We start from the raw sequence: 220,519 nt of genomic DNA, 5'->3' as shown, positions 1-220,519 counted from the left end.
CGACCCGGAGTACCCGGTTGGGTATCATCATGGCGACGGCGGCATTCGGTTGGCCAATACTGAGGCGCAGATGGACGGTTACCGGCATTTTGCGTCGATGGCCGAGGGGATGGGCGTCACCTATGAGGTGATTGACGCGGAGGAATGCGCGCGGCGGCATCCGTTGATTTCGACTGAGAACCTGCTGGGCGGTTTGTGGGACGGCGAGGACGGCGACATTGACCCCGCGCAGCTGTGTCAGGCGCTGGCCTTTCATGCGCGCAAGGCGGGGGCGGAGGTATACCGGCATACGGCCGTGACAGGGCTGGTGCAACATAGCGATGATACGTGGACGGTGCAGACCACCAATGGCGATATTGATTGCGATGTCGTGGTGAATGCGGGTGGATATCGGGTGAATGAGGTGGCGGCGATGATGGGTGTGCAGCACCCTGTCGCCTCGATGGAGCACCAGTATTTTATCACCGAGGATATTCCGGCGATTGCGGAAGCCGGGCACCGTATGCCGCTGCTGCGATGCCCGATTTCGGACTACTATTCGCGGCAGGAAAAGGGCGGCTTGCTGGTGGGCTTCTACGAGCAGGATTGCAGGCCGTGGGGGATGGACGGGATTGACCCCGCCTTTGCCAACGACCTGTGCCCCGACGATCTGGACCGGGTGATGGACGTGCTGGAAGGCGCGTTTGCGCGCATGCCCGCGCTGATGGAGGTGGGGATCAAGCGGGTGGTAAACGGCCCGATCACCTACACGATCGACGGCGCGCCTTTGGTGGGACAGGTCCCGGGCAAGCGCAACGCGTTTTGCATCATCGGGCTGCGGGCCGGCGTGGGCGAAGGTGGCGGGCATGGCTGGCTGCTGGCGCAGCAGATTGTGCATGGCGAGGCGGAGTATGACATGTGGTGTCTGGACCCGCGGCGGTTCACGGGGCACGGCAATGTGGAGCTGACCTCGCTGAAGGCCATCGAGGACTACCAGAACGAGTTCCGCTTCCACTTCCCGCATGAGCACCGGCCTGCGGGGAGGCCTGCGAAGACGACTCCGTTGACGCCTGTGCTGGCGGCGGAGGGCGCGGAATTCACCGTGGTGAATGGGTGGGAACGGGTGGATTACATCCGGCCCTCGCCGGAGTTTGCGGAAACGCTGGGCTTTGGCTTCAACGAGGCGTTTGAGGTGGTCAAGCGCGACGTGGAGATGGTGCAGTCGGGCGTTGGGCTTTGCGAGGTGAACGGGTTCAACCGGTTCGAGATCACCGGCGCGGATGCGCGGGACTGGCTGGATGGCATTTTTTGCGGGCGGGTGACGCGCAAGGAAGGCCGTGTGGGCCTTGGGTATTTTCTGAACCATCAAGGGAACATCAAGGGCGAAGCAACGGTGGCCAACCTGACGGGCGATCGCATCTGGTGGGGGTCTGCCGCCGCCGCCGAGTGGCATGACATGGATTGGCTAACGAGCCATGTGCCGGAGGGTGCGGACGTCTCGATCAAGTCGCTGACCAATGACTGGACCATTCTGGTGCTGGCCGGACCCAAGGCGCGCGACGTGCTATCCGCGTGCAGCCGCGCGGATTGGTCGGCGGCAGCGTTCCCGTGGCTATCTGTGCGGGAGGCGTTTATCGGGATCGCGCCGGCGGTGGTGATGGGGGTCAGCTTCTCCGGCGAATTGGCCTATGAAATCCACGTGCCGAATGCGCAGCTTTATGCGGCCTATCTGGCGCTCAGGAAGGCTGGCGAGGCGCATGGGATGGGCCTGTTCGGCGCGCGGGCCGTGGAGTCGATGCGCATGGAGAAGGGTTACATGCATTGGAAGGCGGACCTGATCACCGAGTTCAACCCGTTTGAGGCTGGGCTGGAGCGGTTTGTGGACATGGGCAAGGACTTCATCGGCAAGCCCGCTTTGCAGGAAATGCTGACGGCGGGGCCACGCAAGCAGCTGGTGGTGCTGGAGATTGAGGCCACCCATGCGCCGAGCCATGGCGGCGCGTCCGTGCGCGACGGCGCGCGTGTCATTGGGACGGTGACGTCGGCGGATTGGGGGCACCGGCTGCGCAAGAACCTTGCCTACGCCTATGTCGACCCCGCGTTTGAGGCTGAGGGCACAAGCGTGCATGTGGATGTCGTTGGTGTGCCCCAGCCCGCCAAGGTGGTGGCGCGCGGGCAATATGATCCGGCGAATTTGCGGGTGAAGGCTTAGGCGGCGCCAATTTCTAGAATAGAAATTGGGGACAAATCCTCATCGAGGATTTGGGTGCAGACTTTCTGGGAAAGTCTGCCTAGCTCCGGCCCAACCCGGGCACGGTTTCCATGTCGATGCCATTGGCGGTCTGGCCTTCCGCGTCGCTGCGGCAACCGGCGATGTAGCGTTTCAAAAGGCCGACGTAGAAATTGATCTCGTCCTGGCGCATGGACATGCGCTTCAGCTGGCCTCTGATCGCGGCTGAATTGTTGTCGATGACCTCGGGCGGTGTGTCGCGGGCAATGGACAGGATATCGAGCAGCGGGTTGACGATGTCGCGCAACACCTCGACGGCGATGCGTTCGCGCATGGTCGCTGTGTCCACCGCCAGCGACGGGTCAAAGCGGAACGCGGACTTGATTGCGCCGACATATTCGCGCACCCGCATCATGATCGTCTCCTTGCCGTTCTCGGCCTTGGAGTAGAGGATGCGCAGCCCGCCCAGGACCACCCCCGGAATGGTCACCTTGAAGTCCGGCATCGAAATGATGCGCTCGCCGGGCACCATGTTTTGCAATGCCGCTTTCAGCGCATTTGCCAGATCAGCGGCAAATACCTCATGCAGGGCGCGGCCTTGCTTGAAGGAATACCTGTTCCGAATATCGACATGTTGAAGTTCGATTGAGGACACGCGCAGTCCGTCGACATCTTTGCCAGTTATTCTGCGGGTTAAATGAATCACAAACCGATCATTGTCCGCGGCGTCTAGAGCTTCTAATGAAGTCATTGCAGTTCCCGGAATTGTGTCGATCAACAGTGCCTTGTTTACCCATAGTCAAACAATGTTAACAAATGGTTTACGATGTCAGCTTATTCTAAATTTAATATTCCAGATTGTTTGTAGCCACTTTTTGTCTAAAATGCCGAACTGTACATTTTTGGAAGTAAAGAATTTTACTACACTAAATTGGGCCTGCGGGCCGAAAAGGTAATGAATGCCAAAGGCTAAGAAAAAGGCCAAGCCACCGCTCGTCGTTGGAATTGGGTCATCAGCAGGTGGGCTTGAAGCCCTCAGAGAATTGGCGACCAGCCTCCCGACCGACAATGGATGCGCCTACGTCATCGTCCAGCACATGTCGCCGCAGCACAAAAGCCTGATGACCAGCCTGATCGCCAGCGAGACCGACCTTTTGGTGGTCGACATTGAAGACAAGATGGTCCCGAAGCCCGATGTCATCTACGTCACCCCACCCCGCGCCGACGTCGTGATGGAGGACGGCCGGCTGCGCCTGCGCCCCCCAAGCGATGAGATGGGAAAACCCAAGCCATCGGTTGACCGGTTTTTGATCAGCCTTGCCGAAGACCGCCAGGACCGGTCGATGGGCATCATCCTGTCCGGCACCGGATCAGACGGCGCCTACGGCATCCAGGCCGTGCGCGAGGCGGGCGGCATCACCATCGCCCAGGACGACGAATCAGCCAAATATGACGGCATGCCCAACGCCGCGATCGCCACCGGCTGTGTCGATCTGGTGCTGCGCCCCAGCGACATTGCCATCCATCTCAAGAAGATCGTGGATTCCCCGCGCAACCTGGAACAGTTCCGATCAGACGGGGGCGACGTGTCGCCCATTTCGGGCATTTTGCAGATTGTTCTGGCCCGCACCCGCGTCGATTTCCGCGAGTACAAGCAATCCACGGTGCTGCGCCGCATCGACCGGCGCATGACCGCCTTGGGCATCCCCACCGTCGAGGACTACGTGGTCCATTGCCGCAACGAGCCACGCGAAGTGGATGCGCTGTTCAAGGACCTTCTGATCTCGGTCACGCGGTTCTTCCGCGACCGCGAAGAATTTGAGGACCTGCAACAATACGTCCAGGAGCTGGTCGACCAGCGCAAGGACCGGCCGCTGCGCATCTGGGTGGCGGGCTGCGCCACCGGCGAGGAGGTCTATTCCATCGCCATCCTGCTGGCCGAAGCGATGGGCGGCGCGGCCGAGCTGGTGCGGTCCAAAACCCAGATTTTCGCCACCGACATTGACCGCGCGGCGCTGGATTACGCCCGCAAGGGGCAATATTCGCAAGGCGCGTTGCTGGACGTCCCCAAAGAGCTGTCGGACAAGTATTTCATCCAGCAATCCGAGGGCGTGCGGGTGATCGAAGCGCTGCGCGCCGTGATCCTGTTTTCCGACCACAACCTGTGCCAGGACCCGCCCTTCCTGAACATGGACCTGATCTGCTGCCGAAACCTGCTGATCTACTTCTCCTCCAAGCTGCAAACCCGCGTCTTCGCCCGGCTGCATTACGCCATGAAGCAAAACGCCTACATGTTCGTGGGCACCGCCGAAAGTGTCACCGGCTCGGACCAGCTGTTTACCGAGGTCGCGGGCAACCCGCATATCTTCCGTAAACGCCCGCTCCGCAAGAAAGACCAGATTGGTGCGAAGGCATTTTCGGGGAGCTGGTCCTCGCCGCCTGTCGCGCGCAAAAACCGCGAACCGATTGCCGCGCCCGAGCCCACCCCGACCGAACGGTTAATGTTTGACGCGCTTGCGCGCTCGTTGGGAGAAAATTCGATTCTTGTCTCCTCCGACCACAGCTTTCTGCGCGTCTATGGCGACATCACCCCCTACGTGAACCTGTCCGAGGACTCATCGTTGAACCTGCAGCTAAGCCTGCTGAAATCCCCTTACCGAGAGGAAGCGCGCAGCCTTGTCACCTTGGCCCTGAAGCATGACCAGCGCCGCGTCGGCACCAAGCACACCCTGATCGAAGATGACGACCGGCTGGTGCGCCTGGAAGCGATCCCGATACAGGCGCCCTCGATTGACGAGCGGCTGGCGTTGATGGTCATCAACTCCTGGACCAAGCATGACTACGAGGACCTGTCGGCGTCGCAGGCCACCACCGGCACCGCCATGACGGATGACCACTTGCGGGAACTGGACCAGGAACTGGCCACCACCCGCGAGGCGTTGCAGCAGACCATTGAAGAACTGGAAACCTCCAACGAAGAGCTGCAGGCCCTGAACGAAGAGCTGCAGTCCACCAACGAAGAGCTGCAGGCCACCAATGAAGAACTGGAGACCTCCAACGAGGAACTGCAGTCCACCAATGAAGAACTGATCACCGTCAACGAGGAGCTGCAGGTGAACTCCTCCGAGTTGATGGGGCTGAACGCCGAGCTTGGCTCCCTGCTGGGCAACGTCCCTGTGCCGCTGCTGGTGTTGGACAACGCGTTGCAGATTGTGCGCGCCAGCCAGGACGCCATGCAGCTGTTCGGCATCACGGAGCCATTGCGCAACCCGCATTTGAGCCAAATCCATCTGCCCGGCGGCTTTCCCCGCCTTGTGGAATTCTGCAACCGCGCGCTGCAGCTGGGCGAACCCGTGCATGCCGACTTCCTGACCGACAGCGGGCCTTACACGTTGCAATGCGCCCCGTTTACCGGCGACGGCGGCCAGATGATCGGCACCACCCTTGTGTTCCTGCGCTCCCCGCCTGCCATCCAGTCCTTGGCCAACGAGCTGAACCAGCTGCTGACCAACGCGCCCATCTACCTGCTGCAGCATGACGAGGGCGGATTGATCACCAGGTTGAGTTCCAGCATGGCCGCCGTTCTTGGCGTCGAGGCCGAAGAGGCCCTGGGCACCCCTGTCGACACATTGCTGAAGGACGCGAAGATCCCGAAAGGCAACGGGCTGCGGGTGCTTTTGGACGGCAAGCCGCATGACCAGGCTTTCCCGCTACGCCAGGGCGATGACAACACCGTTTGGCTGGCGGCGCTCCGGCACGCCTACACCGACCCTTCCACCGGGCAAATGGTTGTGGTCATCGTCGGCAACGACGTGACCGAAATGATTGGCGCGACCGCCGAGGTGGGCATGAGCCACCGGTCGCTGGAGCTGATCGAACAAGTGTCTGAAACCGGCTATTGGCGCATTGATCTCAGCGACAATTCTTTGCACTGGTCGGAACGTGTTTACGAAATTCACGGCGAGGACCCGGCCACGTTCGAGGTTACCCTCGAAAACGGCCTAAACGCCTATCATGAAGATGACCGCGAGATGGTGACCGCAGCCGTCCAGCGCGCAATAGAGGATGACGTTGCCTACGACTTCAAAGCGCGGCTCCGCCGCCGAGACGGGCAGGCCGTCTGGGTGCGCGCGATGGGCGCTGTGACCAAGGACTCCACCGGGAACTCGGTGGCCGTGGTCGGCTCCTTCCGCGACATTACCGCTGAAGTGGCGACCAGCACCCGCCTGCGCGAAGTGGAGACGCTTATTGACCGGCGCGACGTCGGGTTCTTCTCCTACGATATCCTGACGGACGTGGCGTATTGGAGCCCAAGCAACTACCGCATCATGCGGGTTGACCCGTCGGTCGAGGCCACGTTCAAGTTGATCCATTCGATGGTGGATGTGGAGGACCAGCCCCGCTTTGCCAAGCACCGCGAACGCACCATCAAGAAGGGCCGGCCGTACCGCGACGACTTCAAGCTGACCGCCGGCAATGGCAGCCGGCATGTGATGACGGTTGAGATGTCGACCGCCAGAAACGAGAAGGATGAGGTGTCCAACTATTTTGGCTCCATCACGCTGAAACCCCTGAACGACGACTAACGTTTTTTTGAGGTCCCTTCGCGCGGATTAGCCGCTAGGCTGGCGTGACACCTCAAAAGGACCGGCTTCGTAATGCGCCTTCATATCCTGTTTGCTCTGGCTGTGGCTTTCGCCGCGGCGCTCCCCGGCCTTGCCGCCGCGGAAGACTGCGTTGACCAGACGCCCTGCCCGCTTGGCGACCGCTCATACCATGTCAAAGTGCCTGACGACTGGGACGGGGTGACGCCCATGCCGGTGATGCTGCATTTCCACGGCTGGGCGCGCCAAGGCACCCTGATCGTCAAACATGGCCGCATTTCCGGCGCGACCCGCAAGCGTGGGGTGCTGCTGCTGGCGCCCAACGGGCTGAACAAAAGCTGGGATTTCTGGCACCCCGGGTCGCAAGACACCGACTTCGCCGCCGCCATCATCGAAGACGCCGCCACACGCTACCCGATCGACCGGTCGCGCATCTTTGTGTCGGGTTATTCCTGGGGGTCCAACATGGCGTGGCGCTACGCCTGCGAGAACGGCACGGATGTACGCGCATTGCTGGCCGTCTCCGGCACGCTGGATCAGGACGAGGACTGCGAAACCGCCCCGTTGGAAGTGCGCCACGTGCATGGGTTGACCGACAACGTGCTGGATTTTCCCTTCGGGCCGGATGGCGACACGACCTACGCCGTCTCGCTATGGCGGAACATGCTGGGCTGCGGGGAGGTGACGGGCACCTCCAGCTACTCGACCACCGAGCGCGACCATTTTGACCGCACGGTCTGGGACGACTGTACCGCCGGCAGCGTGACGCTGGACGTTCACCCGCGCGGGCATTTCATCCCACGCGGGTGGTTTGCCAAGCAGCTGGATGAGTTGCTGGGGCTTGGATCGTAGCGCGGGGCAGAGTTTCGAAGAAACTCTGAATTCAAATCCTCCTCGAGGATTTGGGCGGCTAACGCCGCACCAGAGCAAAGTGATTGCTGACGCCGATGGCCACCAGCGCATAGACGATGTGCCCCCACAGTGCCGCCCATGTGATGCCGGTCCAGCCTAAGAAGGCCGGCTGCCCCGCCACCAGATGCGCCATGATATAGAGCGCAAACACCCATTGCGCACAGCCGAACGCCACGGCGACGGCCCACCACGGCACGGCGGGTGCAATCTTTTGCCAAAGGGGCCGCGCGACCAGCGCGAAGCCCAGCGGATAGCCGATGACGCCTGCGGTGTAATGCAGCAACTCGGCCATTTCTTTTGACGGGAAGCCCGCAATCGCGCGCCAGACCGAGCCTGCCAGCGGGACCGGCGCAAGCCGCGACCCGCCCAAGGCAGGGCTGATCACCTGCCCGTAGATATCAAAGGCCGCCGTGGCCAGCGCGCCCGCCAGCATGAGCATCAGAATGCCGCGTGGGCTCAGGGGAGATGTGGTGTCGGACATGGAAAGCCTCCGGTTGGTTGCTCCCCTCTTTTACCCGAAACCACATTCACGCGGGATCAACTCTTGATGCGGTACCCGGTCTTGAAAATCCATCCGATCACCGCAATGCAGCCGCCCGTAAACAGAGCGATTGCGAACAGGCTGAGCCCGATGGGCACATCCGCCGTCCCAAAGAACGCCCAGCGGAAGCCCGAGATCAGGTACACCACCGGGTTGAACATGGTGATCGTCTGCCAGACCGGCGGCAACATCGAGATCGAATAGAACGAGCCCCCAAGGAACACCAAGGGCGTGATCACCAGCAGCGGGATCAGCTGCAATTGCTCGAAGTTCTGCGCCCAGATGCCGATGATGAAGCCCAGCAGTGCAAAGCTGAAACAGGTGAGCACCAAGAAGGCGACCATCGCCACGGGATGCGCGATTTGCAGATCAACAAAAAAGAAGGCGGTCCCGAAGATGACGCAGCCGATGAAAAGCGCCTTTGTCGCCGCGGCGCCGACATAGCCGATCACAATCTCCAGGAAGGAAACCGGAGCGGATAGCAGCTCGTATATCGTGCCGATGAATTTCGGGAAATAGATGCCGAAAGACGCGTTCGCCGTGGCCTGCGTCATCACCGACAGCATAATGAGGCCGGGCACGATGAAGGCGCCGTAGCTGACGCCCTCGACGCTTTCGATGCGGCTGCCGATCGCGGTTCCAAACACCACAAAGTAAAGCGACGTGGACAGCACCGGCGACACGAAGCTTTGCGTCAGCGTGCGGAAGAACCGCGCCATTTCAAAGACATAGATTGCCCTGATTGCTTGCATGTTCATTGTGCATCCTCCACCAGCCCGACGAATATGTCTTCCAGAGACGATTGCCGCGTGGCGACGTCTTTCATCACCAACCCGGCTGCCGCCAGATCGCTGAGCAGCTTGGTGATGCCGGTCCGCTCGGCGCTGGTGTCGTAGCTGTAAATCAAGCTGCGGCCACTGTCGCCCACGCAAAGCGCGTAATCCGCGAGCGCTGCCGGGACTTCGGTCAGTGGCGATTGCAATTCGATTTCCAATTCCTTGCGGCCCATCTGCGCCATGAGCGCGGCTTTCTCTTTGACCAGCAGAATTTCGCCCTTGGAGATGACGCCGACGCGGTCGGCAATCGCCTCCGCTTCCTCGATGTAATGCGTGGTCAGGATGATGGTGACGCCATCCTCCTTCAGGTCGCGCACGATGTCCCACATGTCTTTGCGTAGCTCGACATCGACACCCGCGGTCGGCTCATCCAGAAATAGCACGCGCGGCTCGTGGCTGAGCGCCTTGGCAATCAGAACCCGGCGTTTCATGCCGCCGGACAGCTCCATGATGCGGCTGTCCTTCTTGTCCCAGAGCGAAAGCTGGCGCAGAATTTTTTCCAGCATGGCATCGTCACGGGGTTTGCCAAACAGCCCGCGGGTGAATCGCACTGTGTTGATCACCTTCTCGAACGGCTCGAGATTAATCTCTTGCGGGACCAACCCGATCAGCTGCCGCGCCGCGCGGAAATCGGTGATGATGTCATGCCCACCAACCGACACTGTGCCGCTGGTGGGGTTCACCATACCACAAATCACTGAAATCAATGTGGTTTTCCCAGCCCCGTTTGGGCCAAGCAGCGCCAGAATTTCGCCGTCCTCGATGTCCAGAGACACCGATTTCAGGGCCTGGAACCCGCCATCATATGTTTTGACCAGCTGATTGACCGAGACAATACCCGCCATAATGCGTCTCCTCTTCACGCGGCAACCTACTGCCGCTCACGGCTATGTGAAAGCCGCAACTGTTGTGCGAATTTGCGGCCAAAAACTCATTCCCAAGGGCCGTGTAGAATGTTCTACTACCGCCCGAGCAACCTGCCGGCCCGGCAGCAGAAATAACCAGTACGTCAGAAAGCGGGTAGATTGGGCCTGAAACAAATCGATGACATGGTCGATTTTGCAATCGCGCGGGTCTCTGACGGTCCGGATGGGCCGCGTTCTGCCGTTGCTGACCTGGCGCGCAGGTGGCCGGATGTCAGCGGATTGCAACTGGTCTTCGTCCTGGTCAGCGCCGCCCATGCGATCGAACGGGTGTTTGACGGCGATGCCGCGGAACACAGCGAGGTCGGCCAGACTTTGCGCATGGCATCCCTTCTCGCCGCGGACCTGTTTGCCTTGGAAACGCGGGGCGCATCCGCCCCAACCGGACGCAGCCTGTTGACCTATTGGCGGGAAGAGGACCCCTTTTTTGTAGCCACGCGGAATTAGTGGCACGACCGAACATGCCCTGATACCATCTTCCAGATCATACATTGCCGGAGGTCGAACCTTGACCCGCTTTCTCACCTTCATGTCTGCACTGTTGCTCGGCACGATGGCCGCCGCCGACACGCATGACCAGTCCTTGCGCGCCGCCTTCGACGCCGGTGAGTTGAGCGGCCTGCACAGCGTGCATTTGCGCATGGGCGGCGAGGTGATTATGGACGCCTATTTCGAAGGTGAGGATGAGGCCTGGGGCGCGCCGCTTGGCGTGCAAAGCCATGGGCCGGACACGGTGCATGACCTGCGGTCAGTGACCAAGAGCATCACCGCATTGCTCTATGGTATCGCCTTGGAAGACGGCCTTGTGCCGCCCGTTGACGCGCCCCTGGTGGCGCAGTTCCCGGATTACGAAGACCTGCTGGAAGACCCCGTGCGGGCCGCGATCACCATTGAGGACGCGCTGACCATGCGGATGGGGACGGAGTGGAACGAGAACCTGCCCTACACCGACCCCGCCAACAGCGAGATCGCGATGGAACGCGCCGATGACCGCTACCGCTTCGTGCTGGACCGCCCCATGGTGACGGAGCCGGGCAAGATTTGGAATTACAACGGCGGGGCCACGACCATCATCGGCAAGCTGATAGAAGACGGGTCCGGCATGCGGCTGGACGCCTTCGCCAAAGAGACGCTGTTTGGTCCGCTGGGCATTGAAACGTTTGAATGGGTCGGTTGGGACGGCGTGCCCTCGGCGGCATCAGGGCTGCGGCTGCGCGCCCCTGATCTGGCGAAGATCGGCCAGATGCTGATTGACGGCGGCGTTTATGACGGCACGCAGGTGGTTCCCGCCGACTGGATCGAGACGGCACTGTCGCGCAAAACATCGACCGGGTTTGAACTGGATTACGGCTATTTCTGGTACATGCCACCCGGCAACCCGCCGCCTTGGTCGGCGGGATTTGGCAATGGCGGGCAGCGTTTCTCGGTCAACAAGGGGCTGGATTTGGTGCTGGTCGTCTACGCGGGCAATTACAACCAGCCCAATGACTGGCAATTGGCCGTGAAGGTGGTCGAAGAGCACCTTGCCCCGATCATCCGCGCAAAGCTGGCCGACTAGCTGGCAGCGGCGCGGATCGCTTTGATGTTGTCGCCGTAAGGCGCGGGGTTCGACACGCTGCCGCCTTTGAACACGGCGGAGCCTGCGACAAGCACATCTGCCCCAGCCTCCACCACCAGAGGTGCCGTTTCAGGTGTAACGCCGCCGTCGATTTCGATGTGGATGGGGCGATCCCCGATCATGGCGCGCAGCTTGCGGACCTTTTCAACTTGGCTATGGATGAATTTCTGCCCACCAAAGCCGGGGTTCACGGTCATAATGCAAACCAGATCGACCATATCGAGCAGGTAGTCCACGCTATCGAGATCCGTGCCGGGGTTCAGCGCCAGCCCCGCTTTGGCCCCTGCCCCGCGAATGGCTTGCAGGGTGCGGTGAATGTGGGGGCCGGCCTCGACATGGGCGGTTATGACGTCGGCGCCGGCTTCGGCAAACGCCGCGATATAGGGATCGACGGGGGCAATCATCAGATGCACGTCCATCACCGTCTTGATATGCGGGCGGATGGCCTTGCAGGTGGCGGGCCCGAAGGTGATGTTGGGCACAAAATGGCCGTCCATCACATCGACATGCACCCAGTCCGCGCCTTGCGCCTCTATGGCCTCGCATTCCAGCCCGAAATTGGCGAAGTCCGCCGACAGGATGGACGGCGCGATTTTGACGGAGCGGTCGAAAGTCATGGCAGAATCCCCTTTGTGATAGGTTGTTCCTAGCGCCCCGCGATGCGTTTGAAAACCGCCGTTTCCGCGAGGGCCGTCTTGCGCTTGGGCGCTGGGCATGACACGGTTTTGGCCATGACAGACACGGTTACGAACATCCAAACCGCGCAGCTGCCGCAAGTGCATCTGGCGCGCAACCCCGGCATGGCGCTGGACCTTGATTGGGTCGCGCGGGTGCAGGCAAACACCTCGGCGATCGAGCGGCGGGCGAAGACCCTGCCGGGCCGGCGGTCGGTGAAAAAGGAGTTTCAGGCGGCCTGGCTGCTGAAGGCCGTGACCTGCATTGATTTGACCACCTTGTCGGGCGACGACACGGCGGGCCGGGTGCGCCGCTTGTGCGCCAAAGCGCGCCAACCAGTTCGGGCCGACATCATGGACCGGCTTGGCATGGACGGGCTGACCACCGGCGCGGTCTGCGTCTATCACGACATGATCCCCACTGCGGTTTCAGCCTTGCACGGCTCGGGCATTCCAGTGGCGGCTGTGTCGACCGGCTTCCCTGCGGGCTTGTCGCCGTTCCATCTGCGCGTCGCCGAGATTGAGGAAAGCGTGCAACTGGGCGCGCGCGAGATCGACATCGTCATCTCCCGCCGCCACGTCCTGACGCAAAACTGGCAGGCGCTTTATGACGAGATGAAAGAGTTCCGCGCCGCCTGCGGAGACGCCCATGTGAAGGCCATTCTGGCCACAGGCGAGCTGGGGTCGTTGCGCAATGTGGCCCGCGCCTCGCTGATTTGCATGATGGCGGGGGCGGATTTCATCAAGACCTCCACCGGCAAGGAAAGCGTGAACGCGACGCTGCCCGTTTCGCTGGTGATGATCCGCGCCATCCGCGACTATTTCGACGCGACGGGCTACTATGTGGGCTACAAACCGGCGGGCGGCATTTCCAAGGCCAAGGACGCGATCACCTATCTGGCGCTGATGAAAGACGAGCTGGGCGACCGTTGGCTACAGCCCGACCTCTTCCGCTTCGGAGCCTCGTCGCTACTGAACGATATCGAGCGGCAGTTGGAGCACCACGTGACGGGCGCCTACTCCGCCTCTTACCGCCATCCGATGGGATAAGTTATGACTGTCAAAGAAAAATTCGAGACGATGGAGTATGGCCCCGCCCCCGAAAGCGCGTCTGAGGCGCTGACATGGCTGACTGATCGCGGCGGCATTGCCGGGCATTACATTGGCGGCAAATGGGGACCGTTGCGCGACGATTTCGACAGCAACAACCCCGCCACGGGAGAGAAGCTGGCGGGTGTGACGCAGGCGACGGCCGAAGACGTTGAAGCGGCGGTCAAAGCCGCCCGAAAGGCGCAGCCCGCATGGGCCAAAGACGGCGAACGCCGCGCCCGCGTGCTTTACGCCATTGCACGTGGATTGCAAAAGAACAGCCGCCTTCTGGCGGTTATGGAAAGCCTCGATAACGGCAAACCGATCCGGGAGAGCCGCGACATCGACGTGCCTCTGGCAATCCGCCATTTCTACCACCACGCAGGCTTTGCCCAGCTGATGGACGGCGAGCTGCCCGACCGCGAAGCGCTTGGCGTCTGCGGCCAAATCATCCCGTGGAACTTCCCGCTGCTGATGCTGGCCTGGAAAATCGCGCCAGCGCTGGCGATGGGCAACACGGTGGTGCTGAAACCCGCCGAATACACATCCCTGTCGGCCATGGTTTTCGCCGAGATTTGCGCGGCAGCCGGCGTGCCGGACGGCGTCGTCAACATCGTCACCGGCGACGGCCGCGTGGGCGAAATGATCGTGGCAAGCGACGTGGACAAGGTGGCCTTCACCGGCTCCACCGCCGTTGGGCGCAAAATTCGGGAGGCCACAGCAGGCTCCGGCAAGGCGCTCAGTTTGGAATTGGGCGGCAAATCCCCCTACATCGTTTTCGACGACGCAGATTTGGACAGCGCCGTCGAAGGGCTGGTCGACGCCATCTGGTTCAACCAGGGCCAAGTCTGCTGCGCAGGCTCGCGGCTGCTGGTCCAGGAAGGCATCGCGGACCGCTTCTACGCCAAGCTTAAAACCCGCATGCAAGGCCTGCGCATCGGCGACCCGTTGGACAAATGCATCGACGTGGGCGCGATTGTGGACCCTGTGCAATTGGCTGCGATCAAGGGCATGGTAGAGGGCAACCCCGAAGGCGAGACCTTCCAAACAGAGGCGCCCGACGGCTGCTTCTACCCGCCGACATTGATCACCGGATTGCACAGCGCATCGCCCCTGATGCAGGAGGAAATCTTCGGGCCCGTGCTGGTCTCCGCCACCTTCCGCACCCCTGCGGAGGCCGTGCAAATCGCCAATGACACCCGCTACGGGCTGGCCGCGACGGTGTGGAGCGAGAACATCAACCTGGCGTTGGACATCGCGCCCAAGCTGGCGGCAGGCATCGTCTGGATCAACGGCACCAACATGATGGACGCGGCCGCAGGCTTTGGCGGGGTCCGCGAAAGCGGCTTCGGGCGCGAAGGCGGCTGGGAAGGGTTGGCGGGCTACACCCGCGCGAAGGCGCAGGACAAGCCGGCAAAACCGGTTACAGCCTTCACCGGCGACGGCACCCCCAGCGATGGCGTAGATCGCACCGCCAAGCTCTATATCGGTGGCAAGCAGGCGCGTCCTGATGGCGGTTATTCCCGGATGGTCTACGGGCCGAAGGGCCATGCGCTGGGCGAGGTCAGCCTCGCCAACCGCAAGGACCTGCGCAATGCGGTTGAGGCTGCGCATTCCGCCAAAGCGTGGTCCAAGACCACCGGCCACCTGCGCGCGCAAATCCTATACTACCTAGCCGAGAACCTCGCCACCCGCGCGGATGAGTTTGAGGCGCGACTAAAGGCCCTGACCGGCAAGAACGGCGCAAAAGAGGTCGAAACCGCGATCTCCACCCTATTCACTTACGCCGCTTGGGCCGACAAATACGATGGGCAAGTGCACGGTGTCCCAATTCGCGGTGTCGCTTTGGCGATGAAGGAACCGGTCGGCGTGATCGCGGCGCTTTGCCCCGACGATGCACCGCTCGCAGGCCTGATCGGTACGCTCGCCCCGGCTATCGCCATGGGCAACCGCGTGATCCTCGCCGCCTCCGAGCCCTTCCCGCTGGCCGCGACCGATTTTATCCAAGTGCTGGAAACCTCCGACATGCCCGCCGGCGTGGCCAACATCCTCACCGGCAGCCACGCGGAGCTTGCACCGCATATGGCCGCGCATATGGACGTGGATGCAATGTGGAGTTTTTCCTCAACTGACCTCGCACAAATCATCGAGGCCAAGTCCACCAGCAACCTCAAACGAACGCTGATTGCTCCGCAGATCCCGGATAGCAAAGACATGCTGGCGGCGGCCACTGAGGTCAAAAACATCTGGATCCCCTACGGCGAATAAGGGCTGCGAATAGCTTCTTTCTGCCAAAAATATGCTCAAGGGGGATGCCCGCGTGGCGGGGGAGCGAAGCTCCCCCAAGAACGCAAAACATCACGCGCGCGGAACGCGCACAATTCAGTAGCGCTTGTCTTTGCCTTTGAAACTGTCCAGCCAGCCACGGAACCCTGCGCGCTTTTCATCCGCATAGGCGTCAACGCCGTCCCAGGTCTCGGAAGCTGAATCCACAATCGGGTCAATCTTCTCGCGCCGGAACCATTGGGTCATGCGGTAAAAGCCCAGCATCAGCCCCGCCAGAATAATCAGGATCAGGATGTTGAAATAGGGGATCAGCAGCTTGTTGGGGTCATCAATCGGACGCACGCCCACGGCGTTGGGGAAGATCGACAGGAACTCATTGCGCCAGCCATAGTGGGTCAACACCACCCATTGCGGCTCGGCCGCGGTGCTTTTGGCGTCAGCCAGTTCGGTCTGCAAATTCGACGAATCCAGCTTGAAGTAAGGCGGCCAGCCCCAGCCGGTATCCTCGTTGCGGTAGACCATCGGTCGCGTGCTGTCGGACCGGATCAGCCCCAGCAGGTAGGTCTTTTTGCGCACCGTATTCACAAAGCGCACGTCGCGGTTTGCGCCGGTGCCATCCTGGCCGGTATCGGCCCCCGCCCAAAACAGAGAGTTCTCGCCAAAATCGACGCGCCGCACCTCGGTCTCAACGACCCGCGCGATGTCGCGCTGTGGCAGCGTGTAATGTAGGAAGGCCAGCAGCAGGACCCAGAAGACGGTCCAAAAGGTGCGTTTTACATAAAGCATGTCGGGCGTCCCTTACTGAAAGTTGACGACGTAAATCAGGATGCCGATCACCATGTAGGGGACAACAAACACCCCCAGGATCAGCTTGCGGCGCAACGACTGGTCGTAGTCTTCCAGCCCTTCCTCAACAAAGGCCTCGCGGTCGCCTTCGCGTATCTCTTCGTCCCATTCGTCGCGCAGCTTGCCACGGCGCACGGATCGCGACCACGCGGACAAGATGAAATACACCACCAGCATGACGATGAACGCCAGCACGAACAGCCGCAAAATTCCTATGATCATTTACCCCTCCTCACGGCGCCCCATGGTCCCACAACGTCGACAATGTCGCGCGTGGGGCTGGGCTCCGCCATCGGCTCCTCATGGCCAAACAGTGCCTCGCGGGCGCCGGCCTTGTCCACTTGATACTCCCGCTCAAGGAAGTCCGCCACAAATTCCTTCTTTTCCTCCGGCCAGCCCGCGTAGCGCGCGTAAAACAGCTGCTTGTGGCAAATAAACAGCTGGCGCACATCCAACGGCGCAAGCTCGGCCAGCATCTGGTTCACCAGATCGCGATCCCCATGATCGGTAGACCGCAGCGTGTAGAAATAGGCCGGGTCTTTCGAGGTGATCCGCGGCCAACCGCCGCCGCCCTCCGCCCAGCGCAACAGGTCGTTAAGCTGGTGGAATTCCTTGGGCAACAGCTGCGCATAGCGCCGCGCCAGTTTGCGCAGATCGGCGCGTCTGAGGCCGGTCAGGTCCGCCTCCATCGTGGCCGCGACATCGACAATGATGAAGTCCAGCTTTTGGCGCAGGATGTCGATCGCATTGACACCTTTCGCCTTCACGATGGGCTCGACCAGATTGTTTTCCTCCAGAAAGGCCGCGATTTTGTTGCGCTCATGGAAGCCCAGGGTCAGCTTGGTCGGCAGCTTGCCGACCTCTTCCTTTTTGCCCACGCAGATCGTGGCCGGCTCGGGCACATCACGGAAAACATAAAGCCCCCCGAAATGCGAGGTCCAGAAGTTCGCTTGCTCGTATTCGGTCTTTTCCAGCCCGATGGGCACCCGCGTCACGTCGCCGGTTTTCTTGGCCAGCGTGATCATGTCGGCGATCAGCACATCGTCCCACCACGCGTCCTCGCGGGAGCGGAATTCGTCGATCATCGCGCCCAGCTTGGTGGCCTCTGCCACATGGCCACCTGTGGTGTCGGCCTCGATCCGCATCTTGCGGATGTCGAACAGATGCGCGGCTTTATCGACGGTGTAGATCGAGTTGACCAGCTCGCCCGCCACGGCGTCACGGGCAGTCAGCGCGAAAAGCTGCGCCTCGTTGTGATCGATGAATTGCCGCAGGATCCCGCGCGAGGTCGAAAACTTGGCCTCCAGCAGCGGCGCCGTCTTTTGCTCGGTCGACAGCAGGATGAATTGCCGGTTGCAGCCCTGCGGGTTGAGGTACAGATGGTCGTCCAGCTCGTCGCCCACTTCGGGCGCGTAGCCCGCGATATCAATGTGAAAATCGGTCAGCTTCGTGGTCTTGCCGGTCAGATGCTTCAAGGCGCGGTTATACCGCTCCACCAGCGCGGGCGAGCCCACGTGGAACAGGTTGCCGTACATCAGCCCCTTTTGAATGAGACGCATCATGGGCGGGGTTTCCCGCATGCTGAAATCTTACTAACCATATGATATATATAGGTATTCATTTTAGCTTTACCATATGTTAACCGACGAAACCGCGCCCACATGACGTGATACACCAAACTGCGGGGTCATGTCTTCCCCTGCTGCCTCGCCTTGGCGGCCCAGCCTGACCACTCTGTAGAGCAGGGACTGAAACGGTGCGACCAGCGTCATGATGAAAGGCGCGCTCACCCTACCCCCCCCCGCCGGATCTTCATCGCCCGCCAGATATAGGCGATGACCATGCATGGGAACCAGATCAGCGCGGTCAACCAAGACCAGTACCACGCCCATGAGCCGAGCGCGCTGAGCCCCCCCGTCATCTCCATGAACGCGCCGACCCAGACCATGTGGAACATGAAGATCGGGGCCGCAGCGGTCATCAGCGCGATGCCAATGTCAGTGGCAAAGTCGCCGAAGTTCAAAGCGGGCCGCGCCGCCCGCCAATAGCCGGAATAGGCCCCCCATGCGGCGGGGATCAGCCAGACGATGATGAAGAGGGCGGCCATTAGAAGAGGGCCCCGACGCGCCAAACAGATGATCTAAATCGCTGCGCTTTCGAAGAAAGCGCGGCCCCCTCCCTCCCCCCCATGGGGAGGGGGCCATGTTGCTGAGCGGTTGTTTTGCGTCGAAAGGTCAACTGCGACCCCTAATAATCAAATGAAAGTAATTTGCCGCAATCCAAAGAAACGGAATAAATATCAGGTAGATATTTAATATGGGGTCACTTTGGTACAAAGCACCGCCAAACTGTCCTTCAAGGATCGGCACCCAACCAAAGACGGCTGTGAACATCCACAAAGCAAGAAGGAACACAACAAGCGGAATTCCGCAAAAGGCTCTGCCCAGTGGCAGTGCCCTTGGCGTAAGAACAGATCGGAAAAACGAAAACGCCTTGGTGACCAAGATGCAGCTCAAAATAGCATAAACTGCGCTGCCCAAGAGAGCCCAAGCCTGCACTACCCCTTACTCTCCAAATACCGCCGCTTCGCCTCTTCGGTGAGGCCATACTCGCGCACCATATTGGCAACCGCTACTTCATCCGACTTATCCGCATACCGGAACTCGGAATCCGCGTAGCGGTTGATTTCCTGGATGACCATTTCGACCGTGATGGGCTGGCGCAGCTCTTTGATCATGCCGAGCTTGGTTTCGTAATCCTTGAACAGGAACAGGTCGGGTTCCTCCATCCATTCGTCGGGCAGCTCGAAGTCCATCGCGCGGACTTTGACGGCGTCGGTGATGTTCTTGATGGCGCGGCCGGTGAAACGGTGGTCGGCCTCCTGAATGCCTTTGAGGTAGGTGCCGAGCTTGTTGATCGTGTCCAATTCGCCGATTTCACCGGAGACCTTGTCGAAGACCTTCAACAGGCCTTCCTCATGCGGTTTGGCGTGGCTGTCGAAGGACGCGGCGACGGCTTTTTTGATTTCTTGGGCAGCGAAGGGTTCGAAATCGCCCAGCGGGATGTCGTGGTTTTTGCCCATCAGCAGGTTGAGGATGTCGACATAGTCGTCGCGGGTTTGGGGGCCGTCGACGAGGAAGCGCGCGCCGGCCCGTTGCCTTAACGCATCGTCCACGTTTTCGGGGTAGTTGGAGAACATCCCAAAGGTGCAGTTGCCGCGCACCACGGTGTTCGCGCCGGCGAAGCTTTCCATAAGCACCGCCGTAATCTCCAGCTGGCCGGCTGAGGATTGGCGGTCGCCACGTTTGCCCGCAAGCTGGTCGATGTCGTCGATGGTGCCAAAGCCAATAACGTTCGGGTCGATGACGTTGTTGATGAAGGCCTTGGCGTTCTGGCCGGATTTGCCTTGGTAGCTGTCGATGTTGTCGGTGGACAGGTTTTGGTAGCGGAACGGGTAGCCCGCGGTCTCGCAATAGCCCGACATCAGCCCCGCCATCATCTGGATCAGCGTGGTTTTGCCCGTACCCGGCGCGCCGTCGCCCATGAAGGTGAAGATGAAGCCGCCGAGGTCGGCGAAGGGGTTCAGCTTACGCTCGAAATCATAGGCCATGACCATTTTGGCCAGCTTCATGGACTGGTATTTGGCGATGTGGTTGCCGACGACCTCGTTGGGTTTTTTGAAGGTCATGGTCAGCTTCGACCCCTTCGCCGCGCGGGCGGGGGTGAAGCCGTTGATGGTCAGATCATCCGCTTCCACGCGGTAAGAGGCCTGGTTGAACGGTTCCAAGCGGGGCGTGTTGGCGGCGCGCAAGGACGCCTTTTCCATCAGCTGCTCGGTGAAGGCCAGCAGCGTTGCCACGGTCTTGGCGTCCTCGTCGGCGAAGATTGCGAGATCCTGGTCCAGCTCCCACAACGCGCCGTGCAGGGCGAGTTGGGCGTTGTCGGTCAGCACCTCCTCGACGCCGCCGATCTCAACCGTGGTTTCCGTGGCGTGGCTGGCCAAAAGGTAGGACGCGGCATTGGCGAAGGAGAAGAGCACGGCAAGCGCTTCGGCGGCAAGCAGGTCGGTGAATTCCGCCTTTTTGCTGTCAGACAGGCGGCCTTCGAGGTTCTCGCGTTTGAGTTCGGCCAAGCCAGTGGCGTCGCTGAACTGGTCGCCAACGGTCAGGCCAATCGCCAAGGCGCGGCGCAGGGCTTGTAGCGTCGTGGCTTGCAGGGCGGAGGGCAGCGCGTCGTCGCCCACCCCTTCGATGCGTTCGATCAGCCGCACGCCTTCGGGGCGCGCGGTCGAGCGCGTAACAAGGCCGGGCGTGGTAGACCGGAAGCGGCGGCGGGTGCCGATGCCACTTGAACGTTCGGCAGCGGGGGCTTCCTTGGCTTTGGCGATGCGCGGCGTGTGGTCGACGCCTTCCAGCATGGCGGTCGCGGCGGCGTAATGCGCGCGGATGTCGTCTTCTTTCAACTCCATGAAATCGGCTGATTGGCTCATATCTTTTCCTTAAATTTGGGCGGCGGGGTGAACCCCGCCCTACCGATAACTCACCACGCGGCCCGCTGGGCTGACCACGAATTTGCGGATGCTGGCGAAGCCCGCCGGGTTCTTTTCGGCCAAGACCTGATAGGGGCGCGTCGGCATGATGACGGAGCGCTCGGTCGAGGTGGCGCCGGTTTCCGCGCCGCGTCCGGCGAAGGGATCCAGCTTGAAAATCTCCCGCTCGACGGAACTGAACCAGCCTTTCTTCTCCAGCTCGACACGCTCAGATTCCAATGTTTCCACGGTCCAGGCCAGCGTCCAGTCCTCCCCGGGCGCGCTTTGGGCTTCGGCCAGCACGTCGCGGATCGGGCCGGATTGCTGGGTGAAGGCGTGGGAATACATCGGGCCGACATGGATGCGGCGCAGGCGTTTGGGGTGCAGGTCGTCGAAGTCGCGGTCAAACCCTTGCGCAATGGTCAGAAGCTTCAGCCCGTTGGAGGCTTGCGCGGTCAGATGCGCCTGCGCTTCGGGCCAGCGGCGGGCGTCTTTGGGCAGGGCCACGTCGCCGCTGTCTTCGATGTCCATCAAGTAAATGGTCGGCACATTTTGGCGCGAGTCGTAGACCGCCCAGTGCAACAAATAGGTGCGGCGTTCCTCGCGGTTGCCGGTCCAGATGGCCTGCGCGTCATTGGTGGCCCAGAAGAGCCCACGCTTGGCGAGCGCCTCGTAATACATGCGTTGCGACAGGGCGAATTGCAGCTTGGTTGGGATGGTCAGGTCGCCCACGATCTGGCGGATCATCTCGTCTTTCAGCTCATCGCGTGACCGCATTCCGGCAAGGTGCTTGTCGGCCTGCATGGCGTCATTGGCCATGGTCATCAGCTCGGCAAAGACGGGGAAGCCGCTGTCATGCTTGTCGATGGTCAGGGAGCCGAAGAATTGTCCGGTATCGCGCCCCGTCAGCAGGTATTTGTGGCTGAGCGCGCGGAAGGTGCGGGCAATGCGGGCGACGTAGTCGGCGATTATGTCGACGTCGGATTTGCTGAAGGTGCCTTCGACCTCCATCTCTGCCGCGACACGGGCCAGATGCCCGGTGATACGCTCAAACTTGGCAAAGTAGCGCCGCGCCGCGAGGTCATCGGTCAGGCCGGAATGGTCGAGAGTGAGGTCGATATCTTCCGTCATGACTCATCAACACCATGCTGATTTCTGTTTATGCCAATGAACCAGCTCGCAAACAGATTCCGTCTTACGTTCTTGGCAGGTTCGTTATCGTACACAGTCGTTTCATCCATTTTCGTCGCAAACCACATCGTACGAAAGAAGACCCGAGTAAGGCAAAGCCAGAGAAGGAAAACCCCAATACCCGCAAGAAAGTTGAACTGGACCTCAGAAACAATCGCAAACTTAGCGCCAACTAGGGCTGATAGGAGCATACTACCCCCAAGAATGCCTGATCCGATTATTTGTGTGGCGAAACTCAAGCCCCGTACAGGTTCTTGTCGTGCTTCTCGACGATCTTCTCGAAGCGGCGGGCGAAGCGCTCGTCGGCTTTGGCCTTTTGCTCCAACACCTTGCGGGCGAAGACCATCTGGTCTTCATGGGCTTCCATCATTTCGGCCATGCGGGCGTTGGTGGCGGAGCCGATGGCGGCCATGCCGGCTTGCGCTTCCTGGTCGGTTTTCACCCCGATCTCGTTGATCTGGTGGGCCACGTCCTGCTGCTGCGCCGTTTTCAACGACTTGGTCAGGGCGTCATACAGAACAACACGCTGCTTCGTGTCGGTTTCCAGCTTGTTGATCAGCACCATCTGGGTCGCCGCCTGGTTTTGCAGAGAGTCTATCCAGGTCTTGCCCTTCTCGATGTAGCGTTCCAACGTTTGCGACTTGGCGAGCTTGACCTGCTCCTCCTGCACCATCTCGTTGTACTTGTTGTTCATTTCCGCCAGCTCGGTTTCCAGCTTGGTCCGCGCGGCGGCGTCCTGTTCGACGGAGATTTTATTCTCCAGCTCGATCATCTTGGGGTCCATGGCCAGAATGTCGGCGCGCAGGGTTTCCAGCTCGCCCACAACCATTTCGCGCTCATCCAGCGTCTCAGCCAGGTTGCCCTCAACTTTGACCTTTTGCTCCTCCAACACGGACAGCTGCCCCGTCAGAAGTCCAACAATCTGGTCGGATTTGGAGATCAGGTCCTGCAGCTTGTCGTCAATGGACGCGGTGCGCATGCGTTCCTGGCGCAGCGACTCGGACTTGCCCTTGGAGAAGATGCCGACAAAGCTTTCCCAGCCGGTCTTGTCGCGCATGGCGGAAAAATCTTCCGAGAAGCCCGAGGTCACATCGTCCAGCCCCATGATCAGCTCGGCGATGTTGCCGTTCATCAGCTCGGTATGGGCATGCACATCCTCAAGGGAGGCGTTTTCGATGTCGATGGTGATGTCGTCGCCCGATTTCAGCTTGGCGCGCGCGGTTTCAATGCGGCTGGTCAGCTCTGAAATCTTGGCCTGCGCCTCTTCCACCTGCGCCTGCGATTCCCGAACCTGTGCGTCAAAATCGGCCATATCTACGTCCCTCGTCCAATTAATGTTATTGCTATTCACATAAGCATGATTGCGGCGTTTTCCAGAGTTTGCCACGTCAAAGCCCTGCAAACCATAGAAAAAAGGCCCCACCACGGCGGGACCTTAGCAATTTCGTGAAGCCGTTGTTTTTGTTAACGAATGACGTTGAAGGCGGGGCCGTAGGGATAGCCTGTGATGTTCTCGTTGCCGTCCTCGGTGATGACCAGAATGTCATGCTCGCGGTAGCCCCCCGCGCCGGGTGCCCCATGCGGGATGGTCAGCATCGGCTCCATGGAAATCACGTGGCCCACCTGCAGCTCCGTGTCGATATCCTCGCGCAGCTCCAGCCCGGCCTCCCGCCCGTAGTAATGCGACAGCACCCCGAAGCTGTGCCCGTACCCGAAGGAGCGGTATTGCAGCAGATCGCGTTCCTCAAAGAACGCGTTCACCCCAGCGGTGACTTGCGCGCAGGTGGACCCGGCTTTGAGCAGCGAGATGCCCAGTTCATGCGCCGCGATATTGGCCTCCCATATCTTCAGCGAGGCGTCGTCGACTTCGCCGACAAACAGGGTGCGTTCCAGCGCGGTGTAATAGCCGGAGATCATCGGGAAGGTGTTGAGCGACAGGATGTCGCCATGTTCCAGCTTGCGGGATGTCACCGGGTTATGCGCCCCGTCGGTGTTCAGGCCGGATTGGAACCAGACCCAAGTGTCGCGGTATTCGGCGTCGGGGAAGGATTTGGCGATTTCCAATTCCATGGCGTCGCGGCCCGCCATGGCCACGTCAATCTCTCGGGTGCCGACCTTGATGGCGTCTTTGATGGCGTAGCCGCCGACATCAGCGATGCGCGCGCCCTCTCGGATCAGCGCAATCTCAGCCTCCGACTTCATCATACGCTGCGTCATGCAAGCCGGGGCCACATCAACCTTCTTGGCGGGCTTCAGCGCCGCCTCCAACTCATCGGTGCGGGTCAGGGTCAGGTGGTCGCCCTCAAGGCCGATCACGCGGCCTTCGCCAGTGATCGACCGGATCGCCTTCCAGTAATTGTCGCGGCCCCAGTCGGTGTAGGTGATGTTGTCGCCATGGGTGCGACGCCATGGCTGGCCCGCGTCGATGCCCGCGCTGATGGTAACATGCTCGGTCGGGGTGACCACCAAAGCGTAGGGCCGCCCGAAGGCGCAGTACAAAAACCCAGCGTAGTAGCTGACGGAATGCATGGACGTCAGGACGCAAGCGTCGATGCCCGCTTTTGCCATGATGGCACGCAGGCCCGCCAGCCGGGCATCATACTCGGCCGGGGCAAACTGCAAAGGCGCGCGTTCCCCATTGTGAAAGCGCAGAAAATCTTGACGGGTGCTGAGATTGGTCATGTGACCCTCCTAATCAAAGAAAGGTCCCGGCGTTCAGGACAGAGATATGTGCTGAGAGGCCGGACGCCATCCGGCCTGCGCGCACCCTTGCCGATCCCGCGCTTTCTGGCAAGATGGGTTGTGAAGGAGTTCGATATGAAACCCGTTAATCTCGCCGACAAGTTGAGCCAATTCAGCACCCACTGGGACCCGCATGTGGTCGCCGATTACAACGGCAACGACATCATGGTGGTGAAGTTCCAAGGCGAGTTCCCGTTTCACGACCACCCCGACACAGATGACTTCTTTCTGGTGCTGGAGGGGGAGGTGACCCTCGACGTGGAGGACCGCTCCCATACGCTTGGTCCGGGCGAGCTGTTCGTGGTGCCCAAAGGCGTCACCCACCGGCCACGCGCTGAGAATGAGGCAAAGGTGCTGCTGATCGAACCGGCGGGCACGCCCAACACCGGCGACGCCGCCACAGCCGCGAAGAAACCGCGCATATGATGTATCCCGGCGCAAAGAACCTGATCACCGATGTCAGCGGCCTAATGGTAGGCAACGCGCAAGACGCTGCGCTGAAATCGGGCGTCACCGTACTTACTGCCGACGCGCCGTTCACGGCAGGGGTCAGCGTCATGGGTGGCGCACCGGGCACAAGGGAAACCGACTTGCTTGCTCCTGACAAAACCGTGCAGCAGGTGAATGCGCTGGTCCTGTCCGGCGGCTCTGCCTTTGGGCTGGCGGCGGCTGACGGCGTGTCGGACGCACTTCGCGCAGCGGGCAAGGGCTTCGCGGTCGGGCCCCATATTGTCCCTATTGTCCCTTCCGCAATCGTGTTTGATCTGGCCAGCGGCGGCGATACGGCATGGGACGCCAACCCCTACCCCGCGCTGGGCCGCGCGGCATGCGAGGCGGCCTCGGCCGACTTCAACATCGGCACCACTGGTGCAGGCACCGGTGCCACCACGGTCAACCTGAAGGGAGGGCTTGGGTCCGCCTCGCTGACGCTGCCCTCCGGCCACACGGTCGGCGCGCTGGTGGTGGTCAACGCATTGGGCGCGGCCACCGTCGATGACAGCCCGCATTTCCACGCCGCGCCCTGCGAAATTGACGGCGAATTTGGAGGGCTCGGCCCCAAGATCACCCACAACGCGGCCAAAACGCCGGTGACCAAGCTGACGCCGGGGACGGCGACCACCATCGCCATCGTTGCCACGGATGCGGCGCTGAACAAATCTCAATGCACCCGCATGGCCACGGCGGCGCAGGACGGCATGGCCCGCGCGCTTTGGCCCAGTCACACCCCGATGGACGGTGATCTGGTCTTCGGGGTGGCGACGGATGCAAAGCCTTTGGACGACGAGTTCGTAGACACGCTCAATATCGGCCACGCTGCCGCCATCTGCCTGACCCGCGCCATTGCGCGCGGCGTCTATGAGGCGCAAAAAGCCCCCGGTGACACGCTGCCCACATGGCACGAAAAATTCGGCGGCTAGAGCGGCCCGAAATATTTCTAAACTTTTTTCCAAGGATTGACCCCGCCCATCCGTCCTACGACCATTATGCGTATGAAAACCAGTGACGAGGCCTTGGCGCTAGCCGCCGCCGACGGGGATGGGGACGCCTTTGGGCTGCTCATACGGCGTCACTATGACCGCATCTACCGCATGGGCTGGCGGCTGTGCGGCACGCAACATGATGCCGAGGATCTGGCCCATGACATCATGGCCGCCCTGCCCGCCAAGCTGCGCAGCTACCGGGGCGACGCCAAGTTTACCACATGGCTTTACCGCGTGGTGATGAACGCCGCCACCGACCGCGCCCGCAAATCGCAACGCCGCGCCAGGGCCCGCGACGGCTGGGGCGAGGACTACCAAAGGCGCGCCGCCGAGCAGGCAGAGGCGCATGAGGCCTACGATTGGCTACAAACCGCCATGCGCACACTGCCCGAAGAATTGCGCGAAACCATCGCCCTGACCCTGGGCGAAGACATGACACAAAAGGAAGCGGCGCAGGTGATGGGATTGTCGGAAGGCACCATCGCCTGGCGCATGTCGGAGGTCAAAAAGCACCTCCGCGCCCTGGCCGAGAAGGAGGCCATCTGATGCCCGATTTTGATGACGATCTGGACCGCCTGAAAGCCGCCCTAAAGGGCGCCCCTGCGCCTGACGCACCCTCCAAGCAGGCCGCCTTCATCGTGGCCGAAGAAAATTTCGCCAAGCTCCAAGAACAAGGTGGCTTTGTACGTCCCACAGAAACACAGGCCAAACCGGCCGGTTTTCTGAAAGGACTTTCCGATATGTTTTCTTCCAAATCCCTCAAACCGCTTCTTCTGACAACCTCCTCGCTCGTCGTCATCGGTGTCGGTGTCGTGCTGGTGCAAAACCAGCCGCCAGCCGACGTCGCAGCAGTCGAACCCAAATTGGAGGAAGTCGCGTTGGACGGGCCAGGTGACACGCCAGATATTGCCGGTATTCGGGCAGAAGATGATGCGCAGCAGAGTGCAAGCGCCGAAATCGTGGCAGAACCTTTGGGTCAGGTTGCAAAACCCGCGCCAGCAGCGCCGGTCCAAAAGCGTGCCGCTGCCCAGCCCCGGTTGCAGGGTTTGGCAGATCAGTCCGACCTGTCCGGCTTTGTCGGCGGAATTGCGGCTGAGCAATCTGGGGTCACAAGCGCGACCATCGCTCCGTCTCCGGCGCCATCCGACGGCATCATCTTACGGGAGGCACCCAACACCGACCGTTTCGCCAACGAGGCCCCGAACCCGCTGAAAATCGCGTCCGAGGACCCCGTGTCCACCTTCTCCACCGATGTGGACACCGCCAGCTACGCCTGGGTCCGCAGCGCGCTGCAGAACGGGCAGATGCCCGACCCCGCCTCGGTGCGGGTCGAGGAGATGGTGAACTACTTCCCCTATGACTACGCGGCCCCCGACGGCGACGCGCCGTTCGCCACAACCGTCTCGGTCAGCGAAACGCCGTGGAACGAACATACGCAGCTGGTCCATATCGGCCTGCAAGGCGAGATGCCGGTTGTCGAGGATCGCCCGCCGCTAAACCTCGTGTTCCTGATCGACACGTCGGGCTCGATGAACGCCCCCGACAAGCTGCCGCTGCTGATCCAATCCTTCCGCCTGATGCTGTCGGAGCTGCGCCCGCAGGACGAGGTGGCGATTGTGACTTACGCAGGCCGCGCGGGGCTGGTGCTGGAGCCCACCAAGGCCAGCGACAGCGCCAAGATCAACGCGGCCCTGGCCAACCTGTCCGCAGGTGGGTCCACCGCCGGGGCGGCGGGCTTGCAGCAGGCCTACCAGGTGGCAGACCAAATGGCCGAAGACGGCGAGATTGGCCGGGTGATCCTGGCGACTGACGGCGATTTCAACGTGGGCCAAAGCTCCGACGCCGAGATGAAAACCCTGATCGAGGCGAAACGCGACAGCGGCACCTACCTGTCCGTGCTGGGCTTTGGTCGCGGCAACATCAACGAAGCTCTGATGCAAACGCTGGCCCAAAACGGCAACGGCCAGGCCGCCTATATCGACACGCTCAGCGAGGCACGCAAAGTGCTGGTGGACCAACTCACCGGCGCGCTGTTCCCGATTGCGGGCGACGTGAAGGTGCAGGTCGAATGGAACCCGGCGCAGGTCGCCGAATACCGGCTGATAGGGTATGAAACCCGCGCCCTGAAGCGCGAGGATTTCAACAATGACAAGGTCGATGCCGGCGATATCGGGGCCGGGCTGCAGGTCACAGCGCTTTACGAGGTCACGCCTGTTGGCTCCCCCGCCGTGCTCAACGATCCGCTGCGCTATGGCGAAGCGGTCGCCGCCTCCGGCAGCGACGAGCTGGGCTTCCTGCGCCTGCGCTACAAAGAGCCTGGCGAAGACCGCAGCAAGCTGATCGAGGCCCCCATAGCGGCGGGCACGTCCACACCGTCGACCGACGCACAGTTTGCAACGGCGATTGCCGGCTTTGGCCAGCTGCTGCGCGGCAGCGACTATCTGGCGGAGTGGGGCTTTGCCGATGCAATCGCCTTGGCCAACAGCGCCAAGGGGGCTGACAGCTTCGGGTACCGGGCAGAGGCGATCACATTGATGCGTCTGGCGGAAAGCCTCTCCAAAAGCCGCTAGGTGGTGCGGGATGGAAAACGTCGGATTTGCATATTTTGAGCAGAAAGAAGCCCGGCGTTTACGCTTCCCTAACCATCGCTGCGCCATGGTCAATACACGGTACAGGCAGGCATGCCGATGGCCGTGCAGGAAGAAGCCGCCCAATCTGTCCGCCGTAATCGCCGGGGAGTTTGGGCGCTTCGACCCTCCCTTCGGCAGGGCGCGTTAACCTTAATATTGGATTGACACAAATAGGCTTCTTTCTGCCTCAAATATGCAATCACCGCTCACAACCTGACGACCGATGACGCGGCGGGCTCACACCGCAAAATGCTCCCATAGAAAAAGCAAAAGCCCCGGAGGCCGTCAGGCGTCCGGGGCTTTTTCATTTTGGTCAGGTCAGCGCAGCTAGTGCAGCTTTGCTTTGACCTCGTCAATCGCGGCATCCACCAGCTTGTTCTGGTCGGCAGCGGAGGTCTTCGCGGCGACGACGTCAGCGGCAGCAGCAATCGCCACTGAAACGGCACGGTCGCGGACCTGTTTGACAGCGGCGGCTTCGGCCGATGCGATCTGTTCCTCGGCGCCGGCCAGCCGGCGTTCGATGGACAGTTTCAGGTCTTCCTTCGCCTGCTCAGCAGCGGCTTGCGCCTCTTTCTTGGCGTTCGCGATGATGCGCTCAGACTGTTCGGCCACTTCCTTTTGCTTGCGCTCGTAGGACGCCAGAATGGTCTGGGCCTCTTCGCGCAGCGCCTTGGCTTCATCAAGCTCGGATTTGATGGTCTCTGCACGTTTGTCCAGAAGGCCCATCAACAGGCCGGGCACTTTGAAATACACCAGCACGCCGATAAACAGCAGGAAGGCGATCAGCACCACAAAATCGGTGTTGGCCAGCGAAAAGAACGGCTTGTCGCCAGCCGCCAATGCAGGCGCCGGTGCAAGAGCCAAAAGGGCAATCAGCTTTTTCATGCTCTTATCCCTTCATCTTCGCGGTAACGGCGGCCGTCACCGATTTGGCGTCGATCTTGCCGGGTGCCACAGCGGCCACGATGTCCTTGGCGATGTCTTTCGCCACGGTCGCCGCGTCTTTTTGCGCGCTGTCACGGATGGCGGCGATGACCTTTTCACCCTCTGCGGCGCGGGCCGCAATTTCGGCGTCGGCTTCGGCAATCGCCTTGTCCAGATCTTTCTGGATGTCCGCCTTCGTGTCGGCCACGATCTTCGCGGCTTCCGACCGGGCGTCGGCAAGGGCTTTGTTGTAGGCCTCTTCGGCCTCAACTGCCTTTTGCTTCAGCTCTTCGGCGGCAGCGATGTCATTGGTAATCGTGCCTGAGCGTTCGGCAAGAACCGACCCGATGCGGGGCAGCGCAATGCGCGACAGCACAAAGTAGATCACGATCAGCGTGACAACGAGCCAGAAAATCTGGTTCGGGAATGTCGAGAAGTCGAGCTGCGGCATGCCGGGGGCGTCCGCGACCACTTCTCCTGTTGTTTCTGTTGCCATGATGGCCTCCAAAAAACCGAAATTTACATTGGACGGGACCAAGGCCCCGCCCAACCGTAAGGATGGCTTTGAAGTCTTAGACTGCGAACATCAGCAGAAGGGCAACGAGGAACGAGAAGATCCCCAGCGCTTCCGCGAACGCAATACCAATGAACATGGTTGCTGTTTGACCAGCAGCCGCAGATGGGTTGCGCAACGCGCCGGACAGGAAGTTACCTACCACGTGACCCACACCGACAGCAGCGCCGCCCATGCCAGTACATGCCAGACCTGCGCCAACATATGCGCCCATTTGTACGATATCGCCTTCCATGGTGTTTTCTCCTTACGATGGAATTCAGTGATTAGTTTTCAAACCTTAATGGTGAGGATCGCTCACCGCGTCTTTCAGATAGACGCAGGTCAGAATTGCGAACACGTATGCCTGAATGAAGGATACGAGAACTTCGAGCGCGTAGATGGCGGTGATCGCCACAATCGCGAATGGTGAAATGGCCAGCACGGCAGCAAAGGCCGCGAACACTTTGATCACCGCGTGGCCCGCCATCATGTTGCCCGCCAAACGAATGGAGTGGCTGAGCGGACGCACGAAATAAGAGATGACCTCGATCAGCGCCAGGATCGGGCGCAGGATCAATGGGGCCGAGCTGATCCAGAAGATGCCCAGGAACCCAAGGCCGTGCTTGAAGAAGCCCAGCAGCGTCACGAGCAGGAACACGCCCATCGCCATCACGGCGGTCACCGCGATGTGGGATGTGGTGGTGAACGACATGGGCAGCAGGCCAAGGAAGTTGGCAAAGACAATGAACAGGAACAGCGTCATGACCAGCGGGAAGAACTTGATGGCTTCCTTGCCGGCAACGTCCTCGACCATCTTGAAGATGAACCCATAGGCCAATTCGGCCACCGATTGAGTGCGGGACGGGATGATTGCGCGTTTGCGGGTGCCCAGAACCAGCAATGCGATGATGCAGACCACGGTCAGCGCCATCCACAGCGTCACATTGGTGATGGTGAACATGCCGACGGGGCCGTCGCCAAACAATGGCTTGACCAAAAACTGGTCCATCGGGTGAAAAACAAGACCGCCTTCTTCGCCGTGTGCTTCGTCTGCCAAGTCACTCGTCCTTCTTTTGTCGGGCCGCATGGGCCACCTGGTCGTCCTGGATCTCTTTCGCGGTGCGCATCATCGTTTTGATGCCCGCGGCGAGACCCACCAATATGAACAGCACCAGAAACAGCGGCAATGTGCCGAAGAGCCAATCCAGCCCGTATCCGATGCCAAAGCCGATCAAGATGCCGGCCACTAGCTCTATCACCATGCGCCAGCCCAGATGGGCCTGCGAATAATGCTCGTCCGCGCGTGCCTCGGGTAACTGGGTCTTTTTCAGCGCATCGAGCCGGTCGTTGAGCGCTTGAAGGCCCTCCTTGTCCGGTTCTGTCGCCACGAAAGTACCCCCTGAAAGCGCACGCGGTCGTTCGGGGGTGTGATAGGTTTTGGGCGGGCCGGAGTCAATTGCCCACGCCGCCATCCAAGCATCTGTTTTTGTTATGTATTTTTAAACCAGTGGCGGCTGCCAGTGTCGCACCCGGCGGATTTGGCGGGATTCCATATATTCAACCAAATGGTTGATGATTGGTCAGACTGACCGAAATTCTATGGTCTCGGCCAGCAGCCAGTCGCGGAACAGGCGCACGGGTTTGCGGCGCAGCACGCCCTCGCCAAAGAGCATGTGGTACGTGCCCTGCCGGAACCCGTGATCGAAGCAGCGCACCAACCGCCCGGCTTCTTCGTCATGTTTGACATTGTCGGATGAGGCCAGCAGCACCCCCTGCTCGGCAATGACGGCCTCGATGGCCAGCATTGCGCGGGTGCGGCGGGTGTCGGGCACCAACGCGCCCAAGTCGGGACGGCCGATGCCGTCAAACCAGACCCTCCACGGGTCGCCGCCACGATCGCGCAGCAAGGGGAAGTTCAGCAGGTTTTTCGGGTCATCGCCCACCTGCGCCGCAACCGACGGCGCAGCATAGGGATAAATGGCGCTGTCGCTGATCAGCTCCGCCGTGCCATCGGGCGCGCCCGCCAGAAAGAAGCGGATCGCCACATCGGCCTCGTAGCGCGCGATGTCGATCAGCTGTTCCGAGGCGTCCAATTGCAAATGCACATCCGGATAGGCGTCGGTGAAACGTTTGAGGTTTGGGACCAGCCATTTCAGCGCAAACACGGTCTCCGCATTGACGACGACTGTTCCGACCGGTTTGGCGCTGAACGCTTCCGACGCCTCCGCGATTGTGTCAAAGGCAGGGGTCAGCTGCGCCAGATAGGCGGCCCCGTCTTGGGTCAGCGCCACGCCGCGCGGCAGGTCGCGAAACAGGCGCGCGCCCAACCGGTCCTCCAACCCCCGCACATGTTTCGAAATGGCGGAATGGCTGACGCCAAGCTCTTCCGCGGCACCCGTGAAGCTTTCATGGCGGCCCGCCGCCTCAAAGGCACGCAGGGCATTCAAAGGGGGCAATTGGCGGGGCATAGCTATATGTGAGGTTTTCTCACACATACTGTCAAGAGAATGCTTTTGAAGTCGCGGCGCCGATGCCGCATATTGGCGTCACACCCCATAATATAAGAGGTTTTCAATGGCTTTCATCGAAATGACCGCGCCCCGGCGCGACCTGCTCCCCTTTGCCAAATGGTTCAAAAAGTTGCAGGTCCGGGCCGCGCCCGCCCCGCCTTTTCCCAAGGGGATCAGCGACCATATCGCGCAAGATATTGGGCTGACCGCGCATGATCTGGAAATGCTGCGCTTCCAGTGGCCGTCTGACGGCCCGCAGCGCCCATCACTATAAGCTCCCTGTTCCTGCCCCCGCTTCACCGCTATGAACGGGGGCATGAGCGACCGTATTGACCAAGTCTTCGCCGCATTGTCCGACGGCACCCGCCGCGCGATCCTGACCATGCTGTTGGAAGACGACATGGCCGTGACCGACGTGGCTGAGCCTTTCGAGATGTCGCTGGCCGCGATTTCAAAGCACCTGACCATCCTCACCAAGGCAGGGCTGATCAGCCAGGAAAAACGGGGCCGCGTGAAATGGTGCAAGCTTGAGCCAGAGGCGATGCGCGAGGCCATCGTCTGGATCGAAAGCTTCGGCCAGCTCAAGGCGTTGAATTACGACGCATTCGAAGCCTATTTGGACCAGGAACTTGGTCAAAACGACGCCTGAAGAGGCAAATTTTTGACAAATTCCTGGGGTATTCACGCTCAACACCACGATTCTAACTGTGCGGAGCGTACCGATGAAATTCTTGCCTGCTTTCCTGTTTCTGGGCTTCTTCAGCTGTCTGGCCTACATGGTCTGGACCAACCAATACCCCTACCATTGGCTGCCAGAAGACCCGGCTGACCCGAACCGCCTGCAGCGCGCGCAAGAGACCATTCAGACGGCTGTCAGCTACTTTGGCCCCATGAAAACAGGCGCTGGCCTGATGATGGCGGGCGTGATCATGTCGTTGTTTTTCGTCATGGAACGGCCCGAGAAGTTTGAACCCTAATCCGGCTCAGCGCTGCTTGAGCAACATCAGCAGCGCCACCGCCGTCAGCGCAACGCCGCCCAAAATTGCAAAAGGCGGCGCGCCATTTCCAAGCGCGATTTCCCACAAAATGACCCAGCTTGGGGTCAGGTAGGTGTAGGCCATCACCTTGGCCGAGGGCAGCCGCAGCGACGCGAATTGCAGCAGCACAAAGGTCATCGCCGAGGCGCAGATCGCGACATAGAAAATCGCGATCCAGACCATGGGCGACAAGCCGGTCCACTCCGTCGCGCGGATGGCGGGCCAGCCCCATGCCAGCAGCACCAGAAAGCCCGCGCAGATCATGCCGAAGGTGAAGACCAGGGGGCGCTCGCCCCGGTTCAGCTTGCGCACCATCGGCGTATAGATGGCGTGGCTGACGCAGCCCACAAAGTAGATCATCTCGCCCGTGCCGATCTCAAACGCCATCAGCGCCGCCAAATCCGCGCGGAAGATCACCCAAAGCGCGCCCGCTCCGCCAATGGCCAATGCCGCGGCCATGAAGGGCGTCGTGATCTGGCGCAGCAGCACCCAGCCCGCAAGTGCGGTCAGCACCGGGGTCAGCGTGAAAACGGCAGCGGCTGACACGGGCGGCGCAGTCTTCAACCCCTCAAACATCAGCACAAAATAGATGGCGAACAACCCGCCCAAAACGACATAGCGCCAAGGCGCAACCCAAGTGCTGCGCGGGATGCCCCCCGTGGCCATGGCCGCCACACCGATGACGGCACCGGCAAGCAGGAACCGAACCGCGTTAAGGGCGGTGGGTGCGATCTCGTTGGCCACGATGGAGCCAAGCGCGAACGAGCCTGCCACCAGCATGGAAAATGCCAGCATCGCCACATGACCTTTCGCGGCCTCGCTCATCCCAGCGCCATGTCCGCGCCCAATTCCGCCAGACCAACCCGCGCAGCGCAGAGGTCCTCTTTCAGGAATGGGTTGGGGTCAGCCCCGGCAGCGGTCGCCATCCGCAAAGACCGCGGAAAGGTCGGCCCCACGTCAGAGCGCGCCCCAGCCCTTCGCCTCTTCCTTCAGGAAGGTCACGAAGGAATGCACCTTGGCGGTCCGGTGCAGGTCCACATGGGTCACGCACCAGAAGGTCGAGAACCACGACGGGTCCGGCTCGATCACCTCGGTCATATCAGCATGTTCATGCCCCATATAGGCCGGCAGGAACCCGATGCCCGCGCCCGCAAGCACCGCGTCCTGCACCGTATTGGTGTCGGAGCATTTGTAGACCACGTTTTCTTCCGGCACCTTCTCCCCGATCCATTTCATGAACGGCGCACGCGGGTCCAGGTTGGCCACGCGGCAGAACCGGTGGTTGGGGATGTCCTCCAACCCGTTCAGGGGGCCGTGGCGGAAGATGTAATCTTTGTGCGCAAACAACCCCATCGGCAGGGTTCCCAGCTCGCTGACGATATTGTCCAGGTCATTGCCCGGCGCACCGGCGCGCAGCGCTACATGCGCCTCGCCGTATTCCAGCCGCAGCGGGCGGGTGTCGACGATCAGCTGCGCACGCACCTCGGGGTGGTCTGCCTGATATTTGGTCAGCGTCCGCGCCATCAGGGGCGACATTTGCGGCAGGCAGGTGATGATCAGCTCCCCCGACACCGACGCGCCGCGTCCATGGATGCGGCCCGCTAGCTGGGTCAGCTGGTCCTCGGTCGCGCCCGCAACGGTCAGCAGGTCTTCGCCCGCCTCGGTCGGGGTGTAGCCGCGCGCGTGGCGCTGGAACAGCTTGGCGCCCAGCTTGCCTTCAAGGCTGTCGATGTGGCGGATGACGGTGGCATGGTGGACCCCCAACACGTCCGCCGCCGCCGATACGGTGCGCAAACGGGCCACTTGGTAGGCCGTGCGGAACTCGTCCCAATTGTCGATATCCATATGTGCACCTGTAAACGATTTGAAGCGGTATAAGTGGGTTGCGTTGACTGTCGCACTCCTTGTCCGGCCAAGCAAGACGCTTGACAGATCAATTGCATCGCATTTGCATAATAGGCCAAAATCAGGCGCGAAGCCGCCGCAACCCATGGCGCTGAAATCGGCGAAAGGCCTATGAAAATCACCCGCAACACTCCTGAGCAGCTGATCGTTGGCGAAAACCCGGTCTGGGTCGCCGTCCTTTTGGTCAGCATGGGCATGATCTTCCTGGGCATCGGGCTGAGCATCACCCTGTCGGGGGAGCTGATGGGCCTGATCTTCGCCGCGGCGTCGCTCTTGCCCTTCAGCTTCCTCTTCATCTTCGTGCGCCGGGTGCAGCTGATTTTTGAGGCCTCCAAAGGCACCCTCACCATCCAGCGCAAGAACCTGCGCGCCGCCACCACGGTGTTCCACGACCTGGCTGACGTGCAAAGCGCGGAACTGGAAACGTCCCACGGCGACAACAGCAGGCTTTACAGGGTCACGCTGGTGCTCACTGGCCAAAGCGCGGGCCGCCACCCGATCACGCAGGCCTATTCCAATGTGGGCAACCATCAGGGCGTGCACGATGCGATCAACGCATGGCTTGACTCCTTGCGCGCCCGAACCTAAACCGCCCACAACATCCGGAAGCCCAGATCTTCCGGTCCCATGCACAATGCAGGGATCGCCCTCCATCAGCGCGTTGCGCCCATGGGGGCGCTTGTCGTTTGAGCCGTTCCTCACCACATGAGGGGCATAGGGAAGAGAAAAGGAGCCTGAGAGCTTATGTTTGAGAATCTGTCCGAACGCCTCTCCGGCGTCTTTGATAAGCTCACCAAACAAGGCGCGTTGTCCGAGGATGACGTCAAAACCGCGCTGCGCGAGGTCCGCGTGGCCTTGCTGGAGGCCGACGTCTCCCTCTCCGTGGCGCGCGACTTCGTCAAGGCGGTCGCCGAAAAGGCCACCGGGCAGAACGTCACCAAATCGGTTACGCCGGGCCAGCAGGTCATCAAGATCGTCCATGACGAGCTGCAACATGTGCTCGCGGGCGACAATGAAAACCCGGGCGAGCTGAAGATCGACAACCCGCCCGCGCCGATCCTGATGGTCGGTCTGCAAGGTGGCGGTAAGACGACCACGACAGGTAAGCTGGCCAAACGCCTGCAGGAAAAGAACAAGAAGAAGGTCCTGATGGCCTCGCTCGATGTCTACCGCCCTGCGGCGATGGACCAGCTGGCGATCTTGGGCACCCAAATCGGCGTCGACACGCTGCCGATCGTCAAAGGCGAAAAGCCGGTCGATATTGCCAAACGCGCCAAGCAGCAGGCGACCTTGGGCGGCTATGACGTCTACATGCTCGACACGGCGGGCCGTCTGCAAATCGACGAAGTGCTGATGCAGGAAGTCGAAGACGTGGCCGCCGTGGTCAACCCGCGCGAAACGCTGCTGGTTGTCGATGGCCTGACAGGTCAGGTCGCCGTGGAAGTGGCCGAAGAGTTTGACGCTAAAATCGGCATCTCCGGCGTGGTCCTGACCCGGATGGATGGCGACGGTCGCGGCGGCGCGGCCCTGTCGATGCGCGCCGTCACCGGCAAACCCATCAAATTCGTGGGCCTGGGCGAAAAAATGGACGCGCTCGAGACGTTCGAGCCCGACCGCATCGCCGGCCGCATCCTTGGCATGGGCGACATCGTCTCCCTCGTCGAAAAAGCGCAGGAAACCATCGAGGCCGAACAGGCTGAGAAGATGATGAAGCGCTTCACCAAGGGTCAGTTCAACATGAACGACCTGAAGATGCAGCTCGAACAGATGATCAAGATGGGCGGCATGGAAGGCATGATGTCGATGATGCCCGGCATGAAAAAAATGGCCGCCCAAGCCGACAAGGCAGGTCTTGACGACAAGGTGCTCAAACGCCAGATCGCGCTGATCCAGTCAATGACCAAGAAAGAACGCGCCAACCCGCAGCTTCTGCAGGCCTCGCGCAAAAAGCGCATCGCCGCAGGCGCGGGCATGGAAGTCTCCGAGCTGAACAAGCTTCTCAAAATGCAGCGCCAGATGGGCGACATGATGAAGAAGATGGGCAAGATGGGCAAAGGCGGGATGCTCAAGCAGGCCATGAAAGGCATGTTCGGCAAAGGCGGCATGCCCGATATGAACGACCCCGCAGCCATGGAAGAAGCCGCCAAGAAAATGGGCATGAACCTGCCCGGCGGTATGGGCGGCGGTCTGCCTGGTCTGGGCGGCGGTCAGCTTCCCCCCGGTCTATCAGGTTTCGGCAAGAAAAAGTGAGAATTGATCGCTGCACCCAGCCCCCGTCTGACAAGGCGGCGATGGCAGCAGAAATGGCCCGCGAGGGTCTGCCCGTTTTTGAGACAGAGCGGCTGTCCCTCCGCGCAGCCTGCATGGATGATTTCGAAGCTTGGGCCAAAACGCTTGAAGCCGGCTTCGGTGACAACCGCCAAGACGCGTGGGACGAATTTGCCAATTACTCTGCCGGTTGGGTGTTGCATGGCCACGGGCTCTTTACTGTCCTGCGCCGGGCCGATGGCCAGATCGTTGGTTTCGTAATCCTCGGCCTCGAATGGGGCGATTACGAACCTGAGCTTGGCTACATGTTCGACCCGGATTTTCAGCAGCAGGGTTACGCGACAGAAGCGGCAACTGCCGTCCGTGATTACGGGTTCGAGCTTTTGGGCAAGGGCAAATTTGTCAGCTACATCGGTCCTCAAAACAAAGCCTCGAATGCGATCGCAGCCAAACTTGGCGCGACCCGAGACCGCGCGAAAGAAAAGAAGCTTGGTTTCGAAGACTACTGCTACCGGCACGGAGGTGCGGCATGAGCCTCGTCTCCTTCTCGTCCCCAACGCTCGAAACAGAACGCCTGATCCTGCGCGCCCCCAAGGCAGAGGATTTCCCCGCGCTGCGCGCCTTCTTCGCATCAGAGCGTGCGGCATTTGTCGGCGGCCCGGTCGAAGATGAACGCACGGCCTGGCGCATCCTCGCGGATGCGACCGGCATGTGGGTGCTGCGTGGCTTCGGGTCTTTCATCATCACCCGCAAGGGCTCCGACGCGGCTCTGGGCTTGACCGGTCCGTGGTATCCCGCCAGCTGGCCCGAAAAGGAACTTGGCTGGACCTGCTGGGACGAAAATATCGAAGGCACAGGCATCATGTTCGAGGCCGCCTCTGCCGCACGCGACTTTGCATTCCGCACGCTCGGTTGGGACACCGCCGTCAGCTATATCGACGGCAAAAATACACGCTCGATCCGTTTGGCGGAACGTCTGGGCGCGGCCCATGACCCGCGGGCCACTGGTCCGCATGAGGATGACCTCGTCTATCGCCACCCCAAGCCGGAGGCCGCAATATGACATGTGTCGGTACAGCCTGTGTACGGGGTGTGTACGGAGTGTGTACACCGTTTTGGAGGGTAAAATGAGCGATCCAGTCACCCGCGCAGCGGAGGTTTTGAAAGACCATCGCGCCTCCATCGACCGCCTTGATGCGATCCTCGTCTACACTCTGGGCGAGCGGTTCAAGCACACTCAGGCCGTCGGAAAGCTGAAGGCCGAACACGACCTGCCGCCCTCTGATCCCGACCGCGAGACCAAACAAATCGAACGCCTTGAGGACTTGGCCAAACGCGCCGACCTCGACCCTGAATTCGCCAAATCCTTCCTGAATTTCATCATTCGGGAAGTCATCCAGAACCATAAGAAGTTTCAGTAATTTCAGGCAGTTGCCTGACACGCCATCTAAGGAGAAAACACAATGGCAATGAAAATCCGTCTGGCCCGTGGTGGGTCCAAAAAACGTCCCTTCTACCGCGTCGTCGCCTCCGACTCGCGCATGCCGCGTGACGGCCGTTACGTCGAAAAGCTGGGCACCTATAACCCGCTGCTGCCAAAAGACAGCGAAGAGCGCGTGAAAATGGACATGGAGCGCGTTCAGTACTGGCTCGACAAAGGCGCCCAACCCACCGACCGCGTCTCCCGCTTCCTCGAAGCCGCTGGAGTCCTTGAGAAAAAAGAACGCGCCAATCTGAAAAAAGGCGAGCCCGGTCAAAAAGCCAAAGACCGCATCGAAGAGAAAGAGGCCAAAGCCGCCGCAGCAGCCGAAGCCGCTGCTGAAGCTGCCGCCGCCCCGGCTGAGGAAGCGCCTGCCGAGGAAGAAGCACCCGCTGAGGCCCCTGCAGAAGAAGCAGCAGCCGAAGAAGCTCCCGCTGAAGAAGAGAAAGCTGCAGAGTAATCTGCAGCCTGTCCGATGCGTGACTTCTCGCCTGCGTTTCGCAGCGAGCTCGAGGATCTGATGACGTGGCGGCGCGATGTGCGCCGCTTCCGCACCGATCCGGTAGACGAGGCACTGCTTGCGCGGTGCCTCGATGCGTTTTCCTTCGCGCCCTCCGTTGGCCTGTCGGAACCGTGGCGCATCCTGCGCGTCACCAGCAACGCCGCCCGCGCCAAGGCGCTGGACAACTACAAAACGGCCAATGCCGCGGCCCTTTCCCAACAAAGCGAAGACAAGCAAGACAGCTACGCCCAACTGAAGCTGTCTGGCATGCAGGAAGCTCCGGTGCAGCTGGCCATCTTCTGCGACGAGCACACCACCAAAGGCCACGGCCTCGGTGCCGCTTCCATGCCGGAAATGCGCCGCTACTCGGTCGTCTCCGCCATCACGCTTTTCTGGCTGAAAGCCCGCGCCGAAGGCCTTGGCGTCGGCTGGGTCTCCATCCTCGATGCAGACCAGCTTTGCCGCGACCTTGATATCGACCCCGCATGGCGGTTGGTGGGCTACCTTTGCGTGGGCTACCCTGAGGCCGACAACGCCGCCCCCGAACTGGAACAGCTCGGCTGGGAAATGCGCGCCGAAGCGCTCAATATTCACGAGGTTTAGGACAGGTTATGCGCAAACTGATCACGTTGGTGCTGATGGGTATGGCCTTCTATGGCGGCCTCAAGCTAGAGCGTTCGATAAGCGCGGATCGCTGCGAAACGGCAGGCGGCATCGTCAACGCGCGCGGCCTCTGTGTGGGAGCAAGTGAATGAACAAGGACCAAATCGTTTTGGGCGTCATCGCGGGCGCGTTCGGGGTCAAAGGGGAGGTCCGCCTGAAATCCTTCTGTGCCGAGCCTGAAGACATCGCCAACTACTCCCCCCTGCGCACCGAAAAGGGCGATGAATACACGTTGAAAATCACCCGGCAGGTCAAGAACGGCTTTGCAGCGCGGCTGTCGGGCATCCGCTTCAAGGATGAGGCCGACAAGCTTCGCGGCGTCAAACTCTATGCCGACCGCTCGCTACTGCCGTCTTTGCCGGATGACGAATATTACTACACCGACCTGATTGGGCTGGATGTGGTCGACACTGGCGGCGAAAAAATTGGCAAGATCGCCGCCGTGGAAAATCACGGCGCGGGCGACATTCTCGACATCCGGGGGGCCGGGCTGAACGGCTCTCTGCTGCTGGCCTTTACGCAAGACGCCGTGCCTACCGTCGATTTGGCGTCTGGCCGTGTGGTCATTGACCCGCCCGAAGAAATCTCCGGCAAAGAAACATGACCGAAAAACCGGCCAAATCCCACGGACGCAAATCCATCGTCACCTCGCTGCAACCGCGCGATCTGATGGAAGAAACCAAGCTGAAAGGTGCGTGGACCGCCAAGGTTATCACGCTTTTCCCCGAGGCCTTCCCCGGCGTCCTTGGTGCGTCCCTGACAGGCAAGGCGCTGAAAGATGGGCTCTGGGCGTTAGAGACCATCGACCTGCGCATCTTTGGTGAAGGCAAGCACCGCAATGTGGACGACACGCCTTATGGCGGCGGCGCAGGCATGGTGCTGCGCGCCGATGTGGTGGCCAAAGCATTGGATTTTGTAGCCAAAGGCACACCAGATGAGCGTGCAAAATGGCCTATCGTCTACCTGTCCCCTCGCGGCAAACCATTCACCCAAGCCAAGGCCAGAACATGGAGCCGGACCGAGGGCATCACGCTGCTTTGTGGCCGGTTCGAAGGCGTTGATCAGCGTGTCCTGGACGCCTATGAGATCGAGGAAGTCTCCCTGGGCGATTTCGTCCTAACCGGCGGTGAGATTGCAGCCCAGGCCATGCTGGATGCGACGGTACGCCTGCAAGATGACGTCCTTGGCAATGCCGACAGCACCGAGGATGAGAGCCACTCCAACGGCCTGTTGGAACACCCCCAATACACCCGCCCCGCCGATTTCCGCGGTCGCACTGTGCCAGAGGTCCTGACCTCCGGCGACCACGGCAAGGTTGACGCTTGGCGGCGGGAGCAATCTGAGGCCTTGACCAAGAAACGGCGACCAGATTTGTGGCAGGACGCTAGCGAAGACGACTAATCGCCCGGGTCCGCCAGCGGCCACGCCATGTTTTGTTGAGGGTTCTTAGCGCCATTCACGTTTTCTTGGCTTGAAGGCACCCGGCCCCCTGAACACGTAGCCAAATGCGTCACGCCATCTGTGGCCGAGGCAATGGCACGATAAGGCCTGTCTGATACTTGACATGGTCGAAGCTCAACCGCGGGATTTGGTTTTCTCGGGGAAAGAGGTCACGGCCCAGGAAGTTGAGTGGCCTGCCCGTTCTCAATGTTGGTAGAAATTTTCTTTCCGAGACTTTCAAACCCAAGTTATTTCAACCGCTTACCGAATTCTCCGCGTGTCGGCTGGGAATGGTGCTTCATAAGGCTTGATCCACGCCGGAATCCCTCCTATACCCCCTCAATCTGGAATCAGAATACTGACCGGAGCCGTTATTTTATTGAGCTTCCGACGCGTTTTCTTCGACGCAACAAACGGGTGCGAAAGCAACGGCGCATCAAAGCAACGACGACCTGACCTGTGGCGGGCACTTTAGGTGGACCCGAAGAAGACCAACAGCTCTTGGGACGCGCGAAACATTCACCGGGCAAACCGGGATCATATGAAGGAGCGTTTTGGGATGGACCTGATCGCACAACTCGAGGCGGAACAAATCGCCGAACTGGGGAAAGACATCCCAGATTTCAAAGCGGGTGACACCATCCGCGTCGGTTACAAAGTGACCGAGGGTACCCGTACCCGTGTTCAGAATTACGAAGGCGTCTGCATCGCACGTAACAACGGCAACGGCATTGCTGGTTCGTTCAACGTGCGCAAGATTTCCTTCGGTGAAGGTGTCGAGCGCGTCTTCCCGCTGCACTCCACCAACATCGAAAGCATCACAGTTGTCCGCCGCGGTAAAGTCCGCCGTGCCAAGCTGTACTACTTGCGCACACGTCGCGGCAAGTCCGCACGTATCGCCGAGCAAACCAACTACAAGCCGCTGAAAAGCGGCGCAGACGCGTAAGGAGCGGTTGTCATGAAAAAAGATACCCATCCCGAATACCACGTCATCAACGTCAAAATGACCAATGGCGACATCATTCAGATGAAATCCACCTGGGGTGCCGAAGGCGACCAGCTGGCGCTGGACATCGACCCCTCTGCGCACCCCGCATGGACCGGCGGGAACCAGCGCCTGATGGACACTGGCGGCCGCGTGTCGAAGTTCAAAAACAAGTACGAAGGCCTGGGTTTCTAAGCAGCCGCAGCCTTGCGAATTTGGAAACGCCGCTCCCGATGGGGCGGCGTTTTTCGTTGTGGCCATTCTATTGCATTCCCGCAAATTATTGGGGTGCGCGCCACGGTTCCGCTTCTATTTGCAGGGCGGCGAACCTATAACCACACCAACCCCAAAAGGGGACGAGGGACAGGAACGGGACTGAACAAATGGCCGCGCATATTATCGTTTTCGGCAATGAAAAGGGCGGCTCGGGCAAGTCCACTAACTGCATGCACGTCACCACCGCACTTGCGCGGATGGGCTTCAAGGTCGGTGCGCTTGATCTGGACCTGCGACAGCGCAGCCTGACCAGATATTACGAAAACCGCACGCGCCACGCCAAGAAGCTTGGACTTGCTTTGGCCATGGCTGAAATTGTCGAATTACCGGAAATAGACCAAGCCGCCCTCGGTGCGGGCGAAAATATCTATGACCGCCGCCTGACCGAGGCGGTCGCGGGCATGGAAGGCCGGTTTGATTTCATCGTTATTGACTGCCCCGGGTCGCACACACGGCTAAGCCAGGTGGCACATTCCTTGGCAGACACGCTGGTGACGCCATTGAATGACAGCTTTATCGACTTTGATTTGCTGGCGCGCGTTGACCCCGAAACACATGAAGTGCTGGGCCCATCGGTCTATTCCGAGATGGTTTGGCAGGCCCGTCAGCTGCGCGCGCAAGCTGGCCTCGCCCCCATCGATTGGGTCGTGGTGCGTAACCGTGTCGGCACCCAGCGGATGCACAACAAGAAGAAGATTACGGATGCGGTTGCGTCCCTTGCGAAACGTGTGGGCTTTCGCGTTGCACCCGGTTTCTCTGAACGGGTCATTTTTCGCGAGCTGTTCCCCCGCGGGCTGACCCTGCTCGATCTCGGCGACATCGGCATCAAGAACCTCAACATCTCCAATGTTGCGGCCCGCCAAGAGGTTCGGGAATTGGTGAAGGCGCTTAGGCTGCCCGGCGTCGAGGTGGATTTCTAATCCTCAACCGCGATCCGGAACGCGCCGTCATCATCAATTGCGACCTCCGTTGGCGCCCCATTTGGGTACGCCGCGAGCAGACCGGCCGACATAAGACAGGCCGCTGAAATGGCGAACCCCAACAAAAAGACATGTATCTGGCGCAGGATCGCGACAACAATTGTCATTGCGTCCCCTTTCAGGCGACGCCCCCACGGTTCTTGTAGCAACCGATTCTGGCAATGAAATGGCGGACGCGGCCCCGCTTAGCTAAACCGGTTATTCTTCGGGAAGCCGTAAGGTGCACGTTTGCCGACACCCGCACGCTTGCCCAGCCATTCAGTCATGTCAGGCTCGGTTCGGGTCTTCCCCCCGCCCATTTCCCAGCTGAGCCCATCTGCCCAAACAAAAGTCGTCAGGTCTGACAGCCCGCCGTCCAGCTCCAACGAGCCTTGCTTGCCGCGCGCCATATTGTACTTTTGCAGACGCACCCCTTTGCCGCGCCCCATTTCGGGAAGCTCCGACGTTGGGAACACCAGGAACTTGCCGTTCTGGCTGACGATGGCAACGTGGTCGCCGTTTACCGGCACGCAAGCCGCCGCCTTGGTGTCATCTTTGACGTTTAGCACCTGCTTGCCGGTACGTGTCTGAGCGATCACGTCTTTCTCTGCGACCATGAACCCGTCGCCCGCAGAAGACGCGACCAGCAATTTGCGCTCCGTGTCATGCAGGAACAGATCAACGATCTGCGCCTCGTTTGGCAGATCAACCATCAAGCGCAGCGGTTCACCCATGCCCCGCCCGCCCGGCAGGTTGGACGCTGCAAGCGTGTAGAACCGCCCGTTTGAGCCAAATACCAGCAGCTTGTCGGTGGTTTCAGCGTGGAAGATGAAACGTGGACCGTCGCCGTCTTTGAATTTCAGCTCGCGCGTCAGGTCGATGTGCCCGGTCATGGCGCGTATCCAACCCATTTGGGAGCACACCACCGTGATCGGCTCCCGCTCGATCATCGCCTCTATCGGGACCTCTTCGAATTCAACAGCTTCGGCAAACTCGGTGCGCCGTGCGCCGATGTCGGAGGTTTTGCCAAAGGCTTTGCGGGTCTCGCGCAGCTGATCGGCAATGCGCTTCCACTGAAGGTCTTCGCTGTCTAACAGGTCTTCCAGCTCGGCCCGCTCGATCATCAGCTCGTCGCGTTCGCGCTTTAGCTCCAGCTCTTCAAGCCGGCGCAACGACCGCAAGCGCATATTGAGGATGGCGTCGACCTGTACTTCAGTAAGGGACGGCTCGTCATCGGTCTTGGCGGGTCCGACATAATCCTTCTCGGACATGGCGCGGGGATGGTCTTTCGACCAATCCTCAAACATGAGCGCGGTTTTGGGGTCGTCATCATAACGGATGATGTCGATCACGCGGTCCAGGTTGAGGAAGGCGACGATAAAGCCTTCAAGCACTTCCAGCCGGTGGTCGATCTTCTCCAACCGATGCTGCGCGCGCCGCACCAGAACTTCGCGACGGTGATCAAGAAACGCCCTCAGCACCTCTTTCAACGAGCAGACCTTGGGCGTCATCCCGTCAATCAACACGTTCAGGTTCATCGAGAACCGCGTTTCCAGATCGGAATTGCGGAACATCATGCCCATCAGCACGTCCGGGTCGACATTCTTGGAGCGTGGCTCAAGGATCAGGCGGATGTCATCGGTCGACTCGTCGCGTACATCGGCAAGGATCGGGATTTTCTTGGTTTGGATCAGTTCTGCGATCTTTTCGATCAGCTTGGACTTCTGAACCTGATAGGGGATTTCGGTGACAACGATCTGCCACTGCCCCCGTCCTAGATCCTCGACCTCGTAGCGCGAGCGCAGGCGGAATGCGCCACGCCCGGTGCGGTAGGCTTCGGCAATATTCTCGCGCGGCTCAACGATGATGCCGCCGGTCGGAAAGTCGGGCCCCGGGATATGGTCCAGTAGCGTCTCGTCGCGCGCATTGGGTGCTTTGATCAGATGCAGGCATCCGTTGATCAGCTCTTCAATGTTGTGCGGTGGGATGTTGGTGGCCATCCCCACCGCAATGCCCGCAGCGCCGTTGGCAAGAAGGTTCGGATAGCTTGCCGGAAGAACCACCGGTTCTTGAAGGGTCCCGTCATAGTTGTCACGAAAATCGACCGCGTTTTCATTGAGGCCATCCAGCAGAGCCTCAGCGTAGGGCGTCATGCGCGCTTCGGTGTACCGCGCGGCTGCGGGGTTATCGCCGTCAATGTTGCCAAAGTTGCCTTGTCCGTCGACCAGCGGGTAGCGCACGTTAAATTCCTGCGCGAGCCGCGCCATGGCATCATAAATCGCAGCATCCCCATGCGGGTGATAGTTGCCCATCACATCGCCGGAGATCTTTGCCGACTTCCTGAAACCGCCGCCAGATGCAAGCCGCAGCTCCCGCATCGCATAGAGGATTCGCCGATGCACCGGCTTCAGACCGTCGCGCGCATCAGGCAATGCACGGTGCATAATGGTCGACAGCGCATATTGCAGATACCGCTCGCCAATGGCTTGGCGTAGCGGCTCCACCATATTGGCGTCGCTCATCTTGGGGTCGTCGGTCTCGTCAGACATAGATTGTGTGTAGCCGCGCCTTTTGCGGGGGTAAAGCACTGTGATGGGTCAAAGAGACTAAATTATTCCCCCTAGTTTCAGGGCCGGTCATCGGAGTAATCTCAGTCTGCAGAAAAAGTCTTTTTGGGGGACATCGTGTTCAAGTGGGTCGCTTGCCTTTGCGTCGTTATGTATATGACGCTTCTTATCGTCGGGGAGCCGCCCGAACGTGGCGAGGCGACTGCCGCCGTCGAAAACATTGAGACGCCAGAAGTCGCAGTATCAACATCTGAAGACGCGATTCAGCCTGCAGGAGATGCAGTAGCCGAGATTGAAGTCACACCCGCCGTTGTCACACCTGAAGACGCGAGCGCTCAGGTTGTTTCCGTTTCCGCGCCTGCCGTAAGCGTGGAAAGCTTGGCCACTGATGGCACCCTTGCCCCCGTTGCAGAGGCGGCCAGCATCGCCCCAAGCCCAGTCCCTACCGCCCAGGAGCCTATCGCGGAGACCGACACGGCAGCCGTTGAAAACACCAGTGGTGTGGGCGAGATTTGGCGTGTCACCGGATCGACCGTCAACCTGCGCGCTGGTGCATCCACGCAGGCAGCGGTGCTTGGTCGGACGCGACGCGGAGAAAGCGCCGAGGTGATGGAACTGCTCGATAACGGTTGGGCCAAGGTCTATATTCTGGAGACCGGCATCGAAGCCTTCATGTCGGCCAAGTTCATCGAGCGGGACGCCCAGTAAGTTCTGCTTTGCAATGCGACCCAGCTTGGCCTAGCCAATCGGCATGACACAAAAATCCATCCTGATAACGGGTTGCTCATCGGGCATCGGCTATGACGCGGCGAAAACGCTTCACGCACGCGGATGGCAGGTATTTGCCACCTGTCGCAACCCGGACGACTGCGCCCGCCTTCAAGACGAAGGCCTGGAGAGCTTCGTGCTCGACTACACTGACCATGCCAGCATTGAGGTGGCCGTCGCCGAATGCCTCAAACGTACCGGCGGCACGTTGGACGCTTTGTTCAACAACGGGGCATATGGCGTGCCCGGCGCGGTTGAAGACCTTCCAACTGACGCGCTGAGGGCAATTTTTGAAACCAACCTTTTTGGCTACCACGAATTGAGCAGGCAGGTGCTTCCCGTCATGCGGGCGCAGGGGCATGGCCGTATCCTGAACTGTTCGTCGGTGCTGGGTTTTGTGGCTTTGAAATGGCGCGGCGCGTACAATGCCACAAAATTTGCGATGGAGGGGCTGACGGACACCCTTCGGATTGAACTGCGTGACACGCCTATCGAGGTCATCTTGATTGAGCCCGGGCCAGTTACGTCGAAAATCAGGGCGAATTCCATTCCGCATTTTGAGAAGTGGATTGACTGGGAAGCGTCGCCGCTGCGTGAAAAATATGAAGAGACACTGATCAAGCGGCTCTATGAAGACCGCGGCCCTGACGCATTCGAACTGCCCGCATCTGCGGTCAGTGCAAAGCTTATCCATGCGCTCGAATCCTCCCGCCCCAAACCGCGTTACTTCGTGACAACGCCAACCTATGTCATGGGGGCGCTCAGGCGGTTGCTGCCGACGCGGGCCCTGGATTGGATCATTGCGAAGTTCTAGCTCTGTAGAAATTTGAGTTCGCTTTTTGCGCCAATCCCGCTAGATGCAGCGTTGAACAGAAATGAGGGGACCAACATGGCCAACGATCCGCTTTTCATTGTCGTGGCAATCGCCTGCATTGCGGTGCTGTGCATTTTGCTGCTGGGCATCGGTGGCTTCGCAAAGGGCGGGGATTTCAACCGCAAACACGCCAACAAGATCATGCGATATCGTATCTACGGGCAAGCGATTGCAGTAGCTTTGATCCTGGCCTTCGTATTTTTCCGTCGCATGGGGGGAGCTTAATCCATGGTTGTGCTTAACAAGATCTACACCAAAACCGGCGACGCGGGAGAAACGGCACTGGGCAACGGTGCACGTGTGGCCAAACACTCGATGCGCGTGACCGCCTATGGCACGGTTGACGAAGCGAATGCCGCGGTCGGCGTTGCGAGGCTTCATGCATCTGGTGACATGGACACCCAACTGGCGGCCATTCAAAACGACCTTTTTGATCTTGGTGCCGATCTTTGCCGCCCGGACATGGCAAAAGACGCCGAGGCTGAATACACGCCACTTCGCGTCACCGAAGCGCAGGTTGCCCGGCTCGAAAGTGAGATTGACGCCATGAATGCGGCGCTTCAGCCGCTGCGCTCCTTCATTTTGCCCGGTGGGTCGCCCTTGGCGGCGCACCTGCATGTCTGCCGAACGGTTTCGCGTCGGGCAGAACGGTTGACGGTAGAGCTGGCAACGATGGAATCGGTCAACGAGGCGGCGGTCAAATACCTCAACAGGCTGAGCGATTGGTTCTTCGTGGCCTCGAGGATCGCCAACAATGACGGCAAAGACGATGTCCTGTGGGTGCCGGGCGCAAATCGGTAGCGGTAACACACTAAGATCGTGAAAAAATCGATTGGAATTTCACGAACGCGGCGTCAGAATGCCAGCCTGCGTCGATTTTGTCCTGTTTTCCGAGTCGTCGCTCCGCTAATTGGAAGCTGAACACCTTGGCGTGCCACCACCGGCACACTTACTTTGGGAGATACCGCTGATGAAGGTCCTCGTACCCGTCAAACGCGTGATCGATTATAACGTCAAAGTCCGCGTCAAAGCGGACGGCAGCGGTGTCGATCTTGCTAACGTAAAAATGTCGATGAACCCGTTCGACGAAATCGCCGTCGAGCAGGCAATTCGTTTGAAAGAGGCCGGCAAAGCCGAAGAGGTTGTCGCAGTTTCAATCGGCGTGAAGCAAAACCAGGAAACACTGCGCACGGCATTGGCAATGGGCGCGGACCGCGCGATCCTGATCGTCGCCGCCGAAGACGTACACAACGACATCGAACCGCTTGCCGTCGCCAAACTGCTGAAGGCAGTTGTCGACGAAGAACAGCCCGGCCTCGTGCTGTGTGGCAAGCAAGCGATTGACAACGACATGAACGCCACCGGCCAGATGCTGTCAGCATTGATGGGTTGGAGCCAGGCGACATTCGCATCCGAACTGGACATTGACGGCGACAAAGCCGTTGTGACCCGCGAAGTAGATGGCGGTCTGCAAACGATCAAAGTGAACATGCCAACGGTTGTCACTGTCGATCTGCGTTTGAACGAGCCACGCTATGCGTCGCTGCCAAACATCATGAAGGCGAAGAAAAAGCCTTTGGACGAAAAAACGCCCGCTGATTACGGCGTGGACGCGGCGGCACGATTGAGCATTGTTGGCACGGCGGAGCCTGAGGCGCGCAAAGCTGGCGTGAAAGTCGGCTCTGTCGAAGAGCTGGTCACGAAACTCAAAGACGAAGCGGGGGTTATCTAATGGCTGTTCTTCTTTTGGCCGAAGTCAATGACGGCGAACTGGCGGTTGACGCAACTGCATCTGCCGTGACCGCCTCTGCCCCGCTGGGTGACATTCATGTGCTGTGCATCGGCGCGACCTGTTCGGCCGCGGCGGATGAAGCCGCCAAGATCTCGGGTGTTGCGAAAGTGCTCTGTGCTGAGGACGCAATCTACGGCAAGCGGTTGGCGGAACCTGCCGCTGATCTGATCGTGTCACTCGCAGGTGACTACGAACACATCGTGGCCCCTGCCACCACAGACGCGAAAAACATCATGCCCCGCGTCGCGGCCTTGCTTGATGTCATGGTCATGACCGACGTGTCCGGTGTTGTGGATGGCTCAACATTTGAGCGCCCGATCTATGCGGGTAACGCGATCCAAACAGTCAAATCGGACGAAGCCAAAAAGGTCGTATCCTTCCGGACATCTACCTTTGATGCCGCAGAGATGGGCGGGTCCGCCTCGGTCGAAAAGATCGGCGCCGCCGGGAACCCCGGCTTGTCCGAATGGGTTGCTGACAAAGTGGCCGAGTCTGATCGTCCAGAACTGACATCTGCTGGCGTGGTCGTGTCCGGCGGTCGTGGTGTGGGGTCCGAGGAAGACTTCGCACTGATCGAAAAACTGGCAGACAAGTTGGGCGCCGCTGTTGGCGCATCTCGCGCAGCTGTCGACTCAGGCTATGCACCGAACGACTGGCAAGTTGGTCAAACCGGCAAAGTTGTAGCTCCGGACCTTTATGTCGCTGTCGGCATCTCTGGCGCCATTCAACACCTTGCTGGGATGAAAGACTCGAAGGTCATCGTTGCGATCAACAAAGACGAGGAAGCACCGATCTTCCAAGTCGCCGATTACGGATTGGTCGCTGACCTGTTCGATGCGGTCCCTGAGCTGATCGAAAAGCTGTAAGCAATCAACGAACAATTCAAAGAGGGCCTCGCAAATGCGGGGCCCTCTTTTTTGGTCACAAGCTAACTGAGTACCGACACCAATCGATCAGAAATCATGCGGTGCAGACCGGGGCCGTACATTTCCCGCGCTGCCGCAGCCTCAAGTTCAGGATACAACATCCCTTCGGTTCCTTGATCAATGATGTCGCGTGGAACAACAATCTCCACGTAGTCGCTGACCAACTCTCTCAGCCCGGCGATCATCGTCCGATCCACAAATAGCGGGTCCTTCCCCAGATCGCGTTCTCGCTTCGGATCCGAAGGTGGTTCTTCGGACACCCACAAAAGGACGACCTTCCCGGATATCTTGCTAAGCAGCAGTTCCATCCGGGCTAGCCACGCGGCCTTGAGTTCCTGTTCCAACACCTCAAACTTATCCGGGGACAACGTCTTTAAAGTGGTCAGCAGATGCCGTGTGAACGCGAATTCCGTGAAATCAACCTCACGAAATATCGTACGCATCAGCGTCGAGGCTTTCAGAAACCGGTCGTTTCGGCGCGGGTGAACGGAATAGAACCTATTTGACATATTATGCGCGCCCATAACCTGAACAACGGTAACCCGGGCCCTGCTGCAGATCGACAAGATGCTGTCGTCATTGGCGAAAGCATCAACACCCCCATTGACCGCACCGAAATTCAGGCAGGGCATGCCCAACTGGTTCTGGATCAGATTGGGGAACGGCTGGAGAATGTATTTCCCGTAGGTTTCGGTGCCTCCAATGAAGGCCATGAATTTCTGTTTCGTATTTCCTTTCGGCCCCCGAAATAGAAGTTTCGAGTTGCCGTATCGGCATTGCTGGTAATTTATCGGGCTTTCGCCCGGTCTTTCATAGGCCATTTCCCACCTCCTTAGACTCACACAAGCCGAATGTGCGCATCACGGGTTTCGAAATTGCTAAACTGCGATTTTACCAAAACTTTTAGCGGATACGGCCCCTTGTACCCCTGCAGGGCCGCGGCCTATCCTGTGCGGGCATTCGCCCATAAATTTCTGCAAAGGCCAGACCAATGGAGATCAACAAAGTCGGGATTGTCGGAGCAGGTCAGATGGGCAACGGCATCGCCCATGTCTTTGCATTGGCGGGGTATCAAGTCATCATGAGCGATATCTCCCAGGATGCGCTCGACAAGGCGGTCAGTCTTGTTGACGCCAATCTGACACGCCAGGTCAGCCGCGAAAAAATTTCTGAGCAAGACCGCAAGGAAACGCTGTCGCGTATCTCGACAACCCTAAAATTGTCTGAAGTTGGTCCAACTGACCTCATCATCGAAGCAGCTACCGAACGTGAAACGGTCAAAAATGCGATCTTCGACGATCTGCTGCCTCATCTGTTGCCCGACACGATTCTGACGTCTAATACGTCGTCAATCTCGATCACGCGGCTGGCGTCGCGCACCGATCGCCCAGAGAAATTCATGGGCTTTCACTTCATGAACCCTGTGCCGATCATGCAATTGGTGGAACTGATCCGGGGCATCGCAACAGATGAGCAGACCTACAAAACATGCCTCGGCGTGGTCGAGCGTTTGGGCAAAACAGCCGCATCAGCGGAGGATTTTCCGGCCTTCATCGTAAACAGGATCCTCATGCCGATGATCAACGAGGCTGTCTACACGCTGTACGAAGGCGTCGGGAATGTGTCGTCAATCGATAGTGCGATGAAGCTGGGGACCAACCACCCCATGGGGCCGCTAGAGCTTGCCGACTTCATTGGTTTGGATACATGTCTGGCGATCATGAACGTGTTGCATGATGGGCTGGCGGACACGAAGTACCGGCCATGCCCGTTACTCACCAAATATGTGGAGGCCGGTTGGCTGGGCCGCAAAACGCAACGTGGCTTTTATGATTACCGGCAGGATCCGCCGGTCCCGACCAGGTAGCCTATTTTTTCACCTGCGACTTCAACGCCAAAGTTTGCTCTCTGAGCCAGGCCACAAACCCGCGCGGGTTGGATGACCACTGTTTGACTTCTTCCGCGTCAAAGGGTTCTCCGACGACCGGCGCCTGGGGTTTGTAGAGGGCATGCCGAACCTCGTAAATCAGCAATCCCTGCCGCAGCGTCGGCGATATCTGGTTGGCAATCTGATAGGCCCGTGAATTCTGGCCCGGGAAAAAGATCGGGACCACAGCTGCGCCGGAGCGTTGGATCATCTTTGCGGTGAACGGGTTCCACTCTTTTTCAATGGCGGGGCCGAACCACGTTTCAGAGGCGGCGACAACGCCTGACGGGAAGAGCACGATGACCCCGCCGTCCTTCAAATGTTCCATTGCCTTGCGGCGCATCTCGAGGTTTTGCTGCAACGCGTCTTCTTCATGCGGAAATGGGACCGGGATCATGAATTGGTCGATGGCGTTCACGCCAGTCAGCAACGAACGGGTCAATATTTTGTAGTCCGTTCTCACCCGGCCAATCGTTTCCGCCAGCACCATACCGTCGACCAGGCCATGCGGATGGTTGGCAACAATGATGACCGGGCCGGTTTTGGGGATACGCTGAAGTTGTTGATCGGGGGTCTGAAGCTCGATCCCCATCACGTCCAGCGCGTCTTTCCAAAACCCCTGGCCGAACTGGACACCGCCCCGCTCAAATTTGCGGATCAGGTACAGGAGGTGCAGTTTGCCGGTGAACAATTCCAGCGTCTGGATGGCCAACCGTTTGAAAGGGTTGGTAAAGGTGTTGGCATAGGACAGGTTGCGGCGGTCATATGCCACGTATTCGGGATGATCTGGTGTGATCTCCTCAGGCTTTTTGTCCACATGTTGGGTGTCGGTCATGGTCTGACTACGCGCTCAGAAGTCTTCGCCAAACTTGTCGGCCACAAGGGCCTCAAGTGCATCAGCCAGTGCATCGGCCTGCGCTCCCTCAGTCACGACGTCGATTGACGTCCCCCGCGATGCTGCAAGCATGAGGAGGCCCATAATGCTGTCACCAGACACGTCCATACCGTCTTTTGTCACTTTTGCTGAGGCGTCAAACTCTTCAACCACTTCGACAAACTTCGCTGACGCGCGGGCATGAAGCCCCTTTTCGTTGATAATTTTCAATTGCCGCTCAGCCATCTGTGGCCAACCCGCTAAAACTGTTAATGTACTTTCGTCCGGCGTCCATGGCGGAGTCAACGGCCTGCGGCACATCCAGGTTCCGAGATTTGGCCAGCTTGATCAGCATGGGCAAGTTTGCCCCGTACAGGATGCGGCGGTTCTGCGGGGCGCAGGCCTGCAGGGAAAGGTTGGAGGGGGAGCCGCCAAACATGTCGGTGACCACCACAACGCCGTCGCCCGTGTCCACGTCATCCGCAGCGGCGCAAATCTCGGTTTGTTTGGAGGGGCGGTCGTGGTTCTCTTCAATGGTGATCGCGCGGATGCCGCTTTGTTTGCCAACCACATGCTCTACGGCTGCAAGATACTCTCTTGCCAGCCCACCATGTGCGACGATCACTATTCCTATCACCCGATTTGGTCCCCTTAACGCAGCCCTCTGGGCTACGCCGCTTTTGTCCAGCTTTGCACCTAGCTATCCCCCGCCCGGCGCCTCTCTATTTCCCGATGCCTTATAGACACCTGCCAACCCTTATTTGCAAGGGATTTGCCAAATTCTTCCGCCACGGCAACAGACCTGTGTTGCCCTCCGGTACATCCGATGGATATGGCCAAATGTGATTTCCCCTCATCGCGGAACGCGGGCAGCAAAAGATCGGCCATGTCATTGAGTTGGGCCATAAAAGCGCCGTGACGCGGATCCGCGCGGACATAAGAGGCCACGTCTTCATCGGTTCCGTTCTTTGGGCGCAGAGTTTCCTCCCAGTGCGGATTGTTCAGAAATCGGCAATCCCAAACCAGATCCGCGCCGCGCGGCAGACCCCGTTTGTAGGAAAACGACTCGACGGTCACCGTCATCGCACCACTGTCGTCAGAGGCGAACCATTTCACCAGCTCCGCCCGCAGGTCATGCGGCGTCAGCTCAGACGTATCAATCAAGATATCCGCGCGGGATTTCAGCGGCTCCAAAAGGCGTAGCTCCTGCTCGATCCCGTCTCGGGGCTTGCTGTCGGCCGACAGCGGGTGCCGGCGCCGTGTCTCGGAATACCGCCGGATCAATGTATCTACATCCGCGTCGACAAACAGCAAATGACCCTCGGCATCGGGATTGGCGGAGAGTTGGTCCATGACACCTGAAACCGCGTCAGGAGTGAAATCCCTGTTTCGAACGTCCAGACCCAAGGCAAGGGGGTGATCCAATCTCGGGCCCGCCAGCAACCGAGGGATCAAGGATAGCGGCAGGTTGTCAATTGCCTCAAAACCCAGATCTTCCAGCGCGTTGATTGCCGTAGCCCTGCCCGCCCCGGATGGGCCGGTGACAAGAACGATTGGTTGGGTCGGGTCATTTCGGTCCACGGGCATCGCAATCGGCTAACTTGCTACATCCCCCTAAGATACAGCGAAATCGCGGCGGGAAAATGGCTTCCGTCGATTTTCTTGATCATCTTGATGTCATGACCCATCAATCTGCGCACGTGATCCTCGGGCAATCGCTGCTCTGACCGGCAGTCCATATCGACGATCAACCGCACCTTCGCGGGCGGGGCGAGCGGCGCGGGTAACAGTCCGATGCCATGCGCCTCGATCAGGGCTGGCAGCGCGCGGGGTTTTCTGACCCAAAGCGCGCCGCCCTCGGAAAAGAGGTCGCATTGATCATCAGCGATGAGCCCTGCGCCGATCGCAATCAATTGCAACGCGAGGCTGGATTTACCTGATCCCGACGCACCCGTCATAAGGACCGCGGCACCGTCAATACTTACGGCGGTCGCATGATAAGGTTCGGTGTGATCCGTTGGCATCAGGCCGTCCCGCCGAGGAATTCACATCCCGAAGGATGCGAGCGCATTCCCATCAGGTCGGCAGTCCGACAACAAATCGGGCGCCCAGCGGCTCGGAGGTGACATCCGCGTCGGTCGGGCGAATGTTTTCCGCCCAGATTACGCCGCCATGCGCTTCGATAATTTGCTTCGAGATCGCAAGCCCAAGGCCAGAGTGGTTGCCGAATTGTTGCTCGGGCCGTTCCGAATAGAAGCGGTTGAACACTTTGTTCAGGGCCTGCTCCGGGATGCCGGGGCCGGTATCCTCTACGACCACCAAAACGCGGTTATCGCGGCGGCGGGCCCAGATACGAACGGCATCGCCATCTTCGCAGAACGATGTGGCGTTGGTGATTAAGTTTACAAACACTTGCGCCAGCCGCGCTTCCAGACCGTGAATGATAATCGGTTCATTCGGGACGTCACGAATGAATTCGACACCCTTTTCGCCCGCCTGCTGCCCGAGGTATTCAGTCAGGTTGTTGAGCATCTTCATCAGGTCGAACGGCTCTTCATCCTCTTTGACCAATTCGCTATCCAGCCGCGACGCGTTCGAGATATCGCTGACAAGGCGGTCCAGACGGCGCACGTCATGTTCAATGACTTCCAGCAAACGTCCGCGTTGCTCATCCGTTTTGGCCACGTGAAGCGTGCCGACGGCCGACCTCAGCGATGCCAGCGGGTTTTTGATTTCATGCGCGACGTCGGCGGCAAATTGTTCGTTCGCGTCGATCCGTTCATAAAGCGCAGACACCATGCCACGCATGGCCCCTGACAGGCGTCCGATTTCATCGGGCCGCGCGGTCAGGTCAGGAATACGCACCCTCGAAGGGCTGACCTTGCGGGCGTTCTTGTCCCGACCAAGCTCAGCCGCTGCCGCGAGGTCTGACAGCGGGTTGGCAATGGTGGAGGCAAGCACGAGGCTCAGTCCGATCGAGACCAGAATAGCGATGACAAACATCTGCAAGACCTGTTCACGCTCGACGCGAACAAGTTGGTCTATCTGACCGGCTACCGTTGTAAGGGCAATAACACCGACGGTGCCGTCGGCCAGTTCGATAGGTGTAGCTACGGAGAATATGCTGCCGCCGGCCCCATCCAGGCCACTGCGCACTTGGGTCTCCCCTTCCAGCGCGGTTGCCAGCAGTCGACGCGCTTCTTCTTCGCCGTTGACGCTGGGCATATTGATCTCCGCCGGGCCAAAGATGCCGGAAACGGTGTCCCACACGGAATTCAGGAAATTTGTGATGATCGTGCTGTCATTGTCGGGCTGCAGGGCTTCCGTGCCAGCCAAAGTTTCGCGCTCAACCCCTAATGTGTTGGCAATAAGCGTTTCGTCGGCGGAAAATACGTAAACTTCGACGCCGGGCGAAAGGTCCAATCCAGCCAGAGTTTGCTCGGCAGCCAGACCGTCACCAGCCGACAGGTTGGCCGCGGCAGCGCCAGCCAAGCGGGCTTCAAATACATCCGCGATCAATTCGGCTTCGGACACCAGGCCCGCTTCGCGTTGTGCGACAAGGCTGTCGCGGAACGGGTTCAGGAAAAGCACGCCTGCCACCAGAATAACCAGTGCCAGCAGATTGAATGTGATGATCTTACGCGCCAGAGGCGAGCGGTTCAGCGAAATGAAGTTACGCTTTTCCCGGCTGGACTGCAGTTCAGCCTCGACGGAGACATGTTCATCCGTCCAGTCTTCACCCATTTCCAGCTCGGCACTACCCGAAGGTCTTACGTTCGCCACTGCTATCCCCAACGCCTAACTACGGTTCTTATTCTTCGTTGTATCTGTATCCGATGCCGTACAGCGTCTCAATTGCGGAGAATTCATCATCCGCCGTCCGCATCTTTTTGCGCAAACGTTTGATGTGGCTGTCGATGGTGCGGTCGTCCACATAGACCTGATCGTCATAGGCCACGTCCATCAGCTGGTCGCGCGATTTCACAAACCCGGGACGCTGCGCCAAAGCCTGCAACAGCAGGAATTCGGTGACAGTCAACGACACGTCGTTGCCTTTCCACGATACGGTGTGGCGCAGCGGGTCCATGACCAGATCACCGCGCACCATTGTCTGCGCGACTTCACCCTCACCAGCATCGTCTTTCGCAATGGCATCTTTGCGGCGCAAGATTGCCCGGATGCGTTCGACAAGCAGCCGCTGCGAGAATGGTTTGCGGACGTAGTCATCTGCACCCATGCGCAGGCCGAGCACTTCGTCGATCTCGTCGTCTTTGGATGTCAGGAAAATAACGGGTACTTCGGATTTCTGCCGCAGGCGCTGCAACAGATCCATGCCGTCCATACGAGGCATCTTGATGTCCAACACTGCCATGTCAGGCATTTTGCGGGAGAATGCATCCAGTGCGCTTTGCCCGTCATTATATGTTTCAACCTCGAAGCCCTCGGCCTCCAGAGTCATCTGTACCGACGTCAGGATATTCCTGTCGTCGTCCACCAACGCAATCTTTGACATGGGGAAACCCTTTGTACTGCTCGTTTTCATTTTTATTTTTTTCATACCATCCGCTGAGACCCCCTAAGAATCAATGATTTTGTTCCGAATCACCGCTGACATGAGTCAATTTGGCCATTTCATCCCTAATGTTTGACTAATTTGCCGCACAATTCGCAGGGCTATGCCCCCATGATAACGCTAACTATGGTGCTCTTGCCGGTTCCAAGCACAATTGCCTGTTGGTATACCTGAGACACGCCGCACTGCAGCGGCGACACGCGGTATTGGCCCTCTGCGTGACAACTGACCGGCGGGGATTGGACCCCCCGCGACAGGAGCATTCCATGACACACGGACGCGTTAACCCAGCTCACACGCTGGACACCCAAGGCATCACCGGACTTGGAGACGTGTACTACAACTATCTGGAACCTGCCCTGATCGAGACCGCTCTCAAAAATGGCGAAGGCACCTTGGGAAAAGGAGGCGCTTTCCTGGTTACCACCGGCGCCCATACGGGGCGGTCCCCCAAAGACAAGTTTGTGGTCCGAACACCAAGCGTTGAAAACTCGATCTGGTGGGACAACAACGCGCCGATGGATGCGGACAAGTTTGATGTGCTCCACGCCGATATGCTGGCCCACATGAAAGGCCGAGACTACTACGTGCAAGACCTGTTTGGCGGGGCGGACCCGTCGCAGCGACTTGACGTCCGGGTGGTGACGGAACTGGCTTGGCATGGCCTCTTCATCCGCCACATGCTGCGCCGCCCGGAGGCCTCCGAGCTGGAAAGCTTCATCCCCGAATTCACCATTATCAACTGCCCGAGCTTCAAAGCGGATGCGGACAAGCATGGCTGCCGCTCCGAGACCGTGATCGCGATGCATTTCGACAAAAAGCTGATCCTGATCGGCGGCACGGCCTATGCCGGTGAGAACAAGAAGTCGGTCTTCTCCCTTCTCAATTATTTGCTGCCTGAAAAGGGCATCATGCCCATGCATTGCTCGGCCAACCACGCGCCCGGCAATCCGGCGGATACCGCCATCTTCTTCGGATTGTCAGGCACCGGGAAAACCACCTTGTCGGCGGAACCGTCCCGCACGTTGATTGGCGACGATGAACACGGCTGGTCGGACCGCGGCTCCTTCAACTTTGAAGGCGGTTGCTACGCCAAGACCATCAACCTGTCGCCGACAGCAGAGCCCGAGATCTTCGCCACCACGGAGAAATTCGGCACGGTCATCGAGAATATGGTTTTCGACCCGGAGACCAAAGAGCTCGATTTTGAGGATGACAGCTTGACCGCAAACATGCGCTGCGCTTACCCGCTGCACTACATCTCTAACGCGTCAGAAACCGCGCTGGGCGGGCACCCCAAGAATATCATCATGCTGACATGCGATGCGTTCGGTGTGTTGCCCCCCATTGCGCGGCTGACCCCTGCGCAGGCCATGTATCACTTCCTGTCCGGCTTCACCTCCAAGGTTGCAGGCACCGAACGCGGCGTGACCGAGCCTGAGCCCACATTCTCCACCTGCTTCGGCGCGCCCTTCATGCCCCGTCGTCCGGAAGTGTATGGCAAGCTGCTGCAGGGAAAGATCGCCAAACACGGCTCGACATGCTGGCTGGTCAACACGGGTTGGACCGGCGGGGCTTACGGCACAGGCTCCCGCATGCCAATCCGCGCCACTCGCGCATTGCTAAGCGCAGCGTTGGACGGCTCCTTGAACAAAGGGGAATTCCGAAGGGACGCCAATTTCGGATTTGATGTACCTGTCTCCGCAGAAGGGGTCGCTGATGTGATCCTGGATCCGCGCCGCACCTGGGACAATCCGGAGGCGTATGACCGTCAGGCAGCAAAGCTGGTGGATATGTTTTCCGCCAATTTCGAACAATATCTGCCCCATATTGACGCTGATGTGAAAGCGGCGGCGATTGGCTAACAAGCTCCTGATATCAATGATTTTTGTCCCGCTGCCAGTCATGGCGGCGGGCGTTTCGTTTGACCAAACCCGCGTTCAGGACCTGAAGTTCGGACTTGTCTGCGGTTCGGATACGGACGAGACGATTGCGGCGCCAGATACCGCAACCGGCACGGTGCAGGTCCGGCAGGACTGGCAAAAGATCGTTGCGGAAACCCAAACCATCCCGCTGGTCAAAGGCCTGGCTCTGGGGGTGGACATGCGACCGGTTGCGCCGAGGGTGTTGAACAATGTCCGCATCACCGTCACGCATCCGCCCTTCATTGGGTCTGAGCTGACCCAAGACAGCTGGACGGCCAACATGACGCCCAAGGGCTCAAATCTCAATTTCTTTGAGTTCGAGCACCCTTACGAGTTCGTGGAAGGCACGTGGACCTTTGAGGCGAGAAAAGGGTTCAGGACGCTTTACAGCGTGACCTTCCAGGTGGTTGACCCCGCGCTGCTACCGCAGCTTGCAGGAGTTTGCGACGGGGTGTCCCTGACAAGCTAGCCCGCCAAACCGCGTCGCAGAAGGTTCAATCCCGCCAGGAGCAGCACCCAAAGCGTGACTTTGCGAAAAAGCTCCTGATTGATGCGGTCTTGAACTTGAAAACCCACCCAGATTCCCAGGACGGCTGGAACAACCAACCCCACGGATAGCGGCAACGTCTCCGCACGGATCACCCCGGATTGCAGATGTGCTAGGAATAGAGCCGTCGCTCCAAGTCCGTAAATCGCGCCCTGAATGCGCAGATGTTCCTTCTTTGGGGTCTCGATCGCCGTCAGGTAGGCCACGGTTGGGGGTCCCCAAACTCCTGACATTCCGCCGACAAAACCCGCCAAAGCGCCAACCGCCGCCTCGGCCCGGACGTTGCGGATGATTGAGGCAGGCCTCCAGCCAAACAACTGGCTCGCAGTGAAAACGGTGATCGGAAGCCCGATCCCAAGAAACAGCCAATGCGTAGGTAGGATGCGGACCAATTGCGCGCTGAGCAGCAGCATCACCAGTCCGACGCTCAGGAACACCCGGAATTTCTTTATCGACCCCCAAGCGGCGGCGATGCCCTGTCGCAAAGCCTGCATCCCGTTGGTGACAAGCGTGGGCAAGATTAGACCCGCCAAAGCCAGTTCCGGCGACATGAACGACGCCAGCCCCGAGATCATGATCGTCGGCATTGCAAACCCGACAACCCCTTTGATTGCGCCCGCGACGAAGGCAATGGACACTGCGGCCAGTATTGTGCTTGCCCCGTAGCTGCTCAGCAAAAGCTCCATACCGTGGTAGTATAACGCGGCGCGGGCCTCCGCATCAGAAATCGGCCTGCGACATTTTAATTCACTCAACGGATGTTTCGCGAATTATAATTGCGCTGCACTCGCACAATGGCTAGAACAATCTCAAGCGAGTTTAGGGATTCGAACATGGCACATGACGGGCAGGATATCACAATGACGGGCGTACAACCTTTGGTCATCTCGGACCTGCTGACGCACACCTCGGCCGCCGTTCCGGCCGTGAATGAATTGCTGGCGACCGCGAAAGCCAAAGTGGCGGCGCTTCTGACAAAGGACGGACGCGTTTCCGCTGCTTTGCTTGAGGAAAACCAGACTGCCGCCCATGGCTTGGCTTGGCTCGCCACATACGCGCAAGCCCTACAACAAATGCAAAACTGGGCCGAAAAACTGCAGGCTGACGGCAAGTTTGGCGAGGCCGAGCAGCTGATCCACCAGATCGCGTTTGGCGAATACCTCTGGCAGATCTACGGCGGCATCCCGATGTCTCAAGGCGAAATGCTGCGCCCGCAAGATATGGGACTGACCCAGGACGACCAACGCGCGATGATGAACCCATCCGTTATGGCTCTGACCCAGTCCGGCAACACCCAAGCCGCCCGCACGCGGCTGGTCGAATTGATGCAGGAACAAGCTGCCAATGCCACGGTCGGCAATACCGGCTTGGATGACGAGATGGAGATGATCCGCGAGCAATTCCGCCGCTTCTCCCTCGACAAGGTCGAGCCTCACGCCCATGACTGGCATCTCAAAGATGAACTCATCCCGATGGAGATCATCGAGGAAATGGCTGAGCTCGGCGTCTTTGGCCTCACCATCCCGGAAGAATATGGCGGCTTCGGCATGTCCAAGACGGCCATGTGCGTCGTCTCGGAAGAGCTGTCGCGCGGCTATATCGGCGTAGGCTCGCTGGGCACCCGGTCAGAGATCGCTGCCGAATTGATCCTGTGCGGCGGCACCGAGGAACAAAAGCAAAAGTGGCTGCCGCAGCTGGCCTCCGCCGAAACGCTGCCAACAGCCGTGTTCACCGAGCCAAACACCGGCTCCGACCTCGGTTCCCTGAGAACCCGCGCCGTCAAATCCAACGAAGACTACACCATCACCGGCAACAAAACGTGGATCACCCACGCAGCCCGAACGCAGGTCATGACCCTGCTCGCCCGCACCGATCCCGACACCTCTGACTACAAAGGGCTGTCGATGTTTCTGGCCGAAAAGACCCCCGGTACGGACGAGGCCCCCTTCCCGACCGACGGCATGTCCGGCGGCGAGATCGAGGTCTTGGGCTATCGCGGCATGAAGGAGTACGAGCTGGCCTTCGACAATTTCAAAGTCAAAGGCGAGAACCTTTTGGGCGGCGTAGAAGGCCAGGGCTTCAAACAACTGATGCAAACCTTTGAATCCGCGCGCATCCAGACCGCCGCCCGTGCGCTGGGCGTCGCAGCCTCCGCCCTGGACGTGTCGATGCAATACGCCCAGGACCGCAAGCAATTCGGCAAGAGCCTGATCAATTTCCCCCGTGTTTCCGGCAAGCTGGCCATGATGGCCGTGGAAACCATGGTGGCCCGTCAGTTGACCTACTTCTCCGCCTTCGAGAAGGACAATGACCGCCGCTGCGACCTTGAGGCCGGCATGGCCAAGCTGCTCGGCGCACGTGTCGCATGGTCTTGCGCCGATAACGGGTTGCAAATCCACGGGGGCAACGGCTTCGCGCTGGAATACAAGATCAGCCGCATCCTGTGCGACGCACGTATCCTCAACATCTTCGAGGGCGCCGCCGAAATTCAGGCACAAGTGATCGCCCGCCGCCTTTTGGGCTGATCCAATCCTTGCTAGGAAGGGCGGATGATACGTGCGGCCCTGCTCCTTCCCCTCTTTCTTGGCTTTTGCCAGGGCGATGAAACGCTGACCGGCCACGGGGCAGCCGAAAAGGTATTTACGCTGAGGTCGATCAATGGCGAGCCCTTCCCCGCCCGTGCGACGATCACCTTCCCCGAGGAAGGGAAGATTGCGGGCCAAGGCCCCTGCAACAGCTATTCCGCCATCCAGGAAGTCCCTTACCCATGGTTCAAAGCTGGGCCAATCCTATCCACGAAAAGGGCCTGCCCCGATCTGGACGCCGAAAGCCTCTATTTCAAAACCTTGTCAGACATGACCCTGTCCGAGGTCTCCGGCATACACCTGATCCTCAGCACCGCCGAGGGCGAAAAAATGGAATTCGAGGTCGAATAGACCTAGCCGGAGGTCAGCACATCTACCAACCTCTGCCGCGCCGCAGGCACGGGCTTGTTGCCGAGGGACGGAGCCATCCACGCCTCCAGAAAGTGGCCCGTCACGCGCATCCCTGCCGGCACCTCATCCATGGCGTTCTGACCAAAAAGCCCCCGCAATGCCGGCGGCAATGGCAACAATCTATCGGCCCATGCGCCAGCCCCCTTTGCCGACACCGCCCGCCCCGATTTGGGCGAGACAAATGTTAGCTCCTGGGTTTCCCCGGTGACCGCGCAGCTCTCCAGGTCCAGCCCGAAGCCCAGCTCTTCCAGCAGCGCCAATTCCCAAAACATGTAGGCCAGTGGCCAGGCGGGATCGCTGCCGAGCCGATCAAACAGGTCCAAACTCTGGTCGTACAGCTCCGGATGCGGGTCGCGTTCGCCCAAGGCAAAACACAGAAGGCCGCAGACGGCATTCAGCCCCGCCAAGGCCTGCCTGTCCCCCATCACCTGCGCCGCCCGGGACTTGACCGGCTCAACGGTAAATGCCCCCAAATGGTCTTGTAGCCGCGCCCGCCAACTGACATCCAGCTGCGCGCCGGGCTGCAAGACAGGGGCCAGCTTGCGAGACGTCCCGCCCCGCACCACGCCGGCATGCACCCCATGATCTCGGGTAAACACCTCAACAATGGCCGCATGTTCACCGTGCCGCCGCACCGAGAGCAATATCCCTTGCCCCCGCCACTCCATCACTGAGCTTCTTTTTGCCAGAAATATGCCGGGGGAGTTTGAGGGGGCAGCGCCCCCTCATTATCGCGGCGCGCGCAAGCGCGGCGCAAAACCTCATGCGCGCCAAAGGCGCTCATCCTGCCAACCCCGGTTCATCCAGAAGATGCCGCCCTTCTCGGTCTTCCACCTCAATCACCCAAAGGTCCGGGTCAAAGCTGCGCTGCTTGGCCAGGGCGGCGTCCACATCGGCTTCAACGCCCTGCGCCAACACCACCCAGGCGCGTTCGCCGCTCATCAAATCAAAGGACCGTTGGTAGCAGCAAGCTTGCCCATCCAGCGAATTCAACTTCACCAGAACAGCGCCTGCGGTCGCGTCCCCTTTGGACGTCACAAAAGCAGGAATATCAGACAGTTGCAGCCGCCGCAGATAGGCACTTACCCAGAATTCAGCCGTGAGCCGGGTCATACGTTCCCGTCTTTGAAATCGAGCCCCATCTCCGAGTAACGCTCTTTCTCTTCCAGCCAGTTCGGGCGCACTTTGACTTGCAAAAACAGGTGTATCTTGCGGCCCAGGAATTCGACCAGTTCCTCGCGGGCGGCCTTGCCGACCGCCTTGATCGTCTCACCTTTGTTGCCCAGTACGATGCCCTTATGCCCGTCTCGCACGACGTAGACGACTTGATCGATCTTGGCAGAGCCGTCTTTGCGTTCCTCCCAATTCTCGGTCTCTACGGTCATCTGGTAGGGCAGTTCCTGATGCAGGCGCAGGGTCAGCTTTTCGCGGGTGATCTCAGCTGCGATCATGCGCATCGGCAGGTCGGCAATCTGGTCCTCCGGGTATAGCCACGGGCTTTCCGGCATCTCAGCGGCCAGCCAATGGCGCAATGTCTCGACGCCGTGCCCCTTCTCAGCGGAGATCATGAAGGTCTCCGCAAATGGGTAGGCCTCGTTCAACTGTTGCGTCAGGCCCAGCAGAACGTCTGGCTTGACGCGGTCAATCTTGTTCAGGGCAAGGGCCACCTTGGCTTTGCCAACCCGTTCCGGCAGCCCTTCCAAAATGGCCGTGACGCCTTCGGTGATGCCGCGATGCGCCTCCACCATCATCACGACGACGTCGGCGTCAGACGCCCCGGTCCATGCGGCCGCGACCATGGCGCGATCCAGCCGGCGGCGTGGTTTGAACAGGCCGGGGGTGTCGATGAAAACCAGCTGCGATTGCCCTTCCATCGCGACGCCACGAATACGCGCGCGGGTGGTCTGCACCTTGTGGGTCACGATGGACACTTTTGCGCCAACCATGCGGTTCAGCAACGTTGATTTCCCGGCATTCGGCTCGCCAATGAGGGCAACAAATCCGGCGCGGGTCGGGGCTTCAGTCATGTTCCAGTCTTTCCAGTAACGCCTTGGCGGCGGCTTGCTCGGCCTGACGTTTTGATCCGGCCACGGCCTGCGCGCTCTGCCCGCTTTCGGCGCGCGCTTCAATGGTAAATTGCGGCGCGTGGTCGGGGCCGTCGCGGTTGATGATATCGTATTTCGGCGGCGTTTGCCCGCGCGATTGCAACAGCTCCTGCAAGGCGGTCTTGGGGTCGCGGGCGTCGTCTTCGACATTGGTGACACGTGTCGACCAGAACCGCAGGATCAATCCTCGCGCGGCCTCGATACCGCCATCGAGATAAACGGCGGCAATCACCGCTTCCATGGCGTCGCCCAGCAAAGCCTCTTTGCGGCGACCGCCCGATACCATCTCGGACTTACCAAGCTTCAAAACCGCGCCCAGATCAATTTCTCGCGCAACGGCAGCGCAGGTTTCCTTGCGCACAAGCGCGTTGAAGCGGGGGGCTAACACGCCCTCGGCCGCGGATTTGTCTTCCGACAAAAGCGTCTCCGCGATCACCAGGCCCAAAACACGGTCACCTAGGAATTCAAGCCGTTGGTTGTCGGGACGCGTCGCGGATGAGATCGACCCATGGGTGAGCGCCCGGATCAGCAGCTCGGGGTTTGCGAACTCGTGCCCGAGCCGCGCCATGAAGGCGCTGAGCTCAGCGGATAGCTTTATTGCACCCATCGAAACACTCTTCCCTCCCGGCCCTTCAGCGAGAACACTATCAACTCCGCCCGGCCGATGATATTTTTTATCGGCACAAAACCAATGCCGCCAGAAACGACAGGAAACCGCGAATCTACGGAATTGTCTCGGTTGTCGCCCATGACGAAGACATGGCCTTCAGGCACCACAAATTTGGCCGTATCATCTGCCCGCAAACCGTCCGAAACGCTCAACGTCAAATAGGCACGCCCGTTTGGAAGCACCTCAAGGTACTGATCTTTCTCACAAGTTTCGCCCTCGGAAACGGGCGCATTGCTGCAAGGTAAGTAGCCGTCCAACAGCTGGTAGGTCTCCTCAAACACGCCCCGAGCATCCCGGTTCAGGGCAGCGTCATTGAGATAAACCTCACCTTCCTTCATCTGCACCGTGTCCCCCGGCATTCCCACGATACGCTTGATGAAATGCTTGTCTGCAGTGGGATGCACGAACGTCACCACGTCGCCCCGAGCGGGGCGCTGCCCCAAGACGCCAATGGTGTCAGTGCAATCAGACACGCTACAGGTGAGCGCCGGAAAGCCGTAGGCGGCACGGCTGACAAGCAAGTAGTCCCCGGTCATCAGCCCCGGCTTCATGGACCCGGTGGGAATCCAGTAGGCGCGAAACAGCACGAAAATGCAGATGACGACAAAGGCGAAAGGTGCAAGCACCGCGAGCAACAGGATTTCACTGCGGCGCGCCGAGCGCATGTTTACTGAATGGCCTTGAAGAACCGGTCACCGCGCCATGTCCAGAAAAACAACATACGCTTTCCAGCGGAGGAGAAGATCACCCGGTCAGCGCGGCCCAGCAGGTTTGCAAACGGCACCATGCCGACCCCGCCAGATGCGCCTTGCGGGAACCGGGAGTCGACCGAATTATCGCGGTTGTCGCCCATGAAGAAGAAATGGCCCTCTGGGACGGTGTACACCTTGGTGTTGTCGGCGCGGCCGCCATCCACAATGTTGAGCACACTATGGGGTCCGTGGTCGTCCAACTCTTCGATGGCTTTGGGTTTGGGGCAATCCCCGCCCAGCGGCACAGCAGTTCCGTTCTCGCAGGAAGGCAGACCTCCCACGGCGCCTTGCGGGCTAAAGGTTTCAATGAATTTTCCGTCGGGGGTTTGCGCCTGCACCTTGCCATTCAGGATGATGATCCCGTCTTTGACTTGAACTGTGTCGCCCGGCAAACCAATCAGCCGCTTGATGTAGTCTTGGCCCGAAGTCGGGTGACGGAACACAACCACGTCGCCACGCGCCGGATCGCGCGCCAGAATACGGTCGCCAATCGGGCAAATTCCGAACGGGCACGAGTACTTAGAGTATCCGTAGGCCATTTTGTTGACGAACATGAAATCGCCCACCAGCAGCGTGTCCTTCATCGACCCGGTGGGGATGTAGAAGGGCTGGAAGAAGAAACTACGGAAAACGGCGGCGATCAACAGCGCGTAAACAACGGTTTTTACGGTTTCGGTGATGCCGTCTTCTTTGTCGTCACTGCGCGCCATTTGGGCCTCTTATCCTTGTAGGTTAAGGGTTAAATGCGGGTCAGCGGCTTGGGTGTCAAGCGTGAGGGAGGTCAACTTGTCTTGGGCAGCGCTTCTATGACGACGAAGGCCTGCGCCCAGGGGTGGTCATCTGTTAGGGTGACGTGAATTACCGCCTCGTAACCCTCTGGGGTCATTGAGGAAAGCCGCTCTGCCGCCCAGCCGGTGACGGCCATAACCGGTTGGCCGGTCTTGAGGTTGGAAACCGCCATGTCTTTCCACGAAATGCCCATCCGCAGGCCAGTGCCCAGCGCTTTGGAGCACGCCTCCTTGGCCGCCCAGCGTTTCGCGTAGGTGCCGGCGACGTCCTTGCGGCGCTCGGCCTTGCGCTGCTCCGTCTCGGTGAACACGCGGTTGCGGAAGCGGTCTCCGAAGCGGTCCAACGTGCCCTCGATCCGTTCAATATTCGCCAAATCTGTGCCGATGCCGAGGATCATCTGAGGGACCGAACCTTACCTGTGTTAAGCGTGCAATTTGCGTGTACACCAATTGTCCACGGCCCGCAGGCCTCAAACAACCTTCGCGGTCAAAATTTTGAGGCTGGCAGCGCCGAACAAAAGCGCAAACGCCCCTTCGAACCAGCGGCGCAGGCGCGTGTATATGCGCACCACCCCCGACGAGGAAAACATGAATGCGTATCCGACAAAGACCAAAATTGAGCCGGAATACAGAAAGCCGAACATCCAGAACAAGTCACCGACGGCGGCCGTCGACGGCAGGGCGATCGCGTAGATCGCGCCCCATCCAAGGATTGCCTTGGGGTTGGTCAGGTGGATCAACGCGCCTTTGGTGAAAACCTTCCACGCGGTGCCGCTTTGCGCCTTCCCCATAAGCGCGTTCTTGGCGGAAAGGGCGGAGCGCAGGGATTTGACGGCGAGGTACAACAGGTACCCCGCGCCGGCGTAACGGATCACCTCGAAAACCCACACGTTGGTCATCATCACGGCGCTCATGCCAAGGGCTGCTGCAACGCCCCAAAACGCGCTGCCAAACAGGATGCCGAGCGAGAACATCAGCCCCATCCGGCGGCCTGTGTTCATCGAGGTGCTGGCAATGCCCAATGTGGCCGGCCCTGGGCTGCCACCACCGAGAATCCACGCGAACCAGAGAAGGACGAGTTCGTATCCGGTCATGGCGCGCTCCGATTGGGGTGGTTTGGGGAAGAGTGTCACGGGCAGTCAGGCCGCACAAGCCGAGCAACCCAAAGGTTTAAAGTGACGGTCTGCTTTGGGCCCAAAGTGTCAATAGTTTGCCCACCAATAAAGAGCCAAAACACCACCGTACATAACATCTACACAAAAGCAGCTAAGCGTATACCAAGACAAAAACGGCACGCCTGCACCAAAGTGCTTTGAAATATCCCACAAGCCATGGGCAAAGATTGCGGCAATGACAAATACGGGTGAAACAAGAACGCCCAAGATCGACGCGACAATAAGGGTAGCGGCAATTCCGAACTCGATGCCGAAATGCGCCTTACCCCAATAGGCCTCTGTGACATATGTAAAGTTCATCGCGACTGAGAAGACCGCTGCCATCAGCCAGACATGAATGGATGGCAAGGTTGAATGTGCAAGCACCAACAAAATCACATAAAGGCTTGCTCCGAAGAGCAGGGACTTCCGCCGCCTTTGAAAATAGGAATAACTTTGCTTCATTAGATTGATAGTTGGAATTTCCGTAGACTGCGATCGGACTGTGCAAAGCAAACGGCGCCTCGCTTGTCCAGAATCAAATTGAAAGGCAGCAAAGTCCGCGCAGCGGACGTTCGCAGAGCGAGCCTACCCAACCACCTCGATGTCGTACACGACAATCCCATCAGCCCCACCGTCGCAGAGCGACACCAGCCTCCCGCCGAGCGCCTTGTGTTCGGGGTTCTCGGCATAGGTGGCCAGTGCGTCTCGGTCACGGAATTGGGCGATGAAGCCGTAAGGGTAGCCGTGCGACTTGCCCTCAAAATCGCGGTTGGGACCGTGTTGGAAGCCCGCGCAGCCGACCATGTCTTTGCAAAGCTGTTTGAGGCCGGTCATCACCGTCTCTAATTCTGTGCGGTCGGTGCCTTGAGGTAGGCGCAGGTAGACGCTGTGCAGGATCAATTGCGGGCCTCGTCCATCAGGCGGCGCATCTCGGCAATGGCGGGGGTGAGGCCCCGGAATATCGCCTCGCCAATGAGGAAGTGACCGATGTTGAGCTCCATCACCTCCGGGAATGCGGCGACCGGCTTGACGGTGTCATATGTCAGGCCATGGCCCGCATGGACCTCCAACCCCAGCGAATGCGCAAACACAGACATATCCCGGAGCTTTTCTAGCTCGGCGTCCCGCGCTTCAAAATGACCCTCGGAATGGGCGTCGCAATAAGCGCCTGTATGCAATTCGATCACCTGTGCGCCAATGCGGTGCGCGGCCTCGATCTGTTTCTGGTCGGCGGCAATGAAGATCGACACGCGGCACCCGGCATCGCGCAGGGGCGCGATGTAATGGGCAAGGTGGTTTTCCTCCCGCGCCACTTCAAGCCCGCCCTCGGTGGTGCGTTCCTCCCGCTTCTCAGGAACGATGCAGACCGCATGCGGCTTGTGGCGCAACGCGATCTTTTGCATCTCGGTGGTGGCGGCCATCTCGAAGTTCAGCGGCACGCTCAGCGCGTCCATCAACGCATCAATATCGGCATCCGCAATGTGGCGGCGATCTTCGCGCAGATGGGCGGTGATGCCGTCGGCGCCGGCCTCCTCCGCCAGTTTCGCGGCGCGCACCGGGTCGGGGACATTGCCGCCGCGCGCGTTTCGGACGGTGGCGACGTGGTCGATATTGACGCCAAGGCGCAGGGTGTTGGTCATGGGCCAAGCCTCACTGGTATTGTCGTGCGGCTATAAATGCAGCGCGGCGGCGCAGAGGCAAGGAAAGGATTGTGAGGATACACGCCGCTTACGAGCGCGACTTCTCTGCCAGTTTGGCCGCTTTCTTCTCTTTGCGTTCCTGCCACTTTTCTTTCAGGCGGCCTTTGCGACGGTTCTGGTAAACGGTGATCAGAGGCAATGACAGGTAGTAGCAGGTGATGCCCGCGATGATGCCCGGAAGGATGCCGCCGATCATGTAGGGGAAAAACACCTCGTCATAGAACCCCTCCAGCCGGTGCCAGTCAGCCCGGTCATCGGTGAACATCGCCCAGAAATTGTCCTTCAGGTCCCGCCACGCGCCCGCGAAACGTTGCCCGATATTCATATTCTCCTCGAACTCCGTGCCCAGCAGGAAATGCCCGGTTTTGAGCGAGATCACCCCGATGGGCAGGTAGGTCAGCGGGTTGCCGAAGAAGGTCGACATCAGCGCGGCCAGGATGTTGCCGCGGCCGACCTTGGCCAGCCCGGCGGCGATGAAGAAGTGGAAGCCGTAAAACGGGGTGAAGGTGGTGAAAACCCCGAACATCACCCCGCGAGAGATGCGCTTGGGGCTGTCAGGCAGGCGGCGGACACGGTGTTTGACATATTGCGCCGAGCGCGCCCATCCGCCTTGCGGCCAGATGAGGTGCAGGGCCCACAGGGCCCAGCTCTTCGGTGTGCGGCGCTTAAAAACCAACGGGTCCTCTACTCGTTCACGCCCCGCGACCTGCGGGACGTCTTCCCAATGCCAACCAAATGCGGCGAAAATTTTACGGCGCGCGGTTCAAATCGCGATGCCGTTCAAGGCTTGCCACATCGCTGTCGGCGTCAATGGCGGTCATGACCCCGTGCAGATGCTCGGCGTCACCCACATTCACATCGATCAGGATTCTAAAGTAGTCCGGTTTACGATCAATGAAATGCAGGTCCGAGATATTTGCCTTCTGCTCGCCAATCAATGTGCAAATGCGACCCAACACGCCAAATTCATTTCCGATGGTGGCGTTCAGCGTCACCGGGTTCTCGGCCGGGTGCAGCCCGTCATGCCAATGAAGGTCGACCCAGCGGTCCGGCTCGTCCTCCAGCGAGGCCAGCGTCTGGCAGGCAATCGCGTGCACATAGACCCCCTCGCCCTTGTGTTTGATGCCGACGATGCGTTCGCCCGGCAGCGGTTGGCAGCAGCGGGCGCGTTTGACGTTCGCGCCGCGCGGCAGACCCGCGACCGATCGTTTCGGGTCCACCTGCACAGTGGTCTTTTTGGCGGCCAGATCGGGATAGATGGCCTGCACTACCTCGCGCGCGGAAATCTCGGTAGAGCCCACATATTCCAGCAGCTGCTGCGCGTCTTCGAGGCTCAGCTCCTTCGCGGCGGTCGACAGGGCCTTGTCCGTGGCCTTCTTGCCGACATGTTCAAACGCGGAGCGGGTCAGCTCGCGGCCCAGCTTGATGAAGCGGTCGCGATGTTCTTCGCGCAAGGATTTGCGGATCGCGGCCTTGGCGCGGCCCGTCACGGCGATGTCGATCCATGTGGGCTGCGGCTTCTGCCCCTCGGCGGTGATGATGTCGACCGACTGCCCGTTTCTGAGCCGCGTCCAAAGCGGCACCCGCAACCCGTCCACCTTGGCGCCCACGCAGCTGTGCCCGATGCGGGTGTGGATGGCGTAGGCGTAATCCAGGGGTGTGGCCCCGCGTGGCAGCTTGATCACATCGCCCTTGGGTGTGAAGCAGAACACCTGGTCGGAATACATTTCCAGCTTAACATGTTCGAGGAATTCGTCGTGGTCCTCGTCCTCCACGGTGCCGAAGCGTTCGGTCAGCTGGTTGACCCATTTGGTGGGGTCCACGGCAAACGGGTTCATCGCGCGTTCGCCGTCGCGGTAGGACCAATGCGCCGCCACCCCGGATTCCGCCACCTCGTGCATCTGCTTGGTGCGGATTTGCACCTCAACCCGTTTGCCGTCGCGGCCCGACACGGTGGTGTGGATGGAGCGGTACCCGTTCGATTTGGGCTGGCTGATATAGTCCTTGAACCGTCCCGGTACCGACGACCACCGGCGGTGGATCACCCCCAACACGCGGTAACAATCGTCCTCGGTGCGGCAAATGACGCGAAACCCGTAAATGTCCGACAGGCGGGAGAAACCCTGCTTCTTCTCTTCCATCTTACGCCAGATGGAGAATGGCTTTTTGGCGCGGCCCGAAACCTCGGCCTCGATCCCAGCGGCGGATAGCTCGGTGCGGATGTCCTCGGTGATCTTGGGCACCACATTGCCGGTTTCTTTCTGCAGCGTGATGAAGCGGCGGATGATCGACGCGCGGGCCTCGGGGTTGAGCACCCGAAAGGCCAGGTCCTCCAGCTCTTCGCGCATCCAATGCATCCCCATGCGGCCCGCCAGCGGCGCGTAGATATCCATGGTTTCGCGCGACTTCTTGACCTGCTTTTCGGGCTTCATGTGCCGGATGGTGCGCATATTGTGAAGCCGGTCGGCCAGTTTGACCAGGATCACCCGCAAATCCTTGGACATGGCCATGAACAGCTTGCGGAAGTTTTCGGCCTGCTTGGTCTCGGTGGAGGACAGCTGCAGGTTGGTCAGCTTGGTGACCCCGTCCACCAGCTCCGCAATCTCCTCGCCGAACTTGGCCACAACATCGGTGTAGGTGGAGCGCGTGTCCTCGACGGTGTCATGCAAAAGTGCGGTGACAATGGTGGCGTCATCCAGCCGCTGTTCGGTCAGCAGCGCGGCCACTTCGATAGGGTGGGTAAAGTAGGGTTCGCCCGACTGGCGGAACTGCCCTTCATGCATAAGGCCGCCGTAGTCATAGGCGGCCTTGATGAGGTCTTCGTTCGTGTTTGGGTTGTAGGCGCGGATCAGGTCGATCAGGTCGCTGGCGTCCAACATGTCCTACAGTGGTCCCAATAGGCGCTTACTTCGGCTCTTGAGCTTCCATCAACGCGCGCAGCAGTTTTTCTTCCGACATGTCGTCGTCGGCAGGCTTGTCCTGCTCGACGCCCATCAGAAGCGCCATGGCGTCTTCTTCCGGCTCGTCCACCTCGATCTGCGTCTGGTTGCTTTCAATCATCCGTTCACGCAGCTCTTCTGCGCTTTGGGTTTCATCGGCGATTTCGCGCAAGGACACGACAGGGTTCTTGTCGTTGTCGCGGTCCACGGTCAGCGAGGAGCCGGATGCAATTTCGCGGGCGCGGTGCGACGCGAGCATCACCAGATCAAACCGGTTGGGGACTTTATCTACGCAATCTTCGACGGTGACGCGGGCCATTGGGCTCTCCAGACAAGGTGCAGGGAATATCAGAGGGCTGAGATATGCCCGTTTTCGCGGGTTTACAAGTAAAAAACTGGCCTCAATCGCCCTCTGGCAGCGGTTTTAGCTCGGCGCGCTCCTCAGCAGGGCGCGCGTCAAACAGCTGCGCGGCGCTTTGGCCCAGCACTGGGTGAACCCAGTCGGGCGCAACATCACAGAGCGGGCCGAGCACGAAAGACCGGTCCTGGATCCGCGGGTGAGGTAGAATCAAACCGTCCGGAGCCAATTGTTGCTGCTCCTCCAGGCTCAAATCGCGCCATTTTGCGAAGGTATCAGTGTCGGGGTGGATGACGTCGCCATATGCGATGAGGTCAAGATCAAGGGTGCGTGCGGACCAGCGTTGCCGCCGGTCGCGGCCCAATTGGCGCTCAATTTCGTGCAAATGGGCCAATAGCGCATCCGGGGGCATGATTGTTTCGACCGCAATCACCGCGTTCACGAAATCCGGTCCGCTGCCCGTTGGGAAGGCTGGGGTGGCGAAATACCGACTTTTTGCGACTATAGTTAACGAATCAGCGGGAAGGCGCTTTATCGCCTCACGAAGGGTATTAGTTGGTGTTCCATGGGGTGACGTTACGTTACCACCTAGGGCAATATAGGCGGTTCTGGCCCCAATGTGATGCGTCGTGGGTTGCGGCATTTAGAATTTTCCCTATTTTCGCCTACGGCCTCGCTACGACCGCTTCACTCCCGGTCAATAACAGTTGGGGCGCACATCGGAAGGACAATTGATGTTTTACAAAGACGAGCGGCTTGCGCTGTTCATTGACGGGAGCAATTTATACGCTGCCGCCAAGTCTTTGGGGTTTGATATTGACTACAAGCTCCTGAGGCACGAATTCATGCGACGCGGCAAATTGCTGCGCGCGTTTTATTATACGGCTTTGCTAGAGAACGATGACTATTCTCCTATCCGCCCTTTGGTGGACTGGCTGAATTACAACGGTTTCACAATGGTGACCAAGCCCGCCAAAGAATACACCGACCGCGAGGGGAGACGGAAGGTGAAGGGCAACATGGATATCGAACTGTGCGTCGATGCCATGGAGTTGGCGCCGCATGTGGATCATATCGTGCTGTTTTCCGGGGATGGGGATTTCCGGCCAATGCTCGAAGCGATCCAACGCAAGGGCGTGCGCGTCTCGGTTGTGTCGACCATAAGGTCGAACCCGCCGATGATCTCGGACGAGCTGCGTCGCCAGGCCGACAACTTCATCGAGCTCGACGAGCTGCGCGACGTGATTGGCCGGCCGCCTCGGGAGGACATGACCATGCCCCCAGCCCGCGCTCAGGAAGAAACCGTCGACTAACGCTTTTTTCCGGGTCCCGGCGTTGCCATGGCGATCCGGGCCCGGAAAAAGGTGCGCGTCCCACGCGCGAGGATTTGCGTTCTTGGGGAGGTCCCCTCCCCGCCACGCGGGCATCCCCTAGGGGATATTTCTGAACGCAGGAAATGCGGAACATTTGCCCTGCGTCTCTTTCGTGCAACGCCGGACAGACGGCTAGACCTTCGCGCCCTCACGCCCTATCTCTATGCGAGACAGGAGCGCCCTTTATGACCAAGCCCGCATTGACCCTTTATCTGGCCGCCCCGCGCGGATTTTGCGCCGGTGTCGACCGCGCCATCAAGATCGTCGAAATGGCGCTGGAGAAATGGGGCGCGCCGGTCTATGTGCGCCACGAAATCGTACATAACAAATTCGTCGTCGACGGGCTGCGCGACAAAGGCGCGGTGTTTGTCGAGGAACTGCACGAATGCCCCGACGACCGCCCCGTGATCTTCTCCGCCCATGGCGTGCCCAAAGCGGTGCCGGCGGCGGCGGCAAAGCGCGAGATGATCTTTGTGGACGCCACCTGCCCGCTGGTGTCGAAAGTCCATATCGAGGCCTCCCGTCACCATGACAACGGGCTGCAGATGGTGATGATCGGCCACGAGGGTCACCCCGAAACCGTTGGCACCATGGGGCAGCTGCCCGACGGCGAGGTGCTTCTGGTCGAAACCCCTGAAGACGTCGCCCATATCACCCCGCGCGACCCCGAAAAGCTGGCCTTCATCACGCAAACCACCCTGTCGGTCGATGACACCGCCGATATCGTAGCCGCCTTGCAGGCCCGCTTCCCAGACATCGTCGGCCCCCACAAAGAAGACATCTGCTACGCCACCACCAACCGCCAGGAGGCGGTCAAAGCCATGGCCGCCAAGACGTCGGCCATGCTGGTGATCGGCGCGCCCAACTCATCCAACTCCAAACGGCTGGTCGAGGTCGGTGCGAAGGCTGGCTGTAGCTACGCCCAGCTGGTGCAGCGCGCGACCGAGATTGACTGGCGCGCCTTGGAGGGGATCGACAGCATCGGCATCACCGCCGGGGCCTCCGCGCCGGAAGTTTTGATCAACGAGGTGATTGACGCCTTCAAGGACCGCTTCGAGACCACCATCGAAATGGTCGAAACCGCCGTCGAAAACGTCGAATTCAAGGTCCCACGCGTCCTGAGGGAGCCCGCGTGATCACCCTTCAATTTCTGCTCACCGCCCTGGTGGTGGTCATCGCCCCGGGCACTGGCGTCATTTACACGCTTGCTTTGGGTCTGGGCCAGGGGCCGCGCGCCGCTCTTTGGGCCGCTTTTGGCTGCACCTTCGGGATTGTGCCCCACCTGGTTGCCGCAACCCTGGGGTTGGCCGCGTTGCTGCACACGTCCGCGCTTCTGTTCCAAATCGTCAAATTCGCGGGCGTGGCCTATTTGCTGTATCTCGCCTGGCAGGCGCTGAAAGCGGATGGCGCGCTGTCGGTGTCGTCGAAAACGACCACCCAGCCCGGCTGGGTCATCGCCCGGCGTGGCGCACTGATCAACATCCTGAACCCGAAGCTGTCGATCTTCTTTCTGGCGCTGCTGCCGCCCTTCCTGTCGGGCAATCCCGCAACGGCCACGTTGGAAATGGCGACGCTCGGCGCGGTCTTCATGGCGCTCACCTTCGCCGTATTTGTCCTCTATGGGCTGTTCGCGGCGCGCGCGCGCAACGCCATTCTGGGCTCGGAGCGGATCATGATCTGGCTCAACCGTTCCTTCGCAGCGATATTCGCAAGCCTTGGGGCCAAGCTGGCCTTTGAACGCGCATGAGCCAAATCCCTCGTCCCGCGCTATTTCTGGGCCTTGCTGGCCTTTTGCCGTTCCTCTGGGCCGCGCTGGGTGTGATTGTGCCAACCGTTTCGGACACGACCGTCGCCGCACTGGGCGCGCGGTTCAACGCGCCTTACATGCTGATCGCCTATGGCACGGTCATTTTGTGCTTCATGTCCGGCGTCTTGTGGGGCTACGCCACCACTTCGAACCGGTTCCTGCCCTATCTGATGTCCACCCTGCCCGCGCTTTGGGCCTTTTTCATGGTGGGTGGCGGCGAAAAGCAGGCAACATCGGCGCTGCTGGTGGGCTTTCTGTTCGTCTTCGCCTGCGACCTGCAATTTCGCGTCTGGCGGCTGACACCTGACTGGTGGATCCCGATGCGCGCCCTTTTGACCGCAGTCGCCATGGGCTGCCTTTTCATAGGATATCTGGGATGAGCGACGCTGAAACCGTGTCCATCTACAACACCCGCGCCGACAGCTACAATGAATTGGTGTCGCGCGACACGCCGGATCAGGATTTGCAGGCCTTTCTGGACGCCGTTGCCCCTGGCGGGCATGTCATGGATCTGGGCTGTGGGCCGGGCAATTCGGCAGCAATGATGCGCGACGCCGGGCTGAGCGTCGACGCGGTCGACGCCTCCTCCGGCATGGTGCGCGTGGCGCGCGAAAAATACGGCATCGACGCGCGGCTGGCCACGTTTGACGACATCACCGGCACCGACCTCTATGACGGGGTCTGGGCCAACTTCTCCCTGCTGCACGCCACCAAGGCGGATATGCCGCGCCATCTGGCTGCGATCAAAGCCGCGTTGAAGCCCGGCGGAGTGTTCCACATTGGCACCAAGCTTGGCAGCGACGAGATGCGCGACAGCATCGGTCGGATGTACAGCTATTACGAGGCGGACGAACTGCTGGGTCTCTTGAAAGATGCAGGTTTCGCCCCGCGCGCGCCGCGCTTTGGCCGCGACAAGGGGTTGTCTGGCGAGATGGCCGATTTCATCGTCGTGCTGTCCGATGCCTGAGCTGTTCGCCTACACAGATGGCGCGTGCTCCGGCAACCCGGGTCCAGGCGGTTGGGGCGCGATCCTGATCGCACGTGACGGCGACGCGGTCGTCAAGGAACGCGAACTTAATGGCGGCGAGGCGCAAACCACCAACAACCGGATGGAGCTGCTGGCTGCCATCAACGCGCTGGAAACGCTGGCCAAGCCATCGACCCTAACGGTGGTCACCGACAGCGCTTACGTCAAAGATGGCATCACCAAATGGATCTACGGCTGGAAGTCGAAAGGCTGGAAGAAGAAAGGCGGGGAGATCAAGAATATCGATCTGTGGAAACGGCTCGACGCCGCCCGGGACCGCCATAACGTGACATGGGAATGGGTCAAAGGACATGCGGGCCACCCCGAAAACGAACGCGCCGATGAACTGGCACGTGCCGGCATGGCACCTTTCAAACCTTGACGATCCACAAAGCCTGCCCCATCGCCCTGCACCCCGACGGCGCGCCTTTACGCATCGCTGCCTTCACCCACCCGCAAGCCGGGCTGCAAATCGTTAAGGGCACGATTGAGGCCCGCGAAAACCCTGCCAAAGCCGCCGCGCGGGAGCTGTTTGAGGAAAGCGGGCTGGAAACAAAATCCGCCATCTCAATTGGCGAAAGCGAAGACATCTCAGAAGGCCAGACATGGCATTTTGCCATTTGCCGGGTGGCACCGCCCGTTCGTGAAAGTTGGCAGCATTATTGCCAGGACGATGGCGGCCATCTGTTCAAATTCTTTTGGCACCCACTGAACGCAGACCCCACGGGCTTCGCACTGCCTTTTCAAAACGCCTTAAACTGGGTCTCTGATCACTTGCGGTAATGTGTCGGCACCAAAATCAGTGCCCCAACCGCGCTGACAATCGCGTCCACGCCAGGTGGGCCGAAGCTGATCCCGAACATCACGCGCACCATGAAAAACAGAACTGCCCCGCCCACGGCAATGATGATCGAGGGCACATACCCGTTATGGGTGAACCCCGACTTCTCGGACACGTACCCCACAACGCCCGCAATCATCATCGCGCCGAAAAATGCAAAGAATGCCATGGCTTATCCCAACCTTTCATTAAGGTTAACGCGCCCCCGCACAGAGACACATCCCGTTTCATCTTGGCAAAAATATGCAACTCCGACATCGGCCAAGGTCAAATCCGCTTGGGAAACCCAAACCCTTTCAAGAATTCGCCCATATCCATCGGCTTCTTGCCTTCGCGCTGCGCCCGCGTCACTTGGACGGCGCCGGACCCGCAGGCGATGCGAAACCCTCCCAGTACAGCGCCGTGAAGCCCGTCCTCGTCCACGACATAGCTGCCCAGCAGCTTGAACCGCTCGCCATTCACCCTCGTCCAGGCCCCCGGAAATGGGGACAAACCACGGATCAGCGCGTCAACCTCAACCGCCGGCCTGGACCAATCCACCCGCGCTTCCGCCTTGTCGATCTTGGCGGCATAGGTCACGCCGTCCTCGGCCTGCGGCTCGGGCGTCAACCCGTCCAGCTGCGCCAACGTCTCCACGATCTGCGCAGCGCCCAAAGCCGCCAGCCGGTCATGCAGCTCCCCGGTTGTTTCCCGCGTGCCAATCTCCAACACCCGCCGCGTCAGGACCGGCCCGGTGTCCAGCCCCGCCTCCATCTGCATGATGCAAACGCCGGTCTCGGCGTCGCGGGCCATGATCGCGCGATGTATCGGCGCGGCCCCCCGCCAGCGGGGCAGCAGCGAGGCGTGAATATTCAAACACCCCCGCGCCGGCGCATCCAGCACCGCCTGAGGCAGCAGCAATCCGTAAGCCACGACCACGGCAATATCCGCCTCCAAAGCCGCAAACTCCGCCTGTACGTCGGGCGATTTCAAAGACACCGGGTGGCGCACATCCAGCCCCAAAGCCTCCGCCCGCGCCTGCACCGGGGAGGCGCGCAATTTCTTGCCCCGCCCCGCCGGGCGCGGCGGCTGCGAATAGACGGCGCAAATCTCATGCCCCGCGTCAACCAAGGCATCCAAAGCCGCAACCGAAAACTCCGGCGTGCCCATGAACACAAGTCTCATACCCGCACCTTCGTCGCCTTCTTCAGCAGCATGTCGCGCTTCACCTTGCTCAGGTGGTCAAAAAACATCTTGCCGTTCAAATGGTCCACCTGATGCTGCACCGAGGTTGCCCATACCCCGACAAAATCGCGCTCTTCAACGTCGCCGCTGGCGTTCAGGAACCGGACGGTCACGGCGCGCGGGCGTTCGATCTTGGCCCAGACGCCCGGCAGGTTGGGGCTACCCTCTTCATGGGTGCGTAGCTGCGCCGAGCTGTGCAAAATCTCGGGGTTGGCCATACGCACCGCCTGCCCGCGCACATCTGACGCGTCCACCACCGCCAGCCGCTGCATCACGCCCAGCTGCACCGCCGCCAAACCAACGCCCGGCATGGTGTCCATGGCAAAGATCATCTCGTCCCAGATGGCACGCACCTCGTCGGTGATCGCGGCGACCTCTGCCGCTGCGGTCTTCAACCGTTTGTCGGGCCACATGACGTACTCCCTCATGCCGCCGCCTCGTGGTCCAGGATCAATACCCCGTTCAGATGGTCGGTCTCGTGGCAGATGCAGGCCGCCTCGAACCCCTCAAAGGCGCCGCGCCGTTGCGTGCCGGTCTCGTCCAGCCACATCGCCTCGATCCGCGCGGGCCGCGACACTTGCACGGGCATATCAGGGATCGACAAACACCCTTCCTCATTCGACTGCATCTCGGGCGAGGCCCACAGGATCTCGGGGTTCACAAAGGCCAGCGGGCTCGGCTCCCCCGTTTTCCACGTCGCGTCCATCACGAAGACGCGGCTCAGCACGCCCACTTGCGGCGCCGCCAACCCGCGTCCCGGCGCGTCATACATCGTCTCCAACATGTCAGAAATCAGCCCGCGCAAACCGTCATCGACACTCAGAACCGGCGCGCAAAGCTGGCGCAGCCGGTCGTCGGGGTGGATCACAATGGGCCGGATCAACTGCGCGCCAATTCGCGCTTCAGCTTGACCATTTTGCGGGTGATCATCTGGCGCTTCAGCGGCTTGAGGTAGTCGATAAACAGCTTGCCCTCCAGGTGGTCGATCTCATGCTGCACGCAGGTGGCCCACAACCCGTCAAACGTCTCCTGCTGCGCCTTGCCGTCCAGGTCCATCCACGCCACGGTGACATCGGCAGGCCGTGTCACATCGGCAAACTGCTCAGGGATCGACAAACAGCCTTCCTCATAGGTGTTCAGCTCCGCAGAGCTTTCGATCACCTCTGGGTTCAGCATCACGATCGGGCGCGGCTTTTCGCCTTCTTCCTTGATGCAATCCAGTACAATCATCCGCTTGAGGATGCCCACCTGCGGGGCCGCCAAGCCGATGCCCGGTGCCTCATACATCGCGGCCAGCATGTCGTCGCCGAGCTTGCGCAGCGCGTCAGAGCTGTCGGCAATCGGGGCGGCGACCTTTTTCAGGCGCGGGTCGGGGTGCAGCAGAATAGGCAATGTCATATGCCCCATTTAGGCGAGCGCAGCCCGTTTCGCAATCTCTCTTGCGGCCAGTGCTGCGCGGGTTAGGTTACCCGCAACCAAGGAGACCGACATGAGCTTTGACACCCCACCCGACCGCCGCGGCACCCATTGCGTGAAATGGGACAGGATGGAGGCGATCTACGGCGTCTCCGCCGAGGACGGCATCTCGATGTGGGTGGCAGACATGGAATTCGAGGCCGCGCCGGTGATCCAAAAGGCGGTGCAGGACATGGTCGATCATGGCGTCTACGGCTATTTCGGCGATGATAGCAAATACACCGCCGCCATCTGCTGGTGGATGGAGAACCGCCACGGCTGGCATGTGGAGCCCGACTGGATCTTCACCACCCACGGTCTGGTCAACGGCACCGCCATGTGCGTCGACGCGTTCACCAAACCGGGTGACGGCGTGGTGCTGTTCACGCCCGTGTATCACGCCTTCGCCAAGGTCATCAAAGCGGCTGGCCGCGACGTCGTCGAATGCGAAATGACGCTTGAAAACGGTCGCTACGAAATGGACTTCGACGCCTATGACGCGCAGATGACCGGCAGTGAAAGCATGGTCATCCTCTGCTCCCCCCATAACCCCGGCGGCCGCGTCTGGACCAAGGGTGAATTGCAGGCCGTCGCCGCCTTCGCCAAGCGCCACGATCTTGTGCTGGTCTCCGATGAAATCCACCACGATCTGGTCTTCACCGGGGAGACGCATATCCCAATGGCCAATATCGCGGGCATCACCGACCGGCTGGTGATGATGACCGCCACAACCAAGACCTTTAATATCGCAGGTTCCCATTCCGGCAACGTGATCATCGCCGACCCCGACCTGCGCGCCACCTTCGCCGCCCGCATGGCGGCGCTGGGCATGTCGCCCAACTCCTTCGGGTTGTTCATGGCCACGGCAGCCTACTCCCCCGAAGGGGCCAAATGGGTCGATGATTGCGTCGCCTATATCGAGGAAAACAAAAAACTCTTCGATGCGGGCATCAACGCCATCCCCGGCCTGAAATCCATGAACCTGGAGGCCACCTATCTGGCATGGGTCGACTTCTCCGGCACAGGCATGAGCAAGGAAGAATTCACCACCCGCGTCGCCAAAGACGCCAAAATCGCAGTCAATGCCGGGCCCACCTTCGGCAAGGGTGGCGACGCCTTCCTGCGCTTCAACATCGCCGCCCCCCGCGCCCAGATCGAAGACGCCGTCGCCCGCATGCAAACCGCCTTCGGCGATCTGCAATAACCCCCATCATTGTTTCAAAAATACCTCGGGGGAGGAGCGGCAGCGACGGGGGCAGAGCCCCCTAAATGATGGCGCGCGTGGTTCCACGCACCACCAGATCAACCTCGCATCTGACGCGCACCAGTTCGGGTGTGTCAGCCGCTACGGTGGCTACGATCTGCTCCCCCGCGATCCGCCCGATATCTTGCGCCGGGATATGCACCGTGGTCAGCCCCGGCTCCATCTCCAGCGAGCCTTTGAAATTTCCGATGCCCACGACCGACAGGTCCTCCGGCACAAGCACCCCCAGCTTCAAAGCCGCAAACACCGCGCCCTGCGCGATGACGTCATTGCCGCAGATCAGCGCGGAAGGCACGTCCGCCGAGTTCAGCAATTCCCCCACCGCCTCCTTGGCCTGCGCAATAGAGTATGGCGACTCCATCTGCCACGCCTCCGGCACCTCGATCCCGACATCGTCCAACACCGCCCACGCGCCGTCCAGCCGCCCCTGCGCCCGGTCATTCCCGTCTGTTTGCGGAAAGATCATGCCCACACGCCGATGCCCCAGCCCCACAATATGCTCCGCCGCCATGCGTCCGGCGGCAAAGTTCTCCGCCCCCACGCAAGACACCCGCGAAGCTGCGTCGTGGTTCCAGATCGCCACGCACGGCACCTGCTGCTGTTCAATCAGCGTGTAGGTCTTTTCGCTATGGGCCAGCCCGATCAGTGCAATCCCGTCAACGCGGTGCTCCAGCAATTTGCGCAGCACGTCGTATTCGCGGTCCAGGTCGTAGCCATGCGAGGTCATCAAAATGGTGAACCCCGCCTGCTCGACGCTGTCGGAAAAGCTCTGCACCACCTCGGCGAAAATCGCGTGGTTGATCGTCGGCACAATCAGCCCGATGGTGCCGGACCTCTTGCCATGCATCGCCTGCGCCGCGCGGTTGCGAATATAGCCCAGCTTGGCAATCGCGCGCTCGATCTTCCTGCGAGTCGCGGGATTGACCAGTTCGGGGTGGTTAAAGCACCGCGACACCGTCGAGGCAGAGACTTTCGCAGCCCGCGCAACGTCCACGATATCGGCCTTACCCGATTGCTTTGACGCCATAAATCTGCCCTCTCGAAGCGGTTTTATGAAAACATTTGCAATACTATTTTCATGCCTTAGCTTCTTGTGTCAATGGACGGCCAATAGGGTTTGGGAGGGCCTTAATGGAATTTCTCTATTACTTCGGTGACGTGTTCACACCCATCAACTTTGGGTTGCTGCTGCTCGGGACAATAGGGGGGTTGATCTTGGGCGCGACGCCGGGGCTGTCGCCCACAATGGCCGTCGCGCTGCTGATCCCGTTCACTTTTCAACTGCAAGCCGCGCAAGGCCTGATCCTGCTGGGCGCGGCCTATACATCGACGGTCGCAGGCGGCGCGGTCTCCGCCATTTTGCTGAAAATCCCCGGAGCCCCCGCCAACATCGCCACCACGCTCGACGGTCACACCATGGCTCAAAAGGGCGAAGGCGCGAAGGCGCTGCAGATCAGCTTCCTCGCCTCCGCCGTCGGCGGCATCTTCGGGGTGCTGCTGCTGATCTTCCTGACGCCCGTCCTCGCACAATGGGCGCTTGCCTTCGGGCCAAGCCACTTGTTCTGGCTCGCCATCCTCGGTGTCACCGTCATCGGCTCGCTCGACAGCAAATCCGTGGTCAAAGGCCTGCTGTCGGGTTGCATCGGCCTGTGGCTCGCCACCATCGGTTTCGACGACATCATGGGCGCGCAACGCTTCATCTTCCACCCCGCCTTGGGCGGCGGCATCAACATCATCGCGGCGCTGATCGGCCTCTTCGCCATCCCGCAGGTCATCACCATGTTCGCCAAGGGCCGCAAAGGCGACGGCGCCGAGGTGCTGAAGGTGCAAAAGCACCCCATCTCCGGCGCGTTCAAGGAACTCTTCCGCAACAAACGCGCCATGGGCATCGGCACCGCCGTAGGCTCCGTCATCGGCCTGATCCCCGGCGTCGGCGGCCAGATCGCGGGGCTTGTGGCCTATGACCAATCCAAGAAATTCAGCCCCAACCGAGACAAGTTCGGCACCGGCCACCCCGAAGGCGTGATCGCGGCCGAAAGCGCAAATAACGCCATGGTCGGCCCCAGCCTCGTGCCGCTGCTGACGCTTTCCATTCCCGGCTCCCCCACCGCCGCCGTCCTGCTCGGCGGGCTGCTGATCCACGGCATCTTCCCCGGCACGGATCTGTTCGACAACCACCCAGATGTCGCGTGGACCTTCATCAACTCCATGCTCATCGGACAGGTTCTGATGTGCATCTTCGGTCTTTACGTCGCGGGCGTCGCGGCGCGCGTCGCCCAAGTCCCGCAATCCGTCATGGCCGCCGTGGTCCTCGGTCTCGCGGTGTTCGGCAGCTACTCCGTGCAAAGCTCCATGGGCGATGTCTACGTCATGGCCGCGCTCGGGGTGATGATGTATTTCCTCGAACGCTTCGGGTTCTCCGCAGCCCCGCTGGTCCTGGGCCTGATCCTCGGCCCCATCGCAGAGGCGAACTTCATCCAAGGCTCGATGATCGCCAATGCCACAGACGGCCTCGGCCCCTACTTCCTGGGCGGCGCGCTCAACATCTTCCTGATCGTCGTCGTCATCGCCTCCATCGCCTATTCCGGCTACATGGAGCTGCGCTCCCGCCGCTACACCTCGAAAGAGGAGATCATCGCATGAGCGCCCCGTCCCTGCCCCGCATCCAGCACATGATCGGCTCCGGCCTCGTCGCCGCGGTCGGCGTTTGGGTCACCTATGTCAGCTACACCGCCACCCCGTCGGAGGCGTTCCTGTTCCCCCGCCTCATCGCCACCGTCTTCGTCGTTCTCGCCCTTTGGACCTTCGCCAAAGCCTGCCTGGGCTGGACCAAAGTCGGGGGTGGCATCACGCCCACGCAGGTCAAAAACCTCGCCCCCGGGCTGATCATCGCGCTGATCTACATCTTCTGGGCGGCCAAGGGCTTCGGCTTCTACACCGCCACAGCAATCGCCTTCTTTATCCTGCTAAGCCTCTATGATCCCGCCCCTCACGGACAGCTGAAATCATGGCTCAAGCGCATCGCAATCACGGCGGGCTTCATGCTCGTCATGTACGGTCTCTTCGCAAAACTGCTTACGGTTTACACACCGCGAGAGGTCTTCTTCTGAACCGCAAAAGCGGCAGAAATCACCATTCCTAGGGAGGAACTAACTATGAAAAAACTACTCGCGGGGGCCGTTATCGCCCTGACAGCCATGACCGGAGCGTCTTTCGCCGACGGCCATGCCAACTACCCCGAACGGCCCATCATGATGATGGTCAGCTACGGCGCGGGCGGCGCGACCGACTTCCAAGCCCGCATCGTCACCATGACCGCGGGCAACGAGGACGCTTTGGGTATGCCCATCGCCATCCTGAACAAGCCCGGTGCGGGCGGCCGCGTCGGCTGGAACTGGCTCGCCGGTCAGGCCGAGGCTGATGGCTATACGCTGGGCGCCTACAACATCCCCCACTTCATCGCCCAGTCGATCAAAGGCGGCGTGGACTATTCCCGCGACAGCTTCGAGCCCATCGCCAACTGGGGCGCGGACCCTGCCGTTCTGGTCGTGGGTGCTGACAGCGAATTCAACTCCATGGAAGACGTCGTCGCCTTCGCCAAGGAAAACCCCGGCAAGCTGACAACCTCCGGCGCGGGCCTCTTTGTGGGCCACCACATCGCGGCGCTGCAGATGGAAAAAGCCTGCGCATGCAAAATGGCCTATATCCCCACTAAAGGCGGCGGCGCTGCGGCGATGAAAGCCGTGATCGCGGGCGAAGTTATGGCTGGCATCAACAACCTGTCCGACGCTTTCCGCGCGCGTGAGGCCGGCAACGTCAAAATCCTCGGCGTCGCCGATCTGGAGCGTAACGACTTCATGCCGGACGTCCCCACCATGATGGAAGCGGGCCTCGACGTGGACAATTCATCCGTGAACTTCCGCGGTGTGATGGTCCCCAAGGGCACGCCACAAGGCATCATCGACAAGCTGGCCGCCACCGTGCCGACCATGTTCGAAAACAGCCGCGTCACTGGCAAGATGAAAGCAGGCGGAAGCCCGATGCACATCATGACGCGTGACGAAGTGCTCGCCATGTGGGAACAGCGTGAGCAGACCCTCAAAGAGCTGCTTGCAGGTCTTTAGTCATTTCTGGCAGGGCGTGTTTCGCGCCCTGCCAACCCCGTCCAAGGACATGAAATTATGAACGCCCATGACGACCTCGCCCAAGTAGACGCCATCGTCGCCAGCGCCCGCAAAGCGCAAACCGCATACGAGGCAAACGGGTCCCAAACCCGCTACGACCGCGCGGCTCAAGCCGCAGCCTGGGCCATCATGGAGCCGTCCCGCAACCAACATCTGGCAGAGCTGGCCGTGGAAACCACAGGCCTCGGCAACGTCCCCGACAAGATCACCAAGAACCACCGCAAAACGCTGGGCCTGATGCGCGACATCAAGGATGCCAAAACCTTCGGCGTCATCTCCGACGATCCAAAAACCGGCATCACCCAGATCGCCCGCGCCATGGGCGTCATCGGCGCGGTGGTCCCGTCCACCAACCCCGCCGCGACCCCTGCCAACAACATTATCAACGCACTCAAATGCGGCAACGCCATCGTGCTGTCCCCGTCGCCCAAGGGTGTGCCCGCCTGCGAGGTGCTGCTGGACTACATCCATGCCGAGTTCGACAAAATCGGCGAGGACAAGGCCCTCGTTCAAATGGTCCCCGCCCCCGGCTCCAAAGACAAGACGCAGCGCCTGCTGGAGATCTCCGACCTCATCGTCGTCACCGGCTCCCAAAACAACGTTAAACGCGCCTACACTTCCGGCACCCCCGCGCTCGCCGTGGGCGCGGGCAACGTCACGGTTATTGTGGACGAAACCGCGGACCTCAAAGCCGCAGCAGAGAAAATCACAGCGTCCAAAACCTTCGACAACGCCACCTCTTGCTCCTCTGAGAATGCCATCGTCACCATCGACGCGATCCACGATCAGTTCATGGAAGAACTGGCCAAAGCAGGCGGCGCTTACGTCAAAGACGAAACCAACATCGTCGCCAAGCTCTGGCCCGACGGGCACCTCAACCGCTCCGTCATCGCGCAGGATGCGGACAAAATGCTCGACGCGCTCGGCATGGAAAATGACGTCCCCGCCGACACCAAATTCCTCGCCGTGGAAACAACAGGCATCGGGCCCGACCACCCGCTGTCTGGCGAAAAACTCTCCCGCGTCGCCGCCCTCTACCGGGCCAAGGATTTTGCCGACGCAGTCGCGACGACAAGAAAAATCCTTGCGCACCAAGGTGCAGGCCACTCCGTCGGCCTGCATTCCACCGACGCCGCGCGGGCGGAGACGCTGGCAACCGCCGTCCCCACCTGCCGCGTCATCGTCAATCAGGCCCACACTTTCGCCACCGGCGGGTCGTTCACCAATGGCATGCCCTTTTCGCTGTCGATGGGCTGCGGGTCATGGGGCGGCAATTCCATCGACGACAATCTGCATTGGCGGCACTTCATGCAGACCACCAAGATCATCCGCGAAATCCCCGCCAACGAGCCGAAATTGGGCGACATCTTCGCTGACTACTGGGCGGACGCAGGCAAATGATCCTGCACCGCGACACCCCGCCCGAAGGCACCATTCGCGACTGGCTGGATCACCGCGCGATGCAGGGCGGCACCGCGTTTGTCTTCCCCGAGGATTGGTCTACCCTCACCTGGTCCGAGCTGCAGTCGGAGGCCACGCGCGTCGCTTCGATGCTGACCACGGCCGGGTATCAAAAGGGCGAAAGCATCGCCATCATGCACCCCAATGGGCGGGCGGGCATCGTGGCGCTCTTCGGCGCGCTTTACGGCGGGTTCCGGGCCACGATGATCAATCTCGCCGCCGGGCGCGACGCCATCGCCTATGCGCTGGACCATTGCGACGCGCGCACCGCATTCGTGCATGACGACGTGGCCGAGTTGTTCGCGCTGACCAAGCCAGATCACATGAGCAGCTTCAAGGCCCCTGAAAGCACGCTGTTCACCATCCTGCATCATGTGAAGCCCGAAGATCACGCGCTGCTGATGTATACATCGGGCACCACGGGCCGCCCCAAGGGCGTGGTCCACACGCAGGCCAGCCTGCTGGCCGGTGGCTGGACCACGGCGGTCGCGCACGATCTTGGCCCGGCGGATCGCGGCCTCTGCGTCCTGCCAATCTACCATATCAACGGGCTTTGCGTGACGGTGATGGGCGCGCTGGTCTCAGGCGGGTCGCTCACCATGTGCCCCAAATTTTCTGCCAGCACCTTCTGGGATCATGCGGAGGCGACGTCCTCCACCTGGTTCTCTGTGGTGCCCACGATCATCAGCCACCTCCTTCACGGTGCCGCCGATCCCGACCCGGCCACCAAGGCCCGCCTGCGGTTTGGCCGGTCTGCCTCCTCGGCGCTTTCCCCCGATGTGCAGACCGCGTTTGAGACCCGTTTTGATGTCCCGATCATCGAGACAATGGGACTGACGGAAACCGCCGCCCAAATCCTGTCGAACCCGCTGCCGCCCGGCATTCGCAAGATCGGCTCCCCCGGCTTGCCTTACGGCAATGACGTGGCGATCCTCACCCCGGATCTGCAGCCTTGCCCACCGGATGTCGAAGGCGAGATTGCCATTCGCGGCCCCAATGTCATGCTCGAATATCTCAAGAACCCGGATGCGACTGCGGCGACCTTTGCCGGTGACTGGCTGCGCACCGGTGATCTGGGCCGCAAGGATGCGGATGGCTATGTCTACGTCACCGGACGCCTCAAAGAACTCATCATCAAAGGCGGCGAGAACATCGCCCCCCGCGAAATTGACGAGGCGCTCTATTCCCACGCAGACGTGGTTGAGGCCGCAGCCTTCGCCCGCCCCTGCGCCAGCTACGGCGAACGGGTGGAGGCCGCCGTGAAGATACGCGATGGATCAAGCCTTTCGGCCCGCGAGCTGATCGACATCTGCATCGGTAAGTTGGGCGCCTTTAAAGCACCCGATCATGTATATTTTCTTAACGAGCTGCCAAAAGGTCCGTCCGGGAAAATCCAGCGCCTCAAACTGACCGAATTAACCCAACCCGAGTGACGACAGCCTGTCACGACGGGGTGTGTACGTGCTGTGTACAGGCTGTGTACGCCGGATTTAAGGTTAACGCGACGATGCCGCAGCGCAGCGCTTGCATCCTCTTGCGCAATATCCTAACCGTTTGCAGAACAATTTCGTAATTTCCTTACCCAGAAGGTCCGCGCAAGATGAGCTTTCGCCTGCAACCCACGCCCCCTGCCCGCCCCAACCGTTGCCAGCTGTTTGGCCCCGGCTCCCGCACCGCCCTGTTTGAGAAAATGGCCGCCTCCGCCGCCGACGTCATCAACCTCGATCTCGAAGATTCTGTAGCCCCCGACGACAAGCCGCAGGCCCGCGCCAACATCATTGAAGCGATTAACGATATTGACTGGCAGAACAAGCACTTATCCGTACGTATCAACGGTCTGGACACCCCCTATTGGTACCGCGACGTGGTCGATGTTCTCGAACAGGCGGGCGACAGGATCGACCAGATCATGATCCCCAAAGTGGGCTGCGCCGCCGACATTTACGCGGTCGACGCGCTGGTCACCGCCGTGGAGGCCGCAAAGGGCCGCACCAAGCACATCGCGCTCGAAGTCATCATCGAATCCGCCGCGGGCATCGCCCATGTCGAAGAGATCGCCGCCGCCTCGCCGCGCCTGCAGGCGATGAGCCTGGGCGCGGCAGACTTCGCCGCCAGCATGGGCATGCAGACAACTGGGATCGGCGGCACGCAGGAAAACTACTATATGTTGCAAGGGGATACCAAACACTGGTCCGACCCGTGGCACTGGGCCCAAGCCGCTATCGTCGCAGCCTGCCGCACCCATGGCGTGCTGCCCGTGGACGGCCCGTTCGGCGATTTCTCCGACGACGAGGGCTTCCGCGCCCAGGCCCGCCGCTCCGCCACGTTGGGCATGGTGGGCAAATGGGCGATCCATCCGAAACAAATCGCGCTGGCTAACGAAGTCTTTACCCCGTCCGAGGTACAAGTCACCGAGGCTCGGGAAATTCTCGCCGCAATGCAGCAGGCCAAGGACAACGGCGAAGGCGCCACCGTCTACAAGGGCCGCCTCGTCGACATCGCGTCCATCAAACAGGCCGAAGTGATCGTTAAACAATTCGAAATGATTAACGGGTAGTTAACAAAAGCCCCTTTCCATGTTCGAAAATATCCCGGGGTTTGGGGCAGCGCCCCATAAAAATGCGGGGGCAAAGCCCCCGCGTCGCGACGCGCGCAAGCGCGGCGCAAACCCTCAGACGATCGGCGCGCAGACCTCGGTCTTCAGCTCATCGGGCGGCGTATCCTGCGGCCCATTCAGGTAAATCTCCATCGCCGGCGCATCCCGTAATTCCAGACCATGCTCAGGAATATACTTCCCGTACAGATAGTCATACGCCGCCTTCAGCCCCGCATAGGGCCCGGTGAAATGCAGCACCGCAAACCGCCCACCATCCGCGGTCACGTCCTCCATCACGTCTGGCACCTCCGTGCCATCGGCCAGCAGAACACCCGCCAGGGATCGTAGCTCAGGCTCTGGCACGGAGGTGGGGTCATCGTAGTATAATCCGACCATGCCCCGCATCGCAGGCAGCATCCCGCGCGCGGCTATGATCGTGCCAGCCTTCTGAAATTGCTCGCCAATTTCAAGGTAGCTGCCCTTGTGATGCAAAGCGGCCAGGGGGCGGTCGGGGTGGGTTTCAACGTCAACAGGGTACATCGGGTAATCTCCTTCATGGGGTTCAGGCAACGACCCGGTCAGGTCGCCACGGTTGCGGAACGCCACGGGGGACAACCCGAATTCCTCGCCAAACACCCGCGTGAAGCTGCCCACATTCGGGTAGCCCACACGCGCGGCAATATCAGCGACACTCCAATCCTGCTGCACCAGCCAGCACGCCGCCCGGTGCATCCGGATTTCGCGCGTCACCTGGGCTGCGGTCTTGCCCATCATGCCGGTGAACACACGGTGCCAATGAAACCGGCTCATCGCCGCCACATCCGCCAGCGTATCCAGCGACAGGTCCCCGCCGGGGTTGTCATGGATATAGCTGATCACCCGCAGCAGGCGTTTCTCGTAGGAATTGCTCACGTCATTGCCCTTCGTTTCGTTCCAACACTGACATGACATGCCACCAATTCACAAATCTTGCGGAGTTGTATCGCCGCGCCCAAAACGCCATATAGGGGCAAGACATAGCGGAGCAGACAATGACCAACTACCTCGACTTCGAAAAACCCCTTGCCGACATTGAGGGCAAAGCCGAAGAGCTGCGTGCCATGGCCCGCCAGAACGAGGATATGGATATTGAAAAAGAGGCCGCCGCGCTCGACGAAAAAGCAGCCAAAATGCTCGGCGATCTCTACAAGGATCTGACACCATGGCGAAAATGCCAGGTGGCCCGCCACCCGGACCGGCCGCATTGCAAGGACTACATCGAGGCGCTGTTTGACGAATACACCCCATTGGCCGGGGACCGGAATTTTGCCGATGACCACTCAGTCATGGGCGGTCTGGCCCGGCTTGACGGGGTGCCTGTGGTCGTGATCGGCCATGAAAAGGGCCATGACACCAAAACAAGGATCGAGCGTAACTTCGGCATGGCGCGCCCCGAAGGCTATCGCAAGGCAATCCGCCTTATGGACCTCGCGCACCGCTTCAACCTGCCCGTCATCACCCTGGTCGACACCCCAGGCGCCTACCCCGGCAAGGGCGCCGAGGAACGCGGCCAGTCAGAAGCAATCGCGCGCGCCACGCAGAAATGCCTGGCCATTGGCGTGCCGCTGATCTCGGTCATCATTGGTGAAGGCGGCTCGGGCGGGGCTGTGGCCTTTGCAACCGCCAACCGCGTGGCGATGCTGGAACATTCCATCTACTCCGTCATCTCCCCGGAAGGCTGCGCTTCGATCCTGTGGAAGGACGCCGAGAAGATGCGCGAGGCGGCGGAGGCGTTGCGCCTGACCGCTCAGGACCTCCACAAGCTGGGTGTCTGCGACATGATCATCCCGGAACCTGTCGGCGGCGCTCAGCGCGCCCGTAACGAGGTGATCAAAAAGGTCGGCGCGCAATTGAGCGATATGCTCAAGAGCCTGACCAACTTGGACAGCGCAGCCCTGATCGCCGATCGGCGACAGAAATATCTGGAACTCGGCTCAAAGGGCCTGGCCGCCTGATAGATCAAGGGCCAAGGGCGCTGCGGTTGCCGTCGCTTTGGGGGCAGACTGATCCTGATGCCGGATCAACGGCCGCAACAGCGCGCATGCCGTGTACTGATGGCGGTGATCGTTGAGGTCGACGCGCCATGCCGCCACCAAATTGCGGGCATGTCATAGTCTGTCGGCCAATTCTCGTTCAGGCATCTAGGTGTACACGTGAGCCGCGAGGGCCAGCTCGGCAGATTGAAAGGCGGTTTCCATCAATCTGCTGAGCTCGCTGGAAAGGTGTGCCAAGACAGAGCCTTCACCATACCGCAGAAGTTATTGCGACAGCACCCTATTGGGCCCGCGATTTTGAAAGCTCCTGCAACAGGATCCGGTAGTCCAGCACCAGCGAAACAAAGAAGACAGCATAAGCGGCCAAGAGGACGACCATCGCAACAGGTTCTGCTGGCCCTTGGCCCAAGTAAACTTGATAGACACCGTATGCCAGCACCGTCGGCCAGGCGATGAAATGTGTGGCGGCAAGCACGTTGATGTTGCGAGTGAGGGTGAATGACAATGGCGCAAAGAGACCCACCGTGATCAGAAACGTGACCAGATTGGTCACATGCAGATAGCTGTCAAAGTAGAGCGCTTGCGCGGCGAAGGTAACGACCATAACCGCCATCCAAAGCTTTACGTGAATAGGCAAATTCCTACTTTCTTTCATCATTCCCAGCATGTCAGGTCTCCGATTGGGGTTGAGGGATCAGGGCGGCTTCAAGCATCTTGCCGAATTGCTTTTTCACCATTTTGCGGGGCATCAGCTGGGCCATGCGTGTCATGAGCCGGTTCGTGCGCGCCGGCACAATGGTGTCTCGCTGCCCGAGCGCCGCAAGGCTCTCTTGGGCGACAACCGCGGGATCACCCATAGGCATGGACATTTTCTTGAGGTCGATCACATCACCAAGTTGGTCACCCATGCGGGTCTTGGTGCCTCCGGGAGCCACGGATAGAACATCGATGTTCTTGTCACGCAGCTCGACCGCCAGAGCTTCGCCCAGATTTAGGATGAAGGCCTTTACCGCGCCGTAAACGCTGGAAAATGGCACCGGGAACATCCCAAAGACGGAACTGATCAGAATGATCCCGCCGCCGCCGCGTGCCTCCAGCCGTTGCGAGATCACGCGGGTCAGGTGGGCCGTTGCCGAAACATGAATAGCGATAAGCTGTTCATCCATGGCGTCCGGCGCATCAAGGTAGGGACCGACATAGGCATTCCCAGCCGAGTGCACAAACAAACCGACATCCAGTCCGGCGATCTCATGCAAAAGCAAGTCGCGGCCCTTTGGCGTCGCCAAATCGGCGGAAATGACTTTGGTTTCTGTCGCAATGTCCTGCGAGGCAGTGCGTGTCAGAGCATCGGCTGAGCGGGCGACAAGGATGACCTTCATCCCCTGTTTGGCCAGTCCGATCGCGAATTGCCGCCCAATGCCGGAACTCGCGCCGGTGACCACCGCCCATTCGCCGTATTTTCGCGGGTCTCTCATAAAAATCTCCAAGCTGTTTGTTGAAATGTCAGCACCAACGCTCCGGTTATCAATGGACAGAGATTGACGGGTTTCGTACGAAATCGTACGAAACCCGAATGGACTGGGATGACCTCAGGATTGTTTTGGCCGTTTACCGCAGCGGGAGCGCGGGATTGGCTGCCGCAGACGTCGGACTGAGTCACGCCACGATTTCTCGGCGTATGGCTGAGATTGAACGCAACCTCGGCGTAGCATTGGTCGACCGTAGTGGGCTGAGTTGGCGACCGACCCCGATCTGCGCTCAGGTGGCGGCTCAGGCCGCGCAGATGGAGGGGCTCCACGACGAGGCACTGCGCGTTGCCACGGCCCACAGCTCGGACTTGTCCGGGCCAGTTTATATCTCGGTGCCCACGGGCACTATTGAGGGGTTTGTTGCCGAAGCCTTGAAAGAGTTGCCCCGCCTTGCGCCAGACATTCGGTTGATATTCAAAACTGAAGATCAACTGTCGGATCTACCAGGTCGAAAGGCTGACATCGCTGTGCGCTTTACAGGTTCTCCCGATCCTGACCTGATTGGGCAGAAAGTCACTCAGAGCGCTTGGGGCTTTTATTCTTGCGCGGAATTGGCCGGGGTCATCAACGCACACCTTGATGCAGAAACGGCTGTATTGGCACCCATTTTGACGACCGAACACGACGGTGCGTTTCCTAAGTGGGCCAGCGGCCATTTTGACCCGGCAAGCCCATGCCACTTTGTCTATGGATATCCGTCCAAAGCGGCGATGGCGGCGCAGGGCTTTGGTGTGGCGCTTCTCCCTCGGGTGATCGGCGACGGCACCCCAAGACTAACACTGCTAAGCAGACTGCACTGCCCCTTGAAAACGGAACTTTGGGTGTTGGCAAATTCTGACACGCGGTCCAGCAAAAGGATATCGCAAGTCAAGCGGGTGCTGATTGATGGTCTGACGGCCATGCAACCGCAGTTTTTCCCAGCTGATACTGTGCGGGCTAATCTTCTTTGAAGAGTTTTGTGACTGGCCAGCCGTCGCTATCGATTTGACGGCCAGCCAGTTCGATTTTCCTTAGCGGGACGCGGACCCAACCAAGTAGGTGAATGGTGTCAGATGCGCATCGTTGAAGGCTGAAACTTCCTTTGGGATAGCCGAGTATGCCGCCCGAGACTGATCTGCCGCTTCCGCATTTTCATAGTAGATAACCACCACCTCGTCCGGAGTTGGGTCGCCGTCGGCCGCGTGAACCTGAAGAAAAAGCCCGTTGAGGGCACCAGCACAATGGCTGATTGACCCTGCGCGATTCCAAAAGACAATACGCCCATGGGCACGGAGCTTTTGGGCACGCTCTCTGTTGAAGAGCACATGCATTCGGGTGAGACCAAGTTGACCGCAACGTCCGTTTCAAATTCAGCCTATTGAGGTGCCGTCACCTTGGGTGGGAGGTCCCGGAACCGAAGTCCGCGTTTTTTGGTTCTTTGTCTCGCTTGGTAAATGGAAGGATGATCAGAAACGCACTTGCAGATAGATATTCGCCGAGCGCGTTTTTGTCATAGCTGGTTCTCAACAACAATCTTGCCAACAACCTTGCGTTGTTCGAGGCTATGAATTGCTTCAGCAACTTCGTCTAACGGAATGGTTTTTTGGATCGCCGGTCTAAGTCTACCCTGTGCAATCATGTCGAGCACGATTGCGATATTCTCTGTAACCGGCACGTTTTGGGTCACTGGCATGAATTTCTGAAATCTCTTCGCAAACCAACGACCAAAGAACTTAACCTGCAGCATCCTGTAAAAACTTCCGCCGACCAAAACGTATCTTCCGTCATTCGCAAGTACGCCCGAATAGGCTCGCGGACTTTTAAAGCAAGCGGCGTCAATGACGACGTCGTAAGAACCCTGCTCTAGATCCCCAATCGAGGTATTTGTGTAGTCAATGATTTCGTCCGCCCCCCAGCGTTTGACAGCTTCGGCCTTTTTCGTACTGCATATCGCCGCCACTTGGGCCCCCAGCGCCTTGGCTATCAAAACAGCATATGATCCTACACCCCCCGATGCACCGTTCACGAGCACCCTATCGCCGGGGCTAACCTCGCTCAAAGATATTGCCATCATGGCAGCTTGACCCGAAATAGGGACCGTAGCGGCTTCGGCAAAAGATACCTCGTCCGGTTTCCTAACCAAATCAGCAACCTTTACGACCGCGAATTCGGCGTAACCGCCGCCGAAGCTCTTTCTAATATCTGCGACTACGGCGTCCCCTATCTCAAAGGACCTGACCCCTGCCCCAAGGGCCTGAACTGTTCCGGCAACATCCATCCCGGGGGTTTTGTACTTCTTTGCTGGCCTGAAGGGACCCAGAATTAGCCGAACTATGAGGTATTTCGCTCTCACCATATGATGATCAGCGGCATTGACCGAACTGCTTTCGATTTTCACCAATACTTCGTTTGCTTTTGGGCTAGGGACCTTTGAACCCTTCACCAGAACCAGTACTTTCTTCGGGTCACCATATCGACGATAAATGATAGCGCGCATTATTTCTCTCGACCTTCAGGGACGATCCCTTTCTTGGCGACTGGGTCGCGTTTGACTTCACCAAACTATGTGAAGTTTGAGAACCGAGAGATTATGTCTGACTTACAGTGGCCAATCACTACCTACTCACCCTCCAAACCACCGCCCATCAAGAACCCACGTCATGGCCTTTGGTTTGGAAGGCGTCAGCTCGATTGCTTGGACAACTAGACTTGCGCCAAGCTACGAACAATTGACGAAAAATGCCTGAGGGGTATGCAAAATTGTATGTACGGACGAGCGGTGAAAGAGGCAATTGTGACTGAAGCTGCGCGACGACCGGGATGTAATGAACCGATTGTGCGAACAAGGCCTGACCTTTTGCCCTGTGAACAAAGCTCGATCGGTAGTCCCGACCGACGGGAATTGGCGAAGGATGTGGACTCTTGAGGCATTCGCTGCGACTGCGCCAATATCCGCTTCGAAGTTCTGTTTGCGTCAACTAGGCAACTTTGCTTTTGCGACTGCCGACAAGCCAACCGACATACGTGCACCTTGCAACACCATTCAAAATGGGCTCCAAATAGACTTTTTGCGGATCGCAGCGTCTGACCCGCCAAGAGGTGTCTTCAACAAACCATTGCCATATCGCATCTTGAAGAATGATCGGCTTCGCCCCTGTGTCCAAGGCTGCGATGTTAGTCAAATGTTTCGAAGCAAAGACCCCAAGAGCGCAGCAGGCGCGTCCTCGTGGACGATGTGTGAGGCATCCGGAATAGGTGTGAAGCTCTTCGCTTTCAGCATGTCGCGCACCTGCTCACCTTGAGCAGAGGGAATGAACGTATCGCGCATTCCCCACGTTATGTGAACGTCGAAGTCGGTCTCCCTATAGAGCGCCTCCGCCTCGCTGATATTGGCAAGATCGGCTTGTGCGATCTGGCGGTAGAAAGCGGCTTTTCCGGCCTCGTCCGACCAGGGATCGAAATAGATCTGGATTGCCTCATCGCGAAGGGGGTGATGCGCGGCGGCCTGAACGTAAGCCCGAAACAGCGCTTCGTGTGCGTAGTCAGGCAGCCCAGCGAAGGCCGGTTCATAGTTGGCGACATGGGCGTAAAATGGTGACCCAGAGGGCAAAACAGCGACGGCGTTCACAAGATGAAGTTTGCCATACTCGATGCCGTTTACGAAATGACCGCGTAACGCGCAAAGCCCTCCAAAATCGTGACCGACGATTTGCGGACGCGAGAGCCCCCACTCTCCGACGAGGGCTTCAAGAAGATCGCTTTGGACGGATTCTGTGACGTTCTGATCCGCTCGCTTTTCTGACAGGCCGGTGCCAAGCATATCGAAGTAGAAGACTTTATGTGTCTGCGCCAGCCACGGTGCGATCTGTCGCCATGCTTGTGCAGACCAAGGAAATCCGTGGATCAGAACAATAGGATCTCCCTCGCCAATGGTGCCCCAGGCGACTGACTGACCTTTAAAAGAAAATCGTTCTTTCAGCTCCAACATTGAATTTCTCCATTGACGTTTAGCATAAAAGCTATTTGACTATGGATATGACAAACAGAGATGATCAAGTCAAGGCGCTGGCCAACGAGACCCGCATGGAGGTGCTTCGGCTGCTAACCGACCCGGCGCAACATTTTTCCCACCAGGAGTCGGCTGATCCCGCCGATACAGGGGTCTGCGTTCAGCTGCTTGCAGAACATTTCCATGTCAGCCAGCCGACGATGAGCCGCCATATTGAACTTTTGCGGCGGGCGGGTTTCATCAACGCGAAGCGACAGCAGAAGTGGACTTATTGTTCCCGAAACGAGCGTGCCCTCGCAAACTATTTCGATTGGCTTCGCTCTTCGTTGAGCATTGTGGACGCATGAACCAGTACCCGTAGTTGGGGAGCCTAACTCATCGCGACAACCTCAATTTCCACAAGCCAGGAGGGATCAAGAGGTGTGATGACTATTGCCGTAGTAGGCACGGCTCGACCATTTAGGGCTTTCTCTCTTGCGATTTGATTTTTTTCGGCGAATTCGGGCCGAGCAAGATAGCTGGTCAGCCGAACGATATTTGAAACAGACATCCCTGCTTCTGCCAAGATACACCGAATATTACTCCAGATCAGCTCTAGCTGGTCATCCAAACTCGCAGGGGCTGATCCATCCTCAGCCAAACCCATTGTTCCGCTGACGAACAACTGCCTTGTTGCCTCCGTCACCTCCATTGCGTGAACGTAGTCGCGAGATGCCGCATAAATGGCTTTGGTGGGGTTGATTTCTTTTGTTAACATCTGAACATCCTTCTGAAAAACTGACAATGAGCAGAAGAAATCGTGCATATGAAGACACAAAAGACGGCATGAAGAAAGAAACAGAAGATATTCAGCATATGACCACAGCGAAGCGCCCTCTGGACCCATTTGACCGAAAAATATTAGCTGCCCTCAACAATGATGGGCGGGCGACCTACGCTGATATCGGTGATCAAGTTGGCCTTTCGGCCCCCGCCGTTCATGAGCGCGTCAAACGGTTGAGGAAGAACGCAATCAGGGGCATCGGGGCACATCTAGATGGCCCCGCTTGCGGCAAAAACTTCTTGGCCTTTGTCCATGTTGATGCGGACGGCTGGGGAAAAAGCGAACGCATGATGGGTCTATGCACCTTCCCAGAGATCGAAGAAATGCATTCTGTGGCCGGGGACACCTGCGTCATCATGAAAGTGCGCACCGAGAACGCCTATGCGCTGGAGAAATTTCTGGCCCAGCTATACGTGCTCCCTGGCGTCAAAGGCACGAAAAGCTATGTGGTTCTTTCGACCTACCTTGAACGCGGTGTTCAAGCCGATCTGACGAGCGAATGGCCTGATACGCCCCTGTCTGGCACATAAAGGCGGCCATAGCGCAACTCGCAGCATTACCTGAAATTGGGTCTTGGCCACCATTTGATCAATTGCAGTATGTGACGCCGCCTGCCCATTCGCTCCAACCATTGACGGCCCGTTGCGGACTTTCAGGGCTTCGCACCGTCACTGCTCCAAAACTACTTGGCTCAGATTTCTAGATGCCGTGTCAGAGCAAATTAGGTTCACGACCCAAGGATTTCTGCCGCTACCGCAGGACTTCACAACTTCCGTTTTCGGCGGGTATTTGAAGACAACCCGATAGCGAGCGAACGGAAATGGGCATATGCTTGACTACGGGATTGATTAGATCAGACGCAATCGCTGTCGAAGCAACATAAAGAAAGGCGTGACGAAGTGTCTTCAAAACCAGAAATTGCACAACGTCTAGCATCTCGTTTGAAAGCGGAACGGACGGCGAAAGGACTAAGCCTGGATGCGCTGGCCAAGCTGTCTGGGGTGTCCAGGTCCATGTTGTCCCAAATTGAGCGTGGCGAATCCAGCCCAACCGTGGCCAGTCTTTGGAACCTCACTCGGGCTTTGAATGTAGATTTCGCGGAACTGCTGGACGCGCCGGATGGCGGAAACGGGCCAATACTGGATGTCGTGCGCGCCGAAAACACGCCTGTCATTAACAATAAGGCTGCAAAATGCCTTATCCGTATTTTGAGCGCACCAGACGATGTTGGCGGCACCGAGATATACGACATTCACTTTGAGGAAGGTGCCCGCCTTGACAGCTCTGCGCATAAGAGTGGCTGCGTGGAAGCGGTTACCGTACTTGAGGGAACGCTAGAAATTACATCAAACGATGTCAGCGAAAGCGCGGGGGTTGGTGATACCATTCGCTATTTAGCCGATCGGGACCACGCAATTCGTGCGCCCAAGAAGGCGCGTGCGATATTGATGGTTAAGAACGCATAGCATCCCACATTACGGATGACTTCCACTATCTTGACGGAATGCCCATTTAACGGATAGAAATCCGTTAAATGGGAGATCGCGTATGGCACCTCAATTCTTAAACCATGTTAAGGCGACGTTGGACGACATCGAAGCCAGCGGCTTGCTCAAGAAAGAACGCAGCATTACGTCCCCGCAGGGCGGCAACATAATGGTGAACCAGGGTGACGATGTGCCAGTGCGCATGGTCAATCTTTGCGCCAACAACTATCTCGGGCTGGCGGATGATGCTCGACTGATTGCAGCTGCCAAGGGTGCGATGGATAGCCACGGGTTTGGCATGGCATCTGTTCGCTTCATTTGCGGCGCGCAAGATATTCACCATATATTGGAATCGAAACTCGCGCAGTATTTGGGCAAGGATGATGCCATCCTTTTCGCTGCATGCTTCGATGCCAATAGTGGCCTGTTTGAGGCCCTGCTTGGCCCAGAAGACGCGGTCATTTCCGACAGCTTGAACCATGCGTCAATCATTGATGGCATCCGGTTGTGCAAAGCGAAACGGTATCGATACGCGAATTCCGATATGGTCGATCTTGAGGCGCGACTGCGGCAGGCCCAACGTGACGGCGCGCGTTTTGTCATGATTGCCACGGATGGAGTCTTTTCCATGGACGGCTATCTTGCAAACTTGCCAGAGATCGTAGCGCTCGCCGAGAAATACAGCGCCATGGTGATGGTCGATGACTGCCATGCGACGGGTTTCATGGGGCCAAAGGGCGCGGGTACGCCGGCGCATTTCGGCGTGGATGTCGACATTTTGACAGGCACGCTCGGCAAGGCTCTTGGTGGGGCCTTGGGTGGGTATGTTGCAGGACCGCAAGCGGTCATTGATCTGTTGCGCCAACGTGCGCGGCCATATCTGTTCTCTAACTCCCTGCCGCCGTCGATTGTTGCTGCAGGGATCGAGGCCCTAAATATTGCTGAAGCCGGAGACGCGCTTCGCGCCAAATTGTCCCAAAACACCAGCTACTGGCGTGATGGGCTGACAAGGCTCGGCTTCACAGTGCAGCCCGGAGCGCATCCGATCATTCCAGTGATGCTTGGTGACGCGAAACTAACCCAAAACATGGCTGCGCATTTGAACGAGAACGGAGTCTACGTCGCTGGCTTCTATTACCCTGTGGTCCCTAAAGGCCAAGCCCGGATACGCACGCAGATGAGCAGCGCACTTACCCGCGAAGACCTCGATTTCGCGCTGGAGGCCTTTGAAAAAGCTGGGCGCGCGACGGGGGCCTTGGCGTGAGCGACCATATGAAAACTCTGGCTAAGACAAAACCCGAAGAAGGGCTTTGGCTTCAGCAAACATCGGTGCCCGAGATCGGGCCGGACGACGTGCTGATCAAGATCAATAAGACCGGGATCTGCGGCACTGATATCCACATTTGGGACTGGGATGAATGGGCGCGCAAAACTGTCCCTCTAAATCTGACCACTGGGCATGAATTCGCTGGCGAAATTGTTGAGCTTGGTAAAAACGTGACAGACTTGACCCCGGGACAGCGCTGTTCAGGCGAAGGGCATTTGATCGGCAAGGAAAGCCGTCAATCGCGCGCGGGGAAATTTCACCTCGATCCCGACACGCGCGGTATTGGCGTCAACGAAGATGGAGCATTCGCCCAGTTTCTGCGCCTCCCTGCTTTTAATGTTGTGCCGCTGCCGGATGACATCAGCGACGATATCGGCGCCATCCTTGATCCGCTTGGAAATGCCGTCCACACGGCGTTGTCATTCGACCTGTTGGGCGAAGATGTGTTGATCACGGGGGCTGGGCCAATCGGGATCATGGCCGCCGCGGTAGCCCGTCATGCAGGCGCGCGCAATGTTGTCATTACGGACATAAATGCAGATCGCTTGGGGCTGGCCGCGCAGGTGGCTGACGTGGTTCCCGTGAATGTTGGCCAAGAAGACCTCAACGAGGTCGTCACACGTTTGGGAATGCGTCAAGGCTTTGATGTCGGGTTGGAAATGTCGGGCAATCAAGCCGCCCTTGATCAGATGGTCGAGGCCATGGTGATGGGCGGGCGCATAGCGCTTTTGGGGATTCCACCGGGGAAATCACCAGTTGATTGGTCTCGTATCGTGTTCAAAGCGATCACGCTCAAAGGCGTTTACGGGCGTGAGATTTTCGAGACCTGGTACAAAATGATTGCCATGCTGCAGAACGGCTTGAACGTCAGCGGCGTGATCACGCACCGGTTTCACGTCGACGAATACAGAGCCGGATTTGAAACCATGAAGGCTGGCTCAAGCGGCAAAGTGGTTCTCGACTGGACCTAAGGGCAACGTGCAACGACAAACTACATCATGGAATATGTCAGCACACGCAGCTCGGCACCGGCATTGACACGTTCTGTATGTTCTCCGAATGGAAGATATCCGATGTTCAGTGCAGGCAAGGCCAAACAAGAACAATCGCCAGAAACGATGGCACAATTTCCGATGCGATTACGCCCAGACTCTGGATGGTTCGGGCGGAAATTGTTTCCAACCCCATGTTGCGGGTGACCTAACCTGCAGAACTCGCAATCGCCTGCTCAGCGGCCGTTCGCTGCACTTGCAAAACCACTGGCTACAAAATTCACAGTAATCTCGTGCGCGGTTGATCAATCCGTTGGCAACACACAATTCAATACGCGAGATGCGGTAGCCTCGTTGATGGCGAGTATGGTGTTATAGAGTGTCGCCAAGCGCAAAAGGGATTTGACATCAACGTCGTGAGGGAGCGCGGACATCGGGTCGATAAAGAAGATCAGCATATCGAGCCTGCCCTCGGCGATCATTGCGCCGATCTGGGCGTCACCACCGAGCGGACCGCTTTTTAGCGGGGTGATCTGAAGTTGCACCTCGTCAGCGATGCGCCCGCCCGTCGTTCCGGTTCCGAACAGTTCGAACTTTGACAAGACATCGGCATGCGTTCTTGCCCAGTCGATCATGCGATCTTTCATTTGATCATGGGCGACTAGGGCGATGCGCGAGACGCGCATTTCCAACTCGGCATCAACTGGCACCGCTGGCGTCCCCTTGGCTGCTCGTGTCGGCGGCCCAATTCCAGGCCAGGGGTGACTTGCGTTTAAGCGCACCACTGAGATGTTGTCGCATTCTGTAGGACGCACCTGCGATATCGCCGGCCTCAAGCAGCGACAAAATCTCCAGATGCTCGGTGCATTGTTCAATCAGCCGCTCGCGGTTCACTTCGGCGCGGTACTCCATCAGTCGGCGCATCCGATTGACGCGTTGAAGCGACATATGGAAGAACGGGTTACCTGACAGTTTGATCAGCTCTTCATGGAACATCGAACCGTTTTCCAGAAGCGACTCGCCATGTGCGGAATCAATATCCAACTCCAGCATGTTTTCCTGAATGCGGCGCTGTTCTGACAGGACCTTGCGATCCAATTCGAAAGAAGGTTCAAGCATCGCGGCAGGTTCGATGGCCATGCGGAACCGGTAGATTTCATCAAACGCTTCCGGGGTCTTGGCGACAGGTAGAAAACGCCAGCCATATCCTTCCTTGCGCTCTGCCCAGCCTTCGCGCGCAGCACGCACCAACAAATCCCCAACCTTGGCTTTGGTCCAGTCATACCGTTGGCGCAGGAATTGTTCGGTCACGTCCTCTGGAATCTCATTGGTCAACCAGTCGTCAGCCAGGATCTGATAGTCGTCCGATTGATTTGTGCCTGAATCCGCCAGCTTGTCCGAGAGTGTTGCGGGCAGGTCTTCCGCCACGAAGTAGCCGCGGTTTTCCTGGCGCACCAAAATGTTCTGACGCTCCAGCGAGATGAGCGCCTCCCGGACCGGCGTTCTTGATACGCCGTACCTGTCAGCGACTTGTTGTGCGCTGATGTGCTGTCCGTTGATGAGTGAACCGGCCACGATATCGTGAATCAATCGGTTCGATATCTTTTGCGATAAGTCGCTCTTGGGCAAATTTCTGGTCACCTTTCTGATTGGACGGCTTACCGACACTATTGCATGTCTCAGCAACCAAAAGGCCAAATTTTTTGGATTTTGGCAAATGTAAAACCGAAAATTCGCCATTTTCGGACTGTACAGGCGAAAATCTATCCTCCGATTTTGGCCACTTTTCGGCCAAATGGACCTTCACGCTTCCCTCGTCGGAAGATGAGAATCTCCCTAAATCTCTGAATTCAAATGATTTATGAAAGATCAGGCTTCCTAAATCGGCTTGCGGTGGTTTTGTGGATTTAGAATTGCAAAACTATATTGGCTTTTGAGGTCTTAATATGCAATCGTGACCTAAGCGCAAGAATCGCGCTTGGGAGAAACCTATGGGAGGACATCAAATGTTCAAGAATTTTTCACGCGCCAGTGTTGTTGCGATCGCCGCAACTTTCGCCGGCGTTACCGGGGCTTCGGCAGACTTCAAAGCTGAAAGTCCACAATGCATCGCACCATCCAACCCTGGTGGCGGCTGGGATTTCATCTGCCGGACGACCGCAAAGTACCTGTTTGACCTCGGCGTGATCGGGGAGTCGATGCAGGTCACCAACATGTCTGGCGGCGGCGGCGGCGTTGCTTTTGCGCATGTCACGAAGGAACGCAATGAAGACAACAACCTGATCGTTGCCGCGTCAATGTCCACGAGTGCCCGGATCGCTCAAGGCATCTACGAGGGCGCCAAGCAGGACGATGTGCATTTTCTCGCGACCTTTGGCGCGGAATACGGCGCAATCGCAGTCAGCGCGGATTCCAAGTACCAAACACTGAACGAAATGATGGACGACATCCTGGCTGATCCAAAATCGGTTGGTATCGCAGGTGGCTCCTCGGTCGGCAGCTTTGACCACATCAAACCCATGCTGATTGCCCGCGAGGCTGGCATGGAGGATGTGACGCAGCTAAAATACGTGTCGTTCTCGGGTGGCGGCGAGGCGATGACCGGACTTCTTTCGGGGTCGGTCGAAGCGCTGTCTGGCGACTTCTCCGAGATGCTGGGCTTCCTCGAATCCGGTGACATCCGTATCCTCGCGATCATGGGGCCTGAGCGTCTGAAGAATTTCCCGGACATCCCTACTGCCAAAGAGCAGGGCTATGACGTGATTGGCGCCAACTGGCGTGGCCTCTATATGCCCGCTGGTGCATCCGACGAAGCGAAGGCCTTCTGGAGCCAAGCGATCCAGACCATGGTCGCCGATCCCGGTTTCCAAGAGACCCTAGAGGCCGCCGCAATGGCACCCTTCAACAACTTTGGGGACGACATGTATAACTTTGTCGCCGGAAGCATTGAAGACGTGACCAAGCTGTCCAAAGAGATCGGCATCATCGAGTAAGACCTCGACATGACTGGCCCGACCGGTTCGGGCCAGTCGACACTCTACGAAGTTTGGGAGAACGACATGAGCGACCGCGTATTCGGCGGTGTCGGATTGGCGCTGGCCATTTTCTACATCTGGGCAGCATCGACAATAAAACTGACCTTCATGGTCGATCTCGTCGGCCCAAGAACATTTCCGTATCTCATCGGTGCAGGCCTCGCTTTGACGTCAATCTACGTGATGTTGCGCCCGGATGCCGAGCCAGACTGGCCCGGGGGGCGTGGGGTCATGGAAATCCTGGCCGCGACGGTTGTGATGCTGCTTTACGGTCAGTTGCTGCCTGAGATCGGCTTCGTATTTTCGACCGCATTGGCAACTGCCTACCTGACGTGGCGGTTGGGAACATTGCCGCTTTGGTCTTTCGTTGTTGGTGCCCTGACATCTATCGGCATCTACGTGGTCTTCCACCTTGTCCTCGGCCTGTCGTTGGCCGAAGGCCCGCTTGGCTTCTAAGGGAAGGACCCGGACCAATGGAAACGCTTTCTAATCTCGGCGATGGTTTCGTCCTCGCATTCACTCTGCAAAACCTGTTTCTGGCCTTGGTAGGCTGCTTCATCGGCACGATCGTTGGCGCGCTGCCCGGGCTTGGGCCATCGAATGGCGTGGCCATTCTGATCCCGATTGCCTTTTCGCTGGGGCTTGGCCCGATCCCGTCCCTCATTTTGCTGTGCAGCGTCTACTATGGCGCGCTCTACGGATCGCGCATCAGCGCCATCTTGTTGAACATACCTGGGGACGATGCCGCCATGATGACCTGTCTTGACGGGCATCCAATGGCAAAGAAAGGTATGCCGGGGCAGGCCCTGACACTGTCGGCCATTGCGTCCTTCGTGGGTGCGTTCATTGCCACTTGGGGGCTTGTATTCCTCGCGCCGCAATTGGTTAAGATTGCCCTGCTGTTCGGACCTGCTGAATATTTTGTGCTTTATGTCATGGCCTTTGCGACCCTTGGCGGGATCATGAGCAACAACCAAGGCAAGGCCTTGTTCGCGGTCGCGTTTGGTTTGGCCATTGCGATGGTGGGCAGTGACAGTCAAACCGGCGCGCAGCGCTTCACTTTTGGTCAAATATATCTTTTTGACGGGGTCAGCTTCTTGGTGGCTGTGGTCGGTCTGTTTGCCCTGTCCGAGGTGTTCTACTTCCTTGAGCAGCACCATGCAGGCAAGGTTGGCGAGACCAAGCAGATGAAGATCGGCAAGCTGTTGCCAGAATGGAGCATGATCAAAAGCTGTATCCCGACGATGGGGCGCACAACTGTGATTGGCTTCATCTGCGGCGTCTTGCCGGGCTCGGGCGCGACGCTGGGGTCGTTTCTGTCCTACTCGTTGGAAAAGGCGACCGTCGACCGCGAAGGCAAGAGTTTTGGTACGGGCGATCCGCGCGGCGTTGTGGCGCCAGAGGTCGGCAATAATGCGGCCGCCGGCGGCTCCTTGGTGCCGATGCTGTCGCTTGGCATTCCCGGTTCCGGGACGACGGCCATTTTGCTGGCGCTGCTCTTGCAGCTGAACATCACACCCGGGCCGCTGCTGTTTGCAAAGAACCCCGATATCGTCTGGAGCCTGATTGCTTCGCTGTTTATCGCGAACGTCATGCTGCTGGTCATGAACGTGCCGCTTGTTGGCATTTTCACGAAAGTTCTGCTGGTCCCTACCCGCATCATGATGCCGATTGTTGCCATGATCTCGGTCGTCGGTGTCTACAGCCTGTCCGGATCAACAGTGGATGTGATGACAATGGTGGGCTTTGGCCTTTTGGGCTGGCTCTTCCGCAAGCTCGACGTGCCGATTGTGCCCATCATTCTGGGCATCCTGCTGGGCAACGAAATGGAAGTGAACCTGCGCCGCGCCATGACGATCTCGGATGGGGAATGGTCCATTCTGGTTGGTAGCCCGCTTGCGATCATCCTGTGGGCGATTGCGATCACCGGGTTCTTGTTGCCGGTCATCCTCGGACGCCGCGTCAAGAAACGGATGGCGGCAGAAATCAAAGAAGCAAACATCGCGGCGGACGACTAAGGCGTCGCGACCCAAAATTAATGGCCACGGCCAACAAAGGAGACATTAGATGCGTATTATGACCTTACCCTGCGACGGTATCGGGCCTGAAATCATGGCCGCGACCCTTGAAGTGGTCGAGGCAGCGAACAAGCGGTTCGATCTTGGGCTTACCTTTCAGGAAGAAGAGTCTGGATTCACGAGCCTGAAGAAACACGGCATTACGCTGCGCGATGAGGTGCTGGACCGGGCACGCACCGAGTTTGATGGCGTCATCCTGGGCACGCAATCGCATATGGACTACCCGCCGGTAGTCGAGGGTGGGCGCAATGTGTCAGCCGGTTTCCGCATTGGTCTTGATCTCTACGCGAACGTCCGACCCGCGCGCAGCCGCGACTTCCTGCCGAACAAAGCTGAAGGCATGGACCTTGTGATTATGCGCGAGGCCACGGAAGGGTTCTATCCTGACCGCAACATGTTCAAAGGTGTAGGCGAGATGATGCCGGACCCCGACATGGCACTGTCTGTGCGCAAAATCACCCGCCACGGCTCGATGCGGATATGCCGCGAAGCGTTCAAACTAGCGATGCAACGCAACAAAAAGGTAGCCGCGATTCACAAGGCGAACTCGTTTCTCATGACGGACGGCTTGTTCCTTGAGTGCTTCCGCGAGGTTGCCAAGGACTACCCGGAGGTTGAGACCGAAGAGTTGATCGTCGATGCTTTCGCAGCCCTGCTGGTCCGTAAGCCACAGGAGTATGACGTGGTGGTCGCTACCAACTTCTACGGCGATATTCTATCCGACCTTGCGTCAGAGCTATCGGGTTCTCTAGGGCTCGCAGGCTCGATCAACGCCAATGCGGAAACCGGTCTGTGTTGTGCACAGGCGCAGCATGGCTCTGCCCCGGATATCCAGGGCCAGAACGTGGCCAATCCGACCTCGCTTATCCTGTCGGCGGCGATGATGCTGACATGGTTGGGCGAACAACGTGGGGTCTCCAACCTCATGGCCGCAGGCCAAGCCATCACGGACGCGGTCGATGCGGTCATTGATGATCCGGCAAAGCGGACACGAGATCTAGGCGGCACGGTCAACACCGATACATTCGGATCGCTTGTGGCCGAGATGCTTGCCAAAGAGGCCGTTGCGGCCTGAAGAACCTCCCTGTGGGCATGTCAGCCCACTTCAACTGATGGCACCGCGTCAAACGCGGTGCCACCCCTTGCCCGAACAGATGTCATGACACACCAGCCGAGAATCGCCCTAATTCACGCGACGCGGGTTGCAATTGACCCCATCGAGTCTGCGGTCAGTACGCTTTGGCCGGAGGCAGAAACCATCTCGATCCTGGAAGAGGGCCTGTCGGTTGACAGATCTAAAACCACCTCGCTTTCGGGCGACCTGACGAGACGCATTCTTGACCTCACCCGCTATGCTGAAGCCGCCCAGGCGGACGGCGTTCTGTTCACCTGCTCTGCCTTTGGGTCAGCGATCGAACAGGCAAATTTCGAGGCCCGCATCCCGGTGATGAAGCCCAACGAGGCTATGTTTGATGCTGCATTCGAGCACGGCGAGCGGATCGCGATGATCTATACGTTCCCACCTGCCGCCGGTGGCATGGAAGATGAATTTCGCGAAGCCGCGGCGGCGCGAGGCATTGCCGCCAAAATCACCTCCTACTTCTGTGACGGTGCGCTCGATGCGAAACGCGCAGGCGACGACGCCACACATGACCAACTGATCGGAGAGACCGCAAGCCAGATCAAAGATGCGGATGCAATCTTGCTGGCGCAATTTTCCATGGCTGGTGCAGCCCATGGCGTCAGGGCAGCGACGGGATGCCCCGTTCTGACCAGCCCGGACGCCGCGGTTGAGGAAATGCGACGGCGCGTGCTGACCGGAAAAGGAAAATGAAGCCATGTTGATCGGGGTTATTGCTGACGATTTCACGGGCGCAAGCGACATTGCCAACACCTTGGCCAAGGGCGCGGGCCCGCAGGGGGGGCTGCATACGGCCCAGTTTCCAGGCGTGCCCGAAACACCCGCCCCAAAGGACATCGAGGCCGGGGTTGTGTCGCTGAAAAGCCGCACCGTCCCTGTTGCGGAAGCTGTCTCGCAAAGCCTTGCGGCGCTGAACTGGCTGAAGGCGCAAGGATGCCAGCAATTCATCTTCAAGTATTGTTCGACATTCGATTCCACCAAGGACGGCAATATCGGACCTGTCGCCGAAGCTTTGGCTGACGCGTTGGATGCGCAAAGTGTGATCTTTTGCCCGGCCTTCCCGACCACAGGTCGCACACTCTACCAAGGGCATCTGTTCGTGAATGGGCAGCTGCTGAATGAGTCAGGCATGCAAAACCACCCCCTGACCCCAATGACCGATGCGGACATACGACGATGGTTGGGGCATCAAACCAGCGTCGACGTGGGCCATGTTCCAGTCGAAACCGTGCATAAGGGCGCGGACGCGGTGCGCGCCCTTATGGCAGATGCGCCTGCCCGGTTCTTGGTCGCGGATGCTATCTCGGACGCCGACCTGATGACACTTGGTGTTGCGTTGAAGGGCGCGAAACTGATCACCGGCGGCTCTGGCATTGCCCTTGGCCTGCCCGCAAATTTCATCGACGCAAACCGGTCCGACCTTGGCCGCCAGAGGTATTCCGGCGTGCAAGGTGCCGAAGCCATCCTTGCCGGCTCGTGCTCGGGCGCGACACGCGGACAGGTTGAGCATCACGCGCAATCCCATCCGACGCTTGCGATTGACGTGCCAGGTGTCATGGCAGGAACGGTGACCAAAGACACGCTCGTTTCATTCTATCAGGAGCATGCTGGCAATGCCCCATTGGCTTTTTCGTCAGGCACCCCCGAAGACGTCCGTGCAATCCAGTCAAAGTTCGGCCGAGACGTTGTTGCGGCAAAGCTTGATGCGCTGTTTGCGGATACGGCAGAGGCTCTGATCGACGCCGGTTATCGCCGGCTGGTTGTGGCGGGCGGCGAGACGTCCGGGGCCGTTGCCCAAGCTGTGGCCCATGCGTTGGGCGCGCCCGCCATGACCATCGGGCCTGAAATTGACCCCGGCGTCCCGGTGTTGCGCGTCGGGACTGATGACCCTGTCGCATTGGCGCTGAAGTCGGGAAATTTTGGCGCGCGGGATTTCTTCGCCAAGGCGTTGCAGATGATGGAAGCAGGCCAATGATGCAGGACGAGGCCGCGCTGCGCGCGCAGATGGCAAAGCTTTGCGCCTCCTTGTTTCAGCGCGGCTTTTCTGTGGGCTCCGCAGGCAATGTATCAGCGCGACTGCCTGACGGCTTTCTGATGACACCGACCAATGCGACACTGGGAGAAATTGAGCCCGACCGCATTGCCAAAATTGACGAAGACGGCAATCACGTAGGCGGTGACAAGCCGACCAAGGAAGTGTTCCTACACCGAGCGTTCTATGACACCCGACCACAGGCAGGCGCTGTTGTTCACCTGCATTCTACATGGGCTACAGCTTTGTCGTGCCTCGAAGACACCAACCCCGACGACTGTATTCCACCGCTGACCCCTTATGTGGTCATGCGGGTCGGGCCAGTGAAGCTGGTGCCCTATGTGAAACCCGGGGACCCGAAATCAGGCGACCTGATCCGCGATCTCTGTGGAGCATACGGTGCAGTGCTTTTGGCCAATCACGGGCCGGTCGTGTCTGGCAAAGACCTGTTTTCAGCGGTGTGCGCGGCCGAGGAGCTGGAAGAAACCGCCAAGCTGCTGGTCGCGCTGGAAGGGCGAAAAACGCGCCTTCTGACATCTGGGCAGGTGACTGAGCTCAACGAAACATTTGGAAGGATCTAATAGGAATGAAAACTGCTGATCTGATTGATGACCACGCGAAAGACCTGACATTGGTGCATCTGCCATTTTGCCGTTTTGGGACACAAACGCAGTTTGCAGCGCAGGTGCAGACCGTGAAATGTTTTGAGGACAATACCGAAATACGGGCGCAGCTGGAAACTGCGGGCAACGGGCGGGTGCTTGTTGTCGATGGCGGCGGATCTACCCGGATTGCCCTTCTTGGCGACATGCTGGCCGGGCTGGCGATCCAGAACGGGTGGGCTGGATTGATCCTGAACGCGGCAATTCGTGACAGTGCCGAGATTGACGACATGGAAACGCTGGTTTTCGCGCTTGGGACAAGCCCGGTGAAAAGCGCGAAAGAGGGTTGGGGCAAAGTTGGCCAAAAGATCGGTTTCGGCGGTGTTACGTTTGAGCCGGGCGATTGGGTTTACGGCGATGCCGACGGGGTGTTGCACAGCAAAAAGCAACTGGTCTGATTGCGCGGCTTGGATCGTACGGCGTGACTGATCTGCCAACCCAGCCTCGCAGGATCGCGCAGCTGTCTGTCGACGTCGAAGGCGGAAGCCTTCAGGTCACAGACTTGCCGGGCATTCTTGGCGACCTTCTGCCAACACTGCCCGTCATTGTCAGGCTGTTATGCGAGAATCACATTCGGGCTGGCGGCGCGATTGAGTCGATGTTGCTATCGCTGAATGGGCAGAACAGCGACGGGTTTGAGTTCCTGTTTCGGCCAAACAGGCTGTTGATGCACGACACAACCTGCACGCCCGCCTTGGCGGATGTTGCGGGGCTGCGTGATGCCGTGGCCGAGGCGGGCAGTGATCCCGGCGTCCTGTCGCCGACATTGCCGGTTGACGTGTCTGTGGATCACTCCCTGGCCGTCGATGCCTACGGCAGTCCGGACGCCTTCCAAAGGAATGCGAAAACCGAATACGCACGCAACGCAGAACGCTATGCGTTCATGAAATGGGCCTCGCAAACGATGGATGGCGTAAGGGTTCATCCGCCTGGAACGGGGATCATGCACACGCTCAACCTTGAGCAACTCGCGTCAGTCGTTGAGGTCGATGCGGACGGTTTTGCGCACCCTGACATGCTATTAGGAACTGACAGCCACACCACCATGATCAACGGCATAGGCGTGATGGCCTGGGGCGTCGGCGGATTGGAAGCAGAAAGCGTCATGTTCGGCCAAACCGTGTCCTTGGCAGTACCAAAGACCGTTGGCGTTTTCCTCACGGGGCTGTTGCCTGCCGGAAGCTTCGCCACCGATCTGGCGCTTGAGGTCACACACCGCTTGCGCGAGATGGGCGTAACGGGAGAATTTGTAGAGTTCTTTGGCCCTGGCGTGTCGACATTGAACGCCGACGCCCGGGCGATTGTCGCCAACATGGCACCTGAATACGGCGCGTCCACGGGGTACTTTCCGGTTGACCAGACAACGGTGGACTACCTCAGACGCACAGGTCGCGACGCGACGCATTGTGCGCAGATCGAGCCCGTGTTTCGAGCAATGGACCTGTGGTTTGACCCGGAAGCGAAACCGAAATACGACCGGGTGCTTGCGCTTGATCTTTCGGCGATTTCGTCTGTCATTTCCGGCCCACGCCGCCCGCAGGATCGGTGCCAGCCCGGCGAGGCTGCGACAAGGATCGCATCAGCGATAGGGCGCGAACTGACCCAGGTTAGCGACATCAATGACGAAGTCCCTGACGGCGCTGTCGGAATTGCCGCCATTACAAGTTGCACCAACACGTCCGACCCATCGCTTCTAGTCGCGGCTGGAGTGCTGGCCCGAAACGCTCAAGCTCTGGGGTTGTCTTCGGCCCCTTGGGTCAAGACGTCCCTCGCGCCGGGATCGCCCTCCGCGCGGGCCTTGCTCAAGCGGGCCGGACTGGACCGGGATTTGTCGGCTCTTGGATTTGATGTGGTCGGTCATGGCTGCACGACCTGCATCGGAAACTCCGGGAGCTTGCCGCCCCCCGTCGAAAAAGCCTTGAGCAACGGTAAGGCCATTGTGGCTGTTTTGTCTGGTAACCGGAATTTTCCGGGTCGTGTGCATCCCAAACTTGATCTGGGTTTTCTGGCCTCGCCGCCGCTCGTGGTCGCCTATGCAGTGAAGGGTGACATGCATGGCGACATCAAAACGGATGCGTTGGGTGTCGGACCTGATGGCGCGCCGGTGTTCCTGTCCGATATCTGGCCGGACCCCGATGAGACTTCGCAACTCCTGAGTGAGGCGTATCGCGCCGAAGACGTCCCACGCGCCTTTGCATCGGCCAGCAAAAGCCTAGCTTGGGACGCCATTGACGCGCCGCAAACCCTTCAATTTCCGTGGGATGAGTCCTCCCGCTACTTGCGGTGCCCGAAATTTGCATCTGCCGGACAGACCACCCGGCTGGGGCAGTATGCTGCGAAACCTTTGATGGTTCTGGGCGATGACATCACCACCGATCACATTTCTCCGGCCGGTGCGATCTCTGCGGACAGTGCCGCCGGTCAGTGGCTAATTGAGCGCGGTGCCGCAGCTGACAATCTAAATGTCTATGCCGCCTATCGTGGAAATTGGGAGGTTATGCTGCGCGGGTTGTTCACCAACAGATTGGTGCGCAACCACTTGCAACAGGGGCTTGCGCCATTTGAAACGGTGCTGGAGGACGGACAGGTGTTGCCCGTATTTGAAGCGGCTGATCTGCTGGCGCGACGCGGGCAAAGCGCTGTCCTGCTGGCCGGGGATCGCTACGGCATGGGTTCCAGCCGCGACTGGGCCGCAAAGGGTGTCGCGCTTCTTGGCACCAGAGCCGTGATCGCGCGCAGCTTTGAACGCATCCACCGCACCAATCTGATCGGAATGGGTATTCTGCCTCTTCAGATAGAAGGGGATATTGACCCACAAAGCCTAGGCATCTCCGCCGCAGACATATTTGAGATCGACGCGCGAGCGACGCAAGTATCTGTCCGAAGTGAAATTCCCGTTCGGTTAGTCCGACCGGAAGGACCTGAGGTGCCGATCCACTGCCGCGCTGCCTTGGAAACACAGCAGGATGTTGATCTCCTGAAATGCGGCGGTGTTCTGCCAAGCATACTTGAGTCGAGCCTAAGCTAAATCAACAGTTGTCATCCTTTGATATTTGGCTACTCATTTGAATTGAAATGATTGCTGTCTCGCGACGGGGATGGGTAAACACACATATTGTCGGGACAGGGGCATGTCAGCCAAGCAGAGAATCTATGACAAGTTCGCGGACGGTATCCGCAGTGGAAAGATTGCAACTGGCGCGCGATTGCCAACGGAAAAGAAGATCGCCGCGGAGTTCTCGGTAAGCCGGTCTACTGTGCAGGCCGTGATGATGCGGCTTGCCAATGAAGGCATGGTGACGCGCAAGGCTGGCAGCGGGACATTTGCCGCCCGCATTGACGATGACGCTTCGGTGAAAGTGGCCCTCGACATTCACAATATCCAATCTTTTGAAAGCGAAATGGCCGTGTCTGGCGACCGGGTTTCCTATCGGCTGGTCTCTTACGCAAAGACCTCGGTTCCGCAGCATGTAGGCCCGAAAATCGGCGTGCCGCCCGGTGCCCCTGTCATGTGCCTCTATCGGCTGAGGTTTATCGATGAGACCTGCATCGGCTCTGAGGTGAGATATCTCTCTCCTGAGATCACCTGGGACGTCTCGCTTCACGCGTTGGAAACGCAGGGGGGACACCAGATCGTCGAGGAAGGATTGGGGCTTCGTATCGGGCGCATTGATGCCGCCCTGCGCGCCGTTTGCGCCAACACCACTCAAGCGGAGGATATGGGTATTTCAGTTGGTGCACCACTACTGGTTCGATCCCATACGATCTTGTCAGATGACGAGCAGGTCATCCTGCATGGGGAGTCATATTACGTGGAGCCATTCTCGTTCCGCTACACAGCGACTGTTGCGGGCGGCTCCTAAAGTCCAAAGAGCGCGTTTGCCGTGTCTTGGGTGATCTCCTGAAAAACCTTATGATTTCCGGACCATTTCTTTATGTCGTCCAAGCTGGCTCGATCATCAACGTCCATGAAAGGTTCGATCTGCGACAAATGCCGTTGTGCGCGATCGGAGGACTTTCCAGTATGTGGCCAATCGCTGCCCCAGATCACACGCCCGCGCGCGGCGGCGAACAGTTCCGGGGCGATCTTATCGAGTGCTGCTGACGTTACAGCATAGTCCCTAACGCGGCACGCGCCTGACGCTTTCAAGATCACATTGGGAAGGCTCAGCACATCCAAAAGGCCCGACACGTCAGAGGCCAATGTCACGCTCGACGTCTTGAGGCCGCCGAAATGGTCTAGAATGACCGGGCGCCCCAGATTTTCGAATTTGGACCTTAACGCGATGGTCACCTGCACAGGGAGAAATACCTGCAAAATGAAGTCCGTTTCTTTCATGGCGCGCGATAGTGTATCGAGCTGCCGCTCCGCATCCTTGGCGGCACTCACACCAGCGGTTTTCAGATTTGCCCGTAGGCCACGGACGCCACTATCCCATAATGACTGCATAGTATCTTTGGATGCTGCCTGCGGGTCGACCACACAAACGCCTCGCGCTTTGTCGTGACCCAGCTCTCGTAGCGCTTGAAGGGTCGGGCGATTGTCGACCCCATGTGGACTTGGCTGAACAATAACTACCTTTTTTGCGCCGACTCGAATCAGATGTTCTTCAAGATTGGCTACGGTTGCGGACCCGGGCGTGTAGGATCTCTCCTTCGCCAGTGTGAATTTTTCTGGAAGAAAAACATGGGTATGCGCGTCTGTAATGGCAAATTGAGTGGTCATTTTAGGAAAGGACTACCTTTTTTGTTGATCTAGCCTCTATATTGCATTTACAGTTTTATAAAAGCAATTCTGGGGGCACATGTTCTTTCCACCACCAAAAGACACGACGGCTGATCTTTTTGCCCGTGTGCCCGCAGAGCTGGCACCTCAGTCGACGTCTGATTGGGGCAAGGTGCAGCACCCGGGAAAGACCTTCCGCGCCTTTCTCGAAGGCCCATCCTTTGATCGCGACGGGAACCTCTATTGTGTCGACATTTGCCATGGGCGGATTTTGCGATGTGACGCGAAGGGTGAATTCTCTGTCGTTGCTGACTACGATGGCGAGCCAAACGGGCTGAAAATTCATAAAGACGGGCGTATCTTCATTGCTGATCATGCGCGCGGCATCTTGGTCCTGGACCCGGTGTCAGGCAAGATCGAGGACTACCTCACCCGGCCGGGGTTGGAACAATTCTTCGGTGTGAATGATTTGCATTTCGCCTCAAACGGCGACCTGTACTTTACCGATCAAGGGCAAAGCGGATTGCACGCGCCTTATGGCCGCTTGTTCTGCCGCAGGACCACCGGCGAACTGGACTGCCTGATTTCCAACATCCCAAGCCCGAACGGGCTGGTTTTTAATGAAACCGAAGAACAGCTTTATCTCGCCGTCACCCGCATGAATGCGGTGTGGCGTGTGCGGTTTCTCCCGGGTGGCCGGACCGTCGTTAAGACCGGCACGTTCATTCAATTGTCCGGTGGGCTTGCAGGTCCAGACGGTCTGGCGCTCGGAGAAGGAGGCGAACTGATCATCGGCCATATGGGGCTAGGCACCGTATGGGTCATGTCACGGCTGGGAGAGCCGATGATACGGATCAGATCGCCCGAGGGACTACTGACAGCAAACTGTGCATTTGGCGGTCCGGAGGGACGCCATCTGTACATAACAGAAGCCGAAACATCGTCGATCCTGCGGGTAGAACTGCCCTTTGCCGGCAAAACGATGTTTTCCCATCAGGACTGAAAACAGCCGGGTGGGACGGCGCAAGGGAGGAAAACGTGATCAAGAAATTTGATGGGCTGCTGTCCACAGTCGAGATCTGGGCCATGGTGGTCCTGACCTTGATTGGATTGGCGTTTGCCTTCCTACAGGTGGTGTTGCGCTATGTCTTCAACACCGGCATCCACTGGCTTGAGGCGGGGCTGGTCACGGCTTTGATCTGGGCCATGCTGATTGGCGCCGTTCGCGCTGTGCGTGAAGGGTATCACCCGCGTGTCGAATTGTTGCCCGGCCTCGTCGGGGAAACGGCGCGCGCCGTGCTGAATTTTCTGGCCATAGGAGGCGCGTTCCTGCTGGCCTGCTACTTCCTGTGGGACAGCATTTTCTACGCGAGCTTCCTCGACATGATCAATGCGACCCATCCGGAACTGGGGATCAAACAAGTCTATCCGTTCCTGATCGTCCCGATCATCACCTTTCTTATGCTCATTCGCTACGGCCTATTGGCTTGGGCCTTGTGGTCCGACCCCGCCAGCCATGCGCCTGATGCCACCTTCCGACAGAAAGTCGGCGACCTGACAGACAAGGGGATTGTGGACTGATGGCCTTTGTCACACTGATAATCATTTTCTTCGTGATCATCGCGGTCGGCGCGCCAATTGCTGTGGCACTTGGCGGCTCCGCTCTGATAGCCTCAATGATCTTTTCGCCAATCCCTGATGGTATTGTCGGGCAGAAGATTTTCTCAAACCTGAACCACTTCACATTGATGGCCATCCCGTTCTTCTTCCTCGCCGCAGGGCTGATGGAAAAGGGCGGGCTGGTGCAACGCTTGGTCTCGCTTGCGCAGGCCTTGGTGGGGCACCTTCGCGCGGGTCTCGGCATGACGACCGTTCTGACCTGTATCTTCTTTGCGGCGATTTCCGGGTCAAGCCCGGCCACCGTCGCAGCCGTGGGCAACATTCTCTACCCCTCACTGATGAAAGAGGGGTACTCACCCAAATATGCCGTTGGTGCATTGGCCACGTCCGGCTCCATCGGCATCCTGATCCCACCGTCGATCCCACTGATCCTCTATGGCTTTGTGACCGAGACCTCGATCCCTGCCCTGTTCCTCGCAGGAATCATTCCCGGGATCATCTATGGCGCGCTGCTTTTGTTCACGGCGCGGTTCCTGGCAGTCCGTGAAGGCATCGCCGTCAAATCCCGCGCAACCGGTACCGAGCTGTTCCGAGCTTTCCGGACCAGCCTCCCGGCACTGTCGCTTCCCGTTTTCATCGTCTTTGGCATCTACGGATTTCCTGAATTTGATCTTATGGGCATCTACTATGATGGCGGCGCGATCTTCACCCCGACTGAGGCCGCAGCCGTGGCCGCCGTTCTGGCGATGTTGATCGGTATGTTCATCTACCGCGAGTTGTCGGTACGCGACGTCTTGCGGATCACGGCCGAAACCGGTCCTCGCGTCGGCATGATTTTCTGGATCACCGCAAATGCGCTGCTGTTTGGGTTCTTCCTGACGAAGATTGGTCTGCCTGCCGCCATGGCGCAGGCCGTTTTGGACATGAACCTGTCGCCAATTGTGTTCCTGCTTTGCGTCAACCTGCTGTTGGTCATCGTGGGGTTCTTTCTCGAAGGCGTGCCAACCATTCTGATCTTTGCACCTTTGCTGGTGCCTGCGGCGGAAAGCTTGGGCATCGACCCCGTGCATTTCGCGATCATCATGGTGGTCAATATCGAGCTTGGGCTGATCACGCCGCCGGTGGGGATCAACCTGTTCGTGGCCAGCTCAATCTCGGGCATCCCGCCCTTGCAGGTGTTCCGCGCCACGGTGCCTTGGATGGCCGCCACGATCATCACGCTGCTGCTGGTGACCTACATCCCGACACTCTCATTGCTACTGCCCGGCCTCACCCAATGAGGCCGGTTAATAACCCACGTTCAATTTTCTAAGGAGGAAGAAAATGCTTACTCAAACCCTAAAAACACTGGCCCTGACGGCCACAGTTGCACTGGCCGCAGGAACGGCCTCGGCGCAAGTTCAGATGGTCATGTCGAATGACAACAATAACAAAGGCCTAAAAGGCCAGACATTCGACTACCTGACCGCACAGCTGGAGGAACGTCTCGGCGACAAGATCAATGTCGAGATGCACCACAGTGGCACGCTCTTTGACCAGCAAAGCCAGATCCAGGGCCTGCAGCTTGGTGGCACACATATCATCTCGCCCACGGCCGGTATCTACAGCACCGTGGAGCCAAAGGTTGCCGCCTTGCAGCTGCCCTTCATGCTGAACACGCCGGAGAAAATCCAGGAAGCCGTTGCGGATCCGACCATTCGCGAGGCGATCATGCCCGGCTTGAACAACCAGAATATCGAGATTGTTGCGGTCTGGATGAACGGCCCCCGCGATCTGGGTTATAAGGGCCAGAATCCGATCCTGTTGCCTGGTGATGCCGAAGGACTGAAGGTGCGGGTGCAATCCGCTCCGATCTTCGTCAAAACCTGGGAAGCGGTCGGCGCAAATCCGGTTGGCATCAACTGGTCCGAGGCACCCACCGCATTGCAACAGGGTGTGATTGATGCGGGCGAAGTGACGCCGAACTCTTGGCGCGGCTCCTCGACTTATCAGTTTGTTGACCACATCACGATGACGGACCACCAATACTCCTTCTACCTGGTAGGTGCGAACAAGCAGTGGTGGGACGAGATGCCGGACGATGTGAAAACGGAAGTTCAAGCTGCCTTGGCGGATGCGACGGAATGGAACATGGCCAAGAACACCGAGATCAACGGATCGGCTGCAGAATACATTGCGGGCGAAGGTGTCGGCGTTCACTACCTGAACGATGAACAACGCGCTGCCTGGGCCGAAGCCATGAAGCCGGTTTGGGCCGAGTTGGGTAACGAACTGGTAGGTGACGAAGTCATGGACCGGTTGAAGTCAATCGCAGGTGTAAACTGACCGATAAATCATTAGGTCTGACAGCAGGACGGCGGGCTTCCCGCCGTCCTTTTTTGTTCGCAGTCTAAGGCGTTCACTTTTTGTAAAGGTAAAACCCAAGGATCATACTGGCCACTCGCCGAAACATAATAGGTGGAGATGCCATCATTTGAGCACTAACCTGAATTCCATTGGCCCGGCAAAAATGCTGGCAACGGCTGATTTGGCGCCCGAAAGTCGCAGAGCCGCCGCGCAGCCTTGGCCAAGAATGGCTTACAGCGAACTTCAGATGCAGTGCGACGTACCATCGTCATCCATGCTTATGTGAGGCGGGGTCGGTTATGCCTTTGTTTGGATTTTCCTATTTAGCTGGTCCAGGAACGGTGCCTTGCCTGCCAGATACTCTGCGATCCCCGTCCTGTTTTCTTTCTTAAGACGAAACTTTAGCTCTGCATAAGCCCGTCGATCCGCGGAATTACTACGCAAGTGGTCGCGTATTCCAAGCATCCTGTTGATCTGTGAGTGACCTGAAACGCAGAAGTGAAGCTTGTGGGTCCTTTTGCCACCAACATCGCGTTTGAAGAAGTGATGGCCCTCCGCCAAGTCTCCACCACGCTTATAGCCTAGACCAGTCAGTTCTGCCTGCCAATTGTCCAAACCCTTGGCGCTGGAAACCACCACGAGAACATCAATCTCGGGTTTGGCAGCCAATCCCTCAACCGCAGTGCTGCCAACATGATGGATATCGATACATGCATCGCCAAACACCGACCACAACCGTCCTGCTTCTTCTAGAAAGAGGGATGGCCACTTCTGGTCATAGTCAGTGATTGAACTCGTGAGCTTCATCCTTCCGTTTTACGGCCGTGCTGTCTTTCGCGAAAGCCGCCATTCGCAACAATGCAAAATGATGTTGGTATGGCCGCTTAGCGCACTTCGCAACAGCAAGGCCCGCTATGGCTGGAAAGGAACCGTCCCGCGTGAGCGGGACCAAAGTGGGTCTTGCCCGGCTGCTTAACCGGACATTTGATACACAATGATGTCCTGGTCTGACGCCGCCTCCCGAAGGGGGATGATGTCCTGATACGCGGGGGACGCATGCCACGCATCCAAATCCGCCATCGTCGGAAATCGGACGACGACCGCCAATTGATGCGGCGCGGCTGTGCCGGACAGCGATCGGGGCCCTTCGCCGCTGGCCAGCAGTTCCGCGCCGTGTTCTGAGGCGATGTTTTTGGACCGTTGTAGATATTCCCGGAACTTCGCGGGATCCTTAACAGTGACGCGAGATATGAAAAGAGCGCTCATGATATCCTCCTGGGGCTGAGCCGTTTATGTTGGTGGTGCAGGTGATTGGTTCTGGTTGGTAGGATCGAGATGAAACCTGTTCATGCTACGCCAACGGGAACGTTGAGAGGTCGCTTGGGCTCATGGCTGCTCACCCAATCCGCCGTGTTTTGACTGAATCTAGGTTGCGCGATTTGCACGTAGTCCCGATCTGACTGAACCCTTGTCAAATCCAGCGCAGGGGTCAGAAGTATCTTTGCAAAGTTCATCAAGGCATTCACGCGCCTGAGGGGGCTGGTGCGTAGATCGGGCCGCCCGGCGACCACGCGCCGCACGATGCTTTCGAACGCTTCAGGCGCCTGACCCCCGATCTTCAGAACGTCGTCAGTAGGCGCATTCACCGCGAAGCTTCCCCGTCGATACTCGTCGGCGTATATTGCCAGTTGCGACACCGCAGCCTCAGAATAGTTGGAGGGCGGCAAAGCCCGCAGCGCTTTGGTCATCATTTTTTCCGAGATGTTCATGTAGCTGACCTTTCGACCAAGGGCCCTCCCCATCGCGGCGGCGATGTCATTTGGCGACATCAACTCCGGCCCGGTCGGGCGATAGGTCTTTCCGGCATGCGTCGAAGGGTCGGTCAACGCCGCGACCGCAACGCTTGCAATATCCTCGTTGGAGGGCGGCGCGTTCTTCTTCTCGTCTCCGGGACCCAAAGGCATTGTGAAGAGCCCCAGATGCGCTGCCATATCCAGCACCATGGTGTAGTTGTCAGCAAACCAGCCAGGATTGACGGACGTTACAGTAAACTTCGGCGACATCCGGATGAGCGCGTCGGAGATGTACACTTCTCTGGTGAAGAGCGACGGGTGATCTACCGACGAGAGCCATTGGCCAAGCGTCACGACATGCTCAAGACCCGCCTCATGGGCCGCCGCCGTAAAGACCGCGTTGAAGTGTAGCCCATTGGGTGCAGTCGGGGCGCACTGATAGGCCCGCTTAACGCCCTGCATGGCCCTCCGCATATCGGAGAGCGAATATTGGTTCCCCTCAACTATGTCCGCGCCGGCCTGCGAAAGTGCATCTGAACGTCTGTCTAGTTTGCGCACCAACGCTCGGACCGGGAAACCCTTTTGAAGCAGTTGCGTCACGACATGCTGACCCGTCTTGCCAGCGGCGCTGGTGACGAGAATTTTGGGTAGGGTTGACATTGAGGGTCTCCTGATCAATCTGACGCTCCATGAACTAAAGTGGCTACTTTATTTTTTAAAGTAACATTTTCGTGAGGCGTAAATGGCAAAACCGCGAACCTACAAACTGCTCTGCCCAATAGCCCGTGCACTAGATCGGATCGGAGACCGTTGGACACTGCTCATTCTGCGAGACCTGCATGCCGGGCCTGCCAGGTTCTCCGACCTGCAACGGGGCTTGACCGGCATTGCAGCAAATCTGTTGACCGAGAGGCTGGCGAAACTGGTGGGCGATGGTCTTGCAAGCAAGGCCGACGCCGGACATGGGGCCACGGTCTATGAGTTGACGGATCATGGGAAGCGAACTGCCGATATCATTTTGGAACTGGCGATGTTCGGAGCGCAGTTCGAACCGGAGGGTGAGGTTGTGCCCCCCGGCAACCTCAGAACTGTGGCGACAACCATGGGGGTGGCCGCAAACCGCGCCGCACTTCCGGCGATGAGTTTCGACGCGGCTTTCGTGGTTGACGACGAGCAGATGCACCTGAAGGTCAAAGGCGGATCGGCGGAGATGACGTATGAGGCGTGTCGCAATCCAGACCTCATCTTTTCGACGTCCTACGCAGCCTTGCTTGATGTAACTGAGGGCAAGCTAGATCCGATGAGCTTCATCTCACATCACAGCACCATCCAGACCAGTTCGCCTACCAAGCAGGCTGAGTTTTTTGAGTTGATGTCTGGTATCGTCGCTGTCTTGGGCCGCACCTAGCAGGCATTCAAGAGTGCCCTTGTATAGATGAGACGGAGTTTGCTCCGTTCCCGCCTGGAGAATGTCAGAGGTGACCAATTAGGGGCGTAGTTGCCTCGCCGAGATGACGCTTAGTGCAGTGCCTGCATAGGGACTGTAGACATTTCACACCTTGCCCGACGACTTCCGACCGAGAAAAGAACGATCGGCCATCCATCGACTGCAACGACCGTTTTGCGTGCATCGCTTCCTGTCATTCTCGGCGCGGCATCCGGGCCAAAGGGCTCCACGCGGACCTGCGACAGCGCAGCGGCACTCTTTGGCGTCCAGATGGCAGCTGTGCAGGACATCTGGACCTGAGCATGTGCGGCCAGTGCTGATACAGAAAACGCTTTTGTCCGCTGCCCCAATACTTGGGCATTCAAAAAAACTTCTAGACTCCGGTGCACTTTGTCGACACGGTGTCGACAAGCGGCAGTTCCGACACAAGGCTCAATCCCATCGTGACGAAACAAGAAACATCTTCGACTTTTCAGCGTGGCGCGGCGTCGGGTGAGATTTATCGAGTTCTGCGAGATGAAATCCTGACCCTTCAGCTTGAACCCGGAAAGTCACTGGAAGAGACAAGCCTTTCGAAACGGTTTGCTGTTTCGCGATCTCCCATTCGCGAGGCGCTCAACCGTTTGTTGGCCGAACGGCTGGTAGAGACCCTTCCAAACAGATCAACCATCGTCACACAGGTTGACCTGCGCAACTTTCCAGCACTCATTCAGGCCCTGGACGTCCAGCAGCGTCTTGCGACGCGTCTTGCCGCGCAAAACCGGGTGGAAACGGATTTACCTCGATTAAGAGAGTTGGCCGGCGTCTTCAACGACAGTGTCGGCCAGGCCTCAGCTCTGACCATTCTGCAGGCGAATTTTGCGTTCCACGTCGCTGTCGCTGAAGCAGGGCGCAATCCCTATGTCACCCGCCAGTACCGCGAGTTGCTGTCTGAGACGCGCCGCCTGCTGCATATCCATGTGCAGTTTCTTGATAACGCGGACCGGGTAGAGGTGATGCGCGATCAGCACCATGATTTTGTCGATGCCATCGAGGCCCAGGATATCGCAGCAGCTGATGCAATTGCCCATGCGCACACAATGCAGTTCCACGACCGGTTCCTCAAGGCGCTGCGCTATGCGCCCAAGGCTGATTTCGACCTTGGCTTGACGATCCCAGAGGGTCTCTAGATGAGTTCGAAAATCACTCAGATCAAAGTTCACACACACTGCAACGATCTGGGCGGCAAAATCTGGAATCCGTCAATCCGCTGGACTGACAAATACGCGGTTTTCGTTACGCTTCATGATAGTGCCGGCAAGGTTGGTCTCGGTGAGTGTTGGTGCTTTGACGCGGCTCCTGACGCGCTGGTTGCATATTTGCGGACTGAGGTGACACCACATTTCCTTGGCCACACGTTGACCGACCTGCCGCTAATTGCGCGTGGGCTGTTCGAAAAGGCGACACTTACGGCACGCCATGGCATCCTCGCCTCTGCCTTGGCCGGGATCGACATCGCAATGTGGGATCTGACGGCCATGCACGAAAACGCACCAGTGTGGCGCTGTCTGAATAATGACGGCTCTGGAACCGCCCCCCTTTATGCCAGCGGCGGATTGTACGGCGAAGGGAAATCTGTTGACGACCTTTGCCGCGAAATGGCCTCTCACGCAGCGCGCGGGTACGGGCTTTCAAAGATGAAGATCGGTGCCCTGTCCTTGCAGGAGGACACGGCGCGGGTGAAAGCTGTTCTTGCTGCTCTTCCAAGGGCCACGAAACTCATTGTCGACGGCGTCTACAGCTATTCCAGCGATGACGCGCTGCGCCTGTTTGAGGCGCTCCCGGTTGAGCGGATTGAAGCGTTTCAATCGCCCACAGCGGCGTGGGACTACACCGGCATGGCGCAGCTGACGAAGGCGGGCGTGCCTGTTATGGCGACGGAAGCTGAATACCGACCTGAAATACATGATCGGCTCATAGAACAGGTCGGCGTGGCGTTTTTGCAAACCGCGCCTGTTGCCGTTGGTGGATTGTCTCAAATTGCAAGTCTCGCAAACAAGGTAAGCGGCACGCAAACGCGCCTTTCGCTTGAGGTTTCCTCAACCGCCATTGCCTTGATGGCTGCTGTCCATGCCGGCGCAGCCTTCGCTGAAGTTGCCCATGTGGAATACCACACGGTTCATACCGTTTTCTTTGACGCGCTCGCGCTGGAGAAACGCCAGAAAGACCCATTCAGAGTGACCCCACCCGACAGGCCGGGTCTGGGCATTTCGCTACCAGACAACGAAGTCTCGGTGGCTTTCGAGGGGACGAGCGACACGTCACCAAAAGATGCCGCCTAAAGTGGCACGCAACCCATCACAACAGTGGAGATTAAGATGAAAACCAAACTTACAAACCTACTGATGGCAGGCGCAATGGCGCTTGGATCAGCGACGGCCGCTCAGGCGCAGGATCAAGGACTGCTCGATACCATCATCGAGCGTGACAGCCTTTTGTGCACCGGTCACAATGGTAGCTATCTCGGCTTTGCTGAGGTGGACGGCGCGGGTGAATGGCAAGGGTTCGATATTGAATTCTGCAAGGCCCTTGCAACCGCCATTCTGGGCAGCCCCGACAAGCTGCAAATCATTCCAGTCAGCTGGGCGCAGCGCTTTCCGGCCATTCAATCCGGCGACATCGACGTGATCATCAAGGTCACGGGCTGGACCATGACCCGCGACACAGAGCTTGGTCTACAGTATTCGCGCCCATATTTTATCGGGCCATTCTACGTCATGTCCAAGACTGAGCTTGAGGCAGAAGGCATTGCCGATCTGGAAGGCGGCGTATTCTGCGTCAACGCAGGCACCACGGTTGAGCGCGTTCTGACGGACTACATGGAAACCAACGGGATCGACTATGAGCCACTGGCCTTTGAAAAGGGCGAAGAGCTGCGCGCGGCTTTCTACGCCGGCCGGTGCGACGCCATAGCTGGTTTTGGGCCGTTCCTATCTGCAACGCGTGTAAACGCTGACAACCCTGATGATTTTGAAATCCTTGGGGACGTGCTGGCGCTTGAGCCTGAAGGCATTGTCGTAAAGCAGGGCGAAGATGATCTGCTGGACGTGATCAACTGGATGGTTAGCGCCTTGATCATGGCCGAAGAAAATGGCGTCACTCAAGCTAACGTCGATGAGATGAAGGCCAACCCGCCAACGGCCTCAGTTGGGCGTTTGCTGGGGTCGACCCCGGGCGTTGGTGCGCGTCTGGGGCTCAGCGATGACTGGGCGTACAACGTCATCAAAACCGTCGGTAACTACGGTGAGATCTATGACCGGACGGTTGGCGAAGGATCGCGCTACCAGCTGCCACGCGGCCTGAATAACCTGTGGAACAACGGCGGTCTGCTTTACCCGCTTGTTCTTGACTAAACGATTTGGCCCGGGCGACAGGGGTCGCCCGGGCTGTTTCTATTTTGATGGGGTCGTCATGTCACAGATATTTGCGTCGCAGAAATTCCGCAGGACTGCACTTCAAGGTGGTTTCATTCTGGGCGTCATCGCGCTAATCGCATCCGTCATCCTCGTCGGAAAAAGCAACATAGCGGACCAGGGGATGGCAACCGGGTTTGGCTTTCTTGAACAAACCACCGGCTGGCCCGTAAATTTCTCAATCATAGAGGTCACGGGCAGATCGACATATGCCCGCGTTCTTTGGGCAGGTTTGCTCAATACCATGCTTGTCGGGTTTCTGACCCTCATTTTCGCGACGGTGCTAGGACTATTGCTCGCGCTGATGCGGGTGTCGTCCAACACGCTGATGAAACTGGTCGGCGCAAGCTATGTCGAGGTGTTTCGCAATGTCCCCGTCATCCTGCAGGTGTTCTTTTGGTACGCAATCCTGACGCATCTGCCCAGCCCGAAACAGGCCTATTCCCTTGGCGAGGCAATCTATCTGTCCAACCGTGGCCTCATGATGCCGGCCCCCGCTTTGTCGGGCAGCGATGTAGGGTGGTTGCTCGTTGCGGTCATTCTCGCCGTTGTATTTCTGGTGCTGGCCCGTGAACGGTTGCGAGTTGGTCAAAGATGGGCAATCGCCATTGGGTTGGTCTTTGTCGTCTTCTTTGCAGCCCTGCTGACCGGACGGGAGCCGGATAGCGCCTTGATCTCGGTTCCTCAACTTAAGGGCCTGCGGTTTGTGGGCGGCATAACACTCAAACCCGAATTCACCGCCCTTCTTGTGGGCCTGACGCTTTTTGGGGCCTCCTACATCGGCGAAATCATCCGTGGCGGCCTTCTATCGGTTGATCGCGGCAAGCTGGAAGCGGGCCGCGCTTTGGGGTTTTCGACCTTCCAGATCAATCGGCTGATCCGCATTCCATTGGCATTCCGCGCCATGCTTCCATCCCTTACCAACCAATACATCTGGCTGATGAAGGGCACGACTGTGGGCATCGCTGTGGGGTATCCTGACTACTTTGCCATTGTGTCGACCTCGATCAACCAAAGCGGCCAGACGATGGAGCTTTTGGCCCTGCTGATGGGCGGGTTCATTCTGATCAACTATTCCATCGGCTTTCTGATGAACATGCTGAACGATCGTATCAAGCTGAAGGGGAGGAGCTAGGACATGACAATGGACGCTATTGCCCCCCCACCAAGCGCCACGGGACCGGCCGCATGGCTACGCAAACATTTCTTTGCGACCTGGTACGACACCCTGTTTTCTTTGGTCTTTGCCGTTCTGATCTATCTTGCCCTGAAGGCATTCACCGGCTGGGCCTTTGTCGATGCGATCTGGCGCGTTGAGAACAAGGAGCTTTGCACCCATGATGCCGGTGCCTGTTGGGCCGTGATCGAAAGCCGGGGGCGGCTGATCCTGTTTGGTCTTTACCCTTACGAGGAACAATGGCGCTCAACGCTGGCTTGCCTAGCGGTGATCGCCACCATCGCGCTGTCTTGCCTGCCAAGCTTTTGGTCGATCCGGCGCCTGCCGATCCTTTGGGTCGCAGGCTTCACAACCTTCGTCTTGCTGATGCGCGGCGGGTTTGCTGGTCTTGAACTGGTCACTTCTGAGCAATGGGGTGGTCTGTCCCTGACGATTTTCATCTTCTCCGGGGTCTTTGTCATCGGCATGCCGCTGGCCGTGTTGTTCGCCCTTGCGCGGCGGTCCAGCCTGCCTGTTATTGCCAAATCATTTGGCTTCTTCATCGACATCGTGCGGTCACTGCCGCTTCTGACGCTGCTCTTTGCAGCAGCCGTGGTGGTGCCGCTTCTGGTGCCGGACTGGTTGCAGGGCAACAAGTTGATGCGGGTGGTCATTGCTTTCGCGATCTTCTTCGCCGCCTATCAGGCCGAGATTATCCGGGCAGGTTTGCAATCCACCTCGCAAGGGCAGGAAGAGGCCGCTGTGGCACTTGGCATGCCCTACTGGTCGCTCGTCATCGACATCTTGTTGCCGCAAGCCTTCCGCAACACATTACCGTCGACCATCAATCAAGCGGTGATCACCTTCAAGGAAACCTCCATCGTGACGATCATCGGCTTCTTCGAGGTCATGGCCTCGGGCAATGCGGCAATCGGGACCGGCGAATGGGGCAACCAATATGTCGAGGTCTATGTCTTCCTCGCCCTTATCTACTTCGTCTTTGTCTTCGGGCTGTCACGCTACGGCGCGTGGCTGGAAACCAGAATGAGGCTCGGCCATGCGTGATGCAGCAATTTCAATTCGTGGGCTGGAAAAATACTATGGTGACTTCCACGCTCTGAAGGACATCAACCTTGAAGTGCCCGACAAGCAAACCCTTGTGATCTGCGGACCTTCCGGTTCTGGAAAGTCGACACTGATCCGTTGCATGAACGGGCTGGAAAGCTATCGTTCAGGCACGCTGAACGTGCTGGGTCTGCCCGTCGGCGATGATACCAAAGTGATGGATCAGGTACGCAAACGCGTGGGCATGGTGTTTCAAAGCTTCAACCTGTTTCCGCATCTGACCATTATGGAAAACTGCGTCTTGCCGCAGATCCGCGCGCTTGGGCGGGACAGATCGGCTGCGACGGTTGAGGCGATAGAGCAACTTGAGAAAATGCATGTTGAGGTCCACGCAGAGAAATACCCGGATCAGTTGTCAGGCGGCCAGCAACAGCGGGTGGCACTGGCCCGCGCCCTGGCGCTAAAGCCGGAAATCATGCTGTTTGACGAACCCACCTCAGCTTTGGACCCTGAGATGATCTCGGAAGTTCTTGAGGTGATACAGGACTTGGCGCGCGCGGATATGACCATTGTCTGCGTCACCCATGAGATGGGGTTTGCCAAAGCTGTGGCAGACCGTGTGATCCTGATGGCGCAGGGTGAGATTGTTGAAGAAGGCACGCCCGAACAAATGTTCAGCAACCCGCAACATCAGGTCACCAAAGACTTCATGGCGGTGGTGAACGGATGAAACTCATCACACGCGAGACATTTGGTGCGGTCACGGATTGGCGCATTTTTGTCGAGGCCATCGACGCGGGCCACGCCTTATCCAAGGCCGAGGTTGAGGACGTGTTTCTGGGGCCGCAGGGGAATACGCTCCTCAGCCGCGCCGCCCGGATTGAAGGGATCGGCTTTGGCGTCAAATCTGTCACCGTGATCGCCCAAAACACGAAACGCGACCTGCCAAGTGTGCAGGGCGGTATGATCGTTTTTGATGAACAGACAGGCACCCCGACAGCGCTGATCGACAGCGCTTTGATTACCGACATCAAGACAGCCGCCGATTCAGCCCTCGGGGCCCGTTATCTCGCGCGCCCAGATGCAAAACACATGGTGGTTCTTGGGGCGGGTAGCGTGGCAGGCAATGTGATTGCGGCGTATCGTCAGATGTTCCCAAAGCTTGAACGGTTTACCCTTTGGAACCGCACAGATGCGAAGGCCAAGGCCCTGGCCGCTACCTTGCAAAACACCGGCTTGCCAGTATTCGCGACAAGCGACATCTCAGAGGCCGTCGGACAGGCTGACATTGTGACCTGTGCCACAATGTCCACAGACCCGGTACTGAAGGGCAAATGGCTGCGACCCGGCACTCATGTCGATCTGATCGGCGCTTTTCGCGCAGACATGCGGGAGGCTGACGATGACGTCCTGACCAGTGGGCAGATTTACGTCGATAGCCGTGACACGACCCTTGCGCATATAGGAGAGTTGAAAATCCCGCTAAGCAGAGGCGTGATAAGTGAGGCCGACATTCTGGGCGACCTTTACCAGCTCAAGGCACGCGGTTCAGCTGATCGACACCCCGATACAATCACAGTTTTCAAGAACGGCGGCGGCGCACATCTTGATCTGATGATCGCAAATGCAATTCTCCAACTGGAAGCTTCTCAATCATGACCGATAGCAAGCACACGACCCACGACGCGGCGGATGATATCCGCAACCGGGACATCAAGATCTACGTAAACGGCGACATCGTGCACCGCGATGAGGCCAGGGTTTCGGTCTATGACAGTGGCTTTATGCTGGGCGACGGGATGTGGGAGGGCATGCGCCTTTACAACGGGACATGGGCGTTCTTTGACGAACACATGGACCGGTTTTTCGCATCTTGCAAATCGGTCTCATTGGATGTGGGCATGGACCGTGCCGGCATTCTGGACGCCATGTCCAAAACGGCTGAGGCCAATGATATGCACACGGATGTGCATTGCCGGCTGATGCTGACCCGCGGAACAAAGGTGAAGCCGTTTCAGCATCCCTCGCTCAGCCGTTCCGGCCCAACCCTTGTCATCATCATGGAACATTCCAAGCCCGTAGAGGCATTGCAGTCGCGGGGCATTCGTCTGGCCACCGTCCCGCAGGTGCGCGGGTTGCCGATGAGCCAGGACGCAAAGTACAACAGCCATTCCAAGCTGAACTGTGTGATTGCCTGTCTGCAAGCGGAACAGGCCGGGGCCGACGAGGCTCTCATGCTCGACCCGCATGGCTTTGTGAACACGACCAATGCCTGCAACTTCTTTATCGTTCGTAAAGGCGAGGTTTGGACCTCGACCGGGGACTATTGCATGAATGGGGTCACACGGCAGAAGGTCATCGACCTGTGCCGCGCCAATGACATTCCGGTCTTTGAGAAGAATTTCTCACTTTATGAGACCTACGGCGCCGACGAGGCGTTCCTGACCGGTACATTTGGTGCCCAGACCCCAGTGGGCGAGATCGATGGCAAGCCGATTGGAACAGGCAGCCGCGACATGACCAAACGTATTCGGGCGCTTTACAAGGATCTTGTGGCTGAAAACACGGCCTCGGCATGATTGAAAAGATTGCATAACCCGCGGTTGGTGTCAGCGTTTGCATGTTTGAAGGCGCTTTCTAGGCGTCCGTATCCATCGTTCGCGTGATGCTTAACCATCCGGCAACCATATTTGCGCAAGGGCCCTCTGATACTAAATCTCTCACAGCTGCTGTGAATTCCAAGGGTGGCATGACGGTCGCTGGTTCGGAGCAGTTTGACCACGAAGTCCACGGTACACTAGCCTTGCCAAGCGCGCCCTCGAAGCCGCAATATCGCGAAGCCGAGACTTGGGACGTCCTACCTAACCCTAGGACTGATTTTGCGGCCTCAGATACCCGCGTCGTTCGACGTCAGGAAAAGCGTCGCCGCGACGGACGTAGGAAGAATTTTGCGCCAAAGGTCGGGGTGTGAAATCCCAAATTTCCTCACGGCCAATACGAAGGGCATCGTCTATCAACTTACGTTCCGTCTGCGAGCGGATCACATCATCCAGCAGTGAATCAAGCGGCCAGGTGTCTTCGGCCAATTGGGTCAGACGCTCCTCTTCGGGATACCCCTGCCCTGCAATATTTTCGCACTCCAACGGATCTAGCGAAAGGTCATAGAGTTGGGCCGGATAGGCGCGCGAAATGATCAGTTTTAACGATCCCTCCCTCACGCAAACTCTTGGCGCGGCTGTGCCGCCGTCGATGTGTTCTATGAAAACTGGTTTGTGCAACGCAGTACCTTGAATGGCTGGCATCAGGCTTTGACCATCCAGCTGCGTTCTGACCTCTCCCTTTGGGATGCCAGCGAGGTCCAGCAAGGTCGGAAAAAGGTCCAACAAGGATGCGGGTTCAGCGATCCGACATGGCGCGTAATCGGGATGGGCGATCATCAGGGGCACCTTGATCGCGGGATCGAACAAGGTCTTTTTGAACCACATCCCGCGCTCGCCAATCATGTCGCCATGATCGGAGGCGAAGATCACGACCGTGTTGTCACCATAGCCGCTGTCTTTCAGGGCCCCCATCAACTCGCCAAACAGATCATCCACGTAAGAGATCATGCCGTAATATCCGCGCCGCGCGTTCAGGTAATCGCCATGGTCCAAGGTGCATTTGTCCTGACCGTAATGATAATAAAGCGACTTGCTGTGCGGGTCTCGGGCTTCAACGGGTATGTGCGGGACCAACGGATCTTCGATGTGTTCAGGATCATAATGGTCCCAATACTTCTGGGTGGTCACATAAGGATCATGTGGATGTGTCAAAGACACTGTCATCATGAACGGGCGCGTGTCCGCGGACCTAGCGCGAGCAAATAGTTCCCGTTTTGCGTGATGAATAACGTCCTCATCATAGTCGATCTGCATGGAACGGGCGACAGGTCCTGCATCGCGCACAGTATCAATCGTCGAAACCCCAAATGTATAAGCGCGTTCTTCATCGCTATTGAAATCGCGGAAATCGGCGTCCGGCGTCCATGACATATCGGCGGGGTAAATCTCGGTCGTGAGCCTCTCTTCGAAGCCATGAAATTGGTCCGGGCCTACGAAATGCATCTTGCCAGAGATGCATGTGTAATATCCGGCAGCACGCAGATAGTGCGCAAAGGTCGGCGTCGACGCCGCAAATTCAGCACCATTGTCATAAGCACCAATCCGAGACGGCAGTCGCCCGGACATCATTCCGAAGCGAGACGGTGCACAGAGTGGATAGGCACAATAAGCGTTCTCGAAAACAGCACTGCGCTGTGCCAATGCATTCAGATGAGGAGTATGACAAGTCTTGCCCCCATAAGCTTGCAAAACGAAGGAGGTAAGCTGGTCAACCATGAACAGGATAATGTTCGGAGGGGTCATAGAGAACAGCTATCAGATGTTGCTTGATAGCAAAACGAAAAGCGATGATTTTGGTAAGTTTCATTAAGAGAACTGTGACATAGTCTTGAGGCGGACGCCTGACAATGAAATGGGCTGGTTGCGGTCTCATCGCAACCAGCTTTTGAGATCGAAACCAAACGCCTGCCGACCTTGAACTGAAATCCTACAACGTTGTTTCGTCAGCACGGCACTCAATTTATCGGCGCAAATACTCTGCGTGATCGACGGATGGCCCCGGCCGTCGCCTGCCGGGGCCATCCGTTTCCTATCTGCGCCCCTTCCCGCGGCGGGTAAACCTCGGCAGTTCGCCAGCCATGATGCACCCGTACGGATCGATCCAATCGACGATCTCCGCCAAATCAAACGACTTGATCTGCTCGGCTACCGCCGCCGCCGGCTTGTAGCTCGACGGCAACTCAGACGCATCGACCTTGCCTCCGTAAAAGCGGATATCGAGCCCGGCAGTTTCCTCGACAAGAGCTTCTTGAGCCGTTTTTGTACCCAACCGGCGCATATGCTCCGTCCGAGACCAGTTCCGGCCAGCACCGTGCGGGCTGAACCCCAGCGCATTTGATGCATCTGACCCACGAACAATCAGCACGGGCTCCGCCATGTTGAGCGGGATGATGGTCCGTCCGTCTTTATCGGCATCTGCCGCAAATCCGGACCAGCCCGGGGTTGCCCCTTTGCCGTGCAGATAGATGTCACCGCGTTGGAACACAAAGTTATGCTCGTTCCAGAACCGCTCACCGCCAGATGCCCCAGCCACCTCCATCGTGGCTTGGTGGATCGAGTTGTGGTTGGTCTTGGTCCACTTGCGGATGATCTGCAAAGCGTCCCAATAGGCGCGCCCATCCTCACTGTCCGCGGGAATCCAAGCGTTCTGCTTCAAGGTCTTGGGCGAATATAGACGCCGGTATTTCTCCGCCACCTCCATGCCCGCCTTGTAGAGTTTTGCGCCGGGCCCACGGGAACCGTGATGCGTGATCATAGCCGTCCGCCCGGTGTTGCGCGAACGCCCGACAAACAAGAAGTGGTTGCCGTCACCTTGCGTTCCCATCTGCTCCTGTGCCGCACGAATGACCTTTGCGTTGTCCAGAAACGGGTTTGAGCGAAACGCATCCAGGAGGTCCAACGACACGGTAAACCGTTGCCCTTGCGGACGACCGCCGGGTCCAAAATGCGTCACCTTCGCCGCAGCCTCCAACACCACAGCAGGATCAGCGTCGCCCAAATCTGTCATCATCAAGGAGCAACAGATGTCGGCCGAATGCATGCCAGGATGGATCGCATTCCGAGCGGCCACAACGCCACCCACGGGTATGGTGCCAACAGGACCCGCGGGGCACGCGTCCGGCATAATCGCTCCACCAACCACAGTCGGTGTACGCATCACAGCGCGCATGGTTTCCCGAACCTTCTCAAGGTTCGTTTCTTCATCCGCATCTGCAGGGATCAGGTTCTCATGGAAAACGACAGCCCCCTCCTCATGCAGTTCGATATGCTCAGGCGGGATCGGGATATCGGCGGACAGATCATCCCGAATGCGAGACACCTCAATTCCTTTGGCCAGCATCTCGTTTGCGCGCGCCAACAGATCGGGGAATTGCGGGCCTGGCCGGTGGCCCCAACTCTTGAGGTCTTTGCCAGTCAGTTGCGTCAGTGTCAGGTCTTCCATCGTCGTATCCTTCGGTCAATTTTCCCCGCACGGGGTGACTGTTGCGGTGCGGCGGATTGAGAATGGGCCCAACCCGCCGCTGTTCCGGATGCGAATTCATCCGTTTGCTTTACTGCTTCTCTTTCGATGGCTCAGTTTTCTCAGGATTCGGGAGGGAATCCAAAAGATGCAGAAAAACCTGATAACATACTGTTTTAAATGGATAATCATTATTGTTGATCCAATTGCTCACACACTTTAGCGTCCTATTTGTATCGTAATTTATCAATTTGGATCGCCCAATGAGAAACGTCGTCCTTGGCTTCCTCGGCACACAGCTCGACAGCGGCAAAAAACGCGGCTGGCGACCAACTGTCAGCCTTTGCGAGGTCGATGGGTTTCCCGTCGACAGGTTGGAACTCCTCTACGACAGCAAATTCAGCCGGCTTGCCCATGGGATCAAGCGAGATGTTGAGGAAGCTTCGCCAGACACCGAAGTGCTGCTGCACCGCATGGACATGGAGAACCCGTGGGACCTCGAGGAGGTCTATGCCAAGCTCTATGACTTTGCCCAAACCTATGGCTTTGACGAAGATCGCGAACGCTACCATATCCATCTGACGACCGGGACGCATGTGGGACAAATATGCTGGTTCCTGCTGTCGGAATCCCGTCATATCCCGGCCGCCCTGATTCAAACCGGGCCTCCGCGCGGTGAAAATACCAACGGCACATTCGATCTGATCGATCTGGACCTCAGCCGCTATGACGCTCTTCAGCAAAGGTTCGACCAGCAATCGCGTGAATATGGCGACCTGCTCAAAGGCGGGATCGAAACCAGGAACGCGCCCTACAACGCCCTGATCGACCGCATAGAACAAGTCGCCGGGCAGTCTGATGCTCCGATCCTTTTGCAGGGTGAATCCGGCACTGGCAAATCCGAGCTGGCCTTGCGTATCTACGAGCTAAAGCTGCAACGTCGAAGGGTCAAAGGCCGGTTGGTTCAGGTCAATTGTGCGACACTGCGTGGCGGCTCGGCCGTCGCCACGCTGTTCGGACAGCGCCGCAGCCACACAGGGCAGCCCGGCACGGAACGCTCTGGCCTGCTGCGCGAAGCAGATGGCGGCGTGCTCTTCCTCGATGAAATCGATGAGTTGGGCCTTGAGGAACAAGCGCTCCTTCTGCACGCGATTGAAACGGGCCGATACTACCCTTTGGGCTCGGATTCTGAAGTTACAAGCAAGTTTCAGGTCATCGCCGGGGCCTCGCAGGACCTGATGGCTTTGGCAGCCGATGGCAAGTTTCGCATCGACTTGCTCTCACGGTTGAACCTATGGACTTTTCGCCTCCCTCCCTTGCGGGACCGCCCTGAGGATATGGAGGCAAATCTGCGCTTTGAATTAACCCGCGCTGAGAAAGCACTAGGGACACGCGTCGGGTTTAACGCAGACGCAGCCGAGGCATGGCTCCGATTTGCAAAAGCACCCTCAACCAAATGGCCCGGCAACTTCCGCGACTTCAGCGGTGCCGTCTTGAGGCTGTGCACCCTGGCCCCACGCGGACGCATCACACGCGCGCAGGTCGAAGACGAGATATCAACACTAGAGCGCCGCTGGCGCGCAGCTGATGGTAACGCGGATGGCAAGCTGGTGGCCGAGTACGTCGACACAGCATTGGACCTGTTCGACATAGCACAACTCGCCCAGACCCTTCGAATTTGCCAGGCTTCTAGCTCGGTAAGCGACGCTGGAAGGAAATTGTTCGAAGTATCCAGAGAAGAACGCAAGACCCGGAACGACTCTGACAGATTGCGAAAATACCTCTTAAAATTCGGCCTCACTTGGGACGAGATATCCAAGCGCTAGCGGCCAAAACTGGCCATTGGCCAATTAGATGTTGTGCCGCGGTGCTACCGTCAAAGGAGGCTTTCGCTGCGTCTGCCAAGCTGATCAGAAGTGGACCGATCCCACGCGAACAAAGTTGCTGTCGATATCGGATTTACTCAAATCGTCGCTCCTAATATGGGCATTCATTGTGTTCCCGGAGCGCTGCATTTCCTACGCAATTCGCTCCGATCATGTGCAGACAGACCTCTCGCATCCGCGCCGTGGATTGAGGAACTGGTAAATCCCCACGCCGCTCTCAAGTCTGGGTAGCGTCGCCGGTCTGTGAGGCGCACGTGGGTTTGCCCAACCAGAGCCAGTCGGGGCTTGCGTTTGCCCCCTCTGGTTCCTGACCCCGCTTCGCAAACGCTCACTTTCCGCGGATCGGTCCTGAATGCGAGTCGACCGGCACGGCGTTTCGAATTCCGTCCAACCTCCCTTTCTCCCGGGCGCCAACGATGCATAAGCGGCCGGAGGCACGACGATCGCCCAGCTGCACAGTCTTGTGCCAAAAAATCAGGCGGGTTTCGACAAAGCCCATCCAATTCAAAATACCTTCAATTACCTTCGGGCCAGACGGGCTCCACGACAATCTGTAGATACCAGACATCAGCTCATCGGTACCTTCGAATTTCATATGCAGAGCGGGGACTTCATCAACGTCGGGCTCAACCGGAATTGCGGCCGTATTGACAAATATCAACTCCTTTGTGCGATCCGCCGCATTCTTCAGACCGGTGACGGGATCCGGTAGATGATAGAAAAGCCCGCTGAACCATGTGACGTCAAAATCTTCATTCAAATTGGATAGATCCAACAAGTCAGCCTGCCGAAACTTCATATTGTCAGTCGGTGCCTCCCTGTTTTGCATCACGAATTCGCATTGCTTGATCCAATGCTCACGCACATCAAACCCGAACACATTCGATGCCCCCAGGTCTTTCGCGGCAAAGCTGTAGCCCCCTCCGTTGCAGGCGCAATCAAGGAAGCTTCGCCCCTCGAACCCATTTGGCAAAACCTGCCGGGTCAAATTTTTCATTGCGACCAAAGGATCGTAATAGGTGACCTTGGAGCCGGTCTGATCTGCGATGTTTCCGGCACCTGTCCAGATATCTCCTGAAAGATGGATTTTGTGATGCCAGGGCGCCAGATCTTCGATCTCGTTGAGCAAATTGTTTTCAGCTTTCACGTTTTTGTCCTCCCGTTGTTTAAGATGTTTAAGCGGTAGAAGTATCTGAGAGCTCTTTTCGGGAGCGCAAAATGCATTGTAGAGCTTTCGGTCCTCGGCAGTACGATCATAGATAACATCCTTGTATTTTGTGTACGCGTCTCTTTTTAAATCTGGATAAGGGCTTTCATTCCTGCGGACAGGATCGGAGGGCGGAAACTTGAGCATGGACATCAAGTTGTCGAAATCTTCATCGAAACGCTCGGTACATCCTACGAAGTGAAATTTTTCCCGAACATGTTCGATTGTCTCGTCAACAGTCGCGTCTGCGTTAGGCGCGAGAAAGGCCGTTTGCTGATTCAGCCCGCCCGGATTCTCGAGGAAATGTTCTAACGTGGGATATTTTTCGACGAATTTCTCCATTTCGTCGTGTGTATTCGAAATCGAATAGAAGTATTGCGACAAGACGCGCGCGACCGGATCACGCAGATACGTCACCAACACGGGCTCATCCCGCCAGCGTTCTATGAGATCCGCGACATCGCGGTATCGGTAATGCCCCGTAAAGACCTTTAACGCTTGCTCTGCACTATCTTGTTGTTCGATTTCGAAAGCTTTGCGGATTTTGGGGAAATACCGGCCTTCCATCTTGGCTGCGCGCTCCGTGATGTTGTGTATTGCGTCCTGTTGTCTGCGAAGTCCGAGGGAGCGAAATAGGCGGAACAGGAATGTGGAGCCCGCAGTTTTGGGAATGTGAAAGTTGACGACTGTCAGTTTCATAAACACCTCATGACCAGATTGCATGAAACGGAGGCGCATGACCGCTGCATTGGCGCCCCGGAAAGGAATGGTTTTTGTGATGTGATGTCGCGCGCAGGCGCAATGAGCCTGACGCCAAGGTGAACCCACCAAGAAAGAGAAACCCTATGCAGGTACCATTTCTCATGGTTCGCCCGGCAGGATATTCACGGTGGCAGATGCATTGGGATTCAGAAGAAGAAGCGCATCTGCCAAGGTCGCATTGGACATGTACAAGCTATTCAATACGGGTAACCACCTGTAGAGCTGCCGCGTGGTCAGTGCGTCTTCTGTTTCGACGGCCACTTTTTCCACGGCCAGTGACCTCAGCACATCTTCTGAAGCGTATTTCAATGTATTGATCAGCGTTACACGCCCTGGCTTTGGGTTTTTGAGCAGACCAGCCAGTCTTTGCGACCGGGCGTGATCCGTATCCAGGGAAGGTTGGCAAAGGCGGTATCTCACATTGTGGTGGCGGAACTCACTTGTGAGCGCGTCAACATTTTCCCCGAACCGGCCGTCAATCAGTACGATCAGGCGATTTGGGTCAGCGGCATCAAGCGCCAGCTGTTTCAGGGCCTCCAGATCAGTCTGACACCCGCGCATAATAACGAGATGCGGCTCCGGGCTTGGTGCGGGTAGCAACGGCCAGCCGCCTGAAGGCGGCTTTTGGGCGCTGTCGCGTATGACCTCGTAGATATCCTCGCAATAGGCCTGATAGTCCCAGTCTGAAGCAATTTTTTCCCTGGCGGCCTGGCCTTGCCGCCTGCACAGGTCCGGATCGTCAGCATAGTGGCGGATCGCATCGGCCGCCGCTTTCAGGTCTCCCATCTCAACGATTTTACCGCATTCCTGTCCGATCAGCTCAGGAGCGCCGCCGCCGTTGCGAAACGCGACAACGGGTAGCGCGCAGGCCATCGCCTCATGGATCACACATGGGAAAGGGTCTGCACGCGCGGAAAGAAAAAACAGGTCACCTCCGCAGAAGACTTGCTCGATCTCAGATGTGGATGGAAGAAGACGTATCCGGTCCTGCAAGCCATGACGCTGAATGAACTCTTGCGGATAGGGGAACGTCTGATCCGCCGCCCCACACCAAACGAAGTACACCGGCCGTTCTGACGGCAATTGGTCGTGGAAAAGCTTGGCTGTATCGACGAATAAATCCGCGCCTTTGCGAATATCAACCGTTCCAACGCACAACACAATAAAGGCATCGTCTTCGACACCAAGGCTGTCGCGCAGCAAACGTCGGATGACGGCAGTGTCGAGCGATCCGAACCCGTCTTCAAGCAGGCCCTGACCGCGCACCATGGTCATCGACATATCCAACTCGCAATGCCTGTCGGCAGCACGGCTCACAAACTGCGACGGGAAAACTGTCTTGTTTGAAAAGCTGACAATGTCCTCGAAGATGTGAGGCGGGTAATAGGCGGCCACCTCATGTATGAGGGAAACAATCGGTATGCCTTGCCCTGCAAGCGATCGCCCTATGCGATGCGATTCAGCAGAATTCAGTAGCGTACAGACCGGAGCATTTGATCGAAAGATGCCGCCCTGGCGAAAAAGGCGCGCCAGTTCTTCGGAGGCTTCCTCATCTGAATACTGATGATCGTGGCGCCCACGTGACATTACATAGGTGTGGGAAAGCGCCTCAAATTCATGCAGCCTTTCTCCGGCTTCATCAAGAATGGTGAAACATTCAAACATCTTAGATTTGCTGAAGATCTCCAACAAACGCAAGATGATCGCCGGCGCCCCAGTGCGCGACGCATCGTGGCTCACAAAGAGCAACCTTGGCTTTCCACTCAGATCACAGTCAGCATAGGCGCTGCTTTGTGGTTCTGACGTCAAAGGGTGCTGATCGAGATAGGAGCCGACATAATCCTTCGAGAAGAAGGGGTTGGGTTGGCGCCCTTCGTGCCTGCCGAATGCCAAGAAGTGCGCGGCCGGCGGAGCGCTTGCCGCGACGATATCGGCATTGGAAGTTGTGTAGAAATCGCCATCCAGGACATTCCCCAATGTGTTGGCGGCGACAGTTTCCCGTAAGTGCCGAAGCTTGTGCCCGACGGAATTGGGCAGAGCTTTGCGAAGAAACGCCTTCATCATGCCCTCCAATCCCTCGCCACCATCGCATCTGCGATAACCGCGTTAAGGTCGCGCATTTCCGAAATCTGACCGGTTTCGCGCGTCAGCAGGGCATCGAATTCGAGCCCTTTCCTGTAAAGGGAGCCTAGTTCCGACGCGGTGCCATCAAGCAGCCACACAGAGCGTGTGAAGTCGTTTATCAGGTGCTCTGAAAGCCTATCTGCCGAGCCGACAACAACAAGTTCTGAGCAGTCCTGTTCTTCAAATAATTCTCTCAAACCATCGGGGAATTCTTCGCGACGAATTTGCGGCAGATCGAACCACAAGGCCGCGGTATCTTCGACGGGATCGTGGTTTTCGGTAAGGGCTGATAGCCGGTCTAACATGTCCTTGTCAGGCATGACCATCAACAGCTGGGTCATGGCGCTCCGGGATGGTCTGTTCAACTTCAGTTCCGGAGCCGTTGCACTAAGCAACTTTGTGATCCGGTCGGAAAAGGCGGTGAGGCTGTAGGCTGCCGCCGATGCCCCGTCTGGTGCGGCACGCGGCGGGCTTGCTCCAACGGATCTGGTCAAGAGATCACGCAAGAGGCGCCGCGCAGCGTCGAGGTCAAAGGCATCTACCAACAGCACGCCATCCTGGCTGGCAAGCGTCACCGCCTCCGCGGGACCGTCCATCAGCAAAACGGGTACGCCCTCGTTTCGGGCATGCTTCACATCATCCAAAGGACATTCATCACGCCCAAGTTTTACATATACATCCGCCGCCGCAATCGCAGTGGCCATCTCGGAACCATCCATCAGTTGAAACCGGTTTCGTTCTTCGGTGGTTTCGGCAATCAGACGACCATAGAATTTGGGGCGATTTCCATAGGGCGTGTCTGGGCAATACCAGTGGAAAACCGCTTCATTGAGGAAAGCTTTATCTTCGAAACACCGCGCGGCGAGGGCACCGAACAGGTCGGCCCCGTGTTCGATCTCTGGACCGCCACTTGATACGACGAGACGGGTCTCCTCGCTCAACCCCAACTTGCTTCGGGCGCGCAAACGACCCCCGGCAGAGGACTTCACCGTGGGTAAAATGGTGTGAAACCCATCCGAGACCGATGGACCTGTCTCGGCAAAGATGACGGCCAGATCATCCCTCGTTCGTGGAGAGGTGCAAAAGACATGAGTACATGTCTTAGTCAGTATGTCCGCTTCTTGTTCCGTGAGTTGCGCCAATCTATCATTCCCAAACAAAATCAGCGGCGCGCCAAGTCCTGCGAGCGCTTTTACCAATGTCAATTCGTCCGAATACTCGGCAAAACATATCGTTGCCGGGTTGGAGACAAGCGACCGGGCAAACTGATCTCCTGCGCGTTTTAGGTCATTTGGCCCGAGTTCGCTCAACGGCACCTTTGCCAGGTGCCAAACATGGGCCACCTCGAAAAAGGCGGGAGACATTGGGCCGGGTTGTGCAGACACAACCACGAATTCAATCTCAGGATTGCCGATCTGGCTCTTCAGGAACGCGAGCCAGCTTTCGTTGGTCGCGTTGTGTTTAAGTGAGCCCAGAGCCAAGATGAAACGAGGGCGCCGGTGCAGACCTGCTTCGAAATACCCCGACAGGGGAGTGCGCCCTTCGATATCGAGCCACCTGCATTGGCTCGCGATGTAGGGCATCGAGAGCAGGCCGTTCGGGCGTTGTCCTGTGGGGTAGCCGTCGCGAAGGTAACGGCGGCGAAGTTTTTGCGGATCTCGGCCGACATCGGGCACCATCTTCGCGAAGTATTCGGGCACGAAATCCGGTGTAAGGTCCAACGGAGGGGCATGCGTCTCGTCGGCGAGGAGTTCAGCAACGGGGATATGTGCGCTTTCAAGGCTGTGGGCGAAAAGCTGGGCCTGGGTTGCGTCAATCATGGGGTGAGGCGAGTGGTTTCTATGGCCACCCTCAAGATAGTACTGCACGGCATCGGACCCGCATTGCGACTGACCTTGATAGTACGCGACATCAAAATAGGGACTGGGAGACAGCCCCATCGCCTGCCCTTTCGCTAGGAAGTGCTCAAGCGGCCGGATTGGTGTGACATGTGTCTCTGAGGCGACTTGCCCGCTATAGAATGCGCCGTCAAAAAGCGGGTGCGGCGACTGGGGCTCAACGCTGATCAGGTAATGGTAGACGGACCGGTAAATCCCTGACTGTTCCGGGAAGTGCGATTTGTAAAACGCTACATCGAATAGCGGATGTGTGGACAGGTCCTGGGCGGCTGACCAATAGTAGCGCAACGCATCTGCAAGCGTTTCGAATTCAGTGCCCGATTGCAGGCTGAAATATTCCAGATCAAAAAGTGGATGCGGACGTGTCGGTTGCAGGTCGCCCGAGAAGAGATCACGCAGCAGCAGCCCATCATTTTTGTGCTTGGTTTCTACACGCAGGTAATCGAGATCTACGAACGGGCTGAACCCGGTCAATCCCGTATCGATATGGTCGAGCGCATGTATCAATGTCGCGTAGGGGCTCAGGTCCGGCCGCTTGATCGTCCTCTTGTAAAAGGCGACGTCAAAAAGCGCATTCGGGCTAAGCCGGACGTCGCCGCCCTTGGTGAGGTAATGCACAAGGGGGTTGATTGGATCGGCGGGCTCAATCGGATGGCGCTGCAGCTCGTAATGCGCGGGATCGAAGATTTGGTTTGGCGCAGGTGGTGTCGGGTTTTTCGGATCAAGAAGAATTTCAGCCACTTCCGCCACGCTCGCATTGGCCAGCGCCGGATTTTGCCTTCCGATATGCTTGATGTCGAAGAACTGCCGATGGGCCTCGAAGAGCGCGGTGTGATCCATCTGTTAACTGCGGCTCCCGCTTAGATCGGCCGGTTTGGCTTGTGCTGACGCGCAAGATGCCAAGCCGCCGCAGTGTTTACGATTGTACCCAAGTCGGAATTGGTGGGCTCAAATCCGAGAAGTGTCTTCGCCTTGGTTCCATCCGCGATCAGCATAGCCGGGTCTCCGGCACGCCGCGCCGCCTTGAGAAACGGAACCTTCTTTCCCAAGGCGCCTTCGACGGCGCGGATTATTTCAAGGACTGAATACCCTTTACCAACTCCCAAATTGAATTGATCCGTCGCGCCACCCTTCAGCAGGTAATCGCAGGCCGCAACGTGCGCGCGCGCCAGATCAGTGACATGAATGTAGTCGCGAATGGCTGTCCCGTCAGGTGTGTCGAAATCAGCGCCAAAGACACTGAAATCTTCGATCACGCCCATGCCCGACAGGATAGCTCTTGGTATCAGATGAGTCTCCACCCGGTGTGCCTCGCCGATCTGTCCCGCAACATCGCCACCCGCCGCGTTGAAGTAGCGCAACGACACTGAGCGCAGGCCGTATGCATGGGCAAAATCCTCAAGCATGTGCTCGACCATAAGCTTTGAACGGCCGTAAGGGTTGATTGGAACTTGCGGGGTTGTTTCGGCAATGCGCGCGACATCCGGAGCGCCATAAGTGGCACAAGACGACGAAAAGATCAGCGGGATGGAACCCGCGGCCTCCAGTGCCTGCGCGATATTCAGCGATCCCACCACGTTATTCTCGTAATAGATCGAGGGGTTGGTGACGGATTCTCCGACATAGGCATAGGCAGCGAAATGAATGGCCGCAGAAGGTCGAATCTTGCGGCAGGCAGCTTCAATTTGCTCTCGATTGCGAATGTCGCCTTCGATCAGCTCCCCCCATTTGACAAACTCGGCCTTGCCTTCGCTGAGATTATCGAAAGTCACCGGGTCGTAGCCGTGCGCGCTAAGCTCCTTGCAGGTGTGACTTCCGATGTAGCCGGCCCCGCCAAACACCATCACGCGTGTCATGAGTTTCCTCGGGTGCCACTCTGCGTTTGCGTCAACAGGAAAGACTGGAGTTCGATCGTCTCAATCAAGCCTTCACGCAGGCTCACCGTCGGCGCCCAATCGAGCAGGCGCTTAGCCTTGCTGATGTCAGGTCTGCGCTTCTTTGGATCATCAATGGGCAGAGGCCGCGTCACAATCCGCGACGATGAACCTGTAAGCTCAACCACCAGCTCTGCGAACTCATTTATGCTGATCTCTTCGGGGTTTCCGAGATTGACTGGCCCAGTAAGACCATCCGTGTTCATCATCTTGTCGAGGCCAGCGACGAGGTCGGCATAGTAACAAAAGGACCGTGTCTGTCCGCCGTTTCCGAAAACAGTGATATCTCGTCCGGCCAAGGCGTCGGCAACAAACTGGCTGACGACACGTCCATCGTCCGTATGCATCCGCGGTCCGTAGGTGTTGAAAATCCGCACCACCCGAATATCGACCTGGTGTTGCCTATGGTAGTCGAAGGCCAAAGTTTCGGCGATCCGCTTGCCCTCGTCATAGCAGGCGCGCGGTCCCGTTTGGTTGACATTGCCGGAATAGCTTTCAGGCTGGGGGTGAACCTCCGGATCGCCATATACTTCTGAAGTCGACGTCAACAGAATTCGGGCGCCAGTGCGTTTGGCCAACTCCATCGCGTTGAGAGTGCCGATGAAATTGATTTTGGCCGTCTCGACCGGATTGCGCTGATACATCGGAGGGGAAGCTGGAGAAGCAAGATGGTAGATTTGGTCAAATTGTCCGTCAAATGGACTGACCACATCTTGATCGACAAATTCAAAGGCCGGGTGTGCGAATGCTCCCGCCAGGTTTTCGGCCCGGCCTGTCAGAAAATTGTCGAGTCCAACGACAGTATGCCCCTTCTGCAACAGCCGATCACATAAGTGAGACCCAAGAAAGCCCGCCGATCCGGTTACTAGTATTCGCAAATGTCCCCCCAGACCGCCAGTCTTCTGAAAACGTTTCCCCCGCGTCAAAATGCCAAAGATGGTGCCTGGATGCTACTGCAATTTCACCGGTAAGCGAAATCGTCAAAGTAGAAAGGTTTTGGCAAAAACCTCCGATCTCATACGCGGCCATTGAACCTACCCGGCTTGTCTGCCTCAATGGACAGGCAGAAAAGCCATGGCAGAAAGAATATCCCGGATGCGCGAAAAGCTCGTAAACATCCATATCCCCAAGACGGCTGGTACGTCGCTGAGATTTTTGATCTCCGATGCTCTTGAACACTCTCAGCAAGAGAGCCCGCCAGTGATCGGGATCGATCAACCCGACCTCGGAATGTTGTATTTTCAAGGTCTGGCTGCGCATGCGAAACGGGTTTTGCCCCGTCTCTTTCAGCCGGGCCTGCATATGTTGTCAGGTCATTTTCGCTATCGTGACATCATTCCTGTCTTGGCTGACAGACGCGAGCAGATTTCTTTGGTCACCACGCTGCGTGATCCGATAAAGCGGACCATCTCGGACTATTGCTACTCGATATCAGCGGTTCATGATGGGCAAGAAGCGTTCAAGCAGGCCTATCCCACATTTGAGCATTACACTCAAAATGCGGGCGAAATGAACAAGCAATTCGACTTTCTGAGGCCTTTCGAGGACGCACCGCTGGATGTCACGATTGAGAGCGCATTGCAAAACCTGGATTTTGTCGGACTCACTGAGCGTTTCGAAGGCGATGCGGGCCAATTGCTCGAAAGTCTGGGCCTCGAAAGGCTAAAGCCGCGCGTCATCAACGCCAGTCCGAACAAAGAACACGCGACACGTATCTTCGACTCATATCATGACATGCTGCAGGAGGTGTTGGCACCGGATATCGCGCTATATGAGGCCATAGCCGCGAGACGGCGTTTCCCACGTTGATGACCTCGCAACTGGTTTGGACCGCGTTCATCGAGTTTTGAGAGGCCAGCAAATCCAGACATTCGCCGCAAGCTGACAACGGTGCAAACTGGGCACTCAGCTACCGGGGGAGCAACTCGTGATCAACTGGAGGGCGACCGGTGTAGCTGTAGAAGTTGGCAAGGTGGGCTCGGATGCGGCTCAAATCGACGAACCGGTCAATTGATCACAGCAGGTGGTCCTGTGGGACCTGATCCTCCAACGAGAACTCGTAGAACAGAGCCGCCTGCGCTTCCTGCCTCGGTCCCATCATCGCCAATCCTCCCGCTCAAAACGGACATTGAATCAGCGAGATATCAGTCGATCAACAACGAGTATTTCCACAAAACACGACCTGGGCGGCGAATCCAGAGCCGTCAGATATCGCGTACCGCGGCAGTTCTTGGAAACGCGCAAATCAACCAACTGGGCTGATAAAGGACCATTAAATCCAATAGAATTGTTTGAAGTTTCGTTACTGCCCGACGAAAATTGGCTTTCTAGCCGGACAAGTTGCGATTCACGCCGGACGGCACAATGTGGAGTGAATGGCTGGGATGGTAGGATTCGAACCTACGGTACACTGTACCAAAAACAGTTGCCTTACCACTTGGCTACATCCCAACAGTGAGGGGTGATTTAATGCGCCAGGTTCACCACTTCAACCCCTAAATCAAAGGTTGCGGCACTGACGTTGCGGGCTTAGTCGCAAGACATGAATTACGACGTGGCTATTTTGGGCGCAGGCGCGGCGGGGATGTTTTGCGCGATTGAGGCGGGGCGGCGTGGCAGACGCGTTCTGTTGCTCGATCATGCGAAGTCGGCCGGCGACAAAATCCGTATCTCAGGTGGCGGGCGGTGTAACTTCACCAACTACAATATCGCGCCGGAAAAGTTCTTGTCGAACAACCCCAGATTCGCGCTCTCGGCCTTGAAACGGTTCACCCAATGGGACTTCATCGCGATGGTCGATGCCGCAGGCATCGGCTGGCACGAAAAAACCCTGGGGCAGCTGTTTTGCGACGGCTCATCAAAAGAGATCATATCAATGCTGCTGGACCACATGGCCAAGGCCGGGGTTGAGCTGAGGCTGCAAACGCAAATTGATCAGGTGTCACGCGACGAAAGTGGCTACCAGATCCTGACCTCAGCGGGCACCATTCGCGCGGCCAGTGTGGTTGTTGCAACTGGAGGGAAGTCCATTCCCAAGATGGGAGCGACGGGGCTGGGCTATAAGCTCGCGCAACAGTTTGGCCTGTCAGTGACAGAGACGCGGGCCGGTTTGGTGCCGCTGACCTTCGCGCCGCATGTCCTGGACAAAACCGCCGGGCTGTCGGGGCTGTCGGTATCCGCAGAGGTCAGCCACCAGAAAACCAGGTTCAGTGAAGGCTTGCTGTTCACCCATCGGGGGCTGTCCGGGCCATCAGTGCTCCAGATTTCGTCCTACTGGCGTGAAGGGGACAGTATCTGCGTTGACCTCTGCGCCGGCCAAGACATCGGCAATCTGTTGGGCGACGACCGCCACGCGTATGGGCGCTTGTCCGTCAAGAACGCCTTGGCCCGTCATATCCCTGAAAAACTGGCGGCGTTGATGGTGGCGGAGACCGGGGTTGCTGGCAACCTCGCAGACCAAAGCAAAGCAGCGCTCAGAGGGCTGGCTGAGACGGTTCATAACTGGCAGGTGACACCGTCGGGATCGGAAGGATACCGGACGGCGGAGGTGACGCTGGGGGGCGTTGACACCGATGGGTTGGATGCGCGCACGATGGAAAGCAAAGCGGTACCCGGGCTTTACTTTATCGGTGAGGTCGTTGATGTGACCGGTTGGCTGGGCGGATACAACTTTCAGTGGGCGTGGTCGTCTGGCTGGGCCGCCGGCCAGGTCTGCTAGCTTACACGCGGCAAGGGTCGGCCTTCGCCAGCTTGTCAAACTCCATCAGGCTTGAGACCAACGCGGGCATTTGATCCAACGGGATCATGTTTGGCCCGTCAGACGGCGCTGTGTCGGGGTCCTGATGCGTCTCGATAAATACGCCCGCGATGCCCAGCGACACCGCCGCCCGCGCCATTACAGGCGCAAACTCGCGTTGCCCACCGGTGGAGCCGCCCTGCCCGCCCGGTTGCTGGACAGAATGGGTGGCGTCCATAATGACGGGGTAGCCGGTCTTGGCCATGGTGGGCAACGACCGGAAGTCAGCGACCAGCGTATTGTAGCCAAAGGACGCGCCGCGTTCCGTCAGCAGGATATTCTCGTTGCCCGTGCTTTCCACTTTGGAGATCACGTTGGGCATGTCCCAAGGGGCCAGAAACTGGCCCTTCTTGATGTTGACCACTGCACCAGTTTCGCCTGCGGCGACCAGCAAATCGGTTTGGCGTGACAGGAAAGCCGGGATTTGCATCACGTCAACGGCGTCGGCCACAGCCTGGCACTGCTCGGGGCCGTGCACATCGGTCAGGACGGGGCAGCCGATCTGCTCGCGCACATAGGCCAGGATGGACAGGCCGTCCTCCATACCCAAACCGCGCTTGCCCGACAAAGACGTGCGGTTGGCCTTGTCGTAGCTGGCCTTGAACACGTAGCCCGCGCCGGCCTTTTGGCAGGCCTCGGCCATGGTCTCGGCAATCATCATTGCGTGGTCACGGCTTTCCAGTTGGCACGGGCCTGCGATGATGGTCAACGGCAGGTCGTTAGAGGCGGTGACTTTCGTCGTGCCGCGGCCGAATTCAACTGTTTTCATGAGGTCTATACCTGTTCGCGAAGGATCGAGGATGTCAGCGACACCATCAGATAGATGCCCGAGAAGATCAAGAAGGCGAGCAGCGTATTCTCGAATGCGCGGGGGTAGGTCGCCTCGTCCGGGGCGACAGGGCTGACCGAGACGGAGAGGTAGCGCACCTGGCGGTTTGCCTCTAGCCGGGCGGCTTCGAACGCAGCTTCGGCCTGGCCCAGCAATTCCTGGCGGACTTGAAGATCAGCTTGCGCCACCAGCAATTCGCCCGAGACACGTGCCAACGATTCCGCATCGCTGCTGCTTTCGGTCAAAAGCGCGCGCTTTTCGGCGATCAGCAGTTCCAGCTGCTGGATCTTATTGCGCGACGCGTTGACCTTGGCCTGGTTGGGCCGCGTATTTGTCAGGGCCGTCTGTAGGGCCACGCGTTCATTCAGCAGCTCGCCATCGAGCTGGGAGATCTGCGCGAAAATCGCCTGAGCCTCGCTTTCGGGGCTGAGAACGCCGAGCTTTTCCTGAATTTCAACGATGCGGTCCTGCGCCGCGATCATCTTCTGCTCCGCTTCTTTGCGGCTTTCATCGGCTCCGGCCATCTGGTCGTCGCGCTTGCGCGCCGTCAATTGATCAACTTGTTGCTCAGCATAGCCGATCAACTGTTTGGAAAACTGTGCGGAGGCTTCCGGCGTGGCTGCGGCCACCTCCATCTTGATTATCCCTTCGGTGGGGTCGTAGCCAATCTTTACGCTTTTCTTGAAGGCCTTGTAGGCCGCTTCCTGCGTCGCATCCGGGTCAAGCCGTTGGATGGGGTCGATGAAATCCTGGCTGAAATGATCGCGGAAGCCTTCATCTTCGTTCAAACGCAGCATCGCATCGCGCGACTGCAAATAGCCTTGAACAGCAATGGAATCGGATGAGTTGGCCAGAGGTGACCCGGACAACAAGCCGCCCGCCCCGCCCGCGGCCCCGCCATCGGCGGATTGAATGACGAATTCGGAATTTGTGGCGTACATCGGTGTGGCGACGGCGAAATAGTAGTACCCTGCAAGGGCCGTCGGCAGCATCACGAAGAACAGCAACCGGCTGAACAGCAGCGTCGCGCGCTTGCGGCGGCGGCGCGCGATGTCGCGCTGGATATCCATCACGTCGCGGGCGCGCTCAGGTTCCGTGATCACCTGCGTTGACGGCAAGCTCGGTTTTTGTACCACGGGTGAAATTTGTGTGCCCGGCGTTGTTGCGATCTGGGCCAGCGGCTGCGTGCCCTTGGCCTGCTCCCCCTTGGCGTCGGAAACCACCAATTCGAGCATATTTGCGCGTTTGAACGGATCGATGCCCTGTTCGCGCAGCAGGCGAACGGCGTCATAGTCAGAGGTAGGCGAAAGGCCTTGCTTTTGCGCCACCCGACGCGCCATGCGCAGCTGCCGGCCGGTCAGGCCTTCGCGACGAATGGCGTCGATGGCCTGTGCCGGGGTCGCGGGCTTTGCGGGGGTCGCGGTGCCCTCAGACGGCGTGGCGGGCGGCGTTTTCGCGTCAATCGTGCCGAACCCGTCATCCTTTGACGGGGCGAACATCTGCGCGTCCGGCGCGGATTTGGGGGCCGTTTTGGGCTTTGGTTGGGGGGCAACATTGGCAGGCGGCATGTCGGCCGCGCCTGCGGCCGGGGTCAACACCTCTTGCAGCGCGGCGGCCGCGCTTGGCCGCGCCGGTTCGCTGCGACGGATGCGAAACTTTCTAGCTTTGGGTTTCGTACTCATAGAGCCTTTTCGCTTCTTCCAACGTGTCGAACATATGCAGCTTGCCATTTAATAGCACGCCTGCTGAGCGACAGAACTTTTCAAGTGTGTCTGCCTGGTGGCTGACAACCACCAGTGTCGATGTTTTCAGCCGGTCCTTCAGGATCGACCCCGCCTTGCGGTTGAATTCCACATCCGTGGTGGACGGCATGCCTTCGTCGATCAAGTAAATGTCAAATTCCAGCGCCAACATCAGGGCGAAGGTAAACCGCGCCTTCATCCCTTGTGAGTAGGTGCCGACCGGCATGTCAAAATATTCCTCCAACCCGCAGAGATAGCGACAGAAGGCCTCGATATAATCGGGGTCGAGCGCGTAGAGCCGCGCGATGTAGCGGCAGTTTTCTGTCGCCGTGTGTTTGGGGACCACGCCCCCCATGAACCCCAGCGGGAAGGAGATGCGCGAGGTTCTGACGATCTCGCCCTCGTTAGGTTTTTCCAGCCCGGCCATCATGTTGATCACAGTGGTTTTGCCGGTGCCGTTAGGGGCCAGAATGCCGATGGAATGCCCCAGTTCCACGCGGAATGACGCGCGATCAAGGATCACCTTGCGCTGCGTGCCGGTCCAGAAGGACTTGCTGACATTCCGAAACTCGATCATTGGGGCGTGCCCACCTATGTATGCCTCTGGCCTGCCCCGGTCTTGTTGATGTCGCCGGGGTCATGGCTGGTTGTTAACCCTCATTTAAGGCCTCATTATGTCGGACCCCGCCCCCGCATTTCAACGCCATTGAGGTAAATAACGCATGAACGCGGCGTGAACAGGTGCCAAATTGCCCCAAATTTGGAAACAATTGGCGTTGGAGCTGCTGACCTAATCCCATATTTTCTGGGCCGACCGCCCTTCCCTTTCGGTCCGTGGCGCGGCTACACCTTTGCCCGACACGATCCCTTAGCTACGGACCATTCCGCATGAAACGCTCCCGCATCAACGACATTATGGCCCAGGCCGACGCGCTGATCCGCCACCATGGTTTCACCCTGCCGCCATTTGCCTACTGGACTCCGCAGGAATTCGCGGCGAACGCCTCCAAGGCCCAAGCCCTGATCGACGCCCGCTGCGGCTGGGATGTAACCGACTATGGCGACGGCGACTTTGACCGCATGGGGCTGTTCCTGTTCACCTTGCGCAACGGCAGGCTGGCCGACCTGCAACGCGGCGGCGGCATGTGCTACGCCGAAAAGCTGCTGATCTCTAAGCAGGACCAGCTGTCACCGATGCACACCCATGTCATCAAGGCCGAAGACATCATCAATCGGGGCGGTGCCACAATGGTGGTGGAGCTGTACGGGTCCGACGACGAGGGCAACTTTGCCGAGGATCGCGGCGGTGTGGTGATGTGCGACGGGGTGGCGCGGCCCTTCGAGGCTGGCGAGAAACTGAAATTCGGCCCTGGCGAAAGCCTGACGTTGATGCCGGGGGATTGGCATGCCTTCTGGGGGGAAGGCGGCGATGTCCTGATCGGGGAGGTCTCCACCGTCAACGACGATGAGACCGACAACATCTTCCGCGCGCCTATAGGCCGGTTCTCGGAAATCGAGGAAGACGTGGCGCCCACTCACCTGCTGGTCAGCGACTACAACACCCGGCTCGCTTAGGCCACGACGTTCCAGATCAAACCAGCAATGACGGATCCCACAAAGGCAAACCCCAAATAGGCACTGAACACGCGCGGCTTGACCAGCGCCCAAACCGCCACGGCGGCAGGGATGCAACTGACGCCGCCCGCCAGCATGAACGACATCGCAGCGCCGTTGCTCATGCCTTGGGCCAGTAGCGCGTCTACCAGCGGTACGGCGGCGTAGCCGTTCAGATAGGCCGGCGCCCCAACCAATGCCCCCAGTACAATCGGCCCGATCCCGTTGCCGCCCAAAAACGTGCCGATCCAGTCGGCGGGCACGTATGTCAGCATCAGGCTCTCCAGCAGGTAGGCCAGCAGCAGCCATTTGCCGAGAAACAACGCATTTTCCAAACTCGTCTCTTTGAACACAGCGCGGCGCGGCTCTTCGCTCCAAAATCTCCAGACGGGCGCGCCTTTGAATGGCGATCCGCAGCCGCAGCCGCCGCCAGCAGAGGCGGGCCTCAGCGGATCAACAAATACAGGTGTTGCAGCAAAGGCTTTGACCATAAATCCGCCAAACAACCCCAACCCGATGGCGGAGAGAGTCTTGGCCAAGGCAAACTCGAACCCCAAAGTGCCCGAAGTGATCAAAAACATCGCCGGATCCATCAAGGGGGAGGCCAGCCAGAACGCCATCACGGCAGAGAGAGGCGCGCCGGCCACCAGCAATGCGGCGATAAACGGGATCACCTCGCAGGAGCAAAAGGGCGACACACCGCCCAGAACCGCCGCCAGAAAGATCATCCGCACCTCGCGACCCTGAAAGGCCTTGGCCACGACGGCCTCCGCACCGCTGGCTTTCAGATAGCCGATGGCCAGCACAGCAAAGGCAATGAAAATGGCCGTATGACCGAAAGCCTCGGCGGTGAATGTAAGTGTTGGCCACAATTGCGCGGGATCGAACGCGGCCAAGGCCAGCGGGATCGCGGCGATGACCAGCCACGCCTTTGGCAGGTTGCGCCACCACGCGAATGAGGCCGGGGTTTGCGTCAGGTCAGCCATGGTTGTGGCCTTCAGGCAAGTCCGCGCAGCACTCCGCCATCAAGAAGTCGTTTAGACGTTTGAACGTCGCATAGTCCGCCGCCGCGCAAATGACGGACCGGCCTTGCTTGACCTGCTTGATCAACCCCGCCTGGGTCAGGATTTTAAGGTGATGGGTCAGGTTCGCACCCGCAATACCCGTGGCCTGCCCCAATGCGCCGATGGTCATGCCGGGCTCGCCTGCACGGGTCAGGTGCCGCAGCAGGGCAAGGCGTTGCTCGGACCCCAAGGCGGCATAGGCGCTAGCGGCTTCAACGAGGGACAGGGAGCGGGTGTCAAATGCTTTCATGATTCTATAATTATAAAAATATAAAATTATGTGCAACCCCCCTTTTCTCTGCGCTGCTGCCCGTTAGGGTCAAGGCCATGACCTTGGCATCCCTAAAATCCAACCTCGCCGCCTGCACCATTTGCGCCGACAGGTTTGCCGCCACACATACCGCCCATAGCCCGCGCCCGGTTGTCTGGTTCGACGCGGGCGCGCGCATCCTGATCGCGGGCCAGGCCCCCGGCGCGCGGGTGCATGACAGCGGCAAGCCCTTTACCGATCCATCGGGCGACCGGCTGCGCGCGTGGATGGGGGTGGACGAGAACCTGTTTTACGACCGAACCCGCATGGCCATCGTGCCGATGGCATTCTGTTTTCCGGGCTATGACGCCAAAGGTTCCGATCTGCCGCCGCCGCCGATCTGCGCCAAGACATGGCGCGCACCAATTGCCGAGGCGCTTGCCGATGTGCGGCTGACCTTGCTGGTCGGCGGCTACGCGCAGAAATGGCATCTGGGAGGCAAGGCCTCCGTCACTGACACCGTCAAGGATTGGCGCACCCACGCGCCCGCCATTTTCCCCTTGCCGCATCCGTCCTGGCGCAATACCGCATGGATGAAACGCCACCCGTGGTTCGAGGCGGACACCCTTCCTGCCCTCAAATCAGCCGTGAAAGACGCACTGAAATGACAGCGCTTGAGACACCCCTCGATCAGGCCCATGCTGCGATGGACAGGTCCGACACCGACCGCCTGAGGTTCTATGAACGCCTTGCCGATGCCGAACTGTTCCTTCTGCTCGACCGCCCGCCAGAGGGCGACCAGATCACCCCGCGCGTTTTTCCCATGGATGACGCAACGCTGGTGTTGGCGTTCGACCGCGAAGAACGGCTGGCCGAATTTGCCGGCGCCGCACCCTATGCGGCGCTGTCAGGTCGCGCCTTGGTCGCCATGCTCAGCGCACAAGATCTTGGCCTTGGCCTGAATCTCGAGGTCGCCCCCTCCTCCATTGTGCTGCCACAGGATGCGATCGGCTGGCTCAACGACACGCTTGGCAACGCGCCGTCGAACGTGGAGGCCACACCCGAGGAGCTTCTGCCACCTGCAAGCCTGCCGGAGGCGCTGGTCACCGGGTTGGACATCAAGCTGGCCCTGGCAGGCGGTCTCGCCCGCACGGCCTATCTCTGCTCAGTGCGCTACACAGGCGGCGCGCAGTCTCACATGCTGGCCTTCCTCGATCCGATGCCCGGCGCAGAATCTGCGCTTGCGCGCGCCGTGAACGAGGCACTGATCTTCTCGGGCATTGATGCTGGCATGCTCGATGTTGCGTTTTTCGCGGCCTCCAATCCGATGTCGGCCAGCCTCGCCAAAGTCGGGCTGCGGTTCGACCTGCCGGAGCCAGAGCAGCCAACGACCCCAAGCCCTCCCGGCATGGATCCTGGCAAGCCACCCAAACTCACCTAATCCTTTCCATGTTCGGGAAATATCCCGGGGGGAGGAGCGTCAGCGACGATGGGGCAGAGCCCCCAAGCCTGCGTGGCGAACGCAAAAGCATCATGCGCGCCAAAGGCGCACAATTCAGTATCCTGCCGCCCGGTCCACGAGGTGCAGCAGCTCCAACCCCGCCTCGCCCCGGCGGATATTGTCGGCGATCACCGCGCTCGCAGTCTCAGGCCGGGTTTCTGACGCGATATGCGGCGTGACGGTCACGCCGGGATGAGGCCAGAAAGGATGGTCGGCAGGTAATGGCTCTTCGCGGAACACGTCCAGCGTCGCATGGGCAAGCTGGCCCGTGTCCAATGCCGCCAGCAAGGCCTCATCGTCGATCAATGGGCCGCGGCCGGGGTTCACCACAAATGCCCCTCTTTTCAACAACCCAAGCGTGCGCGCGTTCAACACATTCTGCGTCGCTGCCGTGTCGGGCAACAACAGCACGACAAATTCCGCGGCGGAGAGGGCCTGATCCAGCCCGGCCTCACCTTCGTGACAGGTCACGCCCTCCACTGTTTTTGCCGATCGCGCCCAGCCATGCACATCAAACTTCAAAGAGACCAGCTGCTGAGCGCAGGCCGCCCCCAGGGCACCAAGCCCCAGCATGCAGACCTTGCGACCGCGCGCCAGCGGCGGCACGATGCCGCCGCGCCAATGACCGTCCTGCCCATGGATATGTGTATCCATGCCCAGATGGTGGCGCATCACATGGCCGGTGACCCATTCGACCATCCCGTCCGTCAGCCCGTCATCCACCATGCGGCAAAGCGGTTGGGTCAGGGTCTCGTTGGTAACAATGCTTTCGACACCTGCCCACAGCCCCAGCACCGCCTTGGCGCGGGTGAAGGGTGTGAAATCGGAGACCGGCCCGCCGGGCGCATAAACGAGGTAGTCGACCTTCTGCGCAGGCAAATCGGTGCCCAGCGTGTAATTCAACTCCGTCGCGTCTAGCGCAGCACGCAGAGGCGCTTCATACTGGGCCCAGCGCTCCGCGCCGGCAGTGAACAGAATCTGTGTCATGGGCTACCTCGGGCGGTGGACATGGGCGCTTTGGACCAGACCGAAAGCCAACATCAAGACCAGCATGGCCGACCCGCCATAGCTGACCAATGGCAGCGGCACGCCCACAACGGGGGCCAAACCCATCACCATCGACATGTTGACGGCAAAGAACAAAAAGAAGGTCAGAGCAACGCCCAGCGTCACCAGCGAGGCGAACCGGTCCTTATTGCCCAGTGCCGAGACGACGCAGAACACCAACACCAGCACGTAAAGCGCCAGTAGCGATATGCCGCCCACAAAGCCAAACTCTTCAGCCAAAGTGGTAAAGATGAAGTCGGTATGCTTCTCCGGCAGGAAGTTCAACCGCGACTGGGTGCCTTGCATGTAGCCACGCCCTGTCCAGCCGCCGGACCCCAAGGCAATCTTGGATTGGGTGATGTGGTAGCCCGCCCCCAGCGGGTCGGAGGCCGGGTCCAGAAACGTGTCAATCCGACGATACTGGTAGTCCTTCAGCAGCTGCCAATCGGTCCCGCGCGACTGAAACACAGCCGCCACGACGCCGACGCCCGCACCAATGACGGCGGCAAAATACATCCAGCTGACCCCCGCCAAAAACATCAGCCCGCCACCACCAAACACCAGCAGCAAAGCTGTGCCCAGATCGGGCTGGCGCAGCGTCAGGTAGGTCGGGATGGCAATGATCAGCACCGGCACCGCCACCCAAAGCGGGCGGGAGGTCTTCTTCACATCCAGCCAGTCATAGTAGGAGGCCAGGAACAAGATCAGCGTGATCTTGGTCAGCTCGGAGGGCTGCAGCCGCATGAAACCCAGATCAATCCAACGCTGCGCGCCCTTGCCGGTGGCCCCAAAGAACTCGACCCCCAACAGAAGAACCACGCACACTGCATAGGCCAAGCCGGCAGTGTTTCGCAAAAACCAGGTGGGCACCAAAGCGATGGTAAACATCAGCAGCAGCCCGACGGCAAAGCGCTTCATCTGCGGCTCGACCCACGGGGTCATCGACCCACCCGCCACCGAGTACAGCATCAGGAATCCGACGCTCGCAATAGCCGTCAAAAGCAGGATGATCGCCCAATTCAGGTGCAACAACTTGCCAGGACCAGCCGGGACAGACTTCAGGTTATACTCAAGATAACTCATGTCTCGGCCGCGCGCCTTGGCCCGTCGGCGGGATCATTCAGCTGCAGCTCTTTCAACGCGCTGTCGATGCGGCCGCGCTGCGACGAGGGGTAAGCAGACAGGGGCGGGACGCCACCAAATTGGGCCGCCAACATGATGTCACGCGCAATGGGTGCCGCCGCAGCAGAGCCGCCGCCGCCATGTTCCACGACAACAGAGATTGCGTATTTGGGGTTATCAAACGGCGCGAAACCCACAAACAGCGCGTGGTCGCGACGTTCCCATGGCAGGTCCTCGTTGCGGGTCACTCCGGCGCGACGCTCGGCGGCCGTGATGTTGCGCACCTGGCTGGTGCCGGTCTTGCCCGCCATCCGCTTTTCCTTGTCGGCGATGCGCGTGCCGTAGGCGGTGCCACGGCTTTCATTGCTGACCGCGAACATGCCGTCGCGCACCGCATCCAACATCGCTTTGGACAGGCCCAGCGGCTCCCCCGCGCCGGATGGGGTTTCCTTGTCATTGACCGCGCGCACAAGGCGGGGTTCAACCGCGCGGCCAGTTGCCAGTCGCGCCGTCATGACTGCCAGTTGCAGAGGCGAGGCCAGCACAAATCCTTGCCCGATGGCCGCGTTCAGGCTGTCGCCTATCACCCAGTCCGCGCCGCGGTTTTCGGCCTTCCAGGCCTTTGTCGGGGTCAAACCCTGCGCCACGGCGGACATCGGTACATTGTGTCGTTCCCCAAGGCCAAGACGCCGCGCCATGGCGGTGATGCGCTCGATGCCCACCTTCTGGGACAGCTCGTAATAGTAGACGTCGCAAGACTGTTTCAGCGAGTCGCGCAGGTTCATCCGCCCGTGCCCGCCGCGTTTCCAGCAGTGGAAGCGGCGGTTGGCCAGCTCGGTGAAACCGCCGCAGCGGATGCGTTCTTCGGTGTCGATCTCGCCCGCTTCCAGCCCCGCAAGCGCGGTGACCATCTTGAAGGTGGACCCCGGCGGGTAAGTGCCTTGCACCGCCTTGTTGGCCAGCGGGCGGTACTTGTTTTCCGTCAAACCAGAATAATCCGCGACCGAGATGCCGCGCACAAATTTGTTGGGGTCGAAGGCCGGGGCGGACCCGATCGCGACCAGATCGCCATTTGTGACGTCAATGACCACAGCGGCGGCACTTTCGCCCGCCAGCCGCGCTTGCACAAAGTTCTGCAGCTTGGTGTCGATGGTCAGCTGCACGGTCTCGCCCTTGGCGGCCTCGTCCCGGCCAAGCTCGCGCATCACGCGGCCCACGGCGTTCACCTCGACCCGCTTGGTCCCGGCCTTGCCGCGCAACGCGCCTTCCAGCTTGTTTTCCACCCCGGTCTTGCCGAGCTGAAATTTCGGGATTTGCAAAACCGGGTCGGGGTTCTGGATGCGCGACAGGTCATAGTCGGACACCGGGCCAACATAGCCCACGATATGGGCGAAATCCTCGGCGCGCGGGTAGAAGCGGCTCAGCCCGAACTCCGGCGCGATGCCCGGCAGCGCGGGGGCGTTGACGGCCACCTGGCTGACATCTTCCCAACTAAGCCGGTCCGCGACGGTCACTGGCACCAGCCGAGACCGGCGGTTCATCTCCTCCAGCGTACGGTCTATGTCTTCGCGCGACAGCGGGATCAGGCGGCTGAGATCATCGAGCGCCTTTTCGGGGTCGTCCACCTCGTCGCGAATGATGGTGACGCGGTAATTCTGTTCATTGCCCGCGATCAGCAGCCCGTTGCGGTCAAAGATTTGGCCGCGGGCGGGCGGCAGCAGCCGGATGTTGATGCGGTTTTCCTCGGCCAGCAGCCGGAATTGATCCGCCTCGTTGACCTGCAATTGGCGCATTCGGGTTCCCAGCACCGCGGCAAACGCCACCATGCCGCCCCCAAGGATCAGCCCGCGGCGGCTGACGATATTTGCGCCTTCCTCGGTATCTTTGGGCGAACGTCTCAAATCGCAATCCCCGATCCGTCCAGGTCCGTTGGCTTGGCGCGGCGCACCCGCGCGACATAGTGAGAGAACGCAATCACAAACGGGTAGGCAAGAGCCGTCATGATGACATGCAGCAGCAGCACCCCAATGGTCGGTTGCGGGATGCCGAAGATGAATTGCAACAACGCATTGGTGGCCACAAGTGCCGCGAATGTGGCAACGCTTATGCCCAGCTCCAGGGGCGGTGAGATTTCTGTGGAACCGCCCGCCTTTCGACGCAGGTATTCATAACCGACCAAAGTGATCGCGGGCCACAGGCCGATAGGGCGCAGGAACAAGATATCGGCGACCAGATGCACCAGCACGATAAGGGCCACGGGCGCCCAGCGGGGGCGGCGCATGATCCACACGGCCGTCAGGCAGAACAGCAGGTCCGGGCCGGGGATGCCGCCTGGAATGGTCGACAACGGCAGCATCTGCACGAAGATGATCACCGCGCAGAGCACCAGAAGCAGGCAGCGAAACAGGAAGCGGCGGGTGGTGATCGGGTCAACCATCGCTGGCCTCCCCCGTGGCTGTCTCGGTTGGTGCCTCGCTGACCGGAATTTCGTCCGGTGCGATCAGGTTCCCGGTGGAGGCAATGGCGGGTGCCTCCGGGTTGCGTAGGACGCGCAGAAACTCCAGCCGCCCGTAATCCGCCGCCAGCTTCACCCGCAGACGCCCGTTGGGACCTTGCGCGATCTGGCCCACCAGCACATCGGCCGGGAACACCTTGCCGTCGCCGCTGGTCACGACGCGGTCGCCAGGGCGCACGTCTTCGAGGTTGTCGGCAATGTCCACCGGCGGGGCAAGCGTGTTGTCCCCCACCAAAAGCGCCTTTTGCCCCGAGGGCTGAATATTGACCGGTACCCGGCTGTTGCTGTCGGTCAACAGGATCACGCGGGAGGTGCGGTCCCCGACGCCGGAGATTCGGCCGACCAACCCCAGCCCGTCCATCGTGGCCCAGCCATCCTGCACCCCGTCACGTGCGCCGACATTGAGCAGCACCGACCGGCGGAAAGGGGAGCCATTATCCGTCAGTACCACGCCGGTCACGTAGGTCAGATTCGCGTTCAACCGCACCTTATTGAGATCTAGCAGTCGCGCATTCTCCTGTTCCAACTGCAATGCGGCCTCTCGCCACGACTTCAGCTGCTGTAACTCGCGGCGAAGCTCTTGGTTTTGCTCATAAATCCGGCTGTAGCTTTGGAAGTCATCCACCATGCGGGAGACCCGGGTGACCGGCACCAACGCCCAGTCGAAGGAGGGCACGATCTTGTCGACCATGGCGGCGCGGAAACGCTCAACGCGGGGGTTGTCGATGCGCCAGATGCCGAAAACGGTCAATAGCGCGACCACCAGCACCCCGATCAGAACACGTCTGACGGGCCGCCCGTAATCCTCCTGTCCGCGTCTTTCCCGTGCCAAACCACTTCATCCCGCTGTTGCAGGGTCACACTAAACCAATCCGCGCGAAACGCAGATCAACTTTCGCATCGCGCGTCGCGATTAGCTTTCATAGTCAATCACGTGGCGCAGCTGCTTTTCGTATTCAAGCGCCTTGCCGGTCCCCAATGCCACGCAGTTGAGGCTTTCATCGGCCACCGAAATGGCCAGCCCGGTCTGCTCGCGCAGCGCCAAATCCAACTCGCCCAGCAACGCGCCGCCGCCCGTCAGCATGACGCCCCGATCCACGATATCCGCCGCCAAGTCTGGCGGGGTGGCTTCCAGCGCGGTCATCACCGCTTCGCAGATTTGCTGCACCGGCTCGGCAAGCGCCTCTGCCACCTGGGCCTGATTGATCTCGGTCTCTTTCGGCACGCCGTTCAACAGGTCGCGGCCCCGAATTTGCATCGACGAGCCGCGCCCGTCATCGGGCATCCGCGCGGTGCCGATGGAGGTCTTGATCCGCTCCGCCGTGCTTTCGCCGACCAGAATGTTGTGATGGCGACGCAGGTAGCTGACCAGTGCCTCGTCCATGCGGTCACCACCAACGCGGACCGACCGAGCGTAGACAATGTCGCCCAGCGACAGAACGGCCACTTCGGTGGTCCCGCCGCCAATGTCGACAACCATGTTGCCGGTCGGGTCAGTGATCGGCATGCCAGCCCCGATGGCCGCTGCAATCGGTTCTGCAATCAGCCCCGCCTTGCGCGCGCCCGCGCCCAAAACAGATTGGCGAATGGCGCGCTTTTCAACGGGTGTCGCGCCATGGGGCACACAAACAATGATCTTGGGCTTGGTGAAGGTGGACCGCTTATGCACCTTGCGGATGAAATGCTTGATCATCTCTTCTGCAGTGTCAAAATCGGCAATCACGCCTTCGCGCATCGGGCGGATCGCCTCAATGCTGCCCGGTGTACGGCCCAGCATCAGCTTTGCGTCCTCGCCCACGGCCAGCACCTCCTTGCGCCCCGCTTTGGTGTGGTAGGCCACCACCGAAGGCTCGTTCAGCACCACGCCCCGGCCCTTGACGTAGACCAGTGTGTTGGCAGTGCCGAGGTCGATCGCCATGTCGGACGAAAACAGGCCGGAAAGGATGGACATAGAGGTGTTCCCACTCGATAGACAATTGTCCCGGCGACTCAAGCGTCGGCAGGCTTGTCAGCCCTTATAGGAAAGCCCGGCGGCAGGATAAAGAGAGCGCGCGCAGCAAAAGGCGCTATTCCGCCAGCCGGGGCTGCGCTATGCAGTCGCCATGCTGTCCTACCAACATATCTACCACGCCGGAAACCCGGCCGACGTCCATAAACACGCGCTGCTGGCGTCGATGCTGCGCTACCTGACGCGCAAGGACAAACCGCTGAGCTACCTCGAAACCCATTCAGGCCGCGGCCTTTATCAGCTTGACGCGGCAGAGGCACAAAAGACGGGGGAGGCCGAAGCGGGCATCACCGAGTTAGGCTCCAAATTCGACGCCGATCACCCCTATGTTCAGGCGCTTCGGGCGATCCGCGCCGAGCATGGCCCCCGCGCCTACCCAGGCTCGCCGCTGCTCGCCTCGACACTTCTGAGAAAAGGCGACCGGCTGCATCTGGCTGAGCTGCATCCGCAGGAATATGCGGCGCTGTCCAACACCATGCTGCACAAGGCCAGGTGTCATAACCAGGACGGGTTTGAGATGGCCCACAAAGTCGCCCCGCCCGAGCCGCGCCGCGGGTTATTGCTGATCGACCCCAGCTATGAGGTGAAGTCCGACTACGACACCATCCCCGCACAGATCGCCAAGCTGAATAAAAAATGGAACGTCGGGGTCATCGCGCTTTGGTATCCTTTGCTCACCTCGGACGCGCATGGGCCAATGGTCAGCCAGCTGGAGCAGGGGAAATTCGCCGGCGCGCTCCGCCATGAGGTGCGCTTCCCACCTGTGCGCGCAGGCCATGGCATGATCGGGTCGGGCATGTTTGTCCTCAACGCGCCCTATGGCACCGAAGCGGAATGCGCGTCATTGAATGCGGTCTTTAGCTGAGATAGCCGTTGGCCATATGCACCAAACGGGCCGAAAGGCCGGCCTTGTCGCGGCAATCCAGCTTCTCCTTCACCCGTCGGTAATGCGTGTAGACCGTATTCATGGTCACCCCCTTACGGCGGGCAAAATCCGACAGGCTTTCGCCCGCGGCGAATGACAGGGCCAGCTGCTGCTCTGACACCGTCAGGCCAAGCGCCTTCAGCCGCCTTGGGAATGCGTCCGCGTCGATCCGGGCCTTCATCCGCCCCCAATATAGCCGCATCGCGCGGGTCAGATGCGGCTCGATCGTGGCCAGCCGCCGTATTGCATGTTCGTCCACCCCGCTCACCCGACCGGAACGCTGCAATGCCATGGCCATTCTGACCTCCCCATCCACCAGAGGGGTTTCGACAGAAACAAAATATTTTAACTGCTTAGGTCGCAAAAAATCCGCGTAGAACACGTGCCGGTCCATCTCGGTTTCGCTGATGAACAGATGGTCAAAGGAGATGCGGGTCTGCCCCTGTTTGAGGTAGTTCACGCGGGGGTTGTCCGAGGAAAAGTCGCGGGCGTATTCCGCCATATCTTCCGGGTCGACGCGCGCCGACACAATGTCCAACATCTGGCCGGTGCGCAGGTTGTGTACTTCAAAAGTCGCCGCCTCGTACCCGACCCAGTCAGCCAGCCCGGCAAGGCTGTCAGACCAGCTGCCTTGCCCTTCGGCGGCGGCGTAGACCTCATTTAGCACGCCCACGGCGTCCTCTGTTTCCGACATGGCCTTCCCCAAGGCAGGGTCACCACCATGGTGACGACATGGGGGCAGCATAACGGAAATACCCCATTGCGCCAAATCGCGCGGTCAGGGGCGCCGTGGGTGGTGGGTTCAGCTGACGTCTTTGTAGGATACCTCGGCCACGTCGCCTCCGACCTTGGAGCGCCGCACCAACAGCCGGTTCAGCGCGTCCACATAGGCCTTCACGGATGCAACGACCGTGTCCACATCCGCCGACTGGCCGGTGGCAATCTTGCCGTCTTCCTCCAGCCGCACCGACACGGTCGCCTGGGCGTCGGTGCCTTCGGTGACGGCCGCCACCTGGTACACCTGCAGCCGCGCGCCATGTGGGAACAACGCTTTGACGGCATTAAACGCCGCATCTACGGGCCCGTCCCCCGTCGCGGTCATTGAATTTTCAACACCGTCAACGCTCAACATCATCTCGGCTGATTTCTCCAACCCCATGCCGCAGGAGACTTTCAATGCGGTCAGCTTGATGCGATCCTCCACATCTGACCCCGCCTGCATCAGCGCGATCAGGTCGTCGTCATAGACTTCCTTCTTCTGGTCGGCCAAGGCCTTGAAGCGCACAAACACGTCCTTCAGCTGGTTGTCGCCCAGCTCGTAGCCAAGCTCGGCCAATTTGGACCGCAGCGCCGCGCGCCCCGAATGCTTGCCCATCACCAAATTCGTCTCGGTCAGGCCCACATCTTCGGGGCGCATGATCTCGAACGTCTCGGCGTTTTTCAACATGCCGTCCTGATGGATGCCGCTTTCATGCGCAAATGCGTTCTTGCCGACAATCGCCTTGTTGAACTGCACCGCAAAGCCCGACACCGAGGCCACGCGGCGCGAGATATTCATCAGCTTGGTGCTGTCGATCCCGGTGTGAAACGGGATGATGTCATGGCGCACCTTCATGGCCATCACGACCTCTTCCAAAGCGGTGTTGCCGGCCCGTTCGCCCAGCCCGTTGATCGTGCACTCGATCTGGCGCGCGCCGCCTTCCACGGCGGCCAACGAATTCGCCGTCGCCATGCCCAGATCATTGTGACAATGCGTGGCAAACACCACCTCGTCGCCACCCGGCACGGTCTCGATCAGCCGCCGGATCAAATCCGCGCTTTCATTTGGCGCGGTGTAGCCCACGGTATCTGGAATGTTGATCGTGGTCGCCCCCGCCTTGATCGCAATCTCGACCACGCGGCACAGGTAATCCCATTCCGTGCGCGTCGCGTCCATGGGCGACCATTGCACGTTGTCGCATAGGTTGCGGGCATGGGTGACGGTCTCGTGGATCTTGTCCGCCATCTCGTCCATCGTCAGGTTTGGGATGGCGCGGTGCAGCTCGGAGGTGCCGATAAAGGTGTGAATGCGCGGCCTCTGCGCATGTTTCACGGCCTCCCAGCAGCGGTCGATATCCTTGAGGTTGGCGCGTGCCAATCCGCAAATCACCGCCGTTTGAGCTTGCTCGGAAATCGCTTTCACCGCCTCGAAATCGCCCTCGGAGGCAATCGGAAATCCGGCTTCAATGATATCAACGCCCATATCATCCAGAAGCCCCGCAATTTCCAGCTTCTCGGAATGGCTCATGGTGGCGCCGGGCGATTGCTCGCCGTCACGCAAAGTCGTGTCAAAAATCACAACGCGGTTGCTATCTGTCATGGGTCTGGTCTCTTAGCTTTGGAAAATGTTGTCCGGCGCTGGTCCTGCTGAGCGGCACGCGCCGAAAGGCACGCTCAGCGCAGGCTAAGAAGCAGTAGCAGCAGGGTGTTTCTAACCATCAACATGAGAGCGATCATACAATCCAACGCAAAAATGAAAACCCCTTTCCATGTTCATAAATATCCTCAGGGAGTTTGCCCGCGCGGCTGAGGGATGAAATCCCTCAAAGAGCGCAAAACATCGCGCGCGGCGCAGCCGCTCAATAAGGTTGACCGAGACGCGCATCGCCATACTTCTCCCACATGAACAGACACCTCATCATCGGCGCGTCCGGCGGCATCGGCAGCGCGGTCGCGCAAGCGCTGCACGGCGAGACTGTCACCCTGTCGCGCAGCGCGCACGGTCTCGACATCACGAACGAGGCCAGCATCGCCAAAGCCTTCGCAAAGCTCGACGGCCAATTCGACACTGTCTTGGTGGCCACCGGTGCCTTGGTGATCGACGGCCATGAGCCGGAGAAAACGATCAAATCCCTCACCGCCGAAGCGTTGACAAACCAGTACCTCACCAACGCAATCGGCCCCGCTCTGATCCTCAAACACGCGCTGCCGTACCTGCCAAACGACCGCCGCGCGGTGTTCGCGGCGTTGTCGGCGCGTGTGGGATCCATCGGCGACAACCGGATCGGCGGATGGCATAGCTACCGTGCCGCCAAAGCCGCGCTGAACCAGCTGATACGCGGGGCGGCGATTGAGCTGAACCGCACGCATAAGCAGGCCATTTGCGTGGCGCTGCATCCGGGCACGGTGGAAACGCCGTTCACAGTCAAATATGCGGGCCACCACAAAACAGTGCCAGCCTCGGAAGCGGCGCAAAGCCTGATCACCGTCATGGGCGGGCTGACGACCGACCAGACGGGCGGCTTTTTTGATTACGCAGGTAAACCAATCCCATGGTAAATCTCGTTCTGGTCCTCGGCGACCAGCTGACCCCGACCCTTTCCGCGCTTGAGCACGCCGCAAAAGACGATGTGATCGTCATGGCCGAGGTCGCAGATGAGGCATCCTATGTCCCGCACCACCCCAAAAAGATCGCCTTCATCTTCGCCGCCATGCGCAAATTCGCGGCCAAGCTGATCGCGGATGGCAGGCATGTCGCCTACACGACGCTCGATGACCCGGAAAACACCGGCTCCATCACCGGCGAGCTGATCCGCCGCGCCGAGGAACATGGCGCCAAGCAAGTCATCGCAACAGAGCCCGGCGAATGGCGGTTGATCGAGGCTTTGAATGATCTTCCACTGAAAGTCACCCAACTCCAAGACACCCGCTTCATCGCCTCCCATGCCGAGTTCGAGAGTTGGGCCGAGGGCCGCAAGGAGTTGCGGATGGAGTGGTTCTACCGTGACATGCGCCGCAAGACCGGCCTGTTGATGGACGGTGACAAACCGGTGGGCGAGAAATGGAATTTCGACCACGACAACCGCAAATCCGCGCCCAAGGCGGTCAACCACGCTGGCCCCATGCAGTTCACGCCTGATGAAGGGACGCAAAAACTCCTCGAGTTTTTGGAGCCAAAGTTTTCCCAAAACTTTGGTGCCCTCCATCCCTTCTGGTTCGCCACAGATGCGGAACAAGCGCAACGCGCGTTGACCCATTGGATCACATACGCCCTTCCCCATTTCGGCGACTATCAGGACGCCATGATGAATGAGGAAAAGTTCCTTTATCACTCCGTCATCAGCCTCTACATCAACGCGGGCCTCCTCGACCCTCTCGACGTCTGTGCCCAGGTCGAACAGGCCTACAAAGACAATCACGCGCCGCTCAACGCGGTCGAAGGTTTCATCCGCCAGGTCATCGGTTGGCGCGAATATATGCGGGGCATCTACTTCCTCGAAGGCCCCGGCTACACCAATCGAAACGTGCTGAAGCACGCCCGCAAGCTGCCCGCCTTCTTTTGGGGGGCTAATACCAAGATGAACTGCGTGTCAAAGGCCGTGGCCCAAACCAAGACCGAGGCCTACGCGCATCACATCCAGCGGCTGATGGTCACCGGCAATTTCGCGCTGCTGGCCGGCGTTGACCCATACGAGGTGCACGAATGGTACCTCGCGGTCTACGCCGACGCCTATGAATGGGTGGAGGCCCCCAATGTCATCGGCATGTCGCAATTTGCGGATGGCGGCATCGTCGGGTCCAAACCCTACATATCATCCGGCAATTACATCGCCAAAATGTCGGACCACTGCAAAACCTGCGAATACAAGGTGAAAGACAAAACCGGGCCGCACGCTTGCCCGTTCAACCTGCTCTACTGGGATTTCCTGATCCGGCATCGAGACCGGTTCGCGAACAATCCCCGCATGGGCAATATGTACCGCACATGGGACCGGATGGAGAACGGCCGCAAGGATACCGTGCTGTCTGAGGCACGGGACTGGCTCGCCAGGCTGGACGCTGGCGAAGCGGTTTAGTTGCTGTCGGTGCCGGCCTCGCCTGACCCTTCGTCCTCAAGAGGTGCGTCGGACTTGGTTAGCCGCCCTTCTTCCCATTCGCCGCTTGATACTTCGCCGTCCGCGTAGCGCATTTCGCCTTCGCCATGGCGTTTGCCGTTCTTGAAGGATCCAATGTAGACGTCGCCCGTCGGGTAGGTGGCCTGCCCCGCGCCGTCAATCTGGCCATTGGCCCAGGTGCCGGTGTAGGCGAAGCCGTCCTCGCGGCTAAAGTTGCCCTGTCCTGACCGTTGCCCGGCGGCAAATTCACCTTCATAGACCGAGCCGTCCGCATAGGTGGCCCGGCCCTGTCCTTCGCGTTTTCCCGCGACCCACGCGCCTTCATATACGTAGCCATCAGGATAGGTCATTGTCCCCTGCCCCGAGATCAGCGCGTTTTCAAACTGGCCCTCATAGACCAGCCCATTGGCGTAGCGGGCTGTGCCGGAGCCCTCGATCACGCCCTTGGCCCAGTCGCCCTCGTAGGTGGATTGGTCGGGATAGGTGATCTTGCCTTTGCCATCGGCCAGGTCGGCGCGCAGCGCGCCCTCATAAACCGACCCGTCCGGGTAGGTGACGATGCCTTGGCCCTCAAATAGCCCGTTCACCCAGTCGCCGGTGTAGCCAAACCCGTCTGTGCCGGTGAACGTGCCCTTGCCGTTGCGCGCATCCCCCATGAAGTCGCCTTCATAGACGTCGCCATTGGCGTAAGCCATGCGGCCCTTGCCCTCGCGCAGGCCCGCCTTCAGCGTGCCGGTGTAGACGTCGCCGTTGGATTGGGTCAGCGTTCCGGTGCCGTCAATCTGGCCGTCTTTCCACTGGCCGACATAGGTCATGCCGTCGGTCATCACCAGGCTGCCGTCGCCGTCGCGTCGCCCGTCCTTCAGCGTGCCTTCATATTCCGCGCCATCGGGGTAGCTGATCTTGCCGCGGCCTTCCTTGACACCGTCAACCCACTGGCCTTCGTAGCGGTAGCCGTTGGGGCTGACCAACACGCCGGTGCCGTGTTGGGCGGCGTTGCGAAACTCGCCCTCATAACGCGCACCGTTGGCGTAGCTGGCGATGCCGCGCCCGTTGATCTTGCCGTCGGCCCAGTCGCCTTCATACGTGCCGCCATCGGCGAAGATGATCTTGCCGAACCCGTCGGGTTTTCCGGCCGCAAACTGCCCCTCATAAAGCGAGCCGTTGGGGAAGCGCGCGGTACCCTGTCCGCGAATTTCTCCATCCACCCAGTTGCCGCTGTACTCGTAGCCGTTTGGCAGTGTGTAAGTACCCTGCCCGTGCCGTTTGCCCTCTTTGAAGGCGCCCGTGTAGATGCCGCCATCGTCATATTGCTTGGTGCCGCTGTCTTGCGCGAACGCAGGGCCAAAAGCCGGTGAGGCCAGAGCCAAGGCCAAGGCAGCGGCTGAAAGTTTCAATTGCACAGTAGATCGCACGGACGGTCCCCCAGATTCCCTATCGCAGCGTAAAAAGCCTAGTCGAGCCCCGCCCCTGTGACAAGCCGCGCGGGCGCTGCCCCTTTCCCTTGGGCCATGGTCTGCTAGAACGTGCTCAAACGGATGCGAAAGACGCTCATGACCAACACCTTCCGCCTGACAATTGCGCAGCTGAACCCCACGGTGGGCGACTTCGTGGGCAATGCCGACAAAGCCCGCGCCGCTTGGACCAAGGCCAAAGAGGCCGGGGCCAACATGCTGGCCCTGCCGGAGATGTTTATCACCGGCTATCAGGCTCAAGATTTGGTGATGAAACCCGCCTTCACCGCCCATGCCACCCGGGTGGTGGACGAGCTGGCTTTGGAAACCGCCGACGGTCCTGCCATGGGCATCGGCCATCCGGTGGTGATCGACGGCAAGCTGTACAATGCCTATTCGATCCTGAAGGACGGCAAGGTGCAGACCCGCATTCTGAAGCATGAGCTGCCGAATTTTAACGTCTTCGACGAAAAGCGCCTGTTTGAGCGCGGCCCGGTCCAAGGCCCTTACGCCATCGACCCGTTGCGCATCGGCACGCCGATTTGCGAGGACGCGTGGCATGAAGACGTGTCTGAAACGCTGGCCGAATCCGGGGCACAAATTCTGATCGTGCCCAATGGTTCCCCCTATTTCCGGGGTAAGCTGGACATCCGTATGAGCCACATGGTGTCCCGCGTGGTCGAAACGGGCCTGCCGCTGGTCTATCTCAACATGGTCGGCGGGCAGGATGATCAGGTGTTCAATGGCGGGTCCTTCGTGCTGAACCCGGGCGGCGAACTGGCGGTGCAGCTTCCGGTCTATGACGAGGTGATCTCGCATGTCGATTTTCAGGAAACGGATCAGGGTTGGCGTGCGGTGCCGGGCGAGATGGCCAAATTGCCCGACGATTGGGAGCAGGATTACCGCACCATGGTTGAGGCCCTGCGTGACTACATGCGCAAAACAGGCTTCAAGAAGGTGCTTCTGGGCATGTCGGGCGGCATCGATTCCGCATTAACCGCCACGATTGCCGTGGACGCGCTGGGCGCGGAGAATGTGCGCTGCGTAATGCTCCCGTCGGAATACACGTCAGAGCATTCGCTGGAAGACGCGTCGGAATGCGCAAAATTGCTGGGCACCCGCATCGACACCGTCCCAATTTCCGGCCCCCGCGCCGCCGTGACCGAGGCGCTTGCGCCCCTGATGGCCGGAACCGAAGCCGACGTGACCGAGGAAAACATCCAGTCCCGCCTGCGCGGCGTGATGTTGATGGCGCTGTCCAACAAGTTCGGGGAAATGCTGCTGACCACCGGCAACAAATCCGAGGTCGCGGTGGGCTACGCGACTATCTACGGCGACATGTCGGGCGGCTACAACCCGATCAAGGACCTCTACAAGATGCGGGTGTTTGAAACCTGCCGCTGGCGCAATGCCAATCACCGCGACTGGATGGCAGGGCCCTCGGGCGTGGTCATTCCGCAGCGGATCATCGACAAGCCGCCCTCGGCTGAGTTGCGGCCTGACCAGAAGGACGAGGATTCGCTGCCGCCCTACGAGGTGCTGGACGACATTCTGGACCGGTTGGTCGACCGGGAACAATCCGTGGCCGAAGTCGTGGCCGCCGGGCACGACCGCGCTGTGGTCAAGAAGATCGAGCACCTGATCTACATCTCTGAATACAAACGCTTCCAATCCGCCCCCGGCGCACGGCTAACCCGCCGCGCCTTCTGGCTGGACCGGCGCTACCCGATTGTGAACCGCTGGCGCGACGAAAGCTGAGGGGCGAAGAATTTTGAAGAAAAATTCTTTTCAAATCCCTTTCCAAGGGATTTGCCCCACGCGCATGTGATTTGTATCGGCAGAGCCGCTTCGTCACTCTGCCCGGGTCGGTCCTGATCGGAGTTTTCCATGCGCCTCATTTCAATAATTTTTGCGTCCCTTCTTGCCACACCCGCCCTCTCCTGTGGGCCAGACACGGACTGCGCGCTGGGTGAGCGCCATTACCGTATCGCCATGCCAGACGGCCATGACGGGACCACAGCAGTGGGCGCTATCGTCTTCGCCCATGGCTATCGCGGCTCAGCCCGCGGCATCATGCGCAACCAAAATTTGCGCCGCATGGTCTCAGACATGGGGCTGGCGCTGATCGCCGTGAAATCCGCGTCCGATGATTGGGTGCTGCCCAATTCGCCACGCCGCAAGGACGTCGACGGGTCGGTGGAGTTCAACTACATGGACGCGGTCATCGCCGATGCCAGCAGCCGGTTTGCCATCGACACGGACCGCATGATGATGACCGGCTTCAGCGCGGGCGGGATGATGACCTGGAACATGGCCTGCCACCGGCCAGACATGTTCGCGGGCTTCGTCCCCATCTCAGGTACGTTTTGGCTGGAGGCCCCCGCCGAATGCGCTGGTCCCGTGGCGAATGTGATCCACATCCATGGCGACGATGACCCGACAGTCCCGCTCGCCGGCCGGCCTATCGCCGACACGCATCAGGGCGACGTGATGGAGGCGCTGGACATGTATGCCGCCTATGGCGGCTTCGGCCCGTCCGCCACGCGCAACACGGAACGGCTCGCCTGCAAGGATCGCAGCAACCCCGCAGGTGACATCCTGAACTTCTGCATGTTCGAGGGCGGCCATTCCTTCCGGAGCGAATACGTCAAGTTCGGGTGGGAGACATTCGCCGGTAGCGGCAAGCTCTAGCCGCGCGCGGCCCACCGGCTTCAGACGTAGCGATACCGGCCCCAGCCGCCTGCCGCGACCTGCGCCATTGCCGGCATGATCATGATCCCCTTTCCGATTTGGTTCCGCCCGCCAACCTCAACGTTGGCCGGGGACTTTCCCGGCAAGGTGACCTTTATCGAGGCACCGGTGGGAAAGGGGCACTGGGTCTGCACAAACGCCCCCCCGCGGGAGAGCACCATGGCCAGCGCGGAGTTCAACCCGAATTCGGAACGAGCAGACTTTGGATCAGGAAGAACGGGCGAGCCATCGCTGCGCACCCCAGGGGCGCGCCCGACACCGTCATCAGATACAATAATACTTACTTGGCCGGAGCTGTCCGGCTCCACTTCCACGCTGACCTTGGTGTCGGCATATCGCACGGCGTTCTCCATCACGTTGCGCAAGACCATCTGTAGCGCCACGCGGTCGGTCTCGAACCTTCCGCGCGGAAGGTCGATGGACAGGCGTTGATGGGGGTCCAGAAGGGCCGCAATGTCGGATGCAACGTGGTGGATGTCGGTCATCTCCAACGGATTTTCGTTTACCTGCAACCGGGCGGCTACATCCAGAATGCCGCCCATATTTCGGATCGCATCTTGCGCGATCTCGGAACACAGGTGCAGCTGGTCGGCCTTTTCGTCCCCAAGGTCGACGAACCCGTCCATGACAAGGTCCAATAACGCCACCATCGTCTGAAACGGCCCCCGCATGTCATGGGCGGTGCTGGCCGCGAAAACTTGCAGGTCCTCATTCAGTCGGGTCATGTCCGACAGCTTTTCGGAGGCCGCAAAATTTGCTTCTTTGCGCTCGGTAATGTCGATCGCAAGGCCGATGATCTGAATCACTGTCCCGCTTTTGTCTTTCACCGGCGACAGGCTGGTCTGCCACCATCGTGCGCCCGCCGGCAATTCGATATTTTCTTCATAGCTATAGGCAGCGCCAGAGGCGCGGCAGGCTTCGTAATTCGTCACCACGGTGTCAGCCAGGCGGGTGGGCAGCACCTCATGCGGGCGTTTTCCGTATATCAGGTGGTCACTCAGGCCGGTGGTCCGCAAATGGCAGCGGTTAAGTTGGCGAAACGCGAAGTCCCGCTCCCCGTGTACGTCCAGCAGGAACATGGGTTGGTCGAACAGATCCATGACCGACTCGATAGTGGTCACATTCTCAATTATCGGGATCATCTTCTGCGGTCCTAACTGCACTACGGCATTCCCTCGCGGCTGCAAAACACCATGCCTTCCCTAATAAATGATTTCGCCGCGTCTCATTGCCGGCACACGCCCGGCACGATTTCCATAAAATTCGCAACGTTTCGCATGACCGCTCTGGATATGGACAATTGCCGCGCGCTGTGCTTCACCGCCCGCAACCCGCCAAAGGACAGTATCCGCCATGACCGTCACCCGCTTCGCCCCCTCGCCCACCGGCTATCTGCATGTCGGCAACCTGCGTACCGCGCTGTTCAACTTCCTGATTGCGCGCAAATCCGGCGGGCAATTCATCCTGCGCCTCGATGACACCGACCCGGAACGCTCCAAGCCGGAATACGCCGACGCGATCAAGCAGGACCTGGAATGGCTGGGGATTGAATGGGACCGGGTGGAAACGCAATCCTCCCGCCTCGACCGCTATGCCGACGCCGCGGATAAGCTACGCGCCATCGGCCGTTTTTATGAGGCATGGGAAACGCCGGTCGAACTGGATCTGAAGCGCAAGAAGCAGCTCAACATGGGTAAGCCGCCGGTCTATGACCGCGCCGCCTTGGAGTTGACCGACGCCGAAAGGGACGCCTTCCGTGCGGATCGCGGCAATGGCGTTTGGCGCTTCAAGCTGGACCACGCGCGCATCAACTGGACTGACGGCATCCTGGGTGACATCTCAATTGATGCGGCCTCTGTCTCAGACCCCGTGCTGATCCGCGGCGACGGGCAGGTGCTCTACACCATCGCCTCGGTGGTCGATGACACGGATATGGGCATCACCCATGTGGTCCGCGGGTCCGACCACGTCACCAACACCGCGACGCAAATCCAGATCATTGAAGCGCTGGGCGGTACAGTGCCCGCCTTTGCACACCACTCGCTGCTCACCGGCCCGCATGGCGAGGCGCTATCGAAACGCCTCGGCACCCTCGCCTTGCGTGACCTGCGCGACAGCGGCGTGGAGCCGCTCGCCCTACTCAGCCACCTCGCGCGCATCGGATCCTCCGACCCGATCGAACTGCGCGGCAGCGTGGACGAGCTGGTAGAAGGTTTCGATCTGAACCGCTTCGGCTCCGCGCCCACGAAATTTGACGTGGATGATCTGTATCCGCTGTCTGCAAAGCACCTGCACGCGCAGCCGGTTGCGGCGGTCAAGGCGGACCTGGACACGCTCAACATTCCGGCAGACAAACAAGAGGCCTTCTGGACTGTCGCGCGCGAAAACATCACCACCCGGCACGACATCAAACAATGGGCCGACCTCTGCGCCAACGGCGCGGATCCGGTGATCGATGACGAAGACAAGGACTTTGTGGCCGAGGCGCTGACTTTGCTGCCCGAGATGCCTTTCACAGAAACGAGCTGGTCAGACTGGACAGCGGCGGTGAAGGAAAAGACCGGTCGCAAGGGTCGTGGTCTCTTCATGCCGCTCAGAAAAGCGCTGACTGGTATGCAGCACGGCCCCGATATGGGGCAACTGATGGCGCTGCTGCAGGTGGTCAGGGCAAAACCCTAAACCGCTTCTTTCTGCTAAAAATATGCTCATGGGGGATGCCCGCGTGGCGGGGGAGCGAAGCTCCCCCAAGAACGCAAAACATCAAGCGCGGCGCAGCCGCTCAATCAGCCTGAAATCCACGCCGTGATCAGCTTCTGCGCCTCGGGGCTGTCCCATTCAAAATCGCCCGTGGCCCGCGCCACTTCACGCCCCTCCGGGTCGATAAACAGCGTCACCGGCAAGCCAAGTGCGCCCACGTCGCGGGCCACCTGCATCTTGGGGTCAAAGAGCTTGGGCAGGTTGTCCAGCTTCTTGTCGGCAAAAAACACGTCAACCGCAGGCCGCGCGTTGCGCCCCGTGGCCAAGGTCACCACTTCGAAATTGCCGCCAATCGCGCCGTCCAGCGCATTCAAAGCAGGCATTTCCTTCACACAAGGCGCGCACCACAACGCCCAGAAGTTCAACAGCACGTATTTGCCTCGGTAGTCGGCCAAAGAGGCCTGGCCCCCGTTGGCATCCAAAAAGCCTGACGCGGCAACCGCGCGCGGCTCGGCATGAAACTGGATGCGGCCCAACTCGCCGGTGGCCAACGACATCAGCTTGCCAACATCGGCACCGGCGGGGTTGCCCAGCAAGGCCAGCCCCGCGTATAGGACCATCAAACGAACAAGACGCATTTGCCACTTTCTCCAGCTAGGCCAGCCGATATGACTGACGCAAAATCCAACACCATGTGGGGCGGCCGTTTCGCCGCCGGTCCAGACGCCATCATGGAGGCGATCAACGCCTCCATCGGGTTCGACCAGCGCATGGCCCGCCAGGATATCGAGGGCTCCCGTGCCCATGCCGCCATGCTCGCCGCACAAGGTATCCTGACGGATAACGACGCGGAGGCCATCCGTGAAGGCCTCCTCACGGTGTTGTCAGAGATCGAGACAGGAAACTTCGCCTTTTCCTCGGCGCTGGAAGACATCCACATGAACGTCGAAAGCCGCCTGAAAGAAATCGTCGGCGAACCGGCAGGCCGGCTCCACACTGCGCGGTCGCGCAACGATCAGGTCGCCACCGATTTCAAGCTTTGGGTCCGCGACCAGATGGATGCCACGCTAGACGCCATCAAGGCCCTGCAACTGGCCTTCTTGGCCCAGGCCGAGGCCGGGGCCGATTGGGTCATGCCCGGCTTCACCCACCTTCAAACTGCGCAACCCGTCACATGGGGTCACCACATGCTGGCCTATGTCGAAATGCTGGGCCGCGACGCGTCGCGCTTCGCTGACGCGCGCGCGCGGATGAATGAAAGCCCGCTCGGCGCGGCGGCACTTGCAGGCACCTCCTTCAACATCGACCGTGATGCCACGGCCCAGGCCCTTGGCTTCGACCGCCCGTCGGCCAACTCGCTCGACGCCGTCTCCGACCGCGATTTCGCGCTCGATTTCCTCAACGCGGCCTCGATCTGCGCCATGCACCTGAGCCGGTTTGCCGAAGAACTCGTCATCTGGTCCTCAGCCCAGTTCCGCTTTGTCACGCTCTCAGACCGTTTCTCCACCGGCTCGTCGATCATGCCGCAAAAGAAGAACCCGGACGCGGCCGAGCTGATCCGTGCCAAAATCGCCCGCATCTATGGCGCAAACACCGCGCTGATGATGGTGATGAAGGGCCTGCCCCTGACCTATTCCAAGGACATGCAGGAGGATAAGGAACAAACTTTTGATGCTGCCGACAACCTGATGCTGGCCTTGGCGGCGATGACTGGCATGGTCACCGACATGACCGCAAACCAGCCAAATCTCGAACAAGCGGCGTCGTCCGGCTTCTCCACGGCCACCGATCTGGCCGATTGGCTGGTGCGCACACTTGATATGCCGTTCCGCGAGGCCCACCACGTCACCGGCGCCATCGTCAAGCTGGCCGAGGACAAAGGCTGCGACCTGCCCGAACTGTCGCTCGCCGACATGACCGGTGTCCACGCAAAGATAACAAAGGATGTCTTTGATGTGCTGGGTGTGCAAAACTCGGTCGCATCACGCACCAGCTACGGCGGCACCGCGCCCTCCGAGGTGCGCAAACAGGTGGCAAGATGGAAGGACAAACTGGCATGAAACAGGTTATTGCGCTGATAACGCTCGCCACGCTGGCCGCTTGCGGGGTCGATGGAGAGCCGGTCAAACCCGAACCAAAGCCGAAACCGGGCATTTCGATCACCGGCCGGGCTGAGATCGGCATCGCCAAAACCTCATAGGCGGCACCGCGCCTCTAACCTTTCTATAGCTTGCAAAGACACCCCATTAGGGGTGAAGTAATTGTAAATGCGCCGTCAGGCGTGCACAGAAGAAGTAAAACCAAATGGACAAAATCCCAATGACACCGCGCGGCTTCAAGGCCCTCGACGCGGAATTGAAGAACCTCAAGGTGGTGGAACGCCCCGCCATCATCACGGCCATTGCCGAGGCACGCGAACATGGTGACCTGTCGGAAAACGCCGAATATCACTCCGCCAAGGAGAAGCAGTCTTTCATCGAAGGCCGCATCAAAGAATTAGAAGGCATGATCGGGCTGGCGCAGGTCATCGATCCGTCAACCATGTCCGGCTCCGTCAAGTTTGGCGCGACCGTGAAGCTGATCGACGAAGACACCGAGGAAGAAAAATCCTATCAAATTGTCGGCGAGCAAGAGGCCGACATCCATAACGGCCTTCTGAACATAAATTCGCCGCTGGCCCGCGCCCTGATCGGCAAGGAAGAGGGCGATAGCATCGAGGTCAGAACCCCCGGTGGGACGAAAGACTACGAAGTGCTAGAAGTGAAATACGTCTAACTCTGAGAGACCGGCAATGAGCGACCAGACCAGCCAAGAGGTGATCCCGCCCCAGCAGTCCCAAACGGGCCTGCCCGGTGGTGGCGGCAAACCGATGAGCCTGGGCGCATATGCGCGCCCGGATCGCGGCCTGATGGCCGCCGATCTGATTGCCATCGCTCTGTCGGCGGTCTGGCTCTTGGGCGTGTTGATCTATTTCCTTTTCCTGCGCCCGCCAGCGGAAGAAGGCACGCAGGCCAGCTTCGTTTTGTCGATGCTGGCGGTCTTCCTGCCCATTGCACTCATCTGGATCGGTTCCACCGTGGTCAAAACCGCCAAAATCATGCGCGAGGAAAGCATCCGCTTGCAGGCCGCCATTGATGCGATGCGCAACGCCTATATCACGCAGGCGCAGACCACACCCATTGGCGTCAAACCTGCCGTGGAAAAGAAGCTCGACGAAATCGTCGCCCGCCAGAAGCAAACTGAATCGGCAATCGCGACTTTTGCAACGACCCGCGATAACCGGCTGCCTTCCACCACCACAGCGCAGCCTGCGCTGATCCAGCCGGGCGTGCCCAAAGGTGACAGCCAACCGGGCCTGGCGCTCGGCACACCCGCCGCGTCACTCGCGCCGGCGCTGTCCGTGGAGGATTTCATCGGCGGGTTGAATTTCCCCGAAAACGAAAACGACGCCGAGGGGTTCCGCCAGCTGCGCCGCGCACTGGCAGACACGAATTCCGGCAAGCTGGTGCGCGCCAGCCAAGACGTGCTCACCCTGCTCAGCCATGACGGCATCTACATGGATGACCTGACCCCCGACCGGTCGCGGCCAGAACTGTGGCGCAAATTCGCGCAAGGCCAGCGCGGCGTCGAAATTTCGGGCATTGGCGGCATCCATGACCGCTCCGGCCTCGCGCTGACCTCAGGCCGGATGCGCGCCGACCCGGTCTTCCGCGACGCGGTGCACCATTTCCTGCGCCAGTTCGACCGCACTTTTGCAAAATTTGCCGAGGTTGCGACGGATGAGGACATCACCCGCCTCGCCGACACCCGCACCGCCCGCGCCTTCATGCTTCTGGGTCGCGTCGCAGGCACGTTCGACTAAATCCCGCATTCTTTCTGCCGGAAATATGCTCCAGGGGATGCCCGCGTGGCGGGGAGGGAACCTCCCCAAGAACGCAAATCCTCGCGCGCGGCGCAGCCGCACAATCATTTAGACGTTTTCTATACGGCGTCTCCACGCTTTCTAGACGCTCAGATCCCGAAGCTGGAAAACGGAATATAGCGCACCAGATCGCCCTCCTTGACGTCGCGCGCCGCATCTCCCAATTCGACCAACCCATCGGCCCAGGATAACCCTGAGATGCGGCCCGATCCTTCAGAGGCAAACACCTCCGCGCGACCCTCAGCCGTGACACGCGCCCGCAAATACTCACGCCGCCCGGCCTTCTTGGATTTTCTGAAAGCCGCAGGAATATCAAAGCCTTGCGGCTCAAGCCAGCCGCCTCCGGACATCAAGGACAGGGTGGGGCGCGCAAAGATCAAGCTGCATACAAACGCCGCCACCGGGTTCCCCGGCAAACCAAAAACCGGAATCCCATCCCACACCGCCAGTGCTAGCGGTCGACCTGGTTTTATCGCCACCCGCCAATGGGTCAACACCCCTTCCGAGGACAAAAGCGCCGAGACATGATCTTCATCCCCCGCCGACGCGCCCCCCGAGGTCAGCACCACGTCACATTGTTCCGCCGCTTGATTCAGGCGTTCTTTCAAGACCTTACGGTCGTCACGAACATGCCCCAGATCAACCGGCGCGTGCCCCCAGGCCTTGGCCAGCGCCAGCAACATCGGCCTGTTGGCGTCAAAGGTCTTTTCGGCGCGCACATCCTGTGCCGCCGCAACCAACTCGTCCCCAGTGGACAAAACCCCAACGCGCAGCGGTGCGAACACCGTGACCCGCGCCACGCCCAAAGCCTCGATAAAAGCCAGATCCTGCGGCCGCAACCGTCGCCCCGCCGGCAATGCCACATCCCCCTGTCGCACGTCTTCGCCTGCCTCCCGGGTATTCTGCCCCGGCTTCACCCGCGCCAAAAACCGAACGCGGTTGCCTTCCAGCAACTCGCACTCTTCCTGCATAACCACTGTGTCGACCCCCGCAGGCAGCACCGCGCCGGTCAGGATGCGGATGGCAGACCCTGCCGGCAAGTCGCCCTCAAACGGCGCGCCTGCCGCAGCGCGACCTGACACCAAGGGCATGTCATCCGTCATGGTGTCAAAGGCAAACCCGTAGCCATCAATTGCCGAGTTTGCCGCAGGAGGATTCGATCGCACGGCCACCAAATCTTCCGCCAAAATCGAACCAAGGGCGCTTGCTCCGGGCAGCGCTTCGCGCGAAACAACAGGCCCCAACGCTTCGCGCAAAGCCGCCAAGGCGGTGTCCACTGGCGTCCAATCCACGCCTTGCGGCAGGGCAAAACAGTCGTTGGGAAGGGCTTTGTCAGGCATAGACCTCTCCCGTCGCGGCCCGTTCCAGCTGCGCCTCGAAACCCACGCCCAAAATCCACCCCTCGCGGTCGCCCGCCGTGCCGGCGCGCAACAGCGGCTCTAACGCGCCTTTCGCATCCAGCCGCGCAACGGCGCCTGCCAGCACCCGGACCTGAGCGGCGTCCTTGATCTCGCCCGCGCGCATGTCCCGTGCAACCGCGCCGGCAATCAGGGACGGCCAGATCTCAACAAGTGCCACGGGGCGGTCCAGAACCTCAAACGGCCAGGCCGCGACCTGACCTGAAAACCGGTGACGCAGCCGTGCCAGCACCGGCAGCCCCATCATCACCTGAGAGCCCACGGCCCCCGCACCTGACAACTGCCAACAGGTAAAACTGCCCTTGGCCAGTTCTTCAACAGCACGTTTCTCCGGGAAGTCCCGGTTGCTGCGCGCCAGCCCCTTGCGGGGCAAATGTGCGAAGTCCCGGGTCGGGTACGGGTTGCCCCAATACGGGCCAACCCCTTCAAGTAAAGCATTAATGTCCGAGGCCACCTGGCAACGGTTGTTGCCCTCCGGCGCGTCCTCGATGTGGTCCGCGAACCAGTCCCACAAGGCCAGCGGATCGTTCGAACCGGTGAGCGCCGCGCCAAAGCCCCGTGGATAGCCGAAGGGGAAGTCAAAGCCCGCGCACACGCGCCGGCCAGCACCAATCTCGTCAGCGATCATTTCTGTCAGCCACGTCTCCGCCACCTCGCGGTTGCGCAAATAGACCGGCGTTTCTGTCACTCCGCCCCGCGCGATGCAGGCCCAAATGGCATCCTTTCTGGGGGTCGGTCCCGCGTCGTTGCCGCCTGACCAGTCGACCATGATATAGGTGTCAAACAGGCTCATAATTCCAGCTGCCCCGCGATGAAATTGGCAATGCCGGTGGTGTCATCGAGATCAATCACAGGGATGTCCAGATCAGGAAGTTCCTCGTCGCTGGCGACGGCCCGGATCGTGGGGTCGCCCGGGGCAATCAGCGGCTGGCCGGTCTCGCCGCGATGCGCCTCGATCTTGGGGTGCCGGTCGCGTTTGTAGCCCTCTACCAGCACAAGATCGACCGGTGACAATTTCGCCAACAATTCTGCCAGAGGCGGCTCATCCGCCCCGCGCAGCTCGGTCATCAGGGCCCAGCGGTTGGACGAGGATAGCAACACCTGATGCGCGCCCGCGACCCGGTGCCGGTCACTGTCCTTGCCGGGGCGGTCCACGTCAAAGCTGTGATGGGCGTGTTTCAGGGTCGAAACGGTCAGGCCACGTGACACGAACTCCGCCACCAGCCGCTCCATCAGACCGGTTTTGCCGGAATTCTTCCAGCCGGTGACGCCGAAAACCTTCATGCCAGATACGCCTCCGCCTGCGCCATGTCATCCGGCGTGTTGACGTTGAAGAACGGGTCAAACGGCGTGACCCCGAACTCGGCCAGCGCCATGCCATGCCGGTCGGTCCATTGCACCACCTTGCGCACGCCATCTTCTAGCGCGGCACGCAGGTCGTCGCGTAGGTCCACTGGCCATAGCCCGAAGGTCGGGTGGCGCGACATGCCCCGTTCCGGGTCCGGCGTGGCCGCCAAAGCAATAGGGGCGGTTTCCGCCGCCAGCATCAAATACGGCACCAGATCGCAGGGAAAAAACGGCGTGTCGGCGGCGGCGGTGACGATATGGCTGTGGCCACGTGAGGCGGCCCAGTCCATGCCGGCCAGCACGCCCGCCAATGGACCCGCAAAGCCGTCGATACTATCTGCAACCACCGGCAGCGCGGTGCCGAACCGGGCGGGGTTGCCATTGGCGTTCAGCGCCAGCTCTGCCACCTGCGGCTCCAACCTTTCGGTGACGCGCTCCAGCAGGGTCTGCCCGCCAAGGCGCAGCATCCCTTTGTCGCCGCCGCCCATGCGGCGCGATTGGCCGCCTGCCAGAATTACACCCGCGGGTTGCTGCATTTAGCGGGCCCTCCGGGGGGCATATTTTTGCCAAGATGAAACTGTCATGTAGCGCTCTTTCTGCGGGCGCGTTTGGGATCGTCGGCCACAGCCGAGGGGTCCGCGTCCCAAACCAGCCGGTCCGCGCCGGACAGGCACATGAACCGCTGCCCGCGCATCCGGCCAATCAGCGTCAGGCCCACCTGCTGCGCCAACTCGACACCCCAGGCCGTGAAGCCCGAGCGCGAGGCCAGCACCGGGATGCCCATCAGCGCGCATTTCATCACCATTTCCGAGGTCAGACGCCCCGTGGTGTAAAGCGTTTTGTCGGCGGCACTTGCGCCCTCGGCCTGCATCCAGCCCGCCACCTTGTCGACGGCATTATGGCGGCCCACGTCTTCCATATAGACCAATGGCCGCGCGCCTTGGGAGAGCACCGTGCCATGGATCGCACCGGCCTCCAGATAGAGGCTGGGCGTGGTGTTGATCGTTGCGGCCAAGGCGTAAAGATCGGATGTTTTGACCTGCGCATCGGGCAGCGTCAGCCCCTCAAGTTCTTCCATCATGTCGCCAAAGACGGTGCCGACCGCGCAGCCGGAGGTGCGGGTTTTCTTCGCGAGTTTCTCCTCATGGTCGGTCTCCACGGTGGTGCGCACCACCACGACGCCAAGCTCCTCGTCATACTCAATGCCGGTGACCTCATCCGCATCTGTCAGCATCGCCTGATTGCGCAGGAAGCCCAGCGCCAGATAGTCGGGGTAGTCCCCGATGGTCATGGCGGTGACGATTTCGCGGGAATTCAGGAAAATGGTCAGCGGGCGTTCTTCGACCACACGGATGTCTTGGGTTTCGCCCTGATGGTCCACGCCGGTCACCCCGCGCGTCAGCCCGTCCCGCGCGGGGGATGGCGCAATCAAATAGGCGCTATCACGATTTGGCATTTGACCTTCCCTCCGCCCTGAGGTCCCTTGCGGGCCAAGACAGATCATAGGGCGGGCGCATGACCTCTTCCACCTCGAAAACGACTTACTGGCTAGGACTTACGCGGGCGCTGCCTTTTGTGATCGTGGTCATCCCCTTTGCCATGCTGTTCGGCGTCGTGGCGACCGAGGCGGGGTTACCCTTGAGCCAGGTCATGGGGTTCTCAGTGCTGGTGGTGGCCGGCGCGTCGCAATTCGCGGCGCTGCAATTCATGTCGGAGAACGCGCCGGTGGTGGTGGTACTGATCTCTGCGCTTGCCGTTAATCTGCGTATGGCGATGTATTCGGCCTCCATCACCCCGCATCTGGGGGCCGCGCCGATGTGGCAGCGGGCCGTGATCTCCTACTTTCTGGTGGATCAGGGCTATGTGATGGCCAACGCCGAATATGAGGACCGGCCAGACATGACCCTGCCCGAGAAGCTGGCCTATTTCGCGGGGGTGTCCACTCCGATTTGCCCCCTGTGGTTCGGCTTCACCTATCTGGGCGCGGTCGTCGGCGACCAGATACCGGCGGAGTTTGACCTGGCCTTCATCCTGCCCATCGCCTTTCTGGCAATGGTGGCCCCGGCGCTGCGCACGCGCGCGCATATTGTGGCGGCGCTGGTGTCAATCATCCTAGCGCTGGGTCTTTATTGGGTGCCGCTGAACCTTGGCCTGCTGATCGCGGCGGTCTGCGCCATGATGGCAGGCGCCGAGGTCGAAAGGCGGACGCAATGAACTACACCGACGGGCAAATTTGGGGGATCATCGCGGCCCTTGGGGTCGGGACCTTTCTGGTGCGGTTCTCGTTCCTCGGCATCATCGGCAAGCGCCCGATGCCGCCCTGGGTGCTACGCCACCTGCGCTACACCTCGGTCGCGATTTTGCCGGGGCTGGTGGCCCCCTTGGTGCTGTGGCCCGCCTCCGAGGGGGGCGAGATCAGCCTTGAATGGCTGGCGGCTGCGGTCGTCACGGTCGTCATCGGCTACACCACCAAAGGCGTGGTGCGTGCCATGTTGGGCGGGGCGGCGGTGTTCTTCGGGTTGGGGTACTTGCTGGGCTAAATCGGCAAGGCGGTCGTTTTGAACACTGTGCGCAGCGCAAAACTGGACTGCATCTGTGCCACGCCCGGCAACCGCGCAAGGGACCGGCGATGGATGCGGGCGAAATCCTCGGTGTCAGCCGCCACCACCTTCAGCAGGTAATCCGCGCTCCCCGCCATCAGGTGGCATTCCAGCACCTCCGGCACGCGGGCAACTTCGCGCTCGAACGCGTCCAGCACCTCGTCGGCCTGCCCGCTCAGCGTGATCTCCACAAACACGGTCGTCGGGCGGTCCACCTTGCGCGGGTCCAATAGCGCCACATAGTCGCGGATAATCTTCTCCCGCTCCAGCCGAGCGACCCGACGGTGGCAGGCGGAGGCGGACAGGTTCACCTTCTCCGCCAGATCGGCGTTAGAGATGCGGCCCCGCTTCTGCAAAACGGTCAGGATGCGGGCGTCTGTTTCGTCGATCTCATTGTACATGACGTTTCCTTCGAACTTGTCGGTTGAAATTCGAATAATTAGTCATATTAGCGAAAACAAGGGCATGTCATTTCACAAATATCCCGTCCGCCCCGGCTTACCGTCAACAAAACATGTCACGCTGGAGAACCCCCCAATGATCATCGGATGCCCCAAGGAAATCAAACCGCAGGAATTTCGCGTCGGCATGACGCCAAATGCCGCGGGCGAGGCGACGGCCCATGGCCACAAGGTCCTGATCGAGACGCAGGCCGGCGCAGGGTCCGGCTTCACGGATGACGACTACGTCGCGGCAGGGGCGGAAATCATCGGCAGTGCAGCGGATGTGTTCGCCAAGGCCGACATGATCGTGAAGGTCAAAGAGCCGCAACCGGGGGAGCGAAAGATGCTACGCGAGGGCCAGTTGCTGTTCACCTACCTGCACCTCGCGCCGGACCCGGAGCAGACCAGGGACCTGCTGGCCTCCGGCTGCACGGCGATTGCCTATGAGACGGTCACCGACCGCAACGGCGGCTTACCGCTTTTGGCTCCGATGTCAGAGGTCGCGGGCCGTCTGGCCCCGCAGGTCGGCGCGTGGACGCTGCAAAAGGCAAATGGCGGGCGCGGGGTGTTGATGGGCGGGGTGCCCGGCGTGGGGCCCGCGCGCGTCATGATCATCGGCGGCGGTGTGGTCGGCACCCATGCGGCCAAAATCGCCGCCGGCATGGGCGCGGATGTGACCGTTCTGGATCGGTCCCTGCCCCGCATGCGCTACCTTGATGATGTGTTTGGCGGGGTGTTCAAGACGCAATACGCCTCTGCCGGGAATATCGCGGAGCTGGCGACGCAGGCCGACATGGTCGTCGGCGCGGTGCTGATCCCGGGGGCCGAAGCGCCCAAGCTGATCAGCAAAGCGCAGCTTTCCACCATGAAGCCCGGCGCGGCGCTGGTGGATGTGGCGATTGATCAGGGCGGTTGTTTTGAAACCTCGAAGGCCACCACCCACAAGGACCCAATCTACGAGGTGGACGGCGTCATGCATTACTGCGTCGCCAACATGCCGGGCGCGGTTGCGCGCACCTCCACCATCGCGCTGGGCAACGCGACCATGCCGTTCATGCTGGCTTTGGCCGACAAGGGTTGGAAGCAGGCCTGCGAGGAGGATGAACATCTGCTCAACGGCCTGAACGTGCATGCGGGGCAGCTGACATATTACGCGGTTGGTAAGGCGCTTGGCATTGACGTGATCTCGCCGCAGCTGGCGTTGAAGGGTTAGCCCTTCTGGCCTTCGAAGAAGGGACGCATTTTGCGGATGCGGGCGGCGGCGAACTGCATGAAGACCGCCACCCGCGGCACGTCCTTCAGGTCGGGATGGGTCAGCAGCCAGATGGGCGCGTAGTCAAATAGCGCCACCCGGGGCAGTCGCGCCAATTCGGGGTCGGTGTCGCCCAGAAAGCAGGCCATGCGGGTCGCCCCGATGCCCGCGCGCACTGCGCCGATGGCGGCGATCATATCATCCACCACCAGCGTCACACGGCGGTGCGGCCAGACCGAGGTGATCTCCTTCGGCAGTCCCGGCCAATGGGCGAATTTTATCCAATCCAGTGGCAGGGATGGGTCGGCTTTCAGCCGCTCCAACTGCGCCAGCCCGACATAGGCGGCGGCCTTTTGTTCGGTCATGCGCACGCCCACCAAAGTTGGCGACGGCGCGGTGCCAAAGCGGAACGCGACATCGGCCTCGCGCTGCGCGAGGTTCAGAACCTCATTGGTGGCAACAACCTCGACGTCAATCTCCGGTTGCGCGGCCCGGAAATCCAGCAGGATCGGGGCCAGCACGCGTTCCACCATCAGCTGCGGCGCGGTGATCTTCAGCGTGCCGCGCAATTGCCGGTCTCGGGCCGCGATCGACAGGCCTAACGCAGTGCTGGATTGTTCCATCTGCTCTGCCGCCCGCGCTGCTTCCAGTCCCGCATCGGTCGGCCGATAGCCGCCCGGCAATCGGTCAAAGAGCCGCGCACCCATCGCGGCTTCTGCCGCTGCAATCCGCCGCGACACGGTCGCGTGGTTCACCTTCAAGGTCCGCGCGGCACCGCTCAGCCCGCCTTGGCGGACAGTTTCAAGCACGTATCTGAGGTCATTCCAATCCAGCATAGCCTGTGCAGTATCGCACATCGAAAGCGCAATGTTGAGCGGTATTCATCACCCCGCCGGCGCCGTATCTCCTTGGCACCACAACACAGGAGCACGCCCAAATGACCATACACGCCGTTGCCTATATTCACGTAACCAACCCCGAAAAAATGGCCGCCTATCGCGAAAAAGGTGCGGATGCCTTGGCCAAACATGGCGGCACCGTCATTCAGGCGTCGCCTGAATTGGTGGTGTTGGAGGGGGACATGAGTGTCCCGACGCTCGCCGCGATCCTTGCTTTCCCCGACCGCGACGCGGCCATGGCCTGGCACAATGACCCGGACCTGCAAGACACACATGCGCTGCGCCAAGGCAGCGGCGTGTCGAATATCGTCCTGTTCGGAGCCTAAAGCTCGGAAATCACGTCGCGGCCCAGCAGCGCCTCAAACCGCGCCAGAGTGCTGGGCCCGGCGATCCCGTCCGGGACCAGCCCGTTGTCACGCTGAAAGGCGATGACTTGGGTTTTGGTCGCGGGCCCAAAGTCGCCGTCGATGATCAGGTGGTATCCCAGCCGTCGTAGGTTCTGCTGCAAGCCGGACACCGCGTCCCCCTTTGAGCCGAGCCGCAGGATCACGTCGTCCTCCAGGTCGCTGCCCGCGGGCATCGCGCCGCCCAGCCGCTTGTAGGCGCGCGCCATCAGCCGTGAATAGTGATCCACCTGCCCAGAGCCGTTGTAGATCCGGGCAAAGCCGCGCCAGTCGCGCGCCTTGAGTTCGTCCACCAGCCCGCGCTTCTTGATGAAACGCACCATCAACTCAAGCTGGCCTTCAATGCCGGACATGGCGGTTTCCGCCAATTCCCTGGCAGAGCCGAACCCCAGCCAGGACGCATTCTCCCCCAGAACTTGGCCGACACCCCAAGAGCACGCCATATAGGCCGCCTCGCTGTTGATTGATTTCGCCCGGTCGAGCTGCGCGTATCGCGCGGATTGGGTTTTCTTGTACGGGATTTGGCCCCAGCGCGGGGCGGCCAGCCCGCGGTCAACCGCCTCGTCTCGCTGATGGCGTGGCAGATTGCGGTAAAAGACGTGGTATTCGTACAGGATCAGCGGCAGTCGTTTGCCATTCACGGTGCTGAAGGCTTTGCCGCCACTTTCAACCTCGACGACGGCCGCGAATGCGCGGGCAGGCCAGCCTAGGTCATCTGCCTTTTTGTTGATTGCGTCCATAACAGCGGGTTCAAATGCCATACTAAAAATCCTTTCGCGTAAAAAATCATAAAGTAAGCCAGTCGTCTAAAATGTGGTCTCAGCCGAAATGGCCGGTGTGCGGTGCGGCGCAACTGAGGCAAAATAGCCTCTCGCCGCGAGGGGTGGATGGGCCGAATCTCAGCCCATCCGACGTTCGCGTCTCTCAACCTTTGGCCAAAGAGTCCCGAATTTCCAGCAAAACATCCAATTCGGATGGGCCGGCCTCTTCTTCCACGGCCTCTTCCGCAGGGCCTTCGGCGGCGGCTTTGACCTTGTTGACATAGCGCACCAGCATGAAAACGACCCATGCGATGATCAGGAAGTTGATGACGGCCATAACAAAGGCGCCCCAGGCAAAGACGTTGGCACCGGCTTCGCGTGCGGCTTCCAGCGAAGTGCCTGCGGCCACTTCACCCGCCAATGTGATATATTTGTTCGTGAAGTCGACGCCGCCGGACACAAGCCCGATGATCGGGTTGATCAGGTCGCCGACCAACGAGGTCACGATGGCCGTGAACGCCGCCCCGATGATGATACCAACGGCCATGTCCATAACATTGCCCTTGGCGATGAAGTCTTTGAATTCGCTTAACATTTGTTGTCCTTTTGTCTCTCTGTTGGGCGCACCTTTTTCTTCTTGGGTGCGTCTGCGCACGGTTCTTAGCACTTTTTTCAACAACAACAGCGGTTTTTTATTCTTTGATTCCCCCTAAGTTGATGGAGACCCATGAAAGGCTACCCCCATGACCACACTCTCCGATTTTCCGATCACGCAAAAATGGCCTGCCGCCGACCCGTCTGTGCTGCAGCTGTATTCCTTTCCGACGCCAAACGGCGTGAAGGTGTCCATCGCCCTTGAAGAAATGGGCATCCCCTACGAGGCGCATAAGGTCACCCTGTCCGATGCCGATGTCAAAAGCCCCGAGTTCCTGTCGCTGAACCCGAACAACAAAATTCCCGCCATCATCGACCCGAACGGGCCTGACGGCCCTATCGGTATTTTCGAATCCGGCGCAATTCTGCTCTATCTGGCCGAGAAATCCGGCAAGCTGATCGGCAAAACCGCCACCGACAAGGCCCATATCACCCAATGGCTGATGTTCCAGATGGGGGGCCTTGGCCCGATGCTGGGCCAGCTCGGCTTCTTCTCCAAATTCGCAGGCAGCGAGTGGGAAGACAAACGCCCCCAACAGCGCTACATCGACGAGGCCAAGCGACTGCTGGCGGTGCTCGACAAGGAGCTGGAGGGCAAGGACTGGATCGCCGGAGAGTTTTCCATCGCCGACATCGCAATTGCCCCGTGGCTGCGCGCGCTGGACTTCTACGGCACCAAAGAGGTCGTCGGCTGGGACAACCACACCAACCTTGTGGCCTATCTCGACCGTTTCCTTGAGCGCCCTGCCGTTAAGGTCGGTCTGGTCACCCCGCCGCGCGAGTGATGCGCAAGACGCGCATCCTGCGCACGGTGGCCTAAGGTTTCGCTAACCCGAACGGGATACACCCCCGATCGACGTCAAAAACGTGGTTCAGGGTCCCCGTCCGGCAATCAAGCCGGGCACCTATTGGGGATCACCTTGCGATCATCGATGAAAGCCGGGGGCGAGGGCCCCCGATAGGGTGCGGGGTAAAATCCCGTCCGGCACGGGCCATATCGGCGGCGCCGCCTTCCCTAACATTCCCAACTTGAGAAACCCCTTGTTCGGGCGGCTTCCCCAAGCCGCGCGGGTCTTTCTATGCGCAACGGTGCCAGAGTTTCCCCGAAACTCTGGCTTCAGTTTCTCTTCGAGAAACTGCCGCTAGCGCATCCCATCCGCGATCTTCTCCGCCATCATGATGGTCGGCGCGTTGGTGTTGCCCCCCACCAGCCGTGGCATCAGCGACGCATCCACCACCCTGAGGCCGTCCACGCCATGCACCCGACCCGCAGGGTCGGTCACCGCCGTCTCGTCGCGCCCCATCCGGCAGGTGCCAACGGGATGGTAAATCGTGTCCACCCGCGCGCGGATATCCGCCTCCAGCGCCGCGTCGCTGCCATCATGCGGGTAGAGCCGTTTGCCGCGCCAAGGCTCCAGCGGTGTCGCCTCGAGCATCGTCTCCATCGCCCGCGCGCCTTTCATCATCACATGCAGGTCCCGCGCGTCGGTCAGATATCCCGGATCAATCCGCGGCGCCTTACGCGGGTCCGCGCTGTTCAGCCCGACCGCGCCCCGGCTTTCGGGCCGCAGCACGCAGACATGGCAGGAATAGCCGTGCTTCAGATGGATCTTGCGCATGTGGTCGTCGACGATGCCCACCACGAAATGCAGCTGCAGGTCCGGCTTGTCCAACGCAGGGTCCGACTTGAAGAACGCCCCGCCCTCCGCCATGGGCGAGGCAAACAGCCCCGTGCCCGTCTTGCGCCACTTCAAACCGGCCTTGCCCAAATCCCACAACCCGCGCGGGTTCAGCCCGACCACGTCACACCGCTTGGAATGGTAGCTTATGATGTAATCCAGGTGGTCCTGCAGGTTCTGCCCAACGCCGGGCAGCTCATGCACCACCTCCACCCCATGCGCCGCCAGCTCATCGCGCGGGCCGATGCCCGACAGCAGCAACAGATGCGGCGAGCCGAACGCGCCTGCGGACAGAATCACCTCCCGCGTCGCCTCCACCCGCGCCCCGCGGCGCAACCGCACCGCCACGGCGCGACCATTCTCAACCTCAACGCGGTCCACCTGCGTTTTGGTCATCACCGTCAGGTTGCCGCGCGCCAGCACCGCATCCGTCAGATAGGCCGACGCTGCAGAGCACCGCTCGCCCTTCGTAGCGCCGCTATAGTGCTGCGTCACCTGATAAAGGCCTGCGCCTTCCTGCTCAGGCCCGTTGAAATCATCGTTCCGGCGCAGCTGCGTCTCCGCTGCCGCCTCGATAAACGCATGTGCAATTGGGCGCGGCTCGGCCTGATCGCCCACTTGCAGCGGCCCATCAACCCCATGCAGATCATCCGCACCACGGGCATTACCTTCGGACTTCTTGAAATACCGCAGCACGCTGTTCCAGTCCCAGCCATCCGCCCCCAGATCGGCCCACTGATCGTAATCCGACGGGTGCCCCCGCACATAGAGCATCGCGTTGATCGCGCTCGATCCGCCCAGCGCCTTGCCGCGCGGCTGGAACCCGCGCCGCCCATTTAGCCCCGGTTGCGGTTCGGTCTGCAACGCCCAATTGTTGATCTTTGGCCTGCCGGAAATCATCCCTGCCACCAGCGCCGGTGCCCGCACGAAGATGCCGCGCCCGGAACCGCCTGCCTCAATGAGACAAACGCTCACGCCAGCGTCCTCGCTCAGCCGAGACGCCATCACGCAGCCCGCAGAGCCGCCGCCAACAATCACATAATCATATGCCATGGGGTCAGCCTATCGAGGCTACCCCAGCCCCCGCAACTACCCCGGTAGCTTGCCGGTCAAAACGTAGCGTAAGATGTCGGCCACTTTCAGCGGATCATCCGTCACCGCCAAAGCCGCCGCGTCCACCTCTTTCAGCGCGTGCTGGTGGTCGTCGCCATGCACAACAATCAGCGACTTGCCCAAGGCCGCCGCGTAACCTGCGTCAAACGCCGCGTTCCACTGTTTGTACTTCTCGCCAAAGCGCACCACGACCACGTCGGCATCCGCAATCCCCTTGCGGGTGCGGATGGCGTTCACCATCGCGCCTTTGTGGTCGTGCCAATATTTCTGGTCCTCGGCCCCCAGAATATCTACGCCGCAATCATCCGACGCGCCGTGGTCCGTTACGGGGCTGTTGAAGGTCACATCCAAACCTTTGGAGGCGTCAATAATCTGGTCCCGCCAATCCGTGTGAATTTCGCCGGATAGATATACGTTCAGCCCCATGTCGATACTCCTCTAGCCGCGCAGAACGCCGCCTGTTGCTTTGGTGACTTTCTCCACGACCTTGGCGGCGAGCGCCTCGATCTCTTGGTCGGTCAGGGTTTTTTCGGTCGGCTGGATGCGCACGGTGATGGCGAGGGACTTCTTGCCCTCCCCCAGCGATCCGCCGATGAATTCGTCAAAGACGCGCACGTCTTCGATCATCGCCTTGTCGGACCCCGCTGCCGCGTTGACCAGCGTCAGCGCCTCGACATCGGCGTCCACCACGAAGGCGAAGTCGCGCTCCACGGCTTGCAAGTCGCGCAGTTCCAACGCGGCCCGCGCCGTGGATTTGGATTTCGCAAACGGCACCTCTGCCGGATAGAGCGTGAAGCCCATCGCGGGGCCTTTGACATCCATCGCGGCCAGCACCTTGGGGTGAATTTCGCCGAACACGCCCAGCACCTTCTTGGGGCCGAGGCAGATTTTGCCGTGCCGCCCCGGGTGCCACCACGCGTCCGCGCCGCGCAGGATCTGCGATTTCGCCGGTGCGCCCATTGCGGCCAAGGCCGCTTCGGCGTCTGCCTTCACGTCATACACATCCACCGCGCGCCGCGCGCCATGCACGTCCTTGGGGCCGGTGTGGCCTACAAGCAGACCAGAGGCCAGCACGTGCTGCTCACCCGGTTCGCCGCCGCTGAAGGCGGGGCCAACTTCGAACAAAGCCATATCATTGAAGCCGCGCGCTTGGTTGCGCGCAGCCGCCTGCAGCAGGCCCGCCAACAGGTCGGGCCGCATATGGCTCATTTCCGAACTGATCGGGTTTTCCAGCTTGGACGCATCCGTGCCGCCGCCAAACATCTCGGCAGATGCCGCGTCGATGAAGGAGTAGGTCACGCATTCATTATACCCCAGCGCCGCAATCGTGCGCCGCACGGCCTGTTCGCGTTTTTGCATCGGCGTCAGGATCGGGCGCGGCACGCCGACATTGGTGCGCTTCAACGGCTTGCCGACCAGTTTGGTCAGCGAGGCGATCCGCGCGACTTCCTCCACCAGATCGGCCTCCCCCTGCACGTCGGGACGCCAGGACGGCACGTTGGCCATGTCGCCATCCAAGGTGAAGCCGAGGTCTTCCAACGTCTTGCGCTGCACATTTGCGGGGATGTCCATGCCCACCAACGACTGCACGCGGTCGGTGTCCAGCCTGTAGGCGCGCGAATGGTCGGGCACCGCGCCCGCGACAACCACCTCTGACGCTTCGCCGCCCGCGTGATCCAAGATCATCCGGGTCGCATGCTCCAGCCCTACGGGCGTGAATTCGGGGTCAACGCCCCGCTCAAACCGGTAACGCGCATCCGAGTTGATCTTCAGCTTGCGGCCTGTATGGGCAATTTCAATCGGGTCCCAGAACGCGCTTTCGAGAAAGACGTTCACCGTGTCATCCGAACAGCCCGAGGGCGTGCCGCCCATGATGCCCGCGATACTTTCAACGCCATTGTCGTCGCTGATCGCCATCATGCCGGGCTGCAACGTGTATTCCTTGTCATCAAGCGCCACGAGCGTTTCGCCGCCCTCAACCCGGTGCACCCGCAAATCGCCCTTGACGGTATCTGCGTCAAACACGTGCAGCGGGCGGTTGCGGTCGTAGGTGAAGAAGTTGGTCACATCGACGAGGAAGTTGATCGGGCGCAGCCCGATGGCCTTTAGACAGTCCTGCAGCCATTGCGGGCTGGGGCCGTTCTTTACGCCTTTGATAACCCGACCGTAGAAAACCGGGCAGCCAGACAGAGTGTCGTCGTCAATCGTCACGTTGATCGAGCTTTTGAACGTGCCTTCAACAGGGTCGGTGTCCCGCACCTTCATCACGCCCAAGCCACGCGCCGCCAGATCGCGCGCGATGCCGCGCACGCCCAATGCATCGGGGCGGTTCGGGGTGATCGCAATCTCGATCATCGTGTCGACTTTCGACGGGTCATGCTCCGCCAGCCAGTCCACAAACCGTTGCCCGACCTCGCCAGAGGCAAGTTCAATAATACCGTCATGCTCGTCCGACAGTTCCATCTCCCGCTCGGAACACATCATGCCGAAGCTTTCGATGCCGCGGATTTTGCCGACACCGATGGTGGTATCAATGCCCGGCACGTAGACGCCCGGCTTGGCGATGACCACCTTGATGCCCTCTCGCGCGTTCGGCGCGCCGCAGATGATCTGGGTGTCGCCCTCGTCGGTTTCCACCTGACACACCCGCAACTTGTCGGCGTCGGGGTGCTTCTCGGCGCTCTTTACGTAGCCGATGGTAAAGTCGCCCAAACGGTCCATCGGGTTCTCGACGCCTTCCACTTCCAGACCCAGGTCTGTCAGCGCGTAAAGGATGTCATCAACGGACGCCTCGGTGTCGAGGTGATCTTTGAGCCAGGAGAGGGTGAACTTCATCGGTTTGCCTTAATTCGGAGCATTTTGGGTCAGCGCTGGTGCTACCGCATCATCGTCATAAGCGAAAGGGGCCTCAGCCCAAATGCCGCGACGCAGAGATCTTAAGGTTTCAGCAACCATGCCTTAATCCCGCCACATTTAGGCACCAAAAGAGGCACAAGTGGGGCACTTGTTAATGATTCTCGGTTTCTGAGGTACAGAAGATGACTACGTTTTTGACAAACATCGTCGCCGCCGTTTTCCGCCCTTCCGTCGCGGCCATGTCCATTGCAATGGCCGTTGCGATCATAACCGTCGACGGTACGTCACATTCGATTTCGGCCGGCACGGTCGACATCACTGACCTGAGCTGCAGCGGCTTGTTCAAGCCGGTTTGTCAGCTGACCAAATAAAAGACGACTTGAATACCCTCCAAATGAGCGGCACCTTAGGATCCTCTGTCCTTAAGGTGCCGCGTCATGTCTGACACCCCGCCACTTTGCCTGCTGCATATCGGAAAGACCGGCGGCAGCTATGTGCGGTCGGTGCTGCGCCATAACCGCAACCGGTGGACCAGACCCATCAAACTGCTGCGCCACTCCGCCACCCTGACCAACACGTTGGAGAGCTTTGGCGACGCGCGGCAACTGGCCTTCACCTTTCGCTGCCCCACGGCCCGCTTTGTGTCCGCCTTCTATTCGCGCAGGCGGCAGGGTCGGCCTACCTACCAATACAATTGGAGCGCGGAGGAGGCCGCCGCCTACCTTTGGTTCGACACAGCCGAGGAGTTGGCGCTTGCCCTCTCCTCGCGCGACGAACGTCTGAAATCCGCGGCCATCTTCGCCTTTGACGCCATCGAGCACCTGAAATCCAATCTGGCCACCTACCTGATCAGCCCCGAGGCGTTGCGGATGAGCAAACCCCAGATCGCGGCCTGCGTGGACCTGCCGGACCTGGACACGCACCTATCCGCCTTTATGGCGCGGCTGGGGGTGGAGGCCTTCGACCTGCCGGCCAAGCCCAAACGGCACGCGGCCCCCTCGCCCGCTCCCGCGCTCAGCGCTGAGGCAGAGGCCGCCTTGCGGGCCCATTGGGTCGAGGAATACGCCTTATACGAAACCGCCCGCGAGATCGCGGGAGAGTTGGGGCTTAGCGGCTAAGGCCGGACGCCAGATCGGGCTGATCCAACGCTGCAAACCCGTAATTGCGCAGCCAGCGAAGGTCGCTGTCAAAGAAGGCGCGCAGGTCGGGGATGCCGTATTTCAGCATGGCGATACGGTCGATGCCCACACCGAAGGCAAAGCCTTGCCACTTGGCGGGATCGATACCTCCCGCTTCCAGCACCTTCGGGTGCACCATGCCTGAGCCAAGAATTTCGAGCCAGTCGTCGCCCTCGCCCACCTTCAGCTGGCCATTGTCCCAGCTGCAGCGAATGTCGACTTCCGCTGACGGCTCGGTGAACGGGAAATGCGAGGCGCGGAAGCGCAGCTCGACATCATCCACTTCGAAAAACGCTTTGACGAACTCTTCCAGCACCCATTTCAGGTTGGCCATGGAAATATCGGTGTCGATGGCCAGCCCTTCTACCTGATGGAACATGGGCGTGTGCGTCTGGTCATAATCCGCGCGATACACGCGGCCGGGGCAGATGATGCGCAGCGGCGCGCCGTGATCCAGCATGGACCGGATTTGCACCGGCGAGGTATGGGTGCGCAGCACATGCGGCGGGCGGTTGTCGCCTTCGTCGCGGTGCATATAAAACGTGTCCATTTCCCCGCGGGCGGGGTGGTGGGACGGAATGTTCAGCGCGTCGAAGTTGTGCCAGTCGTCCTCAACCTGCGGTCCTTCGGCGACGGAGAAGCCCAGATCGGCAAACAGCGCCTGGACCTCTTGGCTGACCTGGCTGATCGGGTGAATGGTCCCGGCGGGCCTGCCACGGCCCGGCAGCGTGACGTCCAGCCACTCGGTTTTCAACCGCTCATCCAACGCGGCATCTGCAAGACCAGCCTTCTTGGCGGCAAGGGCAGAGTTCACCTCATCCTTCAGCGCGTTCAGCGCCGGGCCCGCGACCTGGCGCTCCTCCGGGGTCATCTTGCCCAGCTCACGCATTTTCAGGCTGATCTCGCCCTTTTTGCCGACGGCGGCGACGCGGATGGTTTCCAACGCGGCCTCGTCCGATGCGTCCGCGATTTGACCCAGATATTTTGCCTTCAGATCGTCCATGACGGCCCCTCTAAAACAGTCAATGTCTGCTATCTGTCGCACGGGCCGAATGCAAGCGCAGCAAGAAACGCGCAAAACCGGCACGCTAAGATGCTGCAAAGACTCGTCAATTTTCAGATGTGAGTCTTTCGAATCACAGTTTCAGAAAATCGCAAAATGCAGTCACTTTGGGGGTTTTATCCACAAGATAAGCCAACCTAACATAGGCGGTATCTTGCCACCCTTTTGCGTTGGATTTCTGCCCCACCGCAAGCTGCACTTCGAGGGGGTCGGCAACACTAAAATTAACTCCGCACGCCAGTTTTATGTTTGTGCGGGACGAGGGGGACTAATGACACCAATAGGAAATGAACCGTGCCCGGTGGCCATGGCCAAGCAACGTGCCCGCGCCGCAGTCACGCTTGGTGCCGTATCGTTTGTCGCCGTCGGCGCTCTCGCCTGGATCGGGTTGGACGCGGTGCGCGGGCCCGCAAACTCCACGACGGCCTCGGCATCCGGCCCGGCATTGGTGCTGACACAATCCGACGGCACCCAGAAAGCCCTCATCTCCCGCGCCGAGCGGGAAATAGCGGCGGCGCGCCAGGCCATCCTGAAAAGCGCGGGGACAAACCTCGAACTTCTGGACCTGAGCGAGGTGGAGCAACTGACAGACAACACCCGCCAGAAGGATCCCAGAATAGAAGCCGCGCGGCTCGCGATCCTGCAAAACGCGGGCAGAAATCTGGAGCTGCTCGACCTGAACGAAGTGGAGGAGCTGATAGGCTTTACCCCGCGGGTTAGGCAGCCAGCAACAGCGACCACGGAGCTTGCGGCAGCGACACAGGTACAACCCGAGCCAGACCTCGACCTGGGCCTTGAGGAAATCAGGTCCTTGGCGGTAGACGGCGGGCTTCAACCCAGCGCCACGCCCGAAGAAACGGTTGTTGTGTCAAATCTGACGCCAACATCAGCGACAGTCGCAGCGGCAGGTACCGATTGCATCGCGGACCTCCGCGAATTTGCAGGCCAGCAGTCCATCCTGTTTTCCAGCGGCAGCGCCGAGTTGCAGGGCAGCGAACTGCCCACATTGCGCAAGATCGGCCGCATGGCAGAAGCCTGTGACGGCGCGTTGATCCATGTGACCGGCCACTCGGACAGCAGCGGTTCGGACGTGATCAACCTCGCGCTGAGCTGGCAGCGGGCCGACAACACCGTGGCCACCTTGGCGGCACTTGGCGTCGACACCAGCAAGTTTGAGCCGGTGGGCTTTGGCGCGCGCTCACCGTCGGCGCAAGGCGACAGCTCGGACGAAGAATTGAACCGCCGCGTAGAATTCGTGGTCTTTGAAGAAGTGAACCATAGCCAGTGATTTCCAGTTTTATCCAGTTCATCATTTTGATTTGCGCGATGGTGGCCTCAGGCGGCCTCGGCTTCTGGGTCGCGCGCCAGCAGATGCTCAGCGATACCGGAAGCACAAAACACCAACTCGATAAGATGGCGGAGACCATCGAGCAGCTGCGCGAACGCGCAACTCAGGCAGAGGCCGAAAAGGTCCGCGCCCTGATCGCCTCGGACCGGGACCGCAAACGCGCGGAAGCCTGGAGGCCCAACTCCCAGGTCCATCCAGCCGAATAAGGGTTCCGGGGCGAATAAAGAGAGGGGGCCGCATCGTTTCCGATGCGGCCCCCTTTGTGTATTGCGGGATGCGGCCCGGCGTTACAGGTCGCCGGTTACAAACGGGTGTTGCTCCACATCCACCTCCGGCGCCCGGTAGATCAGCCGGTCCTTCAGCGAATGAAGGTTTGTCAGATAGAACTTCAACGCTTCATTGGCGGGGATGCCCAACCTCTCGGCGCTTGCGCTCCAGACTTTGAGATCGTCAAGCGAGCTGAGGAACAAATCGTTCAGCAACGGTTTCCCCGCCTTTTCAAACACCAGCCCGAGATCCAGCATCCGGGAGCGGAAGGAGTTGTCGAACGCGTCCCAGGCAGCGGAGCGGTTTGCGAGCGCCTCGCCTGACACCTCCAGAATGGCCTCCTGATCGGCCGGCGATATCTTTGCCCAAGCCTCGTTCGACAAGACGACCGAGAAGGTCGGCGTATAGAGCCCGTTATCGACCTCCATCACCTCGACGCTAGAGGTCTCGTCCCAGATACCCAAGGCAATGGCCGCGCCATGCGCCAGGAAGAAGGTAGGCGGCTCGTCATTCTGCGCGCCGTAATTGGCCGCCCACGCCGCGACCTCTGCGCGCATCTTGGCCGGGCCGCGTGTGTCGAGACCGCTGAAATAGGGGACCTCGTACTGGTTCTTGTCAGCGATGCCTTCATCCGCGGTGACAGGCACCGCGCCGTCGCGCCAGATATGGGCCGCGGGGGAGGAGATGAAACCAAGCAACTTGGCGTCGTCGAAGTAGTTCGTTTCTGCAAAGTACCGCGCATGGAGCCGCCACAGCGACACCGCCGTTTGCTCGGCAGAGCCGCCGAACATCGGCTCCATGGGAAGCTGTAGCAGCGGGTGCGACGCCGCCAGATGGGAGTTCAGCACATAAGCGCCATCAACCTGGCCGGATGTCACCAGCCCCAGCTGCGCCGCGTGGTCGCGGTTCATCACGTCGGGGTCCACGAAGGTCACCCGCCCATCGGTCACTTCGGCGATTTCGGCGAGGTACTTATCGACAATCCCGCTATTGATGATGAACGGCGGGGCGGAGGCTTTGTTGAAGGTGAAGATCAGCTGCCCCTCAACCGGCGCGATCTGATCGGCAGCGGCCGTCGTCGGGGTCAGGCAAGGTATGGTCAGCCTTTGCCCAACCTGAATCCTGTCGGGATTGGTCCCAATCGTATCGACATTCGCGGTATAAATCGGCTGGTACAAAAGGGACCCGTAAGACCGCAGGCTGATCCCGCTTAACGTGTCCCCCCGGCCAACCGTGTAGACCTGCCCGCAGGCAATGGTATTTGCGTCACTTCGCTGAACGGACCCGAGCAAAGGCGGAACCGCCAACACGAACGCCAACAACCCTGACAACATCCTCTTCATAAACATCCCCCGACTCTCTGCCGCACAGGGCAGACACAAAAGTAACTACACCCCCATACAAGCAGGAAACCGGGGCGAAACAAAGGAGGGTTTTCGGGAGATGGGGCGGCGGCGTGGAAAGTGGCGATTGCTCGGCAATGACCAAGCGGACAAAACAGACCTTTACAAAAGGTCTGAAGCGAAATCCTCGATGAGGATTTCGCTGCAATTTCTCCTCGAGAAATTGACGCGCGGATCAGCGGGCTTCAAGAAATTCGGGTGTCAGGTCGGACCCATTCCAACCGTTCCTCACACAAAAAAAGCCCCGCGTGAGCGGGGCTTTTCAAATCTCGATGAGCACCTTGGCTTAGGCCAGTGCGGCTTTCGCCTTTTCGACAACACCGGCAAACGCGTCAGGCTCGTTCACAGCCAGGTCGGCCAGAACCTTGCGGTCTACTTCGATGCCGGCCTTTGACAGGCCGTTGATGAAACGCGAATAGGTCAGCGTCTCGTCAATCGCGCGGCAGCCGGCGTTGATCCGTTGGATCCACAGCGAGCGGAAGTTGCGCTTGCGCGCCTTGCGGTCGCGGGTCGCGTATTGGTTGGCCTTGTCGACGGCCTGGCGGGCAACCTTGAAGGTGTTCTTGCGACGACCCTGGTAGCCTTTGGCGGCCTTGATGACTTTTTTGTGGCGGGCGTGCGTGGTGACGCCGGAAGTAACTCTGGACATATCAAATTCTCCTTAGCGCGCGTATGGCATGTATTTTTTCACGATGTTCTCATCTGCCTTGCAGAGGAGCGTCGTGCCGCGCGCGGTGCGGATAAACTTGGTGGAGCGCTTGATCATGCCGTGGCGTTTGCCCGCTTGACCTGCTTTGACGCGGCCGGAGGCCGTCATCTTGAAGCGCTTCTTGGCGCCCGATTTTGTCTTCATCTTTGGCATTTCCATCTCCTTGGTATCGAGTGGTTAACGCGGCGACTCGGCATGCCTTCTAGGCCGGTCCCACGGGTACGAGCGCGCCTTCTAGGACGACGCGCTTCACTTGGCAAGCGATTCCGGCCCGCCGCCCTGAAAATGGCGCCTTGAAGTTAAAGGAAACTGGCCACCACACGGGTGAAGATGTCGGGCAGCTCGTTGACGCTGTAGCCGCCCGGGGTGTTGTAGATGGCGTAGATGATCATCGCCCCGGAGATCACGACCGCGAATGACGCCACCCGGGGCGCGCTGCCGTCCATCCAAGCCGACATAATGGCCGGGATCGCGAGAACGCCGATCACTATGCCGAAAACCAGAATAAACTCATTCGTAATCATAACGCTCTCCCACCATGAGACGGAGCCAGAATATTATGGGTCAGCGGCGAAAATCAATCTTTCTTCCACCGGGGCAACCCGCAGAATGTTGGTGGTGCCCGGCTGGTTGAACGGCACCCCGGCGGTGACGACAATCTGGTCCTTCTCGGTCGCAATCCCGGTCTCCCGCGCTGCGCGGGCAGCGCTGACCACCGCCATTTTGAAGCGGTCCACCTCGCCTGTCAGCACGCATTGCATACCCCAGCTGAGGCACAGCCGGCGCGCGGTGCCCATCAGCGAGGTCAGCGCGATGGTGGGCACATGAGGCCGCTCGCGCGCGACCAGCAGCGCCGTGGTCCCCGATTGCGAGAAGCAGCAGATTGCCTGAATGTCGGTGGTTTCCGCAATCTCGCGCGCCGCCACAACGATACCGTCGGCGACCGTGTGTTTCTTGCCGCCACGTTGTGCCGCGATGATGTCGAGGTAGTTGGCGTCGCTTTCCACCTCGATGGCCACGTTGTTCATCGTGGTCACGGCCTCAATGGGGAAGTCGCCAGCGGCGGATTCCGCGCTGAGCATGATGGCGTCGGTGCCCTCGTAAATGGCGGTTGCCACGTCCGAGACCTCGGCGCGGGTCGGCATCGGGCTGTCGATCATCGATTCCAGCATCTGCGTGGCCACGATCACCGGCTTGGCCGCCGCGCGGCATTTGCGGATCAGACGTTTCTGGATCGGCGGTACGTTCTGGACGGGCAGTTCCACGCCCAAATCGCCACGTGCGACCATGATGCCGTCTGAGGCGGCCAAGATGTCATCAAACGAGCTGACCGCGGTCGGCTTCTCGATTTTCGACAGGATCGCGGCGCGGCCATCTGCCAGCTTGCGGGCCTCTTCGACATCCGCGGGGCGCTGCACGAAGGACAGCGCCAGCCAGTCGACGCCCAGCTGGCAGACAAATTCCAGATCCTTGCGGTCTTTCTCGGACAAAGCGGCCAGCGGCAGCACCACGTCGGGGACGTTCACGCCCTTGCGGTCGGAAATCACCCCGCCCACCACAACTTCGCAATCGGCGAAATCGCGGCCGCAGTCTTTGACCTTCAGCCGGATCTTGCCGTCATTGACCAGCAGCGAGGCGCCGGGCTCCAGCGCGTCAAAAATTTCCTTATGCGGCAGCTGCACCCGCTTGGCGTCGCCCTTGGCGTCGTCGAGATCGAGGCGGAAGTCTTGGCCCACCTGCAGATCCACGCCCTCTTTGTCGGCGAATTGCCCGACGCGCAGCTTGGGGCCCTGCAGGTCGGCGAGAATGGCAATCGGGCGGCCTGTGTCTTTCTCGATCTGGCGGATGATCTCGTGGCGCACGCGAATTTCGGCGTGGTCGCCGTGGCTCATGTTCAGCCGGAACACATCGGCGCCTGCTTCAAACAGGGCTCGGATCATTTCGTAGTCATTGGAGGCCGGGCCCAAAGTTGCAACAATCTTGACCTTGCGGAGGCGTCTCATACCTGCGTCATCCTTAATCTATTCAGTTTTCATCGTTGGGCCGGGGCCACGTATGACCCAAAGCGCGGCGCATCGCAACTGGCGCTTCTTTCACACTGCGCCTAAATATGAGGCAAATGTAACAGGCAGATATTGATGACCTACCACCCATTCGAGATATCCGGCGCCGACCGGCCCGGCCGGTTTGTGTGCCTGTGCGACCACGCGGCCAACACAGTTCCACCCTTTGTGGCGGGCGGCGATCTGGGCCTGCCGCCCGAAGATATGAACCGCCATATCGCCTTTGACATCGGGGCGGCGGGGGTCACCCGCGCCTTGGCGGAACGGCTGACTGGCCCTGCGGTGCTGTCCAACTTCTCCCGCCTGGTCATCGACCCGAACCGCGGCGAAGACGACCCGACCCTGGTGATGCGGCTCTATGACGGCACCATCATCCCGGCCAACAAAACCGTCAGCACACAAGACCGCGAACACCGGCTATCCACGATGTACCGCCCCTATCACGACGCCGTCGCACAGGTCACGGCCGCGCAGCCGGACCCGGTGATTGTCTCGGTCCACAGCTTCACGCCGCAGCTGCGTGGCCGCCCAGCGCGGCCTTGGCATGTCGGGGTGCTGTATGCGGAAGACCGCCGCATGGCAGACCCGCTGCTCAACCGGCTACGGGCGGAAGACGACCTGTGCGTCGGCGACAACCAGCCCTATTCCGGCCACCTGACCGGCGACACGATGGACAAACACGCGTTGCGGCATGGGCGCCCCCATGTCTTGATCGAGATACGCAACGACCTCATATCTAACGAAGCCGATCAGATGGCATGGGCGGACCGCCTCGCGCCGATCCTAACCGACACTTTGGCCGCATCCGGCCTATAGGGAGACAACATCATGGACGCCCAAACCCAACTGGAGCTGGAGGCCGCCGCCTTCCGCACCCTGCGCGACCACCTGCAAAAGCGCACCGATGTGCAAAATATCGACATGATGAATTTGGCCGGCTTCTGCCGCAACTGCCTAAGCCGCTGGTACCAGGAAGCCGCCGCCGAGCGCGGCATCGAGATCGGCAAGATGGAAGCACGCGAGGCGTTCTACGGCATGCCCTTTGACGAGTGGAAAGCGCAGCACCAGACGGATGCCAGCGACGCCCAGAAAGCGGCATTTGAGGTGTCTCATAAGGACGCGGGCTAGACCGGACCCAATGACGGCTGTGCGGACAGACTTGCCGTTGAATGTTGTCGACTGAATGTCTGTTACAGGGCGGTTTGCGGCCCCAAGTAGGACCGCAAACCCTCGTTCAATGTGTTTCAAGCGAGACGAAGACATCCATCTCGGCTTCGGGGTCGAAATCGCTGAGGTCCATAACTGAAAAGAACAACGCGCAGACGGGCGATTCCATCTCTTTCTTGACCACCTCCAGGTAGTCATCGTGACTGCGGAACTGGACAATATCGAGGTAGGTTCCGTCGGGCTTACGCACAAGTTCACGGCGCAACACGCCTGACTCTTGCGCGACAAAGTCCCTTTGGAAAGCCGCCGAGGCCGCGATCAGATCGGCCTCTGTTTTGCCCTCAGCAAGTTTGATCGGTGCAATAACGGTAACGGGTGACATCGTTTCTCCTTCGATGGTTGTTGAGTCAGCACGGTATCTATTGTCAAATATGACATTTTATGTCGTATTTCTGAGATGGCGCGCGCGAATTCCCATGATCGGCTCAGGCGGCTTGAACTTTTGGCCGCACATCTCAAACAGGAGGGCTTTTGCACAATCAAGGAGCTGGCGTTAGGCCATAACGTGAGCGAGCGCACGATCGCACGTGATTTGCAGCTGATGCGGGATCAAGGCCTTCCCATCGACGCGGATCGCGGACGTGGCGGAGGCGTTCGACTGGATCGCCACTGGGGTATTGGGCGCCTCAATCTTAGCTACCCGGAAGCCGTTGACCTTCTGATCAGTATTTCCGTTGCCGAACAGATGAAGTCGCCTATTTTTCTTGCGAATCTGGCGTCCATCAGGCGGCAGCTCATTGCCTCTTTCTCAGCAGAGAAGCGGGAAAGGGTTGATCGGCTGAAGTCCCGAATACTGATCGGAGAGACGGCTTCGACTTTCGTTCAAGGGTCTGTTGTCTCGACCAATGGCAAAGCAGTTCAAAAACTGCACCAAGGCTTTCTGGATCAAACCAATTTGACCATCCGTTATGTGGACGAACGCAGTAAGGTCACCACCCGAGAGATTGAGGCGCATTACCTTCTGCTGAACTATCCGATCTGGTACGTTCTCGCGGTCGACCACTTCCGTGGCGCGCTGCGAACATTCCGTTGCGACCGTATCCTGAGTGCTGAACTTACCAACACTAGATTTCGGATATTGCCGCGGGCAAGCTTCGCGCGGTCCCTTGAAGGGAATGTACTTCTGAAATAGGAAGCCAATCATTCAGGTTCTGCGCAACATTCGTCTAAATGGGCCCTAAGCGTATCTTTGATTGTTCACCGTCAACTCGTTTCAGTGCGCGCAGGCGGGATTACACCGCTTAACGTCGACGTGAGAAAAGGTGTCTGCGCTCTTGGAATGGAGCATGGTATGGCTATGTAAAGATAGCAAAGGAGATACCAAATGCGCTTCTCTAAATTTCTCGCCGCGACCGGCATGGCCGTTTCCCTCGCAGCCCCGGTGGCCGCCGAAGGGAACCTGACGCAGCTGCAAAAATCCGTGTCGACTGTGTTGCCGACCTATGGCTACGCTGATGTGGATGTGACCAAGTTGAACTCTTCCCAACTGGCGCAGATCAACCACCTGGCGGGCAGCAACAAGGGCCATGCCGACATTCGTGGCTCCATCGGGGCGGTGATCGAAAACCGCATCGTGAAGTTTTTCCAAAGCTAAGGAGCATTGACATGATGAAGCCGATTTTGGTCGCGTTTGGGCTGTCCATGGCAGTGGTCGCGGCCCCGGTAGCCGCCGACCCCAACCCGCAATTGGTCAATTCGGTGCAGCACCGGCTGAACGTGATCGGCTTCTCCAAAGTGGACGCGGGCACGCTGTCCACGGCCCAGATTGCAGCGCTGCATACGAAATTGCAGGGCAATTACACCTTCGGCTACGCCCGCATCCGCACCCAGCAGGAGGTCAAGGTGATCCTGCAATGGGATGGGAGCGAGAATAAGGGCCTGTGATCAGATCGCCTGTTTCAGGCTTTCGTCGAGATAGATTTCACGCAGCCGCGCCGCGACAGAACCCGGCTTGCCGTCGCCCAACGCCTGACCGTCCACTTCAACGACCGGCATCACGAAGGTCGAGGCTGAGGTGATAAACGCCTCGTCCGCGTTCTTGGCCTCTTCCACGGTGAAGGCGCGTTCCTCGACCTCCATCTGCGCAGATTTTGCAAATTTCAACACCGCCGCGCGGGTGATCCCGTGCAGGATCTCGTTGCCCAGATGCCGCGTGATGATCTTGCCGTCCTTCACGATATAGGCGTTGTTGGAAGAGCCTTCGGTGATCGCGCCATCCTCAAACATCCATGCGTCATCCACACCCGCCGCCTTGGCCATCATCTTGGCCATGGACGGGAACAGCAGCTGCGTCGTCTTGATGTCGCGCCGCGCCCAGCGCTGGTCCTCGACGGTGATGACCTTCATGCCGGTGTTGATCTTGGGGTTGTTCAAGAGGTTCGCCGTCTGGGTGAACAGCACCAATGTCGGGGTGGTGTCCTGTGCCGGATAGACAAAGTCGCGGTCGCCCGGATTGCCGCGCGTCAGCTGCAGGTAGATCATGCCTTCCTCAAGGGAGTTGCGTTCCACCAACTGACGGTGGATTTCCAGCAGCTCGTCCATGTCGACTTTGTAATTCATGCCCAGCTCATCGACGGAGCGTTGCAGCCGCACCGCGTGGCCGTCAAAGGCGATCAGCTTGCCGCCAAGGACCGAGGTGACCTCGTAAACCGCATCAGCGAACAGGAAGCCGCGGTCAAAGATGGACACGTGGGCGTCAGCTTCGGGCAGGTATTCGCCATTCAGGTAAACGATGCGGCTCATGAAATTATCCCCATAATGCGGCGGCGGGTGCGTACACGCCTTGGTCGTCAAAGGTTAGCGGTGTGTCGCGGTCTTCGGCCAATAGAAGCGGGCCGTCAAGGTCGGTAAATGCCGCGCCCTGCGCCAGAATGGTCGCCGGCGCCATGGCGAGCGACGAGCCGACCATGCAGCCCACCATCACGCCGTAGCCTTGGTCGATGCCTTCACGCTTAAGTTCCAGCGCCTCGGTCAGCCCGCCGGTCTTGTCGAGCTTGATGTTGATGACATCGTATTTGCCGATCAGGTCAGGCAGCGAGCCGCGATCGTGGCAGGCCTCGTCGGCGCAAACCGGAAGCGGGCGTTCGATCTCGGCCAGCATATCGTCTTCGCCCGCAGGCAAAGGTTGTTCCACCAACTTTACCCCAAGGCGGACCAGATGCGGGGCCAAGTCGGAATACACGTCCGCCGTCCAGCCCTCGTTGGCGTCGATGATGATCGGTGTATCCGGCGCGCCTCGGCGCACGGCCTCGAGCCGGGGCATGTCATCAGGTGTGCCGAGCTTGATCTTCAGCAACGGCCTGTGCGCGTTTTTGCGGGCGGAGGCCTCCATCGCGTCAGGCTCGGCCAGCGAGAGGGTGTAGGCGGTGATCTCAGGCTTCGGCGCGGGCAGGCCCAAAAGGTCCCAAACGCGTTTGCCTTGGGTCTTGGCCTCCAAATCCCAGAGCGCGCAGTCGACCGCGTTGCGGGCAGCCCCGGCGGGCAGTGCGGATTGCAGGTCAACGCGGGAGATGTTGCCCGGCAGCCCCATGATTTCTGCAGTGACGCTGTCCATCGTCTCATCATAGCGGGCATAGGGGACGCATTCGCCGACCCCCGTCACCCCGCCACGGGTCACGCGGACGGTGAGCACCTTGGCCTCCGTCCGCGAGCCACGGGAGATCGTGAAGACCTCCGCCAGTTTGAACGTATCAGCGGTGACCGAGATCACAGCCCTTCCAACGCGTCCACCAGCCGTTCGGCACCGAAGCGGAACGGGTCGGTGGTGGGCAGACCCATGCGGCCCTCGACCTCGGCGATGTAGGCCTTGGCCTCATCCTCGCCCATGTGTTGGGTGTTGATCGAGATGCCGATGACCTCGCATTTAGGGTTCACCACGCGGGCCAATGTCAACGCCATGTCGCGCAGCGCCTCCAGCGACGGTTGTTGGTAATCCGGCAGGCCGCGCATGTGCTTGCGGGTGGGCTCATGTGCCAGCACCAGCGCGTCGGGTTGGCCGCCATGGACCAGCGCCATGGTTACGCCGGAATAGGACGCGTGGAACAGGGAGCCCTGCCCCTCGATGTGATCCCAGTGATCGTCCTCATTGTCAGGTGTCAGATATTCAACCGCGCCCGCCATGAAGTCCGCAATCACCGCGTCCAGCGGCACGCCGCCGCCGGTGATCAGGATGCCGGTCTGGCCGGTGGGGCGGAAGGTGGATTTCATGCCGCGCTTGCGCATTTCGGCGTCCATGCAAAGACCGGTGTACATTTTGCCGACGGAACAATCGGTGCCCACAGCCAGCACGCGTTTGCCGGTGCGCTTGACACCGGTGGCGATCGGGTAGGCCACGGTCGGGATACGCACGTCATGCAGGGTGCGGCCATGCACTTTTGCAGCGCGCTGCAGCTCGTCTTCGTCGCGCAGCAGGTTGTGCAGGCCGGACGCGATGTCGTAGCCCATTTCCAAAGCCTCAACGAGCACCTTCTTCCATGCGTCCGAGATGAAACCGCCCCGGTTGGCCACGCCAATCACCAGCGTCTTCGCGCCTGCGTCCAGACCTTCTTGCAGCGTCATGTCCGCGATGCCCATGTCGGCGTTGCAGCCCTCCATGCGGAATTGGCCGACGGCGTTTTCTGGCCGCCAGTCCTTGATGCCTTGCGCCACTTTTGCAGCAAGCGCGTCCGGCGCGTCGCCGAGGAACAGGAGATATGGTGTTTGGATCATGGCAGGGGTCCCCGAATTGAAGGCGAATCTATGTCCCGCGCAACGTAGCGCGTTCGCCCGCGTCATGCCTGTCCGAATTGCCGCGCGATAGGGCCAGTTTGGTGAAGATATCCGGCCAGAATGTTATCTGCCCGCAAGAATCTTCGAATTGCCGGGAATTGGCGACGAAGGGACCGCGTTTGCCCCGCTTGTTTGCCGCGTCACAGGTCGTGGAAGAAATAGAACCGATGCCCGTTTGGGTCTTCGACCGTGAATTGCCGCATCCCCCAAGGTTTGTCGCTGATCGGGTCGGTGATGGGCGCGCCGCGTTCGCGCAGCTCATCATGGGCGGCGTCGACATCGGCGCAGAACACCCAGAACGTTCCCGCAGCAATCGGGCCGTCGGTCTTGCGAAAAAACAGGGCGCAATCCCCATGCGACACCGCGCCGATTTGGCCGTCCTCGTTGTACCACGCCACGTTAAACCCCAGCCGGTCGCGATAGTAGGCCTGAGCCGCCTCCACATCGGGGACGGGCAGTTCAGGCGTTGGTTGGTCGATTTTCACGAGCGTCTCCTCCATGCAGTTGGGAGGGAGCATAGCACGGAATTATCCCTGCTCTAAGTCCTGCCACATGTCTTCGACCCAGCCCTTGATGACCTGCGCCTCTTCCCAGCGGTTGGACATTTCTTTCCCGTCGGGGCCGGTCATGGCGTATTCCGGCGGGCCAAGTTCGCACACAAAGATGCAATCGCCGGTCGTATTGCGGTCGCGCCAAGAGGTCAGGCCCTCGCGCCACCAGCCTTTGAACAGGTCGACCCATTTCTGGTGCTGCGGGAAGTCCAGCTGCAGCTGGATTTGCTGGCGAGACGCGACGCGGCCCTGAAAGCTGTCGGAGCGTTCGAGAATGCGGCTGATCAGTCCGAGGTCATGATCTGAGAGCGGGAACCAGAATTCGCGGTCCACAACGTAATGGCTGAGGTCGGCGCAGATGCGCATGTCGGGGATACGGTCGATCAGTTGCAGCGTGGTGTAGAGGTCATTGGTGATGCAGTTGCGGTGCGTTTCAAATTGGATGGGTTGGCCGATCTTGTCGGCCATCTCCATCCACGTCTCGACCACCGGCACCATGTCATCAAGCGCAATCGGCATCACCTGCCCGATCACATCGACAAAAGGCGCGCCGAAATCCTTGGCCATTTTCAGCGTGTCTTCGAGGCTTTCGATGGTCTTGGGGAAAGCCACGATCAGCGGCGTCAGGTTGTTGCGTTCCATATGCGGACGCACCGCGTGGGCGGTTGCCACATCGGACGCGCCCAGATCAATCGCCATGCCGTCGAAACCGGCACCTGCCACCATCTCGCAAACCTGATCATAGGGCAGTTTCACCCCCGTTTGGTCATGCGGCTGCATCGCCCAAAGCGAGGTGTAGGTCTTGAGCCGCCTCATTCCGCGGGGATCCGCGCGGAGCGCCCGCCGGAGGTTGGCACTATCCAGACCTCATCCATCGGATATTGGCTTTCATCCTTGGCGCGCAGCTTGGAGATCACCTCGATCTGGAACTCGATCCAGCCCATACGGTGCACCTCGCCTGCCTTGCTTTCCAGCTTGTCGTTGAGCTCGCGCAGCTTCCAGAAAGGTACGGCGGGGAAAGTGTGATGCGCGGTGTGGTAGGGCATCTGCCAGCACAGCCAGCGAAACAGCGCGTTGGTGCGGGTGGAGCGGGTGTTTTCCAGAATGTCCTGCTCGTGGCTGAGGCCCAGATGCTCGATGGTGTTTTGCAGCTGGTGGATGGGTTTGGTAAGGATCATCGGCAGGATCCAGAAGGTCAGCGCGGCCCATGTGCCGAGTGTGATGCTGGCAAGAGCGATGAGCGCGTAAAGTGCGATGTGAATGCGTGCCTCCTTGATGACCTTGGCCTCTTCCTCTGCGCGGATATAGGGCTCCAGAATGATACCCCGCGCGCGGCGGATGTTGCCGACGATGCGGTTGCGCCAGTAAGTGACGCCGGTCAGCCACAACAGGTAAGTGGTCAGGGTGTAGGGCTCGCGCACCAGTTCCCCGTCGCGTTCCCAATCCTGCGTATATTGGTGATGGGCAAAATGCATGACCTGGTCGAAGTCGCGGGGGAAAATCTGGATGAACCCGATGATGCGCCCAAAAACCTCGTTCAGCTTGCGGGTTTTGAAGACGGTGGCGTGGGACAGCTCGTGCTGGCCCGCGTAGAGGAAGTTCAGCAGCACGCCCAGCACCAGACCGGTGAGCAGAACCAGCCATGACCCCATGGCTTGCGCATGCAGAATGGCCACGATGGCGATTGCACCGAAATGGGTGCCAAGCTGAAGGAACCCTTTCGCGTCCGACCGCTCAGACAGCGCGCGTAGCTCTTGCGGGGTCAAAATGTCTCGGCGGGAAAAGCTGGCTTCCATGGCAGGCTCCTAAAACGATGTCGCGACAGGATGACATGAAAGAAAATTCATGTCATACGGTATAAATTCAGTAATCACTTGAAATGGATTCATGTATTGATCCCCAGCACATCCGCCTTGCAGGCCTTGGTCAGCCTTTCAAAGACCGGCAGCATCACCCAGACCGCCCATCAAATGCGGCTGACCCCGTCGGCCGTGAGCCACAAGATGAAGGCGCTGGAGACCGGTCTGGGATTTGCCCTGCTTGACCGCGAGGGGCGTGGCGTGCGGCTAACCCACCGAGCGCGCCAATATGTAGCCGAGGTCGCGCCCGCGCTTGCCGTTTTGGCCAAAGCCGGTGACCGAAGCGACATGACCGGCAGCCTGACGCTGAATGTCGCGCCGGGGTTTGCGGCGAATTGGATCGCGCCACGACTGTCCGGGTTTGTCGCGATGCACCCCGGCCTTGCGGTCACCATCAACACCCCACGCGGCTATGGCGACCTAGGGCGGCGGCGCGATGACATCTATATCAGCTTTCTGACACCAGAGCAGGCGCCGCAGGGCGCACGGCATCTGTTGGATGTTGCGTTCTTCCCGGTCGCAGCCCCCGCGCTGACAGGGGGGCGGGCGTTTGACGCGGGCGAAGTGCTGGGCCTGCCGCTGTTGCATCTGGACGGTCGAAAAGACTGGGCCGCATGGGCGAGGTACGCCGGTGCCTCCGGCGGACCAGTTCATGACGGCGTGATTTTTCAGGACATGCAGATCATGGCCGCCGCCGCGCGCGCAGGGCAAGGGGTGGCGTTGGGGGATGCGTTGACAAGTGCAGCCGCGTTAGAGCGTGGGGAATTGGTCCGGTTGCATGCGTTCGAATGGCCTTCGCCGCGTGCTTACTGGCTTATCTCCGGGGACACGCCGCCAAGCGAGGGCAAAGCCGCTTTTGAGGCTTGGGTGCTGGACGCCCTGGCAGGTCAGCCTGCAGGCAATAGCGCAATCGGCGCGTCCGGCTCTTCATAAAAGTCGCGCGGCGCCGAATTGGCAGCCACGGTGTTGCGCTTGAATTCAAACACCCATTCCCCGGCCTCTTCCTGCGAGGTGACAATCAGCGCCTGATACAAGTGCCGCCCGCCATCGTAGATGTCGACCAGACCGCGCAAATGCGGCGCGGTGTCCGCGTCGACAGTGAAGGTGTTGCCGGCGAATTGCAGGATCGGGTAAATCTCGTCACCCACATGCACCCGCAGCCGCGACCGTTTTCGCATGGCCTGTTTTTGAGCGGCCTCAAGGCCCGCCTGAACTTCGCGTGACAAAAACGTCGACATGGTGATTCCCCTCAAACTACAGGTTCAGCTTAGCCAGTTTGGCGAGAATATCCTAAATATTCGTTTCAATTCTGTGACATAGCAACATCTTGCTACACCAACACCTTGGGGCGCAACACATGGGGTATTTCCGGGTCATAGAGCGCGGAATCCTTGAAGTCCTTGATGTCCGCCAATGCCGGCCCCACCAAGATCAGCGCCGTCCGGGTGATCTTTTCGGCCCGCACCTTTGCGTGGATGTCGCTCAGCGTCCCGCGCAGAAAGATCTCGTCCGGCCAGCTGGCACGGTAGGCCACCACCACCGGGCAATCAGCACCGTAATGCGGGGTCAGAACCCGCTCAATCTCGCGCAGGGCGCGGATGCCTAGATGGATGGCCAGTGTCGCCCCTGTGCGGGCAAAGTTTTCCAGCGTCTCGCCCTCGGGCATCGAGGTCGATTTCATTGACATGCGGGTCAGCACAATGGATTGCGCGATCTCGGGGACCGTCAGTTCCTGCCCCAACGCGGCGGCGGCGGCAGCATAGGCCGGAACCCCGGGGATGATCTGGTAGTCGATGCCCTCGGCCTTGAGCCGCCGAATTTGCTCGGCAATCGCGCCGTAAAGCGACGGGTCGCCAGAATGCACGCGCGCCACGTCTTGGCCCATGGCGTGGGCTGCGACGATCTGCGCATGTGTGTCATCCAGGGTCATTGGCGCGGTGTCCATCACCAGCGCGCCCTCAGGTGCACCTGCGACGACGGCTTCCGGCACCAATGAGCCTGCATACAAACACACTGGGCATTCCGAAATGATCCGCTGCGCTTTCAAAGTCAGCAATTCAGGATCACCGGGGCCCGCGCCAATAAAATAAACCGTCATGTCTCAGCTCCAATACGGGAGGGTGGGCGGGGCGAAGCCGCAGGCGAGCGTCGTACCTCCCTCACGCCAAATCCCCATCAATCTTGCGCGCATAACCACGCGGTGTGTACATGCGCGGCCCCTCGCCCAGCTGCGCAAGTTTGGAATGTGAGGATCCCACCAAAACCACAGTCAGCATGTCCACCTCATCAACCTCCAACTCGCTCAGCTTGCGATACCGCACGTGCTCCTCGGGCCGCCCCAGAGAGCTCGCCAACATCACTGGCGTATCTGCGGGCCGGTGCTGCAACAAAATGTCCCGCGCTTCCGCCAACAACGTTCGGCGGCGCATAGACACCGGGTTGTAAAAGGCGATGACGAAATCGCCTTTTGCCGCTGCATGCAGCCGTTTCACAATGTCTTCGCGGGGGGTTAACAGGTCGGACAAGGAAATCGCGCAGAAGTCGTGCCCCAACGGAGCCCCGGCTCGCGCAGCCGCGCCTTGCAAAGCCGACACGCCGGGGGTGGAGACGACCTCCACCCGGTGCGCGGCATCGCTGACGCCCATCTCGTCCGGCGCGCGGTCCAGCAGCTCGAACACCAACGCGCCCATCGCGTAAATGCCTGCGTCGCCTGAACAAATCAGGGCAACATTCTTGCCCAGCGCCGCCTGCTCCAATGCGTAGCGGCAACGGTCCTCTTCACCACCAAGCGGGAAGTCGGACCGCGTTTTGCCGTAAGCCAGCGGCCCCAACAGGTCGATGTACAGCCCGTAGCCTACCAGCTCTTCGGCGTCCTGCACCAGTTTGGACGCCTCAGGCGTGCGCCACGAATGCTGGCCCGGGCCAATGCCGATGATCGACAGTTTGCCGCGCGACCGGCCTTTTAACTCGGTAAGCGGCTCGGCGGCGATTGACAGCGCGCAGGTGGCGTTCCTGGTTTTGCGCTTGGCCACCAACACCGTGCCACCTGATTGCGCCAAGGCCGCAGTCTCTGACACCGAATGGGTGCCGACCTCGGCAAACACCACGTCAGAGGGGTTGGCGACTTGCGGGGTGAGTGCATCCAGCTCGGACGCCGTGAAGAGGCGAAGCGGGCGATTGAGTATTTTTGCCAAAACGAAACAGGCAGGCTCGTCGGCCTTCAGGTCGATTGTGTTGACGGAGTGGATGGCCCCTGCGGCGAGGCCTGCTTCTGAAAGGGTTTGCTCCACCAATGCCTGCAGCTCTTCGGGCGGGCAGTTGCGGGCACAGCCGACGCCAAGGGTCAGGCGTTGAGGGTGGAATTGCAGGTCAGCGCCGCTGGGCGCGATCCCGGCGCTGATGGTAACCGCGTCGCCCCTTGGCAGATCGGACAACCACGGCGCATCGCCCTCAATCCGTGCGCCTGCACCGGACAAAAGCTGCGCCATGACCTCTTTCGCGGCCTCCGGGTTGGCCAGACGCCAGCCCACGGGTGGCTCGTCCAGAGCCACGCCAAGCGCCACATCACCAGCCGTTGTCACAGCCGCAACCGACTGTAATCCTTCAGCAATCTGTGTCGCCAAGCGGTTGGCCCCACGATGACCGCCAAGCAGCGGCACCACAACTGCGCCATCGTCGGAGACGGAAAGAACCGGCGGCTCGGCTGTCTTGTCGGCCAGCAACGGAGCAACCGCGCGGATCAGGATGCCGGAGGCGCAGACGCCGATCACGGGCGTGCCAGCGGCGAACAGGGTGCGGGCGTGATCAAGCGCGTTTGCGAAGAACACATCGGCCTGATCAACGCGGGCCTCGCGGCCATGCACGGGGGCATTCAGCAGCTTGGCGATGCGGTGCGCCGTGGCCTCGCCCGCGCGGTTGAGGCAGAGGACTGCCGGAGCTAGAGCCATGGATCGGCCCCTTTCGTGAGAAGGATCATGGAAAAATACGGTGCCTTTTCAGGGGCTTGGGCGAGCGGCAGCACCACCTCTTCGGGCAAGGTGGCGCGTTCGACATACGTTGCCTGATCGGTCAGGCCCAGCGCATGGATGACGGCTCTGATCTTGGGCAGGTGGCGGCCAACCTTCATGATGACGACGCTTTCCGCGCCCTCGATGCGGGTCTTCAGCTCGGCTTCGGGCAGAGGGCCGGGCAGCACGGTGAGGCGTTCGTTGCGGGCCGCCAAGGGCATGCCCGCACGGGTGGCGCAGGCGGTGATGGAGGTGACGCCGGGGATGACCTCGACGTTGAAATCAGAAATTAACCGGGCGTTAAGATACATGAAGGAGCCGTAAAAGAACGGATCGCCCTCGCAAAGACAGACGACATTTTCGCCTGTTTCCAGGACCTTAGCGATCTCCGCCGCGCCTGCGTCATAGGCGTCCTGAGCGGGTTGGCGTTCGGTCGTCATGGGCACGTCCATGCGAATTTCGCGCGTGCCGGGTTTGATCAGGTCTTTCGCGATCGCCCGCGCGAAGCTGTCGCCACCGGCCAACGTCGGGTAGGCGATGGTGGTCGCGGCCTCTATAAGGCGTGCGGCTTTCAAAGTGATTAACTCCGGGTCGCCGGGGCCCAGACCGATGCCGTAAAGCGTGCCCGTCATCGCTTCACCAGGCTCCATTGGGTGACGGTCATGGCGGGACGCCAGCCGGTCAAGCGACCCACGGGTTCGGCACGCTCAACACCGATTTTGACCAGCTGGCCCCCGTGTTTTTTGTGCAGCGCGATGAGCAGCGCCTCGCTTTCCAGCGTCACGGCATTGGCCACCAGACGGCCCAGAGGACGCAGGTTTTTCCAAGCAATATCAAAGGTCTCGCTGCTAAGACCCCCGCCAATGAAGATCGCATCCGGCGCGTCGAGACCGTCGAGCGCTGCGGGGACCTCGCCGTCGATGAGTTGCAGTTTCGGTGCGCCCAGCGCGAGCGCATTCTCGGCAGCCATAGCGCGTCTGTCGGCGCGGGGTTCAATGCCAATGGCGCGGGCATAGCGTGCGGCGCGCATCCATTCGATGGCCACAGAACCAGAGCCTGCGCCGATATCCCACAACAACGCGCCGCGCATGGGCATGAGTTTTGCAAGGGTGGCGGCCCTAACCTCTTGTTTTGTCATGGTTCCGTCGGATTGAAACAGATCATCCGAGAGGCCCGGGACGCGGGGTAGAAGCGCTGCGTCGGGGGCGGCGATGCAGTTGACGGCAAGGGTGTTGAAGGCGGGGACCTCGTGCGTCCAGCTGTCTGCAAGCCCTTCAAAACGTTGCTCTTTTTCGCCACCCATATTGGCGAGGACCGTCATTTCGGACCCGCCGAAGCCGCGCTCGGTCAGGAAATTGGCGATTTGGGCGGGGGTCTCGGCACCGGTGGTCAGGATGATAAGCTTTTGATCTGGCTGGATAAAAGCGACCATCTGGTGCACGGGGCGGCCGTGGACGGTGAGGGTTTCGACGTCAGCGAGGCTCCAGCCCATGCGAGCGGCGGTCAGCTGGAAAGCGGAAAGTTGCGGGTGGTAGACGATCTGCGACGGGTCAATCGCGCGCCCGATGCGCGCGCCGACGGAAAACCAGAGCGGGTCACCAGTAGCCAGGATCACCACGCGTTTGCCTTTGAATTCATTCAGTTTTTCGATGAGCGAGTCGAAAGGTGACGGCCACGCGACGCGGGTTGCGGTGACGCTGTCTGAGAGCTGGTGGTGGCGGTCACCGCCGACGATAATCTCGGCAGCTTCGACCACGGCGCGGGTGGCGGGGGTGAGGCCGTCCATGCCGTCCTCCCCTATGCCAACAATGTGGAGCCAGGGCGCGTTAACCAATGTCTGATCTCCCATATTCCGGCGTACACCGCGCGTACACACCCTGTACACAGGCTGTACATACATGTGTCTGCGGGCGGGCGTTAACCATGTGACACCTCCGGCAGGCCTGCGGCGAGTGCGTTGACTGCCGCCGAGGCTATCGCCGAGCCGCCTTTGCGGCCCTTCAGCGCCACGAAGTCGCAGCCGCGCGGGTTGGCAGCAAGTTCGGCCTTGGACTCGGCGGCCCCGACAAAGCCCACAGGGAAGCCGAGGATCACGGCGGGCTTCGGGAAGCCCTGGTCGATCAGATCGAGGAGGTGAAACAAAGCGGTCGGCGCGTTCCCGATGGCGACGACGGCGCCTTCGAGATGCGGCTGCCACAGCTCGACCGCCGCGGCCGACCTTGTGTTGCCGATCTGCTTGGCCCGGTCCGGCACGGATGGGTCGTTTAGGGTGACGATAACCTCGTTTTCTGCTGGCAGGTAGCGGCGGATGATGCCCGCGCCGACCATTTCGCAATCGCACAGGATCGGCGCGCCGTTTTGCAGCGCGGCGTAGCCTTTGAGATAGGCGGTGTCCGAGAAGGCCAGACGGTCGGCGATTTCGACCATGCCGCAGGCGTGGATGACGCGGGTGGCGAGGCGGTCGAGCCCGTTTGGGAACCGCGCGAGATTGGCCTCAGCCTGCACGGTGGCGAAGCTGGCCTTGTAAATCTCGGCTGGGTTTTTCTCGTAGGGTCTCATGGGTGCGCCTGACTGGGGCCGTGGGGTTTGAGTATTTTTGCCAAAACGAAGCGTTAGGCTTTTGCCTTGCGGGCGCTTTCGGGGCCGTGGGGGTGTTTGGCATGTGGATAGGGGGCGTGGTGGTGATGGTCGTGGTCGTGCGCATGGCTGTGGTCATGGCCGTGGTGGTGATGATGGTGGTGGTGGTCCTGCATTTCCAAGCGGCAGACGCCGGTGCAGAACGTGTCGCAATGGGTGCAATCTGCGACGTTGGACCCCGGCGCAGACGCGCCTTGGCCTTCGACGTGGTGGTGATGGGATTCCTGGATAGCGCCGACCTCGGCCTCAAAACCGAGGACCTGCGTGCGGTATTTGCACAAGACGCATGTGGGGGGCGGCGTGTCGGCGAAGGCCGGGTGATTGCGCTGGTCGGGCGTGATGTGGCGGTGTTCGCCATTGTCGAAGGCCAAGACCTGTTCCCGGTAGCCGCAGATGCCGCAATTGGGGGGCGGGTTGGCGCCCATCTGCTCGGTCACGCGTTCGGCGAAGGTTTCAAGCACCTTTGCGTGGTCGTTGAGGTAACCCGCTTTGACGAATTCGATGTCTGTATGTTCCGCGGCGACTTGGTCGGTGAAGCCGTAGATGCGGTCGATCAGGATGCCGGTGAACAGGAAATAGGGGAAAACGATGATGCGTTTGTAACCCAGCTTGGCCGCGTGTTGCAGGCAAGGCTCCACCAGCGGGAAGGTGACGCCGGAATAGCCTGTTTCGACCCAGCCGAAGCCCATGCCTTCATGCAGCATGCGGGCGATTTTGGCGACATTGCCATTGGCGTCGGGGTCGGACGCGCCGCGACCGATGACGACGAGGCAGGTGTCATCGTTTGCGACATGTTGTGTGGCATTGGCCTTGTCGACCGCGTCCTGGATGCGGGCCCCGGCGGCGGCGATCATTTTTGGGTCGACGCCGAGTTCGCGGCCGTAGCTGATCTCGATCCCGTGTTTGGCGGCGTAGGTGTTCAGGACGGTGGGGATGTCATTCTTGGAGTGCATGGCGGCAAAGAGCATGCCTGGGACGGCAAGGATCTTGTCGCAGCCCGCTTCGCGCAGGGTGTCGAGGCCGTCGCGGATCACCGGGTTGGCGAATTCGAGGTAGCCGTATTCGACCAGCCAATCGTCGGGGAAATAGGCGGGCAGCTTTTCGGCGAGGACGGAGAATTGGTCCACGGCGGCTTGGGAGCGTGAGCCGTGGCCG

General features: G+C 59.6%; 234 protein-coding genes, 1 tRNA gene and 1 pseudogene (2 of these 236 cut by a window edge). 113 read left to right on the top strand and 123 right to left on the bottom strand.

All coding sequences use genetic code 11. The features are described 5' to 3' along the window. Positions 1 to 2,191, top strand: the 3' portion of a protein-coding gene (locus Q0899_RS17425; RefSeq protein ID WP_299194434.1) for an FAD-dependent oxidoreductase. The gene continues 227 nt to the left of window position 1, outside the view; 2,191 of the gene's 2,418 nt are visible here — the last part of the coding sequence; its start codon lies beyond the left edge, outside the window; it ends in the stop codon at positions 2,189 to 2,191. Positions 2,192 to 2,270: 79 nt separating this feature from the next. Here the strand turns inward: Q0899_RS17425 and Q0899_RS17420 are convergent, their stop codons facing one another. Next, complete coding sequence (locus Q0899_RS17420; RefSeq protein ID WP_298298315.1) at positions 2,271 to 2,864, bottom strand: hypothetical protein; 594 nt, start codon at positions 2,862 to 2,864, stop codon at positions 2,271 to 2,273. A 304-nt stretch (positions 2,865 to 3,168) separates the two neighbouring features. On the opposite strand from Q0899_RS17420, the gene Q0899_RS17415 reads away from it, so the two are divergent. Beyond that, entirely contained in the window at positions 3,169 to 6,795 is a 3,627-nt protein-coding gene (locus Q0899_RS17415; protein WP_298360143.1) for a chemotaxis protein CheB, read from the top strand. A gap of 72 nt (positions 6,796 to 6,867) precedes the next feature. Beyond that, a complete protein-coding gene (locus Q0899_RS17410; protein ID WP_299194430.1) occupies positions 6,868 to 7,665 on the top strand; it encodes a polyhydroxybutyrate depolymerase in 798 nt (265 codons plus the stop codon). A gap of 58 nt (positions 7,666 to 7,723) precedes the next feature. Here the strand turns inward: Q0899_RS17410 and Q0899_RS17405 are convergent, their stop codons facing one another. From Q0899_RS17405 to Q0899_RS17395, 3 genes are read right to left on the bottom strand one after another with little or no spacing between them, the layout of a single operon-like run. Next, entirely contained in the window at positions 7,724 to 8,206 is a 483-nt protein-coding gene (locus tag Q0899_RS17405) for a hypothetical protein (RefSeq protein ID WP_299194427.1), read from the bottom strand. 56 nt (positions 8,207 to 8,262) lie between these two features. Further along, positions 8,263 to 9,024 (bottom strand): ABC transporter permease, encoded by a 762-nt coding sequence (locus tag Q0899_RS17400; protein ID WP_298298296.1) that lies wholly within the window; start codon positions 9,022 to 9,024, stop codon positions 8,263 to 8,265. Next, a complete protein-coding gene (locus Q0899_RS17395) occupies positions 9,021 to 9,947 on the bottom strand; it encodes an ABC transporter ATP-binding protein (RefSeq protein ID WP_299194423.1) in 927 nt (308 codons plus the stop codon). The genes Q0899_RS17400 and Q0899_RS17395 overlap by 4 nt, the downstream gene beginning before the upstream one ends. 180 nt (positions 9,948 to 10,127) lie before the next feature. On the opposite strand from Q0899_RS17395, the gene Q0899_RS17390 reads away from it, so the two are divergent. Continuing rightward, on the top strand, positions 10,128 to 10,472 hold the full coding sequence (locus tag Q0899_RS17390) for a hypothetical protein (protein ID WP_298360147.1): 345 nt from the start codon (positions 10,128 to 10,130) through the stop codon (positions 10,470 to 10,472). A gap of 61 nt (positions 10,473 to 10,533) precedes the next feature. Further along, positions 10,534 to 11,583 carry a serine hydrolase gene (locus Q0899_RS17385; RefSeq protein WP_299194419.1) on the top strand — a complete coding sequence of 350 codons (1,050 nt, stop codon included), beginning with the start codon at positions 10,534 to 10,536 and terminating at the stop codon, positions 11,581 to 11,583. On the opposite strand, the gene rpe is transcribed toward Q0899_RS17385, so the two are convergent. Continuing rightward, positions 11,580 to 12,260 carry a ribulose-phosphate 3-epimerase gene (gene rpe / locus Q0899_RS17380; protein ID WP_299194416.1) on the bottom strand — a complete coding sequence of 227 codons (681 nt, stop codon included), beginning with the start codon at positions 12,258 to 12,260 and terminating at the stop codon, positions 11,580 to 11,582. The two genes, Q0899_RS17385 and rpe, sit on opposite strands and share 4 nt — an antisense overlap. 114 nt (positions 12,261 to 12,374) lie before the next feature. On the opposite strand from rpe, the gene deoC reads away from it, so the two are divergent. Continuing rightward, positions 12,375 to 13,367: a deoxyribose-phosphate aldolase gene (gene deoC, locus Q0899_RS17375; RefSeq protein WP_299194413.1), complete on the top strand. Its 993-nt coding sequence runs from the start codon at positions 12,375 to 12,377 to the stop codon at positions 13,365 to 13,367. A 3-nt stretch (positions 13,368 to 13,370) separates the two neighbouring features. Continuing rightward, on the top strand, positions 13,371 to 15,674 hold the full coding sequence (locus Q0899_RS17370) for an aldehyde dehydrogenase family protein (RefSeq protein WP_299194410.1): 2,304 nt from the start codon (positions 13,371 to 13,373) through the stop codon (positions 15,672 to 15,674). A 114-nt stretch (positions 15,675 to 15,788) separates the two neighbouring features. Here the strand turns inward: Q0899_RS17370 and Q0899_RS17365 are convergent, their stop codons facing one another. The 9 genes from Q0899_RS17365 to Q0899_RS17325 all read right to left on the bottom strand — a co-directional run bounded on the left by Q0899_RS17365 (position 15,789) and on the right by Q0899_RS17325 (position 24,939). After that, entirely contained in the window at positions 15,789 to 16,478 is a 690-nt protein-coding gene (locus Q0899_RS17365) for a DUF1523 family protein (RefSeq protein WP_299194407.1), read from the bottom strand. Between the two features lie 12 nt (positions 16,479 to 16,490). Then, complete coding sequence (locus tag Q0899_RS17360) at positions 16,491 to 16,760, bottom strand: hypothetical protein (protein ID WP_366941529.1); 270 nt, start codon at positions 16,758 to 16,760, stop codon at positions 16,491 to 16,493. After that, complete coding sequence (locus Q0899_RS17355) at positions 16,757 to 18,100, bottom strand: DUF6638 family protein (RefSeq protein ID WP_298298274.1); 1,344 nt, start codon at positions 18,098 to 18,100, stop codon at positions 16,757 to 16,759. The genes Q0899_RS17360 and Q0899_RS17355 overlap by 4 nt, the downstream gene beginning before the upstream one ends. 66 nt (positions 18,101 to 18,166) lie before the next feature. Next, positions 18,167 to 18,328 carry a hypothetical protein gene (locus tag Q0899_RS17350; RefSeq protein ID WP_298298271.1) on the bottom strand — a complete coding sequence of 54 codons (162 nt, stop codon included), beginning with the start codon at positions 18,326 to 18,328 and terminating at the stop codon, positions 18,167 to 18,169. Next, positions 18,325 to 18,645: a hypothetical protein gene (locus tag Q0899_RS17345; RefSeq protein ID WP_299194402.1), complete on the bottom strand. Its 321-nt coding sequence runs from the start codon at positions 18,643 to 18,645 to the stop codon at positions 18,325 to 18,327. Before Q0899_RS17345 ends, Q0899_RS17350 begins: the two co-directional genes overlap by 4 nt. Positions 18,646 to 19,095: 450 nt before the next feature. Further along, positions 19,096 to 21,027 (bottom strand): ATP-binding protein, encoded by a 1,932-nt coding sequence (locus Q0899_RS17340; RefSeq protein ID WP_298298265.1) that lies wholly within the window; start codon positions 21,025 to 21,027, stop codon positions 19,096 to 19,098. A 39-nt stretch (positions 21,028 to 21,066) separates the two neighbouring features. Beyond that, positions 21,067 to 22,197: a hypothetical protein gene (locus tag Q0899_RS17335; RefSeq protein ID WP_299194399.1), complete on the bottom strand. Its 1,131-nt coding sequence runs from the start codon at positions 22,195 to 22,197 to the stop codon at positions 21,067 to 21,069. 295 nt (positions 22,198 to 22,492) lie between these two features. After that, positions 22,493 to 23,569 carry a hypothetical protein gene (locus Q0899_RS17330; RefSeq protein ID WP_299194396.1) on the bottom strand — a complete coding sequence of 359 codons (1,077 nt, stop codon included), beginning with the start codon at positions 23,567 to 23,569 and terminating at the stop codon, positions 22,493 to 22,495. A 152-nt stretch (positions 23,570 to 23,721) separates the two neighbouring features. Beyond that, complete coding sequence (locus Q0899_RS17325; protein ID WP_298360159.1) at positions 23,722 to 24,939, bottom strand: aminopeptidase P family protein; 1,218 nt, start codon at positions 24,937 to 24,939, stop codon at positions 23,722 to 23,724. 135 nt (positions 24,940 to 25,074) lie between these two features. Between Q0899_RS17325 and Q0899_RS17320 the strand changes: the two genes are divergently transcribed. From Q0899_RS17320 to Q0899_RS17305, 4 genes are all read left to right on the top strand, one after another. Further along, positions 25,075 to 25,425 carry a cupin domain-containing protein gene (locus Q0899_RS17320; RefSeq protein ID WP_298298252.1) on the top strand — a complete coding sequence of 117 codons (351 nt, stop codon included), beginning with the start codon at positions 25,075 to 25,077 and terminating at the stop codon, positions 25,423 to 25,425. Beyond that, positions 25,425 to 26,417, top strand: a complete 993-nt coding sequence (locus Q0899_RS17315) for a P1 family peptidase (RefSeq protein ID WP_299195412.1) — start codon at positions 25,425 to 25,427, stop codon at positions 26,415 to 26,417. The genes Q0899_RS17320 and Q0899_RS17315 overlap by 1 nt, the downstream gene beginning before the upstream one ends. A 72-nt stretch (positions 26,418 to 26,489) precedes the next feature. Beyond that, a complete protein-coding gene (locus tag Q0899_RS17310; protein WP_298298246.1) occupies positions 26,490 to 27,026 on the top strand; it encodes an RNA polymerase sigma factor in 537 nt (178 codons plus the stop codon). Further along, positions 27,026 to 29,050: a VWA domain-containing protein gene (locus tag Q0899_RS17305; RefSeq protein WP_299194391.1), complete on the top strand. Its 2,025-nt coding sequence runs from the start codon at positions 27,026 to 27,028 to the stop codon at positions 29,048 to 29,050. The genes Q0899_RS17310 and Q0899_RS17305 overlap by 1 nt, the downstream gene beginning before the upstream one ends. 387 nt (positions 29,051 to 29,437) lie before the next feature. Here Q0899_RS17305 and Q0899_RS17300 read toward each other — a convergent pair whose 3' ends face one another. From Q0899_RS17300 to Q0899_RS17275, 6 genes are all read right to left on the bottom strand, one after another. Continuing rightward, on the bottom strand, positions 29,438 to 29,995 hold the full coding sequence (locus Q0899_RS17300) for a F0F1 ATP synthase subunit B (RefSeq protein ID WP_298298233.1): 558 nt from the start codon (positions 29,993 to 29,995) through the stop codon (positions 29,438 to 29,440). A 4-nt stretch (positions 29,996 to 29,999) separates the two neighbouring features. Further along, the gene (locus Q0899_RS17295; RefSeq protein ID WP_298298227.1) at positions 30,000 to 30,530 is read right to left on the bottom strand and encodes a F0F1 ATP synthase subunit B'; all 531 of its coding nucleotides are present in this window, start codon (positions 30,528 to 30,530) and stop codon (positions 30,000 to 30,002) included. A gap of 76 nt (positions 30,531 to 30,606) precedes the next feature. Further along, the gene (locus Q0899_RS17290) at positions 30,607 to 30,843 is read right to left on the bottom strand and encodes a F0F1 ATP synthase subunit C (RefSeq protein ID WP_155527283.1); all 237 of its coding nucleotides are present in this window, start codon (positions 30,841 to 30,843) and stop codon (positions 30,607 to 30,609) included. Between the two features lie 45 nt (positions 30,844 to 30,888). Beyond that, positions 30,889 to 31,677 (bottom strand): F0F1 ATP synthase subunit A, encoded by a 789-nt coding sequence (locus Q0899_RS17285; RefSeq protein WP_298360163.1) that lies wholly within the window; start codon positions 31,675 to 31,677, stop codon positions 30,889 to 30,891. Further along, positions 31,649 to 31,978, bottom strand: coding sequence for an AtpZ/AtpI family protein (locus Q0899_RS17280; protein WP_298360165.1), 330 nt, complete (start codon positions 31,976 to 31,978; stop codon positions 31,649 to 31,651). Before Q0899_RS17280 ends, Q0899_RS17285 begins: the two co-directional genes overlap by 29 nt. Positions 31,979 to 32,170: 192 nt before the next feature. After that, positions 32,171 to 33,046, bottom strand: a complete 876-nt coding sequence (locus Q0899_RS17275; protein ID WP_298360167.1) for a LysR substrate-binding domain-containing protein — start codon at positions 33,044 to 33,046, stop codon at positions 32,171 to 32,173. Positions 33,047 to 33,164: 118 nt separating this feature from the next. On the opposite strand from Q0899_RS17275, the gene Q0899_RS17270 reads away from it, so the two are divergent. The 3 genes from Q0899_RS17270 to Q0899_RS17260 all read left to right on the top strand — a co-directional run bounded on the left by Q0899_RS17270 (position 33,165) and on the right by Q0899_RS17260 (position 34,077). Continuing rightward, entirely contained in the window at positions 33,165 to 33,374 is a 210-nt protein-coding gene (locus Q0899_RS17270) for a hypothetical protein (RefSeq protein ID WP_298360169.1), read from the top strand. Positions 33,375 to 33,416: 42 nt separating this feature from the next. Continuing rightward, a complete protein-coding gene (locus Q0899_RS17265) occupies positions 33,417 to 33,749 on the top strand; it encodes a metalloregulator ArsR/SmtB family transcription factor (protein ID WP_298360171.1) in 333 nt (110 codons plus the stop codon). 73 nt (positions 33,750 to 33,822) lie between these two features. After that, a complete protein-coding gene (locus Q0899_RS17260) occupies positions 33,823 to 34,077 on the top strand; it encodes a hypothetical protein (RefSeq protein ID WP_298298193.1) in 255 nt (84 codons plus the stop codon). A gap of 6 nt (positions 34,078 to 34,083) precedes the next feature. On the opposite strand, the gene Q0899_RS17255 is transcribed toward Q0899_RS17260, so the two are convergent. Together Q0899_RS17255 and Q0899_RS17250 are read right to left on the bottom strand one after the other, a co-directional pair. Continuing rightward, the gene (locus tag Q0899_RS17255) at positions 34,084 to 34,962 is read right to left on the bottom strand and encodes a DMT family transporter (RefSeq protein WP_298298190.1); all 879 of its coding nucleotides are present in this window, start codon (positions 34,960 to 34,962) and stop codon (positions 34,084 to 34,086) included. Positions 34,963 to 35,094: 132 nt separating this feature from the next. Then, positions 35,095 to 35,982, bottom strand: coding sequence for a LysR family transcriptional regulator (locus tag Q0899_RS17250; protein WP_366941528.1), 888 nt, complete (start codon positions 35,980 to 35,982; stop codon positions 35,095 to 35,097). Positions 35,983 to 36,153: 171 nt separating this feature from the next. Here Q0899_RS17250 and Q0899_RS17245 point away from each other — a divergent pair, with 171 nt between their 5' ends. From Q0899_RS17245 to Q0899_RS17185, 13 genes are all read left to right on the top strand, one after another. After that, positions 36,154 to 36,630, top strand: coding sequence for a hypothetical protein (locus Q0899_RS17245; protein WP_298298187.1), 477 nt, complete (start codon positions 36,154 to 36,156; stop codon positions 36,628 to 36,630). A 156-nt stretch (positions 36,631 to 36,786) separates the two neighbouring features. After that, on the top strand, positions 36,787 to 38,292 hold the full coding sequence (ffh, locus tag Q0899_RS17240; RefSeq protein ID WP_299194383.1) for a signal recognition particle protein: 1,506 nt from the start codon (positions 36,787 to 36,789) through the stop codon (positions 38,290 to 38,292). Then, positions 38,289 to 38,843, top strand: coding sequence for a GNAT family N-acetyltransferase (locus tag Q0899_RS17235; protein ID WP_299194381.1), 555 nt, complete (start codon positions 38,289 to 38,291; stop codon positions 38,841 to 38,843). The genes ffh and Q0899_RS17235 overlap by 4 nt, the downstream gene beginning before the upstream one ends. Further along, the gene (locus tag Q0899_RS17230; RefSeq protein WP_299194379.1) at positions 38,840 to 39,373 is read left to right on the top strand and encodes a GNAT family N-acetyltransferase; all 534 of its coding nucleotides are present in this window, start codon (positions 38,840 to 38,842) and stop codon (positions 39,371 to 39,373) included. The genes Q0899_RS17235 and Q0899_RS17230 overlap by 4 nt, the downstream gene beginning before the upstream one ends. A 64-nt stretch (positions 39,374 to 39,437) precedes the next feature. Further along, a complete protein-coding gene (locus Q0899_RS17225; RefSeq protein ID WP_298298178.1) occupies positions 39,438 to 39,731 on the top strand; it encodes a chorismate mutase in 294 nt (97 codons plus the stop codon). Between the two features lie 42 nt (positions 39,732 to 39,773). After that, on the top strand, positions 39,774 to 40,250 hold the full coding sequence (rpsP, locus tag Q0899_RS17220; RefSeq protein WP_298298175.1) for a 30S ribosomal protein S16: 477 nt from the start codon (positions 39,774 to 39,776) through the stop codon (positions 40,248 to 40,250). A 15-nt stretch (positions 40,251 to 40,265) separates the two neighbouring features. Then, positions 40,266 to 40,895, top strand: coding sequence for a 5,6-dimethylbenzimidazole synthase (gene bluB, locus Q0899_RS17215; protein ID WP_298298173.1), 630 nt, complete (start codon positions 40,266 to 40,268; stop codon positions 40,893 to 40,895). A gap of 8 nt (positions 40,896 to 40,903) precedes the next feature. Beyond that, positions 40,904 to 41,047, top strand: coding sequence for a hypothetical protein (locus Q0899_RS17210; protein ID WP_299194376.1), 144 nt, complete (start codon positions 40,904 to 40,906; stop codon positions 41,045 to 41,047). Continuing rightward, positions 41,044 to 41,559 (top strand): ribosome maturation factor RimM, encoded by a 516-nt coding sequence (rimM, locus tag Q0899_RS17205; RefSeq protein ID WP_299194374.1) that lies wholly within the window; start codon positions 41,044 to 41,046, stop codon positions 41,557 to 41,559. Before Q0899_RS17210 ends, rimM begins: the two co-directional genes overlap by 4 nt. Next, complete coding sequence (gene trmD / locus Q0899_RS17200; protein ID WP_299194373.1) at positions 41,556 to 42,356, top strand: tRNA (guanosine(37)-N1)-methyltransferase TrmD; 801 nt, start codon at positions 41,556 to 41,558, stop codon at positions 42,354 to 42,356. The genes rimM and trmD overlap by 4 nt, the downstream gene beginning before the upstream one ends. Positions 42,357 to 42,954: 598 nt before the next feature. After that, positions 42,955 to 43,341, top strand: a complete 387-nt coding sequence (gene rplS, locus Q0899_RS17195; protein ID WP_298298160.1) for a 50S ribosomal protein L19 — start codon at positions 42,955 to 42,957, stop codon at positions 43,339 to 43,341. A 12-nt stretch (positions 43,342 to 43,353) separates the two neighbouring features. After that, on the top strand, positions 43,354 to 43,575 hold the full coding sequence (gene rpmE, locus Q0899_RS17190; RefSeq protein ID WP_298298157.1) for a 50S ribosomal protein L31: 222 nt from the start codon (positions 43,354 to 43,356) through the stop codon (positions 43,573 to 43,575). 188 nt (positions 43,576 to 43,763) lie between these two features. Next, positions 43,764 to 44,576 (top strand): division plane positioning ATPase MipZ, encoded by an 813-nt coding sequence (locus Q0899_RS17185; RefSeq protein ID WP_299194371.1) that lies wholly within the window; start codon positions 43,764 to 43,766, stop codon positions 44,574 to 44,576. Here the strand turns inward: Q0899_RS17185 and Q0899_RS17180 are convergent. Both Q0899_RS17180 and Q0899_RS17175 read right to left on the bottom strand, forming a co-directional pair. Next, positions 44,573 to 44,743, bottom strand: a complete 171-nt coding sequence (locus Q0899_RS17180; RefSeq protein WP_299194369.1) for a hypothetical protein — start codon at positions 44,741 to 44,743, stop codon at positions 44,573 to 44,575. The two genes, Q0899_RS17185 and Q0899_RS17180, sit on opposite strands and share 4 nt — an antisense overlap. Before the next feature lie 78 nt (positions 44,744 to 44,821). Next, positions 44,822 to 47,164, bottom strand: a complete 2,343-nt coding sequence (locus Q0899_RS17175) for a DNA topoisomerase IV subunit A (RefSeq protein ID WP_299194367.1) — start codon at positions 47,162 to 47,164, stop codon at positions 44,822 to 44,824. A gap of 135 nt (positions 47,165 to 47,299) precedes the next feature. Here Q0899_RS17175 and Q0899_RS17170 point away from each other — a divergent pair, with 135 nt between their 5' ends. The 6 genes from Q0899_RS17170 to Q0899_RS17145 all read left to right on the top strand — a co-directional run bounded on the left by Q0899_RS17170 (position 47,300) and on the right by Q0899_RS17145 (position 51,482). Continuing rightward, complete coding sequence (locus Q0899_RS17170; RefSeq protein ID WP_299194365.1) at positions 47,300 to 47,890, top strand: SH3 domain-containing protein; 591 nt, start codon at positions 47,300 to 47,302, stop codon at positions 47,888 to 47,890. Between the two features lie 43 nt (positions 47,891 to 47,933). Then, entirely contained in the window at positions 47,934 to 48,764 is an 831-nt protein-coding gene (locus Q0899_RS17165) for an SDR family oxidoreductase (protein WP_299194363.1), read from the top strand. 75 nt (positions 48,765 to 48,839) lie between these two features. Then, a complete protein-coding gene (locus tag Q0899_RS17160; protein WP_298298142.1) occupies positions 48,840 to 49,049 on the top strand; it encodes a twin transmembrane helix small protein in 210 nt (69 codons plus the stop codon). A gap of 3 nt (positions 49,050 to 49,052) precedes the next feature. Beyond that, positions 49,053 to 49,625 carry a cob(I)yrinic acid a,c-diamide adenosyltransferase gene (locus Q0899_RS17155; protein ID WP_298360194.1) on the top strand — a complete coding sequence of 191 codons (573 nt, stop codon included), beginning with the start codon at positions 49,053 to 49,055 and terminating at the stop codon, positions 49,623 to 49,625. Positions 49,626 to 49,794: 169 nt separating this feature from the next. Beyond that, positions 49,795 to 50,556 carry an electron transfer flavoprotein subunit beta/FixA family protein gene (locus tag Q0899_RS17150; RefSeq protein ID WP_298298134.1) on the top strand — a complete coding sequence of 254 codons (762 nt, stop codon included), beginning with the start codon at positions 49,795 to 49,797 and terminating at the stop codon, positions 50,554 to 50,556. Then, the gene (locus tag Q0899_RS17145) at positions 50,556 to 51,482 is read left to right on the top strand and encodes an FAD-binding protein (RefSeq protein ID WP_298298131.1); all 927 of its coding nucleotides are present in this window, start codon (positions 50,556 to 50,558) and stop codon (positions 51,480 to 51,482) included. The genes Q0899_RS17150 and Q0899_RS17145 overlap by 1 nt, the downstream gene beginning before the upstream one ends. 62 nt (positions 51,483 to 51,544) lie before the next feature. Here the strand turns inward: Q0899_RS17145 and Q0899_RS17140 are convergent, their stop codons facing one another. Then, entirely contained in the window at positions 51,545 to 52,363 is an 819-nt protein-coding gene (locus Q0899_RS17140) for a DUF6473 family protein (RefSeq protein ID WP_298298128.1), read from the bottom strand. Between the two features lie 170 nt (positions 52,364 to 52,533). Between Q0899_RS17140 and Q0899_RS17135 the strand changes: the two genes are divergently transcribed. Further along, entirely contained in the window at positions 52,534 to 53,409 is an 876-nt protein-coding gene (locus Q0899_RS17135) for a 3-hydroxybutyryl-CoA dehydrogenase (RefSeq protein WP_298298125.1), read from the top strand. 1 nt (position 53,410) lies between these two features. On the opposite strand, the gene Q0899_RS17130 is transcribed toward Q0899_RS17135, so the two are convergent. The 7 genes from Q0899_RS17130 to Q0899_RS17100 all read right to left on the bottom strand — a co-directional run bounded on the left by Q0899_RS17130 (position 53,411) and on the right by Q0899_RS17100 (position 58,856). Then, positions 53,411 to 54,304, bottom strand: coding sequence for a lysophospholipid acyltransferase family protein (locus tag Q0899_RS17130; RefSeq protein WP_298298122.1), 894 nt, complete (start codon positions 54,302 to 54,304; stop codon positions 53,411 to 53,413). 15 nt (positions 54,305 to 54,319) lie between these two features. After that, entirely contained in the window at positions 54,320 to 54,589 is a 270-nt protein-coding gene (locus tag Q0899_RS17125; RefSeq protein WP_298298119.1) for an HPr family phosphocarrier protein, read from the bottom strand. Then, the gene (locus Q0899_RS17120; protein ID WP_298298114.1) at positions 54,582 to 54,980 is read right to left on the bottom strand and encodes a PTS fructose transporter subunit IIA; all 399 of its coding nucleotides are present in this window, start codon (positions 54,978 to 54,980) and stop codon (positions 54,582 to 54,584) included. Before Q0899_RS17120 ends, Q0899_RS17125 begins: the two co-directional genes overlap by 8 nt. A 59-nt stretch (positions 54,981 to 55,039) precedes the next feature. Then, positions 55,040 to 55,930 carry an RNase adapter RapZ gene (rapZ, locus tag Q0899_RS17115; RefSeq protein WP_299194358.1) on the bottom strand — a complete coding sequence of 297 codons (891 nt, stop codon included), beginning with the start codon at positions 55,928 to 55,930 and terminating at the stop codon, positions 55,040 to 55,042. Positions 55,931 to 55,947: 17 nt separating this feature from the next. Next, the gene (locus Q0899_RS17110) at positions 55,948 to 56,367 is read right to left on the bottom strand and encodes a serine kinase (RefSeq protein WP_298298108.1); all 420 of its coding nucleotides are present in this window, start codon (positions 56,365 to 56,367) and stop codon (positions 55,948 to 55,950) included. 52 nt (positions 56,368 to 56,419) lie between these two features. After that, a complete protein-coding gene (locus Q0899_RS17105; protein ID WP_298299065.1) occupies positions 56,420 to 58,087 on the bottom strand; it encodes a sensor histidine kinase in 1,668 nt (555 codons plus the stop codon). 67 nt (positions 58,088 to 58,154) lie between these two features. Then, positions 58,155 to 58,856: a response regulator transcription factor gene (locus tag Q0899_RS17100; RefSeq protein WP_298298105.1), complete on the bottom strand. Its 702-nt coding sequence runs from the start codon at positions 58,854 to 58,856 to the stop codon at positions 58,155 to 58,157. Between the two features lie 326 nt (positions 58,857 to 59,182). On the opposite strand from Q0899_RS17100, the gene Q0899_RS17095 reads away from it, so the two are divergent. Then, complete coding sequence (locus tag Q0899_RS17095; protein WP_299194355.1) at positions 59,183 to 60,781, top strand: phosphoenolpyruvate carboxykinase; 1,599 nt, start codon at positions 59,183 to 59,185, stop codon at positions 60,779 to 60,781. 16 nt (positions 60,782 to 60,797) lie between these two features. Beyond that, positions 60,798 to 61,310, top strand: a complete 513-nt coding sequence (locus Q0899_RS17090) for a DUF3859 domain-containing protein (protein WP_299194353.1) — start codon at positions 60,798 to 60,800, stop codon at positions 61,308 to 61,310. On the opposite strand, the gene Q0899_RS17085 is transcribed toward Q0899_RS17090, so the two are convergent. Beyond that, positions 61,307 to 62,074, bottom strand: a complete 768-nt coding sequence (locus Q0899_RS17085) for a sulfite exporter TauE/SafE family protein (RefSeq protein WP_299195407.1) — start codon at positions 62,072 to 62,074, stop codon at positions 61,307 to 61,309. The two genes, Q0899_RS17090 and Q0899_RS17085, sit on opposite strands and share 4 nt — an antisense overlap. Positions 62,075 to 62,221: 147 nt before the next feature. On the opposite strand from Q0899_RS17085, the gene Q0899_RS17080 reads away from it, so the two are divergent. Together Q0899_RS17080 and Q0899_RS17075 are read left to right on the top strand one after the other, a co-directional pair. Then, the gene (locus Q0899_RS17080) at positions 62,222 to 63,913 is read left to right on the top strand and encodes an acyl-CoA dehydrogenase family protein (RefSeq protein WP_299194351.1); all 1,692 of its coding nucleotides are present in this window, start codon (positions 62,222 to 62,224) and stop codon (positions 63,911 to 63,913) included. Between the two features lie 24 nt (positions 63,914 to 63,937). Next, positions 63,938 to 64,324: an META domain-containing protein gene (locus tag Q0899_RS17075; RefSeq protein ID WP_299194349.1), complete on the top strand. Its 387-nt coding sequence runs from the start codon at positions 63,938 to 63,940 to the stop codon at positions 64,322 to 64,324. A gap of 2 nt (positions 64,325 to 64,326) precedes the next feature. Here the strand turns inward: Q0899_RS17075 and recO are convergent, their stop codons facing one another. The 15 genes from recO to folK form a co-directional block, all read right to left on the bottom strand. After that, on the bottom strand, positions 64,327 to 65,052 hold the full coding sequence (recO, locus tag Q0899_RS17070; protein ID WP_298298090.1) for a DNA repair protein RecO: 726 nt from the start codon (positions 65,050 to 65,052) through the stop codon (positions 64,327 to 64,329). Positions 65,053 to 65,164: 112 nt separating this feature from the next. After that, positions 65,165 to 65,497: a DUF1491 family protein gene (locus Q0899_RS17065; RefSeq protein WP_298298087.1), complete on the bottom strand. Its 333-nt coding sequence runs from the start codon at positions 65,495 to 65,497 to the stop codon at positions 65,165 to 65,167. Then, the gene (gene era / locus Q0899_RS17060) at positions 65,494 to 66,411 is read right to left on the bottom strand and encodes a GTPase Era (protein WP_298298084.1); all 918 of its coding nucleotides are present in this window, start codon (positions 66,409 to 66,411) and stop codon (positions 65,494 to 65,496) included. The genes Q0899_RS17065 and era overlap by 4 nt, the downstream gene beginning before the upstream one ends. Continuing rightward, positions 66,404 to 67,087, bottom strand: a complete 684-nt coding sequence (gene rnc, locus Q0899_RS17055; RefSeq protein WP_299195404.1) for a ribonuclease III — start codon at positions 67,085 to 67,087, stop codon at positions 66,404 to 66,406. Before rnc ends, era begins: the two co-directional genes overlap by 8 nt. Continuing rightward, the gene (gene lepB, locus Q0899_RS17050) at positions 67,084 to 67,824 is read right to left on the bottom strand and encodes a signal peptidase I (protein WP_298298081.1); all 741 of its coding nucleotides are present in this window, start codon (positions 67,822 to 67,824) and stop codon (positions 67,084 to 67,086) included. The genes rnc and lepB (Q0899_RS17050) overlap by 4 nt, the downstream gene beginning before the upstream one ends. 2 nt (positions 67,825 to 67,826) lie before the next feature. Beyond that, positions 67,827 to 68,621 (bottom strand): signal peptidase I, encoded by a 795-nt coding sequence (gene lepB, locus Q0899_RS17045; RefSeq protein WP_299194346.1) that lies wholly within the window; start codon positions 68,619 to 68,621, stop codon positions 67,827 to 67,829. Between the two features lie 71 nt (positions 68,622 to 68,692). Further along, positions 68,693 to 69,097: a holo-ACP synthase gene (acpS, locus tag Q0899_RS17040; protein ID WP_298298074.1), complete on the bottom strand. Its 405-nt coding sequence runs from the start codon at positions 69,095 to 69,097 to the stop codon at positions 68,693 to 68,695. Positions 69,098 to 69,169: 72 nt separating this feature from the next. After that, positions 69,170 to 69,793, bottom strand: coding sequence for a LysE family transporter (locus tag Q0899_RS17035; RefSeq protein ID WP_298298070.1), 624 nt, complete (start codon positions 69,791 to 69,793; stop codon positions 69,170 to 69,172). 108 nt (positions 69,794 to 69,901) lie between these two features. Next, positions 69,902 to 70,318 (bottom strand): hypothetical protein, encoded by a 417-nt coding sequence (locus Q0899_RS17030; protein WP_299194343.1) that lies wholly within the window; start codon positions 70,316 to 70,318, stop codon positions 69,902 to 69,904. Positions 70,319 to 70,441: 123 nt separating this feature from the next. After that, positions 70,442 to 70,756: a Dabb family protein gene (locus Q0899_RS17025; protein WP_298360218.1), complete on the bottom strand. Its 315-nt coding sequence runs from the start codon at positions 70,754 to 70,756 to the stop codon at positions 70,442 to 70,444. Beyond that, entirely contained in the window at positions 70,753 to 71,496 is a 744-nt protein-coding gene (locus tag Q0899_RS17020; protein WP_299194340.1) for a pyridoxine 5'-phosphate synthase, read from the bottom strand. Before Q0899_RS17020 ends, Q0899_RS17025 begins: the two co-directional genes overlap by 4 nt. An 88-nt stretch (positions 71,497 to 71,584) precedes the next feature. Further along, entirely contained in the window at positions 71,585 to 72,232 is a 648-nt protein-coding gene (locus Q0899_RS17015) for a DUF2062 domain-containing protein (RefSeq protein ID WP_298298057.1), read from the bottom strand. A gap of 73 nt (positions 72,233 to 72,305) precedes the next feature. Next, a complete protein-coding gene (locus Q0899_RS17010; protein ID WP_298298054.1) occupies positions 72,306 to 74,435 on the bottom strand; it encodes a bifunctional (p)ppGpp synthetase/guanosine-3',5'-bis(diphosphate) 3'-pyrophosphohydrolase in 2,130 nt (709 codons plus the stop codon). Between the two features lie 25 nt (positions 74,436 to 74,460). Then, positions 74,461 to 74,814, bottom strand: a complete 354-nt coding sequence (gene rpoZ, locus Q0899_RS17005) for a DNA-directed RNA polymerase subunit omega (protein ID WP_298298051.1) — start codon at positions 74,812 to 74,814, stop codon at positions 74,461 to 74,463. A gap of 82 nt (positions 74,815 to 74,896) precedes the next feature. Further along, a complete protein-coding gene (folK, locus tag Q0899_RS17000; protein WP_298360222.1) occupies positions 74,897 to 75,496 on the bottom strand; it encodes a 2-amino-4-hydroxy-6-hydroxymethyldihydropteridine diphosphokinase in 600 nt (199 codons plus the stop codon). Positions 75,497 to 75,587: 91 nt separating this feature from the next. Here folK and Q0899_RS16995 point away from each other — a divergent pair, with 91 nt between their 5' ends. The 7 genes from Q0899_RS16995 (at position 75,588) to Q0899_RS16965 (ending at position 79,843) form a co-directional block, all read left to right on the top strand. Continuing rightward, the gene (locus tag Q0899_RS16995; protein WP_298298045.1) at positions 75,588 to 76,166 is read left to right on the top strand and encodes an NYN domain-containing protein; all 579 of its coding nucleotides are present in this window, start codon (positions 75,588 to 75,590) and stop codon (positions 76,164 to 76,166) included. A gap of 245 nt (positions 76,167 to 76,411) precedes the next feature. Next, entirely contained in the window at positions 76,412 to 77,362 is a 951-nt protein-coding gene (gene ispH, locus Q0899_RS16990) for a 4-hydroxy-3-methylbut-2-enyl diphosphate reductase (RefSeq protein WP_298360224.1), read from the top strand. After that, a complete protein-coding gene (locus Q0899_RS16985) occupies positions 77,359 to 77,973 on the top strand; it encodes a LysE family translocator (protein WP_299194336.1) in 615 nt (204 codons plus the stop codon). The genes ispH and Q0899_RS16985 overlap by 4 nt, the downstream gene beginning before the upstream one ends. Next, positions 77,970 to 78,413: a DUF3429 domain-containing protein gene (locus tag Q0899_RS16980; RefSeq protein WP_298298035.1), complete on the top strand. Its 444-nt coding sequence runs from the start codon at positions 77,970 to 77,972 to the stop codon at positions 78,411 to 78,413. The genes Q0899_RS16985 and Q0899_RS16980 overlap by 4 nt, the downstream gene beginning before the upstream one ends. After that, positions 78,410 to 79,000: a class I SAM-dependent methyltransferase gene (locus Q0899_RS16975; RefSeq protein ID WP_299194334.1), complete on the top strand. Its 591-nt coding sequence runs from the start codon at positions 78,410 to 78,412 to the stop codon at positions 78,998 to 79,000. Before Q0899_RS16980 ends, Q0899_RS16975 begins: the two co-directional genes overlap by 4 nt. Then, positions 78,993 to 79,442 (top strand): ribonuclease HI, encoded by a 450-nt coding sequence (gene rnhA, locus Q0899_RS16970; RefSeq protein ID WP_298298027.1) that lies wholly within the window; start codon positions 78,993 to 78,995, stop codon positions 79,440 to 79,442. Before Q0899_RS16975 ends, rnhA begins: the two co-directional genes overlap by 8 nt. Beyond that, entirely contained in the window at positions 79,439 to 79,843 is a 405-nt protein-coding gene (locus Q0899_RS16965) for an NUDIX domain-containing protein (protein ID WP_298360230.1), read from the top strand. Before rnhA ends, Q0899_RS16965 begins: the two co-directional genes overlap by 4 nt. On the opposite strand, the gene Q0899_RS16960 is transcribed toward Q0899_RS16965, so the two are convergent. From Q0899_RS16960 to def (Q0899_RS16940), 5 genes are all read right to left on the bottom strand, one after another. Continuing rightward, entirely contained in the window at positions 79,831 to 80,070 is a 240-nt protein-coding gene (locus Q0899_RS16960) for a hypothetical protein (protein ID WP_298298022.1), read from the bottom strand. The two genes, Q0899_RS16965 and Q0899_RS16960, sit on opposite strands and share 13 nt — an antisense overlap. Before the next feature lie 98 nt (positions 80,071 to 80,168). After that, positions 80,169 to 81,065 carry a methionyl-tRNA formyltransferase gene (gene fmt, locus Q0899_RS16955; RefSeq protein WP_299194331.1) on the bottom strand — a complete coding sequence of 299 codons (897 nt, stop codon included), beginning with the start codon at positions 81,063 to 81,065 and terminating at the stop codon, positions 80,169 to 80,171. Further along, positions 81,062 to 81,553, bottom strand: a complete 492-nt coding sequence (gene def, locus Q0899_RS16950) for a peptide deformylase (RefSeq protein ID WP_299194329.1) — start codon at positions 81,551 to 81,553, stop codon at positions 81,062 to 81,064. Before def (Q0899_RS16950) ends, fmt begins: the two co-directional genes overlap by 4 nt. Next, complete coding sequence (gene def / locus Q0899_RS16945) at positions 81,550 to 82,008, bottom strand: peptide deformylase (RefSeq protein WP_299194327.1); 459 nt, start codon at positions 82,006 to 82,008, stop codon at positions 81,550 to 81,552. The genes def (Q0899_RS16950) and def (Q0899_RS16945) overlap by 4 nt, the downstream gene beginning before the upstream one ends. Further along, positions 82,005 to 82,523 carry a peptide deformylase gene (gene def / locus Q0899_RS16940; protein ID WP_298298011.1) on the bottom strand — a complete coding sequence of 173 codons (519 nt, stop codon included), beginning with the start codon at positions 82,521 to 82,523 and terminating at the stop codon, positions 82,005 to 82,007. The genes def (Q0899_RS16945) and def (Q0899_RS16940) overlap by 4 nt, the downstream gene beginning before the upstream one ends. A 91-nt stretch (positions 82,524 to 82,614) precedes the next feature. Here def (Q0899_RS16940) and Q0899_RS16935 point away from each other — a divergent pair, with 91 nt between their 5' ends. Further along, positions 82,615 to 83,784: a MalY/PatB family protein gene (locus Q0899_RS16935; RefSeq protein ID WP_299194325.1), complete on the top strand. Its 1,170-nt coding sequence runs from the start codon at positions 82,615 to 82,617 to the stop codon at positions 83,782 to 83,784. A gap of 61 nt (positions 83,785 to 83,845) precedes the next feature. On the opposite strand, the gene Q0899_RS16930 is transcribed toward Q0899_RS16935, so the two are convergent. Beyond that, positions 83,846 to 84,871: a LacI family DNA-binding transcriptional regulator gene (locus Q0899_RS16930; RefSeq protein WP_299194323.1), complete on the bottom strand. Its 1,026-nt coding sequence runs from the start codon at positions 84,869 to 84,871 to the stop codon at positions 83,846 to 83,848. A 104-nt stretch (positions 84,872 to 84,975) separates the two neighbouring features. Between Q0899_RS16930 and Q0899_RS16925 the strand changes: the two genes are divergently transcribed. From Q0899_RS16925 to Q0899_RS16900, 6 genes are all read left to right on the top strand, one after another. Then, positions 84,976 to 86,487, top strand: coding sequence for a tripartite tricarboxylate transporter permease (locus Q0899_RS16925; RefSeq protein WP_298298002.1), 1,512 nt, complete (start codon positions 84,976 to 84,978; stop codon positions 86,485 to 86,487). After that, the gene (locus Q0899_RS16920) at positions 86,484 to 86,954 is read left to right on the top strand and encodes a tripartite tricarboxylate transporter TctB family protein (RefSeq protein WP_299194321.1); all 471 of its coding nucleotides are present in this window, start codon (positions 86,484 to 86,486) and stop codon (positions 86,952 to 86,954) included. Before Q0899_RS16925 ends, Q0899_RS16920 begins: the two co-directional genes overlap by 4 nt. 45 nt (positions 86,955 to 86,999) lie before the next feature. After that, positions 87,000 to 87,968, top strand: coding sequence for a tripartite tricarboxylate transporter substrate binding protein (locus Q0899_RS16915; RefSeq protein WP_299194319.1), 969 nt, complete (start codon positions 87,000 to 87,002; stop codon positions 87,966 to 87,968). A 6-nt stretch (positions 87,969 to 87,974) separates the two neighbouring features. Next, the gene (locus Q0899_RS16910) at positions 87,975 to 89,429 is read left to right on the top strand and encodes an aldehyde dehydrogenase family protein (RefSeq protein WP_299195401.1); all 1,455 of its coding nucleotides are present in this window, start codon (positions 87,975 to 87,977) and stop codon (positions 89,427 to 89,429) included. Next, positions 89,426 to 90,922 carry an AMP-binding protein gene (locus Q0899_RS16905; protein ID WP_299194317.1) on the top strand — a complete coding sequence of 499 codons (1,497 nt, stop codon included), beginning with the start codon at positions 89,426 to 89,428 and terminating at the stop codon, positions 90,920 to 90,922. The genes Q0899_RS16910 and Q0899_RS16905 overlap by 4 nt, the downstream gene beginning before the upstream one ends. Before the next feature lie 167 nt (positions 90,923 to 91,089). Then, positions 91,090 to 92,046, top strand: coding sequence for an L-malyl-CoA/beta-methylmalyl-CoA lyase (locus tag Q0899_RS16900; protein WP_299194315.1), 957 nt, complete (start codon positions 91,090 to 91,092; stop codon positions 92,044 to 92,046). A 114-nt stretch (positions 92,047 to 92,160) separates the two neighbouring features. Here the strand turns inward: Q0899_RS16900 and Q0899_RS16895 are convergent, their stop codons facing one another. Beyond that, complete coding sequence (locus Q0899_RS16895) at positions 92,161 to 92,997, bottom strand: GyrI-like domain-containing protein (RefSeq protein WP_299194313.1); 837 nt, start codon at positions 92,995 to 92,997, stop codon at positions 92,161 to 92,163. Positions 92,998 to 93,116: 119 nt separating this feature from the next. Here Q0899_RS16895 and Q0899_RS16890 point away from each other — a divergent pair, with 119 nt between their 5' ends. Further along, complete coding sequence (locus Q0899_RS16890) at positions 93,117 to 94,079, top strand: acetyl-CoA carboxylase carboxyltransferase subunit alpha (protein WP_298297981.1); 963 nt, start codon at positions 93,117 to 93,119, stop codon at positions 94,077 to 94,079. Positions 94,080 to 94,398: 319 nt separating this feature from the next. Here Q0899_RS16890 and Q0899_RS16885 read toward each other — a convergent pair whose 3' ends face one another. Next, positions 94,399 to 94,785: a hypothetical protein gene (locus tag Q0899_RS16885; RefSeq protein ID WP_299194310.1), complete on the bottom strand. Its 387-nt coding sequence runs from the start codon at positions 94,783 to 94,785 to the stop codon at positions 94,399 to 94,401. Position 94,786: 1 nt separating this feature from the next. Next, positions 94,787 to 95,593, bottom strand: a complete 807-nt coding sequence (locus tag Q0899_RS16880; protein WP_299194308.1) for an SDR family NAD(P)-dependent oxidoreductase — start codon at positions 95,591 to 95,593, stop codon at positions 94,787 to 94,789. 98 nt (positions 95,594 to 95,691) lie between these two features. On the opposite strand from Q0899_RS16880, the gene Q0899_RS16875 reads away from it, so the two are divergent. Further along, complete coding sequence (locus Q0899_RS16875) at positions 95,692 to 96,597, top strand: LysR family transcriptional regulator (protein ID WP_299194306.1); 906 nt, start codon at positions 95,692 to 95,694, stop codon at positions 96,595 to 96,597. Between the two features lie 539 nt (positions 96,598 to 97,136). On the opposite strand, the gene Q0899_RS16870 is transcribed toward Q0899_RS16875, so the two are convergent. Next, positions 97,137 to 98,123 carry an NAD(P)-dependent alcohol dehydrogenase gene (locus tag Q0899_RS16870; protein ID WP_299194304.1) on the bottom strand — a complete coding sequence of 329 codons (987 nt, stop codon included), beginning with the start codon at positions 98,121 to 98,123 and terminating at the stop codon, positions 97,137 to 97,139. Between the two features lie 681 nt (positions 98,124 to 98,804). Then, positions 98,805 to 99,614, bottom strand: a complete 810-nt coding sequence (locus Q0899_RS16865) for an alpha/beta hydrolase (protein WP_298360251.1) — start codon at positions 99,612 to 99,614, stop codon at positions 98,805 to 98,807. Between the two features lie 41 nt (positions 99,615 to 99,655). Here Q0899_RS16865 and Q0899_RS16860 point away from each other — a divergent pair, with 41 nt between their 5' ends. Next, on the top strand, positions 99,656 to 99,982 hold the full coding sequence (locus Q0899_RS16860) for a metalloregulator ArsR/SmtB family transcription factor (protein WP_298297964.1): 327 nt from the start codon (positions 99,656 to 99,658) through the stop codon (positions 99,980 to 99,982). Positions 99,983 to 100,005: 23 nt separating this feature from the next. Here the strand turns inward: Q0899_RS16860 and Q0899_RS16855 are convergent, their stop codons facing one another. Continuing rightward, positions 100,006 to 100,392: a RidA family protein gene (locus Q0899_RS16855; RefSeq protein ID WP_299194301.1), complete on the bottom strand. Its 387-nt coding sequence runs from the start codon at positions 100,390 to 100,392 to the stop codon at positions 100,006 to 100,008. A 68-nt stretch (positions 100,393 to 100,460) separates the two neighbouring features. Here Q0899_RS16855 and Q0899_RS16850 point away from each other — a divergent pair, with 68 nt between their 5' ends. The 4 genes from Q0899_RS16850 to tdh all read left to right on the top strand — a co-directional run bounded on the left by Q0899_RS16850 (position 100,461) and on the right by tdh (position 104,243). Next, positions 100,461 to 100,988: an Lrp/AsnC family transcriptional regulator gene (locus Q0899_RS16850; protein WP_299194299.1), complete on the top strand. Its 528-nt coding sequence runs from the start codon at positions 100,461 to 100,463 to the stop codon at positions 100,986 to 100,988. A gap of 369 nt (positions 100,989 to 101,357) precedes the next feature. Then, complete coding sequence (locus tag Q0899_RS16845; protein ID WP_298360259.1) at positions 101,358 to 101,924, top strand: XRE family transcriptional regulator; 567 nt, start codon at positions 101,358 to 101,360, stop codon at positions 101,922 to 101,924. An 82-nt stretch (positions 101,925 to 102,006) separates the two neighbouring features. Next, positions 102,007 to 103,209, top strand: coding sequence for a glycine C-acetyltransferase (locus Q0899_RS16840; RefSeq protein WP_299194296.1), 1,203 nt, complete (start codon positions 102,007 to 102,009; stop codon positions 103,207 to 103,209). Positions 103,210 to 103,217: 8 nt separating this feature from the next. Beyond that, complete coding sequence (gene tdh, locus Q0899_RS16835; protein ID WP_298360263.1) at positions 103,218 to 104,243, top strand: L-threonine 3-dehydrogenase; 1,026 nt, start codon at positions 103,218 to 103,220, stop codon at positions 104,241 to 104,243. Positions 104,244 to 104,569: 326 nt separating this feature from the next. On the opposite strand, the gene Q0899_RS16830 is transcribed toward tdh, so the two are convergent. Together Q0899_RS16830 and Q0899_RS16825 are read right to left on the bottom strand one after the other, a co-directional pair. Continuing rightward, positions 104,570 to 104,974, bottom strand: coding sequence for a methylglyoxal synthase (locus Q0899_RS16830; RefSeq protein WP_298297947.1), 405 nt, complete (start codon positions 104,972 to 104,974; stop codon positions 104,570 to 104,572). Further along, positions 104,964 to 106,004, bottom strand: a complete 1,041-nt coding sequence (locus tag Q0899_RS16825; RefSeq protein WP_299194294.1) for a GntR family transcriptional regulator — start codon at positions 106,002 to 106,004, stop codon at positions 104,964 to 104,966. Before Q0899_RS16825 ends, Q0899_RS16830 begins: the two co-directional genes overlap by 11 nt. Positions 106,005 to 106,270: 266 nt before the next feature. Here Q0899_RS16825 and Q0899_RS16820 point away from each other — a divergent pair, with 266 nt between their 5' ends. The 10 genes from Q0899_RS16820 (at position 106,271) to Q0899_RS16775 (ending at position 117,075) form a co-directional block, all read left to right on the top strand. After that, entirely contained in the window at positions 106,271 to 107,257 is a 987-nt protein-coding gene (locus tag Q0899_RS16820; RefSeq protein WP_298297941.1) for a tripartite tricarboxylate transporter substrate-binding protein, read from the top strand. Between the two features lie 66 nt (positions 107,258 to 107,323). After that, on the top strand, positions 107,324 to 107,755 hold the full coding sequence (locus tag Q0899_RS16815) for a tripartite tricarboxylate transporter TctB family protein (RefSeq protein ID WP_298297938.1): 432 nt from the start codon (positions 107,324 to 107,326) through the stop codon (positions 107,753 to 107,755). 17 nt (positions 107,756 to 107,772) lie between these two features. After that, positions 107,773 to 109,317 carry a tripartite tricarboxylate transporter permease gene (locus Q0899_RS16810; protein WP_298297935.1) on the top strand — a complete coding sequence of 515 codons (1,545 nt, stop codon included), beginning with the start codon at positions 107,773 to 107,775 and terminating at the stop codon, positions 109,315 to 109,317. Between the two features lie 49 nt (positions 109,318 to 109,366). Beyond that, positions 109,367 to 110,452, top strand: a complete 1,086-nt coding sequence (locus Q0899_RS16805; protein WP_298360269.1) for an isocitrate/isopropylmalate dehydrogenase family protein — start codon at positions 109,367 to 109,369, stop codon at positions 110,450 to 110,452. Between the two features lie 84 nt (positions 110,453 to 110,536). Next, positions 110,537 to 111,211, top strand: coding sequence for an aspartate/glutamate racemase family protein (locus tag Q0899_RS16800; protein ID WP_299194290.1), 675 nt, complete (start codon positions 110,537 to 110,539; stop codon positions 111,209 to 111,211). A gap of 4 nt (positions 111,212 to 111,215) precedes the next feature. Continuing rightward, positions 111,216 to 112,493 (top strand): 3-oxo-tetronate kinase, encoded by a 1,278-nt coding sequence (gene otnK / locus Q0899_RS16795; RefSeq protein WP_299194288.1) that lies wholly within the window; start codon positions 111,216 to 111,218, stop codon positions 112,491 to 112,493. Continuing rightward, positions 112,490 to 113,131: a 3-oxo-tetronate 4-phosphate decarboxylase gene (otnC, locus tag Q0899_RS16790; protein WP_299194286.1), complete on the top strand. Its 642-nt coding sequence runs from the start codon at positions 112,490 to 112,492 to the stop codon at positions 113,129 to 113,131. The genes otnK and otnC overlap by 4 nt, the downstream gene beginning before the upstream one ends. Before the next feature lie 5 nt (positions 113,132 to 113,136). After that, a complete protein-coding gene (gene rraA / locus Q0899_RS16785) occupies positions 113,137 to 113,610 on the top strand; it encodes a ribonuclease E activity regulator RraA (RefSeq protein WP_299194284.1) in 474 nt (157 codons plus the stop codon). Between the two features lie 23 nt (positions 113,611 to 113,633). Beyond that, positions 113,634 to 116,240, top strand: coding sequence for an aconitate hydratase AcnA (gene acnA / locus Q0899_RS16780; protein WP_299194282.1), 2,607 nt, complete (start codon positions 113,634 to 113,636; stop codon positions 116,238 to 116,240). 103 nt (positions 116,241 to 116,343) lie between these two features. Next, positions 116,344 to 117,075, top strand: coding sequence for a GntR family transcriptional regulator (locus Q0899_RS16775; protein WP_298297904.1), 732 nt, complete (start codon positions 116,344 to 116,346; stop codon positions 117,073 to 117,075). Here Q0899_RS16775 and Q0899_RS16770 read toward each other — a convergent pair. Beyond that, positions 117,072 to 117,938: an amidohydrolase family protein gene (locus Q0899_RS16770; RefSeq protein WP_298297899.1), complete on the bottom strand. Its 867-nt coding sequence runs from the start codon at positions 117,936 to 117,938 to the stop codon at positions 117,072 to 117,074. The genes Q0899_RS16775 and Q0899_RS16770 overlap by 4 nt on opposite strands. 79 nt (positions 117,939 to 118,017) lie before the next feature. Between Q0899_RS16770 and Q0899_RS16765 the strand changes: the two genes are divergently transcribed. From Q0899_RS16765 to Q0899_RS16750, 4 genes are read left to right on the top strand one after another with little or no spacing between them, the layout of a single operon-like run. Then, a complete protein-coding gene (locus Q0899_RS16765; RefSeq protein ID WP_299194279.1) occupies positions 118,018 to 118,941 on the top strand; it encodes an SMP-30/gluconolactonase/LRE family protein in 924 nt (307 codons plus the stop codon). Between the two features lie 35 nt (positions 118,942 to 118,976). Next, positions 118,977 to 119,519: a TRAP transporter small permease subunit gene (locus tag Q0899_RS16760; protein ID WP_298360287.1), complete on the top strand. Its 543-nt coding sequence runs from the start codon at positions 118,977 to 118,979 to the stop codon at positions 119,517 to 119,519. Beyond that, positions 119,519 to 120,838 (top strand): TRAP transporter large permease, encoded by a 1,320-nt coding sequence (locus Q0899_RS16755; protein ID WP_298297882.1) that lies wholly within the window; start codon positions 119,519 to 119,521, stop codon positions 120,836 to 120,838. The genes Q0899_RS16760 and Q0899_RS16755 overlap by 1 nt, the downstream gene beginning before the upstream one ends. Positions 120,839 to 120,881: 43 nt before the next feature. Continuing rightward, positions 120,882 to 121,883 carry a TRAP transporter substrate-binding protein gene (locus Q0899_RS16750; RefSeq protein ID WP_298297877.1) on the top strand — a complete coding sequence of 334 codons (1,002 nt, stop codon included), beginning with the start codon at positions 120,882 to 120,884 and terminating at the stop codon, positions 121,881 to 121,883. Between the two features lie 318 nt (positions 121,884 to 122,201). On the opposite strand, the gene Q0899_RS16745 is transcribed toward Q0899_RS16750, so the two are convergent. From Q0899_RS16745 to Q0899_RS16735, 3 genes are all read right to left on the bottom strand, one after another. Next, positions 122,202 to 122,711 carry a GrpB family protein gene (locus Q0899_RS16745; RefSeq protein WP_299194276.1) on the bottom strand — a complete coding sequence of 170 codons (510 nt, stop codon included), beginning with the start codon at positions 122,709 to 122,711 and terminating at the stop codon, positions 122,202 to 122,204. 165 nt (positions 122,712 to 122,876) lie between these two features. Beyond that, entirely contained in the window at positions 122,877 to 123,170 is a 294-nt protein-coding gene (locus Q0899_RS16740; protein ID WP_298297869.1) for a DUF1330 domain-containing protein, read from the bottom strand. Between the two features lie 80 nt (positions 123,171 to 123,250). Next, positions 123,251 to 124,357: an NmrA family NAD(P)-binding protein gene (locus tag Q0899_RS16735; RefSeq protein WP_299194273.1), complete on the bottom strand. Its 1,107-nt coding sequence runs from the start codon at positions 124,355 to 124,357 to the stop codon at positions 123,251 to 123,253. 82 nt (positions 124,358 to 124,439) lie between these two features. Between Q0899_RS16735 and Q0899_RS16730 the strand changes: the two genes are divergently transcribed. The 9 genes from Q0899_RS16730 to Q0899_RS16690 all read left to right on the top strand — a co-directional run bounded on the left by Q0899_RS16730 (position 124,440) and on the right by Q0899_RS16690 (position 133,396). Continuing rightward, a complete protein-coding gene (locus Q0899_RS16730) occupies positions 124,440 to 125,105 on the top strand; it encodes a winged helix-turn-helix transcriptional regulator (RefSeq protein WP_298297863.1) in 666 nt (221 codons plus the stop codon). A gap of 422 nt (positions 125,106 to 125,527) precedes the next feature. Continuing rightward, positions 125,528 to 126,313: a GntR family transcriptional regulator gene (locus Q0899_RS16725; protein WP_299194271.1), complete on the top strand. Its 786-nt coding sequence runs from the start codon at positions 125,528 to 125,530 to the stop codon at positions 126,311 to 126,313. After that, entirely contained in the window at positions 126,314 to 127,465 is a 1,152-nt protein-coding gene (locus tag Q0899_RS16720) for an enolase C-terminal domain-like protein (protein WP_299194269.1), read from the top strand. It begins immediately after the preceding gene. Between the two features lie 36 nt (positions 127,466 to 127,501). Then, positions 127,502 to 128,536 (top strand): transporter substrate-binding domain-containing protein, encoded by a 1,035-nt coding sequence (locus tag Q0899_RS16715; protein ID WP_298297856.1) that lies wholly within the window; start codon positions 127,502 to 127,504, stop codon positions 128,534 to 128,536. Positions 128,537 to 128,594: 58 nt separating this feature from the next. Next, positions 128,595 to 129,731 (top strand): ABC transporter permease subunit, encoded by a 1,137-nt coding sequence (locus Q0899_RS16710; RefSeq protein ID WP_298360299.1) that lies wholly within the window; start codon positions 128,595 to 128,597, stop codon positions 129,729 to 129,731. Positions 129,732 to 129,734: 3 nt separating this feature from the next. Then, complete coding sequence (locus tag Q0899_RS16705) at positions 129,735 to 130,817, top strand: amino acid ABC transporter permease (RefSeq protein WP_299194267.1); 1,083 nt, start codon at positions 129,735 to 129,737, stop codon at positions 130,815 to 130,817. Beyond that, positions 130,810 to 131,547: an amino acid ABC transporter ATP-binding protein gene (locus tag Q0899_RS16700; protein WP_299194265.1), complete on the top strand. Its 738-nt coding sequence runs from the start codon at positions 130,810 to 130,812 to the stop codon at positions 131,545 to 131,547. Before Q0899_RS16705 ends, Q0899_RS16700 begins: the two co-directional genes overlap by 8 nt. Then, positions 131,544 to 132,476, top strand: a complete 933-nt coding sequence (locus tag Q0899_RS16695) for an ornithine cyclodeaminase (protein ID WP_299194263.1) — start codon at positions 131,544 to 131,546, stop codon at positions 132,474 to 132,476. The genes Q0899_RS16700 and Q0899_RS16695 overlap by 4 nt, the downstream gene beginning before the upstream one ends. Further along, positions 132,473 to 133,396, top strand: a complete 924-nt coding sequence (locus Q0899_RS16690; RefSeq protein WP_299194261.1) for an aminotransferase class IV — start codon at positions 132,473 to 132,475, stop codon at positions 133,394 to 133,396. The genes Q0899_RS16695 and Q0899_RS16690 overlap by 4 nt, the downstream gene beginning before the upstream one ends. A gap of 288 nt (positions 133,397 to 133,684) precedes the next feature. Here Q0899_RS16690 and betC read toward each other — a convergent pair whose 3' ends face one another. Next, positions 133,685 to 135,220: a choline-sulfatase gene (gene betC / locus Q0899_RS16685; RefSeq protein ID WP_299194259.1), complete on the bottom strand. Its 1,536-nt coding sequence runs from the start codon at positions 135,218 to 135,220 to the stop codon at positions 133,685 to 133,687. 286 nt (positions 135,221 to 135,506) lie between these two features. Then, positions 135,507 to 136,919, bottom strand: coding sequence for an RtcB family protein (locus Q0899_RS16680; protein WP_298297835.1), 1,413 nt, complete (start codon positions 136,917 to 136,919; stop codon positions 135,507 to 135,509). Between the two features lie 281 nt (positions 136,920 to 137,200). On the opposite strand from Q0899_RS16680, the gene rtcR reads away from it, so the two are divergent. Continuing rightward, on the top strand, positions 137,201 to 138,763 hold the full coding sequence (rtcR, locus tag Q0899_RS16675) for an RNA repair transcriptional activator RtcR (protein ID WP_299194256.1): 1,563 nt from the start codon (positions 137,201 to 137,203) through the stop codon (positions 138,761 to 138,763). A 388-nt stretch (positions 138,764 to 139,151) separates the two neighbouring features. Here the strand turns inward: rtcR and Q0899_RS16670 are convergent, their stop codons facing one another. The 5 genes from Q0899_RS16670 to Q0899_RS16650 all read right to left on the bottom strand — a co-directional run bounded on the left by Q0899_RS16670 (position 139,152) and on the right by Q0899_RS16650 (position 147,626). Continuing rightward, positions 139,152 to 140,729 carry a bifunctional 2-polyprenyl-6-hydroxyphenol methylase/3-demethylubiquinol 3-O-methyltransferase UbiG gene (locus tag Q0899_RS16670; protein ID WP_299194254.1) on the bottom strand — a complete coding sequence of 526 codons (1,578 nt, stop codon included), beginning with the start codon at positions 140,727 to 140,729 and terminating at the stop codon, positions 139,152 to 139,154. 162 nt (positions 140,730 to 140,891) lie between these two features. After that, positions 140,892 to 142,856, bottom strand: a complete 1,965-nt coding sequence (locus tag Q0899_RS16665) for a glycosyltransferase family 4 protein (RefSeq protein ID WP_299194252.1) — start codon at positions 142,854 to 142,856, stop codon at positions 140,892 to 140,894. Further along, positions 142,853 to 145,654: a hypothetical protein gene (locus Q0899_RS16660; protein WP_299194250.1), complete on the bottom strand. Its 2,802-nt coding sequence runs from the start codon at positions 145,652 to 145,654 to the stop codon at positions 142,853 to 142,855. Before Q0899_RS16660 ends, Q0899_RS16665 begins: the two co-directional genes overlap by 4 nt. 20 nt (positions 145,655 to 145,674) lie before the next feature. After that, entirely contained in the window at positions 145,675 to 146,670 is a 996-nt protein-coding gene (gene galE, locus Q0899_RS16655; protein WP_299194248.1) for a UDP-glucose 4-epimerase GalE, read from the bottom strand. Further along, on the bottom strand, positions 146,667 to 147,626 hold the full coding sequence (locus Q0899_RS16650) for a UDP-glucuronic acid decarboxylase family protein (protein ID WP_298297819.1): 960 nt from the start codon (positions 147,624 to 147,626) through the stop codon (positions 146,667 to 146,669). Before Q0899_RS16650 ends, galE begins: the two co-directional genes overlap by 4 nt. A gap of 196 nt (positions 147,627 to 147,822) precedes the next feature. On the opposite strand from Q0899_RS16650, the gene Q0899_RS16645 reads away from it, so the two are divergent. Then, positions 147,823 to 148,557: a sulfotransferase family 2 domain-containing protein gene (locus tag Q0899_RS16645; RefSeq protein WP_299194246.1), complete on the top strand. Its 735-nt coding sequence runs from the start codon at positions 147,823 to 147,825 to the stop codon at positions 148,555 to 148,557. A 103-nt stretch (positions 148,558 to 148,660) separates the two neighbouring features. Here the strand turns inward: Q0899_RS16645 and Q0899_RS16640 are convergent. Then, a pseudogene (locus Q0899_RS16640) lies at positions 148,661 to 148,849 on the bottom strand (IS5/IS1182 family transposase); the annotation flags it as partial. 275 nt (positions 148,850 to 149,124) lie between these two features. Continuing rightward, positions 149,125 to 149,199 (bottom strand) — tRNA-Gln (locus tag Q0899_RS16635). Positions 149,200 to 149,290: 91 nt separating this feature from the next. Here Q0899_RS16635 and Q0899_RS16630 point away from each other — a divergent pair. Beyond that, complete coding sequence (locus tag Q0899_RS16630) at positions 149,291 to 150,466, top strand: NAD(P)/FAD-dependent oxidoreductase (RefSeq protein WP_299194244.1); 1,176 nt, start codon at positions 149,291 to 149,293, stop codon at positions 150,464 to 150,466. Position 150,467: 1 nt separating this feature from the next. On the opposite strand, the gene kdsA is transcribed toward Q0899_RS16630, so the two are convergent. Genes kdsA through Q0899_RS16615 form a run of 3 tightly spaced genes read right to left on the bottom strand, consistent with a single transcriptional unit; the run spans position 150,468 to position 153,692 of the window. Next, positions 150,468 to 151,313, bottom strand: a complete 846-nt coding sequence (kdsA, locus tag Q0899_RS16625) for a 3-deoxy-8-phosphooctulonate synthase (protein ID WP_298360326.1) — start codon at positions 151,311 to 151,313, stop codon at positions 150,468 to 150,470. A gap of 5 nt (positions 151,314 to 151,318) precedes the next feature. After that, positions 151,319 to 153,055, bottom strand: a complete 1,737-nt coding sequence (locus tag Q0899_RS16620) for a capsule biosynthesis protein (RefSeq protein WP_299194242.1) — start codon at positions 153,053 to 153,055, stop codon at positions 151,319 to 151,321. Beyond that, positions 153,033 to 153,692, bottom strand: a complete 660-nt coding sequence (locus tag Q0899_RS16615; protein ID WP_299194240.1) for an ATP-binding cassette domain-containing protein — start codon at positions 153,690 to 153,692, stop codon at positions 153,033 to 153,035. The genes Q0899_RS16620 and Q0899_RS16615 overlap by 23 nt, the downstream gene beginning before the upstream one ends. Positions 153,693 to 154,003: 311 nt before the next feature. Between Q0899_RS16615 and Q0899_RS16610 the strand changes: the two genes are divergently transcribed. Beyond that, entirely contained in the window at positions 154,004 to 154,690 is a 687-nt protein-coding gene (locus tag Q0899_RS16610; RefSeq protein ID WP_299194238.1) for a D-lyxose/D-mannose family sugar isomerase, read from the top strand. On the opposite strand, the gene Q0899_RS16605 is transcribed toward Q0899_RS16610, so the two are convergent. Continuing rightward, positions 154,687 to 155,715 (bottom strand): permease, encoded by a 1,029-nt coding sequence (locus Q0899_RS16605; RefSeq protein WP_299194236.1) that lies wholly within the window; start codon positions 155,713 to 155,715, stop codon positions 154,687 to 154,689. The genes Q0899_RS16610 and Q0899_RS16605 overlap by 4 nt on opposite strands. Further along, the gene (locus Q0899_RS16600) at positions 155,708 to 156,043 is read right to left on the bottom strand and encodes a metalloregulator ArsR/SmtB family transcription factor (RefSeq protein ID WP_299194234.1); all 336 of its coding nucleotides are present in this window, start codon (positions 156,041 to 156,043) and stop codon (positions 155,708 to 155,710) included. Before Q0899_RS16600 ends, Q0899_RS16605 begins: the two co-directional genes overlap by 8 nt. Before the next feature lie 77 nt (positions 156,044 to 156,120). Here Q0899_RS16600 and Q0899_RS16595 point away from each other — a divergent pair, with 77 nt between their 5' ends. Next, positions 156,121 to 156,711 carry a uracil-DNA glycosylase family protein gene (locus Q0899_RS16595; RefSeq protein WP_299194232.1) on the top strand — a complete coding sequence of 197 codons (591 nt, stop codon included), beginning with the start codon at positions 156,121 to 156,123 and terminating at the stop codon, positions 156,709 to 156,711. After that, positions 156,708 to 157,484 (top strand): SseB family protein, encoded by a 777-nt coding sequence (locus Q0899_RS16590; protein ID WP_299194229.1) that lies wholly within the window; start codon positions 156,708 to 156,710, stop codon positions 157,482 to 157,484. The genes Q0899_RS16595 and Q0899_RS16590 overlap by 4 nt, the downstream gene beginning before the upstream one ends. A 114-nt stretch (positions 157,485 to 157,598) precedes the next feature. Here Q0899_RS16590 and Q0899_RS16585 read toward each other — a convergent pair whose 3' ends face one another. The 6 genes from Q0899_RS16585 to Q0899_RS16560 all read right to left on the bottom strand — a co-directional run bounded on the left by Q0899_RS16585 (position 157,599) and on the right by Q0899_RS16560 (position 164,179). Further along, positions 157,599 to 158,531 (bottom strand): glyoxylate/hydroxypyruvate reductase A, encoded by a 933-nt coding sequence (locus tag Q0899_RS16585; RefSeq protein WP_299194227.1) that lies wholly within the window; start codon positions 158,529 to 158,531, stop codon positions 157,599 to 157,601. Positions 158,532 to 158,534: 3 nt separating this feature from the next. Further along, positions 158,535 to 159,674 carry a rod shape-determining protein RodA gene (rodA, locus tag Q0899_RS16580; protein WP_298295845.1) on the bottom strand — a complete coding sequence of 380 codons (1,140 nt, stop codon included), beginning with the start codon at positions 159,672 to 159,674 and terminating at the stop codon, positions 158,535 to 158,537. Continuing rightward, complete coding sequence (mrdA, locus tag Q0899_RS16575; RefSeq protein WP_299194225.1) at positions 159,671 to 161,614, bottom strand: penicillin-binding protein 2; 1,944 nt, start codon at positions 161,612 to 161,614, stop codon at positions 159,671 to 159,673. The genes rodA and mrdA overlap by 4 nt, the downstream gene beginning before the upstream one ends. Then, positions 161,611 to 162,150 (bottom strand): hypothetical protein, encoded by a 540-nt coding sequence (locus tag Q0899_RS16570; protein WP_298295841.1) that lies wholly within the window; start codon positions 162,148 to 162,150, stop codon positions 161,611 to 161,613. The genes mrdA and Q0899_RS16570 overlap by 4 nt, the downstream gene beginning before the upstream one ends. After that, positions 162,143 to 163,060, bottom strand: a complete 918-nt coding sequence (gene mreC / locus Q0899_RS16565) for a rod shape-determining protein MreC (protein ID WP_298295839.1) — start codon at positions 163,058 to 163,060, stop codon at positions 162,143 to 162,145. Before mreC ends, Q0899_RS16570 begins: the two co-directional genes overlap by 8 nt. An 81-nt stretch (positions 163,061 to 163,141) precedes the next feature. After that, on the bottom strand, positions 163,142 to 164,179 hold the full coding sequence (locus Q0899_RS16560) for a rod shape-determining protein (protein ID WP_298295837.1): 1,038 nt from the start codon (positions 164,177 to 164,179) through the stop codon (positions 163,142 to 163,144). A gap of 151 nt (positions 164,180 to 164,330) precedes the next feature. On the opposite strand from Q0899_RS16560, the gene rlmJ reads away from it, so the two are divergent. Beyond that, entirely contained in the window at positions 164,331 to 165,101 is a 771-nt protein-coding gene (gene rlmJ, locus Q0899_RS16555; protein ID WP_298360338.1) for a 23S rRNA (adenine(2030)-N(6))-methyltransferase RlmJ, read from the top strand. Here the strand turns inward: rlmJ and Q0899_RS16550 are convergent. Together Q0899_RS16550 and Q0899_RS16545 are read right to left on the bottom strand one after the other, a co-directional pair. Continuing rightward, positions 165,094 to 165,855: a hypothetical protein gene (locus tag Q0899_RS16550; protein WP_298295832.1), complete on the bottom strand. Its 762-nt coding sequence runs from the start codon at positions 165,853 to 165,855 to the stop codon at positions 165,094 to 165,096. The genes rlmJ and Q0899_RS16550 overlap by 8 nt on opposite strands. Positions 165,856 to 165,963: 108 nt before the next feature. Next, entirely contained in the window at positions 165,964 to 167,520 is a 1,557-nt protein-coding gene (locus Q0899_RS16545; protein ID WP_299194221.1) for a 2-isopropylmalate synthase, read from the bottom strand. A 302-nt stretch (positions 167,521 to 167,822) separates the two neighbouring features. Here Q0899_RS16545 and Q0899_RS16540 point away from each other — a divergent pair, with 302 nt between their 5' ends. Both Q0899_RS16540 and Q0899_RS16535 read left to right on the top strand, forming a co-directional pair. Beyond that, a complete protein-coding gene (locus Q0899_RS16540) occupies positions 167,823 to 168,479 on the top strand; it encodes an SDR family NAD(P)-dependent oxidoreductase (protein ID WP_299194219.1) in 657 nt (218 codons plus the stop codon). Continuing rightward, a complete protein-coding gene (locus Q0899_RS16535; protein ID WP_299194217.1) occupies positions 168,473 to 169,996 on the top strand; it encodes a cryptochrome/photolyase family protein in 1,524 nt (507 codons plus the stop codon). The genes Q0899_RS16540 and Q0899_RS16535 overlap by 7 nt, the downstream gene beginning before the upstream one ends. On the opposite strand, the gene Q0899_RS16530 is transcribed toward Q0899_RS16535, so the two are convergent. Then, positions 169,993 to 171,432 (bottom strand): 2-isopropylmalate synthase, encoded by a 1,440-nt coding sequence (locus tag Q0899_RS16530; RefSeq protein WP_299195398.1) that lies wholly within the window; start codon positions 171,430 to 171,432, stop codon positions 169,993 to 169,995. The genes Q0899_RS16535 and Q0899_RS16530 overlap by 4 nt on opposite strands. Positions 171,433 to 171,588: 156 nt before the next feature. On the opposite strand from Q0899_RS16530, the gene Q0899_RS16525 reads away from it, so the two are divergent. Beyond that, complete coding sequence (locus tag Q0899_RS16525; protein ID WP_299194215.1) at positions 171,589 to 173,247, top strand: NAD+ synthase; 1,659 nt, start codon at positions 171,589 to 171,591, stop codon at positions 173,245 to 173,247. A gap of 129 nt (positions 173,248 to 173,376) precedes the next feature. Further along, complete coding sequence (locus Q0899_RS16520) at positions 173,377 to 174,180, top strand: prolyl oligopeptidase family serine peptidase (RefSeq protein ID WP_299194213.1); 804 nt, start codon at positions 173,377 to 173,379, stop codon at positions 174,178 to 174,180. A 20-nt stretch (positions 174,181 to 174,200) separates the two neighbouring features. Here the strand turns inward: Q0899_RS16520 and Q0899_RS16515 are convergent, their stop codons facing one another. After that, entirely contained in the window at positions 174,201 to 175,382 is a 1,182-nt protein-coding gene (locus tag Q0899_RS16515; RefSeq protein ID WP_299194211.1) for a PAS domain-containing protein, read from the bottom strand. 211 nt (positions 175,383 to 175,593) lie between these two features. Here Q0899_RS16515 and gltX point away from each other — a divergent pair, with 211 nt between their 5' ends. After that, a complete protein-coding gene (gene gltX, locus Q0899_RS16510; protein WP_299194209.1) occupies positions 175,594 to 176,919 on the top strand; it encodes a glutamate--tRNA ligase in 1,326 nt (441 codons plus the stop codon). A 104-nt stretch (positions 176,920 to 177,023) separates the two neighbouring features. Here gltX and Q0899_RS16505 read toward each other — a convergent pair whose 3' ends face one another. Continuing rightward, the gene (locus tag Q0899_RS16505; protein WP_298295816.1) at positions 177,024 to 177,575 is read right to left on the bottom strand and encodes a TlpA disulfide reductase family protein; all 552 of its coding nucleotides are present in this window, start codon (positions 177,573 to 177,575) and stop codon (positions 177,024 to 177,026) included. 30 nt (positions 177,576 to 177,605) lie between these two features. Here Q0899_RS16505 and argH point away from each other — a divergent pair, with 30 nt between their 5' ends. The 4 genes from argH to Q0899_RS16485 all read left to right on the top strand — a co-directional run bounded on the left by argH (position 177,606) and on the right by Q0899_RS16485 (position 180,799). Beyond that, on the top strand, positions 177,606 to 178,997 hold the full coding sequence (gene argH, locus Q0899_RS16500; RefSeq protein WP_299194206.1) for an argininosuccinate lyase: 1,392 nt from the start codon (positions 177,606 to 177,608) through the stop codon (positions 178,995 to 178,997). Next, complete coding sequence (locus tag Q0899_RS16495) at positions 178,994 to 179,137, top strand: argininosuccinate lyase (protein WP_298295812.1); 144 nt, start codon at positions 178,994 to 178,996, stop codon at positions 179,135 to 179,137. The genes argH and Q0899_RS16495 overlap by 4 nt, the downstream gene beginning before the upstream one ends. 104 nt (positions 179,138 to 179,241) lie before the next feature. Further along, complete coding sequence (gene greA / locus Q0899_RS16490; RefSeq protein WP_298295810.1) at positions 179,242 to 179,712, top strand: transcription elongation factor GreA; 471 nt, start codon at positions 179,242 to 179,244, stop codon at positions 179,710 to 179,712. Positions 179,713 to 179,728: 16 nt separating this feature from the next. After that, on the top strand, positions 179,729 to 180,799 hold the full coding sequence (locus tag Q0899_RS16485; RefSeq protein WP_298295808.1) for a hypothetical protein: 1,071 nt from the start codon (positions 179,729 to 179,731) through the stop codon (positions 180,797 to 180,799). 149 nt (positions 180,800 to 180,948) lie between these two features. On the opposite strand, the gene glp is transcribed toward Q0899_RS16485, so the two are convergent. From glp to Q0899_RS16465, 5 genes are read right to left on the bottom strand one after another with little or no spacing between them, the layout of a single operon-like run. Continuing rightward, positions 180,949 to 182,199 carry a gephyrin-like molybdotransferase Glp gene (glp, locus tag Q0899_RS19435; protein WP_366942110.1) on the bottom strand — a complete coding sequence of 417 codons (1,251 nt, stop codon included), beginning with the start codon at positions 182,197 to 182,199 and terminating at the stop codon, positions 180,949 to 180,951. Next, entirely contained in the window at positions 182,192 to 183,070 is an 879-nt protein-coding gene (locus tag Q0899_RS19430) for a molybdopterin guanine dinucleotide synthesis (protein ID WP_366942109.1), read from the bottom strand. Before Q0899_RS19430 ends, glp begins: the two co-directional genes overlap by 8 nt. Continuing rightward, complete coding sequence (gene mobB / locus Q0899_RS16475; RefSeq protein ID WP_298295802.1) at positions 183,067 to 183,561, bottom strand: molybdopterin-guanine dinucleotide biosynthesis protein B; 495 nt, start codon at positions 183,559 to 183,561, stop codon at positions 183,067 to 183,069. Before mobB ends, Q0899_RS19430 begins: the two co-directional genes overlap by 4 nt. Beyond that, a complete protein-coding gene (gene mobA / locus Q0899_RS16470) occupies positions 183,558 to 184,160 on the bottom strand; it encodes a molybdenum cofactor guanylyltransferase MobA (protein ID WP_299194202.1) in 603 nt (200 codons plus the stop codon). The genes mobB and mobA overlap by 4 nt, the downstream gene beginning before the upstream one ends. A gap of 44 nt (positions 184,161 to 184,204) precedes the next feature. Further along, complete coding sequence (locus Q0899_RS16465; RefSeq protein WP_299194200.1) at positions 184,205 to 185,080, bottom strand: formate dehydrogenase accessory sulfurtransferase FdhD; 876 nt, start codon at positions 185,078 to 185,080, stop codon at positions 184,205 to 184,207. A 59-nt stretch (positions 185,081 to 185,139) separates the two neighbouring features. Between Q0899_RS16465 and Q0899_RS16460 the strand changes: the two genes are divergently transcribed. Together Q0899_RS16460 and Q0899_RS16455 are read left to right on the top strand one after the other, a co-directional pair. Continuing rightward, positions 185,140 to 185,838, top strand: coding sequence for an AzlC family ABC transporter permease (locus Q0899_RS16460; RefSeq protein WP_298295797.1), 699 nt, complete (start codon positions 185,140 to 185,142; stop codon positions 185,836 to 185,838). Next, positions 185,835 to 186,164, top strand: coding sequence for an AzlD domain-containing protein (locus tag Q0899_RS16455; protein WP_298295795.1), 330 nt, complete (start codon positions 185,835 to 185,837; stop codon positions 186,162 to 186,164). Before Q0899_RS16460 ends, Q0899_RS16455 begins: the two co-directional genes overlap by 4 nt. On the opposite strand, the gene Q0899_RS16450 is transcribed toward Q0899_RS16455, so the two are convergent. After that, positions 186,161 to 186,625, bottom strand: a complete 465-nt coding sequence (locus tag Q0899_RS16450; protein WP_298295793.1) for an Lrp/AsnC family transcriptional regulator — start codon at positions 186,623 to 186,625, stop codon at positions 186,161 to 186,163. The genes Q0899_RS16455 and Q0899_RS16450 overlap by 4 nt on opposite strands. A gap of 136 nt (positions 186,626 to 186,761) precedes the next feature. Here Q0899_RS16450 and ald point away from each other — a divergent pair, with 136 nt between their 5' ends. Continuing rightward, positions 186,762 to 187,880, top strand: coding sequence for an alanine dehydrogenase (gene ald, locus Q0899_RS16445; RefSeq protein ID WP_299194197.1), 1,119 nt, complete (start codon positions 186,762 to 186,764; stop codon positions 187,878 to 187,880). Here the strand turns inward: ald and Q0899_RS16440 are convergent. Beyond that, positions 187,877 to 188,776 (bottom strand): LysR family transcriptional regulator, encoded by a 900-nt coding sequence (locus tag Q0899_RS16440; RefSeq protein ID WP_298295789.1) that lies wholly within the window; start codon positions 188,774 to 188,776, stop codon positions 187,877 to 187,879. The two genes, ald and Q0899_RS16440, sit on opposite strands and share 4 nt — an antisense overlap. An 80-nt stretch (positions 188,777 to 188,856) precedes the next feature. On the opposite strand from Q0899_RS16440, the gene Q0899_RS16435 reads away from it, so the two are divergent. Next, the gene (locus Q0899_RS16435; RefSeq protein WP_298360374.1) at positions 188,857 to 189,144 is read left to right on the top strand and encodes a DUF1330 domain-containing protein; all 288 of its coding nucleotides are present in this window, start codon (positions 188,857 to 188,859) and stop codon (positions 189,142 to 189,144) included. On the opposite strand, the gene Q0899_RS16430 is transcribed toward Q0899_RS16435, so the two are convergent. Continuing rightward, positions 189,141 to 189,983, bottom strand: coding sequence for an N-acetylmuramidase domain-containing protein (locus Q0899_RS16430; protein WP_298295785.1), 843 nt, complete (start codon positions 189,981 to 189,983; stop codon positions 189,141 to 189,143). The two genes, Q0899_RS16435 and Q0899_RS16430, sit on opposite strands and share 4 nt — an antisense overlap. A 163-nt stretch (positions 189,984 to 190,146) precedes the next feature. After that, on the bottom strand, positions 190,147 to 190,578 hold the full coding sequence (gene mscL / locus Q0899_RS16425; protein ID WP_298295783.1) for a large conductance mechanosensitive channel protein MscL: 432 nt from the start codon (positions 190,576 to 190,578) through the stop codon (positions 190,147 to 190,149). A 148-nt stretch (positions 190,579 to 190,726) separates the two neighbouring features. On the opposite strand from mscL, the gene Q0899_RS16420 reads away from it, so the two are divergent. Beyond that, positions 190,727 to 191,422 (top strand): glutathione S-transferase N-terminal domain-containing protein, encoded by a 696-nt coding sequence (locus Q0899_RS16420; RefSeq protein WP_298295781.1) that lies wholly within the window; start codon positions 190,727 to 190,729, stop codon positions 191,420 to 191,422. 357 nt (positions 191,423 to 191,779) lie between these two features. Here Q0899_RS16420 and Q0899_RS16415 read toward each other — a convergent pair whose 3' ends face one another. The 3 genes from Q0899_RS16415 to pheT are packed head-to-tail and all read right to left on the bottom strand — an operon-like array spanning position 191,780 to position 196,264. Then, positions 191,780 to 193,369: an FAD-dependent oxidoreductase gene (locus Q0899_RS16415; RefSeq protein WP_299194196.1), complete on the bottom strand. Its 1,590-nt coding sequence runs from the start codon at positions 193,367 to 193,369 to the stop codon at positions 191,780 to 191,782. Positions 193,370 to 193,405: 36 nt separating this feature from the next. Beyond that, complete coding sequence (locus Q0899_RS16410) at positions 193,406 to 193,855, bottom strand: YtoQ family protein (protein WP_298295777.1); 450 nt, start codon at positions 193,853 to 193,855, stop codon at positions 193,406 to 193,408. A gap of 12 nt (positions 193,856 to 193,867) precedes the next feature. Continuing rightward, positions 193,868 to 196,264, bottom strand: coding sequence for a phenylalanine--tRNA ligase subunit beta (pheT, locus tag Q0899_RS16405; protein ID WP_299194195.1), 2,397 nt, complete (start codon positions 196,262 to 196,264; stop codon positions 193,868 to 193,870). Positions 196,265 to 196,467: 203 nt separating this feature from the next. Here pheT and Q0899_RS16400 point away from each other — a divergent pair, with 203 nt between their 5' ends. Next, complete coding sequence (locus Q0899_RS16400) at positions 196,468 to 196,656, top strand: hypothetical protein (RefSeq protein ID WP_298295773.1); 189 nt, start codon at positions 196,468 to 196,470, stop codon at positions 196,654 to 196,656. Positions 196,657 to 196,722: 66 nt separating this feature from the next. Next, positions 196,723 to 197,403, top strand: a complete 681-nt coding sequence (locus Q0899_RS16395; RefSeq protein WP_298360382.1) for a hypothetical protein — start codon at positions 196,723 to 196,725, stop codon at positions 197,401 to 197,403. Here the strand turns inward: Q0899_RS16395 and pheS are convergent. Further along, on the bottom strand, positions 197,393 to 198,466 hold the full coding sequence (gene pheS, locus Q0899_RS16390) for a phenylalanine--tRNA ligase subunit alpha (RefSeq protein WP_298360384.1): 1,074 nt from the start codon (positions 198,464 to 198,466) through the stop codon (positions 197,393 to 197,395). The two genes, Q0899_RS16395 and pheS, sit on opposite strands and share 11 nt — an antisense overlap. Positions 198,467 to 198,797: 331 nt before the next feature. On the opposite strand from pheS, the gene Q0899_RS16385 reads away from it, so the two are divergent. Further along, entirely contained in the window at positions 198,798 to 199,814 is a 1,017-nt protein-coding gene (locus tag Q0899_RS16385) for an OmpA family protein (RefSeq protein WP_299194194.1), read from the top strand. Next, on the top strand, positions 199,811 to 200,080 hold the full coding sequence (locus tag Q0899_RS16380) for a hypothetical protein (RefSeq protein WP_298295765.1): 270 nt from the start codon (positions 199,811 to 199,813) through the stop codon (positions 200,078 to 200,080). Before Q0899_RS16385 ends, Q0899_RS16380 begins: the two co-directional genes overlap by 4 nt. 81 nt (positions 200,081 to 200,161) lie before the next feature. Here Q0899_RS16380 and Q0899_RS16375 read toward each other — a convergent pair whose 3' ends face one another. The 5 genes from Q0899_RS16375 to pyk form a co-directional block, all read right to left on the bottom strand. Continuing rightward, entirely contained in the window at positions 200,162 to 201,484 is a 1,323-nt protein-coding gene (locus Q0899_RS16375; RefSeq protein ID WP_299194193.1) for a LysM peptidoglycan-binding domain-containing protein, read from the bottom strand. Between the two features lie 346 nt (positions 201,485 to 201,830). After that, positions 201,831 to 202,193: a 50S ribosomal protein L20 gene (gene rplT, locus Q0899_RS16370; protein ID WP_298295761.1), complete on the bottom strand. Its 363-nt coding sequence runs from the start codon at positions 202,191 to 202,193 to the stop codon at positions 201,831 to 201,833. A gap of 12 nt (positions 202,194 to 202,205) precedes the next feature. Next, the gene (gene rpmI, locus Q0899_RS16365) at positions 202,206 to 202,406 is read right to left on the bottom strand and encodes a 50S ribosomal protein L35 (RefSeq protein WP_298295760.1); all 201 of its coding nucleotides are present in this window, start codon (positions 202,404 to 202,406) and stop codon (positions 202,206 to 202,208) included. 146 nt (positions 202,407 to 202,552) lie between these two features. Next, positions 202,553 to 202,777, bottom strand: coding sequence for a hypothetical protein (locus tag Q0899_RS16360; protein WP_298295758.1), 225 nt, complete (start codon positions 202,775 to 202,777; stop codon positions 202,553 to 202,555). Positions 202,778 to 202,810: 33 nt separating this feature from the next. After that, entirely contained in the window at positions 202,811 to 204,256 is a 1,446-nt protein-coding gene (gene pyk / locus Q0899_RS16355) for a pyruvate kinase (RefSeq protein WP_298295756.1), read from the bottom strand. Positions 204,257 to 204,391: 135 nt separating this feature from the next. Between pyk and Q0899_RS16350 the strand changes: the two genes are divergently transcribed. Together Q0899_RS16350 and Q0899_RS16345 are read left to right on the top strand one after the other, a co-directional pair. Then, on the top strand, positions 204,392 to 205,132 hold the full coding sequence (locus Q0899_RS16350) for an N-formylglutamate amidohydrolase (RefSeq protein ID WP_299194192.1): 741 nt from the start codon (positions 204,392 to 204,394) through the stop codon (positions 205,130 to 205,132). A 12-nt stretch (positions 205,133 to 205,144) separates the two neighbouring features. Next, entirely contained in the window at positions 205,145 to 205,444 is a 300-nt protein-coding gene (locus Q0899_RS16345; RefSeq protein WP_298295752.1) for a DUF1244 domain-containing protein, read from the top strand. Positions 205,445 to 205,550: 106 nt separating this feature from the next. Here the strand turns inward: Q0899_RS16345 and Q0899_RS16340 are convergent, their stop codons facing one another. Further along, positions 205,551 to 205,865: a hypothetical protein gene (locus Q0899_RS16340; protein ID WP_298295750.1), complete on the bottom strand. Its 315-nt coding sequence runs from the start codon at positions 205,863 to 205,865 to the stop codon at positions 205,551 to 205,553. 75 nt (positions 205,866 to 205,940) lie between these two features. On the opposite strand from Q0899_RS16340, the gene Q0899_RS16335 reads away from it, so the two are divergent. From Q0899_RS16335 to Q0899_RS16325, 3 genes are all read left to right on the top strand, one after another. After that, the gene (locus Q0899_RS16335) at positions 205,941 to 206,675 is read left to right on the top strand and encodes a WYL domain-containing protein (protein ID WP_298295748.1); all 735 of its coding nucleotides are present in this window, start codon (positions 205,941 to 205,943) and stop codon (positions 206,673 to 206,675) included. 192 nt (positions 206,676 to 206,867) lie between these two features. Further along, a complete protein-coding gene (locus tag Q0899_RS16330) occupies positions 206,868 to 207,137 on the top strand; it encodes a hypothetical protein (protein ID WP_298295746.1) in 270 nt (89 codons plus the stop codon). An 11-nt stretch (positions 207,138 to 207,148) separates the two neighbouring features. Next, positions 207,149 to 207,427: a hypothetical protein gene (locus Q0899_RS16325; protein WP_299194190.1), complete on the top strand. Its 279-nt coding sequence runs from the start codon at positions 207,149 to 207,151 to the stop codon at positions 207,425 to 207,427. Here Q0899_RS16325 and Q0899_RS16320 read toward each other — a convergent pair whose 3' ends face one another. The 6 genes from Q0899_RS16320 to Q0899_RS16295 form a co-directional block, all read right to left on the bottom strand. Further along, positions 207,428 to 208,285, bottom strand: a complete 858-nt coding sequence (locus Q0899_RS16320; protein WP_299194188.1) for a D-amino-acid transaminase — start codon at positions 208,283 to 208,285, stop codon at positions 207,428 to 207,430. A gap of 4 nt (positions 208,286 to 208,289) precedes the next feature. Next, entirely contained in the window at positions 208,290 to 209,252 is a 963-nt protein-coding gene (gene dgcA / locus Q0899_RS16315) for an N-acetyl-D-Glu racemase DgcA (RefSeq protein WP_299194186.1), read from the bottom strand. Further along, positions 209,249 to 210,250, bottom strand: coding sequence for an N-acetyltransferase DgcN (gene dgcN / locus Q0899_RS16310; protein WP_299194184.1), 1,002 nt, complete (start codon positions 210,248 to 210,250; stop codon positions 209,249 to 209,251). The genes dgcA and dgcN overlap by 4 nt, the downstream gene beginning before the upstream one ends. A 200-nt stretch (positions 210,251 to 210,450) precedes the next feature. Next, positions 210,451 to 210,795: a glyoxalase superfamily protein gene (locus Q0899_RS16305; RefSeq protein ID WP_299194182.1), complete on the bottom strand. Its 345-nt coding sequence runs from the start codon at positions 210,793 to 210,795 to the stop codon at positions 210,451 to 210,453. A 42-nt stretch (positions 210,796 to 210,837) separates the two neighbouring features. Further along, on the bottom strand, positions 210,838 to 211,677 hold the full coding sequence (locus Q0899_RS16300) for a sugar phosphate isomerase/epimerase (protein WP_299194180.1): 840 nt from the start codon (positions 211,675 to 211,677) through the stop codon (positions 210,838 to 210,840). Beyond that, positions 211,674 to 212,657: a fatty acid desaturase gene (locus Q0899_RS16295; RefSeq protein WP_299194177.1), complete on the bottom strand. Its 984-nt coding sequence runs from the start codon at positions 212,655 to 212,657 to the stop codon at positions 211,674 to 211,676. The genes Q0899_RS16300 and Q0899_RS16295 overlap by 4 nt, the downstream gene beginning before the upstream one ends. A gap of 96 nt (positions 212,658 to 212,753) precedes the next feature. Between Q0899_RS16295 and Q0899_RS16290 the strand changes: the two genes are divergently transcribed. After that, positions 212,754 to 213,653: a LysR substrate-binding domain-containing protein gene (locus Q0899_RS16290; protein ID WP_299194175.1), complete on the top strand. Its 900-nt coding sequence runs from the start codon at positions 212,754 to 212,756 to the stop codon at positions 213,651 to 213,653. Here Q0899_RS16290 and Q0899_RS16285 read toward each other — a convergent pair. The 7 genes from Q0899_RS16285 to Q0899_RS16255 form a co-directional block, all read right to left on the bottom strand. After that, positions 213,608 to 213,958, bottom strand: a complete 351-nt coding sequence (locus tag Q0899_RS16285; RefSeq protein ID WP_298295730.1) for a hypothetical protein — start codon at positions 213,956 to 213,958, stop codon at positions 213,608 to 213,610. The two genes, Q0899_RS16290 and Q0899_RS16285, sit on opposite strands and share 46 nt — an antisense overlap. Before the next feature lie 92 nt (positions 213,959 to 214,050). Continuing rightward, entirely contained in the window at positions 214,051 to 214,818 is a 768-nt protein-coding gene (gene cobM, locus Q0899_RS16280) for a precorrin-4 C(11)-methyltransferase (protein WP_299194172.1), read from the bottom strand. Positions 214,819 to 214,879: 61 nt separating this feature from the next. Further along, a complete protein-coding gene (gene cobJ / locus Q0899_RS16275; RefSeq protein WP_299194170.1) occupies positions 214,880 to 216,667 on the bottom strand; it encodes a precorrin-3B C(17)-methyltransferase in 1,788 nt (595 codons plus the stop codon). Further along, a complete protein-coding gene (cobI, locus tag Q0899_RS16270; protein WP_299195395.1) occupies positions 216,658 to 217,359 on the bottom strand; it encodes a precorrin-2 C(20)-methyltransferase in 702 nt (233 codons plus the stop codon). The genes cobJ and cobI overlap by 10 nt, the downstream gene beginning before the upstream one ends. Next, the gene (gene cbiE / locus Q0899_RS16265; protein ID WP_299194168.1) at positions 217,356 to 218,576 is read right to left on the bottom strand and encodes a precorrin-6y C5,15-methyltransferase (decarboxylating) subunit CbiE; all 1,221 of its coding nucleotides are present in this window, start codon (positions 218,574 to 218,576) and stop codon (positions 217,356 to 217,358) included. The genes cobI and cbiE overlap by 4 nt, the downstream gene beginning before the upstream one ends. A gap of 68 nt (positions 218,577 to 218,644) precedes the next feature. After that, a complete protein-coding gene (locus tag Q0899_RS16260; RefSeq protein ID WP_298295721.1) occupies positions 218,645 to 219,286 on the bottom strand; it encodes a precorrin-8X methylmutase in 642 nt (213 codons plus the stop codon). Between the two features lie 53 nt (positions 219,287 to 219,339). Next, positions 219,340 to 220,519, bottom strand: partial view of a sirohydrochlorin chelatase gene (locus Q0899_RS16255; RefSeq protein WP_299194165.1) — the 3' portion only. It continues 26 nt past the right edge of the window; 1,180 of the gene's 1,206 nt are visible here — the last part of the coding sequence; the start codon falls outside the window, past its right edge; the stop codon is at positions 219,340 to 219,342.

The sequence above is a fragment of the uncultured Litoreibacter sp. genome (assembly GCF_947501785.1).
Lineage (GTDB): Bacteria > Pseudomonadota > Alphaproteobacteria > Rhodobacterales > Rhodobacteraceae > Litoreibacter.
This window is presented reverse-complemented; position numbering and strand designations above follow the sequence as displayed.

What these genes read in the sequence shown, in the direction of transcription:
- folK (WP_298360222.1), bottom strand. Translation starts at nt 75,496, where the DNA reads ATGCCGCAACCCACGACGCATCACATTGGGGCCAGAACCGCCTATATT.
- Q0899_RS17325 (WP_298360159.1), bottom strand. Translation starts at nt 24,939, where the DNA reads ATGACCAATCTCAGCACCCGTCAAGATTTTCTGCGCTTTCACAATGGG.
- Q0899_RS16755 (WP_298297882.1), top strand. Translation starts at nt 119,519, where the DNA reads ATGGCCTTTGTCACACTGATAATCATTTTCTTCGTGATCATCGCGGTC.
- Q0899_RS19430 (WP_366942109.1), bottom strand. Translation starts at nt 183,070, where the DNA reads ATGAGCCTGTTTGACACCTATATCATGGTCGACTGGTCAGGCGGCAAC.
- betC (WP_299194259.1), bottom strand. Translation starts at nt 135,220, where the DNA reads ATGACCCCTCCGAACATTATCCTGTTCATGGTTGACCAGCTTACCTCC.
- Q0899_RS16860 (WP_298297964.1), top strand. Translation starts at nt 99,656, where the DNA reads ATGGATATGACAAACAGAGATGATCAAGTCAAGGCGCTGGCCAACGAG.
- Q0899_RS16540 (WP_299194219.1), top strand. Translation starts at nt 167,823, where the DNA reads ATGAACAGACACCTCATCATCGGCGCGTCCGGCGGCATCGGCAGCGCG.
- Q0899_RS17135 (WP_298298125.1), top strand. Translation starts at nt 52,534, where the DNA reads ATGGAGATCAACAAAGTCGGGATTGTCGGAGCAGGTCAGATGGGCAAC.
- Q0899_RS16430 (WP_298295785.1), bottom strand. Translation starts at nt 189,983, where the DNA reads ATGGCATTTGAACCCGCTGTTATGGACGCAATCAACAAAAAGGCAGAT.
- Q0899_RS16385 (WP_299194194.1), top strand. Translation starts at nt 198,798, where the DNA reads ATGACACCAATAGGAAATGAACCGTGCCCGGTGGCCATGGCCAAGCAA.
- pyk (WP_298295756.1), bottom strand. Translation starts at nt 204,256, where the DNA reads ATGAGACGCCTCCGCAAGGTCAAGATTGTTGCAACTTTGGGCCCGGCC.
- Q0899_RS17090 (WP_299194353.1), top strand. Translation starts at nt 60,798, where the DNA reads ATGATTTTTGTCCCGCTGCCAGTCATGGCGGCGGGCGTTTCGTTTGAC.
- Q0899_RS17335 (WP_299194399.1), bottom strand. Translation starts at nt 22,197, where the DNA reads ATGACGGAAGATATCGACCTCACTCTCGACCATTCCGGCCTGACCGAT.
- Q0899_RS17185 (WP_299194371.1), top strand. Translation starts at nt 43,764, where the DNA reads ATGGCCGCGCATATTATCGTTTTCGGCAATGAAAAGGGCGGCTCGGGC.
- Q0899_RS17310 (WP_298298246.1), top strand. Translation starts at nt 26,490, where the DNA reads ATGAAAACCAGTGACGAGGCCTTGGCGCTAGCCGCCGCCGACGGGGAT.
- Q0899_RS17160 (WP_298298142.1), top strand. Translation starts at nt 48,840, where the DNA reads ATGGCCAACGATCCGCTTTTCATTGTCGTGGCAATCGCCTGCATTGCG.
- Q0899_RS16875 (WP_299194306.1), top strand. Translation starts at nt 95,692, where the DNA reads ATGGACTGGGATGACCTCAGGATTGTTTTGGCCGTTTACCGCAGCGGG.
- Q0899_RS16870 (WP_299194304.1), bottom strand. Translation starts at nt 98,123, where the DNA reads ATGCGCGCTATCATTTATCGTCGATATGGTGACCCGAAGAAAGTACTG.
- Q0899_RS17305 (WP_299194391.1), top strand. Translation starts at nt 27,026, where the DNA reads ATGCCCGATTTTGATGACGATCTGGACCGCCTGAAAGCCGCCCTAAAG.
- otnC (WP_299194286.1), top strand. Translation starts at nt 112,490, where the DNA reads ATGATGCAGGACGAGGCCGCGCTGCGCGCGCAGATGGCAAAGCTTTGC.
- Q0899_RS16850 (WP_299194299.1), top strand. Translation starts at nt 100,461, where the DNA reads ATGAAGAAAGAAACAGAAGATATTCAGCATATGACCACAGCGAAGCGC.
- Q0899_RS16825 (WP_299194294.1), bottom strand. Translation starts at nt 106,004, where the DNA reads ATGGCGAATTTTCGGTTTTACATTTGCCAAAATCCAAAAAATTTGGCC.
- bluB (WP_298298173.1), top strand. Translation starts at nt 40,266, where the DNA reads ATGCGTGACTTCTCGCCTGCGTTTCGCAGCGAGCTCGAGGATCTGATG.
- rapZ (WP_299194358.1), bottom strand. Translation starts at nt 55,930, where the DNA reads ATGCCCGTGGACCGAAATGACCCGACCCAACCAATCGTTCTTGTCACC.
- Q0899_RS16765 (WP_299194279.1), top strand. Translation starts at nt 118,018, where the DNA reads ATGTTCTTTCCACCACCAAAAGACACGACGGCTGATCTTTTTGCCCGT.
- def (WP_298298011.1), bottom strand. Translation starts at nt 82,523, where the DNA reads ATGACATTGCCTATTCTGCTGCACCCCGACCCGCGCCTGAAAAAGGTC.
- Q0899_RS17085 (WP_299195407.1), bottom strand. Translation starts at nt 62,074, where the DNA reads ATGGAGCTTTTGCTGAGCAGCTACGGGGCAAGCACAATACTGGCCGCA.
- Q0899_RS16535 (WP_299194217.1), top strand. Translation starts at nt 168,473, where the DNA reads ATGGTAAATCTCGTTCTGGTCCTCGGCGACCAGCTGACCCCGACCCTT.
- deoC (WP_299194413.1), top strand. Translation starts at nt 12,375, where the DNA reads ATGACAGACACGGTTACGAACATCCAAACCGCGCAGCTGCCGCAAGTG.
- ispH (WP_298360224.1), top strand. Translation starts at nt 76,412, where the DNA reads ATGACCAAGCCCGCATTGACCCTTTATCTGGCCGCCCCGCGCGGATTT.
- cbiE (WP_299194168.1), bottom strand. Translation starts at nt 218,576, where the DNA reads ATGGGAGATCAGACATTGGTTAACGCGCCCTGGCTCCACATTGTTGGC.
- Q0899_RS16420 (WP_298295781.1), top strand. Translation starts at nt 190,727, where the DNA reads ATGACCACACTCTCCGATTTTCCGATCACGCAAAAATGGCCTGCCGCC.
- Q0899_RS16295 (WP_299194177.1), bottom strand. Translation starts at nt 212,657, where the DNA reads ATGGAAGCCAGCTTTTCCCGCCGAGACATTTTGACCCCGCAAGAGCTA.
- rplS (WP_298298160.1), top strand. Translation starts at nt 42,955, where the DNA reads ATGGACCTGATCGCACAACTCGAGGCGGAACAAATCGCCGAACTGGGG.
- greA (WP_298295810.1), top strand. Translation starts at nt 179,242, where the DNA reads ATGGACAAAATCCCAATGACACCGCGCGGCTTCAAGGCCCTCGACGCG.
- Q0899_RS16975 (WP_299194334.1), top strand. Translation starts at nt 78,410, where the DNA reads ATGAGCGACGCTGAAACCGTGTCCATCTACAACACCCGCGCCGACAGC.
- Q0899_RS16560 (WP_298295837.1), bottom strand. Translation starts at nt 164,179, where the DNA reads ATGTCCATCCTTTCCGGCCTGTTTTCGTCCGACATGGCGATCGACCTC.
- Q0899_RS16485 (WP_298295808.1), top strand. Translation starts at nt 179,729, where the DNA reads ATGAGCGACCAGACCAGCCAAGAGGTGATCCCGCCCCAGCAGTCCCAA.
- Q0899_RS17065 (WP_298298087.1), bottom strand. Translation starts at nt 65,497, where the DNA reads ATGACCCGGCTCACGGCTGAATTCTGGGTAAGTGCCTATCTGCGGCGG.
- Q0899_RS16855 (WP_299194301.1), bottom strand. Translation starts at nt 100,392, where the DNA reads ATGTTAACAAAAGAAATCAACCCCACCAAAGCCATTTATGCGGCATCT.
- Q0899_RS16325 (WP_299194190.1), top strand. Translation starts at nt 207,149, where the DNA reads ATGATGAAGCCGATTTTGGTCGCGTTTGGGCTGTCCATGGCAGTGGTC.
- rpe (WP_299194416.1), bottom strand. Translation starts at nt 12,260, where the DNA reads ATGACTTTCGACCGCTCCGTCAAAATCGCGCCGTCCATCCTGTCGGCG.
- Q0899_RS16415 (WP_299194196.1), bottom strand. Translation starts at nt 193,369, where the DNA reads ATGGCATATGATTATGTGATTGTTGGCGGCGGCTCTGCGGGCTGCGTG.
- Q0899_RS16330 (WP_298295746.1), top strand. Translation starts at nt 206,868, where the DNA reads ATGCGCTTCTCTAAATTTCTCGCCGCGACCGGCATGGCCGTTTCCCTC.
- Q0899_RS17110 (WP_298298108.1), bottom strand. Translation starts at nt 56,367, where the DNA reads ATGCCAACGGATCACACCGAACCTTATCATGCGACCGCCGTAAGTATT.
- Q0899_RS16595 (WP_299194232.1), top strand. Translation starts at nt 156,121, where the DNA reads ATGACCTTGGCATCCCTAAAATCCAACCTCGCCGCCTGCACCATTTGC.
- Q0899_RS16400 (WP_298295773.1), top strand. Translation starts at nt 196,468, where the DNA reads ATGACTACGTTTTTGACAAACATCGTCGCCGCCGTTTTCCGCCCTTCC.
- Q0899_RS16550 (WP_298295832.1), bottom strand. Translation starts at nt 165,855, where the DNA reads ATGTCGGAAACAGAGGACGCCGTGGGCGTGCTAAATGAGGTCTACGCC.
- Q0899_RS16260 (WP_298295721.1), bottom strand. Translation starts at nt 219,286, where the DNA reads ATGAGACCCTACGAGAAAAACCCAGCCGAGATTTACAAGGCCAGCTTC.
- Q0899_RS16885 (WP_299194310.1), bottom strand. Translation starts at nt 94,785, where the DNA reads ATGCTGGGAATGATGAAAGAAAGTAGGAATTTGCCTATTCACGTAAAG.
- lepB (WP_298298081.1), bottom strand. Translation starts at nt 67,824, where the DNA reads ATGCGCTCGGCGCGCCGCAGTGAAATCCTGTTGCTCGCGGTGCTTGCA.
- Q0899_RS16465 (WP_299194200.1), bottom strand. Translation starts at nt 185,080, where the DNA reads ATGCCAAATCGTGATAGCGCCTATTTGATTGCGCCATCCCCCGCGCGG.
- Q0899_RS17155 (WP_298360194.1), top strand. Translation starts at nt 49,053, where the DNA reads ATGGTTGTGCTTAACAAGATCTACACCAAAACCGGCGACGCGGGAGAA.
- Q0899_RS16680 (WP_298297835.1), bottom strand. Translation starts at nt 136,919, where the DNA reads ATGGAAGACCTGACACTGACGCAACTGACTGGCAAAGACCTCAAGAGT.
- Q0899_RS17365 (WP_299194407.1), bottom strand. Translation starts at nt 16,478, where the DNA reads ATGCTTTATGTAAAACGCACCTTTTGGACCGTCTTCTGGGTCCTGCTG.
- Q0899_RS17370 (WP_299194410.1), top strand. Translation starts at nt 13,371, where the DNA reads ATGACTGTCAAAGAAAAATTCGAGACGATGGAGTATGGCCCCGCCCCC.
- Q0899_RS16545 (WP_299194221.1), bottom strand. Translation starts at nt 167,520, where the DNA reads ATGACAGATAGCAACCGCGTTGTGATTTTTGACACGACTTTGCGTGAC.
- Q0899_RS16670 (WP_299194254.1), bottom strand. Translation starts at nt 140,729, where the DNA reads ATGAAACTGACAGTCGTCAACTTTCACATTCCCAAAACTGCGGGCTCC.
- galE (WP_299194248.1), bottom strand. Translation starts at nt 146,670, where the DNA reads ATGACACGCGTGATGGTGTTTGGCGGGGCCGGCTACATCGGAAGTCAC.
- Q0899_RS16440 (WP_298295789.1), bottom strand. Translation starts at nt 188,776, where the DNA reads ATGTGCGATACTGCACAGGCTATGCTGGATTGGAATGACCTCAGATAC.
- Q0899_RS16735 (WP_299194273.1), bottom strand. Translation starts at nt 124,357, where the DNA reads ATGTCAACCCTACCCAAAATTCTCGTCACCAGCGCCGCTGGCAAGACG.
- Q0899_RS16750 (WP_298297877.1), top strand. Translation starts at nt 120,882, where the DNA reads ATGCTTACTCAAACCCTAAAAACACTGGCCCTGACGGCCACAGTTGCA.
- Q0899_RS16700 (WP_299194265.1), top strand. Translation starts at nt 130,810, where the DNA reads ATGCGTGATGCAGCAATTTCAATTCGTGGGCTGGAAAAATACTATGGT.
- Q0899_RS17075 (WP_299194349.1), top strand. Translation starts at nt 63,938, where the DNA reads ATGATACGTGCGGCCCTGCTCCTTCCCCTCTTTCTTGGCTTTTGCCAG.
- Q0899_RS17285 (WP_298360163.1), bottom strand. Translation starts at nt 31,677, where the DNA reads ATGCGGCCCGACAAAAGAAGGACGAGTGACTTGGCAGACGAAGCACAC.
- Q0899_RS16915 (WP_299194319.1), top strand. Translation starts at nt 87,000, where the DNA reads ATGAAAAAACTACTCGCGGGGGCCGTTATCGCCCTGACAGCCATGACC.
- tdh (WP_298360263.1), top strand. Translation starts at nt 103,218, where the DNA reads ATGAAAACTCTGGCTAAGACAAAACCCGAAGAAGGGCTTTGGCTTCAG.
- Q0899_RS16740 (WP_298297869.1), bottom strand. Translation starts at nt 123,170, where the DNA reads ATGAGCGCTCTTTTCATATCTCGCGTCACTGTTAAGGATCCCGCGAAG.
- Q0899_RS17330 (WP_299194396.1), bottom strand. Translation starts at nt 23,569, where the DNA reads ATGGCCGATTTTGACGCACAGGTTCGGGAATCGCAGGCGCAGGTGGAA.
- Q0899_RS17225 (WP_298298178.1), top strand. Translation starts at nt 39,438, where the DNA reads ATGAGCGATCCAGTCACCCGCGCAGCGGAGGTTTTGAAAGACCATCGC.
- Q0899_RS17320 (WP_298298252.1), top strand. Translation starts at nt 25,075, where the DNA reads ATGAAACCCGTTAATCTCGCCGACAAGTTGAGCCAATTCAGCACCCAC.
- Q0899_RS16505 (WP_298295816.1), bottom strand. Translation starts at nt 177,575, where the DNA reads ATGCGTCTTGTTCGTTTGATGGTCCTATACGCGGGGCTGGCCTTGCTG.
- rnhA (WP_298298027.1), top strand. Translation starts at nt 78,993, where the DNA reads ATGCCTGAGCTGTTCGCCTACACAGATGGCGCGTGCTCCGGCAACCCG.
- trmD (WP_299194373.1), top strand. Translation starts at nt 41,556, where the DNA reads ATGACCGAAAAACCGGCCAAATCCCACGGACGCAAATCCATCGTCACC.
- cobI (WP_299195395.1), bottom strand. Translation starts at nt 217,359, where the DNA reads ATGACGGGCACGCTTTACGGCATCGGTCTGGGCCCCGGCGACCCGGAG.
- pheT (WP_299194195.1), bottom strand. Translation starts at nt 196,264, where the DNA reads ATGAAGTTCACCCTCTCCTGGCTCAAAGATCACCTCGACACCGAGGCG.
- Q0899_RS16375 (WP_299194193.1), bottom strand. Translation starts at nt 201,484, where the DNA reads ATGAAGAGGATGTTGTCAGGGTTGTTGGCGTTCGTGTTGGCGGTTCCG.
- Q0899_RS16630 (WP_299194244.1), top strand. Translation starts at nt 149,291, where the DNA reads ATGAATTACGACGTGGCTATTTTGGGCGCAGGCGCGGCGGGGATGTTT.
- Q0899_RS16930 (WP_299194323.1), bottom strand. Translation starts at nt 84,871, where the DNA reads ATGGCGTCAAAGCAATCGGGTAAGGCCGATATCGTGGACGTTGCGCGG.
- Q0899_RS17125 (WP_298298119.1), bottom strand. Translation starts at nt 54,589, where the DNA reads ATGGCTGAGCGGCAATTGAAAATTATCAACGAAAAGGGGCTTCATGCC.
- Q0899_RS16340 (WP_298295750.1), bottom strand. Translation starts at nt 205,865, where the DNA reads ATGTCACCCGTTACCGTTATTGCACCGATCAAACTTGCTGAGGGCAAA.
- Q0899_RS17315 (WP_299195412.1), top strand. Translation starts at nt 25,425, where the DNA reads ATGTATCCCGGCGCAAAGAACCTGATCACCGATGTCAGCGGCCTAATG.
- Q0899_RS16920 (WP_299194321.1), top strand. Translation starts at nt 86,484, where the DNA reads ATGAGCGCCCCGTCCCTGCCCCGCATCCAGCACATGATCGGCTCCGGC.
- Q0899_RS16695 (WP_299194263.1), top strand. Translation starts at nt 131,544, where the DNA reads ATGAAACTCATCACACGCGAGACATTTGGTGCGGTCACGGATTGGCGC.
- Q0899_RS17230 (WP_299194379.1), top strand. Translation starts at nt 38,840, where the DNA reads ATGAGCCTCGTCTCCTTCTCGTCCCCAACGCTCGAAACAGAACGCCTG.
- Q0899_RS17145 (WP_298298131.1), top strand. Translation starts at nt 50,556, where the DNA reads ATGGCTGTTCTTCTTTTGGCCGAAGTCAATGACGGCGAACTGGCGGTT.
- Q0899_RS17210 (WP_299194376.1), top strand. Translation starts at nt 40,904, where the DNA reads ATGCGCAAACTGATCACGTTGGTGCTGATGGGTATGGCCTTCTATGGC.
- Q0899_RS17360 (WP_366941529.1), bottom strand. Translation starts at nt 16,760, where the DNA reads ATGATCATAGGAATTTTGCGGCTGTTCGTGCTGGCGTTCATCGTCATG.
- otnK (WP_299194288.1), top strand. Translation starts at nt 111,216, where the DNA reads ATGTTGATCGGGGTTATTGCTGACGATTTCACGGGCGCAAGCGACATT.
- gltX (WP_299194209.1), top strand. Translation starts at nt 175,594, where the DNA reads ATGACCGTCACCCGCTTCGCCCCCTCGCCCACCGGCTATCTGCATGTC.
- Q0899_RS17020 (WP_299194340.1), bottom strand. Translation starts at nt 71,496, where the DNA reads ATGACCAACACCCTGCGCCTTGGCGTCAATATCGACCACGTCGCCACC.
- Q0899_RS17270 (WP_298360169.1), top strand. Translation starts at nt 33,165, where the DNA reads ATGGCTTTCATCGAAATGACCGCGCCCCGGCGCGACCTGCTCCCCTTT.
- Q0899_RS17255 (WP_298298190.1), bottom strand. Translation starts at nt 34,962, where the DNA reads ATGAGCGAGGCCGCGAAAGGTCATGTGGCGATGCTGGCATTTTCCATG.
- mobA (WP_299194202.1), bottom strand. Translation starts at nt 184,160, where the DNA reads ATGCAGCAACCCGCGGGTGTAATTCTGGCAGGCGGCCAATCGCGCCGC.
- Q0899_RS17245 (WP_298298187.1), top strand. Translation starts at nt 36,154, where the DNA reads ATGAAAATCACCCGCAACACTCCTGAGCAGCTGATCGTTGGCGAAAAC.
- Q0899_RS17010 (WP_298298054.1), bottom strand. Translation starts at nt 74,435, where the DNA reads ATGTTGGACGCCAGCGACCTGATCGACCTGATCCGCGCCTACAACCCA.
- Q0899_RS16610 (WP_299194238.1), top strand. Translation starts at nt 154,004, where the DNA reads ATGAAACGCTCCCGCATCAACGACATTATGGCCCAGGCCGACGCGCTG.
- era (WP_298298084.1), bottom strand. Translation starts at nt 66,411, where the DNA reads ATGACTGAAGCCCCGACCCGCGCCGGATTTGTTGCCCTCATTGGCGAG.
- Q0899_RS17395 (WP_299194423.1), bottom strand. Translation starts at nt 9,947, where the DNA reads ATGGCGGGTATTGTCTCGGTCAATCAGCTGGTCAAAACATATGATGGC.
- Q0899_RS17400 (WP_298298296.1), bottom strand. Translation starts at nt 9,024, where the DNA reads ATGAACATGCAAGCAATCAGGGCAATCTATGTCTTTGAAATGGCGCGG.
- Q0899_RS16450 (WP_298295793.1), bottom strand. Translation starts at nt 186,625, where the DNA reads ATGTACAATGAGATCGACGAAACAGACGCCCGCATCCTGACCGTTTTG.
- Q0899_RS17405 (WP_299194427.1), bottom strand. Translation starts at nt 8,206, where the DNA reads ATGTCCGACACCACATCTCCCCTGAGCCCACGCGGCATTCTGATGCTC.
- Q0899_RS16320 (WP_299194188.1), bottom strand. Translation starts at nt 208,285, where the DNA reads ATGAGCCGCATCGTTTACCTGAATGGCGAATACCTGCCCGAAGCTGAC.
- Q0899_RS17035 (WP_298298070.1), bottom strand. Translation starts at nt 69,793, where the DNA reads ATGACCGGATACGAACTCGTCCTTCTCTGGTTCGCGTGGATTCTCGGT.
- Q0899_RS16660 (WP_299194250.1), bottom strand. Translation starts at nt 145,654, where the DNA reads ATGGATCACACCGCGCTCTTCGAGGCCCATCGGCAGTTCTTCGACATC.
- Q0899_RS16960 (WP_298298022.1), bottom strand. Translation starts at nt 80,070, where the DNA reads ATGGCATTCTTTGCATTTTTCGGCGCGATGATGATTGCGGGCGTTGTG.
- rpsP (WP_298298175.1), top strand. Translation starts at nt 39,774, where the DNA reads ATGGCAATGAAAATCCGTCTGGCCCGTGGTGGGTCCAAAAAACGTCCC.
- Q0899_RS16360 (WP_298295758.1), bottom strand. Translation starts at nt 202,777, where the DNA reads ATGATTACGAATGAGTTTATTCTGGTTTTCGGCATAGTGATCGGCGTT.
- Q0899_RS17300 (WP_298298233.1), bottom strand. Translation starts at nt 29,995, where the DNA reads ATGAAAAAGCTGATTGCCCTTTTGGCTCTTGCACCGGCGCCTGCATTG.
- Q0899_RS16810 (WP_298297935.1), top strand. Translation starts at nt 107,773, where the DNA reads ATGGAAACGCTTTCTAATCTCGGCGATGGTTTCGTCCTCGCATTCACT.
- Q0899_RS17095 (WP_299194355.1), top strand. Translation starts at nt 59,183, where the DNA reads ATGACACACGGACGCGTTAACCCAGCTCACACGCTGGACACCCAAGGC.
- Q0899_RS16995 (WP_298298045.1), top strand. Translation starts at nt 75,588, where the DNA reads ATGTTTTACAAAGACGAGCGGCTTGCGCTGTTCATTGACGGGAGCAAT.
- Q0899_RS16395 (WP_298360382.1), top strand. Translation starts at nt 196,723, where the DNA reads ATGTCTGACACCCCGCCACTTTGCCTGCTGCATATCGGAAAGACCGGC.
- Q0899_RS16800 (WP_299194290.1), top strand. Translation starts at nt 110,537, where the DNA reads ATGACACACCAGCCGAGAATCGCCCTAATTCACGCGACGCGGGTTGCA.
- Q0899_RS17105 (WP_298299065.1), bottom strand. Translation starts at nt 58,087, where the DNA reads ATGGGTGAAGACTGGACGGATGAACATGTCTCCGTCGAGGCTGAACTG.
- Q0899_RS16435 (WP_298360374.1), top strand. Translation starts at nt 188,857, where the DNA reads ATGACCATACACGCCGTTGCCTATATTCACGTAACCAACCCCGAAAAA.
- Q0899_RS16515 (WP_299194211.1), bottom strand. Translation starts at nt 175,382, where the DNA reads ATGATCCCGATAATTGAGAATGTGACCACTATCGAGTCGGTCATGGAT.
- kdsA (WP_298360326.1), bottom strand. Translation starts at nt 151,313, where the DNA reads ATGAAAACAGTTGAATTCGGCCGCGGCACGACGAAAGTCACCGCCTCT.
- Q0899_RS16925 (WP_298298002.1), top strand. Translation starts at nt 84,976, where the DNA reads ATGGAATTTCTCTATTACTTCGGTGACGTGTTCACACCCATCAACTTT.
- Q0899_RS16865 (WP_298360251.1), bottom strand. Translation starts at nt 99,614, where the DNA reads ATGTTGGAGCTGAAAGAACGATTTTCTTTTAAAGGTCAGTCAGTCGCC.
- Q0899_RS16935 (WP_299194325.1), top strand. Translation starts at nt 82,615, where the DNA reads ATGAGCTTTGACACCCCACCCGACCGCCGCGGCACCCATTGCGTGAAA.
- cobM (WP_299194172.1), bottom strand. Translation starts at nt 214,818, where the DNA reads ATGACGGTTTATTTTATTGGCGCGGGCCCCGGTGATCCTGAATTGCTG.
- Q0899_RS17290 (WP_155527283.1), bottom strand. Translation starts at nt 30,843, where the DNA reads ATGGAAGGCGATATCGTACAAATGGGCGCATATGTTGGCGCAGGTCTG.
- Q0899_RS16705 (WP_299194267.1), top strand. Translation starts at nt 129,735, where the DNA reads ATGACAATGGACGCTATTGCCCCCCCACCAAGCGCCACGGGACCGGCC.
- Q0899_RS16285 (WP_298295730.1), bottom strand. Translation starts at nt 213,958, where the DNA reads ATGTCGACGTTTTTGTCACGCGAAGTTCAGGCGGGCCTTGAGGCCGCT.
- lepB (WP_299194346.1), bottom strand. Translation starts at nt 68,621, where the DNA reads ATGGCGCGCAGTGACGACAAAGAAGACGGCATCACCGAAACCGTAAAA.
- rpmE (WP_298298157.1), top strand. Translation starts at nt 43,354, where the DNA reads ATGAAAAAAGATACCCATCCCGAATACCACGTCATCAACGTCAAAATG.
- rimM (WP_299194374.1), top strand. Translation starts at nt 41,044, where the DNA reads ATGAACAAGGACCAAATCGTTTTGGGCGTCATCGCGGGCGCGTTCGGG.
- dgcN (WP_299194184.1), bottom strand. Translation starts at nt 210,250, where the DNA reads ATGATCCAAACACCATATCTCCTGTTCCTCGGCGACGCGCCGGACGCG.
- Q0899_RS16665 (WP_299194252.1), bottom strand. Translation starts at nt 142,856, where the DNA reads ATGATGAAGGCGTTTCTTCGCAAAGCTCTGCCCAATTCCGTCGGGCAC.
- Q0899_RS16770 (WP_298297899.1), bottom strand. Translation starts at nt 117,938, where the DNA reads ATGACCACTCAATTTGCCATTACAGACGCGCATACCCATGTTTTTCTT.
- Q0899_RS17415 (WP_298360143.1), top strand. Translation starts at nt 3,169, where the DNA reads ATGCCAAAGGCTAAGAAAAAGGCCAAGCCACCGCTCGTCGTTGGAATT.
- ald (WP_299194197.1), top strand. Translation starts at nt 186,762, where the DNA reads ATGATCATCGGATGCCCCAAGGAAATCAAACCGCAGGAATTTCGCGTC.
- mscL (WP_298295783.1), bottom strand. Translation starts at nt 190,578, where the DNA reads ATGTTAAGCGAATTCAAAGACTTCATCGCCAAGGGCAATGTTATGGAC.
- fmt (WP_299194331.1), bottom strand. Translation starts at nt 81,065, where the DNA reads ATGAGACTTGTGTTCATGGGCACGCCGGAGTTTTCGGTTGCGGCTTTG.
- Q0899_RS16455 (WP_298295795.1), top strand. Translation starts at nt 185,835, where the DNA reads ATGAACTACACCGACGGGCAAATTTGGGGGATCATCGCGGCCCTTGGG.
- Q0899_RS17100 (WP_298298105.1), bottom strand. Translation starts at nt 58,856, where the DNA reads ATGTCAAAGATTGCGTTGGTGGACGACGACAGGAATATCCTGACGTCG.
- Q0899_RS16840 (WP_299194296.1), top strand. Translation starts at nt 102,007, where the DNA reads ATGGCACCTCAATTCTTAAACCATGTTAAGGCGACGTTGGACGACATC.
- Q0899_RS17080 (WP_299194351.1), top strand. Translation starts at nt 62,222, where the DNA reads ATGGCACATGACGGGCAGGATATCACAATGACGGGCGTACAACCTTTG.
- Q0899_RS16745 (WP_299194276.1), bottom strand. Translation starts at nt 122,711, where the DNA reads ATGAAGCTCACGAGTTCAATCACTGACTATGACCAGAAGTGGCCATCC.
- Q0899_RS16525 (WP_299194215.1), top strand. Translation starts at nt 171,589, where the DNA reads ATGACCAACACCTTCCGCCTGACAATTGCGCAGCTGAACCCCACGGTG.
- acpS (WP_298298074.1), bottom strand. Translation starts at nt 69,097, where the DNA reads ATGATCCTCGGCATCGGCACAGATTTGGCGAATATTGAACGGATCGAG.
- Q0899_RS16495 (WP_298295812.1), top strand. Translation starts at nt 178,994, where the DNA reads ATGAAACAGGTTATTGCGCTGATAACGCTCGCCACGCTGGCCGCTTGC.
- ffh (WP_299194383.1), top strand. Translation starts at nt 36,787, where the DNA reads ATGTTTGAGAATCTGTCCGAACGCCTCTCCGGCGTCTTTGATAAGCTC.
- Q0899_RS16805 (WP_298360269.1), top strand. Translation starts at nt 109,367, where the DNA reads ATGCGTATTATGACCTTACCCTGCGACGGTATCGGGCCTGAAATCATG.
- cobJ (WP_299194170.1), bottom strand. Translation starts at nt 216,667, where the DNA reads ATGGCTCTAGCTCCGGCAGTCCTCTGCCTCAACCGCGCGGGCGAGGCC.
- rraA (WP_299194284.1), top strand. Translation starts at nt 113,137, where the DNA reads ATGAAAACTGCTGATCTGATTGATGACCACGCGAAAGACCTGACATTG.
- Q0899_RS17175 (WP_299194367.1), bottom strand. Translation starts at nt 47,164, where the DNA reads ATGTCTGACGAGACCGACGACCCCAAGATGAGCGACGCCAATATGGTG.
- Q0899_RS16615 (WP_299194240.1), bottom strand. Translation starts at nt 153,692, where the DNA reads ATGATCGAGTTTCGGAATGTCAGCAAGTCCTTCTGGACCGGCACGCAG.
- Q0899_RS16890 (WP_298297981.1), top strand. Translation starts at nt 93,117, where the DNA reads ATGACCAACTACCTCGACTTCGAAAAACCCCTTGCCGACATTGAGGGC.
- Q0899_RS16820 (WP_298297941.1), top strand. Translation starts at nt 106,271, where the DNA reads ATGTTCAAGAATTTTTCACGCGCCAGTGTTGTTGCGATCGCCGCAACT.
- Q0899_RS16710 (WP_298360299.1), top strand. Translation starts at nt 128,595, where the DNA reads ATGTCACAGATATTTGCGTCGCAGAAATTCCGCAGGACTGCACTTCAA.
- Q0899_RS17030 (WP_299194343.1), bottom strand. Translation starts at nt 70,318, where the DNA reads ATGAAGCAAAGTTATTCCTATTTTCAAAGGCGGCGGAAGTCCCTGCTC.
- Q0899_RS17265 (WP_298360171.1), top strand. Translation starts at nt 33,417, where the DNA reads ATGAGCGACCGTATTGACCAAGTCTTCGCCGCATTGTCCGACGGCACC.
- Q0899_RS16905 (WP_299194317.1), top strand. Translation starts at nt 89,426, where the DNA reads ATGATCCTGCACCGCGACACCCCGCCCGAAGGCACCATTCGCGACTGG.
- rpoZ (WP_298298051.1), bottom strand. Translation starts at nt 74,814, where the DNA reads ATGGCCCGCGTCACCGTCGAAGATTGCGTAGATAAAGTCCCCAACCGG.
- recO (WP_298298090.1), bottom strand. Translation starts at nt 65,052, where the DNA reads ATGGAGTGGCGGGGGCAAGGGATATTGCTCTCGGTGCGGCGGCACGGT.
- def (WP_299194329.1), bottom strand. Translation starts at nt 81,553, where the DNA reads ATGAGGGAGTACGTCATGTGGCCCGACAAACGGTTGAAGACCGCAGCG.
- rlmJ (WP_298360338.1), top strand. Translation starts at nt 164,331, where the DNA reads ATGCTGTCCTACCAACATATCTACCACGCCGGAAACCCGGCCGACGTC.
- Q0899_RS17150 (WP_298298134.1), top strand. Translation starts at nt 49,795, where the DNA reads ATGAAGGTCCTCGTACCCGTCAAACGCGTGATCGATTATAACGTCAAA.
- Q0899_RS16690 (WP_299194261.1), top strand. Translation starts at nt 132,473, where the DNA reads ATGACCGATAGCAAGCACACGACCCACGACGCGGCGGATGATATCCGC.
- rodA (WP_298295845.1), bottom strand. Translation starts at nt 159,674, where the DNA reads ATGAGTTATCTTGAGTATAACCTGAAGTCTGTCCCGGCTGGTCCTGGC.
- Q0899_RS16815 (WP_298297938.1), top strand. Translation starts at nt 107,324, where the DNA reads ATGAGCGACCGCGTATTCGGCGGTGTCGGATTGGCGCTGGCCATTTTC.
- Q0899_RS16775 (WP_298297904.1), top strand. Translation starts at nt 116,344, where the DNA reads ATGTCAGCCAAGCAGAGAATCTATGACAAGTTCGCGGACGGTATCCGC.
- Q0899_RS17260 (WP_298298193.1), top strand. Translation starts at nt 33,823, where the DNA reads ATGAAATTCTTGCCTGCTTTCCTGTTTCTGGGCTTCTTCAGCTGTCTG.
- Q0899_RS16730 (WP_298297863.1), top strand. Translation starts at nt 124,440, where the DNA reads ATGGCAAAACCGCGAACCTACAAACTGCTCTGCCCAATAGCCCGTGCA.
- Q0899_RS17140 (WP_298298128.1), bottom strand. Translation starts at nt 52,363, where the DNA reads ATGGCCTATGAAAGACCGGGCGAAAGCCCGATAAATTACCAGCAATGC.
- Q0899_RS16590 (WP_299194229.1), top strand. Translation starts at nt 156,708, where the DNA reads ATGACAGCGCTTGAGACACCCCTCGATCAGGCCCATGCTGCGATGGAC.
- Q0899_RS16600 (WP_299194234.1), bottom strand. Translation starts at nt 156,043, where the DNA reads ATGAAAGCATTTGACACCCGCTCCCTGTCCCTCGTTGAAGCCGCTAGC.
- Q0899_RS17130 (WP_298298122.1), bottom strand. Translation starts at nt 54,304, where the DNA reads ATGACCGACACCCAACATGTGGACAAAAAGCCTGAGGAGATCACACCA.
- glp (WP_366942110.1), bottom strand. Translation starts at nt 182,199, where the DNA reads ATGCCTGACAAAGCCCTTCCCAACGACTGTTTTGCCCTGCCGCAAGGC.
- Q0899_RS16460 (WP_298295797.1), top strand. Translation starts at nt 185,140, where the DNA reads ATGACCTCTTCCACCTCGAAAACGACTTACTGGCTAGGACTTACGCGG.
- Q0899_RS16300 (WP_299194180.1), bottom strand. Translation starts at nt 211,677, where the DNA reads ATGAGGCGGCTCAAGACCTACACCTCGCTTTGGGCGATGCAGCCGCAT.
- mobB (WP_298295802.1), bottom strand. Translation starts at nt 183,561, where the DNA reads ATGAAGGTTTTCGGCGTCACCGGCTGGAAGAATTCCGGCAAAACCGGT.
- Q0899_RS17180 (WP_299194369.1), bottom strand. Translation starts at nt 44,743, where the DNA reads ATGACAATTGTTGTCGCGATCCTGCGCCAGATACATGTCTTTTTGTTG.
- Q0899_RS16345 (WP_298295752.1), top strand. Translation starts at nt 205,145, where the DNA reads ATGGACGCCCAAACCCAACTGGAGCTGGAGGCCGCCGCCTTCCGCACC.
- Q0899_RS16720 (WP_299194269.1), top strand. Translation starts at nt 126,314, where the DNA reads ATGAGTTCGAAAATCACTCAGATCAAAGTTCACACACACTGCAACGAT.
- Q0899_RS17355 (WP_298298274.1), bottom strand. Translation starts at nt 18,100, where the DNA reads ATGATGCGTCTCATTCAAAAGGGGCTGATGTACGGCAACCTGTTCCAC.
- Q0899_RS16980 (WP_298298035.1), top strand. Translation starts at nt 77,970, where the DNA reads ATGAGCCAAATCCCTCGTCCCGCGCTATTTCTGGGCCTTGCTGGCCTT.
- Q0899_RS17165 (WP_299194363.1), top strand. Translation starts at nt 47,934, where the DNA reads ATGACACAAAAATCCATCCTGATAACGGGTTGCTCATCGGGCATCGGC.
- Q0899_RS16350 (WP_299194192.1), top strand. Translation starts at nt 204,392, where the DNA reads ATGACCTACCACCCATTCGAGATATCCGGCGCCGACCGGCCCGGCCGG.
- Q0899_RS16645 (WP_299194246.1), top strand. Translation starts at nt 147,823, where the DNA reads ATGGCAGAAAGAATATCCCGGATGCGCGAAAAGCTCGTAAACATCCAT.
- Q0899_RS17340 (WP_298298265.1), bottom strand. Translation starts at nt 21,027, where the DNA reads ATGAGCCAATCAGCCGATTTCATGGAGTTGAAAGAAGACGACATCCGC.
- rplT (WP_298295761.1), bottom strand. Translation starts at nt 202,193, where the DNA reads ATGTCCAGAGTTACTTCCGGCGTCACCACGCACGCCCGCCACAAAAAA.
- Q0899_RS17410 (WP_299194430.1), top strand. Translation starts at nt 6,868, where the DNA reads ATGCGCCTTCATATCCTGTTTGCTCTGGCTGTGGCTTTCGCCGCGGCG.
- Q0899_RS17250 (WP_366941528.1), bottom strand. Translation starts at nt 35,982, where the DNA reads ATGGATATCGACAATTGGGACGAGTTCCGCACGGCCTACCAAGTGGCC.
- Q0899_RS16335 (WP_298295748.1), top strand. Translation starts at nt 205,941, where the DNA reads ATGGCGCGCGCGAATTCCCATGATCGGCTCAGGCGGCTTGAACTTTTG.
- Q0899_RS16715 (WP_298297856.1), top strand. Translation starts at nt 127,502, where the DNA reads ATGAAAACCAAACTTACAAACCTACTGATGGCAGGCGCAATGGCGCTT.
- rtcR (WP_299194256.1), top strand. Translation starts at nt 137,201, where the DNA reads ATGAGAAACGTCGTCCTTGGCTTCCTCGGCACACAGCTCGACAGCGGC.
- Q0899_RS17295 (WP_298298227.1), bottom strand. Translation starts at nt 30,530, where the DNA reads ATGGCAACAGAAACAACAGGAGAAGTGGTCGCGGACGCCCCCGGCATG.
- Q0899_RS16605 (WP_299194236.1), bottom strand. Translation starts at nt 155,715, where the DNA reads ATGGCTGACCTGACGCAAACCCCGGCCTCATTCGCGTGGTGGCGCAAC.
- rpmI (WP_298295760.1), bottom strand. Translation starts at nt 202,406, where the DNA reads ATGCCAAAGATGAAGACAAAATCGGGCGCCAAGAAGCGCTTCAAGATG.
- Q0899_RS17345 (WP_299194402.1), bottom strand. Translation starts at nt 18,645, where the DNA reads ATGGCCGCCCTCTTCATCATCGTCTGGCTGATCCCCGCCGCATGGGGG.
- Q0899_RS16900 (WP_299194315.1), top strand. Translation starts at nt 91,090, where the DNA reads ATGAGCTTTCGCCTGCAACCCACGCCCCCTGCCCGCCCCAACCGTTGC.
- Q0899_RS16585 (WP_299194227.1), bottom strand. Translation starts at nt 158,531, where the DNA reads ATGACACAGATTCTGTTCACTGCCGGCGCGGAGCGCTGGGCCCAGTAT.
- pheS (WP_298360384.1), bottom strand. Translation starts at nt 198,466, where the DNA reads ATGGACGATCTGAAGGCAAAATATCTGGGTCAAATCGCGGACGCATCG.
- Q0899_RS16570 (WP_298295841.1), bottom strand. Translation starts at nt 162,150, where the DNA reads ATGGTTGACCCGATCACCACCCGCCGCTTCCTGTTTCGCTGCCTGCTT.
- Q0899_RS16620 (WP_299194242.1), bottom strand. Translation starts at nt 153,055, where the DNA reads ATGAGTACGAAACCCAAAGCTAGAAAGTTTCGCATCCGTCGCAGCGAA.
- Q0899_RS16410 (WP_298295777.1), bottom strand. Translation starts at nt 193,855, where the DNA reads ATGGGGCTGAACGTATATCTATCCGGCGAAATTCACACGGATTGGCGG.
- Q0899_RS16520 (WP_299194213.1), top strand. Translation starts at nt 173,377, where the DNA reads ATGCGCCTCATTTCAATAATTTTTGCGTCCCTTCTTGCCACACCCGCC.
- argH (WP_299194206.1), top strand. Translation starts at nt 177,606, where the DNA reads ATGACTGACGCAAAATCCAACACCATGTGGGGCGGCCGTTTCGCCGCC.
- Q0899_RS16880 (WP_299194308.1), bottom strand. Translation starts at nt 95,593, where the DNA reads ATGAGAGACCCGCGAAAATACGGCGAATGGGCGGTGGTCACCGGCGCG.